199 protein-coding genes and 1 riboswitch (2 of these 200 cut by a window edge) are annotated in these 230,686 nt (G+C 59.5%); of the genes, 100 read left to right on the plus strand and 99 right to left on the minus strand.

The features are described from left to right. The 3 genes in view from FBZ97_RS07250 to ugpC (FBZ97_RS07260) are tightly spaced (at most 4 nt apart) and all read left to right on the plus strand, a layout consistent with a single transcriptional unit that may run on beyond the window. Positions 1-227: the 3' end of a sugar ABC transporter permease gene (locus FBZ97_RS07250; protein ID WP_145317773.1), read on the plus strand. 709 nt of this gene lie to the left of the window's left edge; the window shows 227 of its 936 coding nt (coding positions 710-936); the start codon falls outside the window, past its left edge; it ends in the stop codon at positions 225-227. A gap of 3 nt (positions 228-230) precedes the next feature. Beyond that, positions 231-1,061 (plus strand): carbohydrate ABC transporter permease, encoded by an 831-nt coding sequence (locus FBZ97_RS07255; protein WP_113407750.1) that lies wholly within the window; start codon positions 231-233, stop codon positions 1,059-1,061. Between the two features lie 4 nt (positions 1,062-1,065). Further along, the gene (gene ugpC, locus FBZ97_RS07260) at positions 1,066-2,124 is read left to right on the plus strand and encodes a sn-glycerol-3-phosphate ABC transporter ATP-binding protein UgpC (RefSeq protein ID WP_145317776.1); all 1,059 of its coding nucleotides are present in this window, start codon (positions 1,066-1,068) and stop codon (positions 2,122-2,124) included. A 22-nt stretch (positions 2,125-2,146) separates the two neighbouring features. Here ugpC (FBZ97_RS07260) and FBZ97_RS07265 read toward each other — a convergent pair whose 3' ends face one another. After that, a complete protein-coding gene (locus FBZ97_RS07265; protein ID WP_145317779.1) occupies positions 2,147-3,292 on the minus strand; it encodes a Xaa-Pro peptidase family protein in 1,146 nt (381 codons plus the stop codon). A 224-nt stretch (positions 3,293-3,516) separates the two neighbouring features. On the opposite strand from FBZ97_RS07265, the gene FBZ97_RS07270 reads away from it, so the two are divergent. The 7 genes from FBZ97_RS07270 to FBZ97_RS07295 all read left to right on the plus strand — a co-directional run bounded on the left by FBZ97_RS07270 (position 3,517) and on the right by FBZ97_RS07295 (position 10,857). Next, complete coding sequence (locus tag FBZ97_RS07270; protein WP_145317781.1) at positions 3,517-3,744, plus strand: DUF1127 domain-containing protein; 228 nt, start codon at positions 3,517-3,519, stop codon at positions 3,742-3,744. Positions 3,745-3,812: 68 nt separating this feature from the next. After that, positions 3,813-4,664, plus strand: a complete 852-nt coding sequence (locus FBZ97_RS07275; protein WP_145317784.1) for an AraC family transcriptional regulator — start codon at positions 3,813-3,815, stop codon at positions 4,662-4,664. Between the two features lie 82 nt (positions 4,665-4,746). Further along, on the plus strand, positions 4,747-4,908 hold the full coding sequence (locus tag FBZ97_RS34320; protein WP_186449469.1) for a hypothetical protein: 162 nt from the start codon (positions 4,747-4,749) through the stop codon (positions 4,906-4,908). Between the two features lie 267 nt (positions 4,909-5,175). Then, complete coding sequence (locus tag FBZ97_RS07280; RefSeq protein ID WP_145317786.1) at positions 5,176-5,790, plus strand: hypothetical protein; 615 nt, start codon at positions 5,176-5,178, stop codon at positions 5,788-5,790. A 305-nt stretch (positions 5,791-6,095) separates the two neighbouring features. Beyond that, positions 6,096-7,574, plus strand: coding sequence for an efflux transporter outer membrane subunit (locus FBZ97_RS07285; protein WP_246661707.1), 1,479 nt, complete (start codon positions 6,096-6,098; stop codon positions 7,572-7,574). A 118-nt stretch (positions 7,575-7,692) separates the two neighbouring features. Then, positions 7,693-8,898: an efflux RND transporter periplasmic adaptor subunit gene (locus FBZ97_RS07290; protein ID WP_246661708.1), complete on the plus strand. Its 1,206-nt coding sequence runs from the start codon at positions 7,693-7,695 to the stop codon at positions 8,896-8,898. A gap of 3 nt (positions 8,899-8,901) precedes the next feature. Next, positions 8,902-10,857, plus strand: coding sequence for a MacB family efflux pump subunit (locus tag FBZ97_RS07295; RefSeq protein WP_145317796.1), 1,956 nt, complete (start codon positions 8,902-8,904; stop codon positions 10,855-10,857). A 499-nt stretch (positions 10,858-11,356) separates the two neighbouring features. Here FBZ97_RS07295 and FBZ97_RS07300 read toward each other — a convergent pair whose 3' ends face one another. From FBZ97_RS07300 to FBZ97_RS07340, 9 genes are all read right to left on the minus strand, one after another. After that, on the minus strand, positions 11,357-12,622 hold the full coding sequence (locus FBZ97_RS07300; protein WP_145317799.1) for an ATP-binding protein: 1,266 nt from the start codon (positions 12,620-12,622) through the stop codon (positions 11,357-11,359). After that, positions 12,619-13,350, minus strand: coding sequence for a response regulator transcription factor (locus FBZ97_RS07305; RefSeq protein ID WP_113332757.1), 732 nt, complete (start codon positions 13,348-13,350; stop codon positions 12,619-12,621). Before FBZ97_RS07305 ends, FBZ97_RS07300 begins: the two co-directional genes overlap by 4 nt. A gap of 238 nt (positions 13,351-13,588) precedes the next feature. Then, the gene (locus FBZ97_RS07310) at positions 13,589-14,644 is read right to left on the minus strand and encodes a hypothetical protein (protein ID WP_145317803.1); all 1,056 of its coding nucleotides are present in this window, start codon (positions 14,642-14,644) and stop codon (positions 13,589-13,591) included. Positions 14,645-14,662: 18 nt separating this feature from the next. Continuing rightward, positions 14,663-15,994, minus strand: a complete 1,332-nt coding sequence (locus FBZ97_RS07315; protein ID WP_145317806.1) for a glycosyltransferase family 1 protein — start codon at positions 15,992-15,994, stop codon at positions 14,663-14,665. 34 nt (positions 15,995-16,028) lie between these two features. Beyond that, on the minus strand, positions 16,029-16,892 hold the full coding sequence (locus FBZ97_RS07320; protein ID WP_233788768.1) for an FkbM family methyltransferase: 864 nt from the start codon (positions 16,890-16,892) through the stop codon (positions 16,029-16,031). 121 nt (positions 16,893-17,013) lie between these two features. After that, positions 17,014-18,186, minus strand: a complete 1,173-nt coding sequence (locus FBZ97_RS07325) for a polysaccharide biosynthesis/export family protein (RefSeq protein ID WP_113332675.1) — start codon at positions 18,184-18,186, stop codon at positions 17,014-17,016. A 57-nt stretch (positions 18,187-18,243) separates the two neighbouring features. Next, the gene (locus tag FBZ97_RS07330; RefSeq protein ID WP_229002144.1) at positions 18,244-19,173 is read right to left on the minus strand and encodes an AraC family transcriptional regulator; all 930 of its coding nucleotides are present in this window, start codon (positions 19,171-19,173) and stop codon (positions 18,244-18,246) included. Between the two features lie 734 nt (positions 19,174-19,907). Next, entirely contained in the window at positions 19,908-20,642 is a 735-nt protein-coding gene (locus tag FBZ97_RS07335) for an ATP-binding cassette domain-containing protein (RefSeq protein ID WP_145317809.1), read from the minus strand. After that, the gene (locus tag FBZ97_RS07340; RefSeq protein ID WP_145317812.1) at positions 20,639-21,844 is read right to left on the minus strand and encodes a capsule biosynthesis protein; all 1,206 of its coding nucleotides are present in this window, start codon (positions 21,842-21,844) and stop codon (positions 20,639-20,641) included. The genes FBZ97_RS07335 and FBZ97_RS07340 overlap by 4 nt, the downstream gene beginning before the upstream one ends. 639 nt (positions 21,845-22,483) lie before the next feature. On the opposite strand from FBZ97_RS07340, the gene FBZ97_RS07350 reads away from it, so the two are divergent. The 4 genes from FBZ97_RS07350 (at position 22,484) to FBZ97_RS07365 (ending at position 28,172) form a co-directional block, all read left to right on the plus strand. Continuing rightward, positions 22,484-24,607: a capsular polysaccharide biosynthesis protein gene (locus tag FBZ97_RS07350; RefSeq protein WP_145317817.1), complete on the plus strand. Its 2,124-nt coding sequence runs from the start codon at positions 22,484-22,486 to the stop codon at positions 24,605-24,607. Next, complete coding sequence (locus FBZ97_RS07355; RefSeq protein WP_246661709.1) at positions 24,604-25,971, plus strand: glycosyltransferase family 1 protein; 1,368 nt, start codon at positions 24,604-24,606, stop codon at positions 25,969-25,971. The genes FBZ97_RS07350 and FBZ97_RS07355 overlap by 4 nt, the downstream gene beginning before the upstream one ends. Positions 25,972-26,033: 62 nt before the next feature. Continuing rightward, on the plus strand, positions 26,034-27,047 hold the full coding sequence (locus tag FBZ97_RS07360) for an FkbM family methyltransferase (RefSeq protein WP_145317820.1): 1,014 nt from the start codon (positions 26,034-26,036) through the stop codon (positions 27,045-27,047). Between the two features lie 30 nt (positions 27,048-27,077). Then, complete coding sequence (locus FBZ97_RS07365; protein WP_145317823.1) at positions 27,078-28,172, plus strand: DUF6270 domain-containing protein; 1,095 nt, start codon at positions 27,078-27,080, stop codon at positions 28,170-28,172. Positions 28,173-28,188: 16 nt separating this feature from the next. Here the strand turns inward: FBZ97_RS07365 and FBZ97_RS07370 are convergent, their stop codons facing one another. Further along, positions 28,189-28,998: an ABC transporter permease gene (locus FBZ97_RS07370; RefSeq protein WP_145317826.1), complete on the minus strand. Its 810-nt coding sequence runs from the start codon at positions 28,996-28,998 to the stop codon at positions 28,189-28,191. A gap of 164 nt (positions 28,999-29,162) precedes the next feature. Between FBZ97_RS07370 and FBZ97_RS07375 the strand changes: the two genes are divergently transcribed. Next, the gene (locus tag FBZ97_RS07375) at positions 29,163-30,374 is read left to right on the plus strand and encodes a capsule biosynthesis protein (protein ID WP_186449470.1); all 1,212 of its coding nucleotides are present in this window, start codon (positions 29,163-29,165) and stop codon (positions 30,372-30,374) included. A gap of 143 nt (positions 30,375-30,517) precedes the next feature. Then, a complete protein-coding gene (locus tag FBZ97_RS07380; RefSeq protein ID WP_186449471.1) occupies positions 30,518-31,618 on the plus strand; it encodes a DUF4214 domain-containing protein in 1,101 nt (366 codons plus the stop codon). A gap of 146 nt (positions 31,619-31,764) precedes the next feature. Here the strand turns inward: FBZ97_RS07380 and FBZ97_RS07385 are convergent, their stop codons facing one another. The 12 genes from FBZ97_RS07385 to FBZ97_RS07440 form a co-directional block, all read right to left on the minus strand. Then, entirely contained in the window at positions 31,765-32,247 is a 483-nt protein-coding gene (locus FBZ97_RS07385) for a class I SAM-dependent methyltransferase (protein WP_145317834.1), read from the minus strand. A 12-nt stretch (positions 32,248-32,259) separates the two neighbouring features. Further along, positions 32,260-32,709, minus strand: coding sequence for a hypothetical protein (locus tag FBZ97_RS07390; RefSeq protein ID WP_145317837.1), 450 nt, complete (start codon positions 32,707-32,709; stop codon positions 32,260-32,262). Positions 32,710-32,774: 65 nt separating this feature from the next. Next, positions 32,775-34,700, minus strand: a complete 1,926-nt coding sequence (locus tag FBZ97_RS07395) for a hypothetical protein (RefSeq protein WP_145317840.1) — start codon at positions 34,698-34,700, stop codon at positions 32,775-32,777. A 110-nt stretch (positions 34,701-34,810) separates the two neighbouring features. Continuing rightward, positions 34,811-35,773, minus strand: a complete 963-nt coding sequence (locus FBZ97_RS07400; RefSeq protein ID WP_145317843.1) for an FkbM family methyltransferase — start codon at positions 35,771-35,773, stop codon at positions 34,811-34,813. A 94-nt stretch (positions 35,774-35,867) separates the two neighbouring features. Then, positions 35,868-38,018, minus strand: a complete 2,151-nt coding sequence (locus FBZ97_RS07405; RefSeq protein WP_145317846.1) for a tetratricopeptide repeat protein — start codon at positions 38,016-38,018, stop codon at positions 35,868-35,870. A gap of 192 nt (positions 38,019-38,210) precedes the next feature. Beyond that, positions 38,211-40,010 carry a Hint domain-containing protein gene (locus FBZ97_RS07410; protein ID WP_145317849.1) on the minus strand — a complete coding sequence of 600 codons (1,800 nt, stop codon included), beginning with the start codon at positions 40,008-40,010 and terminating at the stop codon, positions 38,211-38,213. Between the two features lie 790 nt (positions 40,011-40,800). Continuing rightward, positions 40,801-41,991, minus strand: a complete 1,191-nt coding sequence (locus FBZ97_RS07415) for a Hint domain-containing protein (RefSeq protein ID WP_145317852.1) — start codon at positions 41,989-41,991, stop codon at positions 40,801-40,803. A 52-nt stretch (positions 41,992-42,043) separates the two neighbouring features. Next, the gene (locus FBZ97_RS07420) at positions 42,044-42,736 is read right to left on the minus strand and encodes an outer membrane protein (protein WP_145317855.1); all 693 of its coding nucleotides are present in this window, start codon (positions 42,734-42,736) and stop codon (positions 42,044-42,046) included. Between the two features lie 941 nt (positions 42,737-43,677). Then, complete coding sequence (locus FBZ97_RS34665) at positions 43,678-44,244, minus strand: DUF982 domain-containing protein (RefSeq protein WP_246661710.1); 567 nt, start codon at positions 44,242-44,244, stop codon at positions 43,678-43,680. 493 nt (positions 44,245-44,737) lie between these two features. Continuing rightward, a complete protein-coding gene (locus FBZ97_RS07430) occupies positions 44,738-44,983 on the minus strand; it encodes a helix-turn-helix transcriptional regulator (RefSeq protein WP_113332692.1) in 246 nt (81 codons plus the stop codon). 306 nt (positions 44,984-45,289) lie between these two features. Further along, on the minus strand, positions 45,290-45,823 hold the full coding sequence (locus FBZ97_RS07435; RefSeq protein WP_145317858.1) for an NUDIX hydrolase: 534 nt from the start codon (positions 45,821-45,823) through the stop codon (positions 45,290-45,292). Positions 45,824-46,117: 294 nt separating this feature from the next. After that, positions 46,118-47,446 carry a dicarboxylate/amino acid:cation symporter gene (locus tag FBZ97_RS07440; RefSeq protein ID WP_112724414.1) on the minus strand — a complete coding sequence of 443 codons (1,329 nt, stop codon included), beginning with the start codon at positions 47,444-47,446 and terminating at the stop codon, positions 46,118-46,120. Between the two features lie 218 nt (positions 47,447-47,664). Between FBZ97_RS07440 and FBZ97_RS07445 the strand changes: the two genes are divergently transcribed. Together FBZ97_RS07445 and FBZ97_RS07450 are read left to right on the plus strand one after the other, a co-directional pair. Beyond that, positions 47,665-49,542, plus strand: a complete 1,878-nt coding sequence (locus tag FBZ97_RS07445; RefSeq protein ID WP_145317861.1) for a sensor histidine kinase — start codon at positions 47,665-47,667, stop codon at positions 49,540-49,542. After that, positions 49,539-50,915, plus strand: coding sequence for a sigma-54 dependent transcriptional regulator (locus FBZ97_RS07450; protein WP_145317864.1), 1,377 nt, complete (start codon positions 49,539-49,541; stop codon positions 50,913-50,915). Before FBZ97_RS07445 ends, FBZ97_RS07450 begins: the two co-directional genes overlap by 4 nt. Before the next feature lie 53 nt (positions 50,916-50,968). On the opposite strand, the gene FBZ97_RS07455 is transcribed toward FBZ97_RS07450, so the two are convergent. The 3 genes from FBZ97_RS07455 to FBZ97_RS07465 all read right to left on the minus strand — a co-directional run bounded on the left by FBZ97_RS07455 (position 50,969) and on the right by FBZ97_RS07465 (position 54,378). Beyond that, positions 50,969-52,579, minus strand: coding sequence for a hypothetical protein (locus FBZ97_RS07455; protein ID WP_145317867.1), 1,611 nt, complete (start codon positions 52,577-52,579; stop codon positions 50,969-50,971). Positions 52,580-52,792: 213 nt separating this feature from the next. Continuing rightward, positions 52,793-53,668: a glutathione-dependent disulfide-bond oxidoreductase gene (gene yghU, locus FBZ97_RS07460; protein WP_113351133.1), complete on the minus strand. Its 876-nt coding sequence runs from the start codon at positions 53,666-53,668 to the stop codon at positions 52,793-52,795. 563 nt (positions 53,669-54,231) lie between these two features. Beyond that, positions 54,232-54,378 (minus strand): DUF1127 domain-containing protein, encoded by a 147-nt coding sequence (locus FBZ97_RS07465; RefSeq protein ID WP_015342994.1) that lies wholly within the window; start codon positions 54,376-54,378, stop codon positions 54,232-54,234. A 228-nt stretch (positions 54,379-54,606) separates the two neighbouring features. Beyond that, positions 54,607-54,703, plus strand: a riboswitch (TPP riboswitch). 51 nt (positions 54,704-54,754) lie between these two features. Here FBZ97_RS07465 and thiM point away from each other — a divergent pair. From thiM to thiD, 3 genes are read left to right on the plus strand one after another with little or no spacing between them, the layout of a single operon-like run. Beyond that, entirely contained in the window at positions 54,755-55,558 is an 804-nt protein-coding gene (thiM, locus tag FBZ97_RS07470) for a hydroxyethylthiazole kinase (RefSeq protein WP_145317870.1), read from the plus strand. Continuing rightward, entirely contained in the window at positions 55,555-56,190 is a 636-nt protein-coding gene (gene thiE, locus FBZ97_RS07475; RefSeq protein WP_145317873.1) for a thiamine phosphate synthase, read from the plus strand. Before thiM ends, thiE begins: the two co-directional genes overlap by 4 nt. Further along, positions 56,187-56,993: a bifunctional hydroxymethylpyrimidine kinase/phosphomethylpyrimidine kinase gene (gene thiD / locus FBZ97_RS07480; RefSeq protein ID WP_145317876.1), complete on the plus strand. Its 807-nt coding sequence runs from the start codon at positions 56,187-56,189 to the stop codon at positions 56,991-56,993. Before thiE ends, thiD begins: the two co-directional genes overlap by 4 nt. Positions 56,994-57,142: 149 nt before the next feature. On the opposite strand, the gene FBZ97_RS07485 is transcribed toward thiD, so the two are convergent. From FBZ97_RS07485 to FBZ97_RS07495, 3 genes are all read right to left on the minus strand, one after another. Beyond that, positions 57,143-58,015 carry an undecaprenyl-diphosphate phosphatase gene (locus tag FBZ97_RS07485; protein ID WP_145317880.1) on the minus strand — a complete coding sequence of 291 codons (873 nt, stop codon included), beginning with the start codon at positions 58,013-58,015 and terminating at the stop codon, positions 57,143-57,145. A gap of 201 nt (positions 58,016-58,216) precedes the next feature. Then, complete coding sequence (locus tag FBZ97_RS07490; protein WP_113332702.1) at positions 58,217-58,429, minus strand: hypothetical protein; 213 nt, start codon at positions 58,427-58,429, stop codon at positions 58,217-58,219. Between the two features lie 105 nt (positions 58,430-58,534). Further along, positions 58,535-59,239, minus strand: coding sequence for a transcriptional regulator NanR (locus FBZ97_RS07495; RefSeq protein ID WP_069615499.1), 705 nt, complete (start codon positions 59,237-59,239; stop codon positions 58,535-58,537). Between the two features lie 186 nt (positions 59,240-59,425). On the opposite strand from FBZ97_RS07495, the gene oiaX reads away from it, so the two are divergent. The 16 genes from oiaX to ugpC (FBZ97_RS07575) all read left to right on the plus strand — a co-directional run bounded on the left by oiaX (position 59,426) and on the right by ugpC (FBZ97_RS07575) (position 77,773). Beyond that, complete coding sequence (gene oiaX, locus FBZ97_RS07500; protein ID WP_145317883.1) at positions 59,426-60,685, plus strand: 3-oxo-isoapionate-4-phosphate decarboxylase OiaX; 1,260 nt, start codon at positions 59,426-59,428, stop codon at positions 60,683-60,685. Positions 60,686-60,690: 5 nt separating this feature from the next. Further along, entirely contained in the window at positions 60,691-62,025 is a 1,335-nt protein-coding gene (locus tag FBZ97_RS07505; protein WP_113351126.1) for a four-carbon acid sugar kinase family protein, read from the plus strand. A 90-nt stretch (positions 62,026-62,115) separates the two neighbouring features. After that, positions 62,116-62,943 (plus strand): phosphogluconate dehydrogenase C-terminal domain-containing protein, encoded by an 828-nt coding sequence (locus tag FBZ97_RS07510; RefSeq protein ID WP_113351125.1) that lies wholly within the window; start codon positions 62,116-62,118, stop codon positions 62,941-62,943. Positions 62,944-63,023: 80 nt separating this feature from the next. Next, entirely contained in the window at positions 63,024-63,965 is a 942-nt protein-coding gene (locus FBZ97_RS07515; protein WP_113351124.1) for a D-ribose ABC transporter substrate-binding protein, read from the plus strand. A 74-nt stretch (positions 63,966-64,039) separates the two neighbouring features. Further along, positions 64,040-64,684, plus strand: a complete 645-nt coding sequence (locus tag FBZ97_RS07520; protein WP_145317886.1) for a DUF2291 domain-containing protein — start codon at positions 64,040-64,042, stop codon at positions 64,682-64,684. Further along, positions 64,681-66,234 carry a sugar ABC transporter ATP-binding protein gene (locus FBZ97_RS07525; protein ID WP_145317889.1) on the plus strand — a complete coding sequence of 518 codons (1,554 nt, stop codon included), beginning with the start codon at positions 64,681-64,683 and terminating at the stop codon, positions 66,232-66,234. Before FBZ97_RS07520 ends, FBZ97_RS07525 begins: the two co-directional genes overlap by 4 nt. Then, entirely contained in the window at positions 66,231-67,295 is a 1,065-nt protein-coding gene (locus tag FBZ97_RS07530; protein ID WP_145317892.1) for an ABC transporter permease, read from the plus strand. Before FBZ97_RS07525 ends, FBZ97_RS07530 begins: the two co-directional genes overlap by 4 nt. A 1-nt stretch (position 67,296) precedes the next feature. After that, positions 67,297-68,331, plus strand: coding sequence for a Gfo/Idh/MocA family oxidoreductase (locus FBZ97_RS07535; RefSeq protein WP_145317895.1), 1,035 nt, complete (start codon positions 67,297-67,299; stop codon positions 68,329-68,331). Then, positions 68,328-70,205, plus strand: coding sequence for a hypothetical protein (locus FBZ97_RS07540; RefSeq protein ID WP_145317899.1), 1,878 nt, complete (start codon positions 68,328-68,330; stop codon positions 70,203-70,205). The genes FBZ97_RS07535 and FBZ97_RS07540 overlap by 4 nt, the downstream gene beginning before the upstream one ends. Before the next feature lie 59 nt (positions 70,206-70,264). Further along, positions 70,265-71,284, plus strand: coding sequence for a dihydroxyacetone kinase subunit DhaK (locus tag FBZ97_RS07545; RefSeq protein WP_145317902.1), 1,020 nt, complete (start codon positions 70,265-70,267; stop codon positions 71,282-71,284). After that, complete coding sequence (gene dhaL / locus FBZ97_RS07550; protein WP_113351117.1) at positions 71,281-71,928, plus strand: dihydroxyacetone kinase subunit DhaL; 648 nt, start codon at positions 71,281-71,283, stop codon at positions 71,926-71,928. The genes FBZ97_RS07545 and dhaL overlap by 4 nt, the downstream gene beginning before the upstream one ends. Positions 71,929-72,006: 78 nt before the next feature. Beyond that, complete coding sequence (locus tag FBZ97_RS07555; protein WP_113351116.1) at positions 72,007-73,260, plus strand: extracellular solute-binding protein; 1,254 nt, start codon at positions 72,007-72,009, stop codon at positions 73,258-73,260. An 88-nt stretch (positions 73,261-73,348) separates the two neighbouring features. Beyond that, positions 73,349-74,248, plus strand: a complete 900-nt coding sequence (locus FBZ97_RS07560; RefSeq protein WP_145317905.1) for a sugar ABC transporter permease — start codon at positions 73,349-73,351, stop codon at positions 74,246-74,248. 20 nt (positions 74,249-74,268) lie between these two features. Next, positions 74,269-75,132: a carbohydrate ABC transporter permease gene (locus FBZ97_RS07565; RefSeq protein ID WP_186449488.1), complete on the plus strand. Its 864-nt coding sequence runs from the start codon at positions 74,269-74,271 to the stop codon at positions 75,130-75,132. Positions 75,133-75,170: 38 nt separating this feature from the next. Then, complete coding sequence (locus tag FBZ97_RS07570; protein ID WP_145317911.1) at positions 75,171-76,685, plus strand: DUF5060 domain-containing protein; 1,515 nt, start codon at positions 75,171-75,173, stop codon at positions 76,683-76,685. Between the two features lie 23 nt (positions 76,686-76,708). Beyond that, entirely contained in the window at positions 76,709-77,773 is a 1,065-nt protein-coding gene (ugpC, locus tag FBZ97_RS07575) for a sn-glycerol-3-phosphate ABC transporter ATP-binding protein UgpC (RefSeq protein WP_145317914.1), read from the plus strand. A gap of 23 nt (positions 77,774-77,796) precedes the next feature. Here ugpC (FBZ97_RS07575) and FBZ97_RS07580 read toward each other — a convergent pair whose 3' ends face one another. The 3 genes from FBZ97_RS07580 to FBZ97_RS07590 form a co-directional block, all read right to left on the minus strand. Further along, positions 77,797-78,159: a hypothetical protein gene (locus FBZ97_RS07580; protein ID WP_145317917.1), complete on the minus strand. Its 363-nt coding sequence runs from the start codon at positions 78,157-78,159 to the stop codon at positions 77,797-77,799. Between the two features lie 214 nt (positions 78,160-78,373). Then, positions 78,374-80,416 carry an NADH:flavin oxidoreductase gene (locus FBZ97_RS07585; RefSeq protein WP_145317921.1) on the minus strand — a complete coding sequence of 681 codons (2,043 nt, stop codon included), beginning with the start codon at positions 80,414-80,416 and terminating at the stop codon, positions 78,374-78,376. Positions 80,417-80,483: 67 nt separating this feature from the next. Beyond that, the gene (locus FBZ97_RS07590) at positions 80,484-81,401 is read right to left on the minus strand and encodes a DMT family transporter (RefSeq protein ID WP_113351109.1); all 918 of its coding nucleotides are present in this window, start codon (positions 81,399-81,401) and stop codon (positions 80,484-80,486) included. A gap of 104 nt (positions 81,402-81,505) precedes the next feature. Here FBZ97_RS07590 and FBZ97_RS07595 point away from each other — a divergent pair, with 104 nt between their 5' ends. After that, positions 81,506-82,381 (plus strand): LysR substrate-binding domain-containing protein, encoded by an 876-nt coding sequence (locus FBZ97_RS07595; protein ID WP_145317924.1) that lies wholly within the window; start codon positions 81,506-81,508, stop codon positions 82,379-82,381. On the opposite strand, the gene FBZ97_RS07600 is transcribed toward FBZ97_RS07595, so the two are convergent. Then, positions 82,356-83,348: a GlxA family transcriptional regulator gene (locus FBZ97_RS07600; protein ID WP_145319971.1), complete on the minus strand. Its 993-nt coding sequence runs from the start codon at positions 83,346-83,348 to the stop codon at positions 82,356-82,358. The two genes, FBZ97_RS07595 and FBZ97_RS07600, sit on opposite strands and share 26 nt — an antisense overlap. 106 nt (positions 83,349-83,454) lie before the next feature. Between FBZ97_RS07600 and FBZ97_RS07605 the strand changes: the two genes are divergently transcribed. The 9 genes from FBZ97_RS07605 to FBZ97_RS07645 all read left to right on the plus strand — a co-directional run bounded on the left by FBZ97_RS07605 (position 83,455) and on the right by FBZ97_RS07645 (position 95,249). Continuing rightward, positions 83,455-84,357: a 3-keto-5-aminohexanoate cleavage protein gene (locus tag FBZ97_RS07605; RefSeq protein WP_145317927.1), complete on the plus strand. Its 903-nt coding sequence runs from the start codon at positions 83,455-83,457 to the stop codon at positions 84,355-84,357. 7 nt (positions 84,358-84,364) lie between these two features. Next, positions 84,365-85,855 carry a carnitine 3-dehydrogenase gene (locus FBZ97_RS07610; protein ID WP_145317930.1) on the plus strand — a complete coding sequence of 497 codons (1,491 nt, stop codon included), beginning with the start codon at positions 84,365-84,367 and terminating at the stop codon, positions 85,853-85,855. Between the two features lie 12 nt (positions 85,856-85,867). Continuing rightward, a complete protein-coding gene (locus FBZ97_RS07615) occupies positions 85,868-87,028 on the plus strand; it encodes an acyl-CoA dehydrogenase family protein (RefSeq protein ID WP_145317934.1) in 1,161 nt (386 codons plus the stop codon). Positions 87,029-87,032: 4 nt separating this feature from the next. Next, positions 87,033-89,090 (plus strand): acetate--CoA ligase family protein, encoded by a 2,058-nt coding sequence (locus FBZ97_RS07620; RefSeq protein ID WP_145317936.1) that lies wholly within the window; start codon positions 87,033-87,035, stop codon positions 89,088-89,090. Between the two features lie 6 nt (positions 89,091-89,096). Next, positions 89,097-89,879: a carnitinyl-CoA dehydratase gene (locus tag FBZ97_RS07625; RefSeq protein ID WP_145317939.1), complete on the plus strand. Its 783-nt coding sequence runs from the start codon at positions 89,097-89,099 to the stop codon at positions 89,877-89,879. A gap of 127 nt (positions 89,880-90,006) precedes the next feature. Then, positions 90,007-91,596 (plus strand): ABC transporter substrate-binding protein, encoded by a 1,590-nt coding sequence (locus FBZ97_RS07630; RefSeq protein WP_145317941.1) that lies wholly within the window; start codon positions 90,007-90,009, stop codon positions 91,594-91,596. Positions 91,597-91,793: 197 nt separating this feature from the next. After that, positions 91,794-92,801 (plus strand): ABC transporter permease, encoded by a 1,008-nt coding sequence (locus tag FBZ97_RS07635; protein WP_113351101.1) that lies wholly within the window; start codon positions 91,794-91,796, stop codon positions 92,799-92,801. Next, a complete protein-coding gene (locus FBZ97_RS07640) occupies positions 92,798-93,625 on the plus strand; it encodes an ABC transporter permease (RefSeq protein WP_145317945.1) in 828 nt (275 codons plus the stop codon). The genes FBZ97_RS07635 and FBZ97_RS07640 overlap by 4 nt, the downstream gene beginning before the upstream one ends. After that, positions 93,618-95,249, plus strand: a complete 1,632-nt coding sequence (locus FBZ97_RS07645; protein ID WP_069615470.1) for an ABC transporter ATP-binding protein — start codon at positions 93,618-93,620, stop codon at positions 95,247-95,249. Before FBZ97_RS07640 ends, FBZ97_RS07645 begins: the two co-directional genes overlap by 8 nt. A 4-nt stretch (positions 95,250-95,253) precedes the next feature. Here FBZ97_RS07645 and FBZ97_RS07650 read toward each other — a convergent pair whose 3' ends face one another. Together FBZ97_RS07650 and FBZ97_RS07655 are read right to left on the minus strand one after the other, a co-directional pair. Next, positions 95,254-96,279, minus strand: a complete 1,026-nt coding sequence (locus FBZ97_RS07650) for a thioesterase domain-containing protein (RefSeq protein WP_246661711.1) — start codon at positions 96,277-96,279, stop codon at positions 95,254-95,256. Positions 96,280-96,534: 255 nt separating this feature from the next. Then, on the minus strand, positions 96,535-97,320 hold the full coding sequence (locus tag FBZ97_RS07655; protein WP_145317951.1) for a helix-turn-helix transcriptional regulator: 786 nt from the start codon (positions 97,318-97,320) through the stop codon (positions 96,535-96,537). A gap of 122 nt (positions 97,321-97,442) precedes the next feature. On the opposite strand from FBZ97_RS07655, the gene FBZ97_RS07660 reads away from it, so the two are divergent. After that, complete coding sequence (locus FBZ97_RS07660; protein WP_145317954.1) at positions 97,443-99,023, plus strand: ABC transporter substrate-binding protein; 1,581 nt, start codon at positions 97,443-97,445, stop codon at positions 99,021-99,023. Positions 99,024-99,046: 23 nt separating this feature from the next. Beyond that, entirely contained in the window at positions 99,047-101,050 is a 2,004-nt protein-coding gene (locus tag FBZ97_RS07665) for a CocE/NonD family hydrolase (RefSeq protein WP_145317957.1), read from the plus strand. 1 nt (position 101,051) lies between these two features. Here the strand turns inward: FBZ97_RS07665 and FBZ97_RS07670 are convergent, their stop codons facing one another. The 23 genes from FBZ97_RS07670 to cydD all read right to left on the minus strand — a co-directional run bounded on the left by FBZ97_RS07670 (position 101,052) and on the right by cydD (position 126,026). Then, the gene (locus FBZ97_RS07670) at positions 101,052-101,972 is read right to left on the minus strand and encodes an alpha/beta hydrolase (protein WP_145317960.1); all 921 of its coding nucleotides are present in this window, start codon (positions 101,970-101,972) and stop codon (positions 101,052-101,054) included. 114 nt (positions 101,973-102,086) lie between these two features. Beyond that, the gene (locus FBZ97_RS35035; RefSeq protein ID WP_281406120.1) at positions 102,087-102,209 is read right to left on the minus strand and encodes a hypothetical protein; all 123 of its coding nucleotides are present in this window, start codon (positions 102,207-102,209) and stop codon (positions 102,087-102,089) included. Between the two features lie 184 nt (positions 102,210-102,393). After that, complete coding sequence (locus tag FBZ97_RS07675) at positions 102,394-102,795, minus strand: cupin domain-containing protein (protein WP_113351197.1); 402 nt, start codon at positions 102,793-102,795, stop codon at positions 102,394-102,396. 133 nt (positions 102,796-102,928) lie between these two features. After that, entirely contained in the window at positions 102,929-104,560 is a 1,632-nt protein-coding gene (locus FBZ97_RS07680) for an FGGY-family carbohydrate kinase (protein ID WP_145317963.1), read from the minus strand. Further along, complete coding sequence (locus tag FBZ97_RS07685; RefSeq protein WP_145317966.1) at positions 104,560-105,288, minus strand: SDR family oxidoreductase; 729 nt, start codon at positions 105,286-105,288, stop codon at positions 104,560-104,562. Before FBZ97_RS07685 ends, FBZ97_RS07680 begins: the two co-directional genes overlap by 1 nt. Before the next feature lie 25 nt (positions 105,289-105,313). Then, complete coding sequence (locus tag FBZ97_RS07690; protein WP_145317970.1) at positions 105,314-106,564, minus strand: sugar ABC transporter permease; 1,251 nt, start codon at positions 106,562-106,564, stop codon at positions 105,314-105,316. Beyond that, positions 106,561-107,382 carry an ATP-binding cassette domain-containing protein gene (locus FBZ97_RS07695; protein ID WP_112724449.1) on the minus strand — a complete coding sequence of 274 codons (822 nt, stop codon included), beginning with the start codon at positions 107,380-107,382 and terminating at the stop codon, positions 106,561-106,563. Before FBZ97_RS07695 ends, FBZ97_RS07690 begins: the two co-directional genes overlap by 4 nt. Before the next feature lie 84 nt (positions 107,383-107,466). Next, positions 107,467-108,552, minus strand: coding sequence for a sugar ABC transporter substrate-binding protein (locus tag FBZ97_RS07700; RefSeq protein ID WP_145317973.1), 1,086 nt, complete (start codon positions 108,550-108,552; stop codon positions 107,467-107,469). Positions 108,553-108,756: 204 nt separating this feature from the next. After that, a complete protein-coding gene (locus FBZ97_RS07705) occupies positions 108,757-109,641 on the minus strand; it encodes an AraC family transcriptional regulator (RefSeq protein ID WP_145317976.1) in 885 nt (294 codons plus the stop codon). A 227-nt stretch (positions 109,642-109,868) separates the two neighbouring features. Continuing rightward, complete coding sequence (locus FBZ97_RS07710) at positions 109,869-110,822, minus strand: ABC transporter ATP-binding protein (protein ID WP_145317979.1); 954 nt, start codon at positions 110,820-110,822, stop codon at positions 109,869-109,871. Then, positions 110,823-111,839 (minus strand): ABC transporter ATP-binding protein, encoded by a 1,017-nt coding sequence (locus FBZ97_RS07715; protein ID WP_145319973.1) that lies wholly within the window; start codon positions 111,837-111,839, stop codon positions 110,823-110,825. Positions 111,840-111,844: 5 nt separating this feature from the next. Beyond that, positions 111,845-112,759 carry a dihydrodipicolinate synthase family protein gene (locus FBZ97_RS07720; RefSeq protein WP_145317982.1) on the minus strand — a complete coding sequence of 305 codons (915 nt, stop codon included), beginning with the start codon at positions 112,757-112,759 and terminating at the stop codon, positions 111,845-111,847. 20 nt (positions 112,760-112,779) lie between these two features. Beyond that, on the minus strand, positions 112,780-113,655 hold the full coding sequence (locus tag FBZ97_RS07725; RefSeq protein WP_145317985.1) for an ABC transporter permease: 876 nt from the start codon (positions 113,653-113,655) through the stop codon (positions 112,780-112,782). 3 nt (positions 113,656-113,658) lie between these two features. Next, on the minus strand, positions 113,659-114,618 hold the full coding sequence (locus FBZ97_RS07730) for an ABC transporter permease (protein WP_145317988.1): 960 nt from the start codon (positions 114,616-114,618) through the stop codon (positions 113,659-113,661). A 57-nt stretch (positions 114,619-114,675) separates the two neighbouring features. Then, on the minus strand, positions 114,676-116,208 hold the full coding sequence (locus tag FBZ97_RS07735; protein WP_246661751.1) for an ABC transporter substrate-binding protein: 1,533 nt from the start codon (positions 116,206-116,208) through the stop codon (positions 114,676-114,678). Positions 116,209-116,296: 88 nt separating this feature from the next. Beyond that, the gene (locus tag FBZ97_RS07740; RefSeq protein ID WP_113332744.1) at positions 116,297-117,007 is read right to left on the minus strand and encodes a FadR/GntR family transcriptional regulator; all 711 of its coding nucleotides are present in this window, start codon (positions 117,005-117,007) and stop codon (positions 116,297-116,299) included. Positions 117,008-117,270: 263 nt separating this feature from the next. Then, on the minus strand, positions 117,271-117,675 hold the full coding sequence (locus FBZ97_RS07745; protein WP_113332745.1) for a DUF983 domain-containing protein: 405 nt from the start codon (positions 117,673-117,675) through the stop codon (positions 117,271-117,273). 197 nt (positions 117,676-117,872) lie between these two features. Next, entirely contained in the window at positions 117,873-119,276 is a 1,404-nt protein-coding gene (locus FBZ97_RS07750; RefSeq protein WP_145317994.1) for a PLP-dependent aminotransferase family protein, read from the minus strand. 333 nt (positions 119,277-119,609) lie between these two features. Further along, positions 119,610-119,735: a cytochrome bd-I oxidase subunit CydX gene (cydX, locus tag FBZ97_RS07755; RefSeq protein ID WP_113390170.1), complete on the minus strand. Its 126-nt coding sequence runs from the start codon at positions 119,733-119,735 to the stop codon at positions 119,610-119,612. Positions 119,736-119,753: 18 nt separating this feature from the next. After that, positions 119,754-120,908, minus strand: coding sequence for a cytochrome d ubiquinol oxidase subunit II (cydB, locus tag FBZ97_RS07760; protein ID WP_145317997.1), 1,155 nt, complete (start codon positions 120,906-120,908; stop codon positions 119,754-119,756). Positions 120,909-120,914: 6 nt separating this feature from the next. Continuing rightward, positions 120,915-122,510 (minus strand): cytochrome ubiquinol oxidase subunit I, encoded by a 1,596-nt coding sequence (locus tag FBZ97_RS07765; protein WP_145318000.1) that lies wholly within the window; start codon positions 122,508-122,510, stop codon positions 120,915-120,917. Positions 122,511-122,589: 79 nt separating this feature from the next. Further along, positions 122,590-124,281: a thiol reductant ABC exporter subunit CydC gene (gene cydC, locus FBZ97_RS07770; RefSeq protein WP_145318003.1), complete on the minus strand. Its 1,692-nt coding sequence runs from the start codon at positions 124,279-124,281 to the stop codon at positions 122,590-122,592. Continuing rightward, a complete protein-coding gene (gene cydD / locus FBZ97_RS07775) occupies positions 124,278-126,026 on the minus strand; it encodes a thiol reductant ABC exporter subunit CydD (protein ID WP_246661712.1) in 1,749 nt (582 codons plus the stop codon). Before cydD ends, cydC begins: the two co-directional genes overlap by 4 nt. A 726-nt stretch (positions 126,027-126,752) precedes the next feature. Between cydD and FBZ97_RS07780 the strand changes: the two genes are divergently transcribed. The 5 genes from FBZ97_RS07780 (at position 126,753) to FBZ97_RS07800 (ending at position 132,754) form a co-directional block, all read left to right on the plus strand. Then, positions 126,753-127,193, plus strand: a complete 441-nt coding sequence (locus tag FBZ97_RS07780) for a universal stress protein (RefSeq protein ID WP_113353735.1) — start codon at positions 126,753-126,755, stop codon at positions 127,191-127,193. Positions 127,194-127,311: 118 nt separating this feature from the next. Then, on the plus strand, positions 127,312-128,568 hold the full coding sequence (locus FBZ97_RS07785; protein WP_113353730.1) for an arsenic transporter: 1,257 nt from the start codon (positions 127,312-127,314) through the stop codon (positions 128,566-128,568). Between the two features lie 56 nt (positions 128,569-128,624). Beyond that, the gene (locus FBZ97_RS07790; protein ID WP_113332378.1) at positions 128,625-129,224 is read left to right on the plus strand and encodes a TetR/AcrR family transcriptional regulator; all 600 of its coding nucleotides are present in this window, start codon (positions 128,625-128,627) and stop codon (positions 129,222-129,224) included. 41 nt (positions 129,225-129,265) lie between these two features. Next, positions 129,266-130,246 (plus strand): zinc-binding dehydrogenase, encoded by a 981-nt coding sequence (locus FBZ97_RS07795; protein WP_113353729.1) that lies wholly within the window; start codon positions 129,266-129,268, stop codon positions 130,244-130,246. A gap of 177 nt (positions 130,247-130,423) precedes the next feature. Next, on the plus strand, positions 130,424-132,754 hold the full coding sequence (locus FBZ97_RS07800; protein ID WP_145318006.1) for a heavy metal translocating P-type ATPase: 2,331 nt from the start codon (positions 130,424-130,426) through the stop codon (positions 132,752-132,754). A gap of 59 nt (positions 132,755-132,813) precedes the next feature. Here the strand turns inward: FBZ97_RS07800 and FBZ97_RS07805 are convergent, their stop codons facing one another. After that, complete coding sequence (locus FBZ97_RS07805; protein WP_145318009.1) at positions 132,814-133,608, minus strand: helix-turn-helix transcriptional regulator; 795 nt, start codon at positions 133,606-133,608, stop codon at positions 132,814-132,816. Positions 133,609-133,726: 118 nt separating this feature from the next. Between FBZ97_RS07805 and FBZ97_RS07810 the strand changes: the two genes are divergently transcribed. After that, positions 133,727-134,917: an NAD(P)/FAD-dependent oxidoreductase gene (locus tag FBZ97_RS07810; protein ID WP_145318012.1), complete on the plus strand. Its 1,191-nt coding sequence runs from the start codon at positions 133,727-133,729 to the stop codon at positions 134,915-134,917. Between the two features lie 10 nt (positions 134,918-134,927). Continuing rightward, positions 134,928-135,353, plus strand: a complete 426-nt coding sequence (locus FBZ97_RS07815) for a hypothetical protein (RefSeq protein ID WP_145318015.1) — start codon at positions 134,928-134,930, stop codon at positions 135,351-135,353. 100 nt (positions 135,354-135,453) lie between these two features. Here the strand turns inward: FBZ97_RS07815 and FBZ97_RS07820 are convergent, their stop codons facing one another. The 8 genes from FBZ97_RS07820 to FBZ97_RS07855 all read right to left on the minus strand — a co-directional run bounded on the left by FBZ97_RS07820 (position 135,454) and on the right by FBZ97_RS07855 (position 144,519). After that, positions 135,454-136,494, minus strand: a complete 1,041-nt coding sequence (locus FBZ97_RS07820) for an LLM class flavin-dependent oxidoreductase (RefSeq protein WP_145318019.1) — start codon at positions 136,492-136,494, stop codon at positions 135,454-135,456. Between the two features lie 9 nt (positions 136,495-136,503). Further along, positions 136,504-137,415 carry an ABC transporter substrate-binding protein gene (locus FBZ97_RS07825; RefSeq protein WP_145319977.1) on the minus strand — a complete coding sequence of 304 codons (912 nt, stop codon included), beginning with the start codon at positions 137,413-137,415 and terminating at the stop codon, positions 136,504-136,506. A gap of 104 nt (positions 137,416-137,519) precedes the next feature. After that, complete coding sequence (locus FBZ97_RS07830; protein WP_113353722.1) at positions 137,520-138,464, minus strand: ABC transporter substrate-binding protein; 945 nt, start codon at positions 138,462-138,464, stop codon at positions 137,520-137,522. 93 nt (positions 138,465-138,557) lie between these two features. Beyond that, positions 138,558-140,342: an amino acid ABC transporter permease/ATP-binding protein gene (locus FBZ97_RS35040; protein ID WP_145318022.1), complete on the minus strand. Its 1,785-nt coding sequence runs from the start codon at positions 140,340-140,342 to the stop codon at positions 138,558-138,560. A gap of 38 nt (positions 140,343-140,380) precedes the next feature. Next, positions 140,381-140,929, minus strand: a complete 549-nt coding sequence (locus FBZ97_RS07840; RefSeq protein WP_145318025.1) for a GNAT family N-acetyltransferase — start codon at positions 140,927-140,929, stop codon at positions 140,381-140,383. Between the two features lie 8 nt (positions 140,930-140,937). Continuing rightward, the gene (locus tag FBZ97_RS07845) at positions 140,938-142,137 is read right to left on the minus strand and encodes a M20 aminoacylase family protein (RefSeq protein ID WP_145318028.1); all 1,200 of its coding nucleotides are present in this window, start codon (positions 142,135-142,137) and stop codon (positions 140,938-140,940) included. A 15-nt stretch (positions 142,138-142,152) separates the two neighbouring features. Then, on the minus strand, positions 142,153-143,502 hold the full coding sequence (locus FBZ97_RS07850) for an LLM class flavin-dependent oxidoreductase (RefSeq protein WP_113332389.1): 1,350 nt from the start codon (positions 143,500-143,502) through the stop codon (positions 142,153-142,155). Between the two features lie 24 nt (positions 143,503-143,526). Then, positions 143,527-144,519 carry an LLM class flavin-dependent oxidoreductase gene (locus FBZ97_RS07855; protein ID WP_145318031.1) on the minus strand — a complete coding sequence of 331 codons (993 nt, stop codon included), beginning with the start codon at positions 144,517-144,519 and terminating at the stop codon, positions 143,527-143,529. A 377-nt stretch (positions 144,520-144,896) separates the two neighbouring features. On the opposite strand from FBZ97_RS07855, the gene FBZ97_RS07860 reads away from it, so the two are divergent. Continuing rightward, positions 144,897-145,106 (plus strand): hypothetical protein, encoded by a 210-nt coding sequence (locus tag FBZ97_RS07860; protein WP_229002183.1) that lies wholly within the window; start codon positions 144,897-144,899, stop codon positions 145,104-145,106. A 43-nt stretch (positions 145,107-145,149) separates the two neighbouring features. Here the strand turns inward: FBZ97_RS07860 and FBZ97_RS07865 are convergent, their stop codons facing one another. From FBZ97_RS07865 to FBZ97_RS07875, 3 genes are read right to left on the minus strand one after another with little or no spacing between them, the layout of a single operon-like run. After that, the gene (locus FBZ97_RS07865; protein WP_145318037.1) at positions 145,150-146,757 is read right to left on the minus strand and encodes a DHA2 family efflux MFS transporter permease subunit; all 1,608 of its coding nucleotides are present in this window, start codon (positions 146,755-146,757) and stop codon (positions 145,150-145,152) included. A 5-nt stretch (positions 146,758-146,762) separates the two neighbouring features. Next, positions 146,763-147,905, minus strand: coding sequence for an HlyD family secretion protein (locus FBZ97_RS07870; protein WP_145318040.1), 1,143 nt, complete (start codon positions 147,903-147,905; stop codon positions 146,763-146,765). Positions 147,906-147,953: 48 nt separating this feature from the next. Continuing rightward, the gene (locus FBZ97_RS07875; protein ID WP_145318043.1) at positions 147,954-148,604 is read right to left on the minus strand and encodes a UdgX family uracil-DNA binding protein; all 651 of its coding nucleotides are present in this window, start codon (positions 148,602-148,604) and stop codon (positions 147,954-147,956) included. A gap of 141 nt (positions 148,605-148,745) precedes the next feature. Here FBZ97_RS07875 and FBZ97_RS07880 point away from each other — a divergent pair, with 141 nt between their 5' ends. The 8 genes from FBZ97_RS07880 to FBZ97_RS07915 all read left to right on the plus strand — a co-directional run bounded on the left by FBZ97_RS07880 (position 148,746) and on the right by FBZ97_RS07915 (position 156,488). Beyond that, on the plus strand, positions 148,746-149,099 hold the full coding sequence (locus FBZ97_RS07880) for a hypothetical protein (RefSeq protein WP_113332394.1): 354 nt from the start codon (positions 148,746-148,748) through the stop codon (positions 149,097-149,099). A gap of 270 nt (positions 149,100-149,369) precedes the next feature. Then, the gene (tauA, locus tag FBZ97_RS07885; protein ID WP_145318046.1) at positions 149,370-150,383 is read left to right on the plus strand and encodes a taurine ABC transporter substrate-binding protein; all 1,014 of its coding nucleotides are present in this window, start codon (positions 149,370-149,372) and stop codon (positions 150,381-150,383) included. A 55-nt stretch (positions 150,384-150,438) separates the two neighbouring features. Further along, on the plus strand, positions 150,439-151,227 hold the full coding sequence (locus FBZ97_RS07890; RefSeq protein WP_145318049.1) for an ABC transporter ATP-binding protein: 789 nt from the start codon (positions 150,439-150,441) through the stop codon (positions 151,225-151,227). After that, positions 151,224-152,078, plus strand: a complete 855-nt coding sequence (locus FBZ97_RS07895; protein WP_145318052.1) for an ABC transporter permease subunit — start codon at positions 151,224-151,226, stop codon at positions 152,076-152,078. The genes FBZ97_RS07890 and FBZ97_RS07895 overlap by 4 nt, the downstream gene beginning before the upstream one ends. Before the next feature lie 89 nt (positions 152,079-152,167). After that, entirely contained in the window at positions 152,168-153,238 is a 1,071-nt protein-coding gene (locus FBZ97_RS07900; protein ID WP_145318055.1) for an LLM class flavin-dependent oxidoreductase, read from the plus strand. A 151-nt stretch (positions 153,239-153,389) separates the two neighbouring features. Continuing rightward, a complete protein-coding gene (mntR, locus tag FBZ97_RS07905) occupies positions 153,390-153,839 on the plus strand; it encodes a manganese-binding transcriptional regulator MntR (protein WP_145318058.1) in 450 nt (149 codons plus the stop codon). A gap of 221 nt (positions 153,840-154,060) precedes the next feature. Beyond that, the gene (locus FBZ97_RS07910) at positions 154,061-155,527 is read left to right on the plus strand and encodes a sensor domain-containing diguanylate cyclase (RefSeq protein ID WP_145319979.1); all 1,467 of its coding nucleotides are present in this window, start codon (positions 154,061-154,063) and stop codon (positions 155,525-155,527) included. A 121-nt stretch (positions 155,528-155,648) separates the two neighbouring features. Next, complete coding sequence (locus FBZ97_RS07915; RefSeq protein ID WP_113333303.1) at positions 155,649-156,488, plus strand: mechanosensitive ion channel domain-containing protein; 840 nt, start codon at positions 155,649-155,651, stop codon at positions 156,486-156,488. 170 nt (positions 156,489-156,658) lie between these two features. On the opposite strand, the gene FBZ97_RS07920 is transcribed toward FBZ97_RS07915, so the two are convergent. The 4 genes from FBZ97_RS07920 to FBZ97_RS07935 form a co-directional block, all read right to left on the minus strand. Then, positions 156,659-157,321: a hypothetical protein gene (locus FBZ97_RS07920; protein ID WP_145318061.1), complete on the minus strand. Its 663-nt coding sequence runs from the start codon at positions 157,319-157,321 to the stop codon at positions 156,659-156,661. Positions 157,322-157,738: 417 nt separating this feature from the next. After that, positions 157,739-158,830, minus strand: coding sequence for an LLM class flavin-dependent oxidoreductase (locus FBZ97_RS07925; RefSeq protein WP_145318064.1), 1,092 nt, complete (start codon positions 158,828-158,830; stop codon positions 157,739-157,741). 121 nt (positions 158,831-158,951) lie between these two features. Then, the gene (locus tag FBZ97_RS07930; protein ID WP_145318067.1) at positions 158,952-159,701 is read right to left on the minus strand and encodes a nucleotidyltransferase domain-containing protein; all 750 of its coding nucleotides are present in this window, start codon (positions 159,699-159,701) and stop codon (positions 158,952-158,954) included. A 129-nt stretch (positions 159,702-159,830) separates the two neighbouring features. Beyond that, positions 159,831-160,301, minus strand: a complete 471-nt coding sequence (locus FBZ97_RS07935; RefSeq protein ID WP_145318070.1) for an Lrp/AsnC family transcriptional regulator — start codon at positions 160,299-160,301, stop codon at positions 159,831-159,833. A 127-nt stretch (positions 160,302-160,428) separates the two neighbouring features. On the opposite strand from FBZ97_RS07935, the gene FBZ97_RS07940 reads away from it, so the two are divergent. Next, positions 160,429-161,676 (plus strand): argininosuccinate synthase, encoded by a 1,248-nt coding sequence (locus FBZ97_RS07940; RefSeq protein ID WP_145318073.1) that lies wholly within the window; start codon positions 160,429-160,431, stop codon positions 161,674-161,676. A gap of 37 nt (positions 161,677-161,713) precedes the next feature. Continuing rightward, complete coding sequence (locus FBZ97_RS07945) at positions 161,714-162,631, plus strand: ornithine cyclodeaminase family protein (RefSeq protein ID WP_145318077.1); 918 nt, start codon at positions 161,714-161,716, stop codon at positions 162,629-162,631. A gap of 39 nt (positions 162,632-162,670) precedes the next feature. Here FBZ97_RS07945 and FBZ97_RS07950 read toward each other — a convergent pair whose 3' ends face one another. Continuing rightward, positions 162,671-163,294 carry a nucleotidyltransferase family protein gene (locus tag FBZ97_RS07950; protein ID WP_348642360.1) on the minus strand — a complete coding sequence of 208 codons (624 nt, stop codon included), beginning with the start codon at positions 163,292-163,294 and terminating at the stop codon, positions 162,671-162,673. A 185-nt stretch (positions 163,295-163,479) separates the two neighbouring features. Then, positions 163,480-164,379: a LysR family transcriptional regulator gene (locus tag FBZ97_RS07955; RefSeq protein ID WP_145318080.1), complete on the minus strand. Its 900-nt coding sequence runs from the start codon at positions 164,377-164,379 to the stop codon at positions 163,480-163,482. 104 nt (positions 164,380-164,483) lie between these two features. Between FBZ97_RS07955 and FBZ97_RS07960 the strand changes: the two genes are divergently transcribed. The 4 genes from FBZ97_RS07960 (at position 164,484) to FBZ97_RS07975 (ending at position 171,881) form a co-directional block, all read left to right on the plus strand. After that, the gene (locus FBZ97_RS07960; protein WP_145318083.1) at positions 164,484-165,878 is read left to right on the plus strand and encodes a VOC family protein; all 1,395 of its coding nucleotides are present in this window, start codon (positions 164,484-164,486) and stop codon (positions 165,876-165,878) included. A 58-nt stretch (positions 165,879-165,936) separates the two neighbouring features. Then, complete coding sequence (locus FBZ97_RS07965; protein ID WP_145318086.1) at positions 165,937-167,469, plus strand: aldehyde dehydrogenase family protein; 1,533 nt, start codon at positions 165,937-165,939, stop codon at positions 167,467-167,469. A gap of 5 nt (positions 167,470-167,474) precedes the next feature. Then, a complete protein-coding gene (locus FBZ97_RS07970; protein ID WP_145318089.1) occupies positions 167,475-168,710 on the plus strand; it encodes a pyridoxal phosphate-dependent aminotransferase in 1,236 nt (411 codons plus the stop codon). Positions 168,711-168,845: 135 nt separating this feature from the next. Beyond that, positions 168,846-171,881 (plus strand): FAD-binding and (Fe-S)-binding domain-containing protein, encoded by a 3,036-nt coding sequence (locus FBZ97_RS07975; RefSeq protein ID WP_145318092.1) that lies wholly within the window; start codon positions 168,846-168,848, stop codon positions 171,879-171,881. Between the two features lie 84 nt (positions 171,882-171,965). On the opposite strand, the gene FBZ97_RS07980 is transcribed toward FBZ97_RS07975, so the two are convergent. Then, positions 171,966-173,069 carry a saccharopine dehydrogenase family protein gene (locus FBZ97_RS07980; protein WP_145318095.1) on the minus strand — a complete coding sequence of 368 codons (1,104 nt, stop codon included), beginning with the start codon at positions 173,067-173,069 and terminating at the stop codon, positions 171,966-171,968. Positions 173,070-173,207: 138 nt separating this feature from the next. Here FBZ97_RS07980 and FBZ97_RS07985 point away from each other — a divergent pair, with 138 nt between their 5' ends. Further along, positions 173,208-173,639, plus strand: a complete 432-nt coding sequence (locus FBZ97_RS07985) for an Lrp/AsnC family transcriptional regulator (RefSeq protein ID WP_112337254.1) — start codon at positions 173,208-173,210, stop codon at positions 173,637-173,639. Positions 173,640-173,648: 9 nt separating this feature from the next. Here FBZ97_RS07985 and FBZ97_RS07990 read toward each other — a convergent pair whose 3' ends face one another. From FBZ97_RS07990 to FBZ97_RS08025, 8 genes are all read right to left on the minus strand, one after another. Continuing rightward, entirely contained in the window at positions 173,649-174,470 is an 822-nt protein-coding gene (locus FBZ97_RS07990) for an ABC transporter ATP-binding protein (protein ID WP_145318098.1), read from the minus strand. Further along, positions 174,467-175,456: an ABC transporter ATP-binding protein gene (locus tag FBZ97_RS07995; RefSeq protein WP_145318101.1), complete on the minus strand. Its 990-nt coding sequence runs from the start codon at positions 175,454-175,456 to the stop codon at positions 174,467-174,469. Before FBZ97_RS07995 ends, FBZ97_RS07990 begins: the two co-directional genes overlap by 4 nt. A 2-nt stretch (positions 175,457-175,458) precedes the next feature. Further along, on the minus strand, positions 175,459-176,316 hold the full coding sequence (locus FBZ97_RS08000; protein ID WP_113353691.1) for an ABC transporter permease: 858 nt from the start codon (positions 176,314-176,316) through the stop codon (positions 175,459-175,461). A gap of 3 nt (positions 176,317-176,319) precedes the next feature. Continuing rightward, a complete protein-coding gene (locus FBZ97_RS08005) occupies positions 176,320-177,324 on the minus strand; it encodes an ABC transporter permease (RefSeq protein ID WP_145318104.1) in 1,005 nt (334 codons plus the stop codon). A 117-nt stretch (positions 177,325-177,441) separates the two neighbouring features. Next, complete coding sequence (locus tag FBZ97_RS08010) at positions 177,442-179,343, minus strand: ABC transporter substrate-binding protein (RefSeq protein ID WP_145318107.1); 1,902 nt, start codon at positions 179,341-179,343, stop codon at positions 177,442-177,444. Between the two features lie 196 nt (positions 179,344-179,539). After that, positions 179,540-181,048: an alpha-N-arabinofuranosidase gene (locus tag FBZ97_RS08015; RefSeq protein WP_145318110.1), complete on the minus strand. Its 1,509-nt coding sequence runs from the start codon at positions 181,046-181,048 to the stop codon at positions 179,540-179,542. A gap of 218 nt (positions 181,049-181,266) precedes the next feature. Continuing rightward, positions 181,267-182,196: an ArsR family transcriptional regulator gene (locus FBZ97_RS08020; protein ID WP_069614498.1), complete on the minus strand. Its 930-nt coding sequence runs from the start codon at positions 182,194-182,196 to the stop codon at positions 181,267-181,269. 181 nt (positions 182,197-182,377) lie between these two features. Further along, the gene (locus FBZ97_RS08025) at positions 182,378-182,878 is read right to left on the minus strand and encodes an invasion associated locus B family protein (RefSeq protein ID WP_015342896.1); all 501 of its coding nucleotides are present in this window, start codon (positions 182,876-182,878) and stop codon (positions 182,378-182,380) included. A gap of 359 nt (positions 182,879-183,237) precedes the next feature. Between FBZ97_RS08025 and FBZ97_RS08030 the strand changes: the two genes are divergently transcribed. Continuing rightward, entirely contained in the window at positions 183,238-184,260 is a 1,023-nt protein-coding gene (locus FBZ97_RS08030; RefSeq protein WP_113333283.1) for an LLM class flavin-dependent oxidoreductase, read from the plus strand. 150 nt (positions 184,261-184,410) lie between these two features. Here the strand turns inward: FBZ97_RS08030 and cml are convergent, their stop codons facing one another. Next, positions 184,411-185,607: a CmlA/FloR family chloramphenicol efflux MFS transporter gene (cml, locus tag FBZ97_RS08035; protein WP_145318113.1), complete on the minus strand. Its 1,197-nt coding sequence runs from the start codon at positions 185,605-185,607 to the stop codon at positions 184,411-184,413. A 332-nt stretch (positions 185,608-185,939) separates the two neighbouring features. Between cml and FBZ97_RS08040 the strand changes: the two genes are divergently transcribed. Continuing rightward, on the plus strand, positions 185,940-187,442 hold the full coding sequence (locus FBZ97_RS08040) for a globin-coupled sensor protein (protein ID WP_145318116.1): 1,503 nt from the start codon (positions 185,940-185,942) through the stop codon (positions 187,440-187,442). 74 nt (positions 187,443-187,516) lie between these two features. Here FBZ97_RS08040 and FBZ97_RS08045 read toward each other — a convergent pair whose 3' ends face one another. Next, a complete protein-coding gene (locus FBZ97_RS08045; RefSeq protein WP_145318119.1) occupies positions 187,517-188,395 on the minus strand; it encodes a LysR family transcriptional regulator in 879 nt (292 codons plus the stop codon). A 170-nt stretch (positions 188,396-188,565) separates the two neighbouring features. Here FBZ97_RS08045 and bla point away from each other — a divergent pair, with 170 nt between their 5' ends. Continuing rightward, positions 188,566-189,459: a class A beta-lactamase gene (gene bla / locus FBZ97_RS08050; RefSeq protein ID WP_145318122.1), complete on the plus strand. Its 894-nt coding sequence runs from the start codon at positions 188,566-188,568 to the stop codon at positions 189,457-189,459. A gap of 91 nt (positions 189,460-189,550) precedes the next feature. Beyond that, entirely contained in the window at positions 189,551-190,744 is a 1,194-nt protein-coding gene (gene ampC / locus FBZ97_RS08055; protein WP_246661713.1) for a class C beta-lactamase, read from the plus strand. A gap of 181 nt (positions 190,745-190,925) precedes the next feature. Here the strand turns inward: ampC and FBZ97_RS08060 are convergent, their stop codons facing one another. Next, entirely contained in the window at positions 190,926-191,846 is a 921-nt protein-coding gene (locus tag FBZ97_RS08060; RefSeq protein WP_145318128.1) for a dihydrodipicolinate synthase family protein, read from the minus strand. Between the two features lie 88 nt (positions 191,847-191,934). After that, entirely contained in the window at positions 191,935-192,648 is a 714-nt protein-coding gene (locus tag FBZ97_RS08065; protein ID WP_069614737.1) for a FadR/GntR family transcriptional regulator, read from the minus strand. Between the two features lie 212 nt (positions 192,649-192,860). Here FBZ97_RS08065 and FBZ97_RS08070 point away from each other — a divergent pair, with 212 nt between their 5' ends. From FBZ97_RS08070 to FBZ97_RS08090, 5 genes are all read left to right on the plus strand, one after another. After that, entirely contained in the window at positions 192,861-194,807 is a 1,947-nt protein-coding gene (locus tag FBZ97_RS08070; protein WP_145318131.1) for an ABC transporter substrate-binding protein, read from the plus strand. 86 nt (positions 194,808-194,893) lie between these two features. After that, positions 194,894-195,880 carry an ABC transporter permease gene (locus tag FBZ97_RS08075; RefSeq protein WP_112722390.1) on the plus strand — a complete coding sequence of 329 codons (987 nt, stop codon included), beginning with the start codon at positions 194,894-194,896 and terminating at the stop codon, positions 195,878-195,880. A 9-nt stretch (positions 195,881-195,889) separates the two neighbouring features. After that, positions 195,890-197,011 (plus strand): ABC transporter permease, encoded by a 1,122-nt coding sequence (locus tag FBZ97_RS08080; RefSeq protein WP_145318134.1) that lies wholly within the window; start codon positions 195,890-195,892, stop codon positions 197,009-197,011. A 7-nt stretch (positions 197,012-197,018) separates the two neighbouring features. Then, positions 197,019-198,740: an ABC transporter ATP-binding protein gene (locus tag FBZ97_RS08085; RefSeq protein WP_145318137.1), complete on the plus strand. Its 1,722-nt coding sequence runs from the start codon at positions 197,019-197,021 to the stop codon at positions 198,738-198,740. 129 nt (positions 198,741-198,869) lie between these two features. Further along, positions 198,870-200,057, plus strand: a complete 1,188-nt coding sequence (locus tag FBZ97_RS08090) for a galactarate dehydratase (protein WP_113333273.1) — start codon at positions 198,870-198,872, stop codon at positions 200,055-200,057. Positions 200,058-200,142: 85 nt separating this feature from the next. On the opposite strand, the gene FBZ97_RS08095 is transcribed toward FBZ97_RS08090, so the two are convergent. The 3 genes from FBZ97_RS08095 to FBZ97_RS08105 all read right to left on the minus strand — a co-directional run bounded on the left by FBZ97_RS08095 (position 200,143) and on the right by FBZ97_RS08105 (position 202,365). Beyond that, positions 200,143-201,453: an MFS transporter gene (locus FBZ97_RS08095; protein WP_145318140.1), complete on the minus strand. Its 1,311-nt coding sequence runs from the start codon at positions 201,451-201,453 to the stop codon at positions 200,143-200,145. 157 nt (positions 201,454-201,610) lie between these two features. Beyond that, positions 201,611-201,817 (minus strand): KTSC domain-containing protein, encoded by a 207-nt coding sequence (locus FBZ97_RS08100; RefSeq protein ID WP_092706279.1) that lies wholly within the window; start codon positions 201,815-201,817, stop codon positions 201,611-201,613. A 116-nt stretch (positions 201,818-201,933) separates the two neighbouring features. Then, complete coding sequence (locus FBZ97_RS08105) at positions 201,934-202,365, minus strand: VOC family protein (RefSeq protein WP_145318143.1); 432 nt, start codon at positions 202,363-202,365, stop codon at positions 201,934-201,936. A 69-nt stretch (positions 202,366-202,434) separates the two neighbouring features. On the opposite strand from FBZ97_RS08105, the gene FBZ97_RS08110 reads away from it, so the two are divergent. The 15 genes from FBZ97_RS08110 to FBZ97_RS08180 all read left to right on the plus strand — a co-directional run bounded on the left by FBZ97_RS08110 (position 202,435) and on the right by FBZ97_RS08180 (position 219,397). Further along, on the plus strand, positions 202,435-203,016 hold the full coding sequence (locus tag FBZ97_RS08110; RefSeq protein WP_145318146.1) for a TetR/AcrR family transcriptional regulator: 582 nt from the start codon (positions 202,435-202,437) through the stop codon (positions 203,014-203,016). 199 nt (positions 203,017-203,215) lie between these two features. Continuing rightward, positions 203,216-204,202, plus strand: coding sequence for a BMP family protein (locus tag FBZ97_RS08115; protein WP_145318149.1), 987 nt, complete (start codon positions 203,216-203,218; stop codon positions 204,200-204,202). Between the two features lie 15 nt (positions 204,203-204,217). Continuing rightward, a complete protein-coding gene (locus tag FBZ97_RS08120) occupies positions 204,218-205,642 on the plus strand; it encodes an amidase (protein WP_145318152.1) in 1,425 nt (474 codons plus the stop codon). Further along, positions 205,639-207,165 carry an ABC transporter ATP-binding protein gene (locus FBZ97_RS08125; RefSeq protein WP_145318155.1) on the plus strand — a complete coding sequence of 509 codons (1,527 nt, stop codon included), beginning with the start codon at positions 205,639-205,641 and terminating at the stop codon, positions 207,163-207,165. Before FBZ97_RS08120 ends, FBZ97_RS08125 begins: the two co-directional genes overlap by 4 nt. Beyond that, positions 207,155-208,204, plus strand: coding sequence for an ABC transporter permease (locus FBZ97_RS08130; protein ID WP_145318158.1), 1,050 nt, complete (start codon positions 207,155-207,157; stop codon positions 208,202-208,204). Before FBZ97_RS08125 ends, FBZ97_RS08130 begins: the two co-directional genes overlap by 11 nt. Then, positions 208,201-209,142, plus strand: coding sequence for an ABC transporter permease (locus tag FBZ97_RS08135; RefSeq protein ID WP_113407637.1), 942 nt, complete (start codon positions 208,201-208,203; stop codon positions 209,140-209,142). Before FBZ97_RS08130 ends, FBZ97_RS08135 begins: the two co-directional genes overlap by 4 nt. A 15-nt stretch (positions 209,143-209,157) precedes the next feature. Next, positions 209,158-210,450: an amidohydrolase family protein gene (locus FBZ97_RS08140; RefSeq protein WP_145318161.1), complete on the plus strand. Its 1,293-nt coding sequence runs from the start codon at positions 209,158-209,160 to the stop codon at positions 210,448-210,450. Positions 210,451-210,611: 161 nt separating this feature from the next. Continuing rightward, positions 210,612-211,496 (plus strand): dihydrodipicolinate synthase family protein, encoded by an 885-nt coding sequence (locus FBZ97_RS08145; protein WP_145318164.1) that lies wholly within the window; start codon positions 210,612-210,614, stop codon positions 211,494-211,496. 21 nt (positions 211,497-211,517) lie between these two features. Then, entirely contained in the window at positions 211,518-212,177 is a 660-nt protein-coding gene (locus FBZ97_RS08150; RefSeq protein ID WP_145318167.1) for a GntR family transcriptional regulator, read from the plus strand. A 60-nt stretch (positions 212,178-212,237) separates the two neighbouring features. After that, positions 212,238-213,569, plus strand: coding sequence for a sugar ABC transporter substrate-binding protein (locus FBZ97_RS08155; protein ID WP_145318169.1), 1,332 nt, complete (start codon positions 212,238-212,240; stop codon positions 213,567-213,569). Then, on the plus strand, positions 213,569-214,504 hold the full coding sequence (locus FBZ97_RS08160) for a sugar ABC transporter permease (protein WP_145319983.1): 936 nt from the start codon (positions 213,569-213,571) through the stop codon (positions 214,502-214,504). Before FBZ97_RS08155 ends, FBZ97_RS08160 begins: the two co-directional genes overlap by 1 nt. Position 214,505: 1 nt before the next feature. After that, on the plus strand, positions 214,506-215,321 hold the full coding sequence (locus FBZ97_RS08165) for a carbohydrate ABC transporter permease (protein ID WP_069614523.1): 816 nt from the start codon (positions 214,506-214,508) through the stop codon (positions 215,319-215,321). A 33-nt stretch (positions 215,322-215,354) separates the two neighbouring features. Further along, positions 215,355-216,413 carry a sn-glycerol-3-phosphate ABC transporter ATP-binding protein UgpC gene (gene ugpC / locus FBZ97_RS08170; protein WP_145318173.1) on the plus strand — a complete coding sequence of 353 codons (1,059 nt, stop codon included), beginning with the start codon at positions 215,355-215,357 and terminating at the stop codon, positions 216,411-216,413. Further along, a complete protein-coding gene (locus tag FBZ97_RS08175; protein WP_145318176.1) occupies positions 216,410-217,363 on the plus strand; it encodes a sugar kinase in 954 nt (317 codons plus the stop codon). Before ugpC (FBZ97_RS08170) ends, FBZ97_RS08175 begins: the two co-directional genes overlap by 4 nt. 312 nt (positions 217,364-217,675) lie before the next feature. Then, entirely contained in the window at positions 217,676-219,397 is a 1,722-nt protein-coding gene (locus FBZ97_RS08180) for an ABC transporter ATP-binding protein (RefSeq protein WP_145318179.1), read from the plus strand. A gap of 78 nt (positions 219,398-219,475) precedes the next feature. On the opposite strand, the gene FBZ97_RS08185 is transcribed toward FBZ97_RS08180, so the two are convergent. Continuing rightward, positions 219,476-220,888, minus strand: coding sequence for an XRE family transcriptional regulator (locus FBZ97_RS08185; protein WP_145318182.1), 1,413 nt, complete (start codon positions 220,886-220,888; stop codon positions 219,476-219,478). Between the two features lie 206 nt (positions 220,889-221,094). On the opposite strand from FBZ97_RS08185, the gene aceA reads away from it, so the two are divergent. Both aceA and FBZ97_RS08195 read left to right on the plus strand, forming a co-directional pair. Beyond that, positions 221,095-222,384: an isocitrate lyase gene (aceA, locus tag FBZ97_RS08190; RefSeq protein ID WP_145318185.1), complete on the plus strand. Its 1,290-nt coding sequence runs from the start codon at positions 221,095-221,097 to the stop codon at positions 222,382-222,384. 26 nt (positions 222,385-222,410) lie between these two features. After that, positions 222,411-222,656, plus strand: a complete 246-nt coding sequence (locus FBZ97_RS08195) for a hypothetical protein (protein WP_145318188.1) — start codon at positions 222,411-222,413, stop codon at positions 222,654-222,656. 58 nt (positions 222,657-222,714) lie between these two features. Here FBZ97_RS08195 and FBZ97_RS08200 read toward each other — a convergent pair whose 3' ends face one another. The 4 genes from FBZ97_RS08200 to FBZ97_RS08215 all read right to left on the minus strand — a co-directional run bounded on the left by FBZ97_RS08200 (position 222,715) and on the right by FBZ97_RS08215 (position 225,900). Continuing rightward, complete coding sequence (locus FBZ97_RS08200; protein WP_145318191.1) at positions 222,715-223,119, minus strand: type II toxin-antitoxin system VapC family toxin; 405 nt, start codon at positions 223,117-223,119, stop codon at positions 222,715-222,717. After that, on the minus strand, positions 223,116-223,385 hold the full coding sequence (locus tag FBZ97_RS08205) for an antitoxin (protein WP_145318194.1): 270 nt from the start codon (positions 223,383-223,385) through the stop codon (positions 223,116-223,118). The genes FBZ97_RS08200 and FBZ97_RS08205 overlap by 4 nt, the downstream gene beginning before the upstream one ends. A 107-nt stretch (positions 223,386-223,492) precedes the next feature. Further along, on the minus strand, positions 223,493-224,452 hold the full coding sequence (locus tag FBZ97_RS08210; protein ID WP_145318197.1) for an asparaginase domain-containing protein: 960 nt from the start codon (positions 224,450-224,452) through the stop codon (positions 223,493-223,495). Continuing rightward, a complete protein-coding gene (locus FBZ97_RS08215; RefSeq protein ID WP_145318200.1) occupies positions 224,449-225,900 on the minus strand; it encodes an amino acid permease in 1,452 nt (483 codons plus the stop codon). Before FBZ97_RS08215 ends, FBZ97_RS08210 begins: the two co-directional genes overlap by 4 nt. A gap of 271 nt (positions 225,901-226,171) precedes the next feature. Here FBZ97_RS08215 and FBZ97_RS08220 point away from each other — a divergent pair, with 271 nt between their 5' ends. After that, positions 226,172-227,599, plus strand: coding sequence for an aspartate ammonia-lyase (locus tag FBZ97_RS08220; protein WP_145318202.1), 1,428 nt, complete (start codon positions 226,172-226,174; stop codon positions 227,597-227,599). On the opposite strand, the gene FBZ97_RS08225 is transcribed toward FBZ97_RS08220, so the two are convergent. Beyond that, positions 227,571-228,284, minus strand: coding sequence for a FadR/GntR family transcriptional regulator (locus FBZ97_RS08225; RefSeq protein ID WP_145318205.1), 714 nt, complete (start codon positions 228,282-228,284; stop codon positions 227,571-227,573). The genes FBZ97_RS08220 and FBZ97_RS08225 overlap by 29 nt on opposite strands. Positions 228,285-228,474: 190 nt before the next feature. Here FBZ97_RS08225 and FBZ97_RS08230 point away from each other — a divergent pair, with 190 nt between their 5' ends. Further along, positions 228,475-229,656 (plus strand): MFS transporter, encoded by a 1,182-nt coding sequence (locus tag FBZ97_RS08230; RefSeq protein WP_186449473.1) that lies wholly within the window; start codon positions 228,475-228,477, stop codon positions 229,654-229,656. A 41-nt stretch (positions 229,657-229,697) separates the two neighbouring features. Here FBZ97_RS08230 and FBZ97_RS08235 read toward each other — a convergent pair whose 3' ends face one another. Next, a protein-coding gene (locus tag FBZ97_RS08235; RefSeq protein WP_145318211.1) for a DUF1501 domain-containing protein crosses the window boundary here: on the minus strand, positions 229,698-230,686 show its 3' portion. 232 nt of this gene lie beyond the right edge of the window; 989 of the gene's 1,221 nt are visible here — the last part of the coding sequence; its start codon lies beyond the right edge, outside the window — the gene reads right to left on this strand; the stop codon is at positions 229,698-229,700.

Raw genomic sequence — 230,686 nt, forward strand, 5'->3', positions numbered from 1 at the left:
TCCTACGAACGGTCTGGATCTCCAATTTCGCCGATCTGATCGTCGTTATGACCGGGGGCGGGCCGGCGGACCGCACGCAGATCGTCGCGAGCTATATCTTCACGCAAGCCTTCAAGCGGCTGGATTTCGGCTATGCCTCGGCCATTGCCCTGGTGCTGCTGGTCCTCCTGCTTGCCTATTCCATGCTGATCATCCTGCTGCGGCAGACCCTGCTGAACAAGGATTGAGCCATGAGACGATCCGTCCTTCCCACCATCGCGCATCGACTGGCCATTCTTTGCTACGTTGCCTTCGCGCTCTTCCCGCTCTTCTGGCTGTTGAAGGTCTCGGTGACGCCGAATGATCTGCTCTATACCGAGGGTGTACGCATGTGGCCGTCGCGCACGACCTGGGAACACTATGCCTTCGTGCTGCAGCACAGTGACTTTCCGACCTTCTTCAAGAACAGCCTGATCGTCTCTGCCTCGACGGCGATCGCGGTGACCATCTGTGCGTCGCTCTCCGGCTATGCGCTCTCGCGCTTCAATTTCCGCGCCAAATACTGGATCGTGGCGCTGATGCTGCTGACGCAGATGTTTCCACTGGTCATGCTGGTGGCGCCGATCTTCAAGATCCTAACGCCGCTGCACCTGACCAACAGCTTGACCGGCCTTGTCATCGTCTACACGGCCTTCAACGTGCCTTTCGCGACCTTCCTGATGCAATCCTTCTTCGACGGCATTCCGAAGGATCTGGAAGAGGCTGCCATGATAGACGGTGCGACGCAGTTCACCGCCTTTCGGCAAATCATCCTGCCGCTGACGCTGCCCGGTATTGCGGCGACGCTCGGCTTCGTCTTCACGGCGGCATGGAGCGAGCTGCTTTTCGCGCTGATGCTCATCAATGGCAATCAGGCGGCGACCTTCCCGGTCGGGCTTCTCACCTTCGTCTCGAAATTCTCGGTGGATTTCGGGCAGATGATGGCGGCGGGCGTCATGGCGCTCATTCCGGCCGCGCTCTTCTTCCTGCTCATCCAACGCTATCTCGTGCAAGGCCTGACGGCCGGCGCGGTCAAGGGTTAGTCATATGGCATCGATCGATATTCAGAACGTCAAAAAAGCCTACGGCCACGTGCAGGTGCTGCATGACATCGATCTCAGGATCAAGGATGGGGAGTTTGTCGTTCTTGTCGGCCCCTCGGGATGCGGCAAGTCCACCCTGCTTCGCATGATCGCCGGCCTTGAGGACATCAGCGGCGGCGAAATCCGCATTGCCGACAATCGTGTCAACGAGCTGCATCCGAAGGACCGCGACATAGCCATGGTCTTTCAGTCCTATGCGCTCTACCCGCATATGAATGTCGCCGGCAATATGAGCTACAGCCTGCGGCTGCGGAGGGTGGCCAAGGATGGCATTGCCAAGGCTGTCGCTCGCGCGGCATCCAAGCTCGGCCTCGATCCCCTGCTCGAACGCCGGCCGAAGGCGCTTTCAGGCGGCCAACGCCAGCGCGTCGCCATGGGCCGCGCCATCGTGCGCCAGCCGAAAGCCTTCCTCTTCGACGAGCCGCTGTCGAATCTCGACGCCCGCTTGCGTGAGCAGATGCGTGCCGAGATCAAGAAATTGCATGGCGACCTGAAGGCAACCTCGATCTATGTGACTCACGATCAGATCGAGGCGATGACGCTGGCGGACCGCATCGTTGCCATGCATGGCGGGGTGGTTCAGCAGGTCGGCAGCCCGCTCGAACTCTACGACCGCCCCGCCAATCTCTTCGTGGCCGGCTTCATTGGTTCACCCGGTATGAACTTCCTCGATGCGACTTACCAGGGTAATGCCGTCAAGCTCAGGGACGGCACGCTCGTTTCGCTTGCGGAGCCGCTCAAATTGGCAACCGCTGCGAAGATCACGCTCGGCATTCGGCCTGAGCATGTCGTGTTATCGTCCAACCCGTCCGACATGACGGCCAATGTCGAACTCATCGAACCCACCGGCTTCGGCATCATCCTGCATCTTTCGCTGCACGGCCTTCCGTTTAAGGTATTCACCCTGGATCGCACTGCTTTGAGTATGGGAACGCAAGTGAACGTCTCCTTCCCGGCGCAGCATCTGCATGTCTTCGATGAGGATGGAAAAAGGGCGGCTTGACGGCCGCCCTGTCTAGAAATTCTCAGCTCGCAAAGGGTTCCGTCGGTCCGCTGGACGGCTGTGTGAACCAGTGCGGCCCATCCGACGCCATATAGATGTGGTCCTCGAGCCGGATGCCGAATTTCTTCGGAAAGACGATCATCGGCTCGTTTGAGAAGCACATGCCCGCCTGCAGCACCGTCGTGTTGCCGCGCACGATATAAGGCTCTTCGTGAATTTCGAGGCCAAGGCCGTGACCGGCGCGATGCGGCAGTCCCGGCAGCTTGTAATCGGGGCCAAGCGAGTGTCTGGCGAGTACAGCGCGCGCCGCATCATCCAGGCTGGAGCAGGCAGCGCCCAGCTTTGCCGCGTCGAAAACGGCCTGCTGCGCCTCCCGTTCGATCGCCCATGCATCCTCGAAGGCGCTATCGCCGCTCTTCAGCTTGTAGGTCCGCGTCAGGTCGGAATGATAGCCGTCGATGCGGGTACCCGTATCCACCAGAATGACGTCATCTTCGCCAAGCGTCTGGTCGCCATCTGCGCCGTGCGGCAGGGACGTGGCTTCGCCGAAGGATACGATGCAGAAGGTCGAGCCACCATCGGCGCCCGCCTCGCGATGCCGCCGGTCGATGAATTCGACGACTTCCGATGCGCGAATTCCCGGCTTGAGTAAGGCATGAGCCTGCCTGTGTACGCCCAGCGTCAGGTTCATGGCATATTGAATGAGCGCGATTTCGGCCGGAGATTTGATGCGGCGCATACCGTTGATGATCGGCCCGCCATTCACAAGCCTTTCAGCTCCAAGCTCGGCCGCCAGGGCGTTGTAGAAATAAAGCGGCATGCTGTCGTCGAGCGCCAAGATGCCGGCATTCCCGAGCAAGCGGGCGATCAATGCCGCGCTGCTCTCTTCCTCCTGCCATTCCAGGATCTCGGCCGGTAGATGCGGCAGGGTTTCCACCCTGCTACGCTCAAAGCCCGGTACGATGTAGTAGAGTTCTGTCGGCGTCACCAATGCGCCGAGAAACCGCTCGCTCGCATGCCAGACCAGACCGGTGAAATAGCGGAGGCTTTCGGTCGGCCCGAGCAGCATTCCGGCCCATCCCCTTGCATCAATCCGGTTTCGAAGGCTTGAAAGGCGCTGTTGTCTTTCCTCCGCGGTGATCCGGGGTACTGGATGTTGCCACGACATTCCTACTCTCCTTAATGATCGTCGCCCTGCATGATGTGATTGTCGCAACATGCGGAGCAGCGCCGACACTATCGTTGCCGCAAGACCTATGTCGACAAGGAAAATACAAATATAATCACTTTTCCGAAAGGCTGCAGCCGCGTTCGATTGCTAAATTATCTGACAGCGCGAACACGGCTCCAGTGGTTCACTGCTCTCATCGAAGCAACCGATGGAGTATCGCCATGCAAGCCACAAACATCATCACCTCTTCCGAACCGGCCGGCGCTTTCCGCAAGGCTCGACGCTCGCCTTTTTCGGCGTTGCAGGACCTTGCACGCATGCTCGCACGCAAGATGGTCGAGCGCAGGAACCGCAATGCGCTTCTGGAACTGTCGGACGATCAGTTGAAGGACATTGGCCTTTCCCGAGGCCAGAAGGGGAGCGATGTTCATATTTATAGTCGCTACTAAAAATGGCGCAGGATGTGCTAAGCTCCGCTGGTGCGACGGGCGTTAACGCCGGGATGGGGAAGTTCGGCATGTCAGAAATTTCGACCGCCTTGCTGCTGAAGACGAAAACCGTCGTCATCCGCGATATCGTCTGTAACGGCGAATGCCGGCATAAGAGCGGAGAGGAATGCGCCCACAAGACGAGCCTCGTCTATCCCTATCGTGGCGTCTTCAAGCGCCACGTTGGTCAGAGTGATACCGTTGCGGAAGCAAACCAGGTGTTGTTCTTCAACAACGGACAGGAATATCGAATCAGTCATCCCGTTGACGGCGGTGATTCCTGTCTCGATCTTAGTATAGACGAGAGCGTTCTTCAGGAGCTTGCACCGAAGGAACAGGTTCAATCCGGCGAAAACGTTATTTTTCGTCGCCAGCGCCGACGCATAGATCCGCGCGCGCAGGCACTCGTGGCTATGCTTCGCCATGGGCTCAGCCGCAATATAGCCGAGAGCCTTGAAGGCGAAACACTGGCGTTGACTTTGGTGCGCCGTTCTCTCGGCGAGCGGACATCGCATGCGGCCGGCGCAAGTTCCGGCCGGCAGAAGCTCGTCGACCGGGCAAAGCTCGTTCTGTCGTCCGATCTTGCACGGCGCTGGACGCTTGCAGAGATCGCCAGGGATGTCGGCGTCTCGCCCGTCTACCTGACACAGGTCTTCCAGCAGGTAGAAGCCATCCCTCTTTACCGCTATCAGCTGCGGCTTCGGCTGGCACGCGCGCTCGATCTGCTCGCTTCCTATGACGACCTGACCATGCTCGGGCTTGATCTCGGGTTTTCCAGCCATAGCCATTTCAGCGCCGCGTTCAAACAGACCTACGGCCTGACGCCAGCGGAATTCCAGCGCTCCGCACAGTTGAAGCCCAAGCGCTACGCGGTTCGCTAAAGATTCAGACAGCGCCGACATGATGATCGGTGCTCTTATGATCCTGCCCTGGCAAGGGGATCGATCAGGAAAGGATCATGAGATGAAGAGAACCACATGTGCCGCTTGCGATTGCGAACTCGGCACCGAGACCATCAAGGTCAATCTCGGCGGCAAATCGGTGGAAGTGTGCTGCGAGGAATGTGCGGCCGCGTTGAAGGAGGCGGATCAATCGACATCTGCTGCTTCCGGAAGCAAGCAATAGCGAACACTGTGGAGAGAGCCGTCGCCAAGCGACAGCTCTCTCCATCTACGACCTGCGATCGACCTCGAATGTCGCTTGTTGTTACACTGGAAGTCGAACTTTAAGGCGACAATAGAGGAAATTGTAATGAAGCATTGCTGCCAGGCCATCAGCAAACTTCGTTCGCAATATTCCCCTTGCGGGAAAAGTTAGGAAACATATCGACGTATTGCATTCATAAGGTCGCATTAGCTTTTGCTGCAGTTACTCGTAGCGAAGGCATTGATTATGAACAAACGACTTATCGTCGCGGCTTTATTGGTAACGGCAATTGGCGGTGCAACCGTCTCAGCTTATGCAGCCGGTGCAGAAATCGAATCCCAGCAGCAAAAGCCTGCAGGCGCAGAGACCGCGCAACCGGGTCCGGTCGGCCCGCCATCGGACGGCTGGTATTTCCAGGACCGTCATCCCGAAGGGCCGATGATGGCCTCTGGCGGGGGTATGCCCATGCCCCCGGGGCCTCCACATAGACCGAACCCGGCCCTGATGATCGCGGAAAAATTGTCAGCGCTCGAAACCTTGATCGGCGTCCGCAGTAACCAGCTCGACGCCTGGCGGGATTATACCAGCGCCCTGATCGATCTCCTGACTCCCGCAAAGAGCGAGCTGCCGGACCTGCCGGCGCCCGACGACGATGCCGCGTCCCAGGCTGCCCATCAGAGCGACGGGCAAGCTCAACTTTTCGGAGAGCGCCTAGCCGATCGCGTACTGGATCGTGCCGCGAAGGCCAAGGCTCTCAAGGACAAAGCTGTGGCTCTGCGCAACATGTTGAACGCCGATCAGCTCACCAAACTGGCGGACGCGGAACGCTTGCTCGTTCCCGGCCCGCATCCGTTCCACTGATCATCAATGGAGGGTCTTTCTGGGCGAAACCCTCCACCTCACCACGACAGACCATTTCCTCTCCGCTTCCAGCCAATCGAGATCCCCCCGGACGCCCCTGTTGGTTGGAAGGAGCGGCCCTTCGCCGGGCCGAATGGTCCGGGAACGCCCCGCCCGGCGCTCCCGGACCAATGGCGTGTGAGCACTGCCATTCCTTCTTCGCAGGGGAAAAGCGATGGTCTCCCTCACGCTCCACGTCTTCCTGGCCCCAATCGAGGCCAGTGCATTGCATCAACAAGCCAGGGATGGAAATCTTGCCGATATGTTTGCGCTCAAACACGGGACCGTCGAATATTGCCATTGCCGCCATATTCGTCGGAACATTGACAGGCTGTGTCGTAGGGCCGGATTATAAGACACCCGACCTTGCCGTGCCGACGCATTGGGGCAGCAAGGCCACAAGCAAGCCCTCGCAAACCCCGCAATTGTCGCAATGGTGGAAACAGCTCAAGGATCCGACCCTTGATGCGCTCATCGCGGAGGCGATCGCCGGCAATCTTGACGTTGCGACAGCCAAGGCAAAGATCCGCGAAGCGCGCGCCACCTATCGGGAGCAGAGGGGCGCATTGCTGCCAACGGCATCGGCAACGGCTTCCGCGGCACGCACACGCACGTCGGCTGCAGAAGGCGGCACGACAGATGCAACCTTTTCCACATTGTATAACGGGGGGTTCGACGCCAGCTGGGAGCTCGATCTCTTCGGCGGCAACAAGCGCGCCGCGGAAGCGGCGAAATACGGCGTCGATGCTGCGGATAAGCAGCTGCGCGACACCATGCTGACCCTGATCGGCGATGTCGCATCCTATTATGTCCAGGCGCGTGAATATCAAGCGCTACGCGATCTGGCTAAGCGCACCGCCGCATCGCAGCGCGAAAGTGCTGCTCTTACCCATGCAGAATATCAGGCAGGCAGCGCCACCGGCGTCGATACCGCCAAGGCTGACGCGCTCGCTAACAGCACGGAGGCTGATATCCCAACCTACGAAATCTCCTATTCGGAAGCTGTCCATCGCCTGGGTGTGCTGCTGGGCAAGCCTCCGGCCACGCTTGAGGACAGGCTCAAGGGCAGCGGTCCGATTCCGAGCCCGAAGATGAATGTCTCCGTCGGCATTCCCGCCAATATCCTGATTTCACGGCCGGATGTTCGTCTGGCAGAACGGCAGCTTGCACAATATACCGCGAAGATCGGTCAGGCCGAAGCCAATCGTTATCCTTCGATCTCCCTGACCGGCGACATTTCATCGTCGGCAGCCAGTATCGGCGATCTTGCAAAGAAGTCCTCCATCGGATGGACATTCGGCCCGACTCTGACGGTACCGATCTTCCAGGGCGGACAGCTCAAGGCCGCCGTGGACGTCGCCAAGGCCGAACGGGATCAATATTTCATCGCCTACCAATCGGCTGTTCTTTCCGCCATGGAGGATGTCGAGAATGCTATCGTATCGCTGACCCAGGAACGGCTGAAGTACGACAAGCTCGTCTCCTCCAGCAGCTCCTACCGCCGGGCCTCGGACCTCTCGCATACGATGAACAAGGCCGGCGTTATCGACTTTCTCGACGTGCTGGATGCTGAACGCTCGCTCTATAGCGCTGAAGAAAACGTGATCCAGAGCAGAGCATCGATCGCTACCGACTATATTGCACTCAACAAGGCGCTGGGTGGAGGTTGGGACGGACAGGTCGATGTCTCCACGCCTGTCGTCGTTGACGCCGATACGGGTCCCCATCTGGCCAAGGTCAAATAATCTCATGCTGAACACCCTGGAACATAAGGCACCGCCGACCGTCAGTCCGAAACATGCCAAGGACGCAAGCTCCCCTCCCGCCAGAGCGCTCCCAAAGCGGAGCATCAGACCGCGGCACATGCTCTATGCAAGTCTCCTCGCCCTTGCCGCAATCGGCATTCTCTCTTTCCGATACGGTTATTTCGACCGGCAGACGGCATCGGCCATCACGGCGCCGGTGGCGCGAGGCAATGTCGAGGAAGCCGTACTCGCATCCGGCACCTTCAGACCGATCAAGCTGGTTGCAGTCGGTGCACAGGTCTCCGGTCGGATCACGGCTGTTCATGTCAAGCTTGGCGATACCGTCAAGAAGGACAGCCTTGTTGCCGAAATCGACTCGACCACACAGAGCAATGACCTGAAGACCGCTCAGGCTTCCCTGGCGAACGTTAGGGCACAGCGCCAGGAAAGCGAGGCCGATCTTGAAAACGCGCAGACGACGCTCGTCCGCCAGCAGACGATCTTCCACAATCAGGCTGGCTCCAAGGCGGACCTCGACAGCGCGGAAGCGAGCGTCAAGAAGATCACTGCCCAAATTGCCGCTCTCGACGCGCAAATCACATCGGCCGAAGTTGCGGTGGAAACCGCGCGCGCCAATCTTTCCTACACGCGCATCACAGCGCCGATGGACGGCACGGTGCTCGCCATCGTCAATCAACAGGGCCAAACGGTGAACGCGGCGCAATCGGCGCCGACTATCGTCATCCTCGGACAAGTCGATACGATGATCGTTCGCACCGAGATCTCCGAAGCTGATGTCGTCAAGATCAAAGTGGGGCAGCCGATCTATTTCACCATCCTTGGCGATCCGAATACCCGGCATGAGGCCACGTTGCAGTCGATCGAGCCGGCACCTGAATCGATCACCAGCGACAGCAGCATCACCTCGTCGTCCACCACGGCGTCATCGAGCAGCAGTACGACATCGTCATCCTCCACCTCGGCGATCTACTACAATGGTGTGTTTGCAGTGCAGAACCCCGATAATTACTTTCGCACCTACATGTCGGCGGAGGTTCACATCGTTCTCGGAGAGGCCAAGAATGTGCTCACCATCCCTTCCTCCGCATTGGGCGCCAAATCCGCCGAAGGATCCCGCGCTGTTCAGGTCTTGAGCGACAACGGCAAGAGGATCCGCCGCAACGTCATGGTCGGCCTCAACGACAACGTCTCTGCCGAAATCCTGTCTGGTCTCTCCGAAGGAGAGAATGTCGTGGTCGGCGAGGCAAGCACGACGATCACCAAGAGCAGCAGTGGCGGCCCTCCCCCTCCAATGGGGTTCTGACCCATGCCTTCTCCGATTATCGAACTGAAGCGCGTGCGCCGCGAATATCAATCCGGGGACCGCACGATCGCAGTCTTGCAGGATGTTGATCTTGTTATCGCCGAAGGCGAAATGGTCGCGATCGTCGGGCCTTCCGGTTCGGGGAAATCCACGCTGATGAACATCATCGGTCTATTGGACCGCCCGACCTCCGGCACGTATGCGATCGCCGGCGAAGAGACGCATCGCCTAGACAGCGATGCGCTATCCAAACTGCGCAGAGAGCATTTCGGCTTCATCTTTCAACGCTATCATCTGCTTTCCGAGCTGACGGCGATCGGCAATGTCGAGGTACCGGCCATCTATGCCGGGCAGTCAGGTGAAACAAGACGAGCGCGCGCGGCGGCGCTTCTTGAGCGGCTCGGCATGAGCGAACGAAACAGCCATCGCCCGGGCCAGCTTTCGGGCGGCCAGCAGCAGCGAGTTTCGATCGCGCGCGCCCTGATGAATAACGGCAACGTCATTCTTGCCGACGAGCCCACGGGCGCCCTTGACCGGCAGAGCGGCGAGGAAGTCCTGCGTATTCTTGGCGAGCTCCATGGCGAGGGCCACACGGTCGTCATCGTCACCCACGACATGAATGTCGCCGCGCGCGCCGATCGCATCATCGAGATCTCCGACGGACGGATCGTTACCGATCGACGTACGTGCTGCAAAGCTCCAGCATTGCGAGCCTCCGCTACCGCGGCCGGCTTCGGCAAATCCGGCTGGCGGGAGATGGCCGGTCGGCTGACGGAAGCCTTCCGGATGGCGGTCCTTGCACTCAAAGCCCATCGGCTGCGCACGTTCCTGACCATGCTCGGCATCATCATCGGCATAGCCTCGGTCGTCAGCGTCGTCGCGCTCGGCGAGGGGTCACAGCGAAAGGTTCTGGAAAATATCAATAGCCTCGGCACCAACACGCTGGAAATCTTTCCCGGCAAGAGCTTCGGCGATACGCGCTCCGGCCGCATCAAGACCCTGGTGGTCGCCGACGCCGATGCTTTGGCGAAATTGACCTATGTCGCGGCTGTTACACCGACCGTCTCGACCAGCAGCACCGTGCGATTCGGCTCGATGGAGGCGAACGCCCTCATCAATGGCGTGGGAGACACGTATTTTTCCGTGAAGGGATCGAAACTTATCATGGGCAGATTCTTCGACGCGGACAGCGTGAAACGCTTGTCGCAGGATGCGGTCATCGATCAGAACACGGCGACGACCTTGTTCGCCGATCAGGGGCTCGATCCGCTTGGGCAAACCATTCTCGTCGGCAAGGTTCCCGCGCGCATCATCGGCGTCATCGCCTCCCAGCAAGGCGGCTTCGGCTCAAGTGACAATCTTTCCGTCTATCTACCCTATACCAGTGTCCAAGCCCGCCTGTTGGGCGATATGTCGCTGCGCAGCGTCACGGTACGAGTCGCCGACAATACCGAAAGTGTTGCCGCGGAGGCGGCCGTCTCCCAGTTTCTGGAGCTCCGCCATGGCACCAAGGATTTCTTTATCCTCAATACCGACGATATTCGTCAGACCATTACCAGCACGACCCGGACGATGACCCTGCTCGTCTCGGCGATCGCCGTCATATCGCTGCTGGTCGGAGGTATCGGTGTCATGAACATCATGCTCGTCTCGGTGTCGGAACGTATCGCCGAGATCGGCGTGCGTATGGCAGTCGGCGCGAGACGTCACGACATTCTCCAGCAGTTCCTGATCGAAGCCGTCCTCGTATGTCTGCTGGGCGGTGCTTTCGGCATCGCGACGGCGCTCGGCTTCGGCTTCGCCTTCAACTATTTCGGATCGAACTTCACGCTCGTCTATTCCGCAAGTTCGATCATTCTGGCCTTCGCATGCTCCTGCGCGATCGGCCTGACCTTCGGCTACCTGCCAGCCCGCAACGCATCGTTGCTGGACCCTGTCGCGGCATTATCAAGAGACTGATATTTCTGGAAAAAAATCAACGGCGGAGCCGGAAAGCAATCCGGCTTCGCCATTCGTGTTGGGGGCGTCATGGCGAAGCCGGGTATGCGGGGCGACCAAAGCCTGCTCGAGCCAAGCTGCTGATCGACCACGATTTTACATCAGTTGCCGCCACTGACATTTCTGAATGTTGCTGAAACAAGGCATTTTGGGGAAATTTAATGTCTCGGCTTTTCCGCCAGCACGAACTATTTGGTAAGTTCTATAATCTTACTTTCAATAGTGGTTTATGTAGAATTTTCGAGAGTTCTACGCAAGTAAAGCCTGTTTGATCGCGCGGATATTCCGTCAGCTGATCCCATCCCTGCAAGGGATGGCCAAGCTGCGATGCCACGATGATTTGAGTCACGTCGCTCGTGCTGGAGCGGTTCAGCTCTTCACGGAATCTCTGAACCGCTCTATCTCTTTGGTTCACGCAATTCCGGATGGAAAACCGCATCGCACTTTTCCTGGAATTGCTCTAGCTTGCGACTTTGGCCCCGGCGCTCTTGAACGACACGACCTGCTCCAATCCACGCGGCTGACGGTTACGGACCGTGATTTCCCCCCCGAATCGGGTAACGATTTCACGCGCAATGGCCATGCCAAGGCCTGCTCCCGGAAAAGACCTTTGCCTGGCAATGTCGATCCGGAAGAAGGGTTCGAACACCTGATTGAGCCGATCCTCCGGAATACCAGGCCCGGTATCGACAATTCGCACAACGGCCCTATTGCCAAGATGCGTCACCGTCACTGTCGCCGACTGGCCGTGTGTTGCCGCATTGATGAGCAGATTCCGCAAGGCTCGGGTGACGGCGAGAGGGCCTGCACTGATCGTTGCCTGCTCCAGTTCGCCGCTCGTGACGTTCATATCGATCGCTTTCAACTCGGTGACGATATCGCCAACGATCTTGTCGAGCCTGACCTGCTCCAGACTGTCCTTGGAAATCTCTTCCCGGACCAGCCCTATCGCGCTGTCGGCGATCCTGTCGAGCTCCTCGAGATCGGCAAACCACTTGCGCCGCTCTTCATCATCCTGAATGAACTCGGCCCGCAGGCGCATCCGGGTCATCGGCGTTCGCAGATCGTGTCCGGCGGCGGCAACGAGCCGCATACGGCTTTCCGTGGCGGCCTTCACCCGCGCCGACAGGCCATTGAGCGCCTGCGCGGTCGCGCGGATTTCTCCCGGTCCGCTTTCCGCTATATGCGGCAGGGTACCGTCGGGATTGATCGCCGCCGCCGCCTCCTCCAGCAGACGCAGCGGCTTCATGATCTTCGAGGCGGCAAAGATGGAGACGAGCACGCTGCCGATGATGATAAGACCGAGCCATCCCACAAGGATTTTCCACCCGCCCGGCGGCGGGCCATGGTCCGGCATCGGCATGATCAGCCAGTTCCCGTCGGAAAGCTTCAGCGACGCGATCATCTCGCCCGTCGACTGGCGTACTATGACGGCCTCGCGCATGCCGGATATTCGAAGCAGGGCTTCCATCAGGAAGCGGGACAGCTCCTCGTCGCGTTGGCCTTCAGCGGGTCCAGGGGTAACGACCAATCCCGCCGATGCTGCAGTGGTTCTGTCTTTCTCTGCGAACGTGGCAAGAATGGAAAGCTGGTGGGCCATCCGTTCGATCGTCATGTCCGGCCGCGGTCCGCGCATGACAAGGCTTGCTACGAAAGATGAGGAAATGACGACCAGAACGATGGCGGTCATCAAAAGTAGCGCTAAGCGCGCGCCGAGCGACCTCATGAATCGCCTTTGATGGCCGTTACCGGAACGACGAGCTGATAGCCTCCATTGCGGATCGTCCTGAAGATGGGCTCCTCTACCGTTTCCCCAAGCTTGCGGCGCAACCGGCTCATCAGGACGTCGATGGAGCGATCGGCCGGATCGCGATCACGTCCCTGCGTCAGGTCGAGCAGCTGATCACGCGACAGGAGCCGGCCAGCACGTTCCAGGAATGCCTTCAGAAGGTCGAATTCGGCGCCCGTCAACGAAATCACCTCGCCGCTCTCTCTGCTGACCCGACGAAGCTGCGGATCAAGCATCATGTTCGCGAACTGATAGCGCCTCTGCTCGGGCTCCAATGAGGAGTCCTCGTTCGTGCGGCGCAGGACCGCACGGATGCGCGCGGCCAGTTCGCGCGGATTGAACGGCTTGCCGAGGTAGTCGTCGGCGCCGATCTCGAGACCGAGAATGCGATCTATATCTTCTTTCAGAGCGGTCAGGAGAATGACCGGCACCCGAGGACGGCGATTTCGCAGATCGCGGCAAAGATCGAGGCCAGAGCCATCGGGAAGCATGACATCCAGGACGAGGAGATCGGGATGACGTCGGTTGAGCGCATCGTTGCATCCGCGCAGATCGCTTGCCGTCGATACGCGGAAACCCTGCTCCTCGAGGTATCTGCTTAGGAGGGAGCGTATTTCGTGGTCGTCATCGACTATCAGAACATCGGGTGCGGCATTCGCGTTCATAGGATTCATTCCGTTTTCTCAATTCTTATACAAACTATGGATTGCCTGAAAAGAAGGGTTTTGCGGCGCCAATACGGAAAAATCTGAACGAGAAATGTTCGTTTACAAAATTCCCGGCGCTGGAAATATTGGGTAACAAAATAATGCGCGGAAAACGGAATCCGCTGCCGATGACGCATCAACGAGTCGAAAGCCGTTGCTCACCCGCGGTCGTCAAAGCCAATCCGCAAGCAGGCTATCAAGCCGCTCGCAGCCATTCCACGCTCCAGGCGGAAAGCCGCCCTTCAATGGCACCGCTGTCCATCATCAGCCGAATTTCGATCGGCGTACGTGGGTCAACAATATTGACCGGCACCGCCGCCTCGAAAGAGCCAGTGCCTTCCGGGCAGACACGCAGCCTCCCTAGCAATTCGGCAGCATGTACCTCCAGGGTGAGGATCTGCCCCTGACAATCTTCGTCGACGTCGAAGGCAAATTTCGCATTCCAGCGGCCTGGCGGCAAGTGAAGATAGGGGCCATAGATGAGGCACCGGGCTCCTCCGGTGAGGTCGACAAGATCGTCCAGTGCCTGCCCCAGGCTGTCGCCTGACAGAAATGTCTCTTGCGGCCAGAAAATCGTGGCGCTTGAGCTTTTCCGGCGGTCGAATTCCAGAGGGCGGAGAACCTTCCTTGCCGTCTCGCGCAGTGCCTCGCTAACCTCCGGGACAGCCTCCTGCGGCATCAGATATCCCGCGATCACCGCCGCTGCAGCCTCCTCCAGTTTCGGCGGCTCGGCATGCGACGGCTGTCCGGCAGGCGCCATTCCGACATGCAGCAGCGCATTCGCGATTTGCTCGAATTTGAGATCAGTACTGAAATGCCGGTCTATCGTCTTCAAAAGCAGATCTATGCTGCCCTTTTGACCGATGTCGTTGCGCCGCAAGACCAGCCCTCCGGAAGCGCCTGCCAGCGGCTCGAGGCAGGCAAGGCTGGCCGAGACGGCCCTGACCAAGCCGATATCCCGCTGCTCGGTCGCTCGAGCCAGATATGAGACCGCGTCGAGCGGATCCTCGAGAAACAACAGAAACGGCACATTGACCCTGAGGATCAACTCCGAAAGCCTGGCTTCCGGAAATTGCGAGACGAGAACCGCATGCATGCCGGATCGCGCTACGACATGCTGCTTGAGGTCCTCCACTGTGTCGGTTGCGATGATCGCGTAATCGCCGAAGGCTTCGCGGGCCAGGGCGTGCACCGCGGCAACACCCCACGAGGACATGACGCCCGGCATCCCGAATGCAAAGAGGATGGTCATGATCCGCTCTTTCTGCGGTTATCCGTTGAAGAGGCTGTCATAAAGCGCGCTCACCTTCTGTTGATATCGATCCGTGGAAAAACGGGCGGCCTGCCTGGGGCCGGACTTGGCAAACGAGGCGCACAGCCCGTCATCCTGATCCAGACTGACGATCGCCTTGCGCATCTCCTCCGTGTCATAAGGATCGACCAGCAGCGCGGCATCTCCGGCTATTTCGGGGATCGATCCCTCCGTGGAGCTCAGGACCGGCGTTCCAAGCTGCATGGATTCCAGCACCGGCAGGCCGAAACCTTCATAAAGCGACGGAAACAGCACCGCCCGCGCTCCCCTGATCAGGCTGATCAGCAAGGGATAGGATACGAAATCGAAGCGCTGGATCTGCCGTTGCGGCAAGATGCGGTCTTCCGCGCGAAGATAGAAGCGAAACCGGTCATCATCGATGAGCTGCCGCGTTTCCTCGCCTTTCCATCCCGGAGCACCGACGATGATAAGCGGCTTGGATGTCTTTGCGGCGAGATAGGCCTCGATCAGCCGTGAAATGTTCTTCTTCGGCTCGAAAGCGCCGAAGAAAAGGAAATAGCCCTTCCAATCGAGATGGAAGATACCGGCGACTTCATCCGCAACCACATCGACCGGTTTCTCGCGAAGTCGCTCCGGCACGTGAACGGCCTGATAGGTATTGCTGACGCGCGCCTCATCGGCACCAAGAACCTTGATAATATCGGCCCGCGACGTTTCGGATACCGTCACGATATGATCCGCCCGCCGGACCAGGGAGCGCAGCATCTTGTAGTGATAGCGCTTGTCGTCCTCGGTCAGATAGGGCAGCCGCAAGGGAACCAGGTCATGGATCGTATAGATATTCAGCGCCTTCCTAACCGCGATCGGCATCGGATAGGTGCAATGGAGAAGATCCGGCCGAGCCTCGAACTTCATTGTGAGATTATTGCCGTAGCGCTTGAAATGATGGCGCGCGAGATGGAACAAGTCGCTGGAAGCATAGGCCAGGGCCGCATCGCCGAGTTGCGCCTGAAGAGATTTAAGAATAACCGTCCCGCCGAGTGGGATCGGAACCGGGTTCACACCGAAGGGCGCGGCAATGCGACGGCGCAGCCAATGCCGAGCTTCGGATAATGCTCCGCGCGGGCGGGCGCCGGATGCATCGAAGAGAACAACCTCCCGCAATACCGGGTCCTTCGGAACCCTCCCCGGAATTCCGTAGACAACGCCGGTCTGATAACCAAGCGAACGGGACGCCGACAGCAGGCTACGGGTATAGGTCGCAACACCTGTGCCCTTTTGCAGAGAAAGATTGAGGCCGTCGTAAAGGATCGTCTGGCTCACTCCCATCTCTCCTTCAGCATCTGGAAATCCTTCGTCGCTCTCAAGCCGGCTTGTCACGCGACAGAACGAGCAGCGAATCGTCGGCCCCGTATTTCGAAAGCAGGTCTTCGCTGGTGATGGGAACCGCCTCGCCGCTGAAATCGAGGCGCCGCATTGCCCCGTAGATGCCGGCCAGCCGTTCAAGAAAACCGGATGCGTCGGCATAGCGGGCAGGATTGAATTCGACCACGAGCATCGGCTTATGGCGGGCGATGGTCTCGGCCATTCCTTCGAGTATGACCTCCTCCGCCCCCTCCGCGTCGATCTTGATGAAGTCGACACGCGAGCAGGAGGCGCTCATCTCGTCGAGGGTCGTCAAGGGGACCTTGATGACGACACCGTCCTGTGGGCGAGGTTGAAACAACTCCGAAACGATCAGCGCATTCTTCGGCTCGTTATGGGGTACATATAAGGAGGCTTCATCCGATATCGTTGCACCAAGCGCTGATGTTTCGATCCGCGTCCGTCCGAGCAGCCCGTTGAGCTCGACGCTGCGACGCAGGAAATCGGCGGCATGGGGATTGGGCTCGACGGCGATCAATTCGCCCCTTGTGCCGACGAGCTCGGCAAGCAGAAGGGAGTAGTAGCCAAAATTCGCACCGACATCGATCGCTGTCATACCGCGCTTGACGTTGCGCGCGCAGAACAATGTCAGCCAGATCTCCCAAAAACCGTCCAGAAGAACATGGGATCCGAAACCTCTATCTCGGGTGTCTACATAAAGCTTGTAGCGGCCAAGCACGCGCACCAAAGCCGTGTGGTTTCCGAGGTAGGCGCTGTTCACGCGCTGCAAGATGGCCGTTTCGGCCTGATGGCGATCGAACGCCATCAATTCATGAAGATGTAGCAGTGCCGAAGAACTCATTGTACCTCTCTCGTTCCTGCATGCCCGTAACGCATTCCGCAGGTCGGGCAACATCAGGAAACTCCCTCGAATCCAGCGAGCTTAACCGCCTCCGGCCTGTCTCCGCCCTGCTCAGTCGTCTTCAGTTTGCTGCCGACGCGGAGATCCCGACCGATGCTGCCGATAGAGCCGTTCCGGTAACCCCCTGGAAGAGGCCCATGAACTTCTGGATATCGATCGACGAGGCATTGGAGATATAAATTATATCCCGCGGCTGAACCTCGAAGTTCTGCATCGCAAGCAGCGTCGAGCCGTTTTTCAGGTTGAACCGATAGACGATCGGGACAGGTCCACCACGGCGCAGCAACGGATTGCTCGGTGCAACGATGCGGCGGGCAACCTCAAGCGGCTCGTAGCGGAAGAGGAAGACGCCTGACGCGTCGGCGCGGGTATCCTGCAAGCCTCCCGCACGCGCAACGGCATTCGCCATGGTCAAATGCTGAACGCTGAAGGGGACTTCGCCATTCTGACCTGATGCGCCAAGAATCGTGTAAGTAGTCGGCTCGCGCACGACAGTGACGACGTCTTCGGGCCGCAATCTCACGTTTTCGCGCGGATTTTGAACAATCGCGGTAAAAGGCAGATGCATTGTTCGCCCGCCACGCGTCAGGTAGACGACGCTGTCGTTGACGCCGGCGCGCAGTCCTCCCGCGGCGGCAATAGCATCGAGTACTCGGCTGCCGGCGGGCGAAAGCGCGACGCGCGCGCCGCCGGCCACCTCGCCTGTAACCGTGACTGTGTTCGACGAGCTTTGTTGGACGGTCACCAACGCCTGTGGCTGCACCGCCTTGCCCATCAGGCCGGAAACTACCGCCTTTTCGACCGAAGCCGGAGTGCGGCCAGCAGCCGTGATCCGGCCCACATAGGGAATACTGATGGTGCCATCGCTGTTGATGGTTTGCGGCGGGATCGTCACTGAACTACCCGTCGCCTGTTGCTGTCCCGAAGCGCTCGAAGCCATCCCGAACAAGCTGCCGGGAGGCGCTTCCCAAAGGCTGACGGAAACGACATCACCAACCGCGATCCTGAGGCCGGGATCGCGTGCGCCCTCACCGAAATATGCCGCGAAGCTGGCTACCGGTCGAGCGACACTCTTGACCATCGCCGTCGACGTCACATCAACAACCGCGAATGGTGGCATAGCGCGCGCGGCCGCTTCCTCCAATATGCGGGAGGCCTTGGGGCCGGCCTCCGGTAGTCCACAGCCCGTAAGAACGCAGGCGAGAACGCACAATAATCCGAACTTCAACGGCATCGACGATCCTGAATGGCATGGAGGCAGTTTTGGCGAGGTATTCTCGCGCGAGGCAGGCTAGGCCGTTCCGGCATCGTCGCTGCGCTCCCGGGTAAAACGAAGGATCGACGAAGGACTGGAGCCATAAGCGTGCTTGTAGAGCACGGAGAATCGCCCGGGATTGGAGAATTGCAGGCTCATGGCGAGATCGGTGATACTTTCGGCCTGACCACCCTTGATGGCGCCATGCGCCGCAGCCAGCCGGTAGTTGCAGAGGATTCCCATGGGCGTATCGCCACGGTAGGTCTTGAACATGCGTTGCAGCGCTCGCGGGCTGCAGCTCGCGGCGTTCGCGAGATCCTCCAGCATGATGGCGTTGTGCAGATTGTCGCGCATGAACGCCTCCGCCCTCAGGAGCTGCCGTGGCGCGTTTTCAAGCGTGCCGCGATTGAAGGCATCGGACAGATTGTGCGGCAGCTTGGCAAACAGCTTGACCAGCAGGAGCTCGCTGTAAGCCTTGGCGAGCATCATCCGTTCGGTCTGGCGAGCGGTCGTCAAATCCTTCTCGGCCTGGCGCAGCGTTTGATAGAGCCCTTGCGCGCCGCCTTGACGGAAGCTCACCGGTGCCAGCGCAAATTCCTGCACATAGGGCTTGCCGGTCAGCTCCTCGAAATGCTGGCGGATTACGGATTCCGGGATCTGAAACAGCAGCCAGGAGCTGCGCGGCTTAATCTCCAGCCGCTTGCCCGCCCGATCGCTGATGCTGGCGACATAATTGGCAGGAATGCGCAAGGACTTGCGCATCCGCCGGTGATTGATCTCTATTTCCCCCGCGAGAACAAATACGATGCTGACGCGCGGCAAGTCCTGCTTCGCGGTTCCCTCGAGGCCGGCCGAATGCTCGGCGCTTATGATCGAGGCCGACTGAAGCGGTTGCTTGCTGAATTTGAAGGAATAATCGCCTGAGGTTTCCGAAGGAACCGCCCATTTCCAGTTTGGTTCAAGCATGTCAAGGTTGCGAATGATTGCATCCCGGGAATACACCTCGAAAGTGCCAACGCATTGCTCGACAACTCTTTCCAACATCGCCATCCGCTAATCCTACTCAAAATCTCAGGTTGCATATTAGCCATCGCTAACACGTGATTTCTATCTAGGCTACTTTTTTCTAGCGTTCGTTTTGACGACTCCATTCCTTTGCTCTCGCGCCCACTTCGAGAAGCAAGACCATTCATCGCAAGTTGCATTACTTATAATTAAATTAGCACGATGAATTTTAGCGCGACAGTACAGATAGTGACGATGTTATACAGATTCCTACCTCTTCGTAGCGCGGCCACAGGTTGAAAATCCCGAGCGACGATATCGGACAAAATAATCGCTCTCGGCAAATATATTCGACATGTCTACGGGCACAGGTTGCAGAAGTAGTTACTAATTTACCTCGATCGAATTGTCGGAAGTTTGTTGCGTGCACAAGGTCGGCTGGTAAAATGGAGTAGCCAAGCGGCCACGCTGGCTTGCAGCTAAAACAATCTGCCCGCTACATTCATTTCAATTATTCTAATACATAATGAGGTTTAGCTGGGAGCCTGCGTCAGCGCCCGTAATGCCGCTATCTATATACGACCGGGTCCCGGCAAGCGCTTAAACGCGGTGCATTCTGCCGCTCGATATTGTGTCAATTTGCAAACATGGCGTGCACTACCGTTGCCGATCCACACAACCAACCATCGGCCGGCTTACAATGTGGAGTAAATGCGAAATGCCGCTTCGATGTCGTCGAAGACGCGGCCGCGGCCATTCTTTAACACGAGCGCCGACTTGCACAGCTCGCCGATCACATTGAGATTATGTCCCACAATGATCATCGAGCGATCCTTGCGTTTAACGAAAAGCTCCTCAAAACAGCGGAGTTGGAAGCGTTTATCGCCAACCGCCAATACCTCGTCGATGAGATAGCAATCGAAATCGATGGCAAGCGACATGCCGAAGGCGAGCCGCGCTCGCATGCCTGAGGAATAGGTCCTGAGAGGCATGCGCAGATAGCGGCCAAGGTCACTGAAATCCTCTACCACATCGCGAATTTCATCGAACGGCTTGTCATAGATGCGCGACAGGAAGCGCATGCAGTCGTAGCCAGTCATCGAACCGCCGAAGCCACCGCTCAAGGCAATGGGCCACGACATCGACATGTTGCGCACGACCTTGCCCGACGTCGGCTCCTCTATCCCTGCGATCATGCGCACGAGCGTTGACTTGCCAGCCCCATTGTGTCCAAGGACAGCGATCTTTTCACCGCGGCCAATCTTGAATGTCACGCCGTCGACCACGCGGCGCATCCGACCATGCACCTCATATTCCTTGACGAGATCGAACACGCCGACAATGCCATCTTCATGCCAGGGTATTTCGCTCTTCGGCGCCGGCGTCCCCGGGGAGGCTATTTGCGTGAGACTGGAAGGGAGACCGGTCATTGCTGAGCCGCGTGCTCGTGTACCTGGATCATGAAGAAGCGCACGATCCAGAAGGTCGCAAAACAAACCGCAAGCAGCATCAGAAACGAACCGAGGCGCTTCGGGTAGAGCGCATGATCGGGCAAATTCGGATCGGCGATTCGCTCCAGATACAATTGTTGCCGCTGCGCATCGATCCTGGCATTTTCCAGGGAAACGGTCGCCGATGTCAGCATCTTCGCTGCCATCTCCCTCTCCAGCAGCAGCTGCTCATATTGCGCGATGCGAGGCGCCATCGAGCCGTCACTCCCGACGATACGTGCCCGTTCATCGCTGATCTGCCGTTCCATCGCCGCCACGCGCGCGCTCAGCGCCTCCCCTTGCGGACTTTGCGGCGCCTGTTCTTGCAGCGCAGAAAGACGCGCCTTGCTGTCGGCCAGATCATCCGAAAGACGGGCAATCATGTCCAAGGCGGCAGACGATTGCTTGCTTGGGTCGACAAGCGCTTCGCGATTGCGGAATTCCGTCAGGCTTTTTTGCATGTTGGACAGTCTTGTCTGGCTGTCGTTCACCTCGATCTGCGCGTAACGGATGGCATCTTCGCGCGCTCGATCATTAAGACGATTGATGAGTTCTTCTGCGTGCTGAACCAGGGCATTGGCCAGGCGATAGGCGTCTTCGGCACGAAATGCGCGTGCATCCAGTGTCGTCACGCCGCTGCCGCTGTCGGTGTGTACATTGATGAAACGAAGATAATGCCGATACAACTCCTCATTATTGGCTTCCGCCCAAGGCAGCGGGTAGCGGCTGAGGAGATCTCCTTCGGGGCGAGAGAGGATTTCCATCAGACCATCCCTCTTTACCAAGGCGTCGACAGCGGCGCGCGACTTGATGAACTCGGTGACGATGTAGCTGTCGTCCTGCGCGCGAACGAATCCGGTGCTCTGCAGGAACCCGCTAAGCAGGCCAGCGGCATTCCTGTTCGGGCTGCGCACGACGAACTGCGTTTCGGAAACATACTGATCGGAGCAGATGAAACCGTAATAAATCGCCCCTAGTAAGCCGGGAACGACGACGATCAGCAATAGCAGCAATTGTGATCGAGCCCATTGCACGACAGAACGCGGCCAGGAAACCGGTTGACCTATAACGGCGCCGGATGAGCGTGCATTCACCAGCCTAACGAAATCAGTGAATTCCTTGTTATTCTCGATACGGCTCATTTGGGACCATCAAATCTCTCTTGGAATGGTGAGGACCACTCCGCCGCTGCCCTTCCGGAGCTCCGATCAAGCAACCGTAGTCAGCCGGTTTCCATCGTTTTGGCTCGTCATTCCGAACAAGGGGCACGACGATGTCGATGGCAATTTACTTTGCAAGAGATTCCCATATATCCTTTGAAAGTCAAATATATTTCCGCGCTTTCGAAATTTTTACATACTGAAACAAGAATAATTTGGCTTCTGTCGCAATTAATACTTTGGCGACGCGATCCGTATGGCGAGGCCGAATTGTGGCGGCAATAACTGCCATTCGATTAGCCGTTTCACCCTCATTGCTGGTTCAAGGAATTCGGAATGGGAAAGTTCGGAGGCATCTTGCAGCATATCGGCAGTAACCTTGCCTCGGATGGCCGTCCAGACCTGTTCATCGGCCAGTTTTGCCGAAGCCTCTTGAAATTTCTCCTGGGTAGGCGGCGCAACCTCCCACTTTCGATACCGGAAGATGTTCTCCAGTTACCGTTGTGTTTCATGTCCCCCAAAGCGGTTCCGCTCATGCAACCAGCCGTGAGCAGACATCGCGGGCTGTCTCGTTCAGGCGCGAGCCATCGCTCTTAGCGAACATCTTTTGGGGGGACTTATATGCACATAGATTCGACGATCTTTCCCCAGGAGGCGCGGTCCTCGACAAAGGCAGACGAGCAGCCGTCCTGGTTGCCCCCGATCAACGCACGCCTGCTCGCTTTCCTTCCGACACGTCAACGGTTTCCTCTCATCGGCCCCGCCTTCTCCGCCTCGCTCAAGCCGATCGAATTGACGATGGGTGCCGCCGATGGTGTCGTCAGTTGGGGGGACGGGCCGCTTGCCCGCCTGGCGCGCCTCTATGCGCAGGTGCAAGGTCTGCCCTTCTGGACGGTGGCGGGCGGCTTCCTGCAATCGACCGGTCAGGACGCCACATCGCCGGTCTCCATCGTCGCCGACGATCTCGGTATTCATTCTTCTGCCCGCCAGCCCTCCCGATTGGAGGCGCTGCTTCAAAATGCGCCATCCGACACGGATATTCAGCGCGCCCGCGACCTGCGGCGATGGATCATTCGCGAACGGTTATCCCAAGACAATCAGCTGCGGGACGAGACCCTTTCGCTTCGCCGGAGCCGTCGCAGACGCATCCTGCTTGTCGACGAGGTGATGGGAAATCACGCTGTGGAAAGCGCCGGTGCCGATGCCGCGACTTTCGCAAGAATGTGGACAGCAGCTCTTGCCGTGGAAAATGCCGATATCATCGTCAAATGCCATCCCGACGTCATCGCAGGCCAGACCCGAGGCTTTCTTCAACCCCTCACCCAAACGGCAGGCGTGCAGCTTGTGGACCGCCCTGTCTCGACACATTCCCTGCTGGATATGGTGGATGAGGTCTGGACCGTATCAAGCCAACTCGGGCTGGAAGCGCTTCTGCGGGAAATGCCCGTCGTTACCTTCGGCATGCCCGCCTATGCCGGCTGGGGACTGACTGCGGACCGCGCCGTAGGCCCGGTCGCAACGACGGCGCGCTCGCGTCGTGGACGCCATGTCAGCATAGACGAGTTTGCTGCTGCTGCGTTCTTTCAATATTCCCGTTATGTCGATCCCGTCTCGCGCAGCCCGATCACGGCAGAGCAGGCAGTCGAACGGCTGCTGGAATGGCGCACGCGCGCCCGATCGCTCTCCGGCCGTTACCTTTGCGTCAATTTTTCGCTTCACAAACGCGCGGTCATGCGCCGCTATCTAAGCAGCCCCCGGTCGCAGGTGCAATTCGCCACCAATCCGAGCGCCTCGGAGATTCAGAGTGCGGACACCATCGTCCTTTGGGGGAACGCCACTCCTCCCGATGAATCCATTTTGTGGAAGCAGGGCAAGAGATTGCCGATCATTCGGGTTGAAGATGGCTTCATTCGCTCCTCCGGCCTCGGCAGCTCGCTGGTGCCCCCATCTTCGCTCTGCTTCGACGACCAAGGCATCTATTTCGATGCCTCAGCTCCAAGCCGGCTGGAGACGATCCTGAACGGGGCGAATTTCGACGATGCGCTTCTTGCGCGCGCAAAGCGCTTGCGGCAGGCCATCGTCTCGATGGGCATCACCAAATACAATCTGCCGCCGCAGCCGGCGCCGGATTATCGTGCTCTGGCCGAAGGCCGCGATATTGTTCTGGTGGCCGGGCAGGTGCCGAACGATGCCTCGCTGCGGTTCGGCATGGCAAGTCATCCATCCGATATCGAACTGCTCAAAGCCGTCCGGCGCGCAAGACCTGCGGCATTCATCATCTACAAGCAACACCCCGATCTTCTGGCGAAGGCAGCTGGCCGTCATCCGCCTCCATGGCCACCGGCGGAGGCGGAAGCTGCCGATCTCGTCATCGGCAATGTCGATCTGGACAATCTCCTCGGCGTTGTCGACGAGGTTCATGTCGCAACATCGCAGATTGGGTTCGAGGCCCTGCTGCGAGAAAAGCCGGTATGGTGTCACGGTCTCCCCTTCTATGCCGGCTGGGGCCTCACGCGGGATTCGGTCGTTTCGTTACGGCGAAAACGCGCTTTAACGCTCGACGCCCTCGTCGCCGGCACACTCATCCTCTATCCGCGATACTGGTCGAACATCACCAATCTTCCGTGCGAGGCGGAAGACGTGGTCGCCGAACTCTATCGTTCCCGCCAGGGCATCGCTCCCAATCCGTCGCGGCGGCGCTGGCTGGCACAGGTCATCCACATGCTCGAGGCGAGAAAAAAATGATGAAGCCGGTCGTTATGGACATCTCGCGATTGATGGAACGGTCGCATTGCCCGACGCCCACCGGCATCGATCGCTATGAGCTTCATTATGCGAATTGGCTGAACGAGCGCCGCAAACGGACTGCCTTGACCGATCTCGGTGCGTTTCCGCCACCGTCGTGGTTTGTCGAAACCGGTCATAACAGCGCCGTCACCGTTCCGTCCGAGCGGGCAGACAAGTTGGTCTCCATGCTCAACAGCCGCTGGGCAGCAACGGAGATATCGCCCGCACAGTCCGCCCTTCTCGAACGGATTTTCGCCGCCATCGATGGCAAGATCAGGTGGCAGTCGGCGTCGGAAGTAAAAGCAGGCGAGGCTCATACGCAAAAGCTGCGCAAGATTGCCCATGCCGTCGCCAATCATTTCGCTCATGGCCTGGCGTTGCCGGACAGGGCGTCTTTCGTCCACGTATCACACAGCCGACTGGAGCGGACATCGGCTTTCTCCTGGCTTCGAGAAGCCGGCAGAAACGGCGTCTTCTACGTCCATGATCTCATTCCGCTATCGCATCCGGAATTCGTTAGACCCGAGGAGCCGGAGCGGCATCGCCGCAGGATGGAGACGGTGCTGAGACATGCGTCGCTGGTGCTTTGCAACTCCCAGGTAACGGCACGCGCCTTGCGCACCTTTGCCCAGGAAAGCAATCGAAAGCTGCCTTCTATCGCCGTCCTGCCTCCCGGTGTCGAACAATGCTTCCTGTCGCCATCATCGGACATGCCGCGCCCACAGCAGCCATATTTCGTGACGCTCGGAACGATCGAACCGCGCAAGAACCACATGCTGTTGCTGCACCTGTGGCAATATCTCGCCGAGCGTGACGGGCCGAAGGCGCCACGGCTGGTCATTGTCGGCAAGAGGGGATGGGAAAACAGCCACATCCTGGCAATGCTGGAGCGATGCCCTGCCCTGCCCGGACTCGTCATCGAAGTGCCGGGGCTGGAGGATGCCGCCTTGGCGCGGCTGGTCGCGGGCGCGGCCGCCCTTCTCGCGCCTTCCTTCACGGAGGGGTATGGCATGCCGGTCGCTGAGGCTATCGCGCTCGGCACGCCGGTCATCGCCTCCAACATCAGCGCCCATCGCGAAGCTGCCGCCGGGCAGCCCGCCATCTTTCTGGACCCCCTAGACGGGCTGAGCTGGAGAGCCGCGCTGGACATGATTGCAGCCTCTCCGCAACGCCGAATGAAGCCCGGGTCATCAAGCGGGTGGGATACGCATTTCGATGATCTGGAGGCGTTGATTGAGGCCGATTTTTCGCCACGACGCCATGCTGCTCAACGCGCTTCGCGGCGTATCGAGAGATTCCCTACCTCGGCGATTTTGCAGTGAGAGGCGGCGGTGCTGGCGCAACATAATAACAAAGTTCGTCAGCAAGACGCGGGAGCGGCGACGTGACAAGCTTTTACGACATCGAGAATTGCTACAAATTCATTCTCGGCCGTCCGATCAACGACGATGAGCGAAATATCATCGGCAATCATCTCCTGCAAATCACCGATCTGCCGCTGGACGTCCATCGCAAACGTTTTCTGACTTCTAACGAATTCCACCAACGTCATAGCGAATTGCTGTTTCACAATTTCGTGCCGAGATCGATCGTCGTTCTTTTTGAAACCGCCTACAATTTCAAATTGTATCTGGACCTTCGCCAATATCATATTTCTTTCGGCATCATGAACGGTGAGTATGAGAAGTTCGACATCGAGCTCGTGAAAGCCATCGTGCCCGATAACGGACAATTCATCGATGTCGGCGGCAATGTGGGGTACTATTCCCTCTCTGTCGCAGCCCATCATTCCCCATTTAGAGGAACGGTTCTCGCCTTTGAGCCTCTACCGAAGCTCTGCGAGTTGTTCAATCGATCGATCGTGGAGAACGGACTTGGAGACCGAGTCAGCGTTCACCAGCTCGCTCTCGCGGATGCTCCGGGAGAATTACCGCTTAATGACGTGGGGGAAACAGTCAACGCGGGAGCCACGCGACTGATTACTACCCGCGCTGAAGTCAAGGTCGATCGCAAGACCAAGGTCGAAACACTGGATCGTGTTATCGGCAATCTGCGGCCTGATGTCATAAAAGTCGACATACAGGGAGCGGAAGGCTTGTTTCTGAAGGGTGCGCAAAGAACCATCGCCACATGTAAGCCTTCTCTATTGATGGAGATCAACCATGATATGCTCTCCATTGTCTCCAAAACCGCTCCAGGCGCGATCCACCGCCAGCTCGCAGATTTCGGCTACCACATCTGGACGAGGTCCGAGCATCGGCTGATGCGAATGGCGACATCCGAGGAATTCAACTCGAACTTCCCGGCCGGCACCGCAGCAAACATATTTGCCGTTCATGAAGATCGCGCCGAGGACGTCAACCGGCGGCTTCAGCACCTGAGCGTGGATCGAGAATGAAGATCTTGTTGAACAAAAAGGGGCAATCATATGGGTGGCATCGCCTATTATGGCTCGTGCCCTAGCGAGGAGTTTGTCCGATACGTATTTGCGGACAGCACGATCGTCTTCTTCTGCTACGGCATTAACATCGCCAGCTTCATGAACGACAGGCAGGCGTCCATCACCGCCATCGAGGGGTGGCCCGAACCGATCCAAAAGAAGCTGCAGTTCGAAGCCGACAAAGGCTTCTGTGATCGATTGAGGACGTCAGCGCCGATGACGCTGGTGATGGATTTCAGCCGCGCCACGCGCGCCTCGCTCCTAGACTACGAGGGCACTTTACTCACCGTTCCCTACGAACTTTTAGAAGCTGGGCCCGATTTGCAACGCGAAGCCTTCAGCATCTTCAAGGTGATTCCCTTCGGTAGTTGCGACTTCTGGACGCTCGTGATCGAGGCAGCACAAAGATTCTGCGAGTTCCTGAATGCGAACCTGCCGGATACAAAGGTTATATTGCTCGATATGCCCCCCACAACCGACTATCGCGGCACGCTTATCGACCGCAATACCTACATGACCGACTTTTGCCGCTGGCAGATACGGTATCCGATTTCTCGCATGCTTATCGACTTTTGCCGGGAGCGTATTGAAAACAGCAGGATACTTGCACCGCCGTCAGGCCTCTATTCCGACGACACCGCACTCTACGGACCCGCACCGATGCACTATTCCGTGGAGGTCTGGAAGGAGATCGCTGTTCGCTTTCATGCGAATGGCGGCTTTGATGGATTGCCGCGTGCGAGCGATGCGGTTTCCGCACTCACGAACTATTCCGGCCTAATAGACGCCTTCACCAAAACGGCGCTGGCCAACCCGAACCTTCATCGGTTCAGCCTCGATATTCTGCTTGGTGCACTGCCCTATCTCTTCGCAAAAATCAGCAACCCCGCCTATAACCACTTTGGCGACCCCATCGATTCCTATGATGTCGTTGCAGCCTTTCGCTGGATTCTCGGTCGCGAGCCGGAATCTGTCGAAACCTTTCTCAGCCATTATGCGCTGCCCAGCCGAAGGGATTTGCGCGAAACGCTGCTACGGTCCTTGGAATTCCAGTACCAGGTGACGAACTATGCCCAACGTTAGCGCGACCGCAGTGGCGTCATTCGAACTTGATGTGATGGCGTGCCACGTTGATCAGGAAGAGGCCGGCAGCCGTCGTAAACAGGCAGCACTTCGCGAGGTAATCGATGTCATAGAAAGTTTGCACGGAATCGCCGAAGACACCGGCGCGAAAAAGCTCGAAGCAATGAACGAGAGGGACATAGAGCGCCAGCTTCTGGGCGCCGCTGGGAAGCCAGGCCACCATGAAGAACATGCCGCAGATCGGCAATGTGAGATATTGAAACGGCGGCACCAGCTTCTCAACAAACTCGAACCGTTCCGAACCGGCGGCAAAGATGAGCGCCACCGCGAAAGAGAGCCAGGCCATGAACAGCCAGCCCGTCAGCACCAGGCTGAGATTCTGATAGGGCGGAATGATGTTGGCCAAACGCGCAACCGTGTAGACGACGATGAGAGCGGCGGTCGTGCCAGCAGTCTCCAGAAGCGCACGGGCAATTATGGCGTCAGCCAGGCGGATCTGGCGATGGTACATCAAGGGCAGATTTTGACGCAGACAAGAAACTGCGTGACCGGTTATGTGGCGCCAGAGCGTCAGCGGCATGTAGCCGCTCAAAACGAAAGCCGCGACAGTCAATCCGTGCGCCTCATGATTGAGCAGCGTCCACATGATCATGACACCCGTGGTCAGGATCATCGGTTCCAGCGCAAGCCACAGGAAGCCGATGTTTTCCCGCCCGTAGCGTATGAGCATTTCGCGCATGATCAGCGCACCAAGGACGCGCCCCTGAATCTTCAACCCGTCAATGAACTGCGACCCTCCGCGCGCGTTTGCCGATACCTGATGCATCCGAAGCCCTCCTGGTCGCTACCCCGTCTCCATCGGACGGTCGGTCAACGATACCGGCGAAGGGCAACCGCTCAATCTTCATTGCGCCGGGCTCGGACAATTAGCGTCCGTGACGTCCGCTCGCAGATCTGCAACGACAGACGATCATCAGAAAGGGCATGATCATGGCTCTGATTAACCCCGAGACCCAAAACAAGAAAGTCGATGCAGATCAGCGCCGGCAGCCTTTCCACCGCATGATTGCAACTTCAATTGCCGGACCTGCAAAGGCCCGAAAGCGTCGCAAGCGTTACGGCCGTCTAAGCGTTTATCTGCTAGCGGTTGTTGCCCCTACCTTGGCGGTCAGCGCCTATTACGCATTCATCGCCGCTCCAATCTATGTGTCCGAATCCTCTTTTGTCGTCCGCATGGCCGCGCCGCCATCCTCCAATGTCTTCGGTTCTCTGCTGCAGAACAGCGGGATAACGCGCTCGCAGGACGATACTTTTTCCGTGCAGGAATATATCCGCTCCCGCCAGGCGCTGAAGGAACTTGCCGAAAAGCTTCCCGTACGTGCTATTTTCGGCAGTCCGCAAGCGGATTGGCTGACGCGCTTTCCCCGCTTCTGGGAAAACAACAGCGAGGAACAGCTCTTTAATTATTATTCGAGCCGGGTGTCTGTCATTCACAACGACACCACAGGCATCACCGTCCTGCGGACGACAGCCTTTCACGCGCAGGATGCCGCGGATATGAACGCCTCATTGCTGGCACTTGGCGGCGATCTTCTCGACCGGCTCAACAATCGCGCCCGCGGCGATGCGGTTCGCTTTGCCGATGGCGAGGTGCAACAGGCGCAGCAGCGGGTCATTGATGCCCAACGAAGCATAACAAACTTCAGAAACAAGGAGCTGATGGTCGATCCGAATGCCAGCTCCATGTCGATGATCGATCTCATCAGCAATCTGACGTCCGCTCTCGCCAATACGCGGGCACGCCTTGCAGAGACGCGCAAGACTGCGCCGGACAGCAACTCCATTCCCTTTCTGACGAGCCAGGTCGCGGCACTGGAGCAGCAGATCGAGAATGAGCGAGCAAAAATGGTCGGATCCGACAAATCCGTCGCGCCCAGAATTGCGGATTACGAAAGCCTCGTGCTGATGCGGGAGTTTTCCAACAAGGCGCTCGTTGCCGCGCTCGATGCGCTCGAAGCAGCCCGAGCCGATGCCCGCCGCCAACAGCTCTATCTTGAGGTCGTCGTTCCGCCGCAGATGCCTGACGAGGCAGAGATGCCTTATGCGCTGAAGAACGTTACGGTCGTTTTCCTGTCCCTGAGTCTTTGCTATCTGCTGGGCTGGCTCATGGTCACCGCCATCAGGGATCACGAAAGCGGCTGACCTTACCAGAGCCACGATCGAACCTGGATATGCCGACCTCGATATTAGTGCCTCTGAGAGGGTTGTCTAATCGCAGTTGGGCGTGCCGCACCGTTTTTGCAACCCATGCATTTATTGAAGTTCACTATCACATAGAAACGGAAATGGAGCACATTGTGATCGAAGAGCAATCGAAAACAAGCAATGCAAAGGACGTCATCATCGCAGCATATAAAGGCCTTCTAGGAAGAGATCCCGACAAGAACGGCATGAGTTCATATCTCAATTTGCTGGAGAAGAACTCACTTTCATATGAAGATCTTATACGGCAAATCAGTGGTTCTGATGAATTTAAGACCATACATGGGTACATTCAAACATATGGCTCCTCCAGAAGAGAGGCAATGGATGTATTTCGGCAATTCAGAAAGTATGAGGGTCCGGGCCGAGCAGGCTTTGTGACCAATTTTCTCGGTTGCGTTTCCAACGTGAACCATGTCGGTCTTGCAAGCCATTCCGGACTGGTTGAATCATTTCCGTTTCCCGGTAATTTTCATGGGGCCGCCTTGGAATGGATCGCGGTATTGCGTTCGGTTCTCGACGCTCGGGAGCGATTCAGCATGATTGAGCTCGGCGCCGGATGGGCACCTTGGTCGGCAATCGGCTATGCGGCCGCCAAACAGAAAGGCTTAAGCGCTCATGTAACCGCGATCGAAGGGGATAGTGGTCACATCGATTACATTCACCATTCATTTCGTGAAAACTCCATCCCGGATAGCGATGCTGACGTTATCCATGGGGTCATCGGCGTTGAAGATGGGATAGCCAGGTTCCCTCGGGCAGCGCAGGCCGGGCATGTCTATGGCGGCGCCGCTGCTTTTTCTGGCGAAGGCAATGATGGCGATGCATTCGGGACATTCCTGAGGCATCATGGCGGCCTTATCGCGGAAATTGAAGAAGTCGCATGTTATAGTCTAGCAACGGTCCTGGACGGCAAAGGGACCATTGATCTCATCCATTGCGATATTCAAGGTGCCGAAGGCGACCTCTTTGAACGCCATATCGATGTGGTGACGAAGCAGGTGAAGCGCGTATTCATTGGCACGCATTCCGCTGACTTGGATCGGCGCCTTATCAGCTTGTTTCCCAAGCATGGCTGGGTTTGCGAAGGCATTGTTGCCGCGAAGACCAGGGACGATCCGCACGGAGATCCGATGCTTGTTGCGGATGGGGACCAGGTATGGCGCAATCCGGCGTTCTTCTGATCCAAGTCTCACAGCAATTCTAAGAAAGTGTATGGCGGTTTTCCGTCCGGAATTGCGTATAGATGTCTATACCCACAGTCAGCTACTTTACCCGCACACTTCTCAAGGCGGGCTTTCGGCGTACGCGCACGCTCTAACTGCTGGCATTATTTTTTCACGAAAACAAAGATGCTAGTAACATTGTCGATATGGCCAGGCTCTTCATGCAACTCGAATAACCGGCAGCCAGTTTTATCGGCCAGCTCCAAGATGGAATGTTGCGGCGTAGAGTGCATCTCCATATCGAGTTTGAAACCACCCTTGAGATAGTCTGCTACTTTGAAGCTGTAACCATCTTCATGTGTCCTAACGTGTACGATCGCGACTCCGTGAGGCGGCAATCCGGAAAACGCCTTCTCTAGGATAGACAGTGTAACTGGCGGCGGATTATGTTGCAGCACCAGCCGGGAATACCAAAGATCGAAGCCGCGTCCTGGCATGACGTTCTCAGATGTGACTTGGATAAACTCGACATTATTGACGCCCGAAGATGCAATATGCTTTTTCGCCAATTCAATATGAGGGGCTGAGATGTCCAGCGCGATAACATGCTTGAAGGCCGTAGCCAGCGCAGCCGTCGCACGCCCCACACCGCAACCAAATTAAAGGATAGTTTTGAAGTCATTTGGCGATCGGTTCATTCTACGGAGCAGGTCGCGAACCAAGTACAAATCTCCGACACCGCTTTCATAAAATTCAACCAGATTTTGTTCCAATTGATCCGGCACATACTTATCCAAAGACAACACAGACCAATGTGGCGCCTGAGCACCAATTTCTGACCAATAGGATGCCGTCTTGGATACCACCTGTTTAAGAGTGGGATCGTCCATGGTGGTTTCAATATCGGAGGGCGGAGTATGGGCCAGAAAAGATTTAGTGACCGCTATGGGATTCTTTAATTTATACTCGGGAGATTCCATCAGATGCTGGCGGAATAATTCAACGTCTTCGAATGCCTGGCGATAAATTTCTATAACATCGTTGTTTTCTGGCAACCTGCCTAAGAGATAGCGATAGCCATAGCTCACGTCGTCCTTAGAAATTGGCATTCCTCTGGTCCTTAAGTGATATTTCTTGGTGCACAAGCCGCGACGGTCGTTGTTCGTTGTTCTTCTTATTGTCCTGATGCGAACGTACATGATCCTCCAAGTACGAAGGAGCCGGAACCGCCCGTCACAATCGTCGTCGGGGCCGGTATTGTCGCCTGGCCGCTGCCACTTTGGACAAGCAATATTTGATTTAAGCCACTAGCTACAACCCCAGATAGAATATTAAACGAGGGACTGAGCGTAATTCCCGCCATACTGGAAATGGTGCAGAACGCGTGCTGGTCTGGTAGCTCATTGTCCGTAAACGGCAGACCATTGATAAAGAGAGAACCTGAGAGGCCGCTGGAGGTAGTACCGTTTATGTAAAAGGTAATCGTCACCTGAGAGCCATCATACCAGAACGTCCCAACACGCGAGCTATACGTTACCGTGCCGCTCTCGCCGCTCCCGACCACTCCCGGAGTCCAATACTGTCTTACGCCGCGCAGCTCATAAATGCCGCCGGCGGATGTTGTGGGAATTACAGGTGCTGGATGTGTGACATTGGCTATACTTGGCGGATTTGCGCCTGAAATAAAGCCGGAAGCTCCGGCATTAATAGCGGCCGACCCATTATTGTCGTTGTTGTAGTTCCAAAGGACTCCGTTACCAAATTGCAGGCTTCCGCTGCCCAATACAGAGATGCAGCTACCGCCAGCGTAGAAGCAATCTATATTTCCGATCGATACCTGCGTACTTGTCCCAGAATCCCGATAGGTGCCTGAACCAGGCTGACTTCCGGTTCCGGGAAATGCCTGGCCCGACCCGCGAAGATTGGCGATCTGTAATTGCACGCCTGTCGCGTCGGGCTTAATCCAAATGCCGTATAACGTGGCGTCAGCGGACACAGAACCGATCTGCGCACCCGTCGTGGTACCTTCGTTCGATTGGGTAAAGGCTAGGGCACTATGATAAGACAAGGTAAAAATGTCGTCTATAAAAGGTGAATCGGATCGCGCGTAGACAATCGGATCAACAGTCTGGTCGAACGCCGCGACGACGGAAGCCCCTGACCAGAAAGGCCAAAACTGGATATCTTTAAGCGTCGAAATATCATGCATGTGATCAAAGGAAAGACACGTTCCCTGGGGCTGGCCATAAATATTTGTGATGTGACCCCGCGCAGAGTTAAAGACACTGATGCAATGCGTTGTATTATAGAACATGATATTATCAAAATCGACCCGGCCATTATTGTTAAGTACGAAGAAATATGGATAGGCGTTTGGGGTCCAGGGACCAGTACCAATCGCTGGCTGATCGTCATAGAACGCTATATAAGAAAAGGAGGGCGTACCTCCTTGGCCAGCAAGTCCACTTATTGTGGCGGGGGTGAACGAAGTGCTAGAGCGGTGAATCCACGTACCAAGCATATTTGTGCTGCTCAATGATCCCGCTGAAACCGCCTCATTCCAGCCTGCTCCGCGGAAGCAAGGGGTCTGCGCCGACATTGTTACTGCAGAGGACCATAACCAAATTCCCGCCGGGATAAAGATGCAACCAACATTTGCGTCGTAGGCTTTCTGGACATATTGGCCAATATCTGTCGAGTTGTTGTTTTGTGCGCCCCAAATGCGGATGTCCGTTATTGTGCTAGGCTGCAGCATCCAACACCCTGTCCCGCTTGATGGTTGGACCTTCGCGCCGTTATCTGGGCCGGTGCAGTTGGATGCCGACAAGGTGTATGTAGCCGCGCCGCCGTCACCGGCGGCGTAAAACCCGCTACGGACAATGGTCGTTCCCACCGCCAGTCCCGAAATGGACGTCGATTGTAACGCAGCGTTTGTTTGGACTGTGCTGGCGCTTTGCGCCCAGGCACCCGTACTGAAACTGAACACGATAAGTGCCCATGCGAGCAGCAAAAATTGTCCGGCAGTACGGTCGTTGTTTTCTGGCAACTTGCCCAAAAGATAGCGATAGCCGTAGCTCACGTCGTCCTTGGAAATTGGCATTTTTACAGTCCTCACCGACTTGTGGAGACAACGCCGCTTCGCCTCATCTCTTGCCACTTGCCAAATGCACGCCAGAACTCCCAACGGAGGAAATTCTCAATAGCTATATTTCAGTTTGAAAACCGCTCACGGGGGATCAGCGCCAGATCTTCCAGGCGAGTATTCGCTCCGTAATTCTGTAAAAACAGGCCAGGGTCCCCTATGTCCTTCGGTACGCCCGTCGGGTCCGCTCGATCAAGAAGACCAATGTGATAGCCAATATCTACAAACCTCTTTAAATAGCTCAGCGGATCCACTCCAGATATGCGCTGAAGCATCTCCGGCGAGAACTCCGTCGATATGATGGGCCGATCGCGCTCTATAAGAGGCCAAGCGCCGTCAAAAACCTTGGACTCTGCGCCCTCTACGTCAACCTTAATGAAATCGATGCGCTTTTGGACAAGCTGATCCAGGCGAAAAACCGGCACCACCGTGCAATAAGGACTGCTTAAAACAGCGGAAGTTTCCGGCAGCAACCCGCCATTGGAACCTACATGCGTAGAGAAATAGGCGGCCCCTTCTGCACTGGATAGTGCGACAGGCAGAAGCTTTACATTGTCAATTCCGTTTCGCTCGATGCTCAACAGTATCAAGCGGCTATTTTCGGAATTCGGCTCTATTGCTGTCACGGAACCCGATGGTCCAACGAGCCTTGAGGACAACAGCGTAAAATACCCGATGTTTGCACCAATATCGACGACATGCATTCCCTCCTTGATCACTGACTTACAAAAGGCAGTGACATGAGGCTCATATATACCTGAATGCAGTATCGAAAGGCCGACTGCCCTATCGGCATTGTCTACCGCCAAGCTAAATGATCCAAGATCAGCGTAGAAAATATCCTCTGGTCCAAATCTGACAATGATCGGTGTGTTTAAGCTCTGACGATCAAAAACACCTATAACAGAGCGAATTTTTGAATAAGATAGTTCTCCATCCGAAATACCATGTCTCCTAATATGATCTTTATGAGATGGAGGAATATCGTTCCCATACAGGAACTGACATATCGTTTCTAAACTTCCATCCATAAACAACCCTCCACTCACAGCACTGATCTCGGGAATCGAGATGATCAAAATTACATTTTGAGGCGGGCCAAGCCGCCTAACGGGACTGCATCGATCAGTTTCGGCCTAGCTGCGATTGGAGCATGACTTTCTCCAACAAACCCACTCGTTCCAGTGGGGCCGCCCCATCGCAGTACGCCACGGCTGAAAGCCCGAGATGGCATGACCGAGCGCCCGTATCGCCGAACCTGCCCCTCGTCAGCAGGTTGACCGTCACCCTCCCCTGCGGTCCGACAACACCTTCGAACGAAATGTAGGTCGGCCGGTCGATCACCTGGAAGGAAGACGTTTCCCCTCCGGCATCGGTGATCAAAACAATGTTCTGGCTGCCAGGTGGGCACATCACCTCCAGGTAGATACGCACTTTCTGGCCCTCGGCGAGTTCGCTATCGAACACAAGCCGGGAGCGGCGCTGGCTTGCCCAGACGCCCCAATCCTCCATGGCGAACCAGCCAGAGTCACGCGCTGCGCGAAAGGTAACGATCCGCCGGCCTTCGGCGGCGATCCGCAATAGCGCCGTGTCGCCGCCTTCGATGATCTCGTTGCGAGGCAGGCGGCAATTCAAACGGCCGGGCTGATCTCCCAGCCCAACACTCATGTCGATCGCCGTCGAGAACAGCTCGGAGCAGAACGCATCCCACGATTTTGGCACGAAATTCTGCTCGATATCGCGCTGCCAGTCGGCCAGATCCTCGCGATCGACAATGACCTGCTTGAAGATGTTGTAGCCGTCCTCGATGTTGTAAGGATTGATGTAACGCACAAAATGCCCTCCAACTTCGGGCATCGAGGTGGCGTTGGAGGCGATGCAGGGCTTGCCGTAATTCAGGCTCTCGCCAATGGGCAGGCCAAAGCCTTCGGCAAAACTTGTATAGGTCGTAAACAGAGCATGCCGGTATAGATATTCCAGCTCGTCGTCCGAGATGTCGTTGAAGATGTAGAGCCAGTCCCCGACATAACCGTGAGCGGCCAGATGGTGGCGCAATTCGTCGATCTGCCAACCCCATTTGCCCACCCAGACGAGTTTCGGTGCCTTCTCGCCCAGTTCGCGGATCAGACGTTCCCAGATGCGGATCTGGTACATATGATTCTTGCGAACCTCGATGGTTGCAACACAGAGGACATATTCCTCCTCTGCCATGCCGAGGATGTTGGTATTAAGGATCCTGGTCTTCTTCTGTGTCTTCCGCAGCTCCGTTGCGAGCGGAATTGCCTTGACGGGCAGCTCGAAGTTGAGACGCTCCTTGAAATAGGCCCTGATTTCGGATGCGACGAACTCCGAATTCGCCAGAACGAAATCGCAAACCGACAATACGTCGATCAGCTGTCTTTGAAACTTGTCGACGGCAGCCTGCTGGACATATTCCGGATTCCGGATCTGGATGAGATCGTGAATGAATACGCAGAAGCGCATGCCCTTTTCACGAAGCTTCCGCATGACATCGTAATGCGGATAGATCCAGAAAGCGCCCGCAACGACGAATATATCATCCTGCGTCGGCCAAACTTCGAAGCGCGCGTCGAAGACGGCGGCAATTGCCTTATCGACCATGCTGCGATCGACAATCGGGACATCGAACTGGCGAACAAGCGTCGCAAGTGCCGCCGGGCTCGCGGCGAGAATACGATGGCGATCATACTCCGGGATCACCGGGATAACGCGGTAGTCTCCGAAAACACCAGACTCGATATGAAGGACCAGGTTGGCAACGACGCGTTGAATTCCGCTCAGGCTCTTATTGTGCTGAGCATATTCCATGAGGTCGGTGACGTCGAGCCAGATGGTCTTTAACGCTTTTTCGCTCTCGGCGCTGAAATCTGAGAAGACGTCGCCAGCAGCGCCCGCTGCCACGAGTTCGATGACGGCGTCGTGGTTGCCGGGGTTGCATTCCACCGAGCGCTTGTAGCTTTCGATTGCTTCGCCCATGCGTCCGGTGAGCTTCAGCAAGTGTCCGCGCTGCAGGTGAATATCGGAATCATCCGGGTTGAGCTCGAGAGCTTTCTGGTAGCGCTTGGCTGCCTCGCGGTAGTCACCCGCTTCCTTCAGGCAGTTGCCCGCCTGAACCCAAATCCCCGTGTCCTCGGGATTGGTCTGCAAATGCTCATCATAGAGGTCGGCCGCTTTCTGCCACAGTCGCGAATCCCGCGCGACGTCTGCCTCACTGACGACGTTTCTCATTTCTTCCTTGCTGCGGAAAATGTTCATGAAATCTCGCCCGGTTTGTTGGGTCAGGTTGATCGCGATGGCTAAGGGGATTTCCGCGATGGTTCGTCGGCGCTCGCAACTCCGCCGGTTCTTGCCGGAGACGGATAGGTCGATCCCATCCCTCTCCGGCTGCTGAACAGCTCCTCACTCTGTCGGCGGTCCAAAGGTGGACCGCCGCAAGATGGGCTTTCCTCAAGCGGCGCGGAGCCCCGCGACGTCTGTTTCTTCCGGCGCCACCCAAGGTTGGCCGGCTTCCGCATAGCCTGTCAGGCGCAGGATCACGTGGCCCTTGCAATCGGCCCACAGCGTGGCCGGCAGCACGAGGTGACCATTGGTCCAGGACCAATTGCAACCTGCTGCGATCTCTTCCGGATGGAGGCCGACGAGGCCGTTCAAGGCAACGTCGCGATCCGTCTTGAGACCATCGAAGATACGCAGGCTCTCGAACCGCACGCCGAGCGCACGGACCTCTCGACCGGGGGAGAAGGTCCGCGACACCAGGCTCGCCGTCTTGGTAGACGCCGGGAAGATGAACCGTGCGAGGTCGCCGTCGATCTGCCCCTCCACGCGTTTGCCGTCGACCAGCATATGCAGGTCCATATCCGCAGCCCGGCTCCAGCCGAGTGCCTCCGCCCGCGCGATCAACCGCTCGCGGATCGCCTCGACGAGGACGCCACGGTCAAAGAAGGGGCGAGCATAACGGGTCAGGCTCTCGGCCACACGCTGAGCAGCGTCGACCCCGACAAGGCGGCCATAAGCCCTGCCGAAGAAAGCGCGATTGCCCACTTCCATGTAGCTCTCGCAGCCCATGCCCTCGGCCATCAGCACATCATGGCTTTCCAGTTCCACGTGCCAATATGTGACCTCGGGCCACTCCTCGCGGACGATCGTCGCGCCATTGGCCAGCTCGCCGACCGGCACGAACACTTCGCCCATCAAGTCCACGCAGACCGCATGGCCGCCGGACAGCAGCAGATCGCGAGCGGGCAGGTTATCGCCGAAGGCGCCGGCGCGAACCCGGACCGGCCACTCATTGCGCACCGGCCGTTCGACCCGTTTGCTGCCGATCCAAATGATCGGACGGGCTTCGCCGGTCGCCGTGATCGCCAGGTCGCCAACCCTCAGATCTTCGACGGCGACCTCGCCGCGCGCGGTAAGGATAAGCGTTCCGGAAACGAAGCACGGCGTCGCCACCGGAGTAATGTCTATTGCCGCACCATTCGAAGTGATTGTCAGCGGACCTGCCTGGCCGGCGATGAAAGTGCCGGTCGTGAAACTGGTGCCGGCAACGCTGACATTTCCGAGCGGATTGTTGCTGCTGTCGAAAAGGCTGATCGTCTGGGAGCCGCCGCTCGAAGTGATGGTGTAGTGATCCACCGATCCGGCCAGCCCCTGGAATTCAATCTTGTCCGTCGCGGCATCGAAACTATTGATGGTCGTCGACGAAAGATCGAGAACCGCCCCACCGGCGTTCGCGACGAAGGTGCCGCCACCGGCTCCGAAGTTGATGGTCGTGCCGTTCAGCGCGCTTATCAAGGCCGTTCCGTTGGTGAACGAGCCGCCATTCTCGATGTCGACAGTCAAGCCGCTCAGCGCTCCGAGGACCGAGCCGCCGGCAGCGGTGGCGGTGCCGCCGTCAACGATGACGGTCATGCTGCTCAGGGCGCTAACACCCGAATTGATAGTAGCGTTGCCGCCCACATAGACCGTGGACGAGCCTAATAGCGCAGCGGTAATGTTGACGGTTGCCGTCGCGCCGGGGGCCACCACGTAGTTGGTGTTCCCAAGGACCGAGAGGATAGAAAACGAACTGGTGCCATTAACCGGCGTCGCAACATTGCCCGGCGCGATATTGTTTACCGTCGTCGTCGTAAGATCCGGGTTGGTGATGGTGAGGTCATAGTTTGCACCTACCCCGAGTACGCCAGGGTTATAGGTCAGATTATACTGTACGCCACTCGCAGTGGTGGCACTATAATTGCCTTCCGCCATGTTTCTTGCTCCGTTGAAGTAAACGAGTTCAGAACTAGTCTATGCTGACCCTCATCGCGTAGGACGATGGAGCTTCGATTCGCCCTTCGCACATCTCCTTCCCAACGCTGTAACGGGGGGAACCCCAGAGCATGCAAAGACCATCAGCACTCTTGTCCAGGCAATCCCGCCCCTGCCACACCAATCCCGTCATGACAGTATAAAACGCGACAAAATCTTTATGATCATAGTCTAACTGAGATATTTTCTGCTTTCTCGAAAGCGTAGTTGACTTTCAAAGCGGAATCAAACGCGCTGTCAGATAGTTGCAGCGTCCGTCGGACACGGAGACTCGGGTTATCTCGCTTATCGTCTAAACGCTGCCGGTGGGTCGTTCGCCAGCTGTTCTTGAGAAGACTTTAAGGTTTGAGAATGCGGTTTCGCTCGGATTGAAATCGGCTACGCAGCGCGAGATGCTCAGGCTCTGCAGCAATGCTCGATTATTTCGCCAACCCTGACCCGCGCACCATCGGGGCACCCGGGAGAGCGTTATAGACCATGAGATCGACAGGTATCTTCATACCTTCACGTCGATGGGGAAGTTGATGGGTATCCCCTTGTAAAACAACAGATAAGAGAGTCTTCCTCGCCAAAGGGCAGATACTCAAAATGGGAAGAACGCGGGATGGAGAAAAATCCGCGTGTTTTTTAGACCAACCGACAGCTCTTGATCGAAGCTCGTTCGTCAACCCGATCCCGATTTAGTAAATAGGACGAAACAGCATCGTCTTATGGCGGCGTTATTCTTCTCTCAGGATGCTTCAGCTTCGCGGACGCGATAGCCCATTTCCACCGCCCGCCTTTCAATCGACATGCGGGCTTGCTGGAGCACTCTTCCGGCATAGACTGGCGGATAGCACCAGTCGTTCCAGGTGCGCGTTGCTGTACTTGCGAAGGAACCGAACCGCAGTACGCCAGGCTCAAGGAAGGACATACGACCACCGAGAGCGAGATATGTCTCGGTCTGTGCGCCTTCGGCAAGAATGATCGAATGCTGTTCGAGTTCGATATGGTAATACTCGAACGGCACCAAAGTCGTCTCCTGCGTGATCGTCGTACCGTTGAGGAGGAACTTTGCTGGAATCAACGATTCCTCTAGAAACATGCAACGGTCGGGCGAAACGTAAAGATCCCGGGAAGGGACGTTTTCGGCAAGGGCGCCCGCCTGTATGCGAACCGGAAGGGTATCGCGTGGCTTATCGATCGCCTTCGGATCAATCCGACGCCGTCCGACCCATCTGATTTCCGCGACGCCTTTGTGGGTAACCACAAGATCGCCGGCCCGCAAATCCTCGACCGGAGTATCTCCCTCGGGTGTGCGGATGAGTGTGCCACGCAGAAAGCAGCTCGTAAAAGTCAGGCTGTCTGCGTTGGCATCGTAGGTGTAGGTGACACCCATGGGTATGGTATAGGAGCCGAATGGTACCGCGTTCAAGAGACCGCCGAAGAAGGTGACGGTATTCCCTGTTTGAGAGACAACATTCGAGCCTGCTACCTCGATCCGATCTCCCGATTGAACGTTTACGACGTTCGGCGGGGTTGAGAGGCTCAAATTGATGCCGCCTGGATCGTAGGCGAACAACCCACTACCCTTTGCATCGGCAAAATCCACGGTAGCCCCGTTCAAAAGATCGGCAGTAAGCAGGCCCACATTCGCCGTAATACTCGAATCGGCTCCTATTGCATAAGTATAGGTCGAATCGGCCCCGACATTGGCGAGGCCGGCATTGATCGTCACATTCGCACCACTAACTGCTTTGATTGTTGTATTTGAAGCCCCGCCGATGCCGACGATACTGCTAATATCGACATCAACGCCGTCAACAATCACCGTACCGTTGGCAACCAGATTGAGCTGGATGCTATCCGAGTGAGTGCCGGCATTGCTACTATCAATCGTAGTCGTGCCATTGTTGATTAGGTTGATGCCAATCAAAGCCATGTTCTTATCCTCTCCGACAGATTAACATGTTGTCTTTTAAGGCAAAACTTGGTCAGAACTTGTAGTTCAGGCCGACCCGAACGGCATGGAAGTCAAGGCTGCCTTTGGTATTGAGGGCATCCCCCCCGAATTTGCTGCTGCCAAAATCGACATACTGATATTCGAGTTTTGCCGTCACATGGTCGGTGAAAGCGTGTTCGACGCCGGCACCGATGGTCCAGCCGGCCTTGGTCTTGTCATCGTCAAAGCTTACGCCAGCCAAGGCGCCCTTGTAGTCGACGTGCCCATAGGCGAGACCGCCGGTTCCGTAGAACAAGGTGTTGTCATAGGCGTAACCGATGCGGGGGCGAACAGTGCCGAACCAGTCGATCTTGGAAGATGCACTTGCGGTGCCGTTTCGGAAGGAATCGCTGATGTCAGCACCCTGAAAATCGGCTTCGAGGCCGACTACCCAGTTGGGGTCGAACTGGTAGTTGTAGCCGATCTGGCCACCTCCGAGGAAACCGGACCCTTCAAGCTTGCCAAATCTGCCAAGGTAACTTCCGAAGGAATGGAACCCGACATCGTCGTTACCACCGAAACCGCCGCCGGCATTCACACCGACATAGAAACCGGTCCACGAAAATACCGGCGCCGCCTCGACGGGAGCTTGAGGCGGTGTGGAAGTTGCGAGATCTGCTGCATAGACGGTACTCCCCGCAACCGTCGCCAACAAGAAAACCGTAGTCCCCAAAAACTTGCGCATTCGAAAATTCTCCTCGAAGGAATTCACGAGATTCAACATGTAACTTGCGAAAGTCCACGTTGAGGCCATAATATAGACGTGATTATAGCTGTAAATACGTAGTCACTAATAAATATTTTCTATATATAAGCTTTATTTGTATAGTTTTGTCGCAATATGTATTGAGAGCATATTGATTCTATACTTTGACGCACCGCAAAATGCCGGAATCGCGGCGGCAAAAACATTACAACCAGAATGAGATGGATGGCTTCGCGGCTGCCGGGGACGCGGAATGTATGAAACGAAGCGCGGAAATTTAGCTTCGCTCGCAAAGGCCGCCGGCCGCGGCGGCTTCCGAGTGACGCAATCGGGTGTGATGTGTCGCTTTCGATATAGACAGGCAGGACGCCGTTCTGCGAGTTTTTATCGCTACCGCAGATATTCATCTGCTGCGCTGGGAGGCCTGACGGGGCGGACCCCTAAAAGGAACGTCAGGCCTCCCAACTGCGCCCAACTCCTCTCCCTATGAACGGACATATGATAAAGAGCATGCTGGCAAATCACGGCCTGCATACATTTGGTGTGTCAATCTCCGCAACGGCGCCCAGGAAGACAGGCAGAGCGATCATGTTGCCGCTGGAGCATTCCGAAACATGCAGCCTGATGGCATTAGGTATTGGCTTACTGTGAAATCGACTTTCCAACGTGGGGCGCAATCAGACCTCCCGCGCCGCTTTCCGTATGGACGATGTAGCGGCGACAAGCCACATCTTTGGAACTATCGCAACCGCCAATTTGCGATGGTCGGGAGGCCTGGTTGCTTGCTTCAAGCAGCGGTCGGGCCTCCTCGCTTGCAACAAGCGCAACTCGCCAGTCAGTAGCTTTTATCCCGGCATGCTCCAAGACGCCTGCTTGTTCGCATGCTGCAAATTCAAACAAACCGACAGGTTTTAATCGCCTCAGGGAATTATATGCATGCGGGCGGCGCCAGCCGCCTTGAGGAAGGCAGAGCGAACCTGTTCGGGTGAAAGCCTGCCTTTGACGCCGTCGACGCAGGCCTGCAACGCTTCTTCAAACGCATCTCCGTAGCGTATCGGCCATTTCGTCGTCAGATATTCGATGGCCTGTGCGATCGAATTGATGGAGTGAATCTCGTCCCCATCCTGCGCTGCAATGCCGAGCGGCGCGAATGCCAGCCCTGCAGGCTCATCCGAGGTGTCAAATGACGTTGATTGATCTTGATCGGCGGCGTTTTCGGATTTTGCATGCCGGCGCCTCGTCACCAGCGTGGCCAGCAAGGTCATATCCCGAGCAATCCTATCCAGGGCCGCGAGCTTGTCTTCTTCGGCCGGCGCCCGATCCAGCCCCCCCTCTCGCGCCTGCGGCTCCGGCGGCGAGGCCAGGCGGCTATCTACATTCGTTCGAGGAGTGAAAACATCATCAGGGACCGAATTAACAAGCTGTGCGCCGTTATCGAGGTCGGCGCCAAAACTCTTATCATTCCGCCCCATGCCGATCTGTCCCAATAAACGCCGTCAAACCCATCCCACTGCATAGCGATATGTTGTATCGGCAAAAGTACTACTAATAAAACGCAATTAACCCGTATAGATTAAAACTTTGAAACGAATTTGACCAGTATCGCGACAACAGAAAGCGAAAATACTCATAAAACCAGGCGATATTGGCTTATTTTCAATGTATAAATATGGAAATTTTCGCTTAAAAGGCCAACGAACGGGTCCTGTGATCGAAGCTGCATCTCTTCGATGCAGCAGCCACATCTATAGCTGCATAGGCAACTTCAAATGTCGCCCAATCCACCTGCGATTACCATTCCGGCAGCTTTCGGTGCCGGAAGCATTGCAAGCCCGTCACAAGACGTTGCTCACACAGTTGCAGACGCATGTGCCTGCGAAAGCGAGATGATACGCGCTTCGATTGCGATGATCGGCATGGGAAGCCAATGCGAAACGCGAGCCGCCGAATTGAAGAGGCGCACCGAAGTGCGCCGCTTGTTCAAACGATGAAGAAAGTCGATGGCGGAACCTGCAATGCGGTCGCAATGCGGCGAAGTTTCGCCGGATCGGCCTCGGCACCAGCCTCGATTTCCGTGATCTCCCCGCTGGTCAGACCACAGGTCTCCGAGAGGTCGTCAATCGTGTAACCGATGGCTTCACGCGCCTGCCGCACAGCAGCAGCAATCTCACCATCAGGAACCGTAGAAACCTTTGAACTATCGATATTATTCGGAGTAATGGACATGAAATTTCTCCTTCCAAAGTCCGCCGGCCAATTCGTTGCCGGGTGAAGGCAGCTATTGCAGCCATGAGGCATATCGACCTAAACAGACACGGCCGAACGCTGCGTCAATATAGGCATCAATGCGGCGAGGGCAAGCACGGAAGCGCATAGCTGCCAATCGCCTGGCTCTCGGCTAATGTCGCGATTTAATATTCTGTGATAGCGACAACACGTCACGGTTACAGAGGAATGAACGGCACTGCACGCCGTCCTGCGACGTCAGCCGCCGCCCGCCCGGCTGTGAACGTCACCCTTTAACGACGAAGATCATTTCTTGCCTTTTGCCTTGCGCACCTTCCGCCCGGCCGCAAGCAGCAGCCCCTTGAGTTCCGGTTCACGCACACGATTGGCTGCCTCGATGAAGGAAACCCACTCGACGCGGCGTTGGCCTCGCTCGGGAAAGTCCTGGAGCGTTTGGTCGACCTCCAGCAGATGCAGTTGGACAATGCAGGGAACGCGGCTGCCGTCGGCAAGCTGCTTCAGATAGGTAAAATAGCCAAAGGGCTTTTTCTTCACCTTGCCGCGCACGCCGGCTTCTTCATAAGCTTCAATGGCGGCAACCTCATGCGGCTTCTTGCCCTTGATCGGCCAGCCCTTGGGAACGACCCATCGGCCGCTCTCCCGGCTTGTGACGACGAGCATCTCGGCATCGTCGCCTTCGGGCACCTTCCTGTAGCAAATGGCGGCATATTGCTCATGGACCTGGCCGTGCAGCAACTCGTCGGCATGAGAGGCGAGCTCGGACAGAAAGCTCTCCGACCGTCGCAAGGCTTTTTGCTGCGCTGAAAGTGAGAAAGCCATGCGCGCTACTCGCGACACGGTCGATCGACGCACACGCCCCTCGAAACTGGCCGGCTCGCGCTCACAAAAATCGTCTGTGACACGCTGCTCTCCTGCTCGCTTGGGTTTCGTCGAAATTCACAACTGTCCGTATGATGCTGTGAGCCGCTGCGGTGACAGTTTTATGAAGGCGGCTGTTGATGATGCGGAAGGATCAGCCATCTGAGAGTGCTACACGAAACTGTGATCGAACGGCACCGAACAAAAAAACGGCCCCTAAAGGGGCCGTTTCATCCTTGGGAGGACATGCGAAGTTTATTCGGCTGCCTGCAGGGCAGGCACCTCGATTTCTTCGCTCAATTGCCCCGCCATGGCGGCGGCAAACTTGGTTTGGTCGAGTTCGTTTTCCCAGCGGGCAACAACGACCGTGGCGACCGCATTGCCGACGAAATTGGTCAAGGCGCGGCACTCGGACATGAATCGGTCGATGCCGAGGATCAGCGCCATGCCGGCGATCGGAACCGAAGGCACGACGGCAAGGGTGGCGGCAAGCGTGATGAAGCCCGCACCGGTAATGCCGGCGGCACCCTTGGAGCTCAGCATGGCCACCAGCAGCAGCAGGACCTGATCCCCCAGCGACAACGGTGTATCGGTTGCCTGGGCGATAAACAATGCCGCCAGCGTCATATAAATATTGGTGCCGTCGAGATTGAAGGAATAGCCCGTCGGGATGACGAGGCCGACGACGGAGCGCTTGCAGCCTGCACGCTCCATCTTGTTCATCAGGCCCGGCAATGCGGCCTCGGACGAAGAGGTGCCGAGCACCAGCAGCAGCTCTTCCTTGATGTAGCGGATCAGCGCCAGGATCGAGAAGCCGTTATAGCGGGCGACGGCCCCGAGCACGACGAGAACGAACAGCAGCGAGGTGGCGTAAAAGGTGCCGATCAGGAACGCCAGATTGGCGATCGTGCCGATACCATACTTGCCGATAGTGAAGGCCATGGCGCCGAAGGCACCGATGGGTGCAAATTTCATCAGCAGGGCAACCATACGGAAGATCGGCGTGGTCAGTGCCTGGAGGAAATCCGTCACCGGGCGTCCGCGTTCGCCGGCAGCGCCAAGCGCAATACCGAAAACGACCGAGAAGAACAGCACCTGGAGAATATCGCCCTTGGCGAAAGCGCCAACGATCGTATCCGGAATGATGTTCATCAGGAAGCCGACGACCGACGCGTCATGGGCCTGCGCCGCATAGTTGTTGACGGCCTTGGTATCCAGCGTCGCCGGATTGATGTGCATGCCTGCGCCCGGCTGCACGACGTTAGCAACGATAAGACCGACGATCAGCGCCAGGGTCGAGAAGGTCAGGAAGTAGATGAACGACTTGCCGACGACACGGCCGAATTTCTTCAGGTCCGACATGCCGGCGATGCCGGTCGTGACCGTTAGAAAGATGACGGGCGCGATGACCATGCGCACCAGCTTGATGAAGGCATCGCCGAGCGGCTGCAACGATGTGCCGAGTTGCGGATAATAGTGACCGAGCAGAATGCCGGCGGCGATGGCGGTCAGAACCTGCACATAGAGGTGCCGGTAAAAGGGAACCTTGGCGCGCGTTTCCGCGGCAGCGATAGGAGCAATCATGATGTCCTCCGTTAAGCCCAACCGATCTCTCGGCCCTCCGGGCGACGACTAGAATTCAACAGCCTCCGACTGTTCCGTCGTTCTCTGCAATGACTGTGCCAGATGCATGCCTTGATTTTAACATATTGCTTTTGTTGGATTTTAATTTCCGACACTGATCCAAGATCATCGATCTGTGCGACTATCCGCACAGATCGAATTGCGGTGCGCGCGAAATCATGCACAATACGGCAATGCTGCAGCGCCCGGCCAACGAACGATTTCTAACGCCCGAGCAAGTGGGCCGGCGCTCCCGCCGGGTCTGGTTCGTGTTCGCGTTTCTAAGTGCGGCCATCATTGCGGCTGGCCTTTACGGCGCGAATTTCTATGGACGGCTCTCGGCAATAGAAGGGCTGCAGCGGCAGGGGCACACGGATGCGAACCTCAAGGTTGCCCTACTGCGCGCGGTCCTCGAACGTCCGCGCGCTTTGCCGTTACTGCTGGCCGATGATCAGCAGGTGCGAGATGCGCTCGCTGACAAGCACATCGACGATGTCGTCGCCTTGGATCGCAAGCTCGAAAGTCTCGTCACCGGCACCAGCGCATCCGTCCTTTACGTCACCGGCAAGGACGGCGTTGCTATGGCCTCCAGCAATTGGCGGGAGCCGTTGAGCTTCGTCGGCAATGATTATTCTTTCCGCGATTACTTTCGCAAAGCCATGGAAACGGGAACCGCCGAGCATTACGCGCTGGGCACGGTCAGCAATCGTCCCGGCCTCTACATTTCCCGACGCGTCGGCGATGTCGGCTCCGCGCTTGGTGTCGTTGTGGTGAAGATGGAATTCGATCAGCTGGAGGCCGACTGGAGCGAGACCGGCCGCCCCGCTTACGTGACCGACGAACGCGGTGTCGTGCTCATCACCAGCCTGCCCTCATGGCGCTTCATGACGACCACCCCTCTTGCGCGCGAGGAAGCCGACGCCATTCGAAAAAGCCTGCAGTTCGGCGCAGCACCACTTTCGCCCCTTCCGGTCAGCCATCCCGAAAAAGTCGGCCCGGATGCAACCATCGTGCGCGCCATTTTGCCTGGAAGCAGCGCTGCGGAATATTTGCGGCTGACGGTCGCCGTTCCATCAACACCCTGGCAGCTTGGCTACCTGATCCCGACCGATCAGGCGATCGCCTCGTCCGTGCGCGAGACGCGCTTCCTTGCCTTGACCGTCCTTCTGCCGATCCTCGCATTCGCCGCTTTCCTGCTGCGCCGTCGCGATGTTTCCGCCATGCAGATCGCCGTCAACAGGATCGCGCGCGAGGAGCTGGAACGCCGGGTTCTTGAGCGCACGGAGGACCTCAGCCAGGCCCGCGACCGGCTGGAGGCGGAAATTGCCGACCACCGTGCGACGGAAGCCAAGTTGCAAGGCGTGCAGCAGGATCTCGTGCAAGCCAATCGCCTTGCCATCCTGGGTCAGGTCGCCGCCGGCGTCGCCCATGAAATCAATCAGCCAGTCGCGACGATCCGTGCCTATGCGGAGAATGCCAACGTCTTCCTTGATCGGCAGCAGACAGATCCGGTGAAGGAAAACCTTTCGGCGATCGCGGCGCTGACGGAGCGTATCGGCACGATCACCGAAGAACTGAAAGCCTTCGCCCGCAAGGGAAGGACTGCCCCAGAGCCGGTCGACCTCAGAAGCGTGATCGAGGGAGCCGTGGTTCTGCTGCGGAGCCGCTTTGCCGGCCGCCTGGATGCGTTGAAGATCGAGCTGCCGCCAACGGGGCTCGGTGTTGTCGGCACGCGCATCCGGCTGGAACAAGTGCTGATCAACCTCTTTCAAAATGCTCTGGAAGCCCTGGAAGGCCGCGATCAGGCCAAGGTGGAGGTGTCGGTGCGCGAAACTTTGGATGAGGTCGAGGTCGTAGTTTCGGACAACGGCCCCGGTATTCCAGCGACGATCCTCGATTCGCTGTTTACCCCCTTCAATACGTCCAAGGAAAAGGGCCTCGGCCTTGGTCTCGTCATTTCAAAGGATATCGTCGTCGACTATGGCGGCCGGATCGATGTCGAGAGCAATGGCAGCGGCACACGCTTCATCGTCCATTTACGCAAGGCCACACCATGAGTGAGAGTTTCCCCGTTTTCCTCATCGACGACGACAAGGATCTGTTGAGGGCGACGAAACAGACGCTGGAATTGGCTGGTTTCGCCGTATCCGCCTTCTCTGCTGCAGCCGAAGCGCTTCTTGTTCTCGACGCCGGTTTTGCGGGTGTTGTCGTCTCCGATATCCGCATGCCGCAGATGGATGGGCAGCAGCTCTTTGCCCGCATCAAGACGCTCGACGCCGACCTGCCGGTCATTCTCATGACGGGTCATGGCGATATTCCGATGGCGGTGCAGGCGATCCAGGACGGCGCCTATGATTTCATCGCGAAGCCCTTCGCCACGGACCGGTTGGTGCAAAGCGTGCGACGCGCGGCTGAGAAACGAAGGCTCATCCTGGAGAATCGGGCATTGCGGCAAGCGGCGGAGCAGGCGCAGGGCGATCTGCCTCTGATTGGCCAGACACCCGCCATCGAGCGGCTGCGCTATACGCTGCGGCAGATCGCCGATACGGATGTCGATGTACTTGTCACGGGCGAGACCGGCAGCGGCAAGGAAGTGGTGGCGAGCCTGCTGCATCGCTGGAGCCGGCGCGCGAAGGGTAATTTCGTCGCGCTGAACTGCGGTGCCCTGCCCGAAACCGTGATTGAAAGCGAGCTGTTCGGCCATGAGCCAGGCGCTTTTACCGGCGCGCAGAAGAAGCGCGTTGGGCGCATCGAATATTCCAGCTCCGGCACCCTGTTTCTCGACGAGATCGAAAGTATGCCACCGCCGATCCAGGTACAGATGCTGCGCGTGCTTGAGATGCGCGAGGTAACGCCGCTCGGCACCAACGAAGTCCGTCCTGTCGATCTTCGCGTCGTGGCGGCGGCGAAGGTCGATCTCGCCGATCCTCGCCAACGCGGCGATTTTCGCGAGGATCTCTATTATCGTCTCAACGTCGTCACACTTTCCATTCCGCCACTGCGTGAACGGCGCGATGACATCCCCCTGCTCTTTGGCCATTTTGCCGATCGCGCCGCGGGCCGCTTCAAGCGCGAGGTGCCGGCCCTATCCACAGCAGTGCGCCGCCATCTGCAACAGCACGACTGGCCAGGCAACGTTCGCGAGCTCTCGCATTTTGCCGAGCGCTTCGTGCTCGGCCTCGAATCGGCAACAACGGCAAAATCCGACGAGGTGCCGGCGGCGGACGAAGGTTTGCCGTTGCCGGTTCGAGTAGAACGTTACGAAGCCGAACTCATTCGCGCAACCCTGTCGCAGAACAATGGCGATGTGCGCCGTACTATCGAAGCGCTCGGCATTCCCAGGAAGACTTTCTACGACAAGCTCCAGCGCCACGGCATCGTCAGAGGTGATTTTGCCGGCTTTGACGGGGATGAGCGCCGAAGTTCATAATCCGCTATCGATAAGCGGAGCATGCCGGCTGAATCGGATTTGCGCGCCGCATCTTAGGCACTGCGGCGCATCTCCTTGATGTTGGAACCGGCGCTTAGTCGAGCCGCTACCTCGGCGGTGCGATCCAGAACCAGCATCGCTTGCGCGATCACCGTCGCAAGCGCTTCATCGCTCTTGGAAGCAGCCACGACCAGCGGCGCGCTCAAACAAATTCTAAGGGCACTTGCCGGTACATCACCAAAATCGGCGCAGCGAACGGGCTGCCCGAGACGCACGGACGCAACTCCATCACCGTCGCTGGCCAGCTCCTTGTAGACCGCCGCCATTTCCATCGCAGTCAGCATCGCGCCATCCGTGCAATTGCGCAGGTAGAACGAGAAAATGGAGGGAATCTCGTCCCAGCGAAGAGCCGATGATGCGCCCCACAGTTCGCGTCGATCCAATGGCCGGCTCTGCAACGGTTCAAAAGCCGGATCGTTCGCAAGACGATCAGAGACGGCGTCGGCAAAGGCGGACAAAACGGCGACCACGCGATCTTCAGGAATATCCAGAAAACGTCCGAGTTCGAACAGCGCGGCTTTCCAGCGCAGCAGCAGGCCGAAATTGGCTCTATCCGGCAAGATATCGCGAGCGGCCCAGCCCTCCGGCCACTCTGCCTTTCCGCAATAATCCGCCAAGGCCGCTGGCAGTGCGCACGATTTGAAGCGCTCCGACATTTGTGGCGGGCAGAGAAGCGCCCCGCTGAAAATCGGTCCGGCAAGGAATTTCGAACCCGTGAGCGCGACCATGAAGCCATGGGCGAGATAGGCGCGGATCGTCGCCGCCGACAGGCGAAACTGGCAGGCATCGATCATGATATCCAGCAACGTACCGAAGCGCTGCTTCAGGCGCAGAACGCTCTCGAGGCAGGGCGCCAGCAGGCTGGTTTTCGAAACGTCCGTGACCACGAGCAGGCATCTGAGGCCGGCTGCGCGGGCAAGTTCGATGAGGCCGCGCAACTCCTCCTCCACCTCGCTCTCGGTGCGAAGAGAGCCATCCTTGTTGCGCACAGCAATGGTGGCGTTGCGCGTCGCGTCGCCTTCCCGCAATTCCTCACCCTTGACGACAGCGCGCTCGCTGCTGACGCGGCTCATGAAATGCCGCCCGGCCGACGCCGTCATGACGCCGCTGCCCGTCTCGTTCCCCATCAGCGTGATGGTCATCAGGGCACGTTCGTCCTCGCCTGCCAACAGCGAGGCCGAAAAAAGATGGATGTCCGTGCCCGATGTGGCCAGAATGGCATCGATCCGCGGCTGCGACGATTGGCTGAGGCCAAGCAAGCGCAGCAGATCATCACGCACGCGCCCGATTTCGCGGTCGTAGATCACCTTCGGCGAGCTTGTTTCCATCTCCTGCGTCAAATCCGCGTAATAGGATTCGACCGCGACAAAGGCGGCGGCGGAGATGGTGGATGCCGTCGACGAGCCGAAAGCGAGATCTTCGGGCCGGGGCGCGGGGCCATAGCCATACATGTTGAGCCCGTTGACCGGATCGCAATCCAGCCGTTCGTCGCCGCCCGACACCAGATGTTTCAGAAGCGCGCCCCTCGCCTCGCCTCGCTGTTGCGACGACGCACCCGCAGTCACGTTCTCATCCAGGGTACAGTCGTCAGCAATTTGCTGCATGGAGAAGCATTCCTCTTTCGCCGAAGTCGAAAACGCTTCGCAGGATCGCTCCGCGTTCTATGCCGAGCGGCGGACCCTCGGCAGCGGAACATTACGCCTCGCAAGGTGGAGCGAGGCTGACTTGTCGAGACCAGCAACGCCGGTGGCAAGAGCAATAAAAAGCTCGCGATCCGGAGGACCGCGAGCTCATTTCAGCAAAAGGGAATTGTCGTATCAGCCAGCGGCTTCCAGCTTATCCTGCGTCTTCGTCTCGAAGTCGCTCGCATCGTGGCGCTCACGCAGCTGCTCGGACGGATCGCCCGACATGCGGTTGACCATGCGGCCGCGCTTGACGGTAGGACGCGCGTAGATTTGCTCTGCCCAGCGCTGAACATTCTTGTAATCCTGCACCTGCAGGAACTCGGCCGCGCCATATTGCCAGCCTTTGACCAAGCCGCCGTACCACGGCCAGATGGCAATATCGGCAATCGTGTAGTCACTGCCGGCGATATATTCGCTTTCAGCCAGGCGACGATCGAGGACATCGAGCTGACGCTTCACCTCCATGGCAAAACGGTCGATCGCATATTCGATCTTCGTCGGCGCATAGGCGTAGAAATGGCCGAAGCCGCCACCGAGATAGGGCGCGCTGCCCATCTGCCAGAACAGCCAGGAGATGCATTCGGCCCGAGCCGGCTGCTCGGTAGGCAGGAAGGCGCCGAATTTCTCGGCGAGATACATCAAAATCGAGGCCGATTCGAAAACGCGGACCGGCTTCGGACCGCTGCGGTCGAGCAAAGCCGGGATCTTCGAGTTCGGATTGACATCGACGAAACCGCTGCCGAACTGATCGCCCTCGCCGATCTTGATCAGCCAGGCATCATATTCCGCGCCGCTGTGACCAAGTGCCAGCAGCTCTTCGAGCATAATGGTGACCTTCACGCCATTCGGCGTTCCAAGCGAATAGAGCTGAAGGGGATGACGTCCCACCGGCAGTTCTTTCTCGTGAGTCGGGCCGGCAATCGGGCGATTGATATTGGCGAACTGGCCGCCATTGGCCTTGTTCCAGGTCCAGATTTTCGGCGGCGTATATTCGGCAGAACCGGTCATGGGCATCCTCCTGTTTCGGGGAATCACGTTGGGGTTGGTCTTCGATGTAGCGCGCTACATAGGTCGCACATAGGGGCGACTCTTCATTTTTGCGAGAGGAGAATGCGCACACTTTAATGCGGAAGCGCTCTTGCCGCTTGGGTTGGAGCGCCAGCTTCTCGACCGAGTTAGGTCATTGCCAATCTTCTGGAGGTCCATGAAACGAAAAAGCCTGCCGCGGGAGGAGGAGCGGCAGGCTTTTTACAAGAACCGAACAGCGGATGGGAGGAGGAGTTCCGCTATTCCTGCAGCCGTCCCTGGGAGGAGGATAAGGACGTCTGCGAAGCGAAGGGATGCGGGAGGAGATGCATCGCTTCGATGAGAAGAACATACCAGTCTTTTGCTCAGTTCATAGGCATTTCTTTGCAAGGCAGTTATGCGCCATGCGAAAAGCAGAGAGCTAAATTGATGCAATCTTCAGCAAGCGCGGCGAAAAGGAACGGTGATATTCATAAAGCAAAAGCGCCTGCTCAAGGGGAACAGGCGCTGACATAATTCAGCTTTATTAGGAGCCGGTGCGGCCGTTAGCGAGCGATCGCTGCGCGGGCAACATTGCGGATTTCACCGCGATCGATACCCAGATCATGCAGTTCGCGCGTGGACATACGGCCCAGTTCGGCGACCGTCTGACGATACTTGCGCCAGTTATTGAAAGAGCGTGCTACGTTCATGATGATCCCCTTTCCTTGGGCTTTCGAAGCTGAGCGGCCGTGCTTGGCGCTCCCGTCGCTTCGATGAGAAACATATAGTCGAAGCCCACAGGTTTTTGCAGAGCTAAGGGATCACTCCACCTATGCATCCATTGCATGGGTCGCCGAGAAAGCAGGCAATCTCACGCGCCAGCATGGCTTTTGTGATTTGCTGGTGACAGCGCCGTCTTTGTCTGCGAAAAGAAGAGAGATGAGAGACAGGGGCGTCCGCCATCCGGCGGGCTGAGAAGCACCCTTCGAACCTGAACCAGATCATGCTGGCGGAGGGAGTCGCTCGGGACCTCGTAAAGCACCAGCACGTCGTCCCTGTGCGTCTCGCCCGCCTGAAAGGGGCGATATGCAAGACCAGACAACTGCAGGCAATTTGCTTCGCACCATGCGGGCTAACCCTCCGCTGGTGCAATGCATCACCAATTTCGTCGCCATGAATATCGCGGCCAATGTGATGCTTGCCGCCGGGGCATCGCCGGCAATGGTACATGCCGAAGAGGAGGCCGGCGAGTTTGCCGCTATCTCCGGCGCGCTGACGATCAATATCGGCACGCTCTCGTCCGGCTGGCTTGCGGGCATGCTGAAGGCGGCGCAGTCGGCAAACGAGGCGGGCAAGCCCTGGATCCTCGATCCCGTCGCCCATTATGCGACCACGTTCCGCCGCAAGGCGGTCGCGCAATTGATCGAGCTAAAGCCGGCGATCATTCGCGGCAACGCGTCCGAGATCATCGCGCTTGCCGGCGGCACGAGCCGCGGCCAGGGCGTCGATAGCCGCGACGCGGTCGAACACGCGGAAGATTCCGCCCGGCAATTGGCGGGAAAGCATGGCTGCGTCGTTGCAGTTACCGGCGTTACGGATTTCGTGACCGACGGGCGGAGGGCAAAGCGCATCGCCGGCGGTTCGTCATTCATGCCGCAGGTGACGGCCGTCGGCTGCTCGCTGACCTGCCTCGTCGGCGCCTTTGCCGCAGCAACGCCGGATGATCCATTCGATGCGACCGTTGCGGCGCTCGCGGTCTTTGCCGTCGCCGGCGAACAGGCCGGAGCGGCTGCAGACGGGCCGGGCTCCTTTTCCTGGCGCTTCCTCGACGCCCTCGCCGGCCTTAGCCCGGAAGTGCTGGATCGCAATGCAGGGATATCGGCGGCATGAAAGACTTCGATCTCTCGCTCTATCTCGTCCTCGACCCGGTGCTGTGTGCCAACCTCGGCATGATTGAAACCACCCGTGCAGCCATTGCCGGCGGCGCAACCATCGTACAGCTGCGCGACAAGCATGCACCGACAGCCGCCATGATCGAGACGGGCCGCGCCCTCAAGCAAATCCTGCAGGGAACGAATGTCCGGCTGATCGTCAACGACAATGTCGAGGCTGCCATCGCCATTGGCGCCGATGGCCTCCATATCGGACAGGAGGATATGAATGCCGCCGAAGCACGCCGCCTGATCGGGCCGGACATGATCCTCGGCCTCTCGGTGGAAACGGAAGCTCTCGCTTCCTCCATAGATCCCGGCATCGTCGACTATGCCGGGATCGGCCCGGTCTTTGCCACGCCCACCAAGCCCGATCACAAGCAGCCGATCGGCTTCGACGGGCTTGCCCGCATCGTCAGGCTATGCCCCGTTCCATCGGTCGCGATCGGCGGCCTCAAGGGAGAGCATGCCGCAAGCGTTTACTCGGCCGGAGCCGATGGTCTCGCGGTCGTCTCGGCCATATGCGGCCAACCGGACCCGCAAGCCGCGACAACTGTCATCGCGAACGCCATCAAGGAGGCTCGCCAATGATCCGCAATGTCTTATCCATCGCTGGCTCCGATCCCTCCGGCGGCGCTGGCATTCAAGCCGACCTGAAGGCTTTCTCCGCCCGCGGCGTTTATGGAATGGCAGCGCTGACTGCCTTGACCGCGCAAAACACGCAAGGCGTCTCCGGCGTCCATCCGGTGCCTCCACATTTCGTGGCAGACCAGATCAATGCGATCTTTGCCGACATCCATGTGGATGCCGTCAAGATCGGCATGATCGCCAATGCCGCCATCGCCAGTGCCGTCGCGGACATTCTGGCGCGACATCGCGATGTACCCGTCGTCCTCGACCCGGTCATGATCGCCAAGGGTGGCGCCGCCCTACTGGCTGCCGATGCCGTTGACGTGCTGACCACGCGATTGCTACCGCTGGCGACCGTCATTACACCGAACCTCCCCGAGGCGGCTGCGCTGTTGCATGACGCGGAGGCGAAAAGTCGCGAAGACATGGCGCGCCAGGCGCGTGCGCTTGCAGCGCTCGGGCCTTCAGCTGTACTCGTCAAGGGTGGCCATCTCGAGGGCAACGAAAGTCCAGATGTGCTCGCAAGCACCGGTCGCCTGACCTGGTTCGAAGCCGAGCGCTTGCCGACCAAGAATACCCATGGAACGGGCTGCACGCTCTCCAGCGCTATCGCGGCAGAGATCGCCAAAGGCCTGTCGCTTCCCGAAGCTGTCGCCGTCGGCAAGGCCTATCTCGCCGCCGCGGTTGCTGCCGCAGGCCAGCTTTCTGTCGGCAGCGGCCATGGGCCTGTGCAGCATTTCCATGCGCTGTGGGCGAATCTATAAGGAGGAGAGAAATGACCCTATTACTCAGCGATCAGGTCGTCGTTTCCGCTGTGGGATGCGGCCTCGTCCTCGGATAGGGCATAAGACGAGAAGCACTGCCCTGACGGGCAGCGCCTTTCTTTTATTGACGGTCGAATGGCAAGACCGGTTCAGGCCCAGCCCATAGTCAACACGCCAAAAAGTATGACTGCCCCAAGGCCGATACGGTAGATGACGAAAGGCCAGGTCGAAAAGCGCTCCAGGAAACGCATCAGCCCCCAGATGGTGATGAAGGAGGATATGCTGCCGACGATCAGGCCGACGAGCAGAACCGACCAGGCTTCCATCGGAATATGCGCCTTATGGAGCTCATACAGTTCCTTCAAGCCGGCGAGCGCAATGGCAGGCAAGCCGAGCAGGAATGAGAATCGGGCGGCCTCTTCGCGCTTCAATCCGAGGAAGAGCGCGCCGGTCAGCGTCGAACCCGAGCGTGAGACACCGGGAATAAGAGCACCCACCTGCGTGATGCCGACGAAGAAGGCATCCATCAGCGTCATCTGACCGATGTCTTTCCGGTGGCGGCTGTAAAGCTCAGCCACCGCCAAGAGCAAGCCCATGACCAGGCAGGCTATGCCGATCACCCAGAGGCTGCGCAACGACGTGCCGCAGGCATTGAGGGAGGACGACAGCAGCAGGCCGGCGATCACGATCGGTACAGTCGCGATCACGATGGCGATCGCAAGCCGGATAGAGGGGGAGCTCCAGTCCTTTTGCCTGATTGCATCGAGCGACCCGAAAGTGACGTAACGAACGTCGCTCCAGAAATAGGAGACGATCGCGGCAAGTGCGGCAAGCTGCATCGTAGCCGAGAAGGCAGAACCGGGGTCCTGCCAGCCAAGCAAGGCCGGCACCAGGCGCATATGGGCCGTGGACGAGACCGGCAGCAGCTCGGTCAATCCCTGCACGATGCCCAGAATTGCAATCTTGGCATAGCCCAGGGCAACGAAGCCCGTATCCACGCCTTGCGTACAAACATCAGCCACGTTTTGATATCCTCAGTTGTTCATGGGGGCTTTGCACCGGAGTGGTGCGACGAACTAGCTGTGAAACTGGTTCCCGGTTTGAAATTGGCAACACCTGGTTAGGGCGTCGCCGATTTCGCATCGGGATAGGTCGAGGATATAGCCGCGCAGGCTGAACTCTATCTGAAATTGCCGGCTCGAATTTCGGAGTTTGGCGTATTTCTAGCCTTCATCATCCGGCAGCGCCTGCATGTAGCGGATCATGGTGTAGAAGCCTGCAAGGAGGACTAGGGCGCCTGCCGCATGATGCAGATTGTGCAGCAGCGCGTGATGATGCCTGAGCAGAAGGCAGCTCAGATTGTAAAGTGTTACGGCCACTGCTGTCATCAGAGCGGCCAGGAAAAGCGCCATGTTTCGCTGAAAGAAATCAATCATCACGCACACCTCATTTGAGTACCAATAGATTCCATAGGGATTTGGGAGGAATTACGACGGGGGGGCATCCAGGCGCCGTGCCGGTGCGGAGACGAGAACGGATGTTCATTTTGTGTAGAGCGCGCGCGATCTTTCCAAATGCTTGAGCATTGCCTGCTCGGCGCCATCTGCATCGTTTTCAGCCAGGCGCGCAAGGATTTCCTCATGTTCGACCAGCGTGAACTTTTCCTTGCCGGTCCAGATCAGCATGTCGGTGTGATAGGCTTTCAGCCATGCGAGCATCGCTTCGCTGACGGCAGCGAAGATCGGATTGCCGGAAATCTGAGCGATGCGCGTGTGGAACTGCATGTCCGCAGAAATGAAATCCTCGGCATGTCCGAGGGACGCGCGCTGCCGCTCGATAATCTCGTTGAGATCGGCGACATCCTTCTTGCTCGCGCGCTGGGCAGCCTCTCGCGCCATGCCGCGCTCGAAAAAGATACGGGCGCTCTTCAGCTGTTCGAGCGAGTCGGATGATTGCGACAGCATGATCTTTGCGGTGAGGTCGACCTGCCGGAAGATCGACTTCGCCGTCAACTGAAGCACCTTGGCACGCTCACCATGGGAAATGTTGACCAGCCCCATATTGGCAAGCGCCTGCATGGCTTCGCGGATCGCCGGACGCCCGACACCGAAGCGCTCCATAAGAACACGCTCGGACGGCATCTCATCGCCAGGCTTGAGCTCTCCCGACGTGATCAACCGCTCCAATCGGTCGAATACTTCATCGGATAGCTTTCGACGTACAATTTGTTCGACTGGCTGGCTCATGGAATCCCGCTTTCCCAAAGCTTTTCCTCCCTTATGCATTTTTGGCCGCCATGGCGGAAGCCCATACGAGTCGCCTTATCTGCAACCGGACAAAAAAATCGTTGCAGAAGTTGGAATACTCATTATACCAGATCACCAGTTTGCGCCACGCGAAAAATCGTCGGCGAGAGGAGCATTCATCCACTCATGATCATCACCATCACCTACCGTATCGAAACGCCCGGCAGCATCGAGGCGATGGCTCGTAAGATCGCCAGCGATCAATCGACAGGCACCTTCGTCGCTGTGCCGGGCGAGACGGAAGAGCTCAAAGCGCGTGTGGCCGCGCGTGTCCTCGCGATCCGCCCCCTTGCCGACGCCGATCGCCCCACCTGGCCGGAGGTGGCCGAGGGCCATGGCCCGATCCATCGCGCCGATGTCGACATCGCCTTCCCGCTGGATGCCATCGGCACCGATCTTGCGGCGCTGATGACGATCGCGATCGGTGGCGTCTTCTCGATCAAGGGCATGACCGGCATCCGCATCGTCGATATGAAGCTGCCGGCCGCCTTCCGTGATGCGCATCCCGGCCCGCAATTTGGGGTTGCCGGCAGCTTGCGTCTGACCGGAGTCAGCGGTCGCCCGATCATCGGCACGATCGTCAAGCCGGCGCTCGGTCTTCGGCCAGAGGAAACGGCCGCGCTTGTCGGCGAGCTGATCGGCTCGGGCGTCGATTTCATCAAGGATGACGAGAAGCTGATGAGCCCGGCCTATTCGCCGCTCAAAGAGCGCGTCGAAGCCATCATGCCGCTGATCCTCGATCACGAGCAGAAGACGGGCAAGAAGGTCATGTATGCCTTCGGCATTTCGCATGCCGATCCCGATGAGATGATGCGCAACCACGATCTCGTGCTGAAGGCCGGCGGCAATTGCGCCGTCGTCAACATAAACTCTATCGGGTTCGGCGGCATGAGCTTCCTGCGCAAGCGCTCCAGCCTCGTCCTGCATGCGCATCGCAATGGTTGGGATGTGCTGACGCGCCATCCCGGCGCCGGCATGGATTTCAAGGTGTACCAGCAGTTCTGGCGCCTGCTCGGTGTCGACCAGTTCCAAATCAACGGCATCAGGGTCAAATATTGGGAACCGGACGATAGCTTCGTCGAATCCTTCAAGGCCATCAGTACGCCGCTCTTCGATCCCACAGACTGTCCGCTTCCTGTCGCCGGCTCCGGTCAATGGGGCGGCCAGGCGCCGGAAACCTACCAGCGCACCGGCCGGACAACGAACCTTCTCTATCTCTGCGGCGGCGGCATCGTCAGCCATCCCTTCGGACCGGCGGCCGGCGTTCGCGCCATCCAGCAGGCCTGGCAGGCAGCGGTTTCGGACATACCGCTTGCCGACTATGCGAGGGATCATCCGGAGCTTGCCGCCTCGATCGCAAAATTCAGTGATGGCAAGGACGCCTAGCAGCAATGTCCAACCTTCTTCTCAGCTATTACGGCGACGATTTCACCGGCTCCACCGACGTCATGGAGGCGCTTGCCTCAAATGGCGTGCCGACGGCTCTCTTCCTCGGCATTCCAGGTGAAGCCATGCTGGAGCGGTTCAAGGATTGCCGCGCCATCGGCATTGCCGGCACCAGCCGCAGCGAAACGCCGCAATGGATGGATGAGCATCTGACGCCTGCAATCGAATGGCTAAAGAGCCTCAATGCCGCGATATGCCATTACAAGGTCTGCTCGACCTTCGATTCCAGTCCCGTCATCGGCAACATCGGCAAGGCGATCGAGATCGGCAAAGCGCTCTTTGCACAACCCGTCGTGCCCGTTGTGGTCGGAGCGCCGCAGCTGAAACGCTACACCGCTTTCGGCCACCTTTTCGCGGCCTACCAAGGCGAAGTCTTTCGCATCGACCGGCATCCGGTCATGAGCCGGCATCCCGTTACGCCAATGGATGAGGCCGATCTCACCTTGCATCTGAGCAGGCAGACGTCCCTCCCCGTCAGCCTCGCCGATCTCATCACGATCCAGGCAGCCGATGCCGATGCGCGGCTCGATGCTCTGGCGAGAGGCAAGGAGGGTGTCCTGCTGCTTGATGTCGACAGCCCGGAAACCCAGGCTGCCGCAGGACATCAGCTGTGGCGCCTTGCAGGCAAAGGCAATGCTTTTGTCGCAGGCTCATCCGGTGTCGAATATGCCCTTCTCGATGCTTGGCGCAACGAAGGTTTGATCGGAGAAAAGCCGGAGTTCGCCCGCCCCGGCAAGGTCGACCGCCTTGCGGTCGTCTCCGGCAGCGTATCGCCGACGACCGAACGGCAAATCCGGCGTGCCACAGCCGACGGTTTTGACGGCATCGATCTCGATCCCATAGAGCTTGTCGGCGAGAGCGTCGAGCGTGCTCTGGACGCAGCCGTCGCCGCGGGCGTGGCCAGCCTCAAGGCCGGCCGCAGCGTCATTCTTCATACGGCACTCGGCCCATCCGCCGACCGCGGCGGCGATATCGACCGCATTCCCGGCGCCCGCCATCGCCTGGGGCAGGCTCTCGGCACGATCCTGCGGCAGTTAATCGAGCAGGAAAACCTCGGTCGCGTCGTCATTGCCGGCGGCGACACGTCGAGCCACGCGCTCAAGGAAGTGCGCGTCGAGGCCCTGACGACGCTTCTTCCATTGCCGCAAACCCCCGGCTCGCCGCTTTGCACCGCCCATGGCAGCTACGCGCCCACCAATGGCCTGCAGATCGCGCTGAAAGGCGGGCAGGTCGGCACCGACGATTACTTCGCGCAGATCCGCGACGGGAGGGGATCATAGCTGCGGCATTCTTCGGTATGATATTGGCATACTCATTGACTCATCATACCACTTGCGATACCACACATTGAAAGTGAACGAGGTACTAAGATGACTGCAATTGCTCTTTTCGGCGCCGGCGGCAAAATGGGCTACCGGCTCGCCAAGAACCTGAAAGGCTCGCGCTTCGATGTGCGCCATGTCGAGGTCAGCGATGCCGGCAAGGCCCGCCTGAAGAATGACCTTTCTATTGATTGCGTCCCCGTCGATGCCGCGCTGGACGGCGCAGAGGTCGTGATCCTTGCAGTACCGGATACCGCGATCGGCAAGGTTGCCACCGGCATCGTCGATAAGCTGAAGCCCGGCACGATGGTTGTCGCGCTCGACGCCGCCGCCCCCTTTGCAGGCCATCTGCCGCAGCGCGAGGACCTCACCTATTTCGTCACCCATCCCTGCCATCCGCCGATCTTCAACGACGAGACTGAGATGCAGGCCAAGAAGGACCATTTCGGCGGCCTCTTTGCCAAGCAGCATATCGTTTCGGCACTGATGCAAGGTCCGGAAAGCGCCTATGCGCTCGGCGAGGAAATCGCCAAGGTCATCTGGGCGCCGGTCATGCGTTCGCACCGGGTCACCGTCGAGCAGATGGCGATGCTGGAGCCGGGCCTTTCAGAAACGGTCTGCGCCTCGCTGCTCGTCGTCATGCGTCAGGCTATGGATGAGTGCGTCGCCCGCGGCGTTCCGGCGGAAGCCGCCCGCGACTTCCTGCTCGGCCACATGAACGTGCTCGGCGCGGTCATCTTCAAGGAAGTCGACGGCGTGTTCTCCGACGCCTGCAACAAGGCGATCGAATTCGGCATTCCTGCCCTCATGCGCGACGACTGGAAGAAGGTTTTCGAGCCGCAGGAGATCGCAGAAAGCATCCGTCGCATCACCTGATCGACGTCCCCCGGGAGGGCAATGCCCTCCCCTTGCTGCCCTGCCGGGAACAGGGCCTGTTTCATAACTGGGAGGAGACCATGAAACTGACACGCAGACTGACACTTGCAGCCTTTACCGCCGCACTGGCGCTGGGCACGGCGATGCCGGCCTTCGCGGCCGACCTAATCGCCATCATCACGCCGGCCTTCGACAATCCATTCTTCAAGGCAGAGGCCGTCGGCGCCGAAGCCAAGGCGAAGGAGCTGGGCTACGACACGCTCGTCATGACGCATGACGACGATGCCAATAAGCAATCGGAAGTCATCGACACAGCGATCGGGCGTGGCGCCAAGGCCATCATCCTCGACAATGCTGGTGCGGATGCGACGGTCGCCGCCTTGAAGAAGGCCAAGGATGCGGGCATCCCCTCCTTCCTCATCGATCGCGAAATCAACGTCACCGGCATCGCCGTCGCCCAGATCGTTTCCAATAACTATCAGGGCGCGCAGCTCGGCGCGCAGGAGTTCGTCAAGCTGATGGGCGAGAAGGGCAATTATGCCGAGCTCGTCGGCCGCGAAGCCGATACCAATGCCGGTATCCGCTCTCAGGGTTATCACGACGTTATCGACGACTATCCCGACCTGAAGCTGGTCGCCAAGCAGTCGGCGAACTGGAGCCAGACCGAAGCCTATGCCAAGATGGAAACCATCCTCCAGGCAAATCCTGACATCAAGGGCGTGATCTCGGGCAACGACACTATGGCTATGGGCGCAATTGCCGCCCTACAGGCCGCCGGCCGCAAGGATGTGATCGTCGTTGGCTTTGATGGCTCGAACGATGTACGCGACTCCATCAAGGCGGGCGGCATCAAGGCGACGGTCATGCAGCCGGCTTACGCCCAGGCCCAGAAGGCGGTCGAACAGGCCGACGCCTATATCAAGAACAAGACGGCGCCGAAAGATGAGAAGCAATTGATGGATTGCGTCCTCATCAATGCCGACAACGCCGACAAGCTCGAAACCTTCGCACTGAAGAACTGATGGCGGACCACTAAGTGGGAGGGCGCGGAACCGCGCTCTCCCGATGTCTTTCCTGCGAGATCGAGGTGCATTGCATGTTGAGGACCAGAGGCGCGCTCGTGGCCCTTGTTTTGGCGGCGGCATTGCCCGGCTGCAAGATTATCAAGACGCCGACGCCCGAGGAGAAGGCGGCAGCGGCGGCAAAGAGTGCCTTCGACCCCGCAGCCAAGGTGGAGGCGATCTGGCAACCCCAGGCACTGCCCGCTATTGAGAAGCGCGCGGGTGACATTAAGACGGTGCTGCAAGCCATAGCCGCCAATCCGGACGATGCCGGCGCAAAATACGGAAACCCGCGAAAACAGGCTTCATCGCCGTGGACTTATGCCGTCAAACTGAGCGGCAAGATCGTGGCTGCCGACACAGCCTCTCGCGCCGGAACCCTCGACGTCGATGTGGATGGCGATGGCAAGCCGGACGCGAAGGTGCAGATCGGCCCTGCGATCCGAGGTACGGCGCTACGCGACGCGCTTGATTTCCTGGACTTCAACGAATTCAGAAACCAGATCGAGTGGGCTCAATTCGGCAAAGCCTTCAATGAGAAGGCAAACTCGTCCTTTCTGGCAGCTCTGCCTCGCAACGAGCTGATCGGAAAGACGATCACCGTAACGGGCGCGTTTCCGCTGCCCCCATCCGGCCAGCTTCCCCTGATCACGCCTTCGGCCCTGACATTGGGGCAATGATCATGAGCGGAACCCCAAGCAACGACATCATCCTGCGCCTGGAGGACGTTTCTAAGGTCTATTCCGGCATCGTCGCCGTCAGGCACGCCAACCTCGAGCTGCACCGCGGCGCGGTCAATGTGCTCGTCGGCGAAAACGGTGCCGGCAAGTCTACCCTGATGAAAGTCATCGCCGGGGTCGAACGGCCGACTTCGGGCCGCATCCTGCTCGAGGGCGAGGAAGTCTCCTTCGGCAGCCCGGCTGACGCACAGGCCCGCGGAATCGGCATGATCTTCCAGGAGCTCAATCTCTTTGCCAACATGACGGTAGCCGAGAACATCTTTGCCACGCGCGAAATCACCCGCGGCATTTTCGGTATCGATCACAAGGCACAGATCGCAAGGGCTAACACGTTTCTGGATCGGCTCGATGCCGGCATAGGCGCCGAAACCATGGTGGAAGACCTGCCGATCGGGCAGCAGCAGCTCGTCGAGATCGCCAAGGCCATATCGCTTGACGCTCGTATCCTCATCATGGACGAGCCGACATCGGCGCTATCTGCGGCTGAGGTCGACATTCTGTTCAAGGTCATAGCGGAGCTGAAGGCTCAAGGCGTCGCGATCGTCTATATCTCGCACCGGCTCGAAGAGCTGATGCGGATCGGCGACTACATCACCGTGCTGCGCGACGGGCAGATCACCGGTCAGGCGATGGTTCGTGATATCGATACGAAATGGATCGTCCGCTCGATGATCGGATCGGATGCCAAGGACTTCGCCAGGGACGGCGGCCATGCGATCGGCAAAGAAGCCTTCCGTGCCGAGGAGATCAGCCTGCCGCGGCGCACGGGCGGCCTTGCCGTCGATCATGTCTCGTTATCGGTGCGCGCCGGCGAAATCCTCGGCATCTACGGCCTGATGGGTGCCGGGCGTAGCGAATTCTTCGAATGCGTGATGGGCCGGCATATGCATTCGACCGGGCGGATCTACATCGATGGGGTCGAGGTTCGCGCCCGCGACACCACCCGGCGCATCCGGCAAGGCCTGGCATTGATCCCCGAGGACCGTCAGCGCGAGGGACTGGTGCAGGTCCTGTCCATCGCCAGCAATTTGACGCTTGCGAGCCTCGGCCGTTTCGCCCGGCTGTTTTTCCATATTGATCCGGGTGCCGAAAAGAACGCCATTCGCGACATGATCCGCGATCTCTCGATCAAGGCGCCCAATCCGGATTTCGAGGTCACCTCCATGTCCGGTGGCAACCAGCAGAAGGTCGTCATCGGCAAGGCGCTGATGACCGATCCGAAGGTGCTTTTGATGGACGAGCCGAGCCGCGGTATCGATGTCGGCGCCAAGGCTGACGTCTTTCGCACCATGCGCAGGCTCGCCGGCAAGGGTCTCGCAATCTTGTTTTCAACATCGGACCTTGAAGAGGTCATGGCACTTTCGGACCGCATCGCAGTGCTCAGCAACGGCAGGCTCGTGACCGTTCTCGACCGCAGCGAAGCGACGGAAGAGGCCATCATCGCAGCATCCGCCAAGGGACACGGACATACAGGGAAACTCGCTTCATGACCGCAGATACGTCCTCCGCCTTTGCGACCAATCGCTCGAACGGCTCCGTTCTCCTGACGCTGATGAAGCTCAGGACCTTCATCGCGCTGTTTGCCGTCGTCATCTTCTTTGCGATCTTTGCACCGAACTTCACCTCGACCGCCAACATCATCCTGATGTCGAAGCACGTCGCGCTCAACGCGTTTCTCGCCATGGGCATGACCTTCGTGATCGTCACCGGCGGGATCGATCTATCGGTCGGCTCGATCGTCGGCCTTTGCGGCATGGTGGCAGGCGCCCTTATCCTCAACGGCGTCGAACTGCCGATCGGCTATACCGTTTACTTCAACATCTACGAGATCATTCTCATCACGCTGGCCGTCGGGCTGCTGATCGGGCTCATCAACGGCCTGCTCATCACCAAGCTCAACGTCGCGCCCTTCATCGCCACGCTCGGAACGCTCTATATCGCCCGCGGCCTCGCGCTCCTGTCTTCCGACGGACAGACCTTTCCGAACCTGGTGGGCCGGTCGGAATATGATACGACAGGCTTCGATGTCTTCGGCGCCGGCCGCATGCTTGGTCTGCCCGTTTCCATCTGGATCCTGATCGTGCTGGCGCTACTCGCCGCCTATGTCGCCCGCTCGACGCCGATCGGCCGGCACATTTTCGCCGTCGGCGGAAACGAGCGCGCCGCGCGCATGTCCGGCATCCGCGTCGATGTGGTCAAGATTTTCGTCTATATGTTCTCGGGGCTCTGCGCTGCCATCGTCGGCATTGTTATATCGTCGGAGCTGATGGCGGCGCATCCGGCGACCGGCGAAAGCTTCGAGCTGAACGCCATTGCAGCGGCAGTACTCGGGGGCACATCCATGTCGGGCGGCCGCGGCACCATAGGCGGCACGATCGTCGGCGCCTTCGTCATCGGCATCCTTTCGGACGGCCTCGTGATGATGGGCGTCTCATCCTTCTGGCAGATGGTGATCAAGGGATGTGTCATCATCATCGCTGTCGTCGTGGATCAGGCGCAGCGGCGCCTCCAGCAGCGCGTAACTCTCATGCAAATGGCAAAGGCAGGCTGAAATGGCAGAACTCAAGGGCGCATTGATCGGTTGCGGCTTCTTCGCGATCAATCAGATGCATGCGTGGCAAGACGTTGAAGGCGCCAGCATCGCCGCGATCTGCGACCGCGATCCGGAGCGGCTGAAACTCGTCGGCGACCAGTTCGGTATCGAACGCCGCTACACGGACGCAGCCACCCTGTTCGCCGATAGGGGCTTCGATTTCGTCGATATAGCAACGACGGTGCAAAGCCATCGCGCCCTGGTGGAGATGGCGGCCTCTTACAAGATACCGGCGATCTGCCAGAAGCCTTTCGCAAAGACGTTGAGCGACGCCAAGGCAATGGTAGAGGCCTGTGCGCGAGCCGGCGTGCCGCTGATGGTGCATGAGAACTTCCGCTGGCAAACGCCCATTCAGGCGGTCAAGCGTGCCCTCCAGTCCGGCGCGATCGGCGAGCCCTTCTGGGGGCGCTTCTCCTTCCGCTCCGGCTATGATGTGTTTTCGGGGCAGCCCTATTTGGCCGAAGGCGAACGGTTCATCATCGAGGATCTCGGCATTCATACGCTCGACATCGCCCGCTTCATCCTCGGCGACGTTTCTTCACTGACGGCCCGCACCAAACGGGTCAATCCGAAGATCAAGGGCGAGGATGTCGCAACCATCCTGCTTGACCATGAAAACGGCGCGACGTCGATCGTCGATGTCAGCTATGCCTCCAAGCTTGCGACCGAGCCATTCCCTGAAACGCTGATCGAGCTCGACGGCACGAAGGGTAGCATTCGCCTCTCGCAGGGATATCGGCTTGAGGTCAGCGGTGCCGATGGCGTGACCCTATCGGATGCATCACCCCAGCTTCTGTCCTGGGCCTCGCGTCCCTGGCACAATATTCAGGAGAGCGTCCTGGCGATCCAGCAGCATTGGACGGACCGCCTTGCCAGTGGTGGCGAAACCTCCACGTCAGGCGCTGACAATCTCAAGACCCTGGCGCTTGTCGAAGCCGCCTATGAGAGTGCCGCCAACGGGAAATCCGTCGATATCGGAGCGATGCTGCAATGAAGAGCGAGATCGATCCGTTCCAGCTTTACGGCACGCGCGAGCTCGAAACGCCGCCGGTGCGACTGACAGCGGGCAGGCTTGAGGTCGATTTTAAGGACGGCAATCTCCGAGCCATTCGTTACGACGGCATCGAAGTCTTGCGAGCCGTTTCCTATCTGGTTCGCGATCGTGATTGGGGCACCTATGCGCCCGATATCGACGATCTGCGGATTAATCAGCAGCAGGATGGCTTTTTGGTCAGCTATGTTGCGCGTTGCAGAGGCCCTGAGAATACCGAACTTGCGATTGACGTGCGGATAACAGCTGAGGCCGATGAAGCCCTGACCTTCGAGGCAATAGCGCTCTCGACGACCGGCTTCGAAACCAACCGCTGCGGCTTCTGTATCCTGCACCCGATCGTGGGTGTTGCCGGTACACCGGTATCGGTCGAGCATGTCGATGGCAGCCGCGAGAGCACGCATTTCCCCGATCTTATCGAACCCTGGCAGCCCTTCAAGGATATGCGGGCGATTACGCATGGCGTGATGGCGAACGTAACCGCTGAGTGCCGGGTGGAAGGCGACACCTTCGAGATGGAAGATCAGCGCAACTGGTCCGATGCTTCCTATAAGACCTACGTTCGCCCGCTTGCCCTGCCTTGGCCCTATCGCATTCCGGCCAGCGAGCCGATGCGGCAGCGTATCGTTCTGACCATCGGGGATAAGCGGCGTTCTCCACCCTCTTTTTCCCATACGTCGGATGCCGCGATCACCCTAAGCGCGGGGACAAAATCCGGTGCCATGCCATCGATCGGCCTTGTCATTACGCCGGAGGAAGTGGATGCGACGCTGGCTGCGCGCGAGCGGTTAGCCGAAATTGCCCCGCAGGAACTGCTGTTTCACTTCGATCCCGATACCGGCCATGGCGCCGATGCGTTCAAACGCTTCGCAGCCGTTGCCGCGATTCATGCCGGCAGATCAACGCTGGAAATCGCATTGCCCTGCCACCAGCCACCTCTTGTTGAAACACAGCAAATAGCAGGCTGGATGCGAGCGGTCGGCTTCAAGCCCGATGCAATCATGATCTCGCCTTCCGTGGACCGGCAATCGACGCCGCCGGGCAACAAATGGCCCGAATGCCCGCCTCTTGAGGAAGTCTATGCCGCCGCGCACGCCGCCTTTCCCGATGTGCGTATCGGCGGCGGCATGCTGAGCTATTTCACCGAACTCAATCGCAAGCGAGTGCCCGCCGACAGTCTCGATTTCATTACACATTGCACCAATCCCATCGTGCATGCGGCCGACGATCTGAGCGTCATGCAGACGTTGGAAGCGCTGCCCTTCATCACGCGTTCCATACGCGCCATCTACGGCGACAAGCCTTACCGTATCGGACCATCGACCATACCGATGCGGCAGAACCCCTATGGCAGCCGGACGATAGAGAATCCCCGCGGCGGCCGCATCGCCATGGCCAACACCGATCCACGGCACAATGCCCGCTTCGGCAAGGCCTTTGCACTCGGCTATGCCGTCCGCGTCCTCGATGCCGGATTGGAATGCCTGACGCTTTCGGCGCTGACCGGGCCTTTTGGCCTGATCGCCGGAGAAAAAGAGCCGTCGGCGCGGGGAACCACACGACCGCTTTTTAACGTCGTCTCCACCTTGTCTCGCCTCGCAGGCAGCCAGTGGCAGGAGTGCCTGTCGTCCGATCAGACCTCCGTGCTCGCCTTCATCACGGCGCAGCCTGGAGCGGCTCGACAACTCCATTTGGTCAACATCACACCCGCCTCGCAACAGATTCAGCTGGGAAGGTTCCGGCTGCTGGAGCAGCCCGGAAATACGAGGCTTACGCTTGATGCCTATAGCACCGCTTCCACGACTTTGATGGATTGACCTTCATTCGCAGACGCGCAAGTTAGTCCCAACAATCACAATGATTTGGGAGTCTCGGCGTGAAGACGAAGAAATTGATCAACGAGGGTGCCGCCGCCGTCGATGAGATGCTGGCCGGCATCTTGGCGGCTCATCCACGCCATCTGCGCGCTGTCGAGGGATCGCCGCGCTCGATCGTGGCAAAGCATGGCCCACGGGCCGGCAAGGTCGGCCTGGTCATCGGCGGCGGATCCGGGCACGAGCCGACGTTTCTCGGCTTCGTCGGCAAAGGGCTGGCCGATGCCGCCGCTATCGGGAATGTCTTTGCCTCGCCGCCGCCCGATCCGATCATCGAATGTGCCAAGGCCGTCGACGGCGGCGCCGGCGTGCTGTTCATGTATGGTAATTATGCCGGCGATGTCATGAATTTCGACATGGCGGCGGAAATGCTTGCCATGGACGATATCGAGGTGCGTACAGTCCTGACGACGGACGACATCGCTTCTGCGCCGGTCAACCAGAAGGAGCGCCGTCGCGGGGTTGCCGGCAATGTCTTCATCTTCAAGGCCGCGGGTGCAGCCTGCGACCTGATGTACGGTTTCGACGACGTGGAACGGGTGGCGCGGTGGGCTAACGAACGCACCTATACGATGGGGGTGGCGCTCTCGCCCTGCTCTCTGCCACAAACCCGCAAGCCGAATTTCGAGATCGGCGCCGACGAAATGGAAATCGGCATGGGCATCCATGGCGAGCCCGGCGTCGCCCGCGGGCCGATGCGATCGGCGGACGAGGTGACGAGCGAACTCGTCGGCAAAATTCTCGATGAGATGAAGCCGGCGCGCGGCGACCGGGTCGCCGTGCTCGTCAATTCGCTAGGCTCGACGCCGCTGATGGAGCTCTACATCATGATGCGCAAGGTCAAGGCCATGCTCGACGATGCCGGCGTCGTCATTCACCTGTCGCTGGTCGGCAATTACTGCACGTCGCTCGAAATGACCGGCGCCTCGATCACCCTCATGCATTTCGATGACGAATTGCAGCGGCTCATCGATCACCCCTGCGATTGCGCCATGTTCCGCTCCGGCGAGGCGCTGTCATGACCATAATCGGAACAGAAGAGCTGAAATCGCTTTTCGTGCGGATCGCCGAAGCAATGGCCCGCGAGAAGGACCGTCTCTGCGAACTCGACGGCGTGATCGGCGACGCCGACCACGGCATCGCCATGGAGCTCGGCTTCGCTGCCGCAGCCAAGGCGGTTTCGGAGCTGGAATCATCGACATCCAACCCGACGCTGGTCTTCAACACGGCTGCAAAGTCCTTCCTCAATGCGGTGGGCGCCTCGTCCGGACCGCTCTATGCGACCGCCTTGATGCGCGCAGGCGCGGTCGCCAAGGGAAAGGCGTCATTGAGCGACGACGATATGGTCGAAATATTCGCAGCTTTTGCCAAGGGCATTCAGGATCGGGGCAAGGCGGAGGTCGGCGAAAAGACCATGGTGGATGCTTGGGCACCCGCTGCCGCAGCCTGCCGCGCGGCCATGGATCGAGGGCTTTCACTCGCCGATTGCTTGGCCGCCGCCCTTGAAGCGGGCGAAGCGGGCGCAGAAGCAACCAAGGATATGGTCGCGGCAAAAGGCCGGTCGTCGCGCCTGGGCGATCGAGCCTTGGGACATATGGACCCCGGCGCGGCGTCGGCCGTCGTCGTCATGGTCTGTTTTCACGATCACTTCATGCGATACCGCTGATAAGCTCATCATACCAGTTGACATGTTGACAACGATTTGTCAAAACCGCCCTCAGCTTTGCTCAGAGGAGGACGGGAGATGGCTGGCAACTTCAAATATGCGCGTTGGTTCGGCGCTGCTGCTATGGCAGCGGCGGCCTTTTCGGCAACCAATGTTGCCGCGGAAGACCTGACGCTGTGGACGCTGAACTTCGACAATGGCGCGGCAAACGGCGCGCTGAAGAAGGTGGCGAAGGATTTCGAGGCCGCCAATCCCGGCACCCATGTCGAAATCGTCCAGCGCGGCGTCGATGAACACAAGACCGCCCTTCGCGTGGCCGCAGGCTCCAGCAAAGGCCCGGACATCTATTTCAGCTGGGCCGGCCTTGGCCTCGGCGGCGAATATGTGAAGGCGGGACTCTCGCTGCCGCTCGACAAATACTACACCCAGTACAAATGGAACGACGAACTGCTTCCGTCCGCCGCCGCCTTTGCCGATCTCTATCCGGGCGGCAAGCATGGCGTTCCCTTCACCTTCAAGGGCGAAGCGATCTACTACAACAAGAAGCTCTTCCAGAAGGCTGGTATCACCGGGGAGCCGAAAACCTATGAAGAGCTGCTGGCCGCAGCAGACAAGCTCAAGGCCGCAGGCATTCCGGCCTTCACCTTCGGCGGCTCGGTCAACTGGCACGTCATGCGCCTGATGGACGTGCTGCTCGAAACCAAATGCGGCGCCGATAAGCATGACGCGCTGATGGCCATGAAAGCCGACTGGACCAAGGAGCCCTGCGCAACCGATGCCTTCACCGAATTCGCCAAGTGGACGAAGGATTATACGCTGAAGCCTTTCATGGGCATCAGCAACCAGCAATCCTATACCCTGTTCGTCGCCGGCCGTGCTGCGATGATGCTCGAAGGCGACTGGCTGGTCAGCCAGCTGAGCGGCAGCAAGGTCAATCTCGACGATTACGGCGTCGTGCCGTTCCCGACGAACACCAATCGCCTCTATGGCTTTGCCGAGTACAATTACATCAGCACCAAGAGCAAGAGCCCGGATCTTGCGGCAAAGTTCCTCGACTACTTCCTGTCGACGAAGGTGCAGCAGGATCTCGTCGGCCAGATCAGCTCGATCTCGGTCAACAAGAATGTCCAGTACACTGATCAGAAGCCGCTGGAGGCGAAGTGGCTTGAGATCTTCAAAACCTACAGCAAGGTCTACATGAACGGCGACCAGGCCTTCCCGCTCGACGTCACCACCGAATATTTCCGGGTCATCAACGACGTCGCCTCCGGCAACATCCAGCCGGTCGATGCCGCCAAGCAGCTGCAGACCTTCATCGCCGGTCGCACCTGATCAATCGAGGGAGGCCGATCGTCATCGCGGCGAACGGCCTCCCTCACCCTTATGCCCACGCGTCAGCTGCCGCCGGGAGCAATCAGAAATGTCATTCCGCAACCGAACACATGATCCCAGCGTCCAGGCAGCGATCCTGCTTGCGCCGGCCATGCTGATCTACGCGATTTTCGCGCTTTACCCGATGCTGAACGTGGTGGTGCTGAGCTTCCAGAAATGGAACGGCCTCGATCCGCAACGCCCCTTCGTCGGCCTAGCGAACTATCAATATATCTTCACGCAGGACCCCGTCTTCTGGGTTGCCTTCCGCAATACGGTGATCTGGACGATCATGTGCGTGATTTTTCCGCCCATGGTCGGGCTGCTGCTCGCGCTGAGCCTCAACCAGAAGCTCTTTGCCCGCAATACCTTCCGCGCCATCTTCTATCTGCCTGTCATTATCGCCCCGATCGCGGTCGCGACCATGTGGAAATGGATGTACGATCCCTTCTTCGGTCTCTTCACCGAAATCCTGACTTCCATGGGCCTGCAGGACTGGATCCAGGACTGGCTCGGCGACAAGGATATCGCGCTCTATTCCGTCTTCATTGCCTATCTCTGGCAATCCGTCGGCTTTTCCATGGTCCTGTTTCTCGCTGGCCTGCAGAACGTCTCGCAGACGCTGGTCGAAGCCGCCCGCATCGACGGCGCCGGGCGTTGGAACATCTTCCGTTACGTCACCCTGCCTGCATTGCGCACGACGCTGACGATTGTGCTTGTACTCTCGGTCATTTCGTCGCTGAAGGCCTTCGACATCGTTTATGGCCTGACGGGCGGCGGGCCGGCGCAATCGACACAGATGCTGGCGCTCTGGGCCTTCACACAAGCCATGCAGATCTTCGATTTCGGCCGCGGTGCCGCGATCTCGGTCGTCCTGCTGCTCATCACCATCGTCGTCGTCATTCCCTACCTGCGCTGGACGCAAAAGCATGAGGAGGCCGAACAATGACGGCAGCATCGGCCACATCCATGTCGGACGACTTCGAAACGATTGCACCGGCAAAGCGCAAGCGCGATCCCGTCTTGATCGGCCTGTGGATCGCGCTGCTGGTGGTGGCTGCGATCTGGCTCGCGCCTTTCGTTTTCATCGTCTTCACCTCGCTGAAAACGCAGGCTGATGTGACGTCGACCGGCGCCTTCATGCCACCGCTTGAGCCCGCCTTCGAGAATTATTCGAGCGCCTGGGGCCGCGGCAATTTCGCCAGCGCCTTCTTGAACAGCACCATCATTACCGTGATTAAGGTCCCGCTCGGTCTCATCCTCTCGGCGATGGCGGCCTATGCGCTTGCCAAGATACGCCTGCGGTTCAGCAAGATCCTGCTGCTCCTTGTCGTCTTCGGCACGATGATCCCGTTTCAGGTCATGCTGGCGCCACTGTTCACGCTGGTCAATTCGCTGGGCTTAATCGATACCTATCCCGGCGTGATCCTGCCCTACATCGCCTTCGGCGTGCCCTATCAGGTCTTCATTCTGCACGGCTTCTTCAAAGGTATTCCGAAGGAATTGTCGGAAGCGGCCCTGATCGACGGTGCAAGCCATTTCACCATCTTTCGCCGGATATTCCTGCCCGTCTGCCTGCCGGTGCTCGCGGCGCTGCTGATCCTGGATTTCGTTTCGACGTGGAATGAGTTCGCCATGGCGCTCGTGCTGCTGCAGGATCAGCATATATGGACGCTGCCGCTTGGGCTCATGTCCTTCCAGGGTCAGTTTTCCAATGATTACGGGCAGTTGAACGCGGCGATCGTCATGACTGTGCTACCGGCCACCATCGTTTATCTGATCTTCCAGCGCTACTTCGTCTCCGGCCTCACCTCCGGTGCGGTCAAGGGCTGAGCGGTCGGGCCATTCATCCATCTTCCAAGGAGAATATCATGTCCAACGCGTCCGTCGAAAAATGGGGAGTGTTCGAAGCTGCCTTCAACGGCCCTTCGAGCGGTAATCCCTATCGCGATGTGGCATTCGATGCCGTTTTCAGCCAGCACAGCCGCGAGGTCCGCGTGCCCGGCTTCTACGACGGCAACGGCGTCTATCGCGTTCGCTTCATGCCGGATAATGAGGGTGAATGGTCGTTCCGCACGCGCTCGAAGACATCGGAACTGGACAGCAAGACCGACTCTTTCGTTGCCACCAAGCCGTCGGAAGGCAACCACGGCCCCGTGCACGTCCGCAACAAGTTCCATTTCGCCTATGCCGATGGCAAGCCTTTCCTCTCCTTCGGCACGACCTGCTATGCCTGGACGCACCAGCCGCTTGAGATGCAGGCCCAGACGCTCGAAACGCTGAAGAAATCACGCTTCAACAAGATCCGCATGGGCGTCTTCCCCAAGGACTACCCCTATAACGTCAACGACCCTCTCTACGCCTGCTTTGAAAAGGGCGCGGACGGCAAGGAAGACTTCGACCGGCCGAATCCCCTCCTCTTCCGCCATTTCGAGACCCAGGTCGCAGCCCTCTGCGATCTCGGCATCGAAGCCGATATCATCATATTCCACCCCTATGATCGCTGGGGCTATGCCGATATGACGGCCGAGCAGGATTTCCGCTACGTCGCCTATCTCGCGGCGCGGCTTGCCGCCTATCGCAATGTCTGGTGGGCGCTTGCCAACGAATACGACTTCCTTCTCGACACTAAGCCGCTGCAGCAGTGGGACCGCTATTTTCACATTCTCGAAGAGAACGATCCCTATGGCCATCTGAAGTCGATACACAACGGCGAGCCGACGATGAACTTCGATCATCGCAAGCCCTGGGTGACACACACTTGCATTCAGAACTGGGACGTGAAGCGCACACAGGAATGGCGCGAAGCCTATGGCAAGCCCGTCGTCAACGACGAGCCGGAATATGAAGGCAATATCATTCAGTCCTGGGGCAATCTGACGGCACAGGAGCTGGTGCATCGCTTCTGGATTACGGTGACGCGCGGCGGCTATGCCGGCCATGGTGAAACCTATTCGCATCCGGAGGATCTCATCTGGTGGGCAAAAGGCGGCGAGCTGCGCGGGGAAGCCTGGAAGCGCATCGGCTTCCTGCGCGATCTGCTGGAGCAGGATGTCGTCAACGGCCTTGAGCCCATGTCCTCCTATGGCGAATGGCCGTGGACGCGCGTTTCCGGCGCCAGGGATGGTGATGTCAGCTACATCTATCTCGGCGAACATCAACCGGTTATCTGGTCCACCGGTCTGCCGAAGGACGGAACCGACTATGACGTCGATATCATCGACACATGGGAAATGACGGTCACGCCGGCAAAAAAGGTGGAAGCGCCGATCCCGCATCCGACGCGCCACGGCGCGATCGTGCGCGGCGGCAAGGCGGACGCCGCCTTCGGCGTGGAACTGCCGGGCAAGCCATACCAGGCGCTCCGCATCCGCAAGAAGCATTGATCGATCTTCAGGGAAAGAATCTCATGTCCGGATTGACCATCAAGAACGTCAGGAAGTCCTACGGCGCTGTAAACATTATCCATGGCGTCGATGTGGAAATCTCGGACGGCGAATTCGTCATTCTCGTCGGTCCCTCGGGCTGCGGCAAGTCAACATTGCTGCGCATGATCGCCGGGCTGGAAGACATCACCGGCGGTGAAATCTCCATCGGCGGCCGGATCGTCAACGACCTGCCGCCGAAAGATCGCGACATCGCCATGGTATTCCAGAATTACGCACTCTATCCGCAGATGACGGTGGCGCAGAACATGGGCTTCGCGCTGCAGCTTGCCGGCGCAAAGCGTGCCGAAATCGATCAGAAGGTCGGCGAGGCCGCCAAGATACTTGGCCTGCAACCATTATTGGATCGCAAGCCCGCCCAGCTTTCCGGCGGCCAGCGCCAGCGCGTCGCCATGGGCCGCGCCATCGTGCGCGATCCCAAGGTCTTCCTGTTCGATGAACCGCTTTCCAATCTCGACGCCAAGCTGCGCGTCAAGATGCGGGCCGAGATCAAAGCGCTGCATCAGCGCCTGAAAACCACGATCGTCTACGTGACGCATGATCAGATCGAGGCCATGACTATGGCCGACAAGATCGTGGTGCTGCAGGGCGGGAAGGTCGAACAGGTCGGCTCGCCGCTCGAACTTTACGACCGGCCGAAAAATGTCTTCGTCGCTGGCTTCCTCGGCTCTCCGGCCATGAATTTTCTCGAAGGCAAGATCACGGGTGGCGCTTCCCCAGCCTTGATGCTTACGACCGGCACATGCATCCAGCTCGCCAGCGCTCCGGCTCAATCAGAGGGTCGGGAGGTTGTTCTCGGCATACGTCCGGAAGATATCTCGTTTGCCACGGAGGCCGGCGTTACCGCAACCGTGACCGTCGTCGAACCGACGGGATCGGAAACGCATATCGCGCTTGACCTCGAAGGCAAGGAATTGACCTGGGTGATGCGCGAACGCGCCGAACTCGTGCCGGGCCAGACAATTCAGATCTCGCTCAAGACGCCGAACCTGCATTTCTTCGACAAGGCCAGCCAGCAGCGATTATAGGAGACAGCAACCGCTGACGTAAATCACTCAGCCGCGCGCCTTTGCGTACCGTTCATAACGGAAAAAATGCGCTTGACGAAGGCGTTGCCGTCGAACTGCCGCGCAGCCCCCTCGGTCACATGATCAGGGCGCTCGAATATGAAAGTCTCGATATTGACGACCGGCAAGTTCAGCCGCCTCCGCACGTCTCCGATCATCGCGGTATGCGTCACCACAAGGTGACAACCGGTTGGATCGAACCACTCCTGAAGGTCGGCCGTCGGTATGGCTGCGACCGTCAATCCCTGTTGTGATAGAAGCGAACTGATGCGCGAGGCAATTTGTTGATTATCCAGACAGATCAGGACATCGGTCCGCGAAGGGGACGGCGCATGGGTAGCCAGCATCAAACACCTCTCGTTCACTCACATGCCCGAATATAACGATTCGGCCGGTAACAGGGTGTTATAACTTGTTACATTTTGTTTCAAAATTAAGGCGGTCTGGTAGCCTCACTGCGGCGCCAGAACTTCATTTATTACCCAAGGTATTTATTACATCGCATTGATATAAATAATATTCTTGGTGAAAATTCGAGCGCAGCCTGACCGTCCGCTCGGCTCACAGAAGCGAGCAATAGCGCAGCGCGTCGTAAATTGCCGCGTGGATATTACGGCTAGCGATCGCGTCACCGATGCGGATCAAATCGAACGAAGCGGCTTCGTTTTTGACGAGCAGCGGCGAGCGGCGGGCGATCAATGCCGGATAATCGACCGCGCCCAAGTTACGCGATAAGGGCTTCAGCTCCAGGTAAAGTTCATCATTCGCGACGGTACCGTGCTCGACGACCACCTGGGATGCTCTGCGTTCCCATTGCGTCTCTTCCGAGAAATCCGATCCGAGGACAGCGACGAGCGCATTGCCATCGCGCCGCACCGATTTCAGCCTGGTATTGATGGTGACACGGACATTCTTCTCGGCGAAGGTCTTGGCATAGGGCACATGGTTCATGCCGCCCATCTCCGGCGCAAAGAAGCGCTCCGGCGAGACAAGCTCCAGTTCGGCGCCGCCATTGGCGATGACTTCGGCCGCCGACATGCCCGGATGTCCGCCATTGTCGTCATAAAGTAGGACCTGACCCTCGGCCTTCACCGCGCCAGCCAAAATGTCCCAGGAGGAGGTCACAAGGCTGTCGCCGCTCTCCAGCTCCGGAGATTGTGCGATACCGCCAGTCGCCACGACGACGAGATCGGGCTCGAACGCCAGGACTTCATCAGCTCCCGCATAGACGTCGTAGTGGATCGTGACGCCCAACCGCTCCAGCTCCGCCAGCCGCCAATCGATGATGCCGATCATCTCCTTGCGGCGCGGGTTGCGCGTGAGCAGATTCACCTGTCCGCCAGCCTTGCTGCTCGCCTCCAGCACGTCGACCTTATGGCCGCGCTCAGCCAGCACACGCGCCGCTTCCAGGCCCGCAGGCCCGGCACCGATGACGACAGCCTTGCGCGATACCGCTGCGCGCTCGATCCGATGCGGCATCTCGGCCTCGCGGCCGGTAGCCGCATTATGAATACAGAGAGCCTCGCCACCCTCATAGATCCGGTCAAGACAGTAGGTCGCGCCGACGCAGGGGCGGATGTTGGCCTCCTGCCCAGACATTACCTTGTTGACGATGTGAGGGTCGGCGATATGAGCGCGCGTCATGCCAACCATATCGAGCTTGCCTTCCGCGATTGCATGACGCGCGGTGGCGACATCGCCGATGCGGGCGGCGTGGAAGACTGGGAACTTCGTCGCCGCCCTCACCTCGCCGGCAAAATCGAGATGCGGTGCCGACGCCATCCCCTGGATCGGAATGACATTGTTGAGCGCCGCGTCGCTATCGATGTGGCCGCGAATGATATTGAGGAAATCGATGTTGCCAGAGGTTACCAGCCGCCTGGCAATCTCGACGCCTTCTTCACGAGAAAGCCCCTTTTCCCAGTCCTCGTCAGCCACCATGCGCATGCCGACGATGAAATCGGGGCCGACCGCCTTGCGAATGGCCTCCGTCACCATCATCGAGAACCGCATGCGGTTTTCTAAGGAGCCGCCGAATTCATCGTCTCGCCGGTTCGTTGCCGGTGACCAGAAACCGTCGGTCAAATGGCCATAGGCCTCGATCTCGATACCGTCCAGGCCGGCGGCCTGCATACGTTGCGCCGCCGCGGCAAAGTCTCCAATGATCCGCTCGATATCCCAATCTTCCGCCGCCTTCGGAAAGGCACGATGCGCCGGCTCGCGGATCGGCGATGGTGCCAGTACCGGCAGCCAGTCGCCCTTGTTCCAGCCGGTGCGGCGGCCGAGATGGGTCAGCTGAATCATAACAGCAGCCCCGAACTCATGGCAGTCGTCGGCAAGCTTCTTCAGCCAGGGCACGATCTCATCGCGATAGGCATGGAGATTGCCGAAGGCCGGCGGCGAATCGGCCGATACAATCGCCGAGCCCGCCGTCATCGTCAGCGCGATGCCGCCCTTTGCCTTCTCGCGATGATAGAGCCTGTAACGATCCGTCGGCATGCCGCCTTCCGAATAGGCCGGCTCATGCGCCGTCGACATGATGCGGTTCTTCAGTGTCAGGTGCTTGAGCTGATAGGGCTGGAGCAAGGGATCGTTGGAGGTCATGTCACTTTCATCGCTTTTATGAAGTCGAGGCTCGATCCGCTATCTTTGCTGAGACGAGAGGTTATGGCTATAGCCCATTGACGGGTGCGCGACGACGGCGGCTATGCCGCAGATCAATCGCGGTATGCCAGACGATCGTCGCGAAGATGATCGCTCCGCCGACAAAAGTGGCAACCGGCGGCATCTCGGAGAAGAAGAGCCACACCCAGAACGGCGTCAGCACGATTTCCATCGAGCTGATAAGCGCAGCGTCGGCGGCGGGCATCTTTCTTGATCCGAACAGGAAAAGAACGAAGGCAAGCGCGAAATTCGTCGCCCCGAATGCGGCGAGCAGAAGCCAGTTGTGAACGTCCACCGAGCTTGTCGAGGCAAAGGGCACGAAGACCACGAAGGTCAAAAGCCCGCTGACGACGCTCGACGGCAGGATCGGGATACTCGGATCCATGCGCGGGATGACGATGATGAGGGCGAAGGTAACAGTCATGCCGAGCGCCAGCAGATCGCCGACACCTGTACCACCGCCGATCGACGAGGCAACGATAACAGCAACGCCGATAAGGCAGATACCGCCGGCGACCAATGTGCGCTTCGCGACCCGCTCCTTCAGCATAGTCCAGCTGAGGAAGGCGGCAATGAACGGCGCCGTCGCATAGATCATGGTCACGTTCGCAACCGTGGTCGTGTAAAGCGCGCCGATGAAGCAGGCCTGGCTGATGGTCTGGCAGGCCAGCATCGCCAGTCCGGCAGGATGAAAGATCGATGCCCATTGCCGCCTGGAAAACCCACCTTCGAGGAAAAAGCTGGGAATCAGCAGAAACAAGCCGCCGAACAGCGAACGCCAGGCGATCGCCGTCCATATGTCAGTAGTCAGCAGGCGCGCATAGATGCCGCTGCAGCTCCACGCAAGCATTGCTGTCGCCACAAGTATAACGCCCCTCTCATATTCGCTGGCAAAAGCGGAGCGGGCCGGAAACTGGAATGTCATATATGGACTCGAGGAACGAAGGAACGCCCCCTGTGTGCGCCGATATTTGACATCAGGCAAACGAATAGTAGAGATAGTAGCTATCAGAAATATTTGTGACCCCAATGCGTGAACCCATTGAGAGCGACCTTCTGCGGACCTTCCTCGTCATCAGCGAGACGTCCAATTTTTCCACCGCCGCTCAAAGGATCGGCCGCACGCAATCGGCCGTCAGCGCCCAGATCAAGCGGCTCGAGGATACGATTGGCGAAACGCTCTTCGAAAGAAGTGCCCGGGGGGCCGTCCTCACCCGGGCAGGCACCCAATTGCTTCCCTACGCGCAGCGCGTGATCGAGCTTCTGAACGAGGCGGCAGCAAATATTCGTACCAAACCGCTCGACGGCCCGGTCCGGATCGGGATTCCGGAGGAATATAGCCAGACTGTGCTGCCGGCGGCACTGGCCGCCTTCGCTATCAGGCACCCGGCCGTCGAAGTAACCGTCTCCTGCGATTACACGGCACATAACCTGGCCGCGCTGGAAAAGGATGAACTGGATCTGGCCGTCGTCTTCGATTGGAGCAACCAGAACAAGGGCGAGGTTCTCTGCATCGACCCGACGGTCTGGGTGACATCCATGGTGCATCGCCTACATGATGCCATGCCGTTGCCGGTTGCCACCTATCGCAATTCCACATGGGCGCGCGATTTCGCCTTACGTTCGCTGGAGCAGCAGGGCCGCGCCTATCGGATCGCCTTCATCGCCGATACGAGCTCGGGCTTGAAGAACGCCGTCTCCGCCGGGCTAGCCGTGACCACGCTATCGCGCAGCAACATTCCGAACGGTTGCCGCGAACTGACGAGTGACGACGGTTTTCCGCCTGTGGATTCATCGCGCGTCGTGCTTCGCCGCAACCCCTATCATTCGAGTGAGGCGATCCGGGAACTGGCCGAAATGGTGCGCGAGGCATTTCGCCCTATGTCGGCTCTGCTGCAGTCGTGACGCGCCGGCGCAGCCTTCGGCGCGTGCCGGATGGGCTTTCGGAAAAGCTGGCACGATAGCTACGCGAAAAGGCCGATGCCGAATTGAAACCTGTCATGGCTGCAATCTCGGCGAAGGAGGCTTTCGTCTCGATGACCTTGCGCCGCGCTGCATTGAGCCTCAACGCCAGATAATGCACATGTGGCGGCGCGCCGATGCTCTCCTGAAAAAGCGCCTGAAGATGGCGTGCACTGACACCAACACGGCGGGCGAGACGCGCGAGCACCAGCGGCTGTTCGATATGGTCCTCCATCAGGCGGATTGCCTGCGCCACGCGCGGATCGCGCATGCGCAGGCCGGCCGTCGATGGCGAAAGTTCTGCTACACTCTGCGTGCTCGCCGGCTCATAAATGAACAGGCGGCTGACCTCGAGCGCCAACGAATAGCCTTGCCGTCGCCGGATAATCTCAAGCATGAGATCGACAGTCGGCAGGGAGCCTGCCGTGGTGATCCGCTTGCCGTCGATGACGAAGCGGTCCTTGACCGCGCGCACCTGCGGATAGGCGAGCGCGAAATCGTCGTAATCCTCCCAGTGGACGGCAGCGGAGACATTATCGAGCAGGCTCGCCTCAGCAAGCAGCCACGTCCCGGACTCGATGCCGGCAACCATCGAGCGATGGCGTGCGGTCTGCGACAATTGCATTTTCAGCGCCTGCGTGGCGTTGCGCCGCCAATTGTAACTGGCGAGCACAAAAAGTGGCGTCGCGTCCGATGTCGGCCGAAAGCTTGCGCAAGCTGGCACCGGGATAAGGCTCGTCGTCTCAGCGGGAGAGCCGTCCGGCGTGAAAAGCCGCCAGCGATAAAGCTCGGCTCCAGAAATGCGATTGGCCCCACGCAACGGTTCGATCACCGACGCGATCAGGATCAGGTTCGTCTCCGGAAGGATCAGGAGGTCAATGTCGAGTGTCTCGTTTGCCGATGTCAGCACCACGCATTCCTCCAAGCGTTCCGAGAATGTATCAAATGCTTCCGATAATGCAAAGCACAAGGGCACGTCATGGCTCGTAATGTCCTCAATACGAGGGAGAACAAAAATGCCTCTTGCGATGAATCGCGATGTCTTCATCACCTGTGCCGTGACCGGTGCCGGCGACACGGTTTCGAAATCCAGCCATGTTCCGATCACTCCCAAGCAGATCGCGGAATCCGCGATCGACGCCGCCAAGGCTGGGGCGGCAGTGGTTCACTGCCATGTCCGCGATCCCGAAACGGGCGCTGCCAGCCGCCGCAACGAACTCTATAGGGAAGTCACGGACCGCATCCGTTCCGCCGATGTCGATGTCGTGCTGAACCTGACGGCCGGCATGGGCGGCGATCTGATTTTCGGCGATGTTGAAAGCCCCCTGCCCCTGAATGCCAAGGGCACCGATATGGCAGGCGCCACCGAGCGCGTCAGCCACGTTGCCGAGTGCCTGCCCGAAATCTGCACGCTCGATTGCGGCACGATGAATTTCAATCTTGGCGACTACGTCATGACCAATACGCCTTCGATGCTACGGGCCATGGCAAAGAAGATGACCGATCTCGGCGTCCGCCCGGAGATCGAAGCCTTCGACACCGGTCATCTCTGGTTTGCCAAACAGCTTGCCGAGGAGGGCTTGATCGAGGATCCGGTCCTCATCCAGCTCTGCATGGGCATCCCCTGGGGGGCGCCCGATGACCTCAACACCTTTATGGCGATGGTCAATAATGTTCCCAAAAGCTGGACCTTCTCGGCCTTTTCTATTGGTCGCAACGCCATGGCCTATCCAGCGGCCGCCATCCTTGCCGGCGGCAATGTCCGTGTCGGGCTGGAAGACAATCTCTATGCCGGCAAGGGCATGCTCGCGACCAACGCGCAGCTCGTCGAAAAAGCGGTGCAGGTGGTGGAAGGCATGGGTGCGCGCATCATCGGCCCTGAAGATGTCCGCAAGAAGCTGAAACTGACGAAGCGCTGAGGCCCCGATGACCAAGATCAACAAGGCGGCCTGCATCGGCGGCGGCGTCATCGGCGGCGGATGGATCGCCCGCTTCCTGCTGGCAGGCATCGATGTGGATGTCTACGACCCGCATCCTGAGGCAACCCGCATCGTCGGCGAAGTTCTTGATAACGCCGAAAAAGCCTATGCGATGCTGACCGGCGCGCCGCTTCCGCCGCGCGGCAAGCTTGCGTTTAAGGAGACGCTGGAAGCAGCTGTCGAGGGCGCCGACTGGATCCAGGAAAGCGTGCCCGAGCGGCTGGATCTCAAGCGCAACGTGCTGACGCAGATCGATGCGGCCGCAAAGCCCGATGCGCTGATCGGCTCATCCACTTCGGGGCTGCTACCGACCGACCTGCAACGCGACATGCGTCATCCTGAGCGCCTGTTCGTCGCTCACCCCTATAATCCCGTCTATCTGCTGCCTCTCGTCGAAATCGTCGGTGGCGAAAAGACCAGTGCAGCGACGATCAAGGCGGCGATGGACCGCCTGCCGCCCATCGGCATGAAGGGTGTGCATATCGCCAAGGAGATCGAGGCTTTCGTCGGCGACCGACTGCTGGAAGCGCTCTGGCGCGAGGCCTTGTGGCTGATCAAGGACGATATCTGCACCGTCGAGACTTTGGACGATGTGATTCGCTATTCCTTCGGTCTGCGCTGGGCGCAGATGGGTCTGTTCCAGACCTATCGCATCGCCGGCGGGGAAGCGGGCATGCGGCATTTCCTCGCGCAGTTCGGCCCCGCCCTGCAGTGGAATTGGACGAAGCTGATGGACGTCGTCGATCTCGACGACGCGCTTGTCGAAAAGATCGGCCAGCAGTCGGACGATCAGGCCGATGGCCTGTCGATCCGCGAACTCGAGCGCATCCGCGACGAGAACCTGGTCGGCATTCTCCAGAGCCTGAAAGGCAGCCATGGCGGCAAGGGCTGGGGTGCCGGCAAACTGCTGAAGGATTTCGAACAGCAGCTTTGGGCCGCAGGAGGAAGGGAGAAGCAGGGGCTGGACATTACAAAGCCGCTGCGCCTGATCGATACCAAGGTCAGCCCGGCCTGGGTCGATTATAACGGCCATATGACCGAGCATCGCTACCTGCAGGTGTTCGGGGACACGTCGGATGCGCTGTTGCGGCTGATCGGCGTCGATCTCGCCTATGTCGAACGCGGCCACAGCTATTACACGGTAGAGACCCATATCCGCCATCTCGGCGAGGCCAAGCTCGGACAGGCCATCCATTCGACGGCGCAGATCCTCGCATCTGACGAAAAGCGGCTGCATGTCTTCCATGCACTGCATAACAGCGCCAGCGGCGAAATAATCGCCACCGCCGAACAGATGCTGCTTCATGTCGACGCGAAAGCAGGCAAAGCCGTTGCCGCACCGGAGGAGGTGCTTGCGAAGCTGAGGCCGATTTCTGCCGCGCATGCAGCCTTGGCCATGCCGGAGGGAGCCGGCCGTCATGTAGGACAAAAACGCTAGGAGGAAGCGATCGTGAATTTCGGGCTCAGCGAAGAACAGGAGATGATCGTCAAGACGGTCAGGGACTTCGTCGAGACGGAGATCTATCCGCACGAAAACGAGGTCGAGCGCACCGGCTTCGTACCGCCCGATCTTGGGCTGGAAATCAAGCGCAAATGCATCGAGCTCGGCTTCTATGCCTGCAATTTCCCGGAGGAGGTCGGTGGCGCTGGACTCGATCACGTCACCTTCACGCTCGTTGAACGTGAGCTGGGCCGCGGCTCAATGGGACTTACGGTCTTCTTCGGACGCCCATCCGGCATCCTGATGGCCTGCGAGGGCGAGCAGCGCGAGCGTTACCTCTTGCCGACGGTGCGCGGGGAAAGGGTCGATGCACTCGCGATCACCGAGCCGGACGCCGGCTCCGACATGCGCGGCATGAAATGCGCGGCAAGGCAGGATGGTGACGATTTCGTGCTCAACGGCACGAAGCATTTCATCTCGCACGCCGATGTAGCCGATTTTGTCATCGTCTTTGCGGCCACCGGCGAGGAGGATACCCATCGAGGCGTCAAGAAGAAGATCACCGCCTTCCTGGTCGATCGCGGCACGCCGGGCTTCGAGATCGTCAAAGGCTATGACTCGGTTTCCCATCGCGGCTATCACAACTGCATCCTGAATTTCACCGATTGCCGCCTGCCGAAGTCTCAGCTGCTAGGGGAAGTGCATCGCGGCTTCGATCTCGCCAACCAGTGGCTCTACGGAACCCGCCTGACGGTTGCCGCCACCTGCGTCGGCCGGGCGCGCCGTGTCTTCGATCTGGCCCTGCCCTATGCGGCCGAGCGCAAGCAATTCGGCAAGCCGATCGGCGCCAATCAAGGCGTGTCCTTCAAGCTCGCCGACATGATCACCGACATCGACGCGGCCGACCTCCTTACGCTGTCGGCCGCCTGGAAGCTCGATGCTGGCATCCCGGCCAACCGCGAGATTGCCTCGGCCAAGCTCTATGCGTCGGAAATGCTTGCCCGCGTCACCGACGAGGCGATCCAGATCTTCGGCGGCATGGGCCTGATGGACGACCTGCCACTCACCCGCTTCTGGCGTGATGCTCGCGTCGAGCGTATCTGGGACGGGACTTCGGAAATCCAGCGGCACATCATCAGCCGCGACCTGCTTCGGCCGTTCGGAGCATGAGCCCATGACCCAGCGTTTGCTCGACCGCCTGATCCGACCCAAAACGATCGCCGTCTTCGGCGGCAGAGAGGCACGGCGCGTCATCGAGCAATGCGACCGCATGGAATTTGCCGGCGAAATCTGGCCGGTGCATCCGACACAGGAAAGCGTGCTTGGCCGTCGTTGCTATCGCTCGGTCGCCGACCTTCCCAACGCGCCAGACGCCGCTTTCATTGGTGTCAACAGGGCGCTTACCGTCGATATCGTGAGGGAGCTCTCCTCCAGAGGCGCCGGCGGCGCCGTCTGCTATGCCTCAGGCTTCAGCGAGGCTGTGGCCGAACTGGCTGATGGCGCGGATTTGCAGCAGGCTCTCGTCGAAGCTGCCGGCACCATGCCGATCGTCGGGCCGAACTGCTACGGCATGATCAATGGGCTGGATGGCGCCCCGCTCTGGCCGGATCAGCATGGCATTGTCAGAACCGAGCGCGGCGTTGCGATCCTTACGCAGTCCTCCAATATCGCCATCAATCTCAGCATGCAGAGGCGCGGCCTGCCCATCAGCTATCTGATGACGGCGGGCAACCAGGCGCAGACAGGCCTGTCGGACCTTGCCCGAGCCGTCCTTGAAGATCCGCGTGTGACGGCCGTCGGTCTGCATATCGAAGGCTTCGGCGATATAAGAGCGCTGGAAGCCCTCGCCATGCGCGCCCGAGAGCTGAAGAAGCCCGTCGTCGCACTGAAGGTCGGCAAATCCGAACAGGCTCAACGCGCCACCGTTTCGCACACCGCCTCACTTGCTGGCAGCGATGCAGTGGCCGACGCCGTTCTCGACCGCCTCGGCATCGGCCGCGTTTCGACGCTGCCGGAGCTGATCGAGACGTTGAAACTCCTGCATGTCGCTGGCCCGCTCGAGAGCAATGCGATCTCGTCGATGAGCTGTTCGGGCGGCGAGGCGTCGCTGATGGCCGATGCTGCCGTGGGCCGGACTATCGAGTTTCGTGCGTTGAAAGCCGAACAGCTTCCTGCCCTGCGCGCAACTCTCGGCCCGATGGTGACGCTTTCCAATCCGCTCGACTATCACACCTTCGTCTGGGGCGATCTGGGCCGGCAGACGGAGGCTTTCAGCGCCATGTTCGCCGGCGGCTATGCCCTCAATCTGCTCGTTCTCGACTTCCCACGCGCGGATCGTTGTGATGGCGCCGACTGGATGATTACTGTTGCAGCGGTTGCCGCGGCCGCGAAGCGGACGGGTGCCCGCGCCGGCATTCTGGCGACCTTGCCCGAAAACATGCCGGAGGCGATCGCACAGCGGCTGATCGAAAGCGGCATCGTGCCGCTCTGCGGTATCAGCGAGGCGTTGACCGCAGCGGATATGGCCAACGGCATTGCCAGGGCATGGAATAGGCCGCAACCATTGCCGCTTCTCAGCGCTTCCACCGCCGAAGGCGAGGTCGAGACCCTGAACGAAGCTGCCGCCAAGGCGGAACTTGCGGCAGCGGGCCTGACAGTCCCGCGCGGCAAGACCGCCGCCACGGCAAGCGAGGCCGCCGATTGCGCGGAACAACTCGGTTTTCCGGTGGCGCTCAAGGCGCTCGGTGTCGAGCACAAGTCCGACGTCGGCGCGGTTAAGCTCAACCTATGGGATAGGAATGCCGTCAGAGACGCGGCCGAAGGCATGGCCGGTCTCTCACACGGATTCCTTGTCGAGCGGATGATCGATCGCCCTATCGCGGAGCTGATCGTTGGCGCGGTCCGCGATCCGGTCGTCGGCCTGACACTAACCGTTGGCGCGGGCGGAATTCTCGTGGAATTGCTTGAGGATTCCGTCGTTTTGCCACTCCCCGTGACGAAAGCCGAGGTTCTCGAGCGGATTTCGCGGCTGAAGGTCCGGAAACTGGTTGAAGGCTATCGCGGCAATGCAGGCAGCAGCCTCGAAATCGTTGCTGACGCCGTCCTATCAGCGGCAGAATATGTCGTAACGAACGCCGCACATCTTGAAGAACTAGACATTAATCCATTGATGGTTCTAGCAGAATCTCGGGGCGCCATTGCGGCGGATGCCCTCATCCGGCGAAGGAGGTAGCGGAAGTTGCAAGACCCCATTCGAACCCGCTCCGAAGACGGCATCCTCGAGGTCATCATCGATCGGCCCAAGGCGAACTCCATCGACCTGGCGACCAGTCGCAAGATGGGCCTGATCTTTCGCGACTTCCGCGACAACCCGGATCTGCGCGTCGCCATCGTGACCGGCGCCGGCGAGAAATTCTTTTCCGCGGGCTGGGATTTGAAAGCGGCCGCCGCCGGCGATGCCGTCGACGGGGATTATGGCGTCGGCGGCTTCGGTGGCCTCCAGGAGCTGCGTGATCTCAACAAGCCGATCATCTGTGCCGTCAACGGCATCTGTTGCGGCGGCGGGCTGGAAATCGCGCTGTCGACCGATCTGATCATCGCCGCCTCGCACGCGACCTTCGCTTTGCCGGAAATTCGCTCTGGCACCGTCGCCGATGCGGCATCGATCAAGCTTCCGAAGCGCATCCCCTATCATATCGCCATGGACATGCTGCTGACTGGCCGGTGGCTCAATGTCGAAGAGGCGCACCGCTGGGGTTTCGTCAACGAGATCGTCATGGCTGACAAGCTAATGGATAGAGCCTGGGAACTCGCCCGCCTGCTCGCAAGCGGGCCGCCGCTCGTCTACGCAGCGATCAAGGAAATCGTTCGTGAAGCGGAGGGTTCGACGTTTCAGACTGCCATGAACAAGATCACCAAACGGCAGTTTTCAACCGTCGACATCCTCTATTCGAGCGAAGATCAATTGGAAGGCGCACGGGCTTTCGCAGAGAAGCGAGCCCCCATCTGGAAAGGAAGGTAGGAGGCGGCAGCAACCGCTGAATTTCCCGCATGCTCGCGGGCAACAGGCTTCAGGCGGAAGAGGAACCGTGACCTGAAGTGGCTTGCTCGGGGGCTTTGTCAACACGGCAAGAAGAAGGAACAGGGGAATGAACGATTATACGAAATATCTGACCAGCCGCGTTACCGCCGGCGGGCTTAGCCGCCGCGAATTCATGGGACGCGCAATGGCCGCGGGCGTGACTTTGACGCTCGCCGACAAGCTCTTTATCGAAAGCGCAATGGCAGCCGAACCGAAGCGCGGCGGCCATCTGAAGCTTGGCCTTGAAGGCGGTGCTGCAACCGATTCCAAGGATCCGGCAAAATTCCTGTCACAGGTCATGTTCTGCATCGGCCGCTGCTGGGGCGACATGCTGGTGGAATCTCACCCGCTGACAGGTGCCGCCGTTCCCTCGCTCGCTGAATCCTGGGAGCCGTCGAAGGATGCCGCCACCTGGACCTTCAAGATCCGCAAGGGCGTCAAGTTCCATAACGGCAAGGACCTGACGATCGACGACGTCGTCGCCACGCTCAAGCGCCATACGGATGCGAAATCGGAATCCGGCGCGCTGGGCGTCATGAAGTCGATCAAGGAGATCAAGGCCGATGGCGACAATCTCGTCCTGACGCTGACCGAAGGCAACGCCGACATGCCGTTGCTTCTGACCGACTATCACCTCGTTATCCAGCCGAATGGCGGTTATGACGATCCCCTCGCCTCGATCGGTACCGGCCCTTACAAGCAGGTCAGCTTCGAGCCCGGCGTACGCGCCACGTTCGAGCGCAACAAGGACGACTGGCGCACGGACCGCGGCTTCGTCGACAGTGTCGAAATCATCTGCATGAACGATGCGACGGCTCGCATCGCCGCGCTCTCATCCGGCCAAGTCCATTACATCAACCGTGTCGATCCGAAGACCGTGGATCTTCTCAAGCGTGCGCCGAACGTCGAAATCCTGGCCACCGCCGGCCGCGGCCATTACGTCTTCATCATGCATTGCGACAAGGCGCCCTTCGACAACAACGACCTGCGCCTGGCACTGAAATACGCCATGGACCGCGAGACGATGGTCAAGAAGATTCTTGGCGGCTACGGCAAGGTCGGCAACGACTTCCCGATCAATGGCACCTATGCGCTCTTCCCCGAAGGCATCGAGCAGCGCAAATATGATCCCGACAAGGCCGCCTTCCATTACAAGAAGTCTGGCCATAGCGGTTCGGTCTTGCTGCGCACCTCCGAAGTCGCCTTCCCCGGCGCCGTCGATGCCGCAGTTCTCTATCAGGAAAGCTGCAAGAAGGCGGGGATCAATATCGAGGTCAAGCGCGAGCCGGGCGACGGATACTGGACGAACGTCTGGAACGTCCAGCCCTTCTCCACCTCCTACTGGGGCGGGCGGCCGACGCAGGACCAGATGTATTCCACCGCCTATCTCTCGACGGCGGACTGGAACGACACGCGCTTCAAGCGCCCCGACTTCGACAAACTCCTGCTTCAGGCCCGCTCCGAACTGGACGAAGCCAAGCGCAAGGAGCTCTATCGCGCCATGGCAATGATGGTGCGCGACGAAGGCGGCGTCATCCTGCCGATGTTCAACGATTTCGTGAATGCCTCCACCAAGCAGGTGAAGGGCTATGTCCACGATATCGGCAATGACATGTCGAACGGCTATGTCGCGACCCGCGTCTGGCTGGACGCTTGATGCCTGAAGCGGGCGAGAACGCCCTGATCTCCAACGCAGCCGGGACCGCGAAAGCCTTTCGCGGTCCTCCCGACGTTTCAGGCAATTTCAGGAAAATGCGCAGCTGTTTTCCATTCGGAATTGCGTAAAACAACAAAAGAGAGCGGCACAGCGATTCCTGTAAAACATGGAACCGCTCTCAGTGCGAGGCATCGGCAATGTCCAATTCACCTCCCGGCACCGTTCTGCCCGGGCTGAGGTTCAAGCAGCGTTTTCCGCTGCTATCCCTCATTATCGAGCGTTGCGTGCTCAGCATCATTTTGCTGTTTGCCGTCTCGGTCCTGATCTTCGGCGGGCTCGAGGCCCTGCCCGGCGATTTTGCAACCACTTATCTCGGCCAGTCGGCAACGCCGCAGGCGGTCGCGAATATCCGCGAAGAGCTTGGCCTCAATCGGCCTGTCGTCACCCGCTATGTCGAATGGCTCGGCAATGCCGTCAAGGGCGATTTCGGCACCTCCTGGGCCAGCAAGAATTCAGTTGGCGAGCAAATAGGCAAGCGGCTCGGCAATTCGCTGTTTCTAGCCGGCTTTGCGGCGTTGATTTCGGTGCCGCTGGCGGTTTGCCTAGGCATGCTCGCCGTCCATTTCAGGAACCGAATGCCTGATAAGATCATCAATGTCATCTCGCTGGCGGCAATCTCTCTGCCGGAATTCTTCATCGGCTATCTCCTCATCATGTTCTTCTCGGTCAAATTCGGTATCGCGACTTTTCCGGCCACAGTTTTCGACGGCATGGGCTTCGTCGATCGGCTGAAGGCAATCGCGCTTCCGACCGCAACTCTGGTCCTTGTCGTACTCGCTCACATGATGCGCATGACGCGGGCGGCCATTCTCTCCGTCATGTCTTCGGCCTATATGGAAACGGCGGAACTGAAGGGGCTCTCCGCCTTCCGCGCCATCGTCAAGCACGCCGCCCCCAATGCGCTGGCACCGATCATCAATGTGATCGCGCTGAACCTCGCCTATCTCATCGTCGGCGTCGTCGTCGTCGAAGTTGTCTTCGTCTATCCGGGCATGGGCCAGTACATGGTCGATGCGGTGACGGTGCGGGATATGCCTGTCGTCCAGGCCTGCGGCCTGATCTTCGCCGCCGTCTACATCTTCCTCAACATGACGGCGGATATTCTCGCCATCATCGCCAACCCGCGTCTGAGGCATCCGCGATGAGATTGAGAGATATTCCCATCACCGCGTGGGTCGGCATTGTCGGTATTCTGATCGCCTTCATCTGCGCGATCTTCGCTCCCTGGATCGCTCCTTACGGCGAGACGGAAGTCGTCGGCAACGTCTGGCAGCCGGCCGATGCACAATATTTCTTCGGCCTCGACAATCTCGGCCGCGATATCCTGTCGCGTCTGATCTACGGCACCCGCACGACGCTCTTCGTCGCACTGGCGGCAACGATCATTTCCTTCTCGCTCGGCATCATCCTCAGCTTCACCGCCGCCGTCTCGCGTGGATGGATCGACACGGTCTTTTCGCGCTTTAACGACCTGATGATGTCGATCCCGACGCTGATCTTCGCGCTCGTGGTGCTCGCCGTCCTGCCGCAGAACCTGATCGTGCTGATCCTCGTCATGGCCATTCTCGATTCCACCCGCGTCTATCGCCTCGGCCGCGCCGTGGCGCTGGATATCGCGGTCATGGAATTCGTCGAAGCCGCTAAGCTGCGCGGCGAAGGCAAGATCTGGATCATCTTCCGCGAGATCCTGCCGAATACGCTGTCGCCGCTGCTAGCGGAATTCGGACTGCGCTTTGCCTTCTCGATCCTGTTTCTCTCCACCCTCTCCTTCCTCGGCTTGGGCATCCAGCCGCCGGCGGCCGACTGGGGCGGCATGGTCAAGGACAATAAGGACGGCATCATCTTCGGCATCTCCGCCGCGCTCGTGCCGGGCTCCGCCATCGCGGCACTCGCAATCTGTGTCAATCTGGTGGTCGACTGGCTCCTAAGGCGCACCTCCAGCCTCAAGGGAGGGCGTGGCGATGCCTGAGCTTCTTTCCGTCCGTAATCTCAAGATAGAGGCAACCAGCTATCCGCCGGGCGAGCCGCCGAAGCGCGTCACCATCGTCGATGGCGTTTCCTTCGACTTGCAGAAAGGCAAGGTGCTCGGGCTGATCGGCGAGTCCGGCGCCGGCAAGTCCACCATCGGCCTTTCCGCCCTCGCCTACGGCCGTGGCGGCGCCGAGATTACCGGCGGCCAGGTGCTGCTCGACGGCACCGATATCCTGCCGCTCGGCAAGTCCGGCATCCGCCGGATCCGCGGGGCACGGGTCTGCTACGTCGCGCAATCGGCAGCGGCCGCCTTCAATCCGGCGCATCGGCTGGGCGATCAGGTCATCGAAGCAACGGTGAAGCATGGTCTGATGACGAAGGAGGAGGCAAGGAAGCGGGCGCTCTATCTCTTCCGCGTGCTTGGCCTTCCCAATCCGGAAACTTTCGGGGACCGCTATCCGCATCAGGTTTCCGGCGGCCAGCTGCAGCGCGCCATGACCGCCATGGCGCTCTGCTCCAATCCGGAACTGATCGTCTTCGACGAACCGACGACCGCGCTCGATGTCACCACGCAGATCGATGTGCTTGCAGCGATCAAGCACGCCATTGAGGAGACGCATACCGCTGCGCTCTACATCACCCATGACCTTGCCGTCGTTGCCCAGATTTCCGACGACATCATGGTGCTGAGGCACGGCAAGACGGTGGAATATGGCAGCGTCCAGCAGATCATCGAGGAGCCGCGGCAGGACTATACCCGCGCTCTCGTCAACGTCCGCCAGGAGATACGTGCAGAAGCCGCCGATCAGACGAGCGCACTTTTGAAAGTCGAGAATATCAGCGCGCAATACTCGAATGGTTTCAAGGTATTGCACGATGTTTCTCTACATGTTCCTAAAGGTCAGACATTGGCTGTCGTCGGCGAGTCCGGCTCAGGCAAATCGACACTTGCCCGCGTCATCACCGGCCTGCTGCCGCCGAGCGACGGGCGGATTTCCTTTGACGGCAAGCCGCTGACCCCTGCCTTGAAAGACCGCTCGCGACAGGAGCTGCGCCGTATCCAGCTGATCTACCAGATGGCGGATACCGCAATGAACCCGCGTCAGACTGTCCGCGATATCATCGGTCGTCCATTGACCTTCTATGATGGCCTGCATGGTGCAGCGAAGACCGCACGTGTGAAAGAGCTGCTCGATCAGATCGAGATGAGCAACGGTTTCATCGACCGCTATCCAGCCGAGCTATCGGGCGGCCAGAAACAGCGTGTCGCCATCGCGCGCGCGCTCGCAGCCAAGCCAGAACTCATACTGTGCGACGAGCCGACCTCGGCGCTCGATCCGCTGGTTGCCGAAGGCATTCTGAAACTGCTCCTGAAGCTGCAGGAAGAGTCGCATCTCTCCTACGTCTTCATCACCCATGACATCGCCATCGTGCGCGCCATCGCCGATAGCGTCGCGGTGATGCATCGTGGCAAGCTCGTTCGCTTCGGCCCGAAATCGCAAGCACTGTCGCCGCCCTTCGACGATTACACCGACTTGCTGCTGAAATCCGTTCCCGAAATGGAGATCGGCTGGCTGGAGCGCGTGCTGACGACGCGGAAGATGGAGAGCGCCGGAAATTGAAAGCTCAGCGCGTCAGGCGCGCGCTGAGTTCGCGGGCGAGCGTACCGGCGTTACGGCCGACAATCATGCTCTGGTGGTTGCCGGCAACATCGACCCAGTTCGCATGCGCAAGAAAACGCCCCCATATGGTCTTGGGATCGCAATCGACCGGTGAGCCCTGCAGGCTGCGGTAGAAGGTCAGCTCGCCGTCATAACGGCTCGGTTTATAAAGACCCTTCATACGCAGGAGTTGTCTGGCAGCCGCATCGTAGAGCGGCGGATAATCGCCCATCCATTGCGGCGCCAGCTCCGGATAATAGGCCGAATGCGGATCGGCGTAACGGAAAGAAAGGGGCTTCAGTTTTTTTGCGAGGAGTTCTCGTCGCTCGATAACCGGCCTGCTGGTCTGAGCCGATGCTAGACGGCGTGGCTGAGAATCGGCTTTCCGCAGGTTCTTCTTTCTGGTTCGGGCTCGCCTCCAGCGTTGCCACATGAACCTGCCCCAGATCATCAGCGGCCACTCCTGCTCGCCAAACGGGGTATCCAGCATGCCAAGGAATGCAATTCTTTGCCCCTGCGCTCTCAGGGCGCGGGCAAGCTCCAAGGCAAAAACACCGCCAAACGAATAACCGAGCAATCGATATGGCTCGCTGATCCCTGCTGCCTGCAGCGCTCTCAGCGTGCTTTGGACCTCGTCTTCCACCGTTGCCGGATGTCGACGATCGCGATTGAAGGCCGTCAACGCAACGCCAAGGATCGGTCCTGGAAAGCGGATTTCCTTGATCAATTGCTGCATTTCCAGGAAGCAGCTTGCTCCGCCTGCAAATAGCAGCAATGGCGCCGCGCCCTCCCCGTCACGGAGCTCTATGATTTTCGAAGAGACTGAGAGGTCTTCGTGATTGGAAATTGCAAGGCCGAGGGCATCGAGGGTGCGATGGCGATAGAAGACATTGACATCCAGCTCCTCCCCGGTTTCGCTCCACAAGCGCTTGATGAAATTCAAGACCCGGTTGACTGAAACAGCATCGGGAATGTCGGCGTCGCGGTCCAAATTAATCTTTGCTTCTTGGCGAAGCAGATCGTTGATATAGGCACACGCACTGGGATCTGCATCCATTCTCGCAGAGAAAAGCATCTAGGCATCCCCAAAATGTCGAAGTATGCGTCACTAAACGATATGATGACTGCTATTTTTATAAAGCGATCCTTAATATATTCCGTAGAAGCACAACTTTTTCTTGCATCTTGGGTTTTTCGTTGTTGAGCACCCGCGAAGGCTAACAAAGCCCTTCGGCAATCGGTGTCGTCAATACTCGGCTGGCACCGCATACACTTCGGCCGAGGGATCCGTAAGAAACGAGCGTACCGTCGGCGGCAATTGCCGCGATGACAGCGGCAGCGGTCCGCAGCGCGACAGAAGTTCTCGCAGATCAGGCTCGGCACCCACATGCCGCCAGATCATCCGCGAGGCATAGGGGAGGTTTTCCTTTCGCCAGGAAACTCCCATTGTCGTCCCGCGCAGATAGACGCGCTGATACTCGTCGAAGGGCAGAAGGATCGTCTGCGACAGTATGGGATTCGGACCGACGACACGCTCGGTGATGAAGATGCGGTTTCGATAGAAGGCTGCCAAACCCACATATTTGGAAAATTGCTGAATGCCGTTTCCTGGATCCCGCAGGCGCTCCATCGACTTGACGTGCACGAGCCCGCCCCGCTCGATAAGACGACTGCAGGAACAGACGACCATTCCCGGCCAGGATGGCGACCGATGATAGGTCTGGAAATAGCCGATATGACGTCGGAGCGCGGCCAGATCTCCGGGGAACGCCTTTAACAAATCGGAGCTTTGATTGAGGTCCAGGGCCGGTTTGCGAAGCCGCTCGCGAAAGAGCCTGGGAGCGAGATCAAAGTCGGCTGCATCGAGATCGAAATACTTGGCGATGCGCGCCAGATTGTGAGCAGACGGTTTCGTCTGGCCGTTGATATAGCGGTTGAATTGTTGCCGGTTGATATCGATCGCACGGCATAGATGCGAAATGGAACGCTGCGTTGCGCAGGCAATTTTGAGGTTCTCGACCAAGTGAGGCATCGGTAGCTCCGCATTGACGACGACTAGCGTAAACTTGCTTAAAGATGCGTCAAGTCGCGAAATTGCGTGGGCTGAGCCGGCCTCTACGTTCTCACCTACAAAATGGAAACGAGGGAACTGTCATGACGCAACAAAAAGATCAATCTTCTCAGCTGAATATGGGCCGCCGCCACTTCCTCGGCGGGGCAGCCGCGCTGGGTGCACTGCCGGCACTCACCTCCGGCCTCCTAATGCCCCGCGATGCTCAAGCACAGGAAGCGAAGCGCGGTGGTCATCTGAAACTCGGCCTCAAGGGCGGCGCCACCAGCGATGCGCTCGACCCGGCAACCTATAGTGCCTCCGTCTTGTTCGTCATTGGCCGCCTCTGGGGCGATACGCTCCTCGAATCCGATCCGAAGACCGGCGCTCCCTTGCCGTCGCTGGCATCCTCCTGGACGCCCTCGGCTGACGCTTCCGTCTGGACCTTCAAGATCCGCAACGACGTGCAGTTTCACGACGGCAGCAAGATGACGGTCGCCGACATTGTCGCGACGCTGAAGCGGCATGCGGACAAGAATTCGCAGTCGGGTGCTCTTGGGCTTATGGCCTCGATCACCGGCATCGAAGAAAAGGCGGGCGATCTCGTCCTCACGCTTTCCGAGGGCAATGCGGATCTGCCTCTGCTTTTGACCGATTACCACCTGATCATCCAGCCGAAGGGCGGCGTCGACAAGCCGGCGGCGGCCGTCGGCACCGGCCCTTACATTCTGAAGAGCTTCGAGCCGGGTGTTCGCGCCACCTTCGAGAAGAACCCTAGGGATTGGCGCTCTGACCGGGGCTTCGTCGACAGCGTCGAAATCCTCGTCATCAACGACAACACCGCCCGCATTGCAGCGCTCGCCTCCGGTCAGGTTCATTTCGTCAACAATGTCGACCCGAAGACCGTGCCGATGCTGCAGCGGGCACCGACCGTCGAGATCGTCCGCAATGCCGGCAAGGGCTTCTACTGCTTCCTGATGCATTGCGACACGGCGCCTTTCGACAACGCCGATCTTCGGCTCGCGCTGAAATATGCGATCGACCGCCAGTCGATCCTCGAGAAGGTTCTGGGCGGCTACGGGACGATCGGCAACGACTATCCGGTCAATTCCAACTACGCGCTCGCGCCGACCGATATCGAACAGCGCCCCTATGATCCAGACAAGGCCGCCTTCCACTTCAAGAAATCGGGCCTCGACCGCCCCATTCAGCTGCTGACGTCAGACGCAGCCTTTCCAGGCGCGGTGGATGCGGCGATCCTGTTCCAGCAAAGCGCACGCAAAGCCGGCATCGCGATCGACGTCAAGCGCGAACCGGAAGACGGTTACTGGACCAATGTCTGGAACAAGCAGCCTTTCTGCGCATCCTTCTGGGGCGGCCGTCCTACGCAGGATTCGCGCTACTCCACCTCCTACCTGTCAACCGCCGAGTGGAACGATACGCGCTTCAAGCGCCCCGACTTCGACAAGTTGGTGCTGCAGGCGCGATCCGAGCTCGATGAAGCCAAACGCAAGGTGCTTTATCGACAGTTGGCAGTGATGGTGCGAGACGATGGTGGCCTGATTTTGCCCGTCTTCAACGACTACATCATGGCCTCTTCGAAAACGCTGAAGGGATATGTCGACGATATCGGCAACGATATGTCCAATGGCTACATCGGCAGCCGCGTATGGTTTAATGCCTAAACTTCTTCGGGATATATATGATCATGGCCGAGCGCAGCTTCACCACCATCGAAAATCAATGGATCACCCTGAAGGACGGAACGCGGCTCGCCGCACGCATCTGGATGCCCGACGGCGCTGAGAAGGATCCCGTGCCCGCCGTTTTCGAGTTCCTGCCTTACCGCAAGCGCGACGGGACAAGTCCGCGTGACGAATCCACCTATCCGGTCTTCGCTGCAGTAGGCATTGCCGGCGTTCGTGTCGATATCAGAGGCTCCGGCGAATCCAGCGGCGTCATCGATGGCGAATATACAGAGCTCGAGCTTGCGAACGCCTGCGAGCTGATTGCCTGGATCGCAGCACAGCCGTGGTCGAACGGCTCGGTCGGCATGATGGGCATTTCCTGGGGCGGTTTCAACTGCCTGCAGGTCGCGGCCTTGAAGCCGCCCGCGTTGAAAGCGGTGATTTCGATCGCCTCCACGGTCGATCGCTATAATGACGATATCCACTACAAGAACGGCTGCCATCTCTCCGCCCAGCTCTCCTGGGCGGCGACCATGCTCGGCTATCAGTCTCGCTCGCCCGACCCGGCCATCGTTGGCGACGACTGGCGCGATATGTGGCTGGAGCGCCTCGAGCAGGAACCCTTCTTCATGGAGGAATGGCTCCAGCACCAGCGTCGTGACGATTTCTGGCGGCATGGCTCGATCTGCGAAGATTTTGCAGGCTTCGATATCCCCGCCATCGTCATCGCCGGCTGGGCTGACGGTTATCGCAATACGCCACTGCTCGCGGTCGAAGGCCTCGGGGATAAGGCGAAGGCGCTGATCGGTCCATGGGTCCATAAATATCCGCATTTCGCCTGGCCAAAGCCGCGGGTCGATTTCCACGGAGAAGCCATCGCCTGGTGGAACCATTGGCTGCGCGGCGAACGCAACGGCGCCGAGGCCATGCCGTCGGTGCGCGCCTATATTCTTGATGCCATAAAACCCGCCAAACGCCGCGACTTCGACCCCGGTTTCTGGATCGCGAAGCAAGAATGGCAGCAGCCGGAGATGCAGTGCTTCTATGTTGAGCAATTCGGCACGCTGATGGAAGGCATGCCAATCCCGCACGCACCGGAACATCCCGTCTATCTGCGCTCGCCGCTCGACACGGGTACGGCCTCGGGCGAATGGTTTACCCTGAAGCCGGATGCGGAAATGGCAATCGATCAGCGCGTCGACGATGCCGGGTCGCTGACGTTCCAGACCGCACCGCTGGTCGAGGATCACGACTATCTCGGCCGCCCCGTCGTCACCTTGACGCTCAGATGCGACGCCGAAACCGCCAATCTCTGCGCAAGGCTCGTCGATATCCATCCGGACGGCACGGCAACGCGCGTTTCCTTCGGCGTGCTCAACCTCGCCCATCGCAACGGCAATGCCGCGCCGGAACCGCTGATTAAGGGTCAGCAGGTCAGAGTGACTGTGACGCTCGATGCCTGCGGCTATCGTTTCCGCAAGGGGCATCGCATTCGCCTGTCTCTATCGACAGCCTATTGGCCGATGGTCCTGCCGCCACCGGAAGATCCGGGCCTGACGATCGACATCGCCTCCATCGGCCTTGCTTTGCCCAAGCTCGGTGCGCATGAGATCATCGACATCAAGCAGCCCGACAATCCCGATCCGCTGCCGAAATATATCGAACACGCACCAGGCTCGACGAAGCGGCAGGTGGTTCGTGATCTCTCAGCCGGCGTCACCCGCTATGAAATTTATGAGGATACCGGCCTCTCCGAACATCCCGGCACCGGACTTTCCACGCGGCAGCTGCGCGAAGAGGTCTGGTCGATCGCGCCGGACGATCCGCTATCGATGACAGGCATCTCGACATGGACCTGCGACATGAGCCGCCCCGACTGGTTCGTCCGCACGGTGGCAACGTCGTCCATATCCTGCACGGCAAGGGACTGGATCATCAGCGCCTCGGTCGTTGCCTATGAGGGCGAGACCGAAATCTTCCGGAAGACCTTCGAGGAGAAACGTATCGCCCGCGACCTGATGTAGTTCAGCGCGATCCCGCAAACCGGCTTGCCGCTGCGCAGATGGCGGCAAAGCCGGCCCGCGCACCTTCACTCATATGCCGTGCCCGCAGCCAGGCATGCACCATCTGCGGCTCCTCGCGGAACCAGACCTCGATCCCCGCCTGTGCGAGACGCGCCGCATAGTTGCGGCCATCGTCGCGCAGCGGATCGTAATGCGCAACGGTAATGAAGGTTGGCGGAAGACCGGCCATGGTGGCTAAGGCAAGCGGTCCTGCGACCGGATCGCCTTCCGGCGCCTGCAGAACGGTGCGGTAGTAGGCGACATCGGCCGTCGTCAGGCCCGGCGCCTCGGCCATCTCCTCATAGGAGCCGGAGACGAGATCGCCGCCGAGTGCGGGATAGATCAGGATCTGACCGACGATGCCCGAAAGCCGCTCGGCTTGCGCGCGCACCGCCAGCCCTGCCGCGAGATTGCCGCCGGCGCTGTCACCGATCAGCACGACTGACTTCTTTTCGGCGAGCAGTTGCTTGAGAACGCTGAAACAATCATCCGTCTGGGCCGGCCAGCGATATTCCGGCGCCAGCCGGTAATCGACCGAGAGCAGCTCGGCGCCGGCATGATCGGCGACCTCAGCGCAGATCGCATGATGGCTCTCGAGCGAACCGACGACGAAACCGCCGCCATGGAGATAGAGGAGTATCGTTGTCGTACGGATGTTGGCGGGCCTGTAACGCCTGACAGGAATCGTTCCGGATACGAAGCCATCTGTAGTCCGCATGCCCTCCGGCAAGGGGCGATCGAAACGAGCGCAAAGCGCGTCATACCATTGGCGCTGCTGTGCAATGGAGGCCGTTACCGCATCCGGCGGATAGAAGGACTCACAGATCTCCATGAACTGCAGGATGCCGGCTTCGCTCGGCATGGGACGCTCAACAGAGGTCATCGGATATCCTCGATTCGTGCCAGTGCATCGACACTACGCGGCGATGCAACCGAACACTTATCTGCCTACGGCCAGCACCGCCGCTATGGCGACATCTGCCTGATTACGCCGAGTTCAATCGGCGGCAAATACGCTGCCCGACAGTAGGGGAAAACCCGTCGGCATCTGCATACATTGCGCGTTGGACCAGGTGAGCACTGCAAGCGCAAGAGCCGCGCCAATCACAAGCCGAAGCATGATATTTCCCCATCCGTATTGCTGCCATCGCGAGGCCAGTTGCGTCGCGGGGGCATTCGATCGTTAGGACGTGCCGCGGAAGCGGCAGGGTTCCATCTATATTGACCTCGTGAGGCTGACTTATGGCAAGAGTTGATTGCCTGCAAGCGATCCGCTCGGTGCTGGCCGACCGCTGATTGGACCTTCACCTCGCGTGATATTGCTCGTCCGTCACATGCTCCAGCCAGTCCACCACCTTGCCGTCAAGGTGTTCCTGGATGGCGATATGGGTCATGGCTGTCGTCGGCGAAGCACCGTGCCAATGCTTCTCATTCGGTTCGAACCAGACGACATCCCCGGGCCGGATCTCCTCGACCGGACCGCCATCGCGCTGAACGAGACCCAGGCCGGCGGTGACGATCAAGGTCTGGCCGCGCGGGTGGGTATGCCATGCCGTCCTCGCGCCGGGTTCAAACGTGACGCTGCTCGCTGCGGCGCGCCGCGCATCATTAGCCACAAAGACCGGGTCAATCCGGACTGTACCGGTGAACCAGTCCGAAGGGCCTTTGCCGGAGGGCTGCGCACCGTTCCTCGTGATATCCATGATGACCATCCTTTCCTGCGATGAGCCGTGACGGCTCCGCTGCATGAGGGCAATCTAGCCTGCAATTGACAAAGCGGTAGAGGGCTATCGTCGTATAGACTTATGAATTGGAGCGATAAATGTTGTTCCGCCAGACTTACGACGCCATCAAGGTGCGGATGCTGCGATCTGCCGATTGCAGCAGCTCAAAAGCTTCGTAACGCCGTTCATGCAACGCCCTGATGGTACCATCCGCCGGCTCGAACCTCTTCGCCAGCCGTGACATGGCAGCCATGGCTCCCACAAGCGAGCCGCAATGGCCGCCGGCCGTGGCGCCGAGCATGGCCGCACCGAGCAAAACGGGTTCCTCCGTGTCGGCGACAGCGACCGGCCTGCCGGTCGTATCCGCCAAAAGCTGACGTACCAATCCGCTCTGGGCAGCCCCGCCGCTGGCGATGATGAGATCGCAGGCAATGCCGTCCTGAGCCAGCTTTTCGAGCAGCTGCTTGAGGCCATAGCCGATGCCGCAAAGGCCGGCGACATAGAGCGCGACAAGATCATCGATGCCAGTTTCCAGCCCGAGGCCGGAGATAACGGCGCGAGCGTCGGGATCGGCATAGGGCGAACGATTGCCGAGGAATTCGGGCACGACTTGGATGGACAGCGCGAGCTTCACGGCGTCGGACGCATTCCTGACCGCCTTCATGGCCTGCCGGTCAAGCCAGGCGACGAGCGACAAGTCTTCCGCTTCGGCCCTGGCACGCGCCTCACCACTTGCCGGATGCATGGTAACGAGATGATCGATCGCCGCCCCTGCCGCAGATTGCCCGCCTTCGGTCAACCAGAGGCCAGGCACCATGGCAGAATAATAAGGTCCCCAAACGCCATCGACGAAGACAGCGTCATCACTCGACGCCATCGAACAGGCGGAGGTGCCGAAGATATAGGCGAGCCTGTGCCGGACATCGGCTTTGCCGTCCGCCCCCTGCCCGCCGAGCGTCCCGACGCCGCCCGCATGGGCATCGATCAGCGACGCGCCGACCGGCGTACCAACGACGAGGCCAAGATCGCCGGCGGCAGCGTCGTTCAAGCCGCCACCGAGTGCCGTACCCGGCTCGACGATCTCGGTGCCGATCCGCACAAAGCCTTCGTCGGCCAACTCACCAAGGCCGATATCCTTGAAATATTGCGCATCCCAGCGCTTCTCGTGGGCGAGATAGGTCCATTTGCATGTCACCGTGCACACGGATCTCTGCAGCGAGCCGGTCGCGCGCCAGGTCAGATAGTCGGCAAGATCGAAGAAATGATCCGTTGCCGCGAAGGATTGCGGCAGGTTTCGCTTCAGCCACAGGAGCTTCGGCGTCTCCATCTCGGGCGAGATCCGGCCGCCGACATAGCGCAGCACGGCATGATTGCCGGAATTGATCTCCGCCGCCTCGCCGGCCGCACGATGATCCATCCAGACGATGATATTGCGATTGGCATCGCCCGATGGTCCCACAGCAACGGGCCGGCCATCCGCCTTGACCGCGACCAGTGAACAGGTTGCATCGAAGCCGATGCCCGAAACGTCACCGGCCGCTATCTTTGCCGTTGCGACAGCCTCTTTGACGCTGTCGCAGACGGCTCTCCATATCTGCTCGCTTGACTGCTCGACGATGCTGCCGGCCTCGTGCCAGATGGTAATCGGCCGCTTGGCGGCGGCGAGCAGATGGCCATGCGCATCGAAAACCCCGGCCCGGGCGCTGCCGGTGCCGACATCGATGCCGATGAAATAGGGTGCTGTCATCAGAGATCCGTACTCAAAGGCAGGATCACCAGATCCCGGATTACGATGTTCCGCGGCCTCGATAGCATGAAGAGCACCGCTTCCGCCACTTCCGTCGCCTCCATGAGGCCACCCGCGGCAATCGCTTCGTCAAGCTTTGCCTGTGGCCAATCGCTGATCAGCGCCGTTACCACCGGCCCCGGCGCCACGGCGCCGACGCGGATACCATGCTTGGCGACCTGGCGCCGAACCGTGTGGGTGAAAGCCTGGATGGCATGTTTGGAGGCAGTGTAGATCGGCTCCCAGACCACCGGCACCAGACCGGCGATCGAGCTCGTCATGATGATATCGCCGGTCTTGCGCTCGATCATATGCGGCAACACCATGCGAACTGAGCGGAAGGCCGCGTTGATATTCAGATCCAGCATCCGGTCCCAGGAATCGGGATCGCCTTCCGCCACCTCGCCGCCGATATAGGCGCCGGCATTGGCATGGAAGATATCAAGCTTACCGAACTTGCCAAGAATCTGCGGCATCATCGCCGCTACGCTCTCGGGGTTCAGAAGATCGACGACGACGGGAAAGGCGTTCGGCCCCAATTCGGCGCAAAGGCTTTTCAGGCTGTCTTCGGCCCGGTCGACGAGGGCGACGCTGGCGCCCTCTTTCAATAGCGATTTGGCGCATTCCAGTCCAATTCCAGAGGCAGCCCCGGTGATGGCGGCGACCTTGCCGGCAAAATCCTGTCTCATAACAATCCTTACCTTCTTGAAGAAATCAGCCGCGCCCATGCGAGGCGCGGGAACGACGGGCGAGCGAGTCGACGATGACGGCAATGGCAAGAACTGCGCCTGTGATCATGTAGCGAAGCGCCGACGACAGATCGAGCATGGTGAGGCCGCTGGCGATCGACTGGATGACGATGATGCCGAGCAGAGCCGAATAGGCGCTGCCGCGGCCGCCGAAGAGGCTGGTGCCGCCGATGACGGCCGCCGCAATCGCATTCAGATTGACGTCGCCTGTACCCGCCTGCTGGCTAGCCGAGGCGAGACGTGCCGCCGCCAGCACACCACCAAGCGCCGCAAACATGGCGCAGAGAACGAAGGCGCTGGTATAGATGCGCCGGACATTGATGCCGGCCCGGCGCGCCGCCTCGCGATTGCCGCCGACGGCGGACATCGACCGGCCCCATTGCGTGCGCGTCAGCGCATAGTCCACGACAATGACCAGCACCACGAACAAGGCAAACATCCAGGGAATGCCACGATCCTGATTGAGATAGAAGGCGACGAACTCCAAGGCCACGGTGATCACAGCCGCCTTCGCCAGCAAGCCGCCGACGGAGGGCGCGGAGAGGTTCGCCTGCCTGCGTCGCCGCACAGTGCCCAAGCCGGTCGCCAGCAGAACCACACCCGGAATAAGCGCGAAGAGATACGCAAGCGGTCGAGGAATGACGAGGAGCTGACCGAAATTCACGATCGCCGAGCCATAGGGCAGATTGATCGAGCCGGTGGCGCCAAGCAGGTAGAGCTGCATGCCGAGTACGGCGAGAAGACCTGCCAATGTGGCAACGAAGCTCGGCATGCCCAAGCGGTTGAACAGTACGGCATAGATCACGCCAATCACACCGCCGACGACCAGCGCCGCCAGGATCGCCAACGCCACCGGCCAGCCCTCATTGACCCAGAGCATGCCGACCATGGCCGAGGCGAAGCCGCTGATCGAGCCGACCGAAAGGTCGATCTCGCCGACCATCAGTACACAGACGATGCCCAGCGAAATGATGCCGACGGTCGAGGCGTCGAACAGCAGGTTGGCGAGGTTGTTGCTGGATAGGAAGGTCGGGTTCAGCGTGCCGAACACCGTCCAGATGATGACGAGGCCGACGACGACGGGCAACGAGCCCAAGTCGCCGGAGCGCACCTTGTCGATCGAGGAGCGAATAGTCGCGCCAAGCCCGGTATCATGGTTGACGCGGACATCGCTGCGGTCGAGCAGCATGGTCGATTGCTTGCTGTCCTGGCTCATGGCTGGCCCCCTTCCCTCAATTCCTGCTGGGCCTGACGCCGCCCTGCGCGTCGCGACACGGCGTTTTCCGTGGCTCCGGTGATGGCGCTGACGAGTTCCTGGTTCGAGGCATCTGGATAGAAGATGCCGTTGTTGCGGCCGAGGCGTAGCACGACGATACGGTCGGCGACGGCGCGCACATCCTCCATATTGTGGCTGATCATGATGACGCCGAGCCCCTTATCGCGGACACGCTCGATGAGGTTCAGCACTTCCGCGGTTTGCGCGACGCCGAGCGCTGCGGTGGGCTCGTCGAGCATGATGAGTTTCGGCTCGAGCAGCAGCGAACGGGCGATCGCCACCGTCTGCCGCTGACCGCCGGAAAGCGATGCGATGGGGATGCGCACGCTCGGAATGCGCGCCGCGAGCTCATTCAGCAGCGTCCAGGCGCGAACCTCCATGGCGGTTTCGTCGAGCTTCATCGGGCTCAGTTCCCGGCCGAGAAAGATGTTCGCAACGACATCGAGGTTTTCGCAAAGGGCAAGATCCTGAAAGACCGTGGCGATACCGAGATCAAGTGCCGTTGCGGGATCGCTGAGCGTCACCTGCTTGCCGCGGAATGTAATCGTGCCTGAACTCGGCTGATGGACGCCGGCCAGAACCTTGACGAGCGTCGATTTGCCGGCACCATTGTCGCCGACAAGCGCCACGACTTCACCGGCATGCACATCGAGGTTGATGTCCGTCAGTGCCGAGACGGCGCCGAAGTGTTTGGAGATCCCTTTGAGGCTGAGCACAAGCTCGCCGGACGGGGCTCTATGATCGGAAGCGTCACTCATGACTCGCCACCTTCTCGGGTTGAAATGCTATCGGATGCGTTTGCCTCCGGCCGCCGAAGCGGCCGGAGACTGAGAGGAGCAGCCTTAGCTGCCGATACCGAGCTTCTTGCAGCCATCGGCATAACGGTCGTTGCAGAGCTGTTCCGGCGTCTGGATCGGCTTGCCGTTGACCGTCTTGTCGATGATCTCGGCCTTCAGATTTTCGGACGTGACCAGGGCCGGCGTGAAGAGCTTGGTCGGCGTGTCGAAGAGCTTCGTGTCGGCCTTCGGCGTCTCGCCGGAGAGCAGCTCGATCGCAACGTTGGCGGCAGCTGCGGCAACGATCTCGCTCGGCTTGGAGATCGTATTATATTGATCGCCGGAAATGATGAGCTGCAGGCCGGCGATGGTCGCGTCGTTGCCCGTTACCGGCGGTACCGGATCGTAGCCGGCAGCCTTGAAGGCGGCGACAGCTGCGCCACCCGTGCCGTCATTGGCGGCGACGACGCCGAGGATCTTCTTGCCGAAGCGCGTGATCTGACCGCTTGCCCATTGCTGCGCCTTCGGCGGCGCCCATTCCGGCGTGTCAAATTCGGCGAGCACCGGATAGCCGCCGTCGGCGAGACCGGCATGAATGCCCTTCTTGATGAGGCCGGCGGCAGCATCCGTCGGCGAGCCGTTGATCTCAAGAAGGCCGCCATCGCCAGCCTTCACGCCCTTCGCCTTCAGATGATCGACCAGCGACTTGGCGATCATTTTGCCGATCTCTTCATTGTTGAAGGAGACATAATAGTCGGCAGCAGCCGACGGGATCGGACGGTCATAGGCAATGACACGCACGCCCTGGCTCTGCGCGAGCTTCACCAATGAGGCGGCGGCCGTCGAATCTACCGGGTCGAGCACAATGGCTTTTGCGCCCTGCGAGATCGCCGAATTGAACTGCTGCTGCTGACGCGAGGCATCGCCATTGGCGTTCTGATAGATGACCTTGCAGCCGGCGCAGAGCTTCTTCATCTCGGCCTGGAAACCGGGGAAATCATGCTCTTCATAGCGTGTGGAGCTCTGGTCGGGCATCAGAAAGGCGACGGTCGCGTCCGTCACTTTGGTCGATTGCGCGAAGGCGGAAGTGCCAGCCAGAAGACCGACCGCAAGCGCGGCAGCGCCTGCGATTTTCAGTGCGAAATGGTTCATTGGAATTTCTCCGTTCCAAATGGTAATAGTTTCCCTCGATCATCACGGCTGTCCGCACGCGATGCTCTTGTTTGGTGGTTCGCCGAGAGCGGTCATGTGACCGACGCGGCGGTAATTTCGGGCAAGCTTTCTCCTTCGGACGGCAAAGGCGCCTGCCCGTTCGCTTGCCCTGAATTTTGTCTCTCCTCCCTGTCCTCCCTTGTGTTAGGCGGCCTCCACCGCGCGTGCGTGCTGTGCCAAGAGCGACCTGAACCGGGAGGGCGCCATGCCCTTCTGATCCAGAAAACGCCGATTGAAGTTCGAGATATTGTTGAAGCCTGCCGCAAAGCAGATGTCGGTGATCGTCATCTCGGCCTTGCTCATGAGCAGATGGCAGGCAAAGTTGATGCGCAGCCTATTGACATACTGAACCAGCGCCATACCGGTATGGCGGCGGAAGCTGCGCGAAAAGGCGCTCGGGCTCTGGCCGGTCAATTCGGCCAGATCGCATTCGCTGAATGGCTCGGTCAGATGCGCATTGATGTAAGCCAGCGCCTGATTGACGCCCGCCGACATGAAGCCGGATGGGTCCGGCTGATAGCCGGCGCTGGCGAGCGTACGCGTGCCCTCGGCACGGCTCATCGCATCGAGAATATTCATGAAGAGTTCGATGCGGCGGATACCTGATGCCTCGACCAGTTCGCCGAGGATCGGACCGACGATGGCCGCCGTTTCAGGCGTAAAGAGCGCACCGCGGCGGCTCGTCTCAAGAATGCCGGCGCAGGCCGACAGTTCCGGAAAGACCTTGCTCGCATCGGCAAAGAAGGATTCGGAAAATTGCAGGACGCGGCAGCGCAGCGGCAGGGTGACACCGGCAGGCACGTCGCTCACCCAATTATGCGGGAGGTTCGGTCCTGTCAGCACCAGATTGCCGGGCTCGAACTCGCCGATAAAGTCGCCGATAAAATATTGACCCGTTGTCGCGACGACATGATGGATTTCGTATTCGGGATGGAAATGCCAACGCACCGTGCGGTAGGGATAGCCGTGCTCCCACGCTTTGAAGGATTCTCCGCTGCCGATCGCGACCACTTCCAAATCGGGATTCATCGGCAAACCTCCTTTCGTCCGTCCGCATTCGTTACCGTTACGGCGCCTCCTCCCAGAGGCCATCGCATCTTTTATGTGGTAACCCTACCCCTCATAGCCGCTTGCCGCTACTACGCCTTGTACGTCCAACCGATACTTTTTTGACATCAAAGGTGGCCTGTTTGGTCAAATGTGCAGTGCGACATAGCCAGCCGCGTCGCGAGACCCGTATCAGCCCGAAAGCGGGGTCAATCGAGATCGTCGCGAATACATGCCTTGAACTGCCCCGGCGCAATCTCCCGCAATTGCGGAACCGTCGTCGCGCAGGCCTCGAGTGCGAAGGGACAGCGCGTGCGGAAGACGCAGCCACTCGGCGGATTTGCCGGGCTCGGAATATCGCCCTTCAGGATTTGCCGGTCGCGTCTACTGTCCGGGTCCGGTGAGGGAATGGCCGAGAGCAGCGCGCGGGTATAGGGGTGGCGTGGCCGGGCATACAGATCAGCGCTTGCAGCAATCTCCATGATCCGCCCGAGATAAAGCACAATGACGCGATCACAGAGATATTCGACCACGGCAAGATCATGAGAGATGAACAGCATGGTAAGCGCGAGGCGCTGCTGTAGGCTGCGCAGCAGATTGATGACCTGCGCCTGAATGGAGACATCCAGTGCCGAGACGGGTTCGTCAGCGACCAAAAATTCCGGCCCGAGCGCAAGTGCGCGCGCAATACCGATCCGCTGGCGCTGGCCGCCTGAGAATTCATGGGCATAGCGATTGATCGCGTCCGCCGGCAAATCCACCTGTTCGAGCGCCGCGCGTGCCCGATCCAGCCGATCCATACGGCTGCCGATACGCTGGATCTTCAGCCCCTCGGACAGGATCTCGCCGATGGTCATGCGCGGCGACAGGCTGGCGAAGGGATCCTGAAAAATATACTGCATGCGCGGTCGCATGCGCCTCAGATCGCCGGCGCCGAGCCTGGTCATTTCCGTGCCGTCGAAGCGGACGCTGCCGGCCGATGGCTCGATCAATCGCAGGATGGACCTGCCGATCGTCGTCTTGCCGCTGCCGGACTCTCCCACGAGCCCCACCACTTCGCCTTTTCCGATATCGAAGGAGATATCGCGAAGTATGGAAAGCCTTGCGCCGCGGGACACATAATTCTTGGCAAGATCGCGAACGGAGACAAGCACTTCGGTCATCTAAATCTCCCGCCAGCGGATGCAGCGGCTCGCATGGCTTGCATCGACAGCATCGAGAGGCGGCACCGCCGCGCCGCAAGCCTGGATCGCGTGGGCACAACGCGGCGCGAAGGCGCAGCCGGATGGCATGCGCGTCAGGCCGGGTACCACACCGGGAATAGCGTATAGCGGCTCGCCTGCCTGCCGCATCCGTGTCGCCTCGCCGAGCCGCGGCATGGAGGCCAAAAGGCCGCGAGTATAGGGATGCCTCGGATTGCGGAACACTGTTTCCGTCGGCCCTTCCTCGACAATCCGGCCGGCATACATGACGGCGACGCGATCGGCGATCTCCGCCACGACACCGAGATTATGCGTGACGAACAGGATCGCCATGCCGCGCTCCCGCTGCAGCCGCTGGAGGAGATCGAGGATCTGCGCCTGTATCGTGACGTCGAGCGCCGTCGTCGGCTCGTCAGCGATCAGCAGCACCGGATCGCAGGCAAGCGCCATGGCAATGGTCGCGCGCTGCCGCATGCCGCCGGATAGTTCATGCGGATATTGCCTGATGCGGCGTTGCGCATCGGGAATTCCGACGCTTTCCAACAGCGCGATCGCCTCACGCATCGCGGTAGCACGATCTGCCCGCCGATGAATGCGGATCGGCTCGGCAATCTGATCGCCGATGGTCAGGACCGGATTGAGGCTCGACATCGGCTCCTGGAATACCATGCCGATAGCGCCGCCGCGGATCTCACGCATATGGCTGTCGTCCAGCGTGGCGAGATCGCTGACGATGCCTTGCCTGTCCCGCAACCGAATGCTGCCAGCTGCGATCTTCCCGACATTGCGCGTCAGAAGCCGCATCACGGAAAGGCTCGTCACCGACTTGCCCGAACCGGACTCGCCAACCAGCGCCAGCGTCTCGCCCGCGTCGATGGTCAGGTCGACGTCTCTGACAGCGGTCAACTCGCCGCCGCGGGTGCGGAAGACGGTCCTGAGCCCCCTGATATCGAGAACGGGTTGGGCAGCCGGCGCTATCATACCTACAGCAGCCCCGTATTCTTCAGGATCGCATCGATCCTGGCCGTTTCCTCCGCATTCAGTGCCGCGCGCGGGCGGGGCATGATAGCGGTATCGATGATGCCGAGGCTTTTCATCGCTGCCTTGAAGGCGCCGATGCCGGCCGCACCGCCGCTGACGCGGCCCTGCGCGACCCAGACGATCTCGAACAGGCGGCAAAGCCTTTCCTGCTCGCGCCGCGCCGCGGCCCAGTCGCCGCGCTGCGCGGCATCCCATAGCCGCACATAGCCATGTGGATCGACATTGGCGATACCGGGCACCACGCCATGCGCGCCCATCAGAAGCGCATTGTCGACGACGATTTCGGAGCCGGTCATCAGGAAGATATCCTTGTGATCGGCAAGATCGAGCAGCGCATAGCGGAAATTGCCGTCGTCGCCGCTGGAATCCTTTAGCCCGATGATGGTCCCTTCCTTGGCGAGTGTCACCACTGTCTGGCGCTGCAGCTTCACATGCACGCAGACCGGGATGTCATAGGCGACGAGCGGTACATCGACAGAATCTCTTATGCAGCGGAAGTGATCCAATATCTCTGACTGGCTGGTCACCGTATAGAACGGAGCGGTGACGACGACGGCGTCGGCGCCGGCCGCCTCGGCGATTTTCGAATGCGCGATCACGCGGTCTGTCGTGGGGTCGATGACACCGACCAGCAGCGGCACCCGCCCGTTCACGACCTTGGCGGAATGCTCGATGATCTCCCGCCGTGTCTTTTCGTCGTGGAAGACGACTTCGCTGGTGGAGCCCAGCACGAAGACGCCGTGGCAGCCGCCATCGATCAGATGCTCCAGCACCCTTGTATAGGATGCGTAATCCACCGTGAAATCGTCGTTCAGCGGCGTTACAACGGGAGGCACCACGCCCTTGAATTTACTCATTGTCTCTTTCTTTCCTGGGTTCAATGAAGCTCGGCGCGCGGATCGAAGGCATCCCTCAGCCCGTCGCCGATGAAATTGATGGCAAGGACGGCAAGCACCAGAGCTGCGCCGGGAAACAGCCATTGCCACGGATATTGTTCGAGAACGGCTGTGGAGCGGGCCACATTCAGCATATTGCCCCAGCTCGCCGCGGGCGGTGCAATGCCGAGCCCGAGAAAGGAAAGCCCGGCCTCCAAGAGGATCGCATTGGCAACCTGCGTCGTGGCGTAGACAACCAGAATATCGATGCAGTTCGGCATGCCGTGGCGCAGCAGCAGGTGCGGCAGCCCTGCCCCCATGCCGCGCGCAGCGGTGACGAAATCGCGTTCGCGCAGTTCCAGCAGCCTGGAACGCACCATGCGGGCCAGCAGCGGCCAGGAGAGCAGCGATATGACCGCTATCGTCGGCAAGATGCCCGTGCCGGTGATGGAGGCCAGCACCAGCAGGAAGATCACCGGCGGCAAGGTCATGACCAGATCGACGAAGCGCATGCTGAGCGCATCCGCCCAGCGGCCGGCAAAGGCAGACAAGAAACCGAACAGAAAGCCGATGATGGCCGAAATGACGGTGGAACCTGCCGCGACCATCAGCGATATACGGCCGCCTTCGAGCACTCGGGCAAAGACATCACGCCCGACGCCGTCCGTTCCAAACCAGTGCGTTGCACTGGGCGGCGCGTTCATGGCCAGGAGATCGATGTCGTTGGGCTGGAACCGCCACCAAAGCGGATAGGTGACGATCAGCAGCAGCAGCGGTACGGCAATGCAGACGCCGAAAAGGGCCGCCCCGTTCAGCCGGAAGCGATCGAATGCTCGGGCAAGTGGGCCATGGCTTGGTCGTTCGGTTCGCGCCAGCATCGCTCAGCCCACCTTGATGCGCGGATCGATCACCGCATAGGCGAGATCCGTCAGCAGGTTGACGATGATGACGCAGGCGCCGATGACGAGCGTCGCCCCCATGATGACGGGATAGTCGCGCGACGTGACCGCATCGACGAGAAGCAGGCCCATGCCCGGCCAGTTGAAGACACTTTCGACGAAGATCGCACCGCCGATGGCAAGACCTATGGTCGAGCCGATGACGGTTACGACAGGTAGGAGCGCATTGCCCAGGGCATGCTTGACGATCACCCAGAATTCGAACACGCCCTTGGCCCGCGCGGTGCGCACGTAATCCTGATTGAGGACCTCCAGCAGCGAAGCACGCATATAGCGCATGATGAGCGCGGCTTGCGCGATCGCCAGAAGCGAAGCCGGCAGGATAAGATGCCAAACCAGGTCGCCGATGGAAAAGTCCTCACCAGGCGTCAGCATGCCGCCCGAGGGCAGCCAGCCGAGACGCACGGCAAAGATATAAAGACCAAGAAGCGCGCTCAGAAAGGCAGGGCTCGATATGCCGGCAAGCGCCAGCACGGAGAGCGAGATATCCATGACCGAATTGCGCCTGACGGCACCGATGACGCCTGCGGCAATGCCGGCGACGATCGCCATGATCAGGGCCGAGCCCATCAGCAGCACCGTCGGACCAATTCGCGACAGCACGAGCGTCAAGACAGGTTGATCCAGCCGCTTGACGGAATAACCGAGATTTCCCTGCAGAGCCTGCTGCAACCAGCCGACATATTGCAGCGGCAGCGGCCGATCCAGCCCGAGGCGCTCACGCAAATCGGCTATCGCAGCGGGAGATAAAGGCGTGCTCGGGTCGATATAGGCATCGATCGGATCGCCCGGCGTCAACCGCAGCAACACAAAGACCAGTATGCTCAAGGCGACGAGCATTCCGATGCCGATTACAAGACGCCTGAGACCATAGTGCAGCATATCGAACCTGCGTTTCGCGGAATGCGCCAGCCACCGAGCCTGCGGCCGGCTCAAAACCTAGTTTGAGAGCTTCCACGCTTCGGGATGCGCGATGTATGGCCCGCCGCCCGGCGCCGGTGTCCAGATGAAATCCTTCACCTTGGACGAAACCACGCCATAGCGGTTCGCCACCCACATGGTCGCCCAGGGCAGATCCTTGTTCATGATCTTGCAGACATCCTGGTAGCGCTGATCACGCTTGCCGGCGTCCGTCTCGGCAATCGCCGCATCGAGCGCCTTGGTCAGATCGGGCATGCGTGCGCGCACCACATTGGCGCCCGCCGGCGGGATCTGCTTTTCGTTGAGCCCGGTGTTGATATTGCTTGGATCGGGTCCGTTCTGAAGGCCGGCATAGACGAGCTGGAATTGCGATGCGTCGGCATTTGGGTTCAGCACGATGCCATTATACGTCGGCGCGTCGACGGCGCGCGGCACGACATTGATGCCGACCTGCGCCAGCATGGCCTGCACGGCCGCCAATACGTTCGTCGCAAGCGGCGTGTTATAATAGGTCAGCAAGGTGATCGGCTTGCTGCCGTTGATCTTGTCCCAGCCGGCCTCGTCGAGCAATTGTTTGGCCTTGGCCGGATCGTAAGGATAGGCTTCGATGCCGTCTGGAACCAACTGATTGGCGACATAAGCGCAATTGGCGGGCTTTGCCGCTCCGCCATAGAGGCTCTTGATGATCGCATCGCGATTGATGGCGTACATGACGGCCTGCCGGACGCGAAGATCCTTCCACAGTGGCGAATCCTGGTTGAAACCAAGATAATTGACGACGAAGGAATCGCCCTCGATGATCTTGAAGGACTTGTCGTCCTTGAAGGTCGGCACATCGTTGGAATCGACATAGGTGAACTGGATCTCGCCTGCCCGCAGCGCCGAGATCGCCGCAGCCGGATTGGCGAAATAGCGGTTGATCAGCCGATCGAGAACGGGTTTGCCGCCGCGATAGTCGGGATTGGCTGTCAGCTCGACATATTGATCCTGCACATATTTGACGAACTTGAACGGCCCCGTCCCAATCGGCGAGGTCGACCACCAAGTGCTCTTCGCAAGCTGATCGACGGGCACGGCGGCAAGCGCATGCTCAGGCAGCACCATGATCTTGGCCAGCGTATCAAGCAGGCTCGCGGAAGGCGCGGAAAGCTTGATGACAAGCGTATGGTCATCCGGCGTCTCGACGGATGACAGGAGTTTAAAACGGGCTGCAAAGATCGAGCCGGTCTTGGCATTGGCCGCAAGATCGACGGTGAATTTGGCGTCCTTGGCCGTAAAAGGCTTGCCGTCATGCCACGTGGCATCGGCAAGCTTGAACGTATAGGTCAACTGATCCGGGCTCACCTCATAGGAGGACGCAAGCACACCGACGATCTTCTGCAGCTTTTCATCGTAGCTGACCAGCGGCTCAAAGTAGGTGCTGAGCCAGGTGAGACCGGCGGTTGCCGCCAGCGGATTGAAGTTGCCCTGGAAGCCGCCCGGGCCGACATCGAAGCCCCCGGACATGGTAGCGGCGGCGGCAGGTGCGGCTAGGCCACCCAAGACGGGCATCGCAGTGGCCGACAGCAAGGCTGCCAACGCGATTGCCGGCAGATGAAAAACTTTCCTCATGATGATCCTCCTCCCGTGGTTGCGATCGCTACTTCTTCTTGTTGTTGGCGATCACCTGCGAAATTCCCTCGTAATGACGGTCGAGGCGCATGCGCACCTCCTTGAGATTTCTGGATTCCAGCGCATCGACGATTGCCTCATGGTCACGCCAGGTGGCCATGGGATCGACATCGTCCAGATCGAAGAAGCGGGACGCCTTGTAGAAGGCGAGCCAGAAGACATCGATCAGCCGAACGAAGGTCTCGTTGCCCTGGCAGCGAAAAAGCAGGCGATGAAAGAGCTGATCGTCTTCGGCAAAAGGTTCGCCGCGTTCGGCGTGAGCGCGCATACGGTCGGTCGTGGCACGCAGCTCCGCCAGATCCTGCGGCCCGATCATGTCGAGCGTCTTGCCGATCAGGCCCACCTCGAGCGTGCGGCGAATTTCCAGCACCTCCTCCATGTGCCGCAGCGCATCGCCGAGCCCGTAGGCGAGATTGTCGAGCAGCGGCGCGAAGGAGAATGCCTTGACGAATATGCCGATGCCGCGGCGCGTCTCCAGTACACCGAGAGATTCCAGCGCCTTGATGCCTTCGCGCAGAGAATTGCGGCTGACACCCAATTGCGCCGCGAGCTCGCCCTCCGCGGGCAGCATCGTGCCCGCCTCGAGACCGTTATCGGCAATATAACTGCGCAAACTCTCCTGCACGGAGACATGCAGCAACGGTGCGCGCGTCAAAGGCTGAATGACTTTTCCCACCATGAAACGCCAAGCTCCTCGGGACATGGCGTGCAACTTATTGACTTGTAGGATATCCGTCAAGTGGACAGGGAAATTGAAATTAAGCAACATCCATCTTCGTCCAATTTAATATCCGGAGGCTTCGGAAACACGGGCGACGAAAAGGGTCGCGCCATGCCACGCCGAGAAAGTCAGTCCGAGAACGTCGGTTTGGCGATCCTTTTCTGATCGTCTCGTAGCCATCCGTGGCAAACTTTGCTCTGGTTCTCTAGCGACAGCAGGCCTCAACTTGTTGCGTGAGGCCCGTCCGCCTGCGGCAGACGAACAAGCTTGCCTTCCTCGGCCTTGTAGAAGTACTGACTCGCAATCAGCCATCCCTTCAACGGTCGCAATGGCGGAATGCAGGTCGCCAGCATGAAGGGGCCAGTCACCAGAAACTGCACCCACACTGGCGCCGAGAACGCCACCTCCAGCCAGACACCGAGAAGGACGCTTGGGATGCATGCAAAGCAGATGACAAAGAAAGCCGGCCCATCGGCGGGATCTGCGAAGGAATAGTCGAGACCACACGCTTCGCACTGCTTGCGAAGGGTCAAGAATCCATCGAATAAGCGCCCTTGCCCGCAACGCGGGCAGCGACAACGAAGGCCGGTCTGCAGCGGGCTCAGTGGGGGATAATCGGCATCCATGACAGCATCACTCCTGAATCAATCTTCCAAGGGAAGGCAATCAATAATCAGATTGCATGCATTCATTCTAAATATAATGAATGCATTCTATACGTCCATTCGGCAGAATGACGCAGTGGCAATTTCGGCAAATGAAGAGAATAGGCTCGGTAAGGAGCCTGCGCCGCTCCCATCAATAGCGATGTTGCGCCAGAAGACTAGAAGAAGGAGGCGGCCAATTCCGGCGGTCCCTGTAGCGCATGCGCCATGAAACTCAAGGCACCCTTCAAGGCCTCGCGGCCTATTGGGCCACCGAGACAAACGCGCACGGCCTCAGGTGCCACGCCGTCTACCGTGAATGCGTCGCTTGCGACAACGCCGATACCTGCATTGCGCATATGGCTGCCGAAGGTGGCACGCGTCCAGCCGTTACCCAGCGGCAGCCAGATGTTAAAGCTGATGGGGTCAGCCCGATAGCTGCCTGATGGCAATGTGTCAGCGACCATCTCCTGGCGAGCGGCGGCCTCCGTACGAATGAAACGCAGAATACCATCGGCAGTGCCATCTTCGATCCAGCGCGTCGCAAGCGCCATGTTGAGCGGCGACGCCATGACATTGTTGCTTCGCATCGCACTCACGAAGGGCCATATCGACCGGGTATCCGGCGCCACGACGAAGGCCAGGCGCAACCCCGCACCGATGCACTTCGCCAATCCACCGATATGCCAGGTCAGATCCGGGGCGATTGCAGCCATCGGCGCTGGTGCATCCAGCGGAATGAAGCCATAGGCATCGTCCTCGATGATCGGCACACGATATTTGCGGGCAATTGCGGCAATCGCTTCGCGCCGCGCCTGCGGAATCGTCAGCGTCGTCGGATTTTGCAGTGTCGGGTTGAGGTAAAGCGCCTTCGGTCGCAGGCGCTCGCAGCTGTCTTCAAAAGCTTCCGGCAAGACACCTTCGTCATCCATCGCCAGGCCCGAGAGATTGAGCCGGAGCTGCGCCGCAATCGAACGCATGCCGGGATAGGTGATATTTTCCGAAAGAACGGTTTCGCCTGGTTTGGCCAAGAGGCCAAAGATCGCCAGCAAGGCCGGGTGCGCGCCGGGTGTTATGAAGATGCGCTCCTGTGTCGGGGTGAGACCCCGGCGGCTGAGCCAGATTGCGGCGGCCTCCTTGTCCACAGCCAGGCCGCCAAATCCCTGATACCGCAGCAAGGGAATAAGATCGACCGCTACGGCTGACATGCCCTCCTGCATGCGGGCCAGAAGATCCGGATCGCTAGGTTCCGGCGGGAGATTCATCGAAAAATCGATCGCGGAGGCACGACGCGGATCGGAAGCGGCGTCGAGAGCAAAACTTCGGCGCTCCCTCTCCTGCCTGCCAGTCACGAACGTCCCGCGTCCGACATGGGAATCCACAAGCCCACGCTTCTGCGCCTCGACATAGCCGCGCGCAACGGTCGTAAAATCGATGCTGAGACGCTTGGCAAGCGCGCGTTGCGGCGGCAACCTGTCCCCGGCGGCAAGAACGCCGCTGCGCAAATCCATCTCGATCAAGTCGGCTATGGCAATGTAGCGGGGGCTGGAGGAGCGGCTGAGATCGGGATGCCAGTCTTTCATTTCATGCTCCGCACGAGACCAGACCTGAGCTGAAACTCCCGGCCGGCATTGATGGCATATCATTGCATACAATTCACGCTATGTGGAGCTATCTACCCCATTTTTCATCTCTAAGAAAACCAAATATCCCAATATTTTCGAGCCATGAATGCCTTGAACCAGCCGATACTCCCGTAATTGACGGCACGACAAAACTGTTTGACCAACTCGGCAGTCATAAACCCAGGAACCTATATTCCGGTTATCGCCATTCGCTCTTGCGAGCGCGGCACGCCGGTTTTGGTCCGGCGTGCCGATCATATGGCAAAGTTCCATCAAGGATGGGACGCTCGCTCATTTTTCCTGAGTGAGCGCGGCTTTCGCTTTCGCTTGATCATCCACCAGTTCGTACCACATGGCGTTGAGGACAGCGAATGCTGCAGCAAGAGGGAAGCCGAGAAGCCAGGCAAAGTACCACATGCGAAATCTCCTTGCAGATCAGTAGGCGTGGCCGCCCTTATCGTTCACCGTCGCCTCGTCAACCTTGCCCCACAGCACGCGATAAACCCATGCGGTGTAGGCAAGCACGATCGGCAGAAAGATGACGGCGACGACGAGCATGATGAAGAGCGTCAGATGACTGGACGAAGCGTCCCAGACCGTGAGGCTGGAGCGCGGATCAAGTGAGGACGGCAAGATGAAGGGAAACATCGACAATCCGACCGTCGAGATGATGCCGAAGATGGCAAGCTTGCTGAACAGCAGCACGGTCACTTCACGCCGCCCGAGCATGGCAAGCAAGGCCGCTGCTGCGCCCAGGAAACCAAGAGCCGGCGCGATCATCATCCATGGATGGCTGCCATAATTGGCAAGCCATGCGCCCGCGCTGTGTTCGACTGTCTTCAGAAGCGGATTGGATGGGCCTTCGACATCGATTGTACTAGCGATGCGATAGCCGTCTATACCCATCCAAAGGAACAGGCCGCCGAGCGCGAAGAGCACGATCACGATCAGAGCCGCCACCGTGCCGAAGCGACGCGCGCGTTCGGCGACAACTCCATCTGTCTTCACGAGAAGCCAGGCGGCGCCGTGCATCACGAGCATGGCAACCGACAGCAGACCACAGAGGAGTGCATATGGATTCAGAAGCGCGAAGAAGGAGCCTTCGTAGAAGATGCGCATATCGTCGTCGAACCGGAACGGCACGCCCTGCAGCACGTTACCGACCGCTACGCCGAAGATCAGCGATGGAACGAAACCGCCAACGAACAAGGCCCAGTCCCAGCCCGCCTTCCAGCCGGCGCTATCGCGCTTGGAGCGGTATTTGAACGCAACCGGCCGCAGGATCAGCGCCAACAGGATGGCGAACATGGCGAGGTAGAAGCCGGAGAAGGACACGGCGTAAAGCGGTGGCCAGGCGGCGAAAATGGCGCCGCCGCCGAGGATCAGCCAGACCTGATTTCCCTCCCAGGTTGCGCCGATCGAATTGATGGCGATGCGTCGCTCCGTATCCGTCTTTGCGACGAAGGGAAGGAGCGTGCCGACGCCGAGGTCGAAGCCGTCGGTGACGGCAAAACCGATCAAAAGCACGCCGAGAAGCAGCCACCAGATGATGCGCAGGGTCTCATAATCGATCAATTCATGCAGGATCATGGCAGGTCACTCCGCAGCCGGAACGAGGTTTTCGGAAATCAGCTTGGCCTCCGGCTCGTCATCCGCTTCGGGGCCATTGCGGATCGCCTTGATCATCAGCGTCATCTCGATGACGATGAGGACGGTGTAGAGCGCGGCAAAGCCGAGAATGGTGAGAAGCACGGTGCCGGCACCAAGATTGGAGACGGCCGCAGCCGTTGGCAGCACGCCTTCGATGATCCATGGCTGACGGCCGAATTCCGCAACGACCCAGCCAAGTTCGATGGCGACCCAGGGCAGCGGAATGGCGAAGACCGCGATCCTCAGCAGCAGCGGATAGCGATCCAGTTTCCGGCGAGCCGAGAGCAAGAAGAAGACCGTCATCAGCAGGATGAAGAACATTCCAAGGCCGACCATGATGCGGAATGACCAGAAGAGCGTCGGCACATTCGGAATGGTGTCGCGAGCCGCTTGCGCAATCTGCTCCTCCGTCGCCTGGCGAGGATCGTCGACATAGCGCTTGAGCAGCAGAGCATAACCGAGCTCGTGGCCGATATCCTCGAAGGAGGTGCGCGCAGTGGCAACATCCTGCGAGACTTCGCCGGGCGTTGCCGGCTTGGCTGCGCGGATCTTCATCAGCGCGTCATAAGCCTTGATACCCTCCCGAATATGGTCCTTGGCCTGTTCCTCGAGCTTGTCAATGCCAGGGATTTCCGTCGTCAGCGACCGCGTCCCGATCAGGCCCATGGCCCAGGGAATGTGAATGGCATAATGGGTCTCGCGGGCCTCCTGATCTGGGAAGCCGAAAGCGGTGAAGGCGGCCGGCGCCGGTTCGGTCTTCCACATGGCTTCGATTGCCGCGAGCTTCATCTTCTGATGTTCGGTCGTCAGATAGCCGCTTTCATCGCCAAGCACGACGACCGAAAGCGCCGAAGCCAGGCCGAAGGATGCGGCAACCGTCATCGAACGCTTCGCGAGCTCGACGCTGCGGCCCTTCAGGAGATACCAGGCCGAGACACCAAGCACGAAGACCGAGGCGCAGACATAGCCGGCCGAGACGGTGTGCACGAACTTCGCCTGCGCCACCGGATTGAAGACGACATCGAAGAAACTGACGATCTCCATGCGCATGGTCTGCGGGTTGAGCGCCGAGCCAGCCGGGTTCTGCATCCAGCCATTGGCAATCAGGATCCACAGCGCCGAGAAGTTCGATCCCAGCGCCACCGCCCAGGTCGCGACCAGGTGGCCAACCTTCGACAGCTTGTCCCAGCCGAAAAAGAACAGACCGACGAAAGTCGCCTCCAGGAAGAAGGCCATCAATCCTTCGATCGCCAGCGGCGCGCCAAAAATATCGCCGACATAATAGCTGTAGTAGCTCCAGTTCATGCCGAACTGGAATTCCATCACGATGCCGGTTGCAACGCCGAGCACGAAGTTGATGCCGAAGAGCGTCCCCCAGAACTTCGTCATTTGCCGCCAGATCTGGCGGCCGGTCATGACATAGGTCGTCTCCATAATGGCCAGCAGCACGGAAAGGCCGAGCGTCAATGGCACGAACAGAAAGTGATACAGCGCCGTCATGGCGAACTGCAGGCGCGACAGCGCCACGATATCGAGTTCCATAGTCTTTCTCCCACCCCCTACGGTGTGTCTGACAGGAATGCGGCGTCATTCGACACGCCGCGGGCATGTTGGTTGCCCCTCAGTCCGGCCGCAGCCGATCGAGAAGCATTTCGAATTCCGGTGTGCCGCGCACAGCCATGGCGACGATGCGGCCGTCGTCCAGAGCGACGATCCGATCCGCCAAGGCAGCCTCACGACGAATATGTGTAGCAATGACGAGACTGTGCCCATCGGCCACCGAGGCCAGCCGAGCAAGCACGGCACGGGCCGTTGCGGCATCGAGGCCTTCCGTCGGCTCATCGAGAAGCCAGAGCGGCGTATCGCGCAACAGGAGCCTTGCGAGCGCCAGCCGGCGAAGCTGGCCGCCGGAGAGGCCGCTGCCGCCTTCGCCGAGGCGCGTGGAAAGGCCATGAGGGAGTGCGTCGATGTCGTCGAGCAAGCCGGCGGTTGCGAGAGCATCGCGCAGCCGTTCGTCGTTCGCATGAGGCGCTGCTAGCTTCAGGTTGCCTCGCACCGTGTCTCGAAACACGTCGCTGTGCTGCGTTAGCGTCGAAGCAGCTTGACAAGCCACCGCGCCGCTCGTCGCAGCGATCTCGCCTGCCAGCAGGGCCAGCAATGTCGACTTGCCGACGCCGCTTTCACCCACGACCGCCAGCCGCTCGCCGACCGGCAGCGACAGAGACAGATCGTTCAGGACCGGGCGGAGAGCACCCTCGTGTCCGGCGGCGGCGGCGATGAGCTGAAAGGCGTAGCCGGCAACCGGTTCAACCCGCAGCATGGGAGCGGCGGCCGGGCTCAATCGAGGCGCGATGCGCCTTGCAGCCAGCAGGGTTCGTCCGAGTTCGAGCGCCCCTCGTCTAAGAGCCGCAAAAGGTTCCGTGGCAGCGAAGGCGCTGAGCAGCGCGAAGGCTGCGGCAGGCGCACCAATCGCGCCCTGCTTGGCAAAGAGGGCAACCACAAGCAGTGTCATCGTCAATAGGAATGTCGAGCCAAGTGAAAAGCCGACTGCGACGCCACTGTCGATCCTATTCAAGGCGCTGTCAGCCTTCGCCAATCGCTGATCCGCTTCGACGATCGCCGCCTGTTGTGCCTGCAGCTGTCCAGCCATCGCCAGATCGGTCTGACCGGCGACAAGATCGACAACCCGAGCACGCAACGCTTCCATCGCGTGGGCGCGGCGACGCCCTGGCTTCAGCGCCAGACGCGCCGCGACAATAGAAAGACCAAGACAGAGCGCGACAAGCCAAAGCCCCGCCATGGCGCCGAACGATGGACCGATGAAACAGAGCGCTATCGTTACCGCAATAGCGGCAAGAATGGCGACAACGGCCGGCACAAGCACGCGCAGATAGAGGGAATCGAGCGCATCGACATCATTCGTCAGGCGGAACAGCAGCTTTGCCGGCCGGCGGATCATGACCGCGGCCGCGGAAGGCTCCGCCCAGCCGCGAAACAACCTCTCGCGCAAGGCGGCAAGAACCCTGAGGGTCGCATCATGCGTGACAAGCCGCTCGCCGTATCGGGCAGCCGTCCGGCCGATGGCGAGCAGGCGTATGCCGGCTGACGGCATAAACACGTCGAAAACCGCGGCACTCGCGACCGTCAAGCCGGCAAAGGCCGACGCGGTGATGAACCAGCCGGACAACCCAAGCAACCCACCGCCGGCAAGCATGGCCAGCGCGGACAAGCCGGCGCCGAGAGCGAGGCGCGCGCCACGCTCGACCCAGAACAGCTTGACCAACGGCAGGAGGATCTTGAGGGACGTCCTCATGCCGTTACCCTCCGCGCCCGCTCATCGAGCCGGACGATGCGATCCATTCGCGCGGCAAGCACGGGATCGTGTGTGGCGACGATCAGGATGCGGCTCTTGGCGAGCGCGAGCAGGGTATCCGTGACTGCGGCCGCAGTCCGCGCGTCAAGATGGGCTGTCGGCTCGTCCGCCAGGATGATATCGGCTCGCTCATCAACCATCATCCGCGCAAGCATCAGCCTCAGCGCCTCGCCGCCGGAAAGACCGAGCCCTCCCTCGCCGACCGCAGCTATCCGCTCCGAGGTAAAGACCCGATCGAGAGCCGCACTTTCCAGAGCCGAAGCAACGGCGGGAGCATCGATACCACCGCGCCCCAAGGCAATATTGCGCATGACGCTGCCCGCAAAGATATGAGGCGATTGCCCGATCCACGCCATTCGATGCCGCAATGCATCTGCGGTATCGTCACGCAGCGGGATGCCGCCGATCCTGATGACGCCGCCTTCGTGTCGCGCAAGGCCAGCAATCAGCGACAGAAGTGTGGTCTTGCCCGAGCCGCTGGCACCCCAGAGCGCCACATGCTCCCCGGCCCCGATGGAGAGATCGAAATGATCGATTGCGGCGTCTCGTCCCGGCGTATGGCGGAAGACCAGCGCTTCGATCTCGACGGAGGCTTGGCTTGTTGGCGTGGACGATTGCAATTTGGCGCCGCCGAGAATGGTTTGGCGCGATGGTGCCAGCTCTTTCAATGCCGAAAGTGCTGCCTCGCCATTGGCGCGATCGTGCCAAACGGCTGACAGCTCCCGCAACGGCTCGAAGAACGCAGGCGCGAGCAGCAGAATGAAGAAGCCCTGTGTCAATGTGAGACGACCATTCCAGGTCCCGATTTCAATCGAACCCAAAAGGCTGAAGCCGACATAAACGGCCGTCGCAGCAACGCCGAGCGCGGCGAAGAATTCGAGCACCGCCGAAGACAGAAATGCGATCCTCAACACAGCCATGGTACGCAGCCGCAATGAGTCCGCATCGGCGCGCAGGCGCCCGGCCGTGAGGTCGACGGCATCGAGCGCGCGAATGGTCGCGAGGCCGCGAAGACGATCGAGCAGGAAGGCATTGATGCCGCCGGTTTCGGCGAGCTGCCTCTCGCTGGCGGCCTTGGCGCGCCAGCCGATCAACGCCATGAAAATCGGAATGAGCGGCGCGCAAAGCGTGAGGATCAGCGCCGCCAGCCAGGAAATCGGCAGGATACAGAGGAGCATGACCAGCGGCACCAGGCTTGCTCTCATGCGGATCGGACGGAAGCGCGCGAGATAAGGAACGACCGCTTCCGCCTGCTCGCCCAGCACACTTGCCGCCAAACCGGAGGCCGGCCTGCCGCTGTCGAGGGGGGAACATGCCGCAAGAGCTGCAGTTGCCGCCGCACGCTGCGCGCTCAGTTCCCGGCGCGCAGCGACAAATGCGCGCCGCCCGCCCGCCGCATCCAGACAGGCCCGCAGGACGCCGATACCCGCAACTACGGCGGCCGGAACCGCGACCTCGCCGACACCGCCACCATCGCTGATCGCGCCGACACCTACAGCAAGCATCGCCGCCTGACCGATCCATCCGAGAGAAGACAGGCAGAGCAGCACCGATGCAAGGCGGAGGCCAGGACACTTTGCGGCCATCGGCTCACTCGCCGCCTTGTCGTTAATCGAACTCTGCGACGCAGGGTTCGCAACCTTGCGTCTTTCCAACATTCCATCGGTGGCGGAGGAGGCTGTCACGTGAGCCCGTCCTTTCCAGTCAGTGTCATCGAGGAGGGTTCGCGGACCAATAAAGATCGAATGAACTGCATTGCAGACCATCAATCTTTCGTCGAACCCAGAACGCACTTGCCGCAATCGACGATATCGGAGCCCCAATATGACTGGCTTTCTGCCTCTTGTCAGCGACAAGAATAGCAGCACCCGTCTCGCCGATGGGTTGATCTCATGGCAAGCTGTTCGCGACATGGTTCTAAGATAATTTGTGCACTGCGCAAAAGCGTGCAGGATGTCGCAGGGCTTCGCCACAGCCATGTCAGATTGACGCAGAAGCCCATGATATTTCTAGATTGTTGCGATAGCGGCACTCCATCGTCCGGCGGCTAAACTGTTTGCAATGCAGCAATTTTCCCGATTCTGACGTCTATTTCGGGAAGCGCGAATCCACGGCCGCTCGCTATGCGATCGGAGATGAAAACCGCGACCATTTGACCTCTATTGCGCTAAACTTCACGCCAGGCTGGCGAATCACCTGCTCGAAAGGACTGCGCCGACTGCGAGACGAGCAGTCATCGGCCGAGGGCCCACAGATATGTATGGTTTGCATCATGCCGGCAACGAGACTTGACGGATGCTCTCATTATCGATGTGCTGGGTACGCGTTTGCTTGTCCGGGCAAGTTTAACCGGAAAGATTGCAAGCGAGGCCGAAGAACTGCTTCCGGCCGGGACGTTTTGGGAGAATGCAATGTACGACAAGATCATTTGCGCAATTGGGCTGGGCTCGCGCGAGCGCGCCGAACGCCTGTTGCGGACGTCTCAGGCACTTTTATCTCCAGGCGGCGAATTGACCGTCGCGCATGTTATCGAGCGTTTTCCCTCCGGACGCGAAAGCCCGGACGATTGGGCTGTTTCGGTGATCACGGAGGCTGAGGAAAAGCTCGATGCTCTGTGCAGGCGTCTCGGCATTACCGCCTCCGTCGACGTACGCATGGGCACGGCATCGAAGACGCTGCTGACCGTCGCCAAGGAGAAGAAGGCCGACCTGATCATTCTTGCGACGCATACCTCCGATATTATCGATCGCATCTTCGGTTCGACGGTCGAATATGTCATCCGCCATGCGGAATGTTCCGTCCTTGTCGAGCGAGCTGACAAATCGCATGACGATATAGCAAGGAAGGCATAGCGCTCTCTTAGAGCGGTCCATCATGCCGGATTCTATCGAAACATGGCGTGGTTACGGTTTGCGCGGCTCGGCAGGGATGCTACATAGCCGCTCCGACCTCAAATCCAAGACGAGCTGAATGACCGAATCCGCCATAACCTGGAGCATCGCCGGCCTGACGGCCCTCGGTGTTGTCACACGCCCATTCCGATGGCCGGAAGCGATCTGGGCGGTGCTCGGCGCAGCACTTCTCGTTACGCTGCGGCTCATCGGCCCAAGCGATGTATGGACAGGCATTTCCAAAGGGTTTGATGTCTATCTCTTCCTGATCGGCATGATGCTGTTGTCGGAGCTCGCACGGCGCGAAGGGCTCTTCGATTGGGTGGCGGCGATCGCCACTTCGCATGCCAGGGGCTCTCCCCGCCGGCTGTTCGTGCTCGTCTATGTCGTCGGCGTGGTCGTGACGGTATTCCTGTCGAACGACGCAACCGCCGTTGTGCTTACGCCGGCCGTTTACGCAGCCTGCCGTGCGGCGCGTGTGAAGGACCCCATGCCATATCTGCTGGTCTGCGCCTTCATCGCCAATGCCGCGAGCTTCGTGCTGCCGATCTCCAATCCGGCCAATCTGGTCATCTTCGCCGGCGGGGAGATGCCACCCCTGTCGCGCTGGATGCAGACCTTCCTGCTGCCATCAATCGTCTCGATCATCGTCACCTTCGCCTGCCTCTATTGGACGCAGCGGCATGCATTGGCGGAAGACACGATCGCCCGCGATGTCGGACAACCCGCCCTTTCCCACAGCGCCAAGCTGGCAGGATGGGGTCTCGTGGTCACCGCCCTCATTCTGATCGCGGCGTCGGCGATGAATTTCGATCTCGGCATCCCGACATTTGTCGCGGGCCTGCTTACGACCGTCATCGTTCTCGCCCTCACCCGGCAAAATCCGCTGGAAACGGTTCGTGGCATAAGCTGGAGCGTGATACCTCTGGTTGCGGGCCTTTTCGTGATCGTCGAGGCAGTTAATCACACGGGCCTCACCGCTCTTCTCTCTGAAAAGCTGGCACTTCTGGCGGCTCAGTCGCAGACACAGGCGGTCGGGGCTGCCGGGCTTTCCGTTGCCATCGTCTCCAACCTCGTCAACAATCTGCCGGCCGGTCTTTTCGCCGGTAGCGCCGTGCAGGCCGCCCATGTTCCTGATTCCATTGCCGGCGCGGTGCTGATCGGCGTCGATCTTGGACCCAACCTCTCCGTCACCGGGTCGCTCGCCACCATCCTCTGGCTTGCCGCTCTTCGCCGCGAAGGGCTCCACATGGGAGCACTGGCTTTCCTGAGGATCGGCGCTCTCGTGATGTTTCCGGCTTTGATCCTCTCGCTTGCGGCCCTCGCACTGATCTGACCGCGAACAACATCGGGTTTATAGACGACCGGTCGATTATTTGTTACGGACCGCTCATGATGACGAAGAAGAAATCAGAGCTGACTCGGAGCCATATTCTCGCAATCGGGCGGGAACTGGTGCTGCGCAAGGGTTTCGGAGGCGTAGGCCTGAAGGAGCTGCTCGAACAGAGCGCCGTGCCGAAAGGCTCATTCTATTATTATTTCGCATCCAAGGAGGCCTTCGGCTGCGCCCTGCTAAAGCAATATTGCTCCGATTATGCCGAGCGGCTCGACGCGCTCTTCGGCTGGAAGGGCAATGGCCGCCAACGCCTGATGCACTATTGGGATGCCTGGCTTTCCGATGGCAATACCAGCCTCGCCGATCGGTGCCTGGTGGTAAAGCTTGCTGCCGAGATCTCCGATCTCTCAGACAACATGCGCGTGATCCTGCTCGGCGGTGTCGAGGATCTCATTCGCCGCCTCACCAAAACAATCACCGAGGGGCGCGAGGACGGTTCGATTTCACCATCCTGCATCCCGGAAAAGACGGCTCGTTCGCTCTATAGCCTTTGGCTCGGGGCAGCGATCCTCGCCAAGCTCGGAAAAGACAGGACACCGCTCGACCAGGCCATGCTTGCCACCGAACAAGCCCTTTCGGCCCCCGGCAGCCTTTGATCCAAAGCAGGACCAGCATGTCAACACGCAAGGAAAATACAATGCGCAGTGCCATCCACGATGTCTTCGGCGATCCGGCTGCGGTCCTTTATCTGGCCGACATGCCCATGCCGGAGCCCGCCGCAGGAGACGTGCGCATTCGCACCATTCTCTCCCCCATCCACAATCACGACCTCTGGACCGTGCGCGGCGCCTATGGCTACAAGCCGGTTTTGCCTGCCATCGGCGGCAGCGAAGCGGTTGGCTTCGTCGATGCCGTGGGAGCAGGTGTCGACAAGACACTGATCGGCAAACGGGTCGTTGCAGCCGGCGTCCATGGCACCTGGGCAGAGCAATTCACGGCACCTGCGGCAAGCCTCGTTCCGGTACCGGACGTGATCTCCGACGAAGCCGCAGCACAACTGATCGCCATGCCGTTCAGCGCCATTTCGCTTCTGGAATCCCTCAATGTCGAGCGCGGCGACTGGATCATCCAGAATGCAGCGAATGGTGCTGTCGGCAAGACCCTGGCCATGCTGGCACACAGCCGCGGCATACACATGATCAATCTCGTTCGGCGCGACGGCGGTATCGATGAACTATCTGCATTCGGCATCGGCAATGCCGTCTCGACCGCCGCGCCAGATTGGAAGGCGAAGGTGCGCGCCATGGTCGGCGATGCACCGATCCGCGCGGCAGTCGATTCCGTCGGTGGTGTTGCGAGCAATGACCTGGCAGACCTGCTGGGCGAAAACGGCCTGTTGGTTTCCTTCGGCACCGCTGCCGGCAAGCCGATGCAGATCGCTTCTAGGGCCGTCATCTTCAAGCAGCTCACGATCAAGGGCTTCTGGGGCATCAAGGTCAGCGCCGCCATGCCGGCGGAAGAGCGGCGGCGGCTGATCAGCGAATTGATCACACGCGTCGCCTCAGGCGAGGTCAAGCTGCCGGTGGAAGCAGCCTATGACATCGCGGAGATCGCGGAAGCTGTGAAATCCTCGCTGGCGCCCGGCAAGACCGGCAAGGTCCTGCTGAAACTACTATAGGTCTCCCTGCGCCATGCCGTAAGCAGCCGCCGCAGGGAGCTGGGCGGCTTCACGGTATATGACTAGACCGATTGCAGCGTCTGCGAATGATTGCGCAAAAATTCGCAGAATTGCTCTTGTCCCTCTAGTTGCTAGAGGATGTACCGATGGTTCCAGTAGAAAATCTGGAACCGAAACATGACATCGACGACACAACACAGCCGCTATCGCGTAGAGGGCATGGATTGCGCTTCATGCGCTGCGAAAATCGACACAGCCGTTCGCCGGCTGCAGGGTGTCGAGGATGTTTCCGTATCGGTCACCGCAGGCACCATGACGGTCAAGCATCAGAGCGATCCGGACTTGCTGCCCAACATCGCGAAGCGGGTCACGGGACTGGGCTACAAAGTTTTCCCGCTGCCGCAAAGCAATACTGCCGCACCAAAGGTGGAGGAGAGCGACCATGCCTGCGGCTGCGGACACGATCATCATACGCACACGTCTGATCGCCACGACCATGCGTGGCATGATCACGGAAAACATGAGCAAGGCGTCGCCGGGCATCGACATGATCATGCCGGTCACAGCCACGCTTCGGATGAGCATGATGTCTCGATCGCCGGTCTTCACGGTCACGATCAAGGACCGACCACGGGGCCATGGTGGGAATCCGCCAAGGGTCGCCTGACGATCGCAAGCGGCGTGGCACTCGCCGCCGCCTGGGGTGCCGGCAAGCTGATACCGGCCTGGGATATGTGGATCTTCACTGCCGCCATGCTTGTCGGCTTAGTGCCGATCGCTTGGCGCGCCTTCATGGCCGCAAGGATGGGAACACCGTTCTCGATCGAGATGCTGATGACGATCGCGGCCATCGGCGCCGTCATCATCGGTGCCAGCGAAGAAGCCGCTGCCGTCGTCTTCCTCTTCCTGATCGGTGAATTGCTGGAAGGTGTCGCTGCCAGCAAGGCGCGCGCCAGCATTCAGTCTCTGACCGATCTGGTGCCTAAGACCGCTCTCCTTGAAGAGAATGGCAAGGCCCGCGAAGTGCAAGCCGAAAGCCTTGCCGTCGGTGCCATCATCCTGGTTCGCCCGGGCGACCGTATTCCGGCCGACGGCGTAATTCTTTCCGGCGAAAGCGCTATCGACGAGGCGCCGGTCACAGGCGAAAGCACGCCTGTGCGCAAGGGCGTGGATGCAACCGTCTTTGCGGGTACCGTCAATGGTGATGCCGCCTTGCGCGTCCGCGTGACCGCGGCAGCATCCGACAATACCATCGCCCGCGTCGTCAAACTCGTTGAGGAAGCACAGGAATCGAAGGCTCCGACGGAGCGTTTCATCGATCGCTTCTCTCGCTACTACACGCCTGGGGTCGTCGTTGTTGGCGCGCTCGTCGCCATCATCCCGCCTTTGTTCCTGGGCGGCAGCTGGAGCGAGTGGGTCTATAAAGGCCTAGCGATCTTGCTGATCGGCTGCCCCTGCGCCCTCGTCATTTCGACGCCGGCGGCAATCGCGGCGTCACTGTCTTCAGGCGCTCGCCGCGGCCTGTTGCTGAAGGGTGGCGCCGTGCTTGAGAACATCGGCAAGGTCACCGCTATTGCCTTCGACAAGACCGGCACGCTGACCGAAGGCAAGCCCAAGGTCACCGATATCGTCGGCCTCGGCATGAGCGATACGGACGTGCTGCGGCTGGCAGCCGCGCTCGAAACCGGCTCCAGCCACCCGCTCGCCCGCGCCATCCTCGACCGCGCGGCTGAAGCCGGAACGGATATCCCCCAGGTCATCGACGCCAAGGCCATCGGCGGCAAGGGTGTCAGCGGTACGGTCGATGGTTTGGACGTGTTCCTCGGATCGCCGCAGGCCGCCGCCGACCGCGCTTCATTGACCTCGGAGCACTCTGCCCGGATCGCCGCACTCAACGATGAAGGAAAGACGGTTTCCATCATCGTTGCCAAGGGTGCGGCAGCCGGCCTGCTCGCCATGCGCGACGAACCGCGCGCCGATACGGCAGCAGGCCTCAAGGCTCTCGCCGATGCGGGCATCAAGACGATCATGCTGACGGGCGACAATCAGCGCACGGCTGAGGCGATCGGCAAGACGCTCGGCATAGAGGTTCGCGCGCAATTGCTGCCCGAAGACAAGCAGCGGATCGTCGGCGATCTGAAGCGGCAAGGCTTTCACGTCGCTAAAGTTGGCGACGGCATCAACGACGCGCCTGCACTCGCAGCAGCCGATGTCGGGATTGCCATGGGTGGCGGCACCGACGTTGCGCTGGAGACGGCGGATGCCGCCGTGCTGCATGGCCGCGTCGGAGATGTCATCGAGATGATCGATCTTTCCAAGCGGACGATGAGCAATATCGGCCAGAACATCACCATCGCGCTCGGCCTGAAGGGCGTGTTCCTGGTCACCACGATCGTCGGCATCACCGGACTTTGGCCGGCGATCCTCGCCGATACCGGCGCAACCGTACTGGTGACCATGAATGCGCTGCGCCTGCTCGCGCTTCGGCCTCGCCGAGTAGCCGCCTAGGCATCTATGGGCGCCGATCGACAAGTCGGCGCCTTTTTCTATTGTCGTTCAAGCGCGAATCAAGTTTTCCGAACGGAGAGATAGCGACGCGGTGACAGGCCGAGTGCTTTCCGAAACATGGCGATGAAGCTGCTGGCGCTTGCATATCCCAGGCTGTCCGCTACCTCGGCGATCGGCTTGCCCGCACTCAAATATTCAAGCGCAAGCAGCAAGCGCGCCTGCTGCCGCCAATGGGCGAAGGACATGCCCGTTTCGGCGTTGAAAAGACGCCTGGCCGATCGCTCGGATACTCCCACCCGCAGCGCCAGCGCATGAAGGGTCTCCTCGCTGGCCGGTTCCCGCAGTACGGCTTCCGCGATGCGCAAAGCGCGCCGGTCCGCCGGCATAGGCAAATGCAGGCTTTCGCGCGGTGCGGCCCGAACCTCGTCCAGCAAAACGGCTGCCAGACGACGCTGCTGCGGTGAGAGCTCTTCCTCCCAGTGCCATGTCGCCGCGCGACGCACCAATGCCCGCAAAACCTCGCTCACGCTCAGGACGCAGGGTGTCGATGGCAATCCGGCGCTGGCGTCCGGTGTCAGCAGGATACCCCAGCCGCTCAGCACGCCGTTGATCCCCGCTTTGTGCATGACACCCGGCGGAATCCAGCCCGCACGCTGCGGCGGCAAGAGCCAGGAGCCGTCTGGCGTATCGACACGGACGAGTCCGCTTTCGATACAGAAAAGCTGCCCGCGGCCATGCGCGTGCCAATCATATTCCTGAGTGCCTAAGCGGAAAGCGCTGCCCGGTTCATCCGATCCCCAGAAGGCGATGAGCGGTGGCCCGTCGAGACGCTCGCCAATATCTTCGATGCCCATGTTCTGTTTGACCGTTTCGCAACATTTATAGTCCGAATGTCGTTACCACGTCCCGGTCGTGGCACGCTATTCTTCCCTGACAAAATCGAAGTCGAATAGTGAACGGAATAGAAGGCCTATGCAGGACTTTCATGTCGTCATCATCGGCGCAGGCCTTGGAGGCCTGTGCCTTGCCCAGGGATTGAAGCGCGCCGGCATCCGTTTTGATGTCTACGAGCGCGATCCGGCAGTTGATAGCCGCTTGCAGGGCTATCGCATCCGGATCGATCAGAATGGACAACAGGCGCTGGAAGCCTGCCTTCCAAAGACTCAATTCGACCTCTTTCGAGCGACCGCCTCGACGAGCCCTCGATCCGCGTGCTTCCTGACCCCTCAGCTTCTGCCCGTTACCGGCCGCACGCCGATGAGCTGGGATACCGGCGAAAATGATGACGACGGCGATCTGAGTGTCAATCGCCTCACCCTTCGCGAAATCCTGTTGTCGGGGATTGAGGATCACGTTCATTTCGGCCATGCCCTTACGCGGTATCGCCGCATGGATGACGGGCGTGTCGAGGTGCATTTTGAAGGTGCCGCCTCGGTTTCCTGCAGCCTACTCGTCGGTGCCGATGGTGTGAACTCGCAGGTGCGACGCCAGTTGGCACCCTATGCCGAACCGGTGGACACGGGCTCCATTTGTGTCTACGGCAAGAGCGAAATACCGCTGAGCGATGCCGCTGATCTGCTTGGAGACGGAACGACCGTGATCTTTGCCGATGGGTGCACGGCGATCTTTGATCTCATGCGGTTCGGCGATCACTTCCCGAACCTTGCCGCCAGTCTCGCGCCCGATTGCAAGCTGACGCCGGTCGCCGATTACCTCTACTGGGCACTGATCGGCCCCCGCCAAAGGCTGGGACTGGAAACATACGACCATACCCAGGATCTGCCTGTCTTGCTCAGAACCACCATGCGCGGCTGGCATCCTGAATTGAAGCGGATCATCAGCCGGAGCAAGGCCGAAGCGGTAGCAGCGCTTCCCGTCAGAAGCGGGCGCCCCGACGCCCTTTGGCCGTTCGGTGCCATCACGCTTCTGGGCGATGCAATCCACGCGATGAGCCCTGCCGGTGGCCTCGGCGCCAATACGGCTCTCGAAGATGCCCGCATGCTGGCGCAGATCCTGGCCGAAGCCGGAAAGGAGACTAAGACCACCTGCACAGCCCTGCTGGACTACGAGACCGATATGCGCGAGCGAGCGGCTTACGCCATCGCCTCGTCGCAACACGGCGCCGAGATGCTGTTTGCCGCCGTGACCGATAAGATCGCCTGAGGAGACCGATATGACAATCGATACAACCAACTTCACCTTTCACGACGTTTCCCTTTGGCCGATCGTGCGCCAATCCGCTGTGGCTATCCAGCCAGGTTATTCGAAACAATGGGAGCGGGAGATGGACGCCCTGCTCGCTCTCTCGATGCCTTTCGTCGTGATCATGGAAGGCGACGAACACACCGAAGAGCACGAGGATCGCAAGGCCCGCGGCATTTGGCTGAAGAAGAACAAGACGGCGCTTGCTGCCGTTTGCAAGGCAGTCATCGGCATTGAGGCAAGCGCAATCAAGCGTGCCGCCATGCAGCTGCAGACGAGCCTTGCAACGAAGGCATTCGGCATAAGAATGGAAATCGTTGGGTCTCGGGAGGAAGCGCTGCTTCTTGCTGAGCGAATTCTCGAAGGAACGGACGCCGCGACCTCTCTCTCCTGCTGACCGAGGCTGTAGCCCGAGCTCTTCAAGACAGAAGCGAACCGGATCGGACGGGCGTAGAACCCGTCGATCCAACATTGCGGATGTGGGACGGTCGCGGCCCTCAGGATGCGGATCGACGCAGAAGCGCGGTCTCCTTCCAGCCAAGCTCCGGAGCGATCAGCGTCACGAAGTCATGGATGATCTGCCGATATTCCTCATCATGAAATTCGTAGGGCAGCTCCAGCCGGAATTCGCTCACATGGGGCAGGATCGGATCTTTGCGCAGGCGCTCCAGTATCTCATCCGATGAGCCGACGATATCACGGGCGAAAAGCGTGCGTCGTTCGCCCTGAGGCGAAAGCGTGCGCTCATAGCGGCCAGCCGCATAGTCGGTGTAGCGTTTGCGGGTAGTCGCATCTGCGCTGTCGAAAGGCACGATGACCCGGCCGAGCGCCACCCGCCTCGTATCGCCTCCAGACGCGCGATAGGTTTCCAGCTGGCGCGATTGCGCTACGAAGAAATCGTCTGTCTGCTCCCCCGTGGTGACATTGCCGATCAGCAGATTGAAGCCGTTGCGGCCAGCCCATTCGGCAGACCGCAATGAGCCGCCGCCATACCAGATGCGATCGATCAGACCCTTCGCATAGGGCTGAAGCCGCGGACGCTGCGGGCCGAACGGCGTCTTGATGACCGTATCCTGATTGCCGAGATAGGCGCCCCTCAGATTGTCGGCAAAGCGCAGCACCCTCTGATGGGAGAAATCGTGGCTCTCCCAATCGCCGTCGAAGGCAAGCGGCCCGATCAGATCCGCATGCAGCGGCCGCCCGGCGCTCAAGCCGATATTCAACCGTCCGCGCGACAGCACATCCACTGTCGCCAGATCCTCGGCCAACCGATACGGGCTCTCATAGCCGATGGGAATGACCGCGGTGCCTAGCTCGATATATCGCGTGCGCTGCGTCGCCGCAGCGAGGAAGGCGCTCGCCGAGGAAATGCCGGGTTCCAAATGGCGCTGGCGAACCCAGGCGCTGTTGAAACCCCTCTGCTCTCCGTATTCGAGCAATTGCAGGGTTTGTTCCAGGCCGGCGAGCGGGTCCTCATCCGGATAATTGCCAGGCGTGAGAAAGCCGATATGGCTGATCGAGGGGGCTTGGCGGCTCATGTTGTCTCCTCAAAATTTCGGCAGGCCCGGCGGATTGGTTTCCGATTTCGGCAAGGCTTCTTCGGCAAGATGCCAATGGTCGAGAATCTTGGCATAGGTGCCATCCTTGATCAGTCCATTCGTTGCGATGGTGAGCGCCGCCGCGAGACCGCTGCCCTTGCGCGTGGTGATCGCAACATCGGAACGATCCGGCCAGCCGGCGCTCAGTGTGCCCACGCGCTTGATGTTCTTGTCGCGAGCGGCGATGTAGACCAGCTGGGCGTGCGGCTGCACGATGACATCGGCGCGCCCCGAGCGGAGGGCCAGAAGGCTCGCCGCCTCGTCGTCGTAATATTGCAGCTCGATCGGCTTCAGACCGGCTTTGACATCATAATCGCTCCATTTCAGCAGGATGCGCTCCTGGTTCGTGCCGGCCCCGACGATGATGCGCAGCCCGGCAGCATCCTTCGGTTCCTTGATCGACCCGATCTTGCTGTCGTTCTTGACGAAGAAACCGTGCAGGCCCTGTCGATAGGTGGAGAAATCGAACTTCTCCTTGCGCTGCTCGGTGACACCGACGTTGGAGATGACGGCATCATATTTGCCTGAGGTCAGCCCAAGCGGCCAGTCAATCCAGGCGACCGGGACAAGCTCGAGCTTCAGTCCGAGCGCATCGGCGACGGCATAGGCATAATCGGGATCGGCACCGACGACAGTCTTGGCATCCGTCGCGTAGGTCGCCAGCGGCGGGCCGCCTGGCGCGACCGCCACGGTGAATGTGCCTGGTGTGACGAACTTGAAATCCTTTGGGATAGCGGCAATCGCCGCTTCGTTTTTCGCCGCGTGAAGACGTCCCGGCTGTTCCGGGCTCAGATCGAAATCTTCGGCTGCCATTGCCGGAGTAAGACCGGTCAAGGTAAGCGCCATGGCGGCTGCCATCATAGTTTTGAACGTAGTGCGGATAGTCACGGAACCTGTCTCTCCATTTGAGATGGATGGGAGCGGACCGGCGTGAGCCCCACTGACGCCGGTCCGCCCGACCAACATTACGAGCCGCTCTTCGGCAGGCCCGCAGGGTTGGTCTTGGATTGATCGACCGCTTCGGCAGTGAGGCTCCAGCGCTTCAGCACTTCGCCATACTTGCCGTTCTTGATCAGATCGTTGAGCGCGAGCGTGACGGCATCGGCAAGGCCAGCGCCTTTTTTCGTCGTCACGGCGATTTCGGCCGTCAGCGGCCAACCGCCCGAGACGGTTCCCACAAGCTTCCTAGTGCCGTTGATGGCGGCCTTATAGGCCTGTGTCGCATTCGGATTGAACTCGACATCGGCACGGCCGGACTGCAAGGCCAGATCGGCGGCGGCGCGGTCGTCGTAATACTGCACCTCGATAGGCTTCAGGCCGGCTGCCACATTCTGCCGGTCCCATTCGAGAATAATCTTCTCCTGATTGGTGCCAGCGCCGGTGATCACCTTGAGACCTGCGACATCCTTCGGCTCCTTGATCGAGGTGATCTTGCTGTCGGCCTTCACGTAGAAGCCGAGCACGTCCCTGCGATAGGTCGAGAAATCGAACTTCAGCTTGCGCTCTTCCGTGACCGTCACGTTGGAAATGACGGCATCATATTTCCCGGAGGAGACGCCGAGCGGCCAATCCTCCCAGGCGACCGGCACCAGCTCGAGCTGCAGGCCGAGGGAGTCTGCAAGCAGTTGCGCGATATCTGGATCAGCGCCTACGACAGTCTTGGCGTCGGTCGCATAGGTGGCGATCGGCGGATCCCATGGGTTGATTGCGACCGTGAACTTGCCGGGATTGACGAACTTGAAGCCCGGCGCAATCGCCTTGATCGCTGCCTCGTCCTTCTGGGCGCGAACGCGATTGGAGGTATCCGGGCTCAGGTTGAACTTTTCGGCCGCAATCGTCGGCGTCCCACTCATCGCTGCCACCGTCAGCACGCCGGCAACGATATATTTTGCTCTCTCAATGAATGCCATTTCCCTTCTCCTTTTTCAATTCTAAGTTGTTATTGTGGTTACAATGATCAGGACGCCCGTTGCGTCAGAGCGTCAAATGCCTACCTGCGACTGCTAGAGAACCTTGGCGAGAAAAGCGCGCGTACGCGGATGTCTCGCATCGTTGAGGATCTGCGTTGGCGAGCCGGCTTCGATAACGTGGCCGCCCTCCATAAAGACGATGCTATCGGCGACCTCGCGGGCAAAGCCAATCTCGTGGGTGACGATGACGAGCGTCGTGCCGGTGCGGGCAAGCTCCTTGATCACATCGAGCACTTCGCCGACGAGCTCAGGATCGAGTGCGGAGGTTGGCTCATCGAAGAGAAGAACCTTCGGCCGCAGTGCCAGCGCGCGAGCGATGGCGACACGCTGCTGCTGGCCACCGGAGAGCTGGCGGGGATAGGCCTCGATCTTGTCGCTGAGACCCACGCGGGCGAGAAGCTCCTGCGCAAAGACAGTCGCTTCGTCGCGACTCACCCCGCGCACCTGGATCGGTGCCTCGATAATGTTTTCTAAAACAGTGAGATGCGGGAACAAGTTAAAGTTTTGAAAGACCATACCGATGTCGGTCCGGCGCTTCAGAATGTCCTTTTCCTTGAGCTCGTAGAGCACCTCGCCCTTCTGTGTGTAACCGACAAGCTCGCCGTCGACGGAAATGAAGCCGCTATCGACGCGTTCCAGATGATTGATGGCGCGCAGCAGCGTCGATTTTCCTGAGCCCGACGGGCCGATAATGGCTGTGACGCTGCCGGCCGGCAGGTTGAGCTCGATATCGTCCAGGACCTTCAGCGTGCCGAAGCTCTTCGAAATGCCGTGGATGCGCACAGCACCACCCTTGGCACGAAGATCCGTCACGCTGCGAAAAGTGGCGAGTGTCGCGGTGTCCGATCGGGTGTCTGCCGCCGCAGTAGGCAGCGGCCGCTGGAAGCGGCGGAAGAATGCCTGGAATGGCAAGGGCGTCGGATTGCGCACCGCACCCTTGGAGAAATAGCGCTCGATATAATGCTGTGCGATCGACAGCACCGTCATGATGACGAGATACCAGACGGTCGCCACCATCAGGAGCGGAATGACTTCCAGATTGCGGCGATAGATGACCTGCACCGTGTAGAAGAGTTCCGGCAGGGCGAGCACATAGACCATGGAAGTGCTCTTGGCGAGGCCGATGATCTCGTTGAAGCCAGTGGGCAGGATGGAGCGCATCGCCTGCGGCAGGACGATGCGGAACGCCTGGCGGCGGCGAGACAGGCCGAGGGATGCAGCCGCTTCCAACTGACCTTGATCGACCGACAGAATGCCGCCACGCACGATTTCAGCAAAGAAAGCGGATTGGTTTAGCGTCAGTCCGAGAAAGGCCGCGGCAAACGGCGTCAGCAGCTGTGTGGTCGGATAATCGAACAGAACCTTGTCGGTGAACGGGACACCGATGCTAATGGTTTCATAGAGATAGCCGAGATTGTTAAGAACCAGCAGCAGCACGATCATCGGGATCGAACGCAAAAGCCAGATATAGCCCCAGGAGAGGCTCGCAAGCAGCGGCGACTTTGATACGCGCGCCAGCGCCAAGACCGTTCCGAGGATAGAACCCGACACCGCCGCAAGCGCTGTCAGCAGCAACGTCCTGCCAAGGCCAACCAGCACCGGCTCCGCGAAGAACCACTCGGCGAAGACACCCCAGCCCCAGCGCGGATTCGTAAAGGTGGAATAGAGGACGATCGCAATGACAAGCGCGGCAAAGATCGTGCCCGCCGTACGTCCAGGGTGCCTCGCGGGCACGATGCGGTAACGCGAATAGTCAGTCTTCGTCTCGGCGGCTCCAGTATCTCGATCGACACCCGCAAAATCCGTCGTCAGCGCCATGATGCTTACCCTTATGATTGTCGTTGATCCGCCATGCGTTATCGGCCGGCGGCTGCCAAGCGTTGCTGCGAGCCCGAGGTTTCGGCGATATAGGCCAGAGCCAAATGGCTGATATCCTTCTCGAAAGGCAGGCTCTTGTAGACTTCCGGATCGACGGAGGTATCGAACAGGGCTGTGTAGCCGTTGTTGAGATAAAGACCGACCGCCTCGGGTTGGCGAAAGCCAGTAGTCAGGTAGATGCGACGATAGCCCTGTCGCGCCGCCTGGGCCTCCAGTTCGACCAGCACCCTGCGCGCCAATCCCTGACGACGGAGATCATGGCGCGTCCAAATTCGTTTGAATTCGGCGGTTTGCTCGTCATAGTGCTTGAAAGCGCCACCGCCGATCGTCTCCCCGTTTCGGAGCAAGAGCAGAAAATTGCCCTGCGGCGGCGCGAAGGCCTCCGGCGGATAGCGGTTGAGTTCGGCAACCGCCCCTTCAGCATTGAAATAGTTGCCGTAGCGGCTGTCGTACTCATGGATCAGCTCGTCGATCAGCGGCTTGGCGCGCGGGTCCAATGTGGTCGTATAAAGAAACGTGTCGCTCATGTCGTTCGTCACCCGTTGTCATTCGCGAGGAAAGCTTCGACGAGCCGCACCCAGTAGCGGGCTGCCGGCGCGATGATGGCGTCGTTGAAATCGTAGCGGGCGCTATGCAGCGGTGCGCTGTCGCCATTGCCGACAAAGAGGTAGCTCCCGGGCTTGGCCTGCAGCAGGAAAGCAAAGTCTTCGCTCGCCGTCCGCGGCCGGAAATCCGCCTCGACGGCAGCACTTCCAAGCGCCTGCAAGGCGACATTGCGGGCGAATTCTGTCTCTTCGGCATGATTGACGAGTGCAGGAAAACCGAGACGGTAATCGACTTCAGCCACAGCGCCGAAGCTCTCCGCCTGCGCGCGCGCCAGTGCGGGAATTCGCTCCTGCAATCTGGCTCGGACGGTCTCATTGTAGGCGCGCATGGTCAGCTTCATCTCCACGCTTTCCGGGATGACGTTCGAAGCCGAACCGGCATGAATGGAGCCGACCGTTGCGACCGCCATTTCCTGAGGATCGATATTGCGCGAGACGACGCTTTGCAGAGCAGTAATGAATGAAGCCGAAGCCAACACCGGATCGACGGCACGATGCGGCTCGGCACCATGTCCGCCCTTTCCGACGATGTTGATGACCGCCTTGTCGACGGAAGCCATCGCCGGGCCGGCGACGAAACCGAACTGCCCCGTCGGCACGCCGGGCCAATTGTGCAGTCCGAAGACCGCATCGACCGGAAACCGATCGAAAAGTCCTTCCGAGAGCATCTTGCGCGCGCCGGCGCCAATTTCCTCGGCCGGCTGAAAGATCAACCGCAGCGTGCCGCTGAAATTGGCGCTTTCTGCAAGGTAACGAGCAGCAGCGAGCAGGATCGATGTATGTCCGTCGTGGCCGCAGGCGTGCATGACGCCGGGGTTGCTGCTGGCATAGTCAAGCCCGGTTGCTTCTTCAATGGGCAGCGCATCCATATCGGCACGGATGCCCAGGCTGCGCTGCCCATCGCCCCGCTTAAGGGTTGCGACGACGCCGGTCCCGGCTATGCCCGTTGCTACCTCGTAACCCCAGTCGGCAAGCAACGAAGCGACCTTCTTGGATGTGCGGTGCTCCTGAAAGGCGAGTTCGGGATATTGATGCAGGTCATGTCTCAGCGCGATGATCTCGTCGAGGTAGGCGGCAATCCCTGTTTCGATTTGATCGGTGACCGAAGCGGGCTTGATGATAGCGTTCATGATGATCGTCCTGGCTCAGGCGCCGACGGCCTTTGCGGGTGTGATGTTCGAAGCCTCTGTCGCGTAACGGCTCTCGCGATACGGCAAGCCCAGATGATCTCGCAGCGTCTCCCCCTTCAACGCCGGATCGAAATAGCCGCGCTCCGTCAGGATCGGCAGGACATGCCTGGAGAAATCGTCGAAGCCTTCGCCGATCACCGGGAAACCGAGGATGAAGCCGTCCGCGCCTTCTTCATCCACCCAGCGGATGATCTCATTGGCAATATGCTCGGCGGTGCCGATGAAGGAGGTTCGCGGCGTGGCGGCATCGAGCGCCACCTCACGCAAGGTGAGCCCCTTCTCCCGCGCGGTCTTCTTGATGCGGTCGGTCGTGGCGCGAAAATTATTGCGGCCGATATCGCCGAGATCGGGGAACGGCTCATCCAGGGGATAGGCGCTGAAATCGTGGTGATCGAAGAAGCGGCCGAGATAGGCCAGCGCCTCCTCGATGGTGACGAGATTGCGGATCGCCTGGTACTTGGCCTCCGCCTCCTCCTGCGTCGCGCCGACGATCGGCCCGATGCCCGGGAAGATGCCGACATCCGCGGCACTGCGGCCATGCGCGATCGCGCTCTGCTTCACCTGCTTGTAGAAGGTCTTCGCGTCTTCCAGCGGTCCACCATTGGTAAAGACGGCATCGGCATGTTTGCCGGCGAGCCGAATGCCGGAATCCGACGCGCCCGCCTGGAACACCACCGGCTGCCCCTGCTTGGAGCGGCCGATATTGAGAGGGCCTTCGATGCGGAAGAACCGGCCTTTGTGATTCAGGCGATGCAGCTTGGATTTGTCGGCATAGACGCCGGTCTCACGGTCGCGCACGAAGGCATCGTCATCCCAGGAATCCCACAGGCCCTTGATCGCATCGAGATACTCATCGGCGATCTCGTATCGCAGCTCGTGCTCGGGATGTTCGCGGCTATAGTTGCGGCCGGAGCCTTCGAGCGGAGATGTCACGGCGTTCCAGCCGGCGCGGCCGCCGCTGATGAGATCGAGCGAGGCAAATTGCCGGGCGATGGTAAAGGGATCGCTATAGGATGTCGAAACCGTACCCACCAGGCCGAGCTTCGTCGTAAAGGCGGCAAGCGCCGAGAGGATCGTCAGCGGCTCGAAGCGGTTGAGGAAATGCGGGATCGATTGCTCGTTGATATAGAGTCCGTCCGCGACGAAAGCGAAGGCGATACCGGCCTCTTCGGCCTTGCGGGCCGTCTTGACGAAGAAGTTCAGATTGGTGCTTGCATCGGCCGGAACGCTCGGATGCTTCCAGGCATTCATGTGGCCGCCGGGGCCTTGCAGCATGATACCAAATGTGACGTGTTTTTGAGCCATGATGATCCTCCTGGGACAGGTCGCTCAGGCAACGAGGGAAAGGCGTTCTTTGGCGAGCAGTTCTATGGAATTGAGGCGTTCGGCCGCGGTCAGGGCCGGCGTGTCGAGCACGAACTCCTCGACGCCGTAGCGGCGATGAAGCGCGTCGAGCTCGCCGCGGATCTGCGCCGCCGTGCCATGCAACACGCTCGGCACCTTCTCTTCGGTCCGGAACTCCGAGAAGCCGGCCTGCCGCGCAAATTCCGCCGCCTGCTCCTGCGTGCCGACATTGACGCTCTGGCCGTTGGGCAGGAAGAGCTTGACGATGCGCAGTTGCCCAACGCGCTCACGGGCATGGGCTTCGCTTTCGGCAGCAAAGGCTGCGAGCGCCAGGATCGGCACCTTGCCGCCCGTCGCATTCCCGTAGGCCTCGAAGGTATTGCGCAGATTTTCCGGATCGCCGTTCAGATGGCCGGCAAACACCAGCCGCCAGCCCTTTTCCGCGGCGAGCTTCGCGCTCTCGACGCTGGCGCCAAGAAGGAAGCGCTCCGGCGCATGCGGCGGAAAAGGCGTCGCCACCGCGCCAACGGAATGAGGGTCGGCCGCGAGATAGGTGTTGATGTCGGAAAGCTGCTCGGCGAAGTCCGGCTTCTTCTCAGGATCGAAGGCACGCTGTAATGCGCGGGTCGAGAGCGGAAAACCGCCCGGCGCCTTGCCGACGCCCAGATCGACGCGTCCCGGCGCCAGCGACGCCAGGAGATTGAAAGTTTCTGCGACCTTATAGGCGCTGTAATGCTGCAGCATGACGCCGCCGGAACCGACACGGATCCTCGAAGTCCGGGCAAGAAGATGAGCGATCAGGACTTCCGGAGCCGAACTTGCGAGGTTCGCCATATTGTGATGCTCGGCAACCCAGAAGCGATGATAGCCGAGTTCCTCGGCCCGGATGGCCAAGCGAGCCGTGGCGCCGAGCGCATCGGTGGCGCTAAGCCCCTGTTCGATCGGGCTCTTGTCAAGAAGACTGAGAAGATAAGTCATGCCGTTCATCCATGTTTGCGCCCGATGCCGACCATGGAGCGCTATAGTCTATAAAAAACATAGATTTTAAGTTATTTAAGAAACAGCTTTCTTTTTCTTTCCCCGGATGCGGAAAAAATCGGCAGCGACCCAAAGCGGCATCGATGGATGCAGCTGCAGGTTCCAATGACAGGATCGAGCGCCTGTTGAGACTACGCCTGCTCAGCGGAGAGCACATGACCGAGCCGTTAAACCCACGGATCACCGATCATTTTGACCGGCTATTACGCCTCTCACGACGCAAAGAGGGCGCAATCGAGAGCGATTGAACGCAATAGATTGCCAAAACCCGCAAATCAGTTCACCTTTTACCTATGCTCAATATCGCACGACCATTCGTGACCGATGATGATCCCGACCGGGACATCCGCTGCCAGGACGCGCTGCAAGCCGCTTTTCGAGAGTTGCTGAGTGCCGCGACCCTGGCGGGATGGTCGGAGCGTGAAGTCGCCTTGGCGATTGCTGAGCTCGCGGACAAGCATTTGCTCTCACTTGAGACCCATGACAACACTGACGCCCTCATCGCACTGTTGCGGCGAATGACCTAATGAGCCAACCGTCCACCTGCGGGAGGATCGATCGTTACAGTACTCAATGCATGCCGCCGCCGCCCTCCTTGAGATCGACATTGCTCAGGATCAGCGCAAGCGGAATGGCGCAGAGTACGACCAGCATCAGCACATGGAATACATCGATATAGGCGAGGAAGCTCGCCTGGGTCTGCACCTGCTGCCCTATCCAGGCCGTCGCTTGCGCCTGGGCATCCGCCATGGTTGCACCTTTCTCGGAAAAATAACGCGTCATGGTTCGCAGTGTCTCCTGATAGGCCGGTGAGGGAGGGGTGACATGCTCCACTAGGCGGCTCTGGTGCCACTGCTCCCGATGCGCCAGGACATTTGACGCGATACAAACGCCGATGGAGCCGCCGATGTTGCGCGCGGCATTGATCATGGCCGACGCCTGATTGGTCTGTTCAGGCCTCAAACCGTAGTAAGAGGCAGAGGTGATGGGAATGAAGATCAGCGGCAAGCCAAGCCCGATATAGAGACGAGACCAGACGAAGAAGCCGAAGTTCAGGCCGGGATAGAGCCGCGTCAGCTGCCACATGGACATCGCAATGATCGCCGCACCTATGGCGATCAGATACTTCGGCTGAACCAGGGAATTCACCCGGCCGGCAACGAACATCATGACCATGGTCACAAGCCCGCCTGGCGAAAGTGCGAGCCCAGCCCAGGTCGCCGTATATCCGTAGTTCTGCTGCACGACCTCAGGGATGAACTGCGTCGTCGCAATCAGGATTGCGCCGGTTGCCATCATCACGATGAAACAGGAACCGAATTGCCGGGTGCCGAGCAGCCATCCGTCGATGATCGGGTTAGCCTTGGTCAGAACCCACGGAATTGCTGCCAGGAAGGCGAGAACGCATATGACTACCATGACGATGATGAAGTCGGAGCCGAACCAGTCATCGGTCTGCCCCCGATCCAGGATGAGTTCCAGAGAGCCAAGAAAGGTTGCCACCAGCAGAAAGCCGATGAGATCGAAACGCACGCCCTTCCGGCGGAATTCCTCGCGCATATTCCTCGTTTTCGGAGTCTCCTTCAACAGCACATAGACGAGCACGAAGGCGAATATGCCGACGGGACCATTGATGAGGAAGCACCAGTGCCAGGAGAGGTTGTCGGAGAGATATCCGCCTAAGGTCGGCCCGATGACCGGTGCGACGACCACGGCGACACCGAAGAGCGCAAAAGCCTGACCACGTTTTGCCGGCGGGAAGGCATCGGCAAGGATCGCCTGCGAGGTCGGCACCATGCCGCCGCCGGCAAAACCCTGTATAACGCGGAAAATCAACAGCGCCTGGAGATTCCACGATAGACCGCACAGAACGGAAGCGATCGTGAATGTCACCAGGCATAGGAGATAGAACCGACGGCGTCCGAACCGTTCGGCGAAATAGCTGCTGGCAACCAGCACGATGGCGTTGGAAACGAGATAGGTCGTGACCACCCAGGAGGCTTCGTCGGAGCTGACGGCAAGGCCGCCTGAAATGTAGCGCAGCGCCACGTTGGCAATCGTGGTGTCGAGCACTTCCATGAAGGTTGCCAGCGACACCACCATGGCAATCAGCCAGGGATTCGTGACTTGCGCGGATGATGCTTCTCTTCCACCCGCCGCTGCGCTTGCACCGCTCATCTCGCTCAGCTCCTCGGGTGTACCGTCACTGTCGGCACCACGGACATGCCGGGGCCGATTGCAACATCATCGGGCCATCGGTCGACGATGATCTTGACCGGCACGCGCTGCGTAACCTTGACGTAATTGCCGGTCGCGTTTTCTGCTGGCAACAGCGAAAAGGCAGTGCCAGAGCCCGGCTGAACCGAGGCCACCTTTCCGTGGAGCGTGTGATTGGGATAGGCATCGATCGTGATGTCCACCGGCTGGCCCGGCCGCATGTCGGTGAGCTGCGTTTCCTTGAAGTTCGCCGTGATCCAGACCTCATCGGGAACGAATGTCGAGATTGCCTGCCCTGCCTCCACATACTGCCCCTTGGCGCCGGCAAGACGTACGATGCGCCCCGGCTGCGCCGCCGTGATCGTCGTGTAACTAAGGTTCTGCTGCGCTTCTTCGGCCTGTGCCTGCGCCTGCTTGAGGCTTGCGAGCGCACTGGATTTCTGCGCTTCGGCAACGGCTTTGTTCTTCAGCGCCGAGGTAATATTCGCCTGCATCTGGGCAAGGCTTGCCTGATCCTGCTGCAGGGTTGCCGTAGCCTGTTGCACGGCCTGCACGCTGCCGGAGCCGGTCTTGACCAGTTGCTGCTGGCGATTGGATTCCTGCTGTGCAAATTGTAGAGCGGCGGTGGCGGAATTCTGTTGCGCCCTGGCGACGTCGACGGCGGCGCTCGCCGCCTCGATCTGCGCGCCGGCGCTGTCGACCGAGGCCTTTGCCACCTCTACCTGCCCGTTCGCCTGATCGAGCGCGATCTGATAGTCACGCGGATCGATCCTCAAGATGACATCGCCGGCTTTGACGGACTGGTTATCGGTCACCGGAACCTCGGCAACATAGCCGGATACTTTGGCAGCAACCGAAAAGCTGCGCGCATCGACAAAGGCATCATCCGTCGACTCATAGGGATAGAAATAGATCTTCCAGACGAACCATGCGGCTACGATCAGTGCAAGCAACGCGACGATGCCGAGCAGAATGGAGAGGGGATGACGGCGAATGAAGGATGCGCGCTTTTCAGCCGGTGCATCATTTTCGCGGCCGGCATCATCAACAGGTTGCTGTTTCAGCCGATCCGGCTTGGTTTCCGCAATATTGGGTTGATTGTCAGCCATAACATGACCTTTGCTTGCTGTTCTGCGGGTTGTGTCTGGAGAAAATGGTCAGTGCCGCACAAAACTCCGGATCTTTTTGAGATCCCGAATGAAGGTGAGCTTGTTCTTTTCCCTCTCATCCGCCTCCCTGATCCGCAGGAGCGCCGAGGGATGAATGGTCACCAGGACATCGAGTTTTCCCGACGGATGCAGGATCTGGCCGCGGTCGCGCATGACCCTGACTTTCGAGCCGAGCAGCGAGGATACAGCCGTCGCCCCAAGTGCGACGACCAGCTTCGGCTTTAGCAATTCGAGTTCTGCTCCCAGCCACCAGGCACAGCGCTGTACCTCGCCGGCATTGGGCCTGGCATGCAGTCGTTTCTTGCCGCGCATCTGATATTTGAAATGCTTCACGGCGTTGGTGACATAACAACGGTCCCGATCCACGCCCGCTTCCTCAAGGCATTCATCAAGAAGCCGGCCGGCCGGTCCGACAAAAGGCCGGCCGGCCACATCCTCTTTGTCGCCCGGCTGTTCGCCGACCAGCACGATGTCTGCTCGGGCCGGCCCTTCACCGAACACCAGATGAGTGGCGTTGCGATAGAGATCGCAGCGTGTGCAGGATCGAGCATCCTCATGCAGCTCATCAAGTGTCTCTGCATCGGCATGCTCATAGCTGAGCGATGGGCCTGCGCCGGCCGAAGGAAATCTATCGAGCATTGGGGGCTCGCTGTGGTTCCAGATTCTATGACGATCAACTAATCGTCCTTCTGTTTGTTCCATGTGGGATGCTCATCACATGGGAACCCCCTCCTCTGGTGCTCGTTAAGACAATGAGACCACGAGAACGGAGAACCCGCCATGAATAGCGAACGTAAAACCGGCTCCTTTGCATTGACCGCATTCTTCGACGACGAATATGACGCGGAAGCTGCAGCCCAGGCGTTGATGGAAGCCGGTATCCCGAAGGACGCGATCACCATGACACCGGGCAACCGGCCAGATACCTCACCGACCGATCACATGGGCTTTCTGGACGCATTGACGGGCATCTTCTTTCACGAGGAGCAACGTGCCGCCTATGCAGCCGCCCTCGAGCGAGGAGGAACGCTCGTCACGGTGCAGGAAATGAATGAGGCGCAGCATAATATCGCCCTGCCGATCCTGGCGGAAAAAGGCCAGATCGATCTCAACGAGCGCGAAAGCACCAGTTAGGCCGGCAGGCTTTCGCTTTGCTATGGGAATGACCGCTCTCGAGCAGAGTTCAGGATTTTGACGCGTTCCTGAGCGTCGATATCCATGTCGGCTTCGCTCCGCCGGAAAGATGCTAACCTTGTCGTCTTCGTCCATTTAGACAAACAATTCCTATTATAGTCTATAAAAATAGTTTGCTATTTCTATCGATCCTGCCCCCGATTTGGCTAGGCTCTGTGCATTCCATTCAGGGAGCCGCCGGAAAATCTGATCCGGCCAAGGGGACTAGTCATGAAATTCAACACACTGATCGCTGCGGCCGTCTTGGGTCTCGCCAGCATTTCCATGGCGGCCGGCGCGGCCGCTGCCGACAAGAAGGTCGTCATCGCCTATCAGACGGATGCCCTGCCCTCCTCTGTCGCGATCGCCAATGGCGATTTCGCAAAGGAGACGGGCTATGAGATCGACTTCCGCAAGTTCAATTCGGGAGCAGAGATCTTCGCCGCCATCGCATCCGGCGACGTCCAGATCGGTTATGTCGGCTCAAGCCCGTTTGCCGCTGCTGCTTCACGCGGCCTCGAGGTGAAGGCCTTTTACCTCTCGTCCATCTCGGGCGTCGATGAAGCTCTGGTGGTGCGCAATGGCTCCGGCATCAACACACTCGCCGATCTGAAGGGCAAGAAACTCGCGGCGGCACCCGTTTCCACTGACCATTATCAGCTGCTCGCCCTGATCAAGTCCCTTGGCCTGAGCGAAAAGGACGTACAGGTCTTTGCTGTCCCGCAGCCTGAAATCGTCGCAAGCTACAATCGCGGTGACATCGACGGCGGCTTCGTCTGGGACCCGGCACTCACCGAGCTGAAGAAGAACGGCAAGGTGCTGGTGACATCCAAGGACGTCGCCGACAAGGGCGCTCCAACATTTTCCGCCTGGGTTGCAACCTCAAAATTCGCAGCAGACAATCCGCAATTCCTGAAGGCCTATGCCTCGGTGATCAACAAATACTACGCCTCGTTTGCCGCCGACAAGGCCGCCTGGGGACCGGACAGCGACAACGCCAAGGCGCTCGCCAAGCTTCTGGGCGGTACTGCAGAGCAGCAGGCGGCAGCGCTCAAGAACCTCACTCTGCTGACGCCCGACGTGCAGGCATCGGCGGCCTGGCTCGGTGGCGGCGATCAATCCGGCGCGGCAAAAATCCTCAAGGACACGGCAGCCTTCCTAAAGAGCCAGGGAAAAGTCTCCGAAGTCCTGCCGAATTACGGCGCATTCGTCACCGCCGACGCGCTCGTCAGCGCAAGCAACTGATCCTCCCTGGCATCGGCGCGCTTGTCGCGCCGGCGTCGCAATATCGAGAGAGCCCATGCTTCAAGTCGACCATGCAAGCGTCTTCTTTGCAGCGCGTGACGGCAGAACCGTTCATGCGCTTGACCGCGTTTCCTTCGACATTCCCGAACGCGGCATCGTGGTCGCACTCGGCGCATCCGGTTGCGGCAAATCCACCCTGCTCAATGCGATCGCCGGTTTCCTGCCGCTTTCAGAGGGAAAGATCACGCTCGACGGCAGGCCTGTTTCCGGTCCGGGCGCCGATCGCGGCGTCGTCTTCCAGAAGGATTCGTTGCTGCCATGGAAGTCCGTCATCGACAATGTGGCCCTCGGCCTGCAATTTGCCGGGCTCGGCAAGCGGGAACGCCGGGATCGCGCATCGGAACTGCTACGGCTTGTCGGCTTGACCGACTTTGCCAATGCCCTGCCCTACGAACTGTCGGGCGGCATGCGCCAGCGCGTCGGCATTGCCCGGGCACTTGCCACCGATCCCGATATCCTGCTGATGGACGAACCATTCGGCGCTCTCGACAGCCTGACGCGCGAGCAGATGCAGGAGCTGCTGGTTTCCGTCTGGGCTAGAACCGACAAGCGCATCTTCTTCATCACCCATTCGATCGAGGAGGCGCTTTTTCTCGGAACGGAGGTTCTCGTCATGTCTCCGAGGCCCGGGCGTGTCGTTGCGCGTTTCGAACTCGATTTCGTACATCGCTTTGCCGCCAGCGGCGATACGAAGGCGATCGTCTCGTCGCCTGAATTCAGCAGCCTTCGGGAAGAAATTCGCGCTATTCTCCACAGCGCCGACAACATCAGGAGCGTGGCATGAGTGACATCATCGAAACGCGCCCGATTACCGTTCCTCAAAGGGAAGAGCAACCGAAGCTGGTTCGCGTCCCGAGTTTCGGCGTCGGCGAGAAACCCACCATCGCCATCAGCATCGCGACTGCGATCGTCTGCCTCGCATTGTGGTGGCTCGTCGCAAAGCTCGGTCTGGTGTCACACCTCTTCCTGCCTCGCCCCGATGAAGTGCTGACGCAGATCGGCGTCGTCTACCGCGATGGTTATGCCGGCGCTTCACTTTCCGAACATGTATTGGCAAGCCTGTTCCGCATCGTCGTCGCGGCAGCCATCGCGATCGGGGTCGGCATTCCTGTCGGTCTGCTGATGGGGCTCAACCGCTGGGCAAAGGGAATTCTCGATACGCCGATCGAATTCTATTGGCCGCTGCCGCCCCTTTCCTATCTGCCGCTGATGATCATATGGCTTGGGATCGGCGAGACCTCGAAGATCACCCTTCTCGTGCTCGCCATGTTCGCGCCGATCTGCCTGTCCGCCCAAGCCGGCGTCCGTTCGCTGCCCCTGGAGCGGGTCAATGCCGCACGGTCCCTCGGCGCGAACCGGCTGCAGCTCTTCTTCAACGTCGTCCTGCCTTCGGCGCTGCCGGAAATCCTGACGGGCATCCGAATCGCTTTCGGCATTGGCTGGGGAACGCTGGTGGCGGCCGAACTCATCGCTTCGACCCGCGGCATCGGCTTCATGATCATGTCGGCGTCGCAGTTCCTTGCCACCGACGTCGTCTTCGTCGGCATCGGTATCATTGCGGTCTGCGCCTTTGCCTTCTCGACCGCCGTCCGCATTCTTGAAGCCGTGCTCGTCCCGTGGAAGGGCAAGCTTTAGACTCAAGGGAGATGAGCCGAGGATTCACCACGGCTCTCCTCGCTACAAATCCCGTATCAATCAATTCAGAGAGACCGACAGGCGCAGGCATGAGCGATAACAGCGAATTTCTCTGGTACATCCCGAACGACGTCAAGCCGGGTCACCGCGGCGATTCCGCCGTCGAGAACCACAACAGCTTGGAAACGCTCACGAGCCATGCCAAGGCGCTGGAGGATCACGGCTGGAAGGGCGCATTGATCGGCACCGGCTGGGGCCGTCCCGACACCTTCACCGTCGCGGCCGCACTTGCGGCGCGCACCACCAGCTTCGAGCCGCTCATCGCAATCCGCCCCGGCTACTGGCGCCCGGCGCACTTCGCTTCCGCTGCTGCCACGCTGGATCAGCTGAGCGGCGGCCGGGTGCGCATCAACATCGTTTCCGGCAGGGACAATCTTGCCGCCTATGGCGACAGCGAGGGCGATCAAGCGCACCGCTATGGCCGCACCAAGGAATTCATGCGGCTCAGCCGCAGGCTCTGGACCGAAGAGAATGTCACCTATGAGGGAGAACACTTTCGCGTCAGGGAATCCACGGCTGCGCCGCGCATCGAGCCGCGCGGTGAACGTCTGCATCCCAGGCTCTATTTCGGCGGCGCTTCGGATGCTGCAGAACGCGTTTCCGCCACAGAGGCAGATGTTCAGCTTTTCTGGGGCGAGCCACTCGCCGACATTGCTGAGCGAATAAGCCGGCTTAAGGCATTAAGCAGAGACCTTGATCGCGATCTACCGCCACTGGAATTCGGGCTGCGCATTACGACGCTGGTGCGCGACACGACGGAGCAGGCCTGGACCGACGCCGAGGCGAAAGTCGCGGAGATGGCTAAGAATAAGGGCGTCGGCTGGAATGATCACCGGCAATCGATCGCAGTGGGCCAGAAACGGCTGTTCGATCTCGCCGCGCGCGGCGACGTGCTTGACGACAATCTCTATACCGCGCCGGGCAAGTTCGGCGGCGGTGGCGCCGGCACTACCTGGCTGGTCGGCTCGCCAGAGGATGTCGCCCGCTCCCTGCGCAAGTATCGCGACCTCGGCATTACGCATTTCGTTCTTTCGGACACACCATACCTCTCGGAAATAAAGCGGCAAGGTGAGCAACTGCTGCCGCTGTTGCGCGCCTGAAGGCGTGGCGCGACGAGCCAATTGAGACACGGGAATTTCGATTTCACGGCTGGCCGGCATCGGCCGCTGGGGTTTCATAACGTCTTTGAATTATTTATAGTCGAGGCTAAACATCATTACACGACTCTTAACCTGACGGAGATGAGCCGCCTTGACGAATTTGCCTGCCACCCCGGAAAGCCGTCTTTCTTCCACCGAGATCGAGACGCATGCCGAGGCCTTTCAGAAAAGCCGCGACGATCGACGCACGGAATTGATGGAGGATTACGTCGAGCTCATCGCCGATCTGATAGAGCATGCTGGCGAAGCGCGCCAGACCGATATTGCGCAAAGACTTGGAGTAACGCAGCCGACGGTTGCAAAAATGCTCAAGCGGCTCGCCGAGGAAAACCTGATCACGCAGCGCCCCTATCGTGGCGTGTTCCTGACTGAAGAAGGGCACCGCCTGGCGGTGGCAACCCGCCGGCGCCATGAGATCGTCGAGGCCGTCCTTTGCCGCCTCGGCGTCGATCCTGATACGGCAAGGAATGATGCCGAGGGCATCGAGCACCATGTCAGCGAAAAGACCCTCGAAGCCTTCGAGCGTTTTTTGAAGGCATGACTGCCCATACATCGGATCAACCCGATAGCGATCGGGCTAGAGAGCCATTTGGGGCACAGTTTTGACAAGAATGAGTTGAAAAGAAGCGGACAGTGACTGTCCGGCTTGACCCGCTACCTGATATCAACGCAAGGTTTACCAATGCTCGCTAAGCAGAACTTGGCGAGCTGCCGGCCTTTCATTTCGCGTACTGACTTTTATTGCCGGCACAGGGAATCATGATGAACGCCCAGGACTTCAGCAGCACCATTTTCGACCTTGCCCCCGTCGCCATGTGGCTGGAGGATTTCAGCGGCGTCAGGGAGCAGTTCGAGGTGTGGCGTGCGGAGGGCGTGACGGACCTGCGTTCCTATCTGTTGGCCGACGTGCAGCGCGTCGCATCCTGCTCGCAAAGGATCAAGGTTCTTGCCGTCAATGCCAGGACGCTGGAGCTCTTCGAGGCGCCATCCTTCGAGACGCTTGTCGAAAGCCTTTCGCGGGTCTTCCGCGACGAGATGCTGCAAAGCCATGTGAATGAGCTGGTGGCGCTCTGGGAAGGCAAGACCGAGTTTTCCGGCACCGCAATCAACTATTCCCTCGGCGGCAAAAGGCTCGACATCCAGCTACGCGGCGTCATCCTGCCGGGCCACGAGACCTCGTGGAGCCGGCTGCTGCTGACGACGGAAGACGTGACGGCCCGCGAGGAGGCGAGACGGCAGGAAGAGCGGCAGCGCCGCTATGCCGAGGGCATGTTCGAGCATTCGCCGGTTTCCCTGTGGGTCGAGGATTTCAGCCGCATCAAGATCCTGCTCGATGAGATTCGCCACCGAGGCATCGTCGACTTTCAGGTATTTCTCGACGTGCATCCGGAGTTCGTCCAGCAATGCATGAGCGAGATCAGCGTGCTCGACGTCAATCAGGCAACGCTCGATCTCTTCTGCGCACCGGACCGCCAGACCCTGCATCAGCGGATCGGCGAAGTGTTCCGCGATGATATGGAGAAGCATTTTCGCGGGCAATTGGTGGAGTTGTGGAACGGCCGCCTCTTCCATCAGCGTGAAGTGCTGAACTACGCGCTCGACGGATCGGAGCGTCACGTCCTCCTGCAGTTTTCGGTCTTTCCCGGTTACGAGGAAGACTGGTCGCTGGTGCAAGTGGCACTCACCGACATTACTGCGCGCAAGAAGGCAGAAGCCTATCTCGAATATCTCGGCAAGCACGATGTGCTCACCCGGCTTTTCAACCGCGCCTTCTATATGGAGGAGCTCAACAGGCTGGAGCGCAAATCGCTTCGGCCAGTATCGGCCATCATTCTCGATCTGAACGGACTCAAGGAGTCCAATGACGAGAGCGGCCACGATGCTGGCGATGCTCTGCTGCGCCGTATGGGCGAGGTGCTGAACAGCGTCGTCTCCCTGCCGAACCACGCCGCCCGCATCGGCGGCGACGAATTTGCAGTTCTCATGCCGGGCGCTGATGAAATCGCGGCTGCCGCGATGGTCGAGACGATCAACGAACTGCTGAAGATCAACAACCAGTTCTATTCCAGCGCGCCGCTCAGCGTCTCCATCGGCATTGCCACGAGCCTGCCCGGCGAAACCATGGAAGCCATGATCAAGCGCGCGGATCTCGGCATGTACGAGCAGAAGAAGGCTCACTACGCCGCAGCTGCCACCATTGGTCCGCATCAGGCAAAGCACGGCGCCTGACGCTCCCGCATAGAGACCGACCCGCATAATCCATTGAAACCGTTGGGTTTCATACGCCAGGTTGCCAGGAACAAAAAACGCGACTTCTCATTTGGCTCTCTGGGAAAGATGGAGTTTTGACATGGACGATCAAACGACCAATATCGTCGTCGCCACTCGCACGGCACTCGACCAGGCCTCGGCGCTCGCGGTTCAATATGGATTTTCGCTTCTCGGCGCGATCATTCTTCTGATCGGTGGCTGGCTTCTTGCAGGCATTATCAGCCGTTCGGCCTACCGCGTCATCTCGCGTATTCGCGGCATAGACGAAACGCTCGCGAGCTTCTTCCAGAATGTCCTGCACTACAGCTTGCTCATCCTTGTCTTCATCACCGTCCTTGGCCAGTTCGGCGTTCAGACCGCCTCCATCATCGCCGCTCTCGGTGCTGCCGGCCTGGCGATCGGCCTGGCATTGCAAGGCACGCTTCAAAATATCGCCGCCGGCATCATGCTGCTGATCCTGCGGCCATTCCGGGTCGGCGAATATATCGAGGCGACGAACGTCAAAGGCTACATCAAGGAAATCGGGCTCTTCGCCACGGAGATGAGGACGGCGGACGGCCTCTATCTGATGGCACCGAACTCGACGCTCTGGAACACGCCCATTATCAACCACAGCCGCGAGCCGGACCGCCGCCAGCAATTGTCCGTTGCCATGGGTGAGAAAATTGACATCGATCTTGCCCGCAAAACGATCCTCGACATCCTGAAAGCGGATCAACGCATCAAGACCACACCGGCACCGAAGGTTTTTCTCGACGAACTGGCCGTCGATCAAGCCGTGCTCAACATCGAATATTGGGCAATCACCACGTCTTGGTCCGATGTCCGGCACGATGTGGTCTCGAAGCTCAAGGCCAGGCTTGCCGAGCCAGACATAACGATCAAATCACCAACGGAGGCGACAGGGCCTGCCGACTGAGGTCACTGCTCGAACGCTAAGCCTGCCGCCGGCAGGGAGTCGAACCAGCGGCAGGCTTCGCGAGGTCATGACACCTCGAGCAAGATCGATGTCCTGCCCGTTCTAAACTTCCGCGAGAGGCATTTGTTCCCTGCCGCGATAGGAAAGGGCCGAATTAGAAACCCGTGAATCTACCATTTGATACGGTAGTCCAGCCGCACATTGCCAGCCGGCGTCAAAGTCTGCGGATCGGCGAAGGAGGCCGAGAAATTGAGGTTCGGCGCCAAAGGCTGCCGAAACGAGACCGTGCTGGAAAATACGCTGCCGACGTCCTTCAGATTGCCGATCGCAGATAGAGACGTCCCCGTCCACGGAACCGCAACGGTCACGGCTTGTGTCGCGGTAATGGAGTTTGCCGCATTCCGCGTGCCCGCATAATTTACGTTCAGCGACCTCGAAGTGCTCATGTCCAGGTTTTCCAACACCGTCCAGCTCCGCGAGCGTTCGAGGCAAAGCGTTCCGGTGCTGTTGAGCGCGTCGACCCTCAATGACACCTCTCGGCGCCATGTGGTCGAAAAGCGCTTGTGATCGTCGATTGCCGTGCCCCATAGGGTTGCCAGGCTGCTGCTGCGCAGGATGGCGCCGGTGGCCGCGCTGCCAAGTCCGAGATCCATGCCAGCGCTGACATCCCAGGCCATCGGCAGCCGGAAACCGAGAGTGGTCTTGTATGTTCTGGGTGCGACCTTGACCGGCGACCAGATCATCAGATCGCTGGCTTTGGTGACCTGCGGCAAGCTGACACTCGCAAGAAGACCAAGAACGCCGCGAAGGACGCGTTTTGACTTGAAGCCCATGTTAAAGCCCGCATTCTCTTTACCCCGACCTCGTGACGTTCAGGGCGCACCAAGGCAACAGCCAGGCACGGAAACACCCGCATTCCGGCTTCAGATTGATTTTGTTCGGTTAAGCACCAGCAAGATAGCGGCGCATCGGGGCCTAGATTTACGGCATCCGATTGAAGGGAATGACACAGCTTCCAATCAAGCAGCACCCTTCGTCTAAAAGAATCCCATCCAGGGCCACGCTTGTAAACCCCTTGACGTCACGTTTTTTGCTGCGTTGCACACATGTCGCACCTGCGACGCCGCAGCATGAAAGCGACATCACCGCAAACGGCCTGGAAAATCAGCCCTTGCCGGATAGCCAAGTCATCATTGAAGGATGATCACATTCTTGCGAGCGGCCGCGGCGCGAAGCATCGAACCGGTGGTTCACCCCGCCCGGAGCCCAGCCTTCGCCAGAATCGGAAGCACCCGATCGCAGAAATAGGGCAGTTCCTGCGTATAGTTGACGAAGGACAAGGCTATACCGGCATAGCCTTGCTCGGCAATGGCGATCATCTCTTCGGCAATGCGCTGCGGCGCGCCGATCAGCGGATAGCTGCCTGCTCCACCGGCAAAGCGCTGGCGGTAGCGGTCATAGGACTCGCGATCATGGGACTGCGAGAACTCCTTCTTGCCGGCCATGTGTTGATCGACGGCAGCCTGATCGGCCATAGTCACGGCATAACGGGTGTAATAGTCGTCTGCCTCCGTCTGTGTCTCGCGGCAGACGACGTGACAAACCGTATAAACGCCGACCTGCCTGCCTTTGCCTTCCGCCCGTGCAGCGATATCAGTCACATGCTTTCCGGCGTCACCGATATCGGTGAAGGTGGTGAAGAGATAGTCGCAATGCGCCGCGGCAAAGTCTCGGCCGGGGCCGCCGAAGGCCGCATTCATCGTCACCGGCCGTGGCGCCTGCAGGCTAGCAGGGCGGCTGACAGCTTCTTTCAGATTGTAATAGGTGCCGGCATAATCGATGGGCTCAGCAGTGGCATAGAGCCTTTCGACAATTTCGAGCCATTCAGCGGCCTGGTCGTAGCCCTTTTCGACCAGCGGCACGCCGAACATGCCGAATTCCTTCGGGTTCCAGCCGCAGACAATGTTCAGTCCGGCGCGCCCTTGGCTGATATGATCGACGGTCGCAAGCGACTTGGCAGCATAAAGGGGATGGACGAGCGGCACGTGCACCGTCATGAAAAGGCCGATCTGCTCGGTCGCGGCCGAGAGCGCAGCAGCCCAGGTGAAGGTCTCGAACGACCATTCGCGAACGCGGTTCTTGCCGCCGAAACCGCGCCAGCGGGCAATCGGCAGAAAGAATTCGAGCCCCGCCCGGTCGGCGATCTGTGCTGCGGTCAGATTATCCTGCCATCCTGCCGTCCAGCGCTCCGGCACGTCGGTGATGGCAAGCCCACCATCCGCGTTGGTCGAGAAAACACCGAGCTTCAGCCTGTTCGGCCCCTTCAGCGGATGGGTCTTCATGGTGGCTTCCTCCCGAGTTCACCTCGCGTCTATCCTGCAAAGTCCGCAGCGACCCGATAGGAATGTGTTAGCGTTGCCATGAAGAATTTCAAGCTTAAAATTTTTCGATCAGGCATAACGATCAACCGCGCGGCACAAGGCTCTTGCGTCTCGCCTGTTGCGACGCGATGCGCTTGTCACCTGCGAAAAACGGGCCGCCATGCCGATCCAGTTCGCTACGTGTGAGACCGCACAATGCCTCCACCTCTCCGGCTGAAGCACGCCCGAAGACATCGTCGAACCTATCGGCCAGGTCCCGATCCATCTCTCGAAGCAGGTGGGGAATCCATTTGCCCCTGCCCGACCATCTTCCTCGTCCCAGCAGCATAAGGTCGGCCAAAGGCTGATAGAGTTGCGCGGCAATCGCGCCTACCTCCGGGGCCGCCCGCTCCCCACGCAGATCATCGAGAAGGTCGGTGATCTGATATTTCAAAGCATTCAGCTTCTCACCTTCCAGCTTCGGTGGGCCGTTATGGAGGATGCCGATAGCATAGTCCTTCCAGACCTGCCCCTTGTCAGGATTTGGCCCGAGGATCTGGCCTGTCGCAACCATATGAATAATAACGGGATAGCCACGCACAATATCGCTCTCGAAAAACCAGCTGAGCGTCTCCGGGTCGTGAACAAACGCTTCGAACGGAAAGTCGCCCTCGATAAAGGTCTCGCGCCAAGCGGTTTCGAGCTGATCAAAGACCACGACCAGATCGATGTCGGAGCCCTTTCTTCCCTCGCCTCGTATGATCGACCCTGAGACAAAGGCAAAGGAATAGCCCGGAAAACGGCTGGCGAGAACCGGGCGTGTCGCCTGCATCGCCGTTTCGAATATGCTCATTTCGCTCTCCAAACATCAATTATCTTGCGGGTTCGATATGCCCGCCAGGGTGCGAGCAGACAGGAACCGGCTAGGCACGCTGAACGGCACTTCGCCGCCGCCATAATTGGCCGACAGTTGGCTGCAATGCTACGAGACCAAGGGCAGCTCAAAGCTCCGCTTCAGCGTTTCCATGGGCACATCGGTCTTGACGTTCAATACGCTTGGAATTCGCGTCAAGTGATCGGCCTGAAACCGCCAATAGCTGTGCAGATCAGCGGTGACGATGCGCAGGACGGCATCGCATTCGCCCGTCGTCAGATAACATTCTATGACTTCAGGAAACCGCCTGACCGCCTCCGCAAATTGGAGGGTGACTTGCGCATCCTGCGTCTTGAACCAGACGCGGGCAAACACGGTGAGGCCCGCACCCACCTTTGCCGGGTCGAGAACGGCCACATAGCGATCGATGATGCCTGCATCCTCCAGCAATCGCACGCGGCGAAGACAGGGTGACGGCGAGAGCCCCACTTCCCTCGCGAGGTCCACATTGGAAATGCGTCCGTCGCGCTGCAGCACCCTGAGGATACGCCGGTCGATCTCGTCCAAAGTCGTTGACACAATATAGCTCCTACTGCCGATTGAGTGGCATAATATGCTAAACTCTCTCGCATTATTGAACTCTTCGCAAGATCATTGCGCGAGGATTGGCCTATCGTTCCAGCCGTCAACATGGAGACGGAAGCCGATGTCGAAAAAGCTCAAGAAAGTCGTGCTCGCCTATTCGGGAGGACTGGACACATCCATCATCCTGAAATGGCTGCAGCAAACCTACGGCTGCGAAGTCGTGACCTTTACCGCCGACCTTGGCCAGGGCGAGGAGCTTGAGCCCGCCCGCCGGAAGGCCGAGCAATTGGGCGCGACAGATATCAGGATCGAGGATGTCCGCGAGGAATTCGTTCGGGATTTCGTCTTCCCGATGTTCCGGGCAAACACGCTCTATGAGGGGCAATATCTCCTCGGCTCCTCCATCGCCCGCCCCCTGATCGCCAAGCATCTCATCAATATCGCACGCGAGGTGGGTGCCGATGCCATTGCCCACGGCTCCACAGGCAAGGGCAATGATCAGGTGCGTTTCGAACTGGCGGCCAATGCGCTCGATCCATCGATCAAGATCATCGCGCCATGGCGCGAGTGGGCCTTCCAATCGCGCACTCAGCTGATCGAATATGCCGAAGCGCATCAAATTCCTGTGCCGAAGGATAAGCGCGGCGAGGCTCCCTTTTCGACCGACGCGAATCTCCTGCACACCTCCACCGAAGGCAAGGTCCTGGAAGACCCGGCCGAAATCGCGCCATCCTATATCTATCAGCGCACCGTCGATCCTCTGGAGGCACCAAATGCGCCGGAAATCGTCGTCATCGGCTTTGAAAAGGGCGATGCGGTCTCCCTGGACGGTGAAGCGATGACACCAGCGGCACTGCTGACAAAGCTCAACGAATTGGGCGGCAGGCATGGGATCGGCAGGATCGATCTCGTCGAAAACCGTTTCGCCGGGATGAAATCGCGTGGCGTCTATGAAACTCCGGGTGGCACGATCCTGCTCGCCGCCCATCGCGGGATCGAATCCATCACGCTCGACCGCGCCGCTGCACATTTGAAGGACGAGATCATGCCCCGCTACGCTGCGCTGATCTATAATGGCTTTTGGTATTCGCCCGAGCGGGAAATGTTGCAGGCATTGATCGATCAGAGCCAAATCCATGTCAGCGGCGAAGTGACGCTCAGGCTCTACAAGGGCTCAGCCAGCGTGATCGCGCGCGCCTCGCCAGCCTCGCTCTATTCGACCGACCTCGTCACCTTCGAGGAAAGCTCCGGAGCGTACGACCACCATGACGCCGAGGGCTTCATCAAACTCAATGGCCTGGGCCTCAAGAGCTGGGCAATGCGAAACGCCAGGATGGCCGCATCTGCTGTTGACCTCGACTGCGCTTGAGGTTGCAGAGTGGCTGTCTTAACGAGGTCCATCCGCAATGAAGATATTGAAAGACGAGGATTTATGCCCTGCCGCAGTCATGCGTGGGGCGATCGATGCCTTGGAAGCAGCTTTCCAAGCCAAGGCGGCCGGTGAACTGGTGTCCCCGCCCCGGCATCACGTCTCCTTTCCCGATCGCGGAGATATCGTGTTTACGGTCGGCGGCATCGATGGCGAGCGGCCGCTTGCCGGCTTTCGCGCCTACGAGACCTTTGCCGGAGGGCAGCATTCACAAGTGGTCGCTGTTTGGCGTGCTGACACCGCTGAACTTCGAGGGATCATCCTGGGCGAACGGCTCGGCCAGATCAGGACAGGGGCAATAGGAGGCATAGCCATCCGTCACCTCAGCGCTGCGACCGCCCGCACGGTCGGCATCATTGGCAGCGGTACTCAGGCGCGAACACAACTCATTGCCGCTGCCGCCGTTCGCGACATAGGCTCCGTCCGTGTCTTCAGCCGAAACCCGAGAAACTGCGCCGCCTTCGCTGAGGAGATGCAACTGGAACTCGGCATTGCCGTTGAACCGGTTACAAATGCCACAAAAGCCGTGGCCGATGCCGATATCGTGTTATGCGCAACAAGCAGCGACATGCCGGTGATCGATGCTTCTGATTTAAAAGCCGGCGTCCACATCAATACGATCGGCCCGAAGACGCTGAAGGGACATGAACTCGGCCTGGACGTCGCGAACATGGCCAGCATCATCGCCACGGATTCTCCTGAGCAAACGCGCGCCTATGCGTCCCCATTTTTCCTTTCCGAAACCATACACGACGAGCGAATGCTCGACCTTGCAGCCATAGTCGCCGGCCATGCTGCCGGCAGAACATCTCCTCTCGACACCACGCTCTTCTGTTCGGTCGGCCTCGCGGGCACGGAAGTCGTCGTAGCATCGGCCATATTCGACATGATCTGACGTCGGCTCGGAAATCGCGCGGCTGAGCCTCGAAACGCCTCAGCCGTCCCAGCCAACAATCGTCAGCCTCGGCCAGACTGCAATCCAGCGATTGACTTTCTGCTCGTAGATCGCCTGCGTGATCTGCTTCTTATTGGGGCGCACGACGCCATTCAGCAGATCGGAAAGACCGAACGGAGCACAATAATCCAGACGACCGTGACTATTGGAGCGCAATCCCACGGCGGTTGCCGTAGTCGGAAAAGTGGTGATGGCGTCCAGGGTCGATTTGTAAGGCCGGATCGGGTATCCGAACTTCGCTTCGTACCAGCAATGAACCCGGGCTTCGTTCTTCACATCGATCCAGACCGGCAAATCGGGAAACATCGCGCGGACCCGTGCGGCATGACTGGTCTCCGCTTGTTCAGACAGATCATCGGCATCGAAATAAACGATGTCGAGGTCATTGATCCCATGAGACAGGGGCAACCCGAAGGCATGGTTCCAAAAGGTCTGGGCAACGGCTCCTGCCACCAGCCAGCAATCTGGCAGCGCAATCTCATCCCAGCGCCGGAGAAGCGAGATGAGCAATGGACTTCTGAAGACTATATCCTCCAGTTCCGTCTGTTCGCTTGTCGTCATTGCTCCCACCCGACCGGAAACGACCTTGCGGCCATGGTCCATGGCCCTGCCCCCTGTATTTAAGCACGATTCTCGGCCTCGATTGTAGACAAGGCTAGCGTATCAGCGCTGTCTTCATGCGCTGTCACTTGCAAGCCGTAGCAGGTGGCCCGGTTCGCCGTGCGAACTCAAAAGAGCGATAGGCACTTGTGGTCCATGCAGATTAATTTCGGAGGATCATTCCGGCATCATTGCGGCGTCACCTCACTCAACAGCCAATCCTGAAATAATGTCGCCGTCTCGTTCGTCTGCTTCTTTTCCGGCATGACCACGTAGTAGCTGTTCTCAGTCGGCATCGGCAGATTAAAGAGCGGCAGAAGCGTGCCGGCCTTGAGCTCATCCTCGATCAGATAGGTCGGCAGGAGCGCCACACCCAGCCCCGCAATGGCGGCAGCGATGATCATGGAAAACTGGTCGAAGCGCGCGCCGGGATAGGCATTCTCCGTCGGCAACTCCTGCAGATCGAACCATTGGGCCCAAAGCTTCGGACGCGTCGTAAGGTGCAGCAGTGGCGCTCCCGCCAATTCGTCCGGCGAGATCAGACTCAGCCGCCCGGCAAGCTCGCGGCTAGCAACGGGCAGCACGGTCTCATTGCAAAGAAAAGTCGCGACGGCTCCCGCCCATGCCGGCAGGCCGTAGTGAATGGCAAGATCGAAATTATCCTCCTCAAAATTGAAGGGCTTGGAGCGCGATTCCACTGTGACGGCGACATCGCGATGTTTATCAAGAAATCGGCCGAGGCGCGGCACCAGCCAGCGCGTGCCGAAGGTCGGCAAAGTCGCGACCTTGAGCGATAATTTCATCTGGCCGGCAGCGACGGCGCCGATCATCAGCCGCTCCGAACGCAGGAGCAGATCCTTCACCTCCGGCAACAGCCGAAGTCCGGCCTCGGACAGCACGACGCGTTGGCGGACACGCTCGAACAGCTTCAGGCCCGTCTGCTGCTCGAGATCGCTGATCTGGCGACTGACGGCGCTTTGCGTCAGATTGAGTTCTTCGGCGGCACGCGAGAAATTCTGATGGCGCGCCGCGCATTCGAATGCCTGAAGATTGACGATGTCAGGGATGAGGCGTCGGCGCATAGTCATTCCATTTTCGCATCAAGTTAGAATTCACTCTCACAACACCGGCCGCTGAACAAGAGATATTCTGCTGGATAGGAATGACATAGCCTTTCAGGAAGAGATCGCACATGAAGCCTGATCACGTCTCGACCAGCGATATTCGCAGCGCTTTTTCAGCCGCCATGTCGGCAATGTATCGCGAAGAGGTTCCCGCCTACGGCACGCTCATGGAGCTGGTCGCTCGCGTCAACGACGAAACGTTGGCGGCACAGCCCAAGCTGAAGGAGCGGCTGGAGGCGACGGATTATCTCGATCGCATCTCCGAGGAACGTCACGGCGCCATCCGGCTCGGCACCGCAGCCGAGCTTGCGATGATGGCGCGCGTCTTTGCCGTCATGGGCATGTATCCGGTCGGCTATTACGATCTGTCGACCGCCGGCGTGCCGGTTCATTCGACCGCATTCCGCCCGATCGGCGATGCGGAGCTGAAGCGCAATCCCTTCCGCGTTTTTACCTCCCTGCTGCGGCTCGATCTCATCGCCGATGAGGATCTTCGCAAGGCAGCTGCGGACATTCTTTCGAAGCGCCGTATCTTCACGGAAGGTGCCATTGCGCTCACCGAGAGGGCCGAGCGCGAAGGTGGCCTGAACAAGGACGACGCCCGGCGCTTCGTCGACGAGGTTTTGGAGACCTTCCGCTGGCATGACGAGGCCAATGTCGATGCCGGCATGTACCATCGGCTTCATGACGCCCATCGTCTGATTGCCGATGTCGTGTCGTTCAAAGGCCCGCACATCAATCATCTGACCCCCCGCACGCTGGATATCGACCGGGTGCAGGCGCTGATGCCCGACTATGACATTGCACCGAAAGCCGTTGTCGAGGGACCGCCGACGCGCATCTGCCCGATCCTGCTGCGCCAGACCTCGTTCAAGGCGCTCGAGGAACCTGTCTCCTTCCGCAATGCCGATGGCATCTGGGAAGCAGGCTCGCACACCGCCCGCTTCGGAGAGATCGAACAGCGCGGCATTGCGCTGACGCCGAAGGGTCGCGCGCTTTACGACAAGCTGTTAGACGACTCCCGCAAGATCGTACGTCCGGCAGCCGATGGATCGAACGCCCGCGATTATGAAGCCGCACTTGCCGAGAGCTTTGCCGAATTCCCGGATGACTGGGCGGCAATCCGCGCCGAGGGCCTCGGCTATTTCACCTATTCGCTGACGGTCAAGGGTAAGACCGCCGCAACGAGCCACGGGGATATCGAAGCACTGATCCACCAGGGCTTCGTGCAGTTTGATCCGATCGTCTACGAGGATTTTCTTCCCGTCAGCGCCGCCGGCATCTTCCAGTCCAACCTCGGCGATGGCGCGCAGCAGGACTTCGTCGCCAGCCCGAACCAGCAACGCTTCGAAGCCGATCTCGGCATGAAGGTGCTGAACGAATTCGACCATTACGCCGGCATCGAACAGGCATCGATCGATGCCTGCCTGCGAGCCCTTTCCAAACAAGACGCCGCCGAGTGAAGTGATGCGGCGATATCGCCGCGCGCCACCCGGATCAAGACAAGTGGAGTTTCACAAGATGAATATCGCAGCCAAGACCCCTTCCGTTGCAGCCGAAGCTGCCGCCATTCTCGAAAAGCTCGGCGTCGACAAGGCACTTTATACTGAGGGCGATATGCCCTCCTACTCCCCGGTCACCGGCGAGAAGATCGGCAGCCTCAAGACCGTTTCGGCCGATGAAGCGGCGAAGAAAATCGAGAAGGCGCATGCCGCATTCCGCGCCTGGCGCCTTGTTCCGGCACCGAAGCGCGGCGAACTGGTGCGTCTGCTCGGCGAAGAGCTGCGCGCCGCCAAGGACGATCTCGGCCGTCTGGTTTCCATCGAAGCCGGCAAGATCCGCTCCGAAGGCCTCGGCGAAGTGCAGGAAATGATCGACATCTGCGATTTCGCCGTCGGCCTTTCCCGCCAGCTGTACGGCCTGACGATCGCCACCGAACGTCCGGGCCATCGCATGATGGAAACCTGGCATCCGCTCGGCGTCGTCGGCATCATCTCCGCCTTCAATTTCCCGGTCGCCGTCTGGTCGTGGAACGCGGCGCTGGCACTGATCTGCGGCGACGCCGTCGTCTGGAAACCCTCGGAAAAGACGCCGCTGACCGCTCTTGCCTCGCAGGCGATCCTTGATCGCGCGCTCGCCCGCTTCGGCGACGCGCCGGAAGGCTTGTCGCAGGTACTGATCGGCGATCGTGCGATCGGCGAAGTCCTCGTCGATCATCCGAAGGTGCCGCTCGTTTCGGCAACCGGCTCGACCCGCATGGGCCGTGAAGTCGGGCCGCGGCTTGCCAAGCGCTTTGCCCGCGCCATTCTCGAACTCGGCGGCAACAATGCCGGCATCGTCTGCCCCTCTGCTGATCTCGACATGGCACTGCGCGCCATCGCCTTCGGCGCCATGGGCACGGCGGGCCAGCGCTGCACAACGCTGCGCCGCCTCTTCGTCCACAAAAGCGTCTACGATCAGCTCGTACCGCGCCTGAAGAAGGCCTATCAGAGCGTCTCGGTCGGCGAGCCCCTGCACTCCTCCGCGCTTGTCGGTCCGCTGATCGACAAGGCGGCATTCGACAACATGCAGAAGGCGATTGCCGAGGCGAAGGCCCATGGTGGCTCCGTCACCGGTGGCGAGCGCGTCGATGTCGGCCATGCGGACGGCTATTATGCAAAGCCGGCGCTTGTGGAAATGCCGAAGCAGGCAGGCCCGGTGATGGAAGAAACCTTCGCACCCATCCTCTATGTCATGCCCTATGACGATTTCGATGCTGTCATCGATGAACACAATGCCGTTGCTGCCGGTCTGTCGTCGTCGATCTTCACGCGTGACATGCAGGAATCCGAGCGCTTCCTCGCAGCTGACGGCTCCGATTGCGGCATCGCCAACGTCAATATCGGCACCTCTGGCGCTGAAATCGGCGGCGCATTCGGCGGCGAGAAGGAAACCGGCGGCGGCCGCGAATCCGGCTCGGACGCCTGGAAGGCCTATATGCGCCGGGCAACCAACACCGTGAACTACTCCAAGGCCCTGCCGCTGGCGCAGGGCGTCTCCTTCGACATCGAGTAAGCTCCATGACGATCGCCGCGAAACTCGAAGAGGCGGGCTTCAAGCCCGCTTCGCGGATCGCCTCCATCGGCGTTTCCACCATTCTTCAGATCGGTGCACGCGCCAATGCGATGAAGCGGGAAGGCTTGCCTGTTATCATTCTCGGTGCAGGCGAACCGGATTTCGATACGCCCGACAATGTGAAGGAAGCCGCCAAGGCCGCCATCGATCGTGGCGAAACGAAATATACCGCGCTAGACGGCACGCCGGAGCTGAAGAAGGCGATTGCCGGGAAGTTTCAGCGTGAGAACGGCATCGACTACGCACTCGATGAAATTACCGTGGCGACGGGTGCCAAGCAGATCCTGTTCAACGCCTTCATGGCGTCGATCAATCCGGGCGATGAAGTCATCATCCCGACGCCCTATTGGACCTCCTATTCCGATATCGTCGAGATCTGCGGCGGCGTGCCGGTTCTGATCCCCTGCGATGCCAAGGCCGGTTTTCGCCTGAGGGCCGATCAGCTCGAACAGGCGATCACGCCCAAGACGCGCTGGCTGCTGCTCAATTCGCCATCGAACCCATCGGGCGCCGCCTATTCCAAGGCCGATTATCTGCCACTGATCGAGGCGCTGCAGCGTCATCCACACGTCTGGCTGATGGTCGATGATATGTACGAGCACATCGTCTATGAGGGCTTTCAGTTCACCACGCCCGTCACCATAGAGCCGAGCCTTAAAAGCCGGATTTTGACGGTCAACGGCGTTTCCAAGGCCTATGCCATGACCGGCTGGCGCATCGGCTATGCGGGCGGTCCGAAGGACCTCATCAAGGCCATGGCCGTTATTCAGAGCCAGGCGACCTCCTGCCCTTCCTCCGTCAGCCAGGCGGCAGCCGTTGCCGCGCTCAATGGCCCGCAGGATTTTCTCGAGGGTCGCAAGGCAAGCTTCCAGCGCCGACGCGATCTCGTCGTGAACAGGCTGAACGCCATCGATGGCCTGGATTGCCTGATGCCGGAAGGTGCCTTCTACACATTCTCCGGCTGCGCCGGCGTGCTTGGAACGACGACACCGTCCGGAAAGAAGATCGAGACGGATGCGGATTTTTGCGCCTATCTCCTCGACGAAGCGCATGTCGCCGTCGTGCCCGGCTCAGCCTTCGGATTGTCGCCCTATTTCCGCATTTCCTATGCGACATCGGAAGCCGATCTCATCGAAGCCCTTGATCGCATCGAGCACGCCTGCGCGGCACTCCGGCGCTAGAACGGCTGCGGCAGACGCGCAAGACGGCTGTCCATCCGGACCTGCGTGAAAACAAAGAGATAGAGCATTCGCGTAATTCTGTTTAAAAGCGGGAATGCTCCACTCATCGCGTAAAATGCCGGAAGTCTTCGCATCATGATACCACGCCTCGTTTCGGCGAAAGACAGTTCGCTACATCAGACCGGCGCCTTCGCCCGTCGGCTGTCAGCACTCGGCTTTGGCGGCGACGTGGAGATGGACGACGGTGCCAGGACGGTCGCCTCGACCGACAATTCCATCTATCAGGTCAAGCCGACGGCAGTCCTCTATCCGCGCGGCGCGGATGATCTGAAAATCATCGCCAAAGCCATATCCGAACCTGCCTTTTCCGATCTTGTCATCGCCCTGCGCGGCGGTGGCACCGGAACGAACGGTCAATCGCTAACCTCTGGGGTCGTCGTCGACTGCTCCAGGCACATGAACCGAATCCTGGAGATCGATCCGGTTCGAAAGATCGCCCGTGTCGAGGCTGGTGTCGTCAAGGATCAATTGAACAAGGCGCTGAAAACATACGGGTTGTTCTTCGCGCCTGAGCTTTCCACCTCCAACCGCGCCACTATCGGCGGCATGATCTCCACTGATGCCTGCGGCCAGGGCTCGTGTCTTTACGGCAAGACCAGCAACCACGTTCTCGGCCTTCGCGTGGTGCTTTCCGATGGCAGCGACTGGTGGTCGCGTCCGCTTGGCAATAGCGAGCTGGACGAGATCAAGGCGCGTGACGATCGGATCGGTGAGATTCATCGTGTCGTTGATGCGATCGCCCGGGACAAAAGCGAGCTAATCGCGGCGACCTTCCCCAAGCTCAACCGTTACATGACCGGCTACGATCTCGCCCATATCTGGCGCGAGGACGGCCGCTTCGATCTCAATGCGGTGCTGTGCGGTTCTGAAGGCACGCTGGCCATGATCGCCGAGGCCGAACTCAACGTGCTGCCGATCCCGGCGCGATCGGCCCTCATCAACATCCGCTACGATGATTTCAACACGGCGCTCGAAGATGCCAGGCGGCTAGTGGCATTGAAGGTGGCCTCGGTCGAAACGGTCGACGAGAAGGTGCTGGGTCTCGCCAAGGGCGATATCGTCTGGAGCGGCATCGCCTGCTTCTTCCCCGAGGATGCATCTGGCGCCGCCAACGGCATCAATATCGTCGAGGTGCTGGCCGACGATAGCGACGAGTTGGAACGCAAGCTGGCGGACGTGACCGCCGCCCTTGATGACGGCTCCTCAGCTCGCCATAAGGGCTATACGATCGCTCGCAAAAAGGCAGAGGTCGAGGCGATCTGGTCGATGCGCAAGCGCGCCGTCGGCCTGCTGGGCAATGTCGAGGGGCCGGTGCGGCCGGTGCCCTTTGTCGAGGACACCGCCGTTCCACCCGAACATCTGGCCGCCTATATAAGGGAATTCCGTGCCCTTCTCGATGCCGAGGGGCTGGATTACGGCATGTTCGGCCATGTCGATGCCGGCGTGCTGCATGTCCGCCCGGCGCTTGATCTTACCCGCACCGACCATCAGCCGCTCGTCCGCAAGATCAGCGACGGCGTCGTTGCCCTCACCCGCAAATATGGCGGGGTGCTCTGGGGCGAACATGGCAAGGGCGTTCGCTCGGAATATGTCCCTGAATATTTTGGCGAGCTTTATCCGAGCCTGCAGGACATTAAGCGCGCATTCGACCCCGGCGATCGCCTCAATCCCGGCAAGATCGCATCCGGCTCATCCCGCCCGTTGCTGAAGATCGACGAAGTGTCACTGCGCGGCGACTTCGATCGTATCATCGGCAATGATATCCGCGCCGCCTTCGACAATGCAGCCTATTGCAACGGTAACGGCGCCTGTTTCGATTTCGACGCGACAAGCCCGATGTGCCCCTCCTTCAAGGCGACGGGTGACCGGCGCTATTCGCCGAAGGGCCGCGCGGCGCTGATGCGCGAATGGCTGCGCCTGCTGGCGGAGCGGCAGGTCGATCCGCGACGTGAGGCGCAAAAGCTGCGCCGCGCCAATCCTTTCGGCAATCTCTTGCGGCGAGCGGTCAACTCGCTCAATCCGGCCAATCGCGACGACTTTTCCCATGAGGTGCGGGCGGCAATGGACACCTGCCTCGCCTGCAAGGCCTGCGCCGGCCAATGTCCCGTCAAGGTCAGCGTCCCGGCCTTCCGTTCGAAATTCCTGGAGCTCTATTACGGTCGATACCTTAGGCCGCTGAAGGACCCAATCGTTGCCGCCATCGAAACGACCTTGCCGCTGATGGCGCACTTCAAGCCCGGCTACAATCTGCTCGCTGGGTCGACCGTCGGCCAGGCCTTGATGCGGCTTGCCGGTCTCACCGCGCTTCCCACCATGCCTGCACTATCGCTCGAACGGGAAGCCGCTCGTCTCCGCGTGCAGGTTGCCACTCCCGAAACGTTGGGAAATCTCTCCGCAGAGGAGCGAGCCCAGGCGGTCGTCATCGTTGCCGATGTCTTCTCCACCTATTTCGATCCAGCCGTCGTCATCGCAGCGCTCAAGCTCGCCCTGAAAATGGGCTTCAAACCGTGGCTCGCCGTATCACAGAACAACGGCAAAGCCCTGCATGTGCATGGCTATCTCGGTCGCTTCGAGAAGGCGGCGGCGAAATCGCGAGATTATCTCGATTGCATCTCTCGGATAGGCATCCCGCTTGTCGGCATCGACCCATCGATGACGCTGACCTATCGCAGCGAATATGCAGCCCTGCCCTCAGCTAAGCTGCAGACGCCGGTGCTGCTGTTACAGGAATGGCTCGCCGCAAACCTCGACCGATTGCCACCGGGGCAGACTTCGCCGCAAGAGCGTTTCACGCTGCTTGCCCATTGCACGGAGAAAACGAACGCTCCGGCTGCTCTCAAGCAATGGTCCGTGCTCTTCGGGAAATTGGGAATCAAGCTCGATATGCCCGATGTCGGCTGCTGCGGCATGGCCGGCACCTTCGGCCACGAGGTGCGCAATCGCGCCATCTCGGAAAAGCTCTATGCGATGAGCTGGCCGGACAGGATTGCCGAGAACGGCAATCAGACGGTTGTTATGGCCACCGGTTTTTCCTGCCGTTCGCAGGTCGCCAAGATCGATCATCAAGCCATCCCACATCCCGTCGAGATCCTCGAACGACTGATCGGTTAGTCTCTGCAGCGCCGTTTCCAAGGGCTAAAACACATGTGGCGCCCGAGGGCGCCACATTTCAAAAACAGCAACAGGAATAGCCGCTTAGACGGCTTCTTTCATCCTGATTTTCTCAAGGCTGTAAACCTGTCCGAAGCGATTGGCGAGGAAATCGCCGAGATCGATTTCTTCCTGGCAAACGAAACCCTTGGAGGGAAGTTTGCCCTGAGCGAGGAGATCGAGCACGGTGGTAATGCCGGCTGCGGTGGTGATCTGAATGGCGCTCATCTTCTTGCTGGCAACGGTGCCTGCATAGACCTTGTTGGCATAGGTTTCCTGCATGTAGCGGCCCTCGCGCCAGCCGCAGACGGTGACGAAAACGACGACCACGTCCTGCATGGTGGCGGGCAGCGCATTTTCGAAGAGATCCTTCAGCACATCGCGACGGTTCTTGAGGTTGAGGTCGTTGAGCAGCGCCTTGATGATGGCCTGATGGCCGGGATAGCGGATGGTGCGGTAGTTCATCGTCCGCACGCGGCCAGCCAGGGTCTTGGCGAGCGTGCCGAGGCCACCTGACGTGTTGAAGGCTTCATAGGTGACACCGTCGAGCGAGAATTCCTCACGCTCTTCCATGGCCGGAACGGTGACGAGCTTGCCTTCGACGATCGCTTCGCAGGGCTCGATATATTCGTTGATGAGGCCGTCCGTGCTCCAGGTTAGATTGTAGTTCAGAGCATTGGAGGGATATTGCGGCAGCGCGCCGACGCGCATGCGCACGCTGTCGAGGCTGTCGAACCGCTTGGCGAGATCGTTGGCGACGATCGAGATGAAGCCCGGCGCAAGTCCGCATTGCGGGATGAAGGCGGTGTTTGCTCCCTGAGCCAGTTCCTCGACCTTCTTGGTCGTCGCGACGTCTTCGGTGAGGTCGAGATAATGGACGCCGGCTTCAAGTGCCGCTTCCGCGACGAAGCCGGTGAGATGGAACGGTGCTGCCGACAGGACGGCGAACTTGCCCTTCAGAATGCCGACGAGCCCGGCGCGGTCGGCAATATCGACGGCGGCGGTGGAAATCGCAGGGTGACGATCGATCTTGTCGAGCTGTTCCTGGCTGCGGTCGGCGACGACGACCTTGTAGTCGCCCGTTTCGGCCAGCATCAGAGCGATCGCCCCACCGATCTTGCCTGCACCGATGACCACTATGTCTTTCATATGACTCCCCTGCATTTCATTGATAAGATTTTTATAAGTGTAGGTAGGAGTTGAACGATTCATAGCGACGAAAAATGCATTTCGTTGTACAAAACTATACAAATTGACGAATAGAATTTGCAAAATGCAGGAAACACCATGCAGGTCACCGATAAGGACCGCGAACTGATCGCCTTGCTCGGCCAGAATGCCCGAATGCCTGTTGCGACTCTCGCCAAGAAGCTGTCGCTGTCGCGCACCACCGTTCAGGCAAGGCTCGAACGGCTGGAGCGGGAGGGCGTCATTTCAGGCTATGGCGTGCGGTTGTCAGAAACCTATCTATCGGGCCTTATTCGGGCCCATGTACTAATCACGATCGCGCCGAAAGCGCTGTCAGCGGTGACGGCATCCCTGAATGCCATTCCGGAGGTAACGACGCTTCATTCGGTCAGCGGCACGTTCGATCTGATCGCCATCATTGCAGCCCCCTCGATCTCCGAACTGGATCAGCTGATCGACGGCATCGGCACAATCGATGGGGTCGAACGCACATTGTCGTCCATCATCCTTTCGACGCGAATCTCGCGCTAAAAACAAGGTTCAGCCAAGCGCCGGCTCCATCTCGGGCGTGGTGGACAAGACCGCTTCCTTCAAAGCCTGCGAATAGGGATGCTGCGGATTGTCGAGAACGGCACGCGCCCCGCCCTGCTCGACGATCTCGCCCTTCTTCATGATGATGATGCGATCACTGATGTAATAGGCAGTCGCCAGATCATGGGTGATGTAGATGATCGACAGCCCTAGCTCCTTCTTCAGCTGACCGAAAAGATTGACGATCGCCATTCTCAGCGAAGCATCGACCATTGAAACCGGCTCATCGGCCACCAGCAGGCGGGGCTGCGGTATGAGCGCGCGGGCAATGGCGGTGCGCTGCAGCTGGCCGCCCGAAAGCTCATGCGGAAACCGTCCCTTCACCTCGGCAAGTGTCAGGCCGATGTGGGCAAGCGCCTCATCGGCAATACGCTCGACATCGGCTCCGCTCGGCTTTGGACCCATCGGCGCGAAATTCCTTGCCGTTTCAAAAAGATATCGATCAACCCTCTTGAGTGGGTTGAACGCTTCGAACGGATTCTGAAGGACCGGCTGCACCTCCCGCATGAAGGCGCGCCGCTCGGACCGGCCATGGATGGCGACGGCTCTGCCGCGAAAATTCAAGCTGCCGGATGTCGGCGCCGTCTGGCCGAGGATCATCGACGCGATGGTGGATTTACCGGAGCCCGACTCGCCGACGATCGAAAGGATTTCCGGCTCCTCTCCGAGACCCAGACTGACATCGCGAACCGCCGTGATATGACGACGGCTGAGCATGCCCCCTTGGCGATAGATCTTGCTGACATGCGAGAGTGAAAGAAGATCGCTCATCGCGCCCCTCCCGTTACTGCGAAGCAGGCGACACGCCGGTCCGGCTCGACGTTCACCATAGGCGGCACTTCGCGGCTGCAAATGTCCATGCGCTTCGGGCAGCGCGGATGAAAACGGCATCCCTTCGGCGGCATGGCCAGATTGGGCGGCCTGCCCTCGAGCGAGGGGCGCGTCGAGGCATCGCCGATCCGCGGCAGGCTTGCGACCAGATGCTGCGTATAAGGATGAAGCGGCAGGTGAAAAAGCTTGCGCGTCGGTGCCTCCTCCACCAGCCGGCCGGCATAGACGATGCCGATACGATCCGAGACGGCGGCGTGAACGCCCATATCGTGGGTTACAAACAGGAAGGACGAGCCCATCTCGCGCTGTATCTCCCGGATCATCTGCAGCACGTCGCGCTGGACGATGACATCGAGCGCGGTCGTCGGCTCATCGGCGATGATGAATTCCGGCGTCAGGATGGTCGCCAGCGCGATCGTCATGCGCTGACGCATGCCGCCCGACAATTCATGCGGATAAGCATCGAGAAGATTCGCATCGAGCTTCAGCCGCTGAAGGTGAGCGCCAACCCGATCGAAGAAGGTGGCGCGATCGGCCTTCATATGGCGGAAGGCGAAATCCGTGAACGAATGCCGGATACGGCGCACCGGATTGAGCACATTCATCGATCCCTGCATGATGTAGGAGAGATGCCGCCAGCGAAGCGATGACCGCTGCTCCGCCGTCATGGCGTAGATGTCCTGGGTCCCATTGTTGAAATGGAATTTGACGGCGCCGGACACGACGCGCAGCGGCGGCCGGATGGCACCCGCAATGGTCTTGATCAGCGTCGTCTTGCCGCTGCTCGATTCACCGGCAACGCCATAGATCTCGCCGCGGCCGATCGACAGGCTGATATCGTCCACCGCACGCACTTCGCGATCGACGCCGTAGAGGAAGGCCCGATAATAGGCCTTGAGGTTGTTGACCTCGACGACAGCCTCCATGCCTAGCCTCCCATCCGGTTCAAACGACTGCGGGGGTCGTTATATTCATTCATCGACATCGACAGCAGGAAGAGCGCCATGAACAGCACCACGATGGCGGCGACGGGTGCCGCAACCCACCACCATGTTCCGGCGATCAGCGCCGAATGCGCATTGGCCCAGTAGATCATCATGCCCATGGTCGGCGTCTCGATATCGGTAAAGCCGAGCACCGCAAGCGTAATCTCCATGCCGATCGACCAGATCATATTGTTCATCGTGGTGGCGAAGACGATCGGCAGTACATAGGGCAGATGCTCCTCGACGAGGATCTTGCGCATGCTCATGCCGGAATAGACGCTCTGCGTGGTGAAAGGCCGCGTCTTCAGGCTGATCGCCACCGAGCGGATCAGGCGCGCGTCGTACGACCAGCCGAGCGAAGCCATGACGATGATGAGCACCGTCCAGGTCATTTCATCCTTGAGTACGAAGTAGAACAGGATCAGCAGCGGAAACTGCGGAATGACCATGATGCTGTCATTGATCGCCATCAGCACGCGATCGACGGCACCTCCGGCATAGCCGGCCACCAGCCCCACGACAAGCGAGATGATGCGCGAGAGAATTGCGACGCCGATGCCGAAATAGAGTGTGTTGCGGAGCGCTGTCGTCAGCTGCCAGAAAACATCCTGGCCGCGCGATGTCGTGCCCAGCCAGTATTGCCCATCCGGCGGCATGTCGGGCGGCAGCAGATAAAGATCGGCCGGGCCATAGGGCGAGAAATAGGACAGGATCACCAGCCCGACGATGACGGCAAGCAGCAGAAGGCCGCAAAGGAATTCCATATTCTGGCGTGCGAGGTCGCGAACGATCGTCAGCATGGCCTACTCCACCTTGATGCGCGGGTCGATCAGCGGACCCAATATGTCGATGATGAAGACGGCAGCGGCGACACCGACGATCGACAGTGCGCTAAGCCCGAGGACGAGACTGTAATCACCCGCGTGCACGGCCGAAATCAGGAGATTGCCGATACCGGGATAGCCGAAGACGATTTCAGTGATGACCGTGCCGTTGAAGACGGCGCCAAGGGACATGGCAAGGCCGGTAAATTGCGGCACCATGGCATTGCGGGCGATGTAGGAGCGCAGGATCTTGCGCTTCGGCACGCCGCCGAGCTCGGCGAAAACAACATAATCCTCGGTGATGATATTGGAGACGAGCGCCCGCATGCCGATCAGCCAACCCCCTGTCCCGACAAGGATCAGCGACAGCGCCGGCAGGATGGAGTGGCGGAGAATATCGAGCACCAGCGTGAAGGACAGTTGCAGGTTGGTGTTCATCTCATAGCCGCCATTGATGGGCAGAATCGGCCAGACATAGCCGAAGAGAATGATGAGAACGAAAGCGAGGATGTAATAAGGGATCGGCTGCATGGCGATGAAAACCAGGCTGACGGCCTTCAGCACCGAGCTCTTGCGATAATATCCTGCGAGCGCGCCGATCATGTTGCCGAGAATGAAGGTGAGGATGACGGAAACCGTCATCAGACCAATCGTCCAGGGCAGCGCCCTCGCGATGATGTCGGAAACCGGCGTAGGGAATGCCGACAGCGACGGCCCGAGATCACCGGTCGCAAGACGTCCCCAGAAATGCAGATATTGCTGCCAGATGGAGCCCTCGAGGCCATAGAGCTCACGTAACGACTGACGCATCAACTCGACAGCGCGGGGATCGGATTGGCCCATCTGCTGGATGGTCCCGATGCTTTCTTCAACAGGATCGATCGGCGTCATGTGGGTGATGAAGAACGTCGCGGAAATGCCGAGGAAGACAACGAGCAGGAATTGGCCAAATCGTCTCAATACGAAAACTGGATAGGACGTCATGCCGCCGTCTTCCTCGCTGCTTGCGCTTCATCATCAATTCAAAAGATTCGCCGGACGTGCCTAGTGTCCGGCGAAAGGTGCCTGATGCGGCGATTGCCGCATCAGGGTCGGGAGAAATCAGGGCTGTGCCGGCTTCAGCTTGACCATCATCAACCGGGAGTTCGCCCAATTGGGAACGGGGTCCGTATAGGGGTCGGCAATGGTCGGATAGCCTTTCCAATAGGTGGTATCCATCGAAGTGAAGACGTTATAGGACATCAGCGGAATGGTCGGCATCTGCTGGGCGACCAGCTTCAGATAGTCCTTGCCAAGTTCGATGCCCTTCGGATCATCGGCGCTGATGCGGCGGATGTTTTCGATGATCTTGTCGAGATCCGGATTGGACCAGCGCTGCCAATTGCGCGGCGCCTGGTTCTCACCCTTCTTGGCGACAAACTGCGAATGCCAGCTGTCGAGGAAGAAGGACAGATCCGGATCGCCGCCCCAGGTCTCGACACTCCACGCAATCGCGACCTGATAGTTGCCGGGCTGCAATCCCGCCTGCCAGACGCTGGTGGATGGAGCAGCTTTGGAATCGATCCCGAAGGCTGCCCATTGCTGGGCGATGAGAGTGCCCGCACGGGTAAAGACGGAGCGAGTGTCGCCTTCGACCGTCAGACGGATCTTGAACGGCTGCCCGTCAGGCGTCATCCATTTGCCGCCGACCTTCTTGAAGCCGGCCTTTTCCAATAGCTCGCCGGCGGCCTGCGGATCGGGCTTCCACCAGCCATAGCCGAAGGCACTGCTGATCGCGGCCGGATCGGTCGGGATCTGATCCTTGTATTTCGGCTGCTTGCGCAGGATATCGGCAATCTGCTGACCGATCGTCGGATCGTATGGCTTAATCTTGCGCTTGCCGGTATCGATCTCGAAATTCTTCAGCCAATCCTGCATCGGCGCCTGATAATCCGTCATGGCTACCGCCGTCGGCGGAACGCCGAGTGCGGAGAGCGTGGCGGCGCCGCGATAGCTCGCCATATCGACGGCCTTGATATCGATAAGAAGTGCAAGAGCCCAACGGACATCGGGATTCTGGAACAGCGGGTCCTGATTGTTGAAGATCACGGCGGGCAGCGTCGGATCCGGATGCGCAAAGGGGAAGCCGGGGAACCAGCTTTCGACCGTCTTCGATTTCTCCTTCAGCGTGAACATGCCTTCGGGCGTGTTGTCGTGAATGATATCGAGATTGTGCTCGAGCTGCGCGATCGTGCGTTTATCCGGCGGGCCTGGATCGACATAGGTGACATATTTCGGGGCCGGCTCGCCGAAACGGCCAAGCGAGGTGCGCTGCCAGTCGTCGCGCTTCTCCCAGGTGTACCATTTGCCCTGCGGATCATAGGCCTTTAGCTTATAGGCGCCGAGCGAGACGGGATTGGCATTATCATAACGAACGGGATCGGCGACCTTCTCGAAGACATGCTTGGGCATGATCCACGCGCCGTTCCAGCGAACAGTGAAGATGGCGTGGAAACGCGAATTCGGCTTCTTCAGCTTGAAGACGACCGTATAGGGATCCGGCGCCTCGACGCTGGCAACCTGAACCGAGAAGGCCGCGCTCCAGTTCATGCCCGGATGGTCCATCTGGGTCTTGACGGTGTAGACAACGTCATCGGCGGTGAATTCGACGCCGTCACTCCAATAGAGGCCCTTGCGCAGTTTCACCGTCATCTGAGTGAAATCGTCATTATATTGCGGCTTGTCGGAAGCAAGCGAGTTGTCCCAGGCCGAGCCGCCCAGACCTTTCTCCGGATCGATGTACCAGAGCGTGTCCATCGTCAGCTGCTGAAGGCCGGTCGAAACACCGCCGCCACCATTGACCCAGATGTTGAACCAGCCTGGATTCTTGATCGTTCCTTCAGGGTTTTCGACGATCAGGGTCTCCTTGCGGGGCAAAGAGGTATAGTCCTGAGCCTTGGCCGCAGCGATGAGGCCGAACGTGGCCAGCGCGACGCCGAAGGCAAGCTTCTTCCACTGCTTCATGATCTCCTCCCATTTTTATCGACTGCACGGCACACTCAAACGATGATGAGCAGACCGCGATTTCACCCCTTTTCCCGGCCGGCCGCTTAAACCAACGTACGGGCCGTCCGGGCCTGCAATGGGTCCTCAGCCGCCTCCTCGCGACCATCAGACCGTTTTCAGTGCCGGGTGCATTCGCCCCGGCAGCAAGGCGTCATCACACCGCGAGCCGGATCACCGTGTAGGATAGCGGCTTCAGTGTGGCACGAAGCCGTCCATCCTCGATCTTGGCGTCGCCCGTATTGGTTGGGACGACTGCGTTCGGATGCGCTGCCGTGTTGGTCGCCTGCAAATCGCTGTGAACCATTTCATGCTGTTCGACGACACGGGCTCCAGCAAAGCCTTCGAGGCGCGTATCTAGATCGAGCGCGCTGTCGGGATGGCGGTTGACGACAAAGAGCGTAACCATCTTTCCGACCTCGTCGTGGACGGCCGACACATCGAGATAGGGCACGTCGTCGGCCTCATCGCTGTCATAGGTCGGGCCGTCGGTGACCAGGCGCAGCGCGTAGCCGCGGCCATATTTCGAGGCGAAATAGAGCGGATAGTAAATCGTCTGCCGCCATGCCGGGCCTCCGTCCTCCGTCATAATTGGCGCGATGACGTTGACGAGCTGGGCGATACAGGCAATGCGCACGCGGTCGGAGCGGCGAATGAAGGTGTTGAGAATGCCGCCGACCTGCAGCACATCCTCGAAATTGTAGATATCCTCCAGCAGATGCGGCGCGTCCGGCCATTCGTTTCTGGCAAGGATGTCCTTGTCCTGCTGGTTGGAGTGATACCAGACGTTCCATTCGTCGAAGGAAATGCCGATCGTCTTCTTCGAGCGCTTCTTAGCCTTGATATAGTCGATGACGCCGCCGATTGTGACGATATAGCGATCGAGCTTCTCGGCCTTGGCGAGATAGTTCAGCGTATTCTTCTCACGATTGGCGAAATACATGTGCAGCGAGATATGATCAGCGCTGTCGTAGCACTGCTCCAGAACCTGGGCTTCCCAATCGGGATAGGTCTTCATGTCGGAATTCGATGAGCCGCAGACCACCAGTTCAAGCGATTTATCGAAGCCGCGCATGGCCTTGGCAGTCTCGTCGGCCAGGCGGCCATATTCGTAAGCCGACTTGTGACCGACCTGCCAGGGACCATCCATCTCATTGCCCAAGCACCAGAGCTTCACCCCATGCGGATCAGCCCAGCCGTGCTTGCGCCGCAGGTCCGACCAATATGTGCCGCTCGGATGATTGCAATATTCAAGGAAGTTTCGTGCCGCATCCAGCCCGCGCGAGCCGAGATTGACGGCAAGCATCGGCTTGGTATTGGCCTTCCTGCACCAATCCACGAATTCATTGACGCCGATCTGGTTGCTTTCGCGCGTCCGCCAGGCAAGATCGAGGCGCACCGGCCGCTCAGAACGGGGCCCCACGCCATCTTCCCAATTATAGGCTGAGACGAAATTACCCCCCGGATAACGGCAGTAGGGCGAGTTGAGCTCGCGCACCAGCTCAATCACATCCTTACGGAAACCGTTCTCATCGGCAGTCGGGTGGCCCGGCTCATAGATGCCGCCATAGATCGCCCGACCCAGATGCTCCAGAAAAGAGCTGTAGAGCCGATCATCGATGTCGGCAATTCGGAAATCACGATGGACGATCACATGCGCCTTCACGGCCTTCCTCCCATATATATCAGATATTTCGTTCTTATACCTTGATCTTGATACACTTTTGAAAGGCCGTCAACGCACTCACGGAGGAAAATATCGCAGAAACCACAGGAGCGGCACGCACCGAATGACAAAACTCTCCGTGAAATCAGTGATTTATGAAAAATATGACTTATCGGAATTCAACTCCGACAATATGCTATGTATCATAAATTACGATACTATTGCGCCAAATCGATGCGCATGAGGATATCGCGGCCATAATTACCGAAACCACGGCCGAAGATATTGATGCCACCGGTGTTGCGCGCATCGTCGGCGATACCGATCCGCAGACGGATCGAGGAATGCTGACTGATGGCGAGGTCATCGATCGTCACATCGGAAGAGGCGACCCCGTCGATGAACGTGCCCTTCTTGGAGATTCGCCAAGTCTTGAGCTTGCCGTATTGAGAACCTTCCAGCTTCCACCAGCTTGGCGTGAAGGCCCCGCGCTTGTCGCCGTAATCGCCGGGAGAGGTCCATGTGCCAACGGCAACGCCGTTGATCCAGACAGTGATGTCGGAGGGCCAATCCGGATTGGTGCCGGGCACTTCGGATGAGAGCTCCATCGAGAATTCGATGGCGTTGACGTTTCGATTCAAGATCTTGGCATTGTTGGGGAATTTATATTCGACATGGCCGCGGCCGAACCAGAGAAGACCGGCCTGCATGCGTTGTGGGTCGAGGAAATAATCGGGTACATCGAGTAGGCCGATGACGCCCTCGGTGGAGCACAGGCCACAAGGCGCATGCGTCTCGCAGCTCGTGTAGAGACCGATTGGCATGGCAACTTCGATCACGTCCTCATCATGCTTGAAGGCCTGGTCCTCGAAGCTCAACAGGATTTCGTCGTAAAGCGCGGTGCAGATCTTTTGGTAGCCTTTTCGCGCTTTCGCAGCCTTGGTTTCGACAAGACCGGCCTCCTCCAGGATCATGATGCCCGTCGCGACAGTCGATTGCGGCAGATCCAGTTCCCGGGCGATCTCGTTGACATTCAGTGAGCCTCGGGCGCAAAGCAGCTTCAGCATGTCGACGCGCGCTGGCGCCGAAAGCGCCCTGAAGACTGCAGCGTTCTCACCCGCATAAATTGTCAGAAAGCCGCGCTTCATTGAATCCTGAATTCCCCATCAATAGGTCTCATTTATATCAGGATTTTTGATTTCACAAGAGATATCAGTTCGAAAGCGCCGACTGGCGCCTTCTCCGCGGAATGAGAAGACGCCAATCCGGTTGTCCGCTACACAACCCGCTAAAACGAAATCGCCGATAGATCCTCGAACGCCGCCGGTCTCACCGGCAAGTCTCTATTCGCTTCAATGCGGCCGTAATGCCGGAAAGAGAGTAGGAATAGCTTGTCTCAGTGCCTCGTTTCGAGGTTGCCTGCAGCTGCAGCTGCGCGCCGCCTTTCATGGCGTTGACCATGGTCGGCTCCTGCGCCTCGTTCCTTACCCAGCCGTGCCGGTCTTTCGTAAACATCGGGAATGTCTTGTCGCCAACCGTCGCCGTCATCTGCGCGCCGTCTTTCAGGTCATAGCCCATCGCGGCCTCCGGCACCAGTTTGTCACCGGGAGACAGGCGCGAGACGATGAAGAAATTGTCGCCGTGGTCGACACTGGCGGGCTGCTGCGCAACCGGCCTCGATAAAACATAGCAACTGACGCTGTCGCCGGACTTATAAGAATATGCGCCCCAATGATCGAATTGATCGATACGGACGGGCACTTCCGCATGCGCGATACCGGCGCTGAATGCGACGAAGACCAGAGCGGGGGCGAAATTTCTTGCAAACATAGTTTCCTGCCATTTCTTGTTTCAAGGACATTGAAAGCGAGAGATGCACTCACACGCGCGGCAGTTTCGGTGCGGTGCGTTATCCGATTGTTAACGTCTTCGTTAAAATTTGTTCATGTTAGGAAGCGCGTAAGAAACCATATGTGGGAAGAACGCAACCTCGTCGGCATTGACGATCAGTTCACAGTTTGCGCTATTCCATCCGCTGCATCCATGCACATATAGCCGCCTGAACCTTCGGCTTTTGCAAGCCATGCCATGAAGACGCAAGCAAGCGGCACCTTTGACGCGCCGGTCTCTGCATGGACATGCGTTATGCAAAAGCAGGCCGTGCTAACCGGATATAATAGGATTGTACCATGAAGAAGATCGGTTTCCTTTCATTCGGCCACTGGACGCCCTCGCCCCAGTCGCAAACGCGCTCGGCAGCCGACACGCTGCTGCAATCGATCGACCTTGCCGTCGCGGCAGAACAGCTGGGCGCGGACGGCGCTTATTTTCGCGTGCATCATTTCGCTCGTCAGCTCGCATCACCCTTCCCGCTGCTGGCGGCCGTCGGCGCCAAGACCAGCCGCATCGAAACCGGCACTGCCGTCATCGACATGCGCTATGAAAACCCGTTCTACATGGCCGAGGATGCGGGCGCTGCCGATCTTATCGCCGGCGGCCGGCTGCAGCTCGGCATCAGCCGCGGCTCGCCCGAACAGGTGATCGATGGATGGCGCCACTTCGGTTATGCGCCGATGGAGGGCGAGAGTGACGCTGACATGGGCCGCAGGCATACGGAAGTGCTGCTCGATCTGCTGCGCGGCGAAGGCTTCGCACAGCCCAATCCTCGGCCAATGTTCCCCAACCCGCCCGGCCTGCTGCGCCTGGAACCCTATTCCGAGGGCTTGCGCGAGCGGATCTGGTGGGGTGCCGGCTCCAACGCCACGGCCGTATGGGCGGCAAAGCTCGGCATGAACCTGCAGAGCTCGACGCTCAAGGACGATGAAAGCGGCCTGCCCTTCCACGTCCAGCAGGCAGATCAGATCCGGCTCTATCGCGAGGCCTGGAAAGAAGCCGGGCACAAGCGCGAGCCGCGGGTTTCGGTCAGCCGCAGCATCTTCGCGCTGGTCAACGATCTCGACCGAGCCTATTTCGGCCAGAGCGGCCAGGATGCAGACAAGATCGGCTTCATCGATGAAAAGACGCGCGCCATCTTCGGCCGCAGCTATGCCGCAGAGCCGGATGTGCTGATCGAACAGTTGGCAAAGGACGAAGCCATCGCCGCGGCAGACACGCTGCTCTTGACCGTGCCGAACCAGCTCGGGGTCGACTATAACGCCCATGTCATCGAGTCCATCCTGACGCATGTCGCACCGGCATTAGGATGGCGCTAGGACGGCTGCGAATGGCGAAGGTACGTCTGCCGACAGGCGGGGTTGCGTGAGGCAGAAAATGGAAGAAACGAAATTGACCGCCCGCGAAAGCCAGCTTTCGCGGGCGGTCGCTTCACATTTTACATCATGAGCGGCGCAGGGCTCCGCAGATCAAGCCAGGGCATTGTGACGCCGCAACAGATGAAGCGCTGCCAGCACCAGCAACGCCATCAGCGTGGCAAAGCCGACCAGAGGCCATGCACTATCGCCATCCAGCGCTGTGACGGCCAGAGTCCCGATGAGACTTACGATCAGACTCTGAATGCAGAAATAGAATGCCACGGCCGATCCGGCGATATCGCCGAACTCCGCCAGCGCCCCGTTCGCCGTCACAGATCCCGCAAAGACGATGCCGACAGCCATGATCCACATCGGAAGCACGAAGCTTGCGAAGGACGGCATCCCATAGAGCTGACCGAGAACAAGAGCTGCCGCACCGATAAGAAGCAGTCCCATACCCCGTCCAGCACAGCCCGCAACGCCCCATTTTTCCACAAACAATCGCGCAAAGCGTGCCGTGATGATCATCACGACGGCGACCGTCGCAAATGCGATGCTGAAACCGAGTTCGGAATAACCGGCCCGGCCGATCAGCACACGCGGAGCGGTCGAGAAAAACACGAAGAATGTGCCCATGCCCGCGCTGAAGGCCAGTGTATAGGTCCAGAACGATCGGCTTTTAAAGATCGGCCATATGGAACGGCGTGGACCGGGGGCGCCCTCGGGGCACGTTTCATGCCATTTCACAACAGCATGGATACTTGCAAGAAGCGTCAGCATCGCGAGCACCATGAAGATGGCACGCCATCCGAACCGGTCGGCGATCATCGCACCGGCTATCGGTCCAAGGGCCGGCACGAAGGACAGGATCGAGCCGAATGTGGCATAGATAATGGCCTGTTCAGGACGATTGCCGTAGACATCCCGCACGGTCGCGAAGGTCGCGACCAAGGCTGCCGACGCGCCTGTGGCCTGCAGCAGGCGGCATAGCACGAAGATAGGCGCACCCCATGAAAGGGCTGCTCCGAGAGAGGCGACGGCAAATAGAACGGCACCGGAAAGCAGGACCGGGCGGCGGCCGATGCGATCCGAAAGAGGGCCGAACACGACCTGTCCGAGACCCAGCATGATCATATAGAGGCTCAACGTCAGCTGGATCACCGCAGGCGTCGTGTTGAGAATACCGGGCATCGACGGCACGACAGGAAGGTAGATGTCCATGGCCAGTGAAGCGAGGATATCAAAAGGCGCCATCAGCAGCAGTGCTGCCGGCAGCGAGTAGGCCCAGGACGGGCGTATGTCAGACATGAGAAAATTCCGCTCGAAAGAGAGATCGGGCGGCGCCTGCCACTGGCATCAATGGGAATGAGTTCGACAGCACGCCGCAACAACAAAAAGCTGTTGCGGCTTATCTATCTGCTGACTTGGAGTTCCCCATGCCGATGGCCTCGTGGCGAGATACGTGATGACCACAGCGTTTAGCAGATGACATCGGACCGGGCAATGATGTTGGGACGGGCATGGTCGCAACCAACACATGCAATGCGGCTAGCCGCGCACCGAAAATGAGGTGAAAATCTAATGAATTTTTAACCATGACTATGCCCTAACTGCTTGTAATTTCTTTCTTGGAGCAGATTATGGTGGGCGCATCGAAAATGGACGAGTTGAACGATCGGCTCGACTTTGTTGGACTGGGACAGGATGCCAGGCAGGCTCTTTCGGAGTTGCAGCCGACTATCGAATCGGCCGTCAAAGACGCTCTCGACAGCTTTTACGAGAAGATCGTCAAACATCCGGCAATGTCGAAATTCTTTTCGTCGCAGCAGCATGTGCACCACGCCAAATCCAAGCAGCAGGACCATTGGAAGACGATCGCGTCAGGCCAATACGGACCCGATTATGTCGAAGCGGTCTCGGCGGTCGGCAGGACGCATGCCCGCCTCGGTATCGAGCCGCGCTGGTATATTGGCGGCTACGCCTTGATCCTCGAAGGGATGGTGCGATCGATCGTCGCGCAGCAGCTCAATGGCTTCATGCAGCGCAAGCATGAACAAGCCTTGTCACGGCGCCTATCGGCAATCGTCAAGGCCGCTCTGCTCGATATGGATTACGGCATCTCGGTTTACCTGCAGGTGCTCGCCGATGAGCGCGACCGCGCGGAGTCCGAGCGGGCTGCTGCACAGCGCGAGCAGGAACGCGCGCTTGATGCACTCGGCATAGCGCTGAACGGCCTTGCGAACGGCGACCTGACGGCTGATATCACAGAAGCTCTTTCGGCCGAATTCGAGATTTTGAAGAGCAATTACAACGAGTCGCTTGCATCCCTCGGCACTGCAATGCAGCGCATCGAAGATTCGGTGACCCGTGTTCGCGATGAAGCCGGTTCGATCTCGTCTGCTGCTGACAACATGGCAAGGCGCACGGAACAGCAGGCCTCTGCGCTCGAGGAAAGTGCTGCCGCGATCGACCAGATCACCACGATTTCGGAACAGACCGCCGAGCGGACGCGCGAGGTACAGGCAATCGTCAAGGAATCCGCCTCGGAGGCGGAACGCTCGCGCGAGGTCGTGCAGCAGGCCGTGTCCGCCATGGGCGATATCGAAACCTCGTCGCGCAAGATGACCGACATCATCTCCGTCATCGACGACATTGCCTTCCAGACGAACCTTCTGGCGTTGAACGCCGGCGTCGAGGCCGCCAGAGCGGGCGAACAGGGCAAGGGCTTCGCCGTCGTTGCTCAGGAAGTCCGCGAGCTGGCGCAGCGCTCGGCAACGGCGGCAAAGGAAATCAAGGATCTGATCGACAGATCGTCAAATGACGTGCGGCGCGGCGTCGAGCTGGTCAACCGGACTGGCGAGGCGTTGGCCTTGATTGGCAATCAGGTCGCGTCCATCGACCGGAATGTCGGCGCCATCGCCCGCTCGACACAGGAACAGGCCGTCGGCATCAGCGAGATCAACTCCGCGGTCCGTAACATGGACCAGATGACCCAGCAGAATGTCGCGCTCATGGAAGAGACGAATGCCTCGACGCGGCACCTCGCCGATATCAGCAACGAACTCGCCGGTCTGGTCGGACGCTTCAAAACGGTCCGTTCGGGAACCCGGACCGGAGCCGTCAGGCTGAAACTCGCAAGCTGAAGCGGCTGACAACATCGTTTGCACTTTCAATGAGATGGCTTCGGACAATAGTTCGGCGCCGTTTTGCCGCACATTTAGCCCGGCATCTCCTCGATTTCCGCCAATAGCCATTGGCGAAACACCTTCATCGAAGCCGTTTCCGCTCGCGATTTCAAGCGCGTTAGCCAGTAGCTGCCGGTCATCGCCGTGATCTGGAACGGCTGCATGATCCTGCCGGCCTCGATGTCATGCGAAAACATCGCGACGGGCACGAGCGCGACGCCGACGCCTCGCGCAGCCGCCTCCACGAGCGTCAGCGACGAATCGAACATCCAACCGCGAAGATGCGGCGGCGGCAGACCCGCCACCCTGAACCAGAGCGACCATTCGTCCACCCGATAGGATCGTAACAGCTCGACATCGGCGAGATCGACGGGCTTGCGCAATCGCGCCCCGATATCGGGCGTGCAAACCGGGGAGAGCGGCGCATCCACCAGATGGATCGCTTCCGTTCCATGCCAGGCGCCGTCACCGAAGCGCAGGAAGAAATCCAGTCCGTCGAGCACCATATCGGCGCGATTGTTGTTGGTCTTCAGGCGCAGATCGACATGCGGGTGCTGCGCCTTGAAGCTCGCCAGGCGCGGCAAAAGCCAGCCGATCGCGAAAGTCCCGACGACGCCGATCGTCAGGATCTCCGCAAAATTTCCTTCCTCCAGTTGGCTGAGCGTGGCGCTCATCCGTCGGAAGGCGTCCGTCAGCACCGGCAGCAGTGCGTGCCCCTCATCGGTCAGCGCTAGGCCGCGCGGCAGGCGCTTGAAGAGGGTCACGCCCAGCACGTCCTCCAATGCCTTGACCTGATGGCTGATCGCCGTCTGCGTGACCCGGAGTTCAAGGCCCGCCCGCGTGAAGCTGCAGTGCCGCGCCGAGGCTTCGAACACGCGCAGCGCGTTCAGTGGCAGCTGGGAGATGTCCATTTGTGTCCTAAGACCAAGTTTTTCTCATGTCTAAGCTCAGAATTGATCGTTTGTCTAGGGCAGAAAGCAGAGCCATAGTCTGCCTCGCAAGGTGATTTGCAGGGTCTCAATGACGTCCACGAGACCCGAGACGCACCTCTTTGCTCAACATCAATCGAAGTGGAAACGTGATGACGATCTTATTGTCGCGCCGGCAAAGCCTTGCCGGCAGCTTGCTTGCACTGCCTGTTCTGGCGGGACTTAGCGCGGTTGGACGTACTGCAGACGATAACACGGGCGAGGCGCAGCTTGCTGCCCTCGAAAGCAAGCATCCGGGCCGCATCTGCGTCAGCATTCTCGACTTGGCAAGCGGCAAGCGCATCGAGCATCGCGCCGGCGAGCGCATCCTGATGTGCAGCACCTTCAAGGCACTGGCCGCAGCTCTGGTGCTTGCCCGTGTCGACAAGGGCGATGAGAAGCTCGACCGGCGCATTCATTACAAGAAGAGCGATCTCGTCGACTATTCTCCGGCGACCGAACCCAATACCGGAGACAATGGCATGACGGTTGGCGAACTTTGTGCGGCCGCCGTCACGCTCAGCGACAATACCGCGGCCAATCTGTTGCTCGCGAGCTTTGGCGGCCCGAAGGCGGTGACGGCTTTCTGCCGTAGCCTCGGCGACGATCTCACGCGCCTTGACCGCACAGAACCTACATTGAACTACCACGACACCCCGGACGATCAACGCGATACGACGACAGCTTCGGCGATGCTGGAAAATCTGCGTCGGCTTCTGTTCACCGATATACTGACAGCCGCCTCGCGATCGCAACTGGCCGCCTGGCTGATCACCAACAAGACGGGAGACACCCGACTGCGCGCCGGCCTTCCGAAGGATTGGCTGGTGGGCGACAAGACCGGAACAAACGGTGACAAATACGGCAATGCCAACGACATCGCGGTGCTATGGCCATCGAAGCACGCCCCCATCATCGTAACGGCCTATTGCGAGATCCCCGCCATCGCAGCTGACGAACGCAACGCCATCATTGCTGAAATCGGCCGCATCGCCGCAGCGATCTGAGTTCATACGGGCCGGATAACAGCCGCCAATCATCGCTTCCTTTTCGACCATGCGATCCTGCACGGTCGATCATCACACTGAGGATATCATCTTGAATATACGTGCCAATTCTTTGCAGAAGCTCGGTATCGTCGCAGGCTGCCTTTTCTATGGGGTCGGTGCCCACGCCGCCGAAGTCAATGACCCAGAGCAGCTGGAGCGAGCAGTCAACGAAATCATTCGTCCGCTCATGAAGGATAACGACGTACCGGGCATGGCGATCGCGATTACTGTCAGGGGCAAGCGCTACATCTTCAACTACGGCGTCGCCTCGAAGGAGAGCGGCCAGAAGGTGACGAACGACACGATCTTCGAGCTCGGCTCCATCAGCAAGACCTTTACGGCAGCCCTTGGCTCCTACGCCCAGATCAGCGGAAAGCTCTCCTTCTCCGACAAGGCGACGAAATATATGCCGGAACTTGCGGGTACCAGTTTCGACAAGATCAGCCTCCTCGATCTCGCCACATATTCGGCCGGCGGTCTGCCTCTGCAGTTTCCCAACGGGGTAACGGATCAGGACAAGATGGTTGCCTATTATCGCAACTGGCATCCTTCCTTCGCGCCCGGCACGTATCGGCAATATTCCAATCCCAGCATCGGCCTGTTCGGTTATCTGGCAGCGCAGGCCATGGGCGAACCGTTCGACACGCTGATGCAGGACAAAATTCTTTCCGGTCTCAACCTCAACCACACCTATATCCGCGTTCCACCGGCTGAGATGAGCAACTATGCCTATGGCTATTCGAAGCAGGGCAAACCAATCCGCGTCAATGGCGGCGTCTTCGACACGCAGGCCTATGGCATCAAGACTACAGGCTCCGACATGCTTGCTTTTCTCGAGGCCAATATGGGTGAAGCAAAGCTCGACGCCACACTTCGGCAGGCAATCGATGCGACGCATGTCGGTTATTACCGCGTCGACAACACGACGCAGGCGCTCGGCTGGGAAATCTATGCCTATCCGACGACGCTTGCCCGGCTGCTTGCCGGCAATTCCTCCGACATGGCGCTTGAGCCCCACAAGATCACCCGGCTCGACCCGCCTCAACAGCCACGCAAGGATGTCCTTCTCAATAAGACAGGCTCAACGAATGGCTTTGGCGCATACGCAGCCTTCATACCGGCCCGGCAGATCGGTATCGTTCTGCTGGCAAACAGGAATTTTCCGATCCCTGCACGCGTTTCGTCGGTCTACAAGATCCTGACTGCCGTCGAAAATCTGGCGGGATCGAAGGAGGCAAAGTAGAGACCGGGCTCTAAGGCTTGGTCCGCTCCAACGAACGGCCGACCCCGGCAAAAGCTGACGGGTCGGCCAGTATCATTTCACACAGCGCCATTCGCCAAGCCGCTGACATATATTATGACGATATCCCATAGAACGCTAAGTTCAGGTCATGGAGAGGTCGCGATCGCCGGATACCGCAGCGTCAGGCGGCGGCAAGTTCGCCTGCTTCCTGCCAATTGCGCAACAAGGCAAAAAGCTCCTCGCGATCCTTCACATCGAGCTGCGGCACACCGGGAACGCGAACAGGGCCGACCTTCAGGCCGGAAAAGGTGACGGCCTCCTTGACGACGGTGACGTTTGTTCCGTTGCGGAACTTGGTGCGCATGCGTTCGAAGGGCTCGAGCTTGTTGACGATGGCGCGGGCAGCGGCAAAATCGCCCTTCTCCAAAGCCGCATGCACAGCAAGCGACAGTTTCGGAGCAACATTGACGAGGCCCGACGTGAAGCCCCTTGCGCCGGCGGCGGCGAATGTCGGGGCCCAGCTCTCAGCGAGACCGCAGACGAACAGCGCGCCGTTCGGATCGGAAGCTGCGATCGCCCGTGAAAGCAGCATCAGATCCGTTGTCGCGAACTTGATGCCGGCAATGTTGCCGTGACCGGCCAGACGGACCATGTCGTCGACACTGAAGCCTTCGGCGCGGACATAGGCAACGAGCGGGAGCGGCGAAGCCTCCGCCAGATCGCGAAAATAGTCGATCTGCGAGCCGGGTGCGGCGAACGGATCCACCGGTTGATGCGACATGACGGCGGAGGCGCCGATTGAGGCAGCATCCTTCGCCATCTGGATCGCCTCGCGCAATGAACGGCCGATCGCTGCCGTCACCGGCGCCTTGCCGTCGACACCCTTGATCGCAGCTTCGTGGACTTGGCGGATCTCTCCCGGAGTAAGTGCATAGAATTCGCCCGTATTGCCCGCTGCGACGATGTTATGAATCCCGGCAGCCGCTACCCGCTGATAGACTTGAGCGGTCACGCGCGGTTCCACTTCGCCACTCCCATCATAGGCCGTGACCGGAACACCGGAGACGCCGGTCAGCACCCGCCGCATGGTTTCAATGCTCATCTTCCTACCCTTACCCTTTATCATCTATCGGGACGCAAACGAGGAGGCGTAAAGAAGTCATCACCTCGCCTTCGCCCCATCCAATTCCCTATACGCCCTGGAACATGCGGGCGCGTGCATTCAAGATATGTCGCTTCATGGCATCGTGAGCCTCAGTCTCCTGCCGCGCGAAAATCGCCTGCACGATGACGGCGTGCTCATCCTGAACACTGCGGATCTGCTCGGGCGTCCGCTTGAGGCTGAGGCTGCGGGTCACGGAATGACCGATAGCGAAATGCGGCCGGAACAATTCACGGACGGTAATATGGAACTGATTGCCAGTCGCGATCGCAATGGCGTCGTGCAGCTCCTGATCCTCTTCCGCGCCAAGCCGGCCCTCGCGAAGACATTGTTCGATCTTTTGAAGCGCTGCGGTGATCCGTTCCTTGTCGTCAGCCTGCCAGTTGCGCGCCGCAAGCTCGGCCGCCTCGGCCTCGAGCCCGGCGCGAAATTCGAAAAAGCGCTGGACATCGGCAAGCGACCCTACAGGCACCATTTTCAGGACCGAGGAATCCGGCCTTTGCCTCACATAGGAACCCGACCCCTTGCGCGACACGATCAGGCTGTCGGCACGCAGTCTCTCCAGGGCGTCGCGCACGACGGGTCGTGACGCGCCGAACATGTCCGCAAGCTTCGCTTCCGCCGGCAGCCGCTCATTCACCGGAAAGGTTCCATCCGCAATCATGGCGACGATCCTCTCATAGATGATGTCGCCGAAGCGCGTCGCGCCCGCACCGGAATCGTTGGCGACAGAGAGTTTCATCATCGTCCTTCGTGAATGCTGGCCGGCGACAGCCATAGCGCATTTCCTGCGCGACAGGGCTACTAAATCTGTAAAAATCTGTCAACTCTTGTAATTATCTGAGAACGTAATATGGTCTCGACGCTGCGCCTGAGGGGTGCATGGCGATGGGACGGGAGCCTGTCGCATCGGTCGAGGCAAAGCCCGGCCGAAATCAAAACGGGAGGGATTCGATGCGCGATGAAATATTGTCCCGCGGAGTGAGCAGGCGTGCCGTCCTCGGCGGTATGGCGGGCATGGCAGCCCTGTCTCTGGCCGGTCGTGTCAACGCTGCCGATGCAGGCGGTGAGGCACCCGCCCTGGCTGCGCTCGTCAAGGATGGCAAGCTGCCGCCACTGGCCGACCGGCTGCCGAAAAAGCCGATGGTCGTCACCCCTTATGAAAAAGTCGGCACCTATGGCGGCACCTTACGGCGCGGCCTGCGAGGCTCGTCCGACCACAACGGTATCCTGCGCGTGGTGGGCAACCAGAGTCTGGTGCGCTGGAATCTCGAATTCACGCAGGTTTTGCCGAACCTCGCCGAACGTTGGGACGTCAATGCCGACGCCTCGCAGTTCACCTTCTATCTCATTCAAGGCGCACGCTGGTCCGACGGTCAGCCATTCACGGCGGATGACGTCGTTTTCGCCATCGAGGACTGCGTCAAGAATACCGATCTCTATAGCGCAACGCCGGCTCAGCTCTCCGTTGCCGGCAAGGCAGTCGATGTCACGAAGATTGACGACTATACGGTGAAATTCACCTTTGCCGCTCCGAACGCGCTTTATCTGGAAAATCTCGCCACCCCGCTCGGCCAGCATCCAACGCTGTTTCCGAAGCACTATTGCAGCCAGTTCTTGCCGAAATACAATCCGAACGTCGCGGAGGATGCGAAGAAGGCCGGCGTCAGCAGTTGGCCCGAACTCTTCCGCGCACGCTGCGGCGACATCGAAATCCCCTCACGCTGGGGCAATCCGGACAAGCCGACGCTCGATCCCTGGGTCGTCAAGGAACCCTATACCGGCGGAGCAACCCGTGTCGTCATGACCCGCAACCCATACTTCTGGCAGGTCGATACCTCAGGCAACCAGCTTCCCTATGTCGACGAGATCAATTTCGGCATCTCGCAGGATGTGGAATCGCTGATGCTGAACGTCATTTCCGGCAAGATCGATATTCAGGAGCGCCATATCAGCGTGCTGGCCAACAAGCCGACGCTCTCGCAGAACATGAAGAAGGGCGATTATCGCCTTCTAACTCTTGTCCCTTCCACCTCGCAGCAATGCCAGATCTACTTCAACATCACCCATAAAGATCCGGCCATGCGCAAGATGTTTGCCGACAAGTCGGTCCGGCAGGCGCTCTCGCTCGGGATCAATCGACAGGAAATCATCGACATCGTCTATTTCGGCCAGAGCGAGGGATACCAGGCCGGGCCGCGACCGGAGCATCCCTGGTACAATGAAAAATATGCCCGTCAATTTACCAACTACGATCCGGACAAGGCCGGAGCCATGCTCGATGAGGCCGGCTACGGCAAGAAGGATGCAAACGGCTTCCGCCTGAGGCCGGACGGCCAGAAAGTCTTCTTCGCCGTCGACGTCATACCGACCCTCTATCCCGATCTGGTCGATGCCCTCGAACTGGTGAAGGCGCATTGGGCACAGATCGGCGTCGACATGAAGGTCAATACGATCGAGCGCGCGCTTTACTACACCCGTGGCGACGACAATGCCCATGATGCTCAGGTCTGGCCGGGGCCTGGCGGCCTCGATCCGATGCTCGATCCGCGCGATTTCTTCGCTTTCCACCCGCAGGGTTCGCGCTACGCCATTCCATGGTCGGTCTGGTACACCTCGAATGGCAAACAGGGCGAGGAGCCGCCGGAGAGCCAAAAAAAGCGCATGAAGCTTTTCGACGAGGCACGCTCGACGGCCGATCTCGACAAGCGCGGCGCCGTCATGAAGCAGATCTTCGACATCGCCGCCGAAGAATTTGAAACTGTTGGGCTTTGCCTTGCCGTCGGCGGTTTCGGCATCATCCGCAATAACCTGCACAATGTTCCGGAAAAGCAGCCGGACAGCTGGTCCTGGCCCAATCCGGGACCGGCCATGCCGCAGCAATTCTTCTTCACCAGTTGATTGCGCCGATCAAGCGCCGCCTTCCACGGGCGGCGCTTTCCTTGATGCGGAGCTGCCCGTGGCAGCACTCACTGCGAGAAACAGCCATGCTGGTCTTCATCGGTAAACGCCTCTTGTGGATGATCCCATCCCTTTTCGCCATCAGCTTCCTGGCCTTCGTGCTGATCCAGCTGCCTCCCGGCGACTATGTGACGACCTACATCGCCACGCTCGCCTCTTCGAATGAAGTGGTCGATCAGAACACAGCTGCGCAATTGCGCGAACGCTTCGGCCTCGATCAGCCGATGCTCATCCAATATCTGAAATGGATGTGGGGCATTCTTTCGCGCGGCGATTTCGGTATTTCGTTCGAATGGCAACAACCGGTCTCGGGCCTGATTTGGGAGCGCATGGCGCTGACGCTCATTCTGGCACTTGCAGCGCTGATAGCGACCTGGGCGATCGCGCTGCCGATCGGCGTCTATTCCGCCGTCAAGAAATATTCGATCGGCGATTATTTCTTTACCGCCTTCACCTTTCTCGGGCTCGCCATCCCCTCCTTCCTGCTGGCGCTGGTGCTGATGTATGTCGCAGCCGTCGAGTTCGGCCAGGATGTCGGCGGTCTGTTCTCCACCGAATTCGAGACGGCGCCCTGGAGCATCGCCAAGATGCTGGATCTGCTCTCGCATTTGTGGCTGCCGGTCGTCATTCTTGCCGTTTCGTCGACCGCAAGCCTCATTCGCGTCATGCGCGCCAATATGCTCGACGAGCTGCCGAAACCCTATGTGACAACGGCTCGGGCAAAAGGCCTCTCCGAGTTTCGGCTGCTTGTGAAATACCCGCTGCGCATCGCGCTCAATCCGTTCATCTCCACCATCGCATGGCTGCTGCCCAATCTCATTTCGGGCTCAGTCGTCGTCGCGATCGTTCTCAACCTGCCAACGGCGGCACCATTGCTGCTGCAGGCGCTGATGGCGCAGGACATGTATCTGGCCGGTGCCTTCGTGCTGCTGATCTGCGCGCTGACGCTGATCGGGTCGCTCATCAGCGACATTCTGCTTGCCCTTGTCGACCCCCGCATCCGGTTGGAATAGGAGCAGCCCATGGCCGATACCGCCGTCACGAACCTGCGCCCCGACCGAAACGCCGTCGCCTCGCAATGGCAGCTGATCTGGTGGGCTTTCCGCCGCCACAAGCTTGCCATGGTCGCCCTCGTCGTCACCATATTGATGTATATCGTCGCGGTCGCGCCCGGCTTCTTTGCCATCAATGACCCCAATCAGCAGAATGCACGCGCAACCTTTCACCCGCCGCAGAAGGTGCATTTCTTCGATACGGACAACGGCTTCTCCTTCGGGCTGCACTATTATCCGCTAAAGCTCACACGCGATCCGGAAACGCTTGCGCCGATCTTCAAGGAAGACACGACCAAGCGCGTCTCAATCAGCCTGTTCGGTCGCGGCTACGAATATTCCGTACTCGGGCTCTTCACGAGCAACATTCACCTGCTGGCCTCCACGGACAAGACGACACCGCTTTTGCTGTTCGGCGCAGATCGGCTCGGCCGTGACGTCTTCAGCCGCACCGTCCAAGGTGCGCAGATTTCGCTATCGATCGGCCTCGTCGGTGTGTTCTTCTCGCTTCTACTCGGTATCGTTCTTGGAGGAGTTTCAGGCTATTACGGAGGAAAGCTCGACTTCTTCATCCAGCGCCTGATCGATTTCGTGCTGTCGCTGCCGACCATTCCGATCTGGCTTGCCATGGCGGCGGCCCTGCCGCAGGGCTGGCCGGCGGCGCTGCAATATATGATGATCACGATCATCCTGTCGTTGACCGGCTGGGCCCAGCTCGCCCGCGTCGTGCGCGGCCGCTTCCTGTCGCTGCGAACAGAAGAGTTTGTCGCCGCAGCCAGACTCGACGGCGCCAGCGAAGGGCGCATCATCTTCCGCCATATGCTGCCGAGCTTCGCTAGCCACATCATAGCCTCGATCACGCTTGCCGTGCCGGCGATGATCCTAGCCGAGACATCCCTCTCCTTCTTGGGGCTCGGCCTGCAGCCGCCGACCATTTCTTGGGGCGTGCTGTTGCGCGAGGCGCAGAACATCCGCTCGATCGCAACCGCACCATGGCTCTTTCTGCCGGGTGTCGCCGTCGTTATCGCCGTCATGGCCCTGAACCTTCTCGGCGATGGCCTGCGCGACGCGGCCGATCCCTACAACAAATGAGGCGGGCATGACCGATATCGTTTCCATGAACACCGCTCGCCCTCTGCTGCAGGTCAAGAACCTCACCGTCGACTTTCCCTTGCGAACCGGCACGTTTCGCGCGGTCGATAATCTCTCCTTTGCCATCGAGCCTGGAAAGACGCTTTGCGTCGTCGGCGAGAGCGGATCGGGCAAATCCGTGACTGCACGCTCGATCCTGCAGATCGTCGATGCCCCCGGCCGCATCACTGGCGGCTCGATCATTCTCAACGGTGCTGGCGGCAGTTCGGTCGATCTCGTCAAGCTCAATCCGCGCGGCCGGCAGATCAGGTCAATCCGCGGACGCGACATTGCCATGATCTTTCAGGAGCCGATGGCGTCGCTCTCGCCGGTCCACACGGTCGGCGACCAGATCATGGAGGCGCTGCGCCTCCATACGAAGATGAGCAAGGCTGAGGCACGCGCCGAGGCGATCTCGCTTTTGAAACAGGTGGAAATCCCCTCGCCTGAAAAGGCGATCGACCGCTACGCTTTTCAATATTCGGGCGGCATGCGTCAGCGTGCCATGATCGCCATGGCGCTTGCCTGCAAGCCGCAGCTTCTGATCGCCGACGAGCCGACGACGGCACTTGATGTCACGACGCAGGCCGAAATCCTCGACCTCATTGCCCGGCTGCAGAAAGCCAATGGCATGGCGGTGCTGTTTATCACCCACGACATGGGCGTGGTCGCGCAGATCGCCGATGATGTGCTCGTCATGCACAATGGCGTCGTTAGGGAATACGGTCCGGTCGAGCAGATCTTCCATGCGCCGAAGGACGATTATACCCGCATGCTGATCGGCTCAGTGCTGAAGCTCGAGAGGAAGGCCGAAATCCGATTGGCGCGGCCGCCGCTCGATAGAAGCGCTGTCCCGATCCTCGAATTGCGCAATGTATCGATGAGCTTTGGCGAAGTCCGCGCTCTCAACGACGTCTCGATCTCGCTTCTGCCGCGCGAAACGCTTGGGATCGTCGGCGAGAGCGGATCGGGCAAGACGACGATGGGCCGCTCGATCATGCGCCTTATCGATCCGAGCGCAGGCGAGATCCTCTATCGCCGCGCCGATGGCGACGTCACCGACTTGGCAAGCGCCAAGGGGGCGGCCCTTGCGGCAGCGCGCCGCGAGCTGCGCATGGTGTTCCAGGACCCATTCGGCTCGCTCAATCCGCGCATGACGGTCTCGCAGATCATCGGCGAGCCATTGCTCGTCAACGGGATCGCCAGGGGCCGGGCGCTCGACGAGCGCGTCTGCCATCTGATGGAGCAAGTCGGCCTCGATCCGAGGGCGCGCGAGCGTTATCCGCATGCCTTCTCAGGCGGTCAGCGCCAGCGCATCGGCATTGCCCGCGCCATTACCCTCAATCCTCGCGTGATCGTCGCGGACGAGGCGACCTCGGCTCTCGATGTTTCCGTCCGCTCGCAGGTGCTCGATCTCCTTATGCGGCTGCAGGACGAACTTGGCCTCGCTTATATCTTCATCAGTCATGATATCGGCGTCATCCGCTACATGTGCGACCGCGTCGGCGTCATGTACAAAGGGCGCCTCGTCGAGGTCGGCGATGCCGACAAGGTCTGCAATGCACCCGAACATGCCTATACGCAGGCGCTGATTTCGGCGATCCCTCGCCCTGACCCTCGCGACAGGGATCACTCGCGGCGGTTCCGCTATGTCGAGCCCGAAACCGTGAAGAACGGGAGCGCGGCTTGATGCCTTCCCTCGACAACGCCGCAACGCCCATTTTCCACGAGCCAGGCTTCCCCGCGATGCGCGCAATGATTTCCCCACCTGCGGCACCTCCCATGCCGCATTCATGTCAATCGATAGAAGGAAGATAAGATGAAGATCGACCGCATGCGGGTATTTGTGACCCGCGACAAGGATCGCCCGCGCGTCATCGTGGCGCTGGATACGGACGATGGACTGACGGGCTGGGGCGAGTGCTACAACCACGGCCCGGATTTGGCACTGCCGCCGATTCTCGACTATCTCTACGGTTTCCTCGCCGGCCAGGATCCAAGCCGGATCGACTATCTCGTCAACCTGCTGATCCAGCAGAGCCGCTTCCCGCCGGGCGCGCTTGGCCTTTCGGCGATTTCCGCGCTCGATCACTGCCTCTGGGATCTTTCAGCCAAGGCCCTCAATGTTCCGGTCTACAAGCTGCTCGGCGGCGCGGTGCGCGACCGCATCAAGGTCTATGCCGGCGTCTACACCGCTCCGGATGCGCCGGCTGCCCGCGACGAGCTCGACCGTCTGAACGCCGAATGGGGCTTTACCGCCTTCAAGCTCAGCCCATGGCGCATCGACATGCACGCCCATCGCTGGGGCAATGTCGTCAAGGCATCGGCCGACTATTTCCGTTCGCTGCGCGAGACCGTGCGCGACGACTATGAGATCGCCTTCGACGCCCATGCGAAAATCTTCGAGCCGGTCGCCGCCCGCCAGCTCGGCAATGCGCTGGCTCCTTATGATCCGCTTTTCTATGAAGAGCCGCTGCGGCCCGAAAACATCGAGATGTGGGGCGAGCTGAAACAGGGCCTCAATTGCGTGCTCGCGACCGGCGAGTCCCTCTATAACCGCAACGAGTTCCTGCGCCTGCTGCAGGTCAAGGGCGCCGACCTGATCCAGCCCGACATCTGCGTCGTCGGCGGCATCAGCGAGATGCGGCGCATCGCGACGATCGCCGAAGCGCATTTCGTCGGTGTTGCCCCACACAATCCGATGGGACCGCTCGCAACCGCCGTCAACGTGCATTTCTCGGCCGCCGCACAGAACTTTAGGATACTCGAATATCGGCTGCCGAAGGGTCAGGCCTACGTCTATGGCGGCAACGAAGTCGAACAGCGACAGGGGGAAACCCGCTATGTCGTCGACCCCTATCTGCCGAAGGACGGTTATCTCGAGCTTAGACCCGATCGGCCCGGCTGGGGCGTCGAGATGGACGAAAAGGCCATGGAAGAGGAAGGTTATATCCATTGGCAGCGGCGCGTGCCCAAGCGTCCGGATGGTTCCTACGCCTTTGCGTGAGCTTAGTATCAGCACCAGAAAAAATTGGGGCGGCCATCAGGCCGCCCCTCTCATTTGGCGGATGCTTTTGCGAGCATGAGCGCAATTATTTCACGCGGGCTGCGTTAGGATTGCCAAGATCTTCCGGCCGGGGTGTGCGCGGTATCATGCGTCCGATCACAAGGACCAACAGCACCGCAATCAGAAGGCAGGCGGCCAAGAAGAACATCGGCGCGATCGTGCTTCCCGTGGAATCCTTGATCCAGGGCACGACGTTCTGAGCGATGAAGCCGCCGAGATTGCCGACTGAATTGATGGCAGCAAGGCCCGCTGCCGCACCCGCTCCCTGTAGGAAGCGCGACGGCAAGCTCCAGAACACTGGCTGACCCGCGAAGATGCCGGCCGCCGCAATGGAGAGGAAAACAAACTGCAGCGTATGGTCGGGAATAACGGCAGATAACACCAGGCTTACGGCGCCGACCAGCGCGGGAATGACGATATAGGGCGTCTTGGACTCCGCCTTGTCCGCTGCGCGCGGGACGGCATACAGAGCGATGGCGACGAGAATCCACGGGATAATGTTCAGGAAACCGTTCGTCGTGTTGCTGACGCCGAAATTCTTGACGATCGTCGGCAGCCAGTAGCTGAGGCCATAGGCGGCGAGCGGGAAACCGATATAGCAAAGCGCCATCAGCAGCACGCGCGGATTGACGAGCGCCTTGAAGCCGTCGGCGGCGTTCTGCTCCATGCCGGAATTTTCCACCGCGAGCCGGTCCTTCAGCCAGTTCTTTTCCGTATCGTCGAGGAACGTCGCTTTGGATGGCAGATCCGGTAGGTAAGACAGGGTTACGAAGCCGGCAATAATGGCTGGGATACCGGTCACCAGGAAGACCCATTGCCAGCCGGCAATACCATAAAGGCCGTTCAGGTCCAGCAGCACGCCACCAAGTGGCGCGCCGATCGCATTGGCGAAGGCGCTGAAGATCATGAAAAGCCCGACCATCGTGCCGCGATAGGCCGAAGGATACCAAAGGGTTAGCAGATAAAGTACGCCTGGAAAAAATCCGGCCTCGCAAGCGCCTAGCAGGAAGCGAAGAATATAGAACATGGTCGCATTCTGCGTATAGGCAAGCGCGACCGTGACCGCGCCCCAGGAGATCAGAATGCGCGCAAACCACCTGCTGGCTCCGAACCTGTCCAGAAGCAGGTTGCTCGGCACCTCGAAGATGAAATAGCCGATGAAGAACAGCGACGCGCCAAGGCCATAGGCGTACTCGCTCATGCCGAGCGCATCGACCATCTCAAGCTTGGCGTAACTGACATTCTGGCGATCGATATAGGCGATCAGATAGAGGATGCCCAAAAAGGGCATAAGCCTCCAGGTGATCTTGGAAATAAGCTGCTTCTCATCAATCACGCATCTTCCTCCCTGAAAGGTGGTTATGAGTGATATAGATAGCGCAACTTAGTGTTTATCAATGCACCGAGACATAAAGCTCGTTCGACTTCGTGATGGAAAACGAACGAGCTGGCTCCTTCAAAGCGAAGGCGCCGATCAGCCGGCGGCTCGCTTTTCAAGCGACTCGTTCGAACTGGGTGCGGATATGCTCGATATAGTGTTGGCCGGGCGACGGCGCTTTCACCATGGCGATCGCCGCCTTCTGCGGAACGCCGGTGAATTGACGTTCCTCACCGTTCTTGAAGCGGATGTAAAGCCGTCCGTCATCCGGGCGGAAATAGACTGATTTGATGATTTTTGACGAAACCGGGAGCTCTTGCATGGGTCACCTTACCTCTGGCCCGCTTTGTCGCATGAAAAGCGAAATATTGGGTGAAGCGACCTAGTTAATCAAAGATAGAGTTGCATCGCTCGATTTTATCGATTGCGCCCAGCACCTTAACGATCCTGCGGAAGTGCGTGCTCGACATAGAGAGATGCGAACTCCGCACTTGGCGGTATCGGCTTGATGATGTCGATCAAGACGCCGTTGGGATCGGACGTGATGAAATGACGCTGACCGAAATCCTCGTTGCGGATGGCCAGCAGGATCGGCAGGCCGGCCGCCCGCAAGCGCCCATGAACGGCATCGACATCATCCACTTCAAAGTTGAGCAATAAGCCTGCGACCTTACCGCGCCCCTGCAGCGGAATCGTCTCATGCTGCCCATTCAGAATGGCGAGATTGACGGCGCTGTCCTCAGCCGACTGCAGATGGACGTACCAATCACTGGTGAAACTCTCCTGGAGGCCGAAATGCTTCACGTAAAAGGCAGCGGTTTCCTCGACGCGCTCAGTCATGATCACCGGATAATAGCTCGTTACCTTCATGCTTCACTTCCTCCCTCAAAAGACATACAATCTGTCTGTATTATTTCGAATAACATACAGGCTGCATGCATGCAAGATCCGCGCTCCAACCGTGAGAGAACCGAAAAGACCAAGGCTGCACTCATCGCGGCTGCCCGCGCCCTATTCGTGGAAAAGGGCTATGCCGAGACCTCGACGCCGGAGATCGTGGCCGCCGCCGGCATCACGCGCGGCGCGCTCTATCATCATTTCGAGGACAAGCGTGCGCTGTTTCGCGCAGTTGTCACAGAGGAAGCTCTGGCGGTGACCCGCGCCATAGAGAAGGCAACCCCTGATCATCTTGCGCCCCGCGCCGCCCTGATCGCCGGCAGCAATGCCTATCTCGATGCAATGCGGGTTGTCGGCCGCACGCGACTTCTACTGATTGAAGGACCGACTGTGCTTGGTTTTGTCGATATGAAGCAGCTGGATGAGGAAACCACCACCCTTACACTGAAACATGGTCTGGAAGCGACGCTCAGTCGTAGCCAGGGGGCGGATATCGCCGTTGAGGCCTTCGCCGATATTCTCTCAGCGGCCTTCGATCGCGCCGCTCTCGCCATCGATGCGGGGGGTGATGCGGATCGCTATCGCGCAGCCATTGCACATATGATCGACCGTATTGCAGCTTGACATCATGCTTGCTCGCCAGACCACAAACGGTGGTCGCCCGAAAAACAATTGAATACCCGCTCGGGCTATCTAGTGCTGTAAGCGACGAGTAGATTTCGAGCGCTCTCGCATATTATTTAAGCACGCCAATTGCTTGACACTTTTTTAGCCCCCTCCTATGATTTTTTACCAAACGATCAAAAAGCAGGGGAACTGAAAAATGACCAATAGAATCATACTGTCACGCCGCGCTGTCATCGCATCCGGCATCGCGCTCGGCGTCGGCGCTCTTGCGCCAGCCGCCCGCGCCGCAGCGCCGCTCAAAGTCGCAGGCATTCACGCCTCGCCGGTCGAAAACGCGTGGAATTCCTGTCTTCACAAGGCGCTTCAGGATGCCGCCAAGGAAGGCGTTATCGAATATGTCTTTTCCGAAGGCGTTTCGGGTACGGATTATCCGCGTGCCATGCGCGAATATGCCGAACAGGGCAACAAGCTGATCATCGGCGAGGCCTATGCTGTAGAGAAGGAAGCACGCCAGGTTGCTGCCGACTATCCGGATACGGCTTTCGTTCTCGGATCCAGCGGCGAGGCTGCCGAGAGCAATTTCGGCGTCTTCGGCACCTGGAACTATGACGGCGCCTATCTCGCCGGTATGCTGGCGGGCAAGATGACCAAGTCGAATGTCGTCGGCTCCGTCGGCGCCATCACGATTCCCGAAGTCAACATGCTGATCAATGCCTTTGCCGCGGGCGTCAAAGCGGTCAACCCCGATTGCAAGCACCTCGTCTCCTTCATCGGCACCTTCTTCGACCCGCCGAAGGCGCGTGAAGCCGGTCTCGCGCAGATCGACGCTGGTGCCGACGTGCTCTTCGGTGAGCGCATCGGCACGGCCGATGCCGCCAAGGAGCGGCATATCAAATCGGTGGGATCGCTGATCGATTACACGCCGCGCTATCCCGACACCGTTTTCGCCAATGCCATGTGGTATTTCCGCCCCATTCTCAATGCCGCAATCGCCGATGTTGCCGCCGGCAAGCCGGTTGGCCGCAACTACACGGCCTACGGCCTGATGAAGGAAGGCGGCAGCGATATCGTCTATGTGAAGGGCACAGCACCAGCAGAGGCCGAAGCTGCAATGGAGAAGGTCCGCGCCGACATCAAGGCCGGCAGCTTCGAAGTGCCGAAGGTAGCGGATCAGCCGAAGTAATCCTTCGGCTCGATCATGACCAGACCGTCATTCACTGACGCCACGGAGCTGGCCGGCGCGATCAAGTCCGGCAAGCTTACCTGTGTGGATGCCATGCAGGCGGCACTTGCCGCCTGCGCCATGAAAGATGAGCTTGGCGCCATTACCTATGTCAATCCTGAAGCCGGGCTCGCGGCAGCACATGCCCTGGATCAGGAGGCATCGGCGTATCCCGAGCGCTTTGCGCAGCGCGCCTTTGCCGGCGTACCGACGGTCGCCAAAGATCTCGGCGGCCCCTTCCCGGGGCTGCCGGTGACCGCTGGCTCTCGCCTGTTCGCCCGCACGGGCAAAGGCGCGGACAGCGATTTGGCAGAGCGTTTTCGCGATGCCGGTCTCTGCGCCTTCGGTTTGACCACCAGTCCGGAATTCGGCTTCTCACTCGCATCCGAACCGGCAATCGGTCCGATCTGCCGAAACCCGTTAAATCCTAGCAGAACTGCCGGCGGCTCGTCGGGTGGTGCCGCGGCCGCAGTCGCCGCCGGTATCGTTGCGATCGCGCATGCGACGGACGCGGGCGGCTCGATCCGCGTGCCGGCCGCTTGCTGCGGCCTTGTCGGACTGAAGCCGACACGCGGCGCCGTGCCCGGCGGCCCCTCCTTCGGCAATCATCTCGGCGGCATCGCCAGCGAACTTGCGGTCACCCGCTCCGTTCGCGACACCGCACAAATCTTCGATGTTGTCCGGGGAAAGACAAGAGGGCCATACGCGGATATCGCTCAACTCCCGCCCAAGACGGGTAAGCTTCGCATTGGGCTCCTTGCAGACACTGGCCAGCGTTACGCAATCGAACAGGATCAGGCCCAAGCGGTGGAAGCAGCGGCCAGTTTCCTCGAAGGCCGGGGAAACGAGCTGATATCCATCCGTTGGGATGAGATGGAAAGCGCCGTTCAGGCCAGCAGCCGCGCGTTTGGCGATATCATTTCCGTCAATATCGCCCACCTGATTGACGATCTCGAACTGGACACGCGTCTCGCCGAGACGATGACGCAAGCCTTCATCATGCGCGGGCGCGCCATGCCGGCAACAGTCCTTTGGAGCTCCCTCAATGGCGCCGTGAAGGCTAGCCGCATTCTGTGGGAGATCTTCGACAGGGTCGACGTCATCGTCATGCCGATGCTCGCCTCGGCACCGCCACCCATCGGGTCCTTTCCAACGGATCATTCGGACACGGAATTGCACCTCGAGCGCATGATATGCTTTGCCCCTCTTGCCGCGCTCGTCAATATTTCTGGCTTTCCGGCCATCACACTTCCCTTCGGCGAGGATGCGGAGGGATTGCCGCTGCCAGTCCAACTGATGGCCCCCATGGGTGAGGATAAGCTGTTGCTGCAGCTTGCATCCGCGCTCGAGGCTGAGCAACGTTGGCAGCATCGCTACCCGATTGCAGGCTTTCCGGCATGACCATCCCTGTCCTTTCCATCGAAGGTGTCAGCAAACGCTTCGGCAGCACGATTGCCAATGACAATATCTCGCTATCTCTAGCAAAGGGTGAGATCGTTGCCCTGCTCGGCGAGAACGGTGCCGGCAAGACGACGCTGATGAGCATCCTCTTCGGGCACTATGTGCCCGATGCCGGTCGCATCCTGATCGACAATGTGGAATTGCCGCAGGGCAAGCCGCGCGCGGCGATCCGGGCGGGCGTCGGCATGGTGCATCAGCATTTCTCGCTCGCGCCGAACCTGACAGTGCTGGAAAACATCATGACGGGCACGGAGGGACTTTGGTCGCTCAAGTCCCAAACGGCAGCGGCCCGCAACAAGCTTCTGGCGATTGCCGAACGCTTCGGCTTGAAAGTCGATCCGGATGCCCGCCTCGGCGATCTCTCGGTCGGCGAGCAGCAGCGGGTGGAAATCCTGAAAGCGCTCTACAACGATGCGCGCATCCTGATCCTCGACGAGCCGACCGCCGTTCTCACCCAGATCGAGGCAGAAAAGCTCTTTTCGACGTTGAAACAGATGGCCGCACAAGGCCTGTCCTTGATCTTCATTTCGCACAAGCTCGATGAAGTCATGGCGACGGCCGATCGTATCGTCGTCCTGCGCGGCGGCAAGGTCGCGGCCGAAAGACAGGCATCTCAGACCAGCAAGGCCGAGCTTGCGGAGCTGATGGTCGGACATCGCGTCACACGCCCGACCCGCGAAGCGTCGACGCCGGCCGACATCGTGCTCGAAGCTCGCGATATCATCGTCAAGACCGGTGGCTTCGAACGGTTGAAAAAGATCAGCTTCCATGTCCGAGCCGGCGAGGTTCTGGGGATCATCGGCGTATCGGGCAACGGTCAGGCGACCTTGGGGCAAATCCTGTCCGGCACGTCGAACCGCTCATCCGGCGAGCTTCTTCTGTTCGGCAAGCCCGTCGGCGATCTCGACGTTGCCGCGATTATCGAGGCTGGCATCGGGCGCATTCCGGAAGACCGAAACCGTGATGGTGCCATCGGCGAAATGGCGATCTGGGAGAATGCCGTGCTCGAGCGCCTGCCTTCCTATTCGAAACATGGTCTGGTCGACAAGGGTGCCGGCATGGCCATTGCACAGGAGATCATCGAGGCATTCGACGTGCGCGGCGGCAATGCTGCGACACGCACCCGGCTATTATCGGGCGGCAATATGCAGAAGCTGATCCTCGGTCGCAATCTCCATGAGCGACCACGAATCCTGATCGCCGCCCAACCAGCGCGCGGGCTGGATGAAGGTGCAGTGGCCGCCGTTCACGGACGCATTCTGGAAGCGCGCCGGCAAGGCACCGCCGTCCTGCTCATCTCGGAGGATCTGGACGAGGTCATTGCATTGGCCGATCGCATCCAGGCAATCGTCGGCGGACGCCTTTCGGCGCCTATCGATGCCGATAAGGCCGATGCCCGCCTGCTGGGGCTGATGATGGCCGGGGAATGGAAAGAGAAGAGTGGGACCGAACATGCGATTTGAACGGCGCGAACACCGCCCACTGTCTATGATGATCCTCGCTCCCGTGCTCTCGGTCGTCGCGGCCCTTGCGCTCGCCGGCATACTGATCGCGATTGCCGGCGCACCCGTCTTCGAAGCCTATCGGCGAATCCTGCTCGGCGCCTTCGGTTCGCGGCTTTCGGCAACGGAGACGCTCACCCGCGCGACGCCATTGATCCTGACGGGATTGGCCGCCGCAGTCGCCTTTCGCGCCCGTCTGTGGAACATCGGCGCCGAGGGACAATTCTATTTCGGCGCCATTGCCGTTGCGGCCTTCGGGTCAAAAATGCTCGCCGGCCTGCCCGGTCCGATCCTTATTCCGCTCTTGATGGTGATCGGCGCCATTGCCGGCATGGTCCTGATCCTCGTGCCACTATGGCTGCGGTTGCGCTTTTCCGTCGACGAAGTCGTCACCAGCCTTATCCTGAATTTCATCGCCGTTCTCTTCGTCTCCATGCTGATCGACGGCGTGCTGAAGGACCCGACGGCATTCGGCTGGCCACAATCCCAGGCACTTGGGGATCACGCCATGCTGCCGAAGCTGATTGCGCGATCGCGCCTTCATATCGGTTTTGCAATTGCGATCGTCATTGCGGCAATCGTCTATTTCGTCCAGTCGCGCACCGTCTTCGGCATGCAGTCGCGGGCAGCCGGCCTCAATCCTTCGGGCGCCGTTTTTGCAGGCGTTCGTCTCGGCTCGACCCTCGTCAAAGTTGCCTGTCTTTCGGGCGGGCTTGCCGGCCTTGCAGGCGCCATCGAAGTCATGGGTGTCAAAGGCTATGTCACGACCGATCTGTCCCCCGGCTTCGGCTATGCCGGCATCGTCGTCGCCATGCTTGCCAACCTCAACCCGCTTGGCGTCGTTCTTGCGGCGATCTTTACGGCCACGATCTTTGTCGGCGCTGACGGCATGAGCCGGAGTCTCGGCATCCCAACTTACATCGCCGACGTCACGGTCGCCCTGTCTCTGCTGACCATGCTGATCGCCTTGTTCTTCACGCAGTACAGGATCCGCCGATGAGCACGCTGGTCGACATCATTGCTTCGGCCGGGCTTTGGGCTGCCGTGTTGCGGATTGCGACACCCTTGATCTTCGGCACGCTCGGCGCGCTCCTTTGCGAGCGGGCCGGCGTTCTTAATCTCGGCATCGAGGGCATCATGACCTTTGGCGCGATGATCGGCTGGCTCTCCGTCTATCACGGTGCCGATCTGTGGACCGGCCTTCTCATCGCGGCGATTGCGGGCGGCATTTTCGGGCTTTTGCATTCGGCCCTGACGGTGACGCTCGGCCTGTCGCAGCATGTTTCCGGCCTCGGCGTGACGCTTTTTGCATCCAGCTTCAGTTACTACGTCTTCCGGTTGATCGTTCCCGTCGCCGGGACGCCGCCGACCATCACGCCGTTTCAGCCGATCGCCATTCCCGGGCTGTCGACCCTGCCCTTCATCGGCCCCGCTCTCTTCACGCAGACCGCCCCGACCTATCTCGCGATCCTGGTGGCGCTGGTCATGGCCTATCTCATCTTCCGCACACCGGTCGGGCTTGCGATCCGCATGACGGGCGAAAATCCGCATGCAGCCGAGGCACAGGGCCTCAATCCCATGAGGATCCGCTACGGCGCCATCATCGCCGGCAGTGCCCTAATGGGCATGGGCGGCGCTTTCCTGACGCTTTCCGCCTTCAACAGCTTCTTTCCGACGATGGTGCAGGGACGCGGCTGGATCTGCATCGCGCTCGTCGTCTTTTCGTCCTGGCGGCCGGGCCGGGCGCTGTTCGGCGCCCTGCTCTTCGCCTTTTTCGATGCATTCCAATTGCGCCTGCAAACAGCGGTGCAGGGTGTGCCCTATCAGCTCTTCCTGATGACGCCCTATATCCTGTCCATCGTTGCCCTTGCCGTCATGAGCAGGCGCGCCCGCGTACCGCAGGCGCTGATGCAACCCTATCGCCGTGGCGAAAGATAATCCGAGGAGCCTTCCATGTTCGATCTGATCATTCGCAATGCCAATCTGCCAGATGGCCGCACAGGCATCGACATCGCCGTCAAGGATGGCAGGATCGCAGCAATCGAAGCCTCGATTACCGCCGAGAGCAAGGAAGAAATAGATGCGACCGATCGGCTGGTGAGCCCGCCCTTCGTCGACCCGCATTTCCATATGGATGCCACGCTTTCGCTCGGCCTGCCGCGCATGAATATATCCGGCACGCTTCTGGAAGGCATCGCCCTCTGGGGAGAATTGCGCCCGATCGTGACGAAGGAAGAGCTTGTCGAGCGCGCGCTACGCTACTGCGATCTCGCCGTCACGCAAGGACTGTTGTTCATCCGCAGCCATGTCGACACTTCCGATCCGAAGCTGGTGACGGCCGAGGCGCTTCTGGAGGTGAAGGACAGGGTCAAGCCCTATATCGATCTGCAGCTCGTCGCTTTCCCACAGGATGGATACTATCGCGCCAAGGATGGCGTTGCTTCGCTCGCACGCGCGCTCGACATGGGTGTCGATATCGTTGGCGGCATTCCGCATTTCGAGCGCACGATGGATGAAGGCAGAGCCTCAGTAGAGGCGCTTTGCAGGATCGCCGCCGATCGCGGTCTTCCCGTTGACATGCATTGCGACGAAACCGACGACCCGATGTCGCGTCACATCGAAACGCTGGCGGCAGAGACGGTCCGCTTCGGGCTGCAGGGCCGCGTTGCCGGCTCGCACCTGACCTCGATGCATTCGATGGACAATTACTACGTCTCCAAGCTCATCCCGCTGATGGCAGAGGCGAAGATCAATGTGATCCCTAACCCGCTCATCAACATCATGCTGCAAGGCCGGCACGACACCTATCCCAAGCGGCGCGGCATGACGCGCGTGCGCGAACTTATGGATGCCGGGCTCAACGTCTCCTTCGGCCATGATTGCGTGATGGACCCCTGGTATTCGATGGGCTCGGGTGATATGCTTGAAGTTGGCCACATGGCTATCCACGTCGCACAAATGGCCGGCATCGAAGACAAGAAGAAGATTTTCGATGCGCTCACCATCAACTCCGCCAAGACGCTCGGCCTGGAAGGCTACGGCCTGGAAAAGGGCTGTAATGCCGATTTTGTCGTGCTGCAGGCCGTCGACACGCTGGAAGCGCTGCGCCTGAAGCCAACTCGCCTCGCCGTCATTAGGCGCGGCAAGGTCATTGCCCGCTCCGCGCCCCGCATCGGTGAACTCTTCCTCGATGGCCGGCCTTCACAAATCGATGGCGGGCTCGACTACGTGCCTGCAAGGGGCTAACAGAGGTCGGGGCCGAGGCTCCATAAAATCCCCACCCATCAACTGCTACCGCCGCCAATTCGACGTCAGTGTAATCACATATAGGCGACTGATATAAACTTCGCTTTACAACTAACATGTCAGTGTGCTACGCACTAATCCCATAAGATCGGGAGGATCGGATGAACGAGAATTTTGGCCTGTCGGCCGCGCTGGCAACGCCCTTTGATGCGGATGGCGAGATTGCAATCCCGGGCGTAATCGAGCAGGCGAAGCATTGCCTTGCCAAGGGCTGCAAAAGCGTCACCCTGTTCGGCACCACGGGCGAAGGCGCTTCGATCGGCATGCAGGAGCGCAAGCAGGTTCTGGCCGCCATGCTTGCCGCCGGCATTGCGCCGAAGCAGATCGTCATGGGCGTGCTCGTCGATGCCGCAGAAGATGCGGCAGCGCAGGCTGGACAAGCGCTGGCGCAGGGTGTCCGCAACATTCTCCTTGCCCCGCCCTCCTACTTCAAGAACGTCAGCGATGATGGCCTCTTCAAATGGTTCGCGGCCGTTTTCACTATGCTCGGCACGCACGCCCGCGACGTGATCGTCTATAATATTCCGTCGGTGACGATGGTGCCGCTCTCCATTTCCCTCGTTGGCCGCCTGCGCGCCGCATTTCCGGATGTCGTTGTCGGCGTCAAGGACTCCTCCGGTGACTGGCCCTATACCGAGGAACTGCTGAAGACGCATGGCGATCTCATCATTCTGATCGGCGATGAGCGGCATCTTGCCCGCGGCGTTCGGCTCGGCGGACAGGGAGCAATCTCCGGCATGGCAAATCTTCTTCCTCGCGAAGTGCAGGCCATGGCGGAAAAAGGCATCGACGACGCCAATGTCGAGCGTTTCGTCGAACAGCTGCTGAACTATCCGGTCATTCCTTCGATCAAGGCTATTCTCGCCCGGTTGACGGAAGACGATAGCTGGCTTGCCGTGCGCCCGCCGCTCGTGGCATTGAACAGCCAAGATTCCGACACGCTCTTTGCTGCTTTCGGCGCACTGTTTCGCGCCAAAGCAGCCTAACCGAACAGCCCGGAGCTGCCGATGGACGGACCAGGCGAACAGACAACGTTGAGAGAGAAAGCCTATGAGAGCTTCACACGCCATCTCTTGGCGCGCGACGTTCGTCCCGGGCAATTCATCTCGCAGCGGCGGCTGGTCGAGCTGACGGGACTGACGCTCGGCGCGATCCGCGAATTGATCCCGCGTCTGGAAGCGGAAGGTCTGATCAAGACGGTTCCGCAGCGCGGATTGCAGATCGCCCATATCGATCTGGACCTGATCCGCGAAGCGTTCCAGCTTCGTCTTTTTCTGGAGAAGGAAGCCGTTGCGCTGTTTACCCATTCAGCATCGGACGAGACGATTGCCAAGCTTCTGAAGGATCATCGCGATATCGCCGATGCCATCCGCTCCGGCGACAATTCCCCGGAGCTGGAGCTTCACGCGCAATCGGTGGACTGGGGCATGCATGATGCCTTCATCGATGCGCTCGGCAATACGATCATCTCGAACGCCTATCGGGTTAATTCGATCAAGATGCGACTGATCAGTCAGGACAGGTTCCGCATCAACGGCCATGTCGGTCCGGTCATGGACGAGCATTTGAAAGTGCTTGAGGCCATCGAGCGACGATCCAGCGAAGAGGCGGTTACCGCGCTGGTTGCCCACATCGGCGGAGCCCGGGATCGCGCATTAAAGATGTAAATAGCTTTGGATAACAGGCCGCGAATGAGGAGATTTTCGGCCAAAAGGAGGAGGAACGCAATGTCATCGTCATTTTTCAATCCGACACGTCGCGGCTTCATGGCCGGCACGGCTGCACTCGGCGCGGCAAGCCTTCTCGGTGTCCGCACCGCTTCGGCAGCCGTCGACTGGAAGCGCTTTGCCGGCACGACGCTCGAAGTCAATCTGGTCAAGAGCCCGCGCAGCGAAACGATCCTCAAATACTTAAGCGAATTCGAGGCTCTGACCGGCATCAAGGTCAATGCCGAGGCGACACCCGAGCAGCAGCAGCGTCAGAAAACCACGATCGAGCTCAGCTCCGGCAAGCCCAGCTTCGACGTCGTCCATCTGAGCTACCACGTTCAGAAGCGTCAGTTCGAAAAGGGCGGCTGGCTCGCCGATATCAGCGGCTTCATGAAGGACCCGTCGCTCACCGATCCCTCGCTGACGGAAAGCGATTTCGCCGAGGCCGGGCTGAAGTTCGCCAAGGATTCCGCAGGCGTCATGCGCTCCCTGCCCTTCTCGGTGGACTACTGGATCGTCTACTGGAACAAGGCCCTGTTTGAGAAGAAGGGCCTGGCCTATCCCGAAACCTTCGAAGATATGGCGAAAGCCGCCGAGGCGCTGACGGACAAATCGACCAACACTTACGGCTTCGTCGCCCGCGGCCTGAAGAATGCCAACGCGCCGGTCTGGACGACCTTCATGCTCGGCTACGGTACGACGCCGCTTTCGGCCGACGGCAAGCTGCAGACGGAATCGCAGGGCGCCGTCGACGCCGCCAAGCTTTATCAGCGCCTGATGACGAAATCGGCACCTCCGGGTGTTTCCGGCTTCAACTGGGCGGAAGCGCAATCGGCCTTCCTGCAAGGCAAGATCGGCATGTGGGTGGATGGCGTCGGCTTTGCGCCGCCGATCGAAAATCCGGAAAAATCGCGGGTCGTCGGCCAGGTCGGCTACGGCGTCATGCCGAAGGGGCCGAACGTACAGGCAGCTGCGACGACCGGCGACGGCATCGGCGTGACTGCTGCCAGCCAGAAGAAGGAAGCCGCCTATCTCTTCTGCCAATGGGCGATCTCGCATGACATGGGCGCGCGTCTTCTGCAGGCCGGCGCAGGCGTTCCCTTCCGTCAATCCATTCTGGAGGATCAGAAGGTTCGCGAAGGTGTGAAAATGCCAGGCGCCTGGCTCGATGCCGTCGCCGGCTCCGCCAAGGTCTCCCAGCTGGCGCTACCCGTCATCATCCCGGTCACCGAGTTCCGCGACATCTATGGTGTCGCGCTGACAAACATGATCGGCGGCGCAGATCCCGCAGCCGAACTGAAGACGGCAACCGCCCAGTTCGAGCCTGTTCTGGCACGAAGCGAGGGATGATGGCTTCCGTGAGCATTGAAGATACCGCCGCGAAGGCAACCAAAGGAAGGAGCAAGCCGCAACGGCTTGCTACCAACTACTGGCCCTTTGTGATTCCTGCATTGATCGTCATTGCCGCTGTCATCGTCTTTCCCTGGGTCTTCACCCTGTGGATGAGCGTGAACAAGTGGACGCTCGGTCAATCGCAGAGTTTCGTCGGCTGGGACAATTATGTCCGGCTGGCGACCGACGCGCGTTTCTGGGAATCCCTTTGGCACACGGTTATCTATACCGTGCTCTCCGTCGTCGGCCCCTTGATCTTCGGAACGCTGGCGGCACTGATCTTCGATGCAAACTTTCCTCTACGCGGATTCCTGCGCGGCATCTTCGTCATGCCGATGATGGCAACTCCCGTCGCGGTGGCGCTCGTTTGGACCATGATGTTCCACCCGCAGCTTGGCGTGCTCAATTACCTGCTCTCGCTTGTGGGTATCGGACCGCAGGAGTGGATCTACAATCAGGCGAGCGTCATCCCCTCGCTTGTCCTCGTCGAGGTGTGGCAATGGACGCCGCTGGTCATGCTGATCGTGCTCGGCGGTCTCGCCTCCGTGCCGCGCGAACCCTATGAAAGCGCCGAAATCGACGGTGCGAATGCCTGGCAGAAGTTCCGCTATCTGACGCTGCCGATGATCTCGCCTTTCCTGATGATCGCCGTCATCATCCGCGGTATCGACGCGATCAAGAGCTTCGACATCATCTATGCGATGACGCAGGGTGGCCCGGGAACGGCATCCGAAACGATCAACATCTACCTCTACAATACCGCCTTTTCCTATTACGACATCGGCTATGGCTCGGCAATGGCAGTGGTGTTCTTCATCCTCATCGTCGCGCTCTCCTTCATCCTCCTGATGATGCGGCAGCGGACGAAATGGACCGACGCGGAGGGACATTGAGATGAAGCGTTCGACACTCAACCGTATCGGCCTATTCTTCGTGGCCCTGGTCATCGTCTCGCCCGTTATTCTGTTTTTCCTCTGGATGATCTCGCTGTCGCTGAAATACGAGATCGACAACGGCGCCTATCCGCCGATCCTTATTCCCGATCGTTTCGCTTGGACGAACTACGTCAATGTCTTCCAGGAAAACAACTTCTTTCTCTATTTCTGGAACTCCATTCTTGTGACGGGCGCAGCGACCCTGCTCGCACTCATCATCGGCGTGCCGGCCGGTTATGGCATTGCACGGCTGAAGGCTGAGAAGTCTGCCGTCGTCATCATGATCGCCCGCATGACGCCCGGTCTTTCCTTCCTCATCCCGCTGTTCCTGCTGTTCCAATGGCTCAATCTGCTGGGAACGCTCTGGCCGCAGATCATCATCCATCTCGTCGTCACCGTGCCGATCGTCGTCTGGATCATGATCGGCTATTTCGAAACGACCCCGATGGAACTGGAGGAGGCGGCAAGCATCGACGGCGCGACACCGTGGCAGGTCTTCCGGCTCGTCGCTCTGCCCATCGCCCGGCCCGGCATCGTCGTCGCCTTCATTTTGTCGGTGATCTTCTCGTGGAACAATTTCGTCTTCGGCATTGTGCTTGCGAGCCGCGAGACCCGCACGCTGCCGGTGGCCGTCTATAACATGCTCTCCTTCGAGCAGGTGAGCTGGGGACCGCTTGCTGCTGCCGCCCTGATCGTAACGCTGCCGGTGCTCGTGCTGACGATGTTCGCACAACGACAGATCATCGCCGGTCTAACAGCCGGCGCCGTCAAGTGACGCAGCCTTTATCTTTTGGATAGGATCACATTCATGGCACCCGTCAATATACAGAGCATCCAGAAGCGCTACGGCCAGGTAAAGGTCATTCACGATATCAGCGTCGATATCGCCGACGGCGAATTCGTCGTCCTCGTCGGCCCTTCGGGCTGCGGCAAGTCCACGCTGCTGCGCATGATCGCCGGACTCGAAGAGGTGAGCGGCGGCGAGATCCATATCGGTCGGCGCGAAGTCAGCCATTTACCGGCGCGCGATCGCGACATTGCGATGGTCTTCCAGAACTACGCGCTCTATCCGCATATGACGGTCGCCGAAAACATGGGCTTTGCGCTAAAGCTGAAAAAGGCAGAGGCTTCGGAAATCGCCGCCAAGGTGCGGAAGGCGGCAGCCGTCCTCGGCCTGGAAAATCTGCTGGACCGCCTGCCTCGTCAGCTTTCCGGCGGCCAGCGCCAGCGCGTCGCCATGGGCCGCGCACTGGTCCGCGATCCTCAAGTTTTCCTGTTCGACGAACCGCTCTCCAATCTCGATGCAAAGCTGCGCGTCCAGATGCGCGGCGAGATCAAATCCATGCATCAGCGCATTGGCACGACGACGATCTACGTGACGCATGACCAGGTCGAGGCGATGACCATGGCGGACAAAATCGTCGTGCTGCATGGCGGCCTCATCGAGCAGATCGGCGCGCCGCTCGATCTCTACGATCGTCCGGCCAACCTCTTCGTCGCCGGTTTCATCGGCTCGCCCTCAATGAACTTCATCGACGGCAGGATTGAGGAGGGCGTCTTCCGCAGCGACAAAGGTCTGATCCTGCCCTTGCCGGAAGGCTTTCCTATTGTTGAGCACGGTGGACGTCCGCTCGTCTACGGCATCCGGCCCGAACACATCCGCGCTGTGGCAAGCGGCCTGTCGGCCAAGGTCGGCATCGTCGAAGGCACAGGTTCCGAGATCTACGCCAAACTCGACTGCGGCGGAGAAGACATCTCCTGTCTGTTCCGCGAGCGGCTCAACATCCGCTTCGGCGACAAGATCGAAATCGGCATCGACCCGGCCAGCATCCATCTTTTCGACAAGGCGAGCGGAAGGCGGCTTTGAGCGCTCTGTCCATCTTCGATCCACCGGCCGGTAGGGCCAAGCACGTCCTTTGTGTCGGCGCTGCCGTTCTCGATACGCTTTTTCGCGTCCGCACCCTTCCGCAGGGTCAGGGAAAGGTTCTGCCTTACGACATGCTGCAGATCGCGGAAGGCATGGCCTCCAGCGCAGCCTATGCCATTATCCGGCTCGGCGGCAAGGCAAGCCTGTGGGGTGCCGTTGGCCGCGACGATACCGGCGAGCGCATTATCCGCGATCTGGACGCCGCCGGCATCGACGTCGGAGGCATGTCGCGCATAGAGGGCGCACGCTCTGCCGTCTCGACCATCCTGGTGGACGATGACGGCGAAAGACTGATCGTTCCCTTCTACGATCCGGAACTGCACCACACCGTCAAGGCATTCTCGGCCGACGAGATCGCCGCCTTCGATGCCGTACTCGTCGACGTCCGCTGGCCGGCGTTGGCGCTGCAAGTTCTCAAGACCGCAAGAGCCATGGGCAGGCCAGCCATTCTAGACGGCGACGTGGCTCCTGACGGCGTCATCGAGGAGCTGGCGCCGGAAGCGACCCACATCATCTTTTCGGAGCCAGCCGCACAGCGTATCGCGGGAACAAGCGATGTGCCCGAGATGGCGCGGCGTCTGAAACAACGGTTCGACCATGCCTTCATCTGCGTAACGGCGGGTGCAGCGGGCAGTCACTGGTTCAATGATGATACCGGCAAGGTCGAGCATTGCCCGACCATATCCATCAAGACCGTCGATACGCTTGCCGCCGGAGATATCTTCCACGGCGCCTTCGCTCTTGCGATTGCCGAGGGCATGGCGGCGGAAGATGCCATCCGCTTCTCCTCTATCGCCGCGGCGATCAAATGCGAATTCTTCGGAGGGCGTACCGGTGCGCCGAGGCGTGTCGATGTGATCAAACGTTCCGGGCTGCTTCATAGGCTCTGACGGCATGAGGATGCCGTCGAAACCTGTCGCGAATTCATGACCCGCTGGAGGCATTTACCTCCAGCCGTTGTTCGTCCTAAGCGAGCGTTTTCTACATCGGTACGGCAGGCCATCTGCAACGGTCGTCACCCCTCCTTTATGGGGGTGACATGCCTGCATGCGTCGGCTATACCAAACGCGCGACCGAAGCAGGAGGATCGCCAGATGAGAAATTTCGGCACCAATTAACGCTGAACGGCGATGCCGAATTCGGGCTGCCGCTCAGTCCGTTCTTGTCTCCCATATCCTCTTCAGTGCCCATGGAGGGCATTCATGCTTCGTCGTTTCGTTTCTTATTACGCGCGTTACAAGACGCTGTTTTTCCTGGATTTCGGCTGCGCCGTGCTCGCCGGCCTGCTGGAACTCGGCTTCCCTCTGGCAGTCAAGCTTTTCGTTGATGAACTGCTTCCAAGCCGCGACTGGAGCCTGATCTTTACGACGGCGGTGCTGCTCCTCGTCGTCTACGCGGTGGCGACCGGCCTTTCGGCGATCGTCAACTATTGGGGCCATGCGCTTGGTATCTCGATCGAATCCGACATGCGCCGCCAGGCCTTCGATCATATCCAGAAGCTTTCCTTCCGTTATTTCGACAACAACCGCACCGGCCATCTGATTACCCACGTCACCAAGGATCTCGAGGAAGTGGGCGAGATCGCCCACCATGGCCCCGAGGACCTGTTCATCGCGATCATGACCTTCGTCGGGGCCTTCCTGCTGATGTTCAGCGTCCATTGGAAGCTGGCGCTGCTGACGACGATCATCGTGCCGTTCATGACCTGGCTCGTCAGCCGCTACGGCTCGAAAATGACGCTGAATTCGCGCAGCCTATTCGGCAAGGTCGGCAACTTCAACACGCGCATGCAGGAAACAGTCGGCGGCATCCGTGTGGTCAAGGCTTTTGCCAATGAACGATACGAAAGCCAGCTGTTTGCCAGCGACAACGAGGATTACAAGGCGACCAAGCTCGACGGCTATGCCTATATGACGGCAAGCATCGCACTCAGCTATTTCAGCACGCGCCTCGTCCAGCTGATCGTGATGATGGCGGGTACCTGGTTCGTCATATCGGGGGAGCTGAGCTATGGCGGCTTCATCAGCTTCCTGCTGCTCATCAACGTCTTCTTCCGGCCGATCGACAAGATCACATCGGTCATCGAGACCTATCCCAAGGGTATTGCCGGCTTCAAACGCTTCCTATCATTGATCGACACGGAACCGGATCTTGCCGATCGGCCGAATGCTGTCGCGATCGATCACCTGAAAGGCGATATCGCCTACCAGGGCGTTACCTTCGGCTATTCCGATCAGGCGACGATCTTCAAGGATCTGAACCTGACTATCGCATCGGGCGAGACGGTGGCCTTCGTCGGCGCCTCCGGCACCGGCAAGACAACGATCTGCTCGTTGCTGCCGCGCTTCTACGATGTGACGGCTGGCAGCATTACCATCGACGGCACCGACATTCGCGATATGACGCAGACCTCGCTACGCAGCCAGATCGGCATCGTGCAGCAGGACGTCTTCCTGTTCGGTTCGACCATCCGCGAGAACATCGCCTATGGAAAGCTCGGCGCGACGGACGACGATATCATGAAGGCGCTGCGGCGCGCCTCGCTTGACGAATTCGTCCGCTCCCTGCCCGCCGGCCTCGATACGCCGACAGGCGAGCGCGGCGTCAAGCTTTCGGGCGGACAGAAACAGCGCCTTGCGATCGCCCGCATCTTCTTGAAAGACCCGCCGATCCTCATCCTTGACGAGGCCACCTCGGCGCTCGATACGGCCACCGAATACGCCATCCAGCAGGCACTGCTCGAGCTTGCGAAGGGACGCACGACACTCGTCGTCGCTCATCGACTGTCGACCATCCGCAATGCCGACCGCATCATCGTTATGGGCGACAAGGGCATTGTCGAAGAGGGATCGCATGACGAGCTGCTCGCCGGGCGCGGCGCTTATGCGCGGCTATATGATGCACAGTTCGGGCTTTATGCCTGATTTTGGCTGAAACATCAAAAAAAACAGGAGCCGGGCTCGGCGGCCCGGCCTTCTTCTAACCAGCGATAATCAATGCCGTTACTGAAAATCGAACACACTCAGACCAGCGGCCATCTCATCGAGGCCAAGCGGGCGCGTGACCGGCGGTTCGGCTCTCGCCAGACAGCCCTGCCGTTCGCATAGGCGGCAGGCAGGACCGATCATGACCTGATTGCTACCCAGCGCCTTCCCGTAGACCACCTCGTCGCAATGGGAGATATCGCAGCCGATCAGAAGTGCGGTGCGGCGCACCCTTTCGCCGAATTCGGCCCGCGGCCCCTCGATCGTTCGCGAGATTGTCAGAAAGCCGCCCCCGTCAGGCATTTGGGCAGCGTCCACCAATATCTGGCCGGGCTCACTGAAAGCGGCATGGATATTGAGCTTCGGACAGGCGCCACCGAAACGCGCCTGTGGAAAGCCTTGGGCGCCAGCCTTGCGCAGACGATGGCCGGCATTATCGATCTCCGTCAGGAAAAACGGAATGCCGGATGCGCCGGGGCGCTGCAGGCTGGTCAGCCGCGTGGCGGCCTGCTCGTAAGAAACGCCGAAACGGGCACTCAGACCATCGATATCATAATGCAGTCGCTGTGCTGCCGAGAGATAGGCGCCATACGGCATCAGAAGCGCATGGGAAGCGTAGCGCGCCAGCTCGAAACGGGCGATGCGATTGGCCTCAGGCGTCGAAAGCGCGAGAGCATCGAGTTCGGCGGCGATCTCTTGACGCAGGGCCAAAAGAGAGACTTCAGTCGCAATCTCACGGATCTGATCGAAGGGCGAAAGACGCTCCGACAGGAAAAGCCGCATCGAATGCCGGTCGTAGCGACGACGCAAACCAGGCATGGCGTGCACTGGCAACAGGCGCACCGCGATGCCATGCTCGGCCTTTAGCCATGCCTTCAATGCGCCCGCCAGGTCGTCGCCGGGCGACAGGCGCTCATGGAAGGTTTCCGCAGCATCCTCGATGCGAGCAAAGAAATTCGGACGCGACTGAAGGCGATCGTGAACCTCGTCGAGCGGCAGTCGCGGTCCGGCGACCTCGGCAACCCGGCCCTCGCGGCCCAGAAGCTCAGCGAGATCGGACAATCTTGCGGCCTGCTCGCGATAGGCGCGATAAAGCCGGATCATGCCGTTTGCCGCATTCGGCGCGGCCTCGGCGAGCTCGATCAGCTCCTGATCCCCAGGGATCTCGCCTGACAGCAGTGGATCGGCAAAGACTTCACGCAATTGCCCTGCACTGCCGGCCTCTCCGCCCTGCAGCTCGTCGAGGTCGACCTTATAGACCGCCGACAGCTTCAACAGCAGTTGCACGGTCAGCGGCCGCTGGTTGCGCTCGATGAGGTTGAGATAGGATGGCGAAATATCGAGCGCCTGCGCCATCGTCGTCTGTGTCAGACCGAGGCCCATGCGAATGCGCCGAACCTTCGGACCTGCAAAGATCTTGCGCTCAACCATGTGTCATACCTTTTACAAAGCTCTCATCAGCAAGATTTTACAAGATTTACAATTTTACCGAAGACTAATGTCAACAGTAACACATCATAACCCTTTTATCTAACGGCATTTTCCAGTTTTCCTCGCCCTTACAGCATTGATATTGTAAAAATAGTCGTGCAACGGAGATCGATCGAAGGATCAAGAGGAAGTACCGGGAGAATAGCATGACAGATTTTTACAAACTGGTTCCCAGCGCACCCACTGGGCGTTTCGATGGCATCGAGCGCCCCTACAAGGCCGCGGATGTGGAGCGGCTGCGCGGATCGGTCAGCATCCGTCATTCACTGGCCGAGATGGGTGCGAACCGCCTCTGGCAGCTCATCCACGAGGAGGATTTCGTCAATGCGCTCGGTGCGCTCTCGGGCAATCAGGCCATGCAGATGGTCCGCGCCGGCCTGAAGGCGATCTATCTCTCGGGATGGCAGGTTGCCGCCGACGCCAACACGGCTTCGGCCATGTACCCCGACCAATCGCTCTATCCTGCCAATGCGGGTCCGGAATTGGCCAAGCGCATCAACCGCACCCTGCAAAGGGCCGACCAGATCGAGACCGCGGAAGGCAAAGGGCTTTCCGTCGACACGTGGTTTGCGCCGATCGTTGCCGATGCCGAAGCGGGCTTCGGTGGCCCCCTCAATGCCTTCGAGATCATGAAGGCCTATATCGAGGCGGGGGCTGCGGGCGTCCACTTCGAGGATCAGCTGGCATCGGAGAAGAAATGCGGCCATCTCGGCGGCAAGGTCCTCATCCCGACGGCGGCCCATATCCGCAATCTCAACGCAGCACGGCTTGCGGCCGACGTCATGGGCGTGCCGACCCTCGTGGTTGCGCGTACCGACGCCGAGGCCGCCAAACTTCTGACCTCGGATATCGACGAACGCGACCAGCCTTTCGTCGATTACGACGCCGGCCGCACGGTCGAAGGCTTCTATCAGGTCAGGAACGGCATCGAACCCTGCATCGCCCGTGCGGTCGCCTATGCGCCGCATTGCGATCTCATCTGGTGCGAGACGTCGAAGCCGGATCTGGAGCAGGCGCGTAGATTTGCCGAGGGCGTGCATCGGGTCCACCCCGGCAAGCTGCTGGCTTACAATTGCTCGCCGTCCTTCAACTGGAAGAAGAACCTGGATGACGCGACGATCGCCAAGTTCCAGCGCGAGCTGGGCGCCATGGGCTACAAGTTCCAGTTCATCACGCTTGCCGGCTTCCACCAGCTGAATTTCGGCATGTTCGAGCTCGCGCGCGGCTACAAGGTTCGACAGATGGCCGCCTATTCGGAGCTACAGGAAGCCGAATTTGCAGCCGAGGCCAATGGCTACACCGCCACCAAACATCAGCGTGAAGTCGGCACCGGCTATTTCGATGCGGTTTCGCTGGCGATCACCGGCGGCCAGTCATCCACCACGGCAATGCACGGATCGACCGAGCATGCCCAGTTCAAACCGGCAGCAGAATGATTTCAGGATCTTAGGAGGAGAATGACATGGCATCGATAGCACGCGTTCGCGAGAGAGCAGAGGAGCAATCTCTCACCATGAATGCCGATCAGCAGGCGGTCATCCGCATGCTGGCCAATGAACTGCATCGCCTCAACCAGGCAGTGATGAATGCGGTCGAGGCCGGCGTTTCGGTCGAGCTCGTCCGCTCGGCGCGCCACCACGGCGGCAACGGCAACTGGGGCGATCTCCTGATCCCCGTCGTCGTCGCCAAGGCAACGCAAACGGCATAACGAAGACAGTATTCAGCGAATATTCGGGCCGCGCCGTCATCAACGGCCGGCCCGCCGCTCAATCCAGCCAGTTTTCGACACGGAGATCGCGGACGCGCTTGAACTCCCCGATATTGGCCGTTACCAGGACGGCCTCTACCGCATAGGCGTGAGCAGCAATCAGCAGGTCGTTTGGACCGATAGGTTTGCCGGCAACTTCCAGCTCAGCCCTGATGGCGCCGTATTCGGCATCGGCAGGAATATCGAGCGCGAGCACCGGGATGCTCCCCAGAATGGCCTCAATCTGTGCCAGTAGTTTCGGCGATCCCTTTTTAGCGCAGCCGTAGCGCAATTCCGCGGCTGTAATGATGCTGACGCAAATTGCATCCGGCCCGACATCGGCGATGCGCCTGGCAACGGCGCCCTGTGGGTTTCGCGCAAGTTCGGATACGATATTCGTATCCAGCATATAGAGCCTGCTCAAAGCTCGATTTCCCTCGCTGGCAGCAAAGTATCGTCGATATCGGGAAACTGATCCTCTGGCTCGAGTGGCTCCAAACTTGCCAAAACGTCAAGCAAGCTCTTGCGGCGCACCGGCTCGATAATAAGCCGGTCTCCTTCCCGGTGGATCATCACCCGATCGCCAGGAAGTTCGAAGTCAGCTGGGATACGTACGGCCTGGCTCTTGTTGTTGCGAAACAGCTTGGCTTCTCGTCGCGGACTAGGTTCGTTATGTCGGAGATGGCGCATGCTAACCTCCCTCCTTGCATATCCATATGTATATGCAAGATAACAGACCTGATTTCAAGCCCGCTGAATCCAACGACACAAGATTACTTTTCCACGAAAGCCCTTGCTCAGGACTTCACGTCTGCGAAATCAGAGAATACCTGCTTGACGACGTCCGCAGTGGCTCCAGAGGCAACCAGGGCTGCCAGCACAACTCTCGCCTGCCCCGGTCGCAGTGTGGAGGAGTGTATTGCACCGGCCGCCGCAAGATCATGGCCGCCACCGCCACCGCCATAGCTGGAAACGAGCAAGCCTTCCGGTACGCGGCTGGAAACCACGACGGGTACGCCGACATCGGCACAGCGCCTGACAGCCTCGACCAGACGCGGATTGGCATTGCCGGAACCGAGGGCAGCCAGAACGATGCCATGGGCGTCTGCCCTCAGGCTTGCATCCACATGCACCGAGTCACAGCCAGGGTAGATTGCGACGACATCAATCCGCACGTTATCGAGCGCCGCCGCAAGCCGCGGACTTGGCGGATTTTCGAGCGGCCGCGATTGACGGAACGCATCAGCGATATCCGAAGAGTGCTTATAGAGGCCCCAGGCCGGCAACAACCGGCCGCCGAAACAGACGAGCACGCCACGCTTCGTGTTTGCAGGATCGACGGCTGCAGCGACGGCCGCGGCGAGGTTGCCGGGTCCGTCGGCCTTGGGATGATCCGCTGTGAACTGCGCGCCGGTGAAGACGACCGGCTTGTTCAGGCCGTGCTGCAGATGGACGAGCAGTGCCGTCTCCTCCATCGCATCGGTCCCATGCAGGATGACGATACCGCTGACGGCGGCATCGTCAAGCAATTCACCCACCTTGTCGCTGATTTCCTGCATGTCGGCGAGCGTCAGGCTCGCCGAATCCTTTGCCATCAACTCGATGGGCCTGAGATCGACAGGCATGTCTGGGAGCAATGCCAACAGGCTCTCACCCGTCAGCGACGGTATGCTGGCGCCGCTATCGGCGCGTTCGCTCGCAATGGTGCCGCCGGTGGCAATGACTGCCACCAGCGGATTGACTTGCCCTGCCGTCACGACTGGCCCCGCTCGGCCGCCAGCCGATAGATTCGATCCCGCAACAGATACCAGCCGATGACCAGAGCCGGTGCAATCAGGACAAGCGAGGCGATTGTCCAGGTTCCGACCGGATAGTCGAGCGCCATCAGCACCAGCACCGCAAAGAGGAAGACCAACGTCAGGATGCCGGTATAGGGGGCGCCGAACATGCGGAAATCCGGGCGGGCCATCTCGCCACGCTTGGAAAGCTTCCAGAGCTTCAGCTGGCACAATACGATCACGCCCCAGGCCGAAATGATACCGAGCGCCGAGATATTGAGGGCAATCTCGAAAGCGGCCGACGGAACGACGGCGTTCAGCGCCACGCCGATGACGGTCACGACGGCCGTCACCGCAATGCCGCCATAGGGGACGCCTGCCTTGTTCATCTTAGCGAGCGCGGCCGGTGCCGAGCCCGAAACCGCCATCGAATGCAGGATGCGGCCGGTGGAATAGAGACCTGCATTCAGCGAGGACAGCACGGCCGTCAACACGACGAGGTTCATGATGATATCCGCGCCTTGAATGCCGATCGTCCCGAAGAAGGTGACGAAAGGGCTCTCGCCTGCCTTGTAGGCCGTATAGGGCAGAAGCAGTGACAGAAGCAGGACCGAGCCGACATAGAAGACCAACAGGCGGGCGACCACCGTGCGGATCGCGCCAGGCATGACCTTGCGCGGATCTTCTGTTTCACCGGCGGTCGTGCCGATCAGCTCGATCGATGCATAGGCGAAGACCACGCCCTGTATGATGACGAAGGCCGGCAAAATGCCGTTGGGGAAGAAGCCGCCACTGTCGCTGATGATGCTGAAGCCTGCCGAATGACCGGCAATCGGCGTGCCTGAAACGACGAAATAGATGCCGATGACGAGAAAGCTGACCAGCGCCAGAACCTTCACCAGACTGAACCAGAATTCGAGCTCGCCGAAGACCTTCACCGACAGAAGGTTCATGGCCAGCACGACCATCAGCGCAATCAGCGCGAAGACCCATTGATCGATGCCCGCAAGCCAGGGCACGTAATGCTTGAAGAAGTTCATGTAGAGGGCGACGGCCGTCACATCGGCAACCGAGGTCATGGCCCAGTTCAGCCAGTACATCCAGCCGACGGCAAAGGCCATCTTCTCACCATAGAACTCGCGGGCATAGGAAACGAAAGAGCCGGAGCTCGGGCGGTGCATAATGAGTTCGCCGAGCGCGCGCAGCACCAGAAAGGCAAAGAAGCCGCAGAGCGCGTAGACGAAGATGAGCGCTGGCCCGGCTGCGGCAAGGCGTCCGCCCGCGCCGAGGAAGAGACCGGTGCCGATAGCGCCGCCGATGGCGATCATCTGGATCTGCCGTGGCTTCAACGCCTTGTGGTAGCCAAGATCCTCATTGACCGGCGGCCGGCGATCCGCCGGAATATTCTGAATAGGTTCGACTGACATTGCTCCTCCCTCGAGCCGTTTGTCCATAGGCGGATCCGGGGTGATTTTGCACCCAACCGGATGCCGCTGCCTTAATCTGGCCGCCGATCAAGCCTAGCGATCGCCGGTCATGCTGTAATGCTGTATGACAGATTTTCTCTTAGACATAGAAAAGTCCGCAGGTCAAGCCGGGCAGCACTTATTGACGTGGCAGGAGCGAACGGATAACAGATTTCAAAATCTGTCATACAGCTTGACAGATATAGCTTGATTTCGACCATAGGAGGATAATGTGGTCAAGACGCGAAGCGAGTATGACCTGCTGGGCGAAAAGGATATTCCGGCTGAGGTTTATTGGGGGGTACACACCGCAAGAGCGGTTGAGAATTTCCAGGTCACGGGAACACCGATCGGCCGCTATGCACATCTCATTCGGGGCCTGGCCTTCGTCAAGGAAGCAGCGGCTCTTGCCAATCACGAACTTGGCTTGCTCAGCAAGGAAAGGCTCGACGCCATCGTGCGCGCCTGCCGCGAAATCCGCGCCGGCGAGCTTCACAACCAGTTCGTCGTGGATGTGATTCAAGGCGGCGCCGGCACTTCTACCAACATGAACGCCAATGAGGTCATCGCCAACCGCGCGCTCGAACTGCTCGGCCATGCCAAGGGCGACTATGCCCACCTTCATCCGAACGACCACGTCAATCTCAGCCAATCCACCAACGACGCCTATCCGACAGCCGTCAATGTCGCGCTGATCGAAGCGATCGACAATCTAGCGGCGGCAATGGAGACGCTGCAGGAGGCCTTCGAACGCAAGGCCAAGGAATTCGACGGCATTCTGAAGATCGGCCGCACGCAGCTGCAGGATGCCGTGCCGATGACGCTCGGCCAGGAATTCAGGACCTTTGCCGTCATGCTCGGGGAAGATCGATCCCGCCTGATCGAATCGGCAGCCCTCCTGCATGAGGTCAATCTCGGCGCCACCGCCATCGGCACCGGCCTCAATGCACCTGTCGGCTATGCTGCCCTTGCCTGCTCCCATCTCGCCCGACTGACGGGCCGCCCGCTGGTCACCGCAAGTGACCTCATCGAAGCAACGCAGGACCCTGGCGCCTTTGTCCACCTTTCCGGCGTTTTGAAGCGTGTTGCGGTCAAGCTATCCAAGACCTGCAACGACCTACGCCTGCTCTCTTCCGGACCACGGGCCGGCATTGGCGAGATTACGCTGCCGGCCATGCAGGCGGGTTCGAGCATCATGCCCGGCAAGGTCAATCCAGTGATCCCGGAAATGGTCAACCAGGTGGCGTTTTCCGTCATCGGCAACGACATTACCGTGACCATGGCGGCGGAAGCGGGCCAACTGCAGCTCAATGCCTTCGAGCCGATCATCGTGCGCTCGCTGTCGGAAAGCATCATGCATCTGACCGCCGCCTGCCATATCCTAGCCGAACGCTGCGTTGACGGCATCACGGCCAATCCGGCTTTGATGGCACAACGCCTGCAGGAATCGATTGGCCTTGCGACAGCGCTCAATCCTTTGATCGGCTACCAGGCGGCGACCAAAGTTGCTCGCGAGGCGCTGGCAACAGGACGCACAGTGCCGGAAATCGTGCTGGATCATGGATATCTGACCGCGGAAGAGCTTTTCGAGGCGCTACGGCCGGAACGGCTCGCCAACCTGCCGATTGCTCTCAATGAGGCTGTTGCCCCTCGCCGATGATCGTGGTCACCACGCGCTTGACCTGACCGAGATGGGCCTCCATCGCCGCGATGGCCTCCTCCTCCGACGCCGCCGCAATCGCCTCGACGATGCGGCGGTGCTCGACATTCGACGCCACGCGGCGCTGCGCCATCATGTTGACCAACTCCGATTGGCGCATCAGTGCGTCGCGGGCGTCGGAAACGATCTTGGAAAAGACGGCATTTCCGGAGGATTCGGCAATCATGGAATGGAATTCCGAGTCCAGAGTTACCCACTTCAATGGGTCTTCTTCCCCGTCCATCTCATCACAAAGTTCAAGCAGGCGCGCCAGCTGCTGTTCCGTGCGCCGTAGCGCCGCCCAACCTGCCGCCGGGACTTCGATAAACGGACGCGCCTCGATCAGGTCGCGGGCGGAATAACCGCCATAGCGGAGTTCCGGACCGGGAGTGGAGGTCAGAACGTAGGTGCCGCTGCCGGTGCGCGTCTGAGTGAGGCCGAGCGTCTGAAGCGAGCGGAGCGCTTCGCGGATGATCGGACGACTGACACCATAACGCGTCGCAAGCTGCGACTCAGCGGGCAGCCGTGTCCCGACCGCCAACCGTCCCGATATTATTGCCGAACGAATATCCTCAAACACTGCCTCGGCAGCGTTTTTCCGACTGATCGGACTTGTATAAGATAACCAATCAGCCACCTCACTCATAACAGTCAAACTTCACAAACATTCTTCGCTTGTCAAGCGATCGTACCCCGAATTGGTGCATGTCTCTCCGGCTGAAAGCCCGCCGAAAGGACTGGGGTCATGTGGAGAATGTCACCGACGATAACTCGTGCTTGATGTATCCCCCTTGCCGATATAAAGAAATCCTTATTCCTTTATATCGGAGCTGGACGTGCCCTTACCCCTCTTCGCCTTGTTTCTGGCTGCGTTTGCTTTCGGCACGACCGAGTTTGTCATCGCCGGCATCCTTCCGGACGTAGCTCAGGGTCTGGATGTCTCGATCCCCTTTGCCGGCTATCTGGTTTCCGGCTATGCGCTGGGGATTGCACTCGGCGGGCCGTTCCTGACCATGGCGACACGACAGATTTCGCGCCGAACCATTCTGATCGCTCTGACGATCGCCTTTTGCCTGGGTCAGATCGCCTGCGCGCTTGCACCTGACTTCGCCGCCATGCTCCTCTTCCGTGTTGCGACTGCCGTCGCCCACGGCGCCTATTTCGGCATTGCCATGGTGGTTGCCGTCGGCCTCGTTCCGCAAGCGTTTCGAGGGCGCGCAGTCTCCGTGATCCTTGCAGGCCTGACCGTCTCCAATATTGTCGGCGTTCCTCTGGGCGCGGCAATCGGTGGATTGTGGGGATGGCGGATGACGTTTTGGGCGATGACCTTGGTCGGTGTCCTCGCATTGGTCGCAATATGGGTCTTGATCCCGCAGACGAAGGCGGAATCCCAGCAATCTGGTCATTTGAGCGGCGAAGTGCGCGTGCTCGGCCGCCAGCAGGTCTGGACGTCCCTCATCATGATGCTCGCACTGATGATCGGGCAAATGGTGCCGTTCACCTACATAACGCCGCTTTTGCGGGAGGTGACGGGCCTTGACGCCATGCTTATTCCCTGGGTTCTCCTGCTCAATGGCGTTGGAGCGACATTGGGTGTTGTGATTGGCGGCAGGCTGTCGGACTGGAAGCTGATGCCCTCGCTTATCGCGATGCTCGCCATCCAGTCCGCGATACTCGTCATTCTTTACCTGGTCAGCCCCTATCCTTTACCGATGAGCGTGGCGATCTTCGTTTGGGGCGCGCTTAATTTTGCAATCGGCACCCCTATCCAAGCTCGCATCCTGATGTGGACCGCCGATGCGCCGGGCCTTGCCTCCTCACTCATTCCTTCCGGGTTCAACATCGGCATTGCGATCGCAGCCAGTGTCGGTGCGGCGCTGCTCGAGAGCGGCTATGGCTATCGCAGCTTGCCGGTGCTTGGCGCGATCACGCTTGCCTTGGCCTGCGTGGTTGCCATCCTCTCCGCAGCGCGCGAAAGGCGCAGCGGCGCCGTTCCTCCCAATGCGGCCCTCACGTAATTTCTATTGGCGGCCCTTAACGCCGGCCGCCGGCGCGCCGGTCACACGATCAGCCCCTTCATTGGCAGGACAGGATCGGAGCCCGGAAAGACATCGCGCGTCAACAGGGTCGGTGACGCCCCAAGCAGATCGACCGCGATCCCCTTGACCACAGCGCGCAGATCCGTTGTGGCGGCAAGGTCACGGCCGTCGCGCAACTGCGCCTGTTTAAGACCGGGCCAGTCGGCGATCACGCGGCCACCCTTGATCGCGCCGCCGGCGAGAAAGGCCGCCGTTCCAGTGCCGTGGTCGGTGCCCTGGGTACCATTGACCTGCGCAGTGCGGCCGAATTCGGTCGCAACAAGAATGGCCGTATCCTTCCAGGCCGGACCAAGCTCCTGTTGGAAGGCGGCAAACGAATTATCGAGCCCGACGAGCAGCTTGTTCAGCCGATCGACCTCTCCGGCATGAGTATCCCATCCTTCGAAGGCAAGCGCTGCGACGCGCGGGCCATCGTCTTGAGCCAGCAGGCGCGCGGCCCCTCTTGCCATCTGTTCCATGCCGGTGGGATCGCCGGGACCTCCCTTCGCCTTGACATCAAGGCCGGCGGCGATCTTGCCGGTCGAAATGCCCTCAGCGAGGATTTTCGCAAAGAGCGGGTCGGTGTGATTGTAGAGGTCCATCAGTCGCGGCGGCAAGTCGTCGCTGACAGGCTGCAGGTTGGACGGTGACCAGCCCAGCACCGGCGCCTTGCCGCGAATGACGAGCGGTGCATTGGCGCCGACCGAGAGACCTCGAATCTCCGAAGCTCCCGGTGAAACCTTGTCACCCTTCGGCAGTCCTTCGAGCATCCGGTTCAGCCATCCGGATTCGACACGGCCGGGCATTTCGTAACCGGACTCCAGCACGTCCTGACCATCGAAATGCGACCGGTCGCGATAGGGCGTCGCACTGGCATGCACGACGGCCGCCTGCCCCGCGCGATAGAGCCGATTGAAATTCGGCATCGACGGATGCAGCGCAAAGAAGCTGTCGAGCGGAAGAGCCGCCT

Origin of the sequence: Rhizobium sp. ERR 942 (assembly GCF_007828395.1) — a bacterium.
Taxonomy (GTDB): Bacteria; Pseudomonadota; Alphaproteobacteria; order Rhizobiales; family Rhizobiaceae; genus Rhizobium; species Rhizobium dioscoreae.

What these genes read in the sequence shown, in the direction of transcription:
- FBZ97_RS07255 (WP_113407750.1), top strand. Translation starts at nt 231, where the DNA reads ATGAGACGATCCGTCCTTCCCACCATCGCGCATCGACTGGCCATTCTT.
- ugpC (WP_145317776.1), top strand. Translation starts at nt 1,066, where the DNA reads ATGGCATCGATCGATATTCAGAACGTCAAAAAAGCCTACGGCCACGTG.
- FBZ97_RS07265 (WP_145317779.1), bottom strand. Translation starts at nt 3,292, where the DNA reads ATGTCGTGGCAACATCCAGTACCCCGGATCACCGCGGAGGAAAGACAA.
- FBZ97_RS07270 (WP_145317781.1), top strand. Translation starts at nt 3,517, where the DNA reads ATGCAAGCCACAAACATCATCACCTCTTCCGAACCGGCCGGCGCTTTC.
- FBZ97_RS07275 (WP_145317784.1), top strand. Translation starts at nt 3,813, where the DNA reads ATGTCAGAAATTTCGACCGCCTTGCTGCTGAAGACGAAAACCGTCGTC.
- FBZ97_RS34320 (WP_186449469.1), top strand. Translation starts at nt 4,747, where the DNA reads ATGAAGAGAACCACATGTGCCGCTTGCGATTGCGAACTCGGCACCGAG.
- FBZ97_RS07280 (WP_145317786.1), top strand. Translation starts at nt 5,176, where the DNA reads ATGAACAAACGACTTATCGTCGCGGCTTTATTGGTAACGGCAATTGGC.
- FBZ97_RS07290 (WP_246661708.1), top strand. Translation starts at nt 7,693, where the DNA reads ATGCTCTATGCAAGTCTCCTCGCCCTTGCCGCAATCGGCATTCTCTCT.
- FBZ97_RS07295 (WP_145317796.1), top strand. Translation starts at nt 8,902, where the DNA reads ATGCCTTCTCCGATTATCGAACTGAAGCGCGTGCGCCGCGAATATCAA.
- FBZ97_RS07300 (WP_145317799.1), bottom strand. Translation starts at nt 12,622, where the DNA reads ATGAGGTCGCTCGGCGCGCGCTTAGCGCTACTTTTGATGACCGCCATC.
- FBZ97_RS07305 (WP_113332757.1), bottom strand. Translation starts at nt 13,350, where the DNA reads ATGAACGCGAATGCCGCACCCGATGTTCTGATAGTCGATGACGACCAC.
- FBZ97_RS07310 (WP_145317803.1), bottom strand. Translation starts at nt 14,644, where the DNA reads ATGACCATCCTCTTTGCATTCGGGATGCCGGGCGTCATGTCCTCGTGG.
- FBZ97_RS07315 (WP_145317806.1), bottom strand. Translation starts at nt 15,994, where the DNA reads ATGGGAGTGAGCCAGACGATCCTTTACGACGGCCTCAATCTTTCTCTG.
- FBZ97_RS07320 (WP_233788768.1), bottom strand. Translation starts at nt 16,892, where the DNA reads ATGAGTTCTTCGGCACTGCTACATCTTCATGAATTGATGGCGTTCGAT.
- FBZ97_RS07325 (WP_113332675.1), bottom strand. Translation starts at nt 18,186, where the DNA reads ATGCCGTTGAAGTTCGGATTATTGTGCGTTCTCGCCTGCGTTCTTACG.
- FBZ97_RS07330 (WP_229002144.1), bottom strand. Translation starts at nt 19,173, where the DNA reads ATGCTTGAACCAAACTGGAAATGGGCGGTTCCTTCGGAAACCTCAGGC.
- FBZ97_RS07335 (WP_145317809.1), bottom strand. Translation starts at nt 20,642, where the DNA reads ATGACCGGTCTCCCTTCCAGTCTCACGCAAATAGCCTCCCCGGGGACG.
- FBZ97_RS07340 (WP_145317812.1), bottom strand. Translation starts at nt 21,844, where the DNA reads ATGAGCCGTATCGAGAATAACAAGGAATTCACTGATTTCGTTAGGCTG.
- FBZ97_RS07350 (WP_145317817.1), top strand. Translation starts at nt 22,484, where the DNA reads ATGCACATAGATTCGACGATCTTTCCCCAGGAGGCGCGGTCCTCGACA.
- FBZ97_RS07355 (WP_246661709.1), top strand. Translation starts at nt 24,604, where the DNA reads ATGATGAAGCCGGTCGTTATGGACATCTCGCGATTGATGGAACGGTCG.
- FBZ97_RS07365 (WP_145317823.1), top strand. Translation starts at nt 27,078, where the DNA reads ATGGGTGGCATCGCCTATTATGGCTCGTGCCCTAGCGAGGAGTTTGTC.
- FBZ97_RS07370 (WP_145317826.1), bottom strand. Translation starts at nt 28,998, where the DNA reads ATGCATCAGGTATCGGCAAACGCGCGCGGAGGGTCGCAGTTCATTGAC.
- FBZ97_RS07375 (WP_186449470.1), top strand. Translation starts at nt 29,163, where the DNA reads ATGGCTCTGATTAACCCCGAGACCCAAAACAAGAAAGTCGATGCAGAT.
- FBZ97_RS07380 (WP_186449471.1), top strand. Translation starts at nt 30,518, where the DNA reads ATGGAGCACATTGTGATCGAAGAGCAATCGAAAACAAGCAATGCAAAG.
- FBZ97_RS07390 (WP_145317837.1), bottom strand. Translation starts at nt 32,709, where the DNA reads ATGCCAATTTCTAAGGACGACGTGAGCTATGGCTATCGCTATCTCTTA.
- FBZ97_RS07395 (WP_145317840.1), bottom strand. Translation starts at nt 34,700, where the DNA reads ATGCCAATTTCCAAGGACGACGTGAGCTACGGCTATCGCTATCTTTTG.
- FBZ97_RS07400 (WP_145317843.1), bottom strand. Translation starts at nt 35,773, where the DNA reads ATGGATGGAAGTTTAGAAACGATATGTCAGTTCCTGTATGGGAACGAT.
- FBZ97_RS07405 (WP_145317846.1), bottom strand. Translation starts at nt 38,018, where the DNA reads ATGAACATTTTCCGCAGCAAGGAAGAAATGAGAAACGTCGTCAGTGAG.
- FBZ97_RS07410 (WP_145317849.1), bottom strand. Translation starts at nt 40,010, where the DNA reads ATGGCGGAAGGCAATTATAGTGCCACCACTGCGAGTGGCGTACAGTAT.
- FBZ97_RS07415 (WP_145317852.1), bottom strand. Translation starts at nt 41,991, where the DNA reads ATGGCTTTGATTGGCATCAACCTAATCAACAATGGCACGACTACGATT.
- FBZ97_RS07420 (WP_145317855.1), bottom strand. Translation starts at nt 42,736, where the DNA reads ATGCGCAAGTTTTTGGGGACTACGGTTTTCTTGTTGGCGACGGTTGCG.
- FBZ97_RS07430 (WP_113332692.1), bottom strand. Translation starts at nt 44,983, where the DNA reads ATGTCCATTACTCCGAATAATATCGATAGTTCAAAGGTTTCTACGGTT.
- FBZ97_RS07435 (WP_145317858.1), bottom strand. Translation starts at nt 45,823, where the DNA reads ATGGCTTTCTCACTTTCAGCGCAGCAAAAAGCCTTGCGACGGTCGGAG.
- FBZ97_RS07440 (WP_112724414.1), bottom strand. Translation starts at nt 47,446, where the DNA reads ATGATTGCTCCTATCGCTGCCGCGGAAACGCGCGCCAAGGTTCCCTTT.
- FBZ97_RS07445 (WP_145317861.1), top strand. Translation starts at nt 47,665, where the DNA reads ATGCACAATACGGCAATGCTGCAGCGCCCGGCCAACGAACGATTTCTA.
- FBZ97_RS07450 (WP_145317864.1), top strand. Translation starts at nt 49,539, where the DNA reads ATGAGTGAGAGTTTCCCCGTTTTCCTCATCGACGACGACAAGGATCTG.
- FBZ97_RS07455 (WP_145317867.1), bottom strand. Translation starts at nt 52,579, where the DNA reads ATGCAGCAAATTGCTGACGACTGTACCCTGGATGAGAACGTGACTGCG.
- yghU (WP_113351133.1), bottom strand. Translation starts at nt 53,668, where the DNA reads ATGACCGGTTCTGCCGAATATACGCCGCCGAAAATCTGGACCTGGAAC.
- FBZ97_RS07465 (WP_015342994.1), bottom strand. Translation starts at nt 54,378, where the DNA reads ATGAACGTAGCACGCTCTTTCAATAACTGGCGCAAGTATCGTCAGACG.
- thiM (WP_145317870.1), top strand. Translation starts at nt 54,755, where the DNA reads ATGCAAGACCAGACAACTGCAGGCAATTTGCTTCGCACCATGCGGGCT.
- thiE (WP_145317873.1), top strand. Translation starts at nt 55,555, where the DNA reads ATGAAAGACTTCGATCTCTCGCTCTATCTCGTCCTCGACCCGGTGCTG.
- thiD (WP_145317876.1), top strand. Translation starts at nt 56,187, where the DNA reads ATGATCCGCAATGTCTTATCCATCGCTGGCTCCGATCCCTCCGGCGGC.
- FBZ97_RS07490 (WP_113332702.1), bottom strand. Translation starts at nt 58,429, where the DNA reads ATGATTGATTTCTTTCAGCGAAACATGGCGCTTTTCCTGGCCGCTCTG.
- FBZ97_RS07495 (WP_069615499.1), bottom strand. Translation starts at nt 59,239, where the DNA reads ATGAGCCAGCCAGTCGAACAAATTGTACGTCGAAAGCTATCCGATGAA.
- oiaX (WP_145317883.1), top strand. Translation starts at nt 59,426, where the DNA reads ATGATCATCACCATCACCTACCGTATCGAAACGCCCGGCAGCATCGAG.
- FBZ97_RS07505 (WP_113351126.1), top strand. Translation starts at nt 60,691, where the DNA reads ATGTCCAACCTTCTTCTCAGCTATTACGGCGACGATTTCACCGGCTCC.
- FBZ97_RS07510 (WP_113351125.1), top strand. Translation starts at nt 62,116, where the DNA reads ATGACTGCAATTGCTCTTTTCGGCGCCGGCGGCAAAATGGGCTACCGG.
- FBZ97_RS07515 (WP_113351124.1), top strand. Translation starts at nt 63,024, where the DNA reads ATGAAACTGACACGCAGACTGACACTTGCAGCCTTTACCGCCGCACTG.
- FBZ97_RS07520 (WP_145317886.1), top strand. Translation starts at nt 64,040, where the DNA reads ATGTTGAGGACCAGAGGCGCGCTCGTGGCCCTTGTTTTGGCGGCGGCA.
- FBZ97_RS07525 (WP_145317889.1), top strand. Translation starts at nt 64,681, where the DNA reads ATGATCATGAGCGGAACCCCAAGCAACGACATCATCCTGCGCCTGGAG.
- FBZ97_RS07530 (WP_145317892.1), top strand. Translation starts at nt 66,231, where the DNA reads ATGACCGCAGATACGTCCTCCGCCTTTGCGACCAATCGCTCGAACGGC.
- FBZ97_RS07535 (WP_145317895.1), top strand. Translation starts at nt 67,297, where the DNA reads ATGGCAGAACTCAAGGGCGCATTGATCGGTTGCGGCTTCTTCGCGATC.
- FBZ97_RS07540 (WP_145317899.1), top strand. Translation starts at nt 68,328, where the DNA reads ATGAAGAGCGAGATCGATCCGTTCCAGCTTTACGGCACGCGCGAGCTC.
- dhaL (WP_113351117.1), top strand. Translation starts at nt 71,281, where the DNA reads ATGACCATAATCGGAACAGAAGAGCTGAAATCGCTTTTCGTGCGGATC.
- FBZ97_RS07555 (WP_113351116.1), top strand. Translation starts at nt 72,007, where the DNA reads ATGGCTGGCAACTTCAAATATGCGCGTTGGTTCGGCGCTGCTGCTATG.
- FBZ97_RS07560 (WP_145317905.1), top strand. Translation starts at nt 73,349, where the DNA reads ATGTCATTCCGCAACCGAACACATGATCCCAGCGTCCAGGCAGCGATC.
- FBZ97_RS07565 (WP_186449488.1), top strand. Translation starts at nt 74,269, where the DNA reads ATGTCGGACGACTTCGAAACGATTGCACCGGCAAAGCGCAAGCGCGAT.
- FBZ97_RS07570 (WP_145317911.1), top strand. Translation starts at nt 75,171, where the DNA reads ATGTCCAACGCGTCCGTCGAAAAATGGGGAGTGTTCGAAGCTGCCTTC.
- ugpC (WP_145317914.1), top strand. Translation starts at nt 76,709, where the DNA reads ATGTCCGGATTGACCATCAAGAACGTCAGGAAGTCCTACGGCGCTGTA.
- FBZ97_RS07580 (WP_145317917.1), bottom strand. Translation starts at nt 78,159, where the DNA reads ATGCTGGCTACCCATGCGCCGTCCCCTTCGCGGACCGATGTCCTGATC.
- FBZ97_RS07585 (WP_145317921.1), bottom strand. Translation starts at nt 80,416, where the DNA reads ATGACCTCCAACGATCCCTTGCTCCAGCCCTATCAGCTCAAGCACCTG.
- FBZ97_RS07590 (WP_113351109.1), bottom strand. Translation starts at nt 81,401, where the DNA reads ATGACATTCCAGTTTCCGGCCCGCTCCGCTTTTGCCAGCGAATATGAG.
- FBZ97_RS07595 (WP_145317924.1), top strand. Translation starts at nt 81,506, where the DNA reads ATGCGTGAACCCATTGAGAGCGACCTTCTGCGGACCTTCCTCGTCATC.
- FBZ97_RS07605 (WP_145317927.1), top strand. Translation starts at nt 83,455, where the DNA reads ATGCCTCTTGCGATGAATCGCGATGTCTTCATCACCTGTGCCGTGACC.
- FBZ97_RS07610 (WP_145317930.1), top strand. Translation starts at nt 84,365, where the DNA reads ATGACCAAGATCAACAAGGCGGCCTGCATCGGCGGCGGCGTCATCGGC.
- FBZ97_RS07620 (WP_145317936.1), top strand. Translation starts at nt 87,033, where the DNA reads ATGACCCAGCGTTTGCTCGACCGCCTGATCCGACCCAAAACGATCGCC.
- FBZ97_RS07630 (WP_145317941.1), top strand. Translation starts at nt 90,007, where the DNA reads ATGAACGATTATACGAAATATCTGACCAGCCGCGTTACCGCCGGCGGG.
- FBZ97_RS07635 (WP_113351101.1), top strand. Translation starts at nt 91,794, where the DNA reads ATGTCCAATTCACCTCCCGGCACCGTTCTGCCCGGGCTGAGGTTCAAG.
- FBZ97_RS07640 (WP_145317945.1), top strand. Translation starts at nt 92,798, where the DNA reads ATGAGATTGAGAGATATTCCCATCACCGCGTGGGTCGGCATTGTCGGT.
- FBZ97_RS07645 (WP_069615470.1), top strand. Translation starts at nt 93,618, where the DNA reads ATGCCTGAGCTTCTTTCCGTCCGTAATCTCAAGATAGAGGCAACCAGC.
- FBZ97_RS07655 (WP_145317951.1), bottom strand. Translation starts at nt 97,320, where the DNA reads ATGCCTCACTTGGTCGAGAACCTCAAAATTGCCTGCGCAACGCAGCGT.
- FBZ97_RS07660 (WP_145317954.1), top strand. Translation starts at nt 97,443, where the DNA reads ATGACGCAACAAAAAGATCAATCTTCTCAGCTGAATATGGGCCGCCGC.
- FBZ97_RS07665 (WP_145317957.1), top strand. Translation starts at nt 99,047, where the DNA reads ATGGCCGAGCGCAGCTTCACCACCATCGAAAATCAATGGATCACCCTG.
- FBZ97_RS07670 (WP_145317960.1), bottom strand. Translation starts at nt 101,972, where the DNA reads ATGACCTCTGTTGAGCGTCCCATGCCGAGCGAAGCCGGCATCCTGCAG.
- FBZ97_RS35035 (WP_281406120.1), bottom strand. Translation starts at nt 102,209, where the DNA reads ATGCTTCGGCTTGTGATTGGCGCGGCTCTTGCGCTTGCAGTGCTCACC.
- FBZ97_RS07680 (WP_145317963.1), bottom strand. Translation starts at nt 104,560, where the DNA reads ATGACAGCACCCTATTTCATCGGCATCGATGTCGGCACCGGCAGCGCC.
- FBZ97_RS07685 (WP_145317966.1), bottom strand. Translation starts at nt 105,288, where the DNA reads ATGAGACAGGATTTTGCCGGCAAGGTCGCCGCCATCACCGGGGCTGCC.
- FBZ97_RS07690 (WP_145317970.1), bottom strand. Translation starts at nt 106,564, where the DNA reads ATGAGCCAGGACAGCAAGCAATCGACCATGCTGCTCGACCGCAGCGAT.
- FBZ97_RS07695 (WP_112724449.1), bottom strand. Translation starts at nt 107,382, where the DNA reads ATGAGTGACGCTTCCGATCATAGAGCCCCGTCCGGCGAGCTTGTGCTC.
- FBZ97_RS07700 (WP_145317973.1), bottom strand. Translation starts at nt 108,552, where the DNA reads ATGAACCATTTCGCACTGAAAATCGCAGGCGCTGCCGCGCTTGCGGTC.
- FBZ97_RS07705 (WP_145317976.1), bottom strand. Translation starts at nt 109,641, where the DNA reads ATGAATCCCGATTTGGAAGTGGTCGCGATCGGCAGCGGAGAATCCTTC.
- FBZ97_RS07710 (WP_145317979.1), bottom strand. Translation starts at nt 110,822, where the DNA reads ATGACCGAAGTGCTTGTCTCCGTTCGCGATCTTGCCAAGAATTATGTG.
- FBZ97_RS07720 (WP_145317982.1), bottom strand. Translation starts at nt 112,759, where the DNA reads ATGAGTAAATTCAAGGGCGTGGTGCCTCCCGTTGTAACGCCGCTGAAC.
- FBZ97_RS07725 (WP_145317985.1), bottom strand. Translation starts at nt 113,655, where the DNA reads ATGCTGGCGCGAACCGAACGACCAAGCCATGGCCCACTTGCCCGAGCA.
- FBZ97_RS07730 (WP_145317988.1), bottom strand. Translation starts at nt 114,618, where the DNA reads ATGCTGCACTATGGTCTCAGGCGTCTTGTAATCGGCATCGGAATGCTC.
- FBZ97_RS07735 (WP_246661751.1), bottom strand. Translation starts at nt 116,208, where the DNA reads ATGCCCGTCTTGGGTGGCCTAGCCGCACCTGCCGCCGCCGCTACCATG.
- FBZ97_RS07740 (WP_113332744.1), bottom strand. Translation starts at nt 117,007, where the DNA reads ATGGTGGGAAAAGTCATTCAGCCTTTGACGCGCGCACCGTTGCTGCAT.
- FBZ97_RS07745 (WP_113332745.1), bottom strand. Translation starts at nt 117,675, where the DNA reads ATGGATGCCGATTATCCCCCACTGAGCCCGCTGCAGACCGGCCTTCGT.
- FBZ97_RS07750 (WP_145317994.1), bottom strand. Translation starts at nt 119,276, where the DNA reads ATGAAAGACTGGCATCCCGATCTCAGCCGCTCCTCCAGCCCCCGCTAC.
- cydX (WP_113390170.1), bottom strand. Translation starts at nt 119,735, where the DNA reads ATGTGGTACTTTGCCTGGCTTCTCGGCTTCCCTCTTGCTGCAGCATTC.
- cydB (WP_145317997.1), bottom strand. Translation starts at nt 120,908, where the DNA reads ATGATCCTGCATGAATTGATCGATTATGAGACCCTGCGCATCATCTGG.
- FBZ97_RS07765 (WP_145318000.1), bottom strand. Translation starts at nt 122,510, where the DNA reads ATGGAACTCGATATCGTGGCGCTGTCGCGCCTGCAGTTCGCCATGACG.
- cydC (WP_145318003.1), bottom strand. Translation starts at nt 124,281, where the DNA reads ATGAGGACGTCCCTCAAGATCCTCCTGCCGTTGGTCAAGCTGTTCTGG.
- FBZ97_RS07780 (WP_113353735.1), top strand. Translation starts at nt 126,753, where the DNA reads ATGTACGACAAGATCATTTGCGCAATTGGGCTGGGCTCGCGCGAGCGC.
- FBZ97_RS07785 (WP_113353730.1), top strand. Translation starts at nt 127,312, where the DNA reads ATGACCGAATCCGCCATAACCTGGAGCATCGCCGGCCTGACGGCCCTC.
- FBZ97_RS07790 (WP_113332378.1), top strand. Translation starts at nt 128,625, where the DNA reads ATGATGACGAAGAAGAAATCAGAGCTGACTCGGAGCCATATTCTCGCA.
- FBZ97_RS07795 (WP_113353729.1), top strand. Translation starts at nt 129,266, where the DNA reads ATGCGCAGTGCCATCCACGATGTCTTCGGCGATCCGGCTGCGGTCCTT.
- FBZ97_RS07800 (WP_145318006.1), top strand. Translation starts at nt 130,424, where the DNA reads ATGACATCGACGACACAACACAGCCGCTATCGCGTAGAGGGCATGGAT.
- FBZ97_RS07805 (WP_145318009.1), bottom strand. Translation starts at nt 133,608, where the DNA reads ATGGGCATCGAAGATATTGGCGAGCGTCTCGACGGGCCACCGCTCATC.
- FBZ97_RS07810 (WP_145318012.1), top strand. Translation starts at nt 133,727, where the DNA reads ATGCAGGACTTTCATGTCGTCATCATCGGCGCAGGCCTTGGAGGCCTG.
- FBZ97_RS07815 (WP_145318015.1), top strand. Translation starts at nt 134,928, where the DNA reads ATGACAATCGATACAACCAACTTCACCTTTCACGACGTTTCCCTTTGG.
- FBZ97_RS07820 (WP_145318019.1), bottom strand. Translation starts at nt 136,494, where the DNA reads ATGAGCCGCCAAGCCCCCTCGATCAGCCATATCGGCTTTCTCACGCCT.
- FBZ97_RS07825 (WP_145319977.1), bottom strand. Translation starts at nt 137,415, where the DNA reads ATGATGGCAGCCGCCATGGCGCTTACCTTGACCGGTCTTACTCCGGCA.
- FBZ97_RS07830 (WP_113353722.1), bottom strand. Translation starts at nt 138,464, where the DNA reads ATGGCATTCATTGAGAGAGCAAAATATATCGTTGCCGGCGTGCTGACG.
- FBZ97_RS35040 (WP_145318022.1), bottom strand. Translation starts at nt 140,342, where the DNA reads ATGGCGCTGACGACGGATTTTGCGGGTGTCGATCGAGATACTGGAGCC.
- FBZ97_RS07840 (WP_145318025.1), bottom strand. Translation starts at nt 140,929, where the DNA reads ATGAGCGACACGTTTCTTTATACGACCACATTGGACCCGCGCGCCAAG.
- FBZ97_RS07845 (WP_145318028.1), bottom strand. Translation starts at nt 142,137, where the DNA reads ATGAACGCTATCATCAAGCCCGCTTCGGTCACCGATCAAATCGAAACA.
- FBZ97_RS07850 (WP_113332389.1), bottom strand. Translation starts at nt 143,502, where the DNA reads ATGGCTCAAAAACACGTCACATTTGGTATCATGCTGCAAGGCCCCGGC.
- FBZ97_RS07855 (WP_145318031.1), bottom strand. Translation starts at nt 144,519, where the DNA reads ATGACTTATCTTCTCAGTCTTCTTGACAAGAGCCCGATCGAACAGGGG.
- FBZ97_RS07865 (WP_145318037.1), bottom strand. Translation starts at nt 146,757, where the DNA reads ATGAGCGGTGCAAGCGCAGCGGCGGGTGGAAGAGAAGCATCATCCGCG.
- FBZ97_RS07870 (WP_145318040.1), bottom strand. Translation starts at nt 147,905, where the DNA reads ATGGCTGACAATCAACCCAATATTGCGGAAACCAAGCCGGATCGGCTG.
- FBZ97_RS07875 (WP_145318043.1), bottom strand. Translation starts at nt 148,604, where the DNA reads ATGCTCGATAGATTTCCTTCGGCCGGCGCAGGCCCATCGCTCAGCTAT.
- FBZ97_RS07880 (WP_113332394.1), top strand. Translation starts at nt 148,746, where the DNA reads ATGAATAGCGAACGTAAAACCGGCTCCTTTGCATTGACCGCATTCTTC.
- tauA (WP_145318046.1), top strand. Translation starts at nt 149,370, where the DNA reads ATGAAATTCAACACACTGATCGCTGCGGCCGTCTTGGGTCTCGCCAGC.
- FBZ97_RS07890 (WP_145318049.1), top strand. Translation starts at nt 150,439, where the DNA reads ATGCTTCAAGTCGACCATGCAAGCGTCTTCTTTGCAGCGCGTGACGGC.
- FBZ97_RS07895 (WP_145318052.1), top strand. Translation starts at nt 151,224, where the DNA reads ATGAGTGACATCATCGAAACGCGCCCGATTACCGTTCCTCAAAGGGAA.
- FBZ97_RS07900 (WP_145318055.1), top strand. Translation starts at nt 152,168, where the DNA reads ATGAGCGATAACAGCGAATTTCTCTGGTACATCCCGAACGACGTCAAG.
- FBZ97_RS07910 (WP_145319979.1), top strand. Translation starts at nt 154,061, where the DNA reads ATGAACGCCCAGGACTTCAGCAGCACCATTTTCGACCTTGCCCCCGTC.
- FBZ97_RS07915 (WP_113333303.1), top strand. Translation starts at nt 155,649, where the DNA reads ATGGACGATCAAACGACCAATATCGTCGTCGCCACTCGCACGGCACTC.
- FBZ97_RS07920 (WP_145318061.1), bottom strand. Translation starts at nt 157,321, where the DNA reads ATGGGCTTCAAGTCAAAACGCGTCCTTCGCGGCGTTCTTGGTCTTCTT.
- FBZ97_RS07925 (WP_145318064.1), bottom strand. Translation starts at nt 158,830, where the DNA reads ATGAAGACCCATCCGCTGAAGGGGCCGAACAGGCTGAAGCTCGGTGTT.
- FBZ97_RS07930 (WP_145318067.1), bottom strand. Translation starts at nt 159,701, where the DNA reads ATGAGCATATTCGAAACGGCGATGCAGGCGACACGCCCGGTTCTCGCC.
- FBZ97_RS07940 (WP_145318073.1), top strand. Translation starts at nt 160,429, where the DNA reads ATGTCGAAAAAGCTCAAGAAAGTCGTGCTCGCCTATTCGGGAGGACTG.
- FBZ97_RS07945 (WP_145318077.1), top strand. Translation starts at nt 161,714, where the DNA reads ATGAAGATATTGAAAGACGAGGATTTATGCCCTGCCGCAGTCATGCGT.
- FBZ97_RS07950 (WP_348642360.1), bottom strand. Translation starts at nt 163,294, where the DNA reads ATGGACCATGGCCGCAAGGTCGTTTCCGGTCGGGTGGGAGCAATGACG.
- FBZ97_RS07955 (WP_145318080.1), bottom strand. Translation starts at nt 164,379, where the DNA reads ATGACTATGCGCCGACGCCTCATCCCTGACATCGTCAATCTTCAGGCA.
- FBZ97_RS07960 (WP_145318083.1), top strand. Translation starts at nt 164,484, where the DNA reads ATGAAGCCTGATCACGTCTCGACCAGCGATATTCGCAGCGCTTTTTCA.
- FBZ97_RS07965 (WP_145318086.1), top strand. Translation starts at nt 165,937, where the DNA reads ATGAATATCGCAGCCAAGACCCCTTCCGTTGCAGCCGAAGCTGCCGCC.
- FBZ97_RS07970 (WP_145318089.1), top strand. Translation starts at nt 167,475, where the DNA reads ATGACGATCGCCGCGAAACTCGAAGAGGCGGGCTTCAAGCCCGCTTCG.
- FBZ97_RS07975 (WP_145318092.1), top strand. Translation starts at nt 168,846, where the DNA reads ATGATACCACGCCTCGTTTCGGCGAAAGACAGTTCGCTACATCAGACC.
- FBZ97_RS07980 (WP_145318095.1), bottom strand. Translation starts at nt 173,069, where the DNA reads ATGAAAGACATAGTGGTCATCGGTGCAGGCAAGATCGGTGGGGCGATC.
- FBZ97_RS07985 (WP_112337254.1), top strand. Translation starts at nt 173,208, where the DNA reads ATGCAGGTCACCGATAAGGACCGCGAACTGATCGCCTTGCTCGGCCAG.
- FBZ97_RS07990 (WP_145318098.1), bottom strand. Translation starts at nt 174,470, where the DNA reads ATGAGCGATCTTCTTTCACTCTCGCATGTCAGCAAGATCTATCGCCAA.
- FBZ97_RS07995 (WP_145318101.1), bottom strand. Translation starts at nt 175,456, where the DNA reads ATGGAGGCTGTCGTCGAGGTCAACAACCTCAAGGCCTATTATCGGGCC.
- FBZ97_RS08000 (WP_113353691.1), bottom strand. Translation starts at nt 176,316, where the DNA reads ATGCTGACGATCGTTCGCGACCTCGCACGCCAGAATATGGAATTCCTT.
- FBZ97_RS08005 (WP_145318104.1), bottom strand. Translation starts at nt 177,324, where the DNA reads ATGACGTCCTATCCAGTTTTCGTATTGAGACGATTTGGCCAATTCCTG.
- FBZ97_RS08010 (WP_145318107.1), bottom strand. Translation starts at nt 179,343, where the DNA reads ATGAAGCAGTGGAAGAAGCTTGCCTTCGGCGTCGCGCTGGCCACGTTC.
- FBZ97_RS08020 (WP_069614498.1), bottom strand. Translation starts at nt 182,196, where the DNA reads ATGAAGCGCGGCTTTCTGACAATTTATGCGGGTGAGAACGCTGCAGTC.
- FBZ97_RS08025 (WP_015342896.1), bottom strand. Translation starts at nt 182,878, where the DNA reads ATGTTTGCAAGAAATTTCGCCCCCGCTCTGGTCTTCGTCGCATTCAGC.
- FBZ97_RS08030 (WP_113333283.1), top strand. Translation starts at nt 183,238, where the DNA reads ATGAAGAAGATCGGTTTCCTTTCATTCGGCCACTGGACGCCCTCGCCC.
- cml (WP_145318113.1), bottom strand. Translation starts at nt 185,607, where the DNA reads ATGTCTGACATACGCCCGTCCTGGGCCTACTCGCTGCCGGCAGCACTG.
- FBZ97_RS08040 (WP_145318116.1), top strand. Translation starts at nt 185,940, where the DNA reads ATGGTGGGCGCATCGAAAATGGACGAGTTGAACGATCGGCTCGACTTT.
- FBZ97_RS08045 (WP_145318119.1), bottom strand. Translation starts at nt 188,395, where the DNA reads ATGGACATCTCCCAGCTGCCACTGAACGCGCTGCGCGTGTTCGAAGCC.
- bla (WP_145318122.1), top strand. Translation starts at nt 188,566, where the DNA reads ATGACGATCTTATTGTCGCGCCGGCAAAGCCTTGCCGGCAGCTTGCTT.
- FBZ97_RS08060 (WP_145318128.1), bottom strand. Translation starts at nt 191,846, where the DNA reads ATGAGCATTGAAACCATGCGGCGGGTGCTGACCGGCGTCTCCGGTGTT.
- FBZ97_RS08065 (WP_069614737.1), bottom strand. Translation starts at nt 192,648, where the DNA reads ATGAAACTCTCTGTCGCCAACGATTCCGGTGCGGGCGCGACGCGCTTC.
- FBZ97_RS08070 (WP_145318131.1), top strand. Translation starts at nt 192,861, where the DNA reads ATGCGCGATGAAATATTGTCCCGCGGAGTGAGCAGGCGTGCCGTCCTC.
- FBZ97_RS08075 (WP_112722390.1), top strand. Translation starts at nt 194,894, where the DNA reads ATGCTGGTCTTCATCGGTAAACGCCTCTTGTGGATGATCCCATCCCTT.
- FBZ97_RS08080 (WP_145318134.1), top strand. Translation starts at nt 195,890, where the DNA reads ATGGCCGATACCGCCGTCACGAACCTGCGCCCCGACCGAAACGCCGTC.
- FBZ97_RS08085 (WP_145318137.1), top strand. Translation starts at nt 197,019, where the DNA reads ATGACCGATATCGTTTCCATGAACACCGCTCGCCCTCTGCTGCAGGTC.
- FBZ97_RS08090 (WP_113333273.1), top strand. Translation starts at nt 198,870, where the DNA reads ATGAAGATCGACCGCATGCGGGTATTTGTGACCCGCGACAAGGATCGC.
- FBZ97_RS08100 (WP_092706279.1), bottom strand. Translation starts at nt 201,817, where the DNA reads ATGCAAGAGCTCCCGGTTTCGTCAAAAATCATCAAATCAGTCTATTTC.
- FBZ97_RS08105 (WP_145318143.1), bottom strand. Translation starts at nt 202,365, where the DNA reads ATGAAGGTAACGAGCTATTATCCGGTGATCATGACTGAGCGCGTCGAG.
- FBZ97_RS08110 (WP_145318146.1), top strand. Translation starts at nt 202,435, where the DNA reads ATGCAAGATCCGCGCTCCAACCGTGAGAGAACCGAAAAGACCAAGGCT.
- FBZ97_RS08115 (WP_145318149.1), top strand. Translation starts at nt 203,216, where the DNA reads ATGACCAATAGAATCATACTGTCACGCCGCGCTGTCATCGCATCCGGC.
- FBZ97_RS08120 (WP_145318152.1), top strand. Translation starts at nt 204,218, where the DNA reads ATGACCAGACCGTCATTCACTGACGCCACGGAGCTGGCCGGCGCGATC.
- FBZ97_RS08125 (WP_145318155.1), top strand. Translation starts at nt 205,639, where the DNA reads ATGACCATCCCTGTCCTTTCCATCGAAGGTGTCAGCAAACGCTTCGGC.
- FBZ97_RS08130 (WP_145318158.1), top strand. Translation starts at nt 207,155, where the DNA reads ATGCGATTTGAACGGCGCGAACACCGCCCACTGTCTATGATGATCCTC.
- FBZ97_RS08135 (WP_113407637.1), top strand. Translation starts at nt 208,201, where the DNA reads ATGAGCACGCTGGTCGACATCATTGCTTCGGCCGGGCTTTGGGCTGCC.
- FBZ97_RS08140 (WP_145318161.1), top strand. Translation starts at nt 209,158, where the DNA reads ATGTTCGATCTGATCATTCGCAATGCCAATCTGCCAGATGGCCGCACA.
- FBZ97_RS08145 (WP_145318164.1), top strand. Translation starts at nt 210,612, where the DNA reads ATGAACGAGAATTTTGGCCTGTCGGCCGCGCTGGCAACGCCCTTTGAT.
- FBZ97_RS08150 (WP_145318167.1), top strand. Translation starts at nt 211,518, where the DNA reads ATGGACGGACCAGGCGAACAGACAACGTTGAGAGAGAAAGCCTATGAG.
- FBZ97_RS08155 (WP_145318169.1), top strand. Translation starts at nt 212,238, where the DNA reads ATGTCATCGTCATTTTTCAATCCGACACGTCGCGGCTTCATGGCCGGC.
- FBZ97_RS08160 (WP_145319983.1), top strand. Translation starts at nt 213,569, where the DNA reads ATGGCTTCCGTGAGCATTGAAGATACCGCCGCGAAGGCAACCAAAGGA.
- FBZ97_RS08165 (WP_069614523.1), top strand. Translation starts at nt 214,506, where the DNA reads ATGAAGCGTTCGACACTCAACCGTATCGGCCTATTCTTCGTGGCCCTG.
- ugpC (WP_145318173.1), top strand. Translation starts at nt 215,355, where the DNA reads ATGGCACCCGTCAATATACAGAGCATCCAGAAGCGCTACGGCCAGGTA.
- FBZ97_RS08180 (WP_145318179.1), top strand. Translation starts at nt 217,676, where the DNA reads ATGCTTCGTCGTTTCGTTTCTTATTACGCGCGTTACAAGACGCTGTTT.
- FBZ97_RS08185 (WP_145318182.1), bottom strand. Translation starts at nt 220,888, where the DNA reads ATGGTTGAGCGCAAGATCTTTGCAGGTCCGAAGGTTCGGCGCATTCGC.
- aceA (WP_145318185.1), top strand. Translation starts at nt 221,095, where the DNA reads ATGACAGATTTTTACAAACTGGTTCCCAGCGCACCCACTGGGCGTTTC.
- FBZ97_RS08195 (WP_145318188.1), top strand. Translation starts at nt 222,411, where the DNA reads ATGGCATCGATAGCACGCGTTCGCGAGAGAGCAGAGGAGCAATCTCTC.
- FBZ97_RS08205 (WP_145318194.1), bottom strand. Translation starts at nt 223,385, where the DNA reads ATGCGCCATCTCCGACATAACGAACCTAGTCCGCGACGAGAAGCCAAG.
- FBZ97_RS08215 (WP_145318200.1), bottom strand. Translation starts at nt 225,900, where the DNA reads ATGTCAGTCGAACCTATTCAGAATATTCCGGCGGATCGCCGGCCGCCG.
- FBZ97_RS08225 (WP_145318205.1), bottom strand. Translation starts at nt 228,284, where the DNA reads ATGAGTGAGGTGGCTGATTGGTTATCTTATACAAGTCCGATCAGTCGG.